Source organism: Pseudoalteromonas sp. NGC95, from assembly GCF_015864705.1.
Lineage (GTDB): Bacteria > Pseudomonadota > Gammaproteobacteria > Enterobacterales > Alteromonadaceae > Pseudoalteromonas > Pseudoalteromonas arctica.
The window spans coordinates 1-171,895 of record NZ_JADYWR010000010.1 but is presented as its reverse complement, the minus strand read 5'-3'; the positions used below and the strand labels follow the sequence as shown (position 1 = coordinate 171,895).

The following is a 171,895-nucleotide window of genomic DNA, read 5'->3' as shown; positions in this document are numbered from 1 at the left end:
GGAGCCTTCAATCAATCGAACTACTGTATAAAAGGCTTTGGTTGCAGCCAAAGCTTGGGCCTCACATTACCCGAACTTGGTTAAAGTATTAATTAATTTATGGGTTTATTATCCATACAAGCTCATCAAGCTGATTCGCAACGCTGTTGCAAAGAACAAAGGCGCAACAAATTGTGCCAGCACAGCTCACGGCTTATGGGAGCGTTAGCTGTATTGTCGTACTGTTGTGATTATATAATGTTACAGATTTGCCGTTGCTCAAAAAATGTTCTTCACATATATTTAATTAATACTTAATTGTTTTAATAAGAGGGATTTATGAAAATATTACACAAATGGATAATTTTGGCGGGTTTATTATTAGCCGCTCTTATTTCGTATGGCTACGGATTTTCTCAAGGCATAGTTATCTTTGTTGTTTTAGGTGTGGCTTTGGAGCTTACATTTTGGTTTGGTGTTTTTGGTAAAAAGCAGCAATGTAACGAACACCCCCGCAACTAATCTACAGCTAACAACACGCCCTGAGGTGGGCATCAAGCGCTAAAGCTCACTTTCCACCGCAAATTTTAACAGCGGTGATCCTTTACTTTTCAATGCAGTTAAGTAAGTTGATTCATCGTAGGGCGTATGTGTTTTCCAGCACCTAAATAGTATTCGTGTCCACTTAAACGTCAATGATTTGATGATGGTATTATGGGGCTTTCCTTTGGCTTCTTGCTGCCGATAATATGCTTTTGCCCAAAATGAATAGCGCACAGATAATCCTGCCCATTCCACAAACTTTTGCCTTAACAACTTTTAGTGCATGATTACCGCCAGTGTATCCATTCCTTTTTGTCACTGCGTTCGTTTACTGGAGCAATGCCTGCGTATTGTTGTATGTCAGCGACGGAAAATTAGTTAGACACCCATCGTAAAATTACTGTCAATAAAGACATGAATAAACTGACCTTATGAGGTCAAACGAAAGTAAATACCTTTAGTTTACGCTGGGGCAACTGTATTGTCTTGTTCATAATATAGAAAAACTGCAAAACACGATGCATTAAGAAGGGGAAGCCCTTTTAACCTAAATAAAAGCCACTCAACCACTCGTAATCACTTCCCAAACGCCAATTTAAACAACACCAAACACTTCTTTATATTCTGCGCAATCGATAACAGTGACACCCATCCTATTTTTTGCAGTTTAGTGAACTAAGTACTAGGCTTTTATCAGTGTGAAAAATAAGCAGGGTGTCTTATGGCAATTGCAAGAAAGCGCCAAGTAAGTTTGGTTGATACAAAGTACTACCATTGCATATCACGTTGCGTACGCCGTGCATTTTTATGTGGGGAAGACCACTTTACAGGTCAATCCTACGAGCATCGTAGAGGCTGGGTTGAAGATAAACTGCTTGAGTTAGCCAAAGTGTTTTGTATTGATGTATGTGCTTATGCTGTTATGAGTAATCACACCCATTTAGTGCTGTATGTTGATGATAAAAAAGCGAATAGGCTAAATGATAAAGCGATTGTTATTCGCTGGCACAAGCTGTGTAAAGGCACTGTACTTACGCAAAAATACATACAGGGTGAAAAGCTAAGTAAAGCTGAACTTATCTTTTTTAATCAAACAGTAAAACAATACCGCGAGCGCCTATCAAGTATTAGCTGGTTTATGCGGTTGTTAAATGAAAACATTGCTCGCAGAGCAAATAAAGAAGATAACTGTACTGGCCGTTTTTGGGAGGGACGATTTACGTCTCAAGCATTATTAGATGAAGCAGCCCTTGCGGCCTGCATGGCGTATGTCGATTTAAACCCCATTAGAGCCAAAATGGCTAACACCCCAGAAGAGTCAGACCATACCAGCATCAAACAGCGTTTAACGTATGCAAAGGATGGCAAGCAACCAAAACAACTACTGCGCTTTGCAGGCATGCCACGTCAAATTATGCCAAAAGGGCTGCCGTTTGAGCTTAAATCGTACCTTGAACTTGTTGAGCTAACAGGGCGCTGTATACGAGAAGACAAACGTGGTTATATTGAAAGTACACACTTACCCTTACTCGAAAGAGTTAACATCTCCCCAGAAAACTGGTTAAAGCTCACCACACAATTTACGCGTGTATTTCATGGTGCAGTCGGCAGGCCAGCCTCACAAAAAGGTTATTGTGAAAACTTAAACCGAAAGCGGCGAGCGAATATCAGTAACTGCGAAAAGCTACTGGCATAAAACTTAAACTACTCAGTAAAACTATTCAGTAATAAATCACAACTGCATTATGCAGTCATTTTCATGCGTGTAATTTAGGTTTAACAGTGATAATTGCTTATTTAATGTGTAACGCGCGAGTAAAGATATAAAAAGAGGTGAACTCTTAGCCCAAAAAAGTAAATCTAGTGGCGCTAGATTAGTTTACAATTGGAGTGGCTGTCTAATTTAATAGCTATTTTAACCTAAATAAAAGCCACTCAACCACTCGTAATCACTTCCAAAACGCCAATTTAAACAACACCAAACACTTCTTTATATTCTGCGTAAAAATACAGTAATCAATTGAACCAAAATAGGAACTCAGCTATGGTTAATGCATCAATAAAAATAAATTTAAAACGAGTTAATCTACAGGCTTGTTAGGGTTTTCTGGAGTCACGGATGAAATTTAAACTACTTTTTATTTTCCTCGTATTTATTTCAACATTCGCGTATTCGAATGAAATTGATGAATTCTGGAATACAGAAGCTGCATATAAAAACAAAGCTGAAAGTTATATTTCTCAGCTGTACAGTAACAAGCCTGAACTTCTTGTTATTGAATTTTCTATTAAACGCAACCAAACGAAAATTGAATCTGAATTAGAGCACTATGTATTTTTTAAGGCGCTCGACAAAGCGAGTATCGTTGATACTAAAGATCCTGTTATTCGAGAATGGGCTAAATCTAATAGTACAAGTGCTAAAGATATAACCGTCTATGACGTAGTTTTCGAGTTGCCTAAAACTAATAATATCAGTCCAGTAATAATGTCAGTTGGGCAAGAGACTGGCATTTTAAACAACAAATGGGCAGAGTTAATAAGCACTTCAAACGGAACAAATACAGTTGGTTAGGTTCCGCTTCGCTTCACATTTTAACCAACTATTTTTGTCCGCTTAAGTGGGCGTTTATATTGCAAGGATAAGTATGAAGCTAGCATCTAGATTTATGCCTGAATACAAACCGCAAAAGGGAGGGAAAATAGCTCTCTTTCTAACGGCTTGTTTATTTCTTGCTACATTTTATTATTCGCCAATTGTTTTGGCAGTTTTTGCAGGTATCGCGATTTTAGCGTTTGTCTGGAGTTACTTCGAACAATCAAAGATTGATGCTTACTTTGGAAAACTGTGCACAGACCGAAACGGTATTACTATTTGCAACTTCGCAAGAGAGTTCGATGCTCGCGAAGTAGATACTTGGATAATTCGCGCTACATATGAGGAAGTTCAACGAGCTATATGTTCTGATCAATTAGTACCGCTAAAAGCGACAGATCATTTATTCGATACGCTCAAGTTCGATGAAGATGATTTAGATTTGGATCTAATAGAAATTATAGCTCAGCGAACTGGTCGCAGTTTAGACGGATATGAAGAAAATCCATTTTATGGCAAAGTAACTACGGTTCGTAATTTAGTTCTTTTTTTTAATTACCAACCTGTGGTAAATGCAACATAACAACAAAAGAATGGGGTCAGTTTTTTTGCAATTAGTTTTATTATTGATTATTTCATGCAAATTAATTCAGTATCAGCAACATAAGCTTTGCATCTTCCTCACCGATTAATATCGCTATATTTTCCTCAGTTGTAACACACACATCTCTTAATCGTCCTGCGGTCTCTGGGAATATGTGAGACTGCGTAAATTAACCATTAGCCAGATTAATTTACAATTGGAGTGGCTGTCTAGTTTAATGCGAGCTTTGATATCACGCGTAAACATTCAACAATCGATTGTACCCAGGTAGAAACCCGGCTATGGTTTGTTTATCAAGATAAATAAACCAGTTAATTTACAGGTTCGTTATGTCTCACTGAGGTTTTATCGCTCTATGAATGTTTTTCTAATAATTGCAGGTACATTAAGTGCTGTTGTAGCAACTTTGCATTTGGGTTGTATTTATTTTGGAGGTTCTTGGTATCGGTTCTTCGGTGCAGGAGAGCAAATGGCATTACTTTCTGAGCAAGGAAGTATTAAACCAACTCTTATTACTAGTGTAATTGTTCTGATTCTATCAACTTGGTCATTGTATGCATTTTCAGCCGCAGGTGTTATTTTTAAACTTCCATTCATCCGCCTAGCTCTTGTATTAATAACTTTTATTTATTTAGCTCGTGGGATTACTGGATTCTTTCTAATAAATAACCCTATGGGGCGTTCGCCTGAATTTTGGGTTTGGAGTTCTATTATTTGTTTATCTTTTGGTATTGTTCACCTTGTTGGTTTAAAACAACAATGGGCAAGCTTGTGAGTAAAGTGTAATCTAATAAAGAATCAAACAAGGGCCATTACAATTGGCTTTTGGTAAAGCATTATATTTATAGTTAACTACTGAACGCCAATAATTGACGGAACAAGGAATATTAAAATGGATAAAATGTCAGTTCACATAACCTCTAAACCTTTAGAAACTTACCCGCAAAAAAAAATTTTAAAGGTGGTAGCTGATGAAGTAACCGAAAAAGCGACTGTGCACAAAGCAGCGGTTCAAAGTGACCAAGTGGATATATCCGAAGAAGGAAAAGAAAAAAGCCTGGAAGATCAAAATCGTGAAGCGTTACGTAAATTATCAGGCAATGAAGATGCAAGTCAGGCATCACAATCTGAAGGTGACTCTATTGATGAACAGATTGCTGAAATACAAGAAAAGATAGAAAAACTACTACAGGAAACTGCATTATTACGCAGTAAAGATGATGAAGAGTCGCAGGCTAAAGTGAAGGTACTAGAAGCAGAAATTACCGGGCTTAACACTCAACTTATTGAATTATTGAGACAGCAATTAGAATCGGGTAAATAACAAGCACAGTAAGTATATGCAAAGGTAATTGGAGACAAGAACGTTATTAATAACATAATAAAGACGCTCACCTTAATCTTAAAACTAAAGGGGTTAACCCCTGATCTTACTGATCAAATTACTTAATTAACCAAAGTGGCTTATTTAAAGCCGCTACTTACTTTAAAAGCGCAGCGGCTCTTATCCCCTTTGTTAATTAGTTTGCTGTCATCAACATTAGCTTTGCCTCTTTACCGTCTGTTAATACTGCGACGTTACCTTTATCAGTTATAAACACATCTCTTAACCTGCCTGCGGCCTTGGGAAATACGTGAGACTGCGTAAATTCACCATTGGCCAGATTAACGCTGTAGAGCTTTTTATCAACGAGCGTGGTAATGAGCACATGTTGTTGTAATGAAGGAAAAGCTGCATGTTTAGAGCCGTAATACGCCATGCCTGATGGCGCTATTGATGGCGTCCAATTAACACTTGGTTTTTGCATGCCTTTATATTCGGTAAAGGGTGAAATACGCGCTTGCGAGTAATCTTTGCCATAGGTGATTACCGGCCAGCCGTAATTAGTGCTAGCGGTTAAGTAGTTTAACTCGTCACCGCCTGCGGGGCCGTGCTCGTGGCTAACAATTTGCTGCGTATCGTAATCATAAACTAAGCCTTGAGGGTTACGATGACCAAGTGAGTAAACAGCATGTGCATTTAGGTTTTTGTGATTAATAAATGGGTTATCTGTTGGAATGGTGCCATCTAGGTTTACACGTAATATTTTACCAAGTTGGCTGGTGATAACTTGTGCTTGCTCTCTAAAGTCAAACCCATCGCCCGTTGAAACTAATAACGTATTGTCGGGTAGGACAAGGGCACGTCCTGCGTAATGTTGCGGTGTGTTTTTATCAGTCGCTACTTTATAAATAACGTTAGGCTTTGAAAAGTCAGTGCCATTAAACGTGGCTTTGGCAACAACAAGCCTGTTTGCGCTTGCATCACCTTGGGCATAAGTAAAAATAACTTCTTTGGAGTCGTTATAATCTGGTGATAATACAATATCGAGTAAACCACCTTGGCCTGCAACGTATAAACCTGCTAGGTTTAATTTTACTCTTGATTGCGCATTATTTTTAACTATAACTACGTGACCATCACGCTCTGTAATTAACCATGTGCCGTTTGGTAGTTCAACCATGCTCCACGGAGACTGTAATTGCGTAGCCAGTGTTTTTGTACTGTATTGCTCCTTTGGTAACGTAGCATCTGCATTAACAGAAAACGAAAGAAGCGAAAGCAAAGTAAAAAAAGAGATACATTGTTTACGGGGCAAGCCTTTGCTAGCATGACTAGTATAAGAGAAAAGCTTTATTTTAAGTTGAGATAACCATGTCGTTTTTAACACGTATATTGCCTTCATTTTTAGTTTCTTGGTTACTTACATTCACACTTGCTAGCTTGTTTCATAGCCAATACGTTGTCAATCAATTAGTTAATGTAGGTGTAGTGGTGGGCTTTAGTGATCGTGCTAGTTTAACGCTTGATGATTGGTTAGGCCTATTACCTACCTACGGCGCTATTATTGCCGTAGCACTTGCCATCGCTTTTTTTGTTACCGCAAAGCTTAATAAAAAGGTTAAAAAATACAGTACTCAGCTATTTGTTATTGCTGGCATTGTGGCATTTGCTATTGTGTTAATTGCCATTGAATCAATTATGAATATTCATATTATAGCGGGCGCAAGAGGCTGGGGTTTTTATGCTCAACTGCTTGCAGGCGCGTTAGGTGGTTTGGCGTTTTCGCAATTAGTTAAGGCAACTAAAACCCAAAAAGCGTGTTAGCTGTGTGAATATAAGTACGGCCTATACGTTATTTGGTGATTAATAAAGGCCGCTGTTTATTGTAAACAGCGGCCTTTAAATATGGTTTTTAGAGTTAAATTAAAAAATTAAACTAATTAGTTTGTAGCTACTTAGCCCAAAAATTAGGATTAAAACGGGTAGGGTTACCAGGTTTAACACCAAAGAGTTAGTGTAGTTTCCCATAACCCCTTTTTGATTAACCAGCCATACAAGGTAGGTGCTAACAATAGGGAGTAATAACCCGTTAGCCGCTTGCGCGAATATAATTACCGCGACAGGGTCTAAACCGAGTGACGCCACCGCAGCACCAAACAATAAAATAACTATAGCAACGCCTTTAAAACGTGAGTTACCCATATCGTTTGACCAACCTAACATGCCACACACGGCGTAAGCACCCGCAAGTGGCGCTGTAATCGCACTTGTTAAACCTGCAGCAAATAAGCCAATAGCAAAAAAGTAATGAGCGGCATCGCCAAGCAATGGCTCTAGCTGCACGGCCATGTTAGCTGCACTAATTTGCCCCGCATCGGTGCCATAAAATGCGACTGAAGCTGTAGATAAAATAGCTAAAGTGATCACACCGCCTAAAGTGATTGATAGGCCTGTATCAACATTTGTTTGTTTAATCACTTTTTGCATATCGCTGTTACTGTCGTGTCTAGCAGCGAGCACGCCGGAGTGTAAAAATAAGTTATACGGCACAATGGTAGTGCCAACTAATGCCAATATTGTCGTAATAGAGCCCTCAGGCATACTAGGAATAAAACCAGCAAATACATCACCCAGTGAAGGGGCTGCCATTACAAGTGTTGAGATAAACACTAAGCTCATTAAAATAACGAGTAAAATTAGCGCGTTTTCCACCACTTTATGTTTGCCGCTATAAAGTAAAGCAGCACTAAAAAAAGCAATAAGTGGTGTCCATAGTTGGGAGCTAACTTGAGGGAATATTTCAATTAATCCCATGCTAGCGCCACTTAAGTTACCCGCTTCATAAGCTGCACTGCCCACGCCAATGGCGCTAATAACTAAAAATATAGCTAAAGATTTAAATAAAGGCGTTTGAATATGTGCTCTGAGCGCTTGAGCTAAATCTTGCCCGGTAGCAACGCCAAGGCGCGCCGCCATAGATTGTAATAATATAGTGGCAACTACTGAAAACAGTAATGTCCATATAAGTGCAAAACCAAAGTTTGCACCTGCCACGCTGGCGGTAGTAATGGTACCTGGTCCAATGAAGGCAGCGGTGACAAGTAGTCCTGGTCCTAATCGCATAATTGACCTTAATAGTGCTATTGCATGTTGCTATTTAAAGTTACATCTAACGTTTAAAACCAATATTTATACGCGATGCCGATTGTGTTATTGCTGCCACTTAAACTAAGTGCCCTGCAGCGATAGTCGCCCCTTGACTGGTTCTTTTTTAATAAGCATATGTTATACCAATCCGCAATAATACTTAATCAATTTGAGGGATTAAATCTGACGCTAACTGCGTTAAAAATTTCTGATATAGGACAACTAAATAACGAAATTTTTGCCTGGTTATCGACACGATTTTCTCACCTCAGAATAGATCACTTAATTAAGTGAATTGCTATTAAAAAAGGTCGAGTAGGATACCAACTTGTATATAAATTTAAAGGGGATACAGTGCGTTTGCATGAATTTTAAACGAATATATAAGCGAGTTAAATGACTGATGCCGATATTAATATCGGCATCAGTATATTTACTTTATTAGGTTTTTAATCGCTTCTAAGCCTTTTTTTAGGATATCTGCATCGGTAGCATAGTTAATACGAATACACTCGTGCTTGTGCGCCCAGCTGTCGTCAATGCCGATAAAAAAGTTGTGACCTGGGATCACATACACGTCTTGCTCTTTGAGTTGTTGATACAACACCTCGCTTGTCATTTTTGCATCTTTAAACCACAGCCACATAAAAAATGCGCCTTCAACTTTGTGCAAATAAACAGGCAGTTCGGCAAATACTTCGTCAAACAACTCAATCGCTATGTGTGCTTTATTACGATAAAAAGGCAGTACAACGTTGCGGCACAGTGGGAGTAGTTCGTTGTCGTTAATTAAGCGTGTCACTAAGCTTGGGCCAATACTATTTGGCGATAAAACCATGCTGCCATTTACGCGACCAATTGCTTTAATAATCTCATTGTTTGCAACCACAATACCGCTGCGTAAACCCGGTAGGCCAAGTTTTGAAAGTGACATACATAAAATAATGTTTGAGTTCCACGTTAGATTTGCGTCGGTGTAAATACAACCTGGGAATGGATCGCCGTACGCGTTATCAATAATGAGTGGAATACCATATTGCTTAGCGAGCAAATCAAGGTGTTTTACTTCATCGTCAGTAATTACATTACCTGTTGGATTGGTAGGTCGTGATACGCACAGCGCGCTTATGCTGCTGTCGTTTTCTAGTACTTTTTCAACTGCTTTAAAATCAATGACGTATTTAAACTGTTTTGATGCACTACCTGTATTTAAAATTTCGATATCAGGCTTTATGGCAACAAACATATCAGCCGATAAACCTTGATCGGCATAACCTATATACTCTGGCGCAAGGGGAAATAAAATCTTTTTGTGGCTGCCATCAGGCATTTCGCCTGCCAACATATTAAACAACACAAAAAAGTTAGCTTGGCTGCCATTTCCAAGTGCTACGTTATCGGCGCTAATATCCCATGCGAACTCTTTACTTAGCTGGCCAGCTAATGCTGCTCTAAACTCGTCGTTACCGGTTGGGCCATCGTAAAGCCCAAATACTTTCGATACCTTGTTACTGGCAACGAGTTTTTGTAATTCACTTAAAAAAACCTCATTTACTTGTGGTACTAGTGCGGGGTTACCGCCACCGAGCATAACAATATTAGGATTGTTGCTGTTTTTAGCACCACCTAAATCTTCCATTAACTGAGTAATGCCGTTGGGTTGTGTGAATTTAGTGCCAAAGTTTGAGTAGTTCATAATGCATAGCGTTTGTTAGTAATGGGGAGGGCAGTATAGCGTAAATAAAAGGCTTAAATTCGATGATGAGAATAATTCAATGCTGAGATTTACAGGTAGCTATAGTAATGTAATTTCTTATAAAAAAAGGCTAAGTTAAGGTTTTTTAACGCCGTATAAAAACTCTTCGCCGCAGTCCATATACAAATCAAATTTGGTCATAACTTTGGTAAACATGGGGGCGTGCAAAAACTCGTTTAACCATGCGCGTACATGCGTGTATTCACTTTGTAAGTACCAGTGTTTATCTACGCGGGCAAACTGTCTAATAAATGGCAGCAGAGCATAATCGGCTAGGCTTTTTTCATTGCCTATTAGGTATTTATGGGTAGTTAGCTTTACTTCAAATTGCTTAATAAACTCTTCGCAGGCTTTTTGGTAATAAATTTGTGCCATGTCTTTTGTACGCGCATAAAATTTGTACTTTTCGAGCACTGGCTTAAATTGTGTGTCGTTTAGCTTAATTAACTCAAGCATGCGCTCAAGTGCTAATGGGTCTTGAGTATGCAGTAAATTATGCGGATCGTTTTGCTTTAAGGCCCACAGCATAATATCTAGGCTTTCATCTATAACTTGATTATTCGGCAGTAATAAAACAGGCACCGTGCCTTTTGGCGATATTTGCAAAAGATGCGGTGGCTTATTTTTAGTTTTTATAGCGCGTAGAAGCACGTGTTGCTCTGCCATTAAAATACCCATTCGTGCGCGCATTGCATATGGGCAGTGTTGTAATGAATATAATAATGGCAATGTCATTTTAATACTTACCTTAGCTATTTAAGCCTTCAACATATTGCTGACGTGTTTTTACTTTTACCATGTGATTTAACTGATCAGCAGCGTGTGTTTGCCCGCTAATTAAATCCTGAAAATGCGCAAGTAACACGGCTTTATCGAGTTTTTCTTTATCGCCTGAGCCAATGTCGGTTAAATCAACCATAAACTCGTCAAACTTGTCGGCGTAATCGGTCACAATATCCATATTTAAAAATTGTTCATGGTTATAAATGCTCGGGTAGCCGCCTTTTTGTTTATCAATTGCAAAGCTAATGCCTTTAACATTGGTAACGGTTGTTTCTTTTTTACAGCTCAACATACAGCTTGCGTCAATACGTGGTTTTTTACAGCCAACGGTTTGCTGGAAAAAACATTGTCGGCTAGTCATCATTAGTATTGGATGATAAATGCTGTACATCATTTTAAAGTTGTTAGGGCGTTTAATACTACGCATTTGTGGTTTGTTTATTTCGTTTGAAATAAACGCGCCTTTTGCGTTTAAATCTTCTTGTAGTGTTAGTAACGCATAAGAGTTTGTAGTGTTTAACAACGGGCCTGCAATCCAGTCAATGCCCATTTGCACCGCTTTAAATGCTACGCCTGTGTTGTTACTAATAATAAGCTTGGGTTTTACAACCTCGAGCAAACGCACTGCTTCTTCAAAATCTTTACCAATTAACACCGCCGGAAACCACGGAATTAACTGCGGGTGCTCTAAAAATACGTTGATGTATTTATCGTTATCGGTTCTAAAGCTCTCAGGTAATTTAAAGTAAACATCGCCGTCGGTTAAATCACATAAGTGAGCGTCTTTTATGTCCGATATTAAAACAGAGAGCGTCGTTTTATTTTCGGCTTTTTCGTGATTCACCAATTTAGGTAATTCAACAGGGGCTATCACGTCTTTGCCTTCGTTTAATAAAAATGCTACCTGCTTTTTAATGCGCGCTAGCTCTTTAAACGGAATGCTTAAGTTGTTGCCTAAGTTTGAGTAATCCATATTTTTAATTTCAAAATTGGCATTACTAAACGTTTTAAAGCGCTTATCAATGGCAGCAATATCAACAACTGATTTATCAGCGGTATGCATAACCATTTGCGATTGCACTTCAAAGCGCTGAGGTTGCTCAGTGTTTAAATTTGCGCTTTCATTTATTAACGAACTATCGTTTTTATCATTAATAACCAGCGTTACAGTAAATGGCTGGTTTAACTGTCCTGAAAATTCAAAACGAAGCTCGCGCTTTGAAATATCTAAAAATTCAATTTTCTTTTTAACTAACGAATCAATTTCACTTTTTTGAGTAGAAAGCTCTTGCTGTGCATCGTAAATTTGCACCACTGAAATTGCGTTGTTTTTTTCGTTAGCGTGATCAAAACTATGGTCGCGCGGGTTATCGGTAAACATGTTTCTGGTCATGTCACCGGTTAAAAACTTATTAGTAAAGTTACGGTTAAATACTTTATACAAGCTTGAGTCGTCTTCAATTAGGTTACCGGTTTGCACAAACGTGTCTATTTGTTTGCGCCAGCTATCAATAACCGTATGTACGTAGTTAGCGCCTTTAATACGGCCTTCTACCTTTAACGAATCAACACCTGCGGCTACCAGCTCTGGTAGGTCAAAATAAGCTGAATTGTCTTTTAAGTTTAACGGATGTTTGTTACCCATCGCCGTTGGCTCGTATTCGTCACGACATGCTTGCGAGCAGCGACCACGGTTACCCGAGTTACCCACACTTACCGAGCTTGAGTAACATTGCCCTGAAAACGCAATACATAATGCGCCGTGCACAAATACTTCGGTTAATACGTCGCATTTATGCGCTACGTCGGTCAGTATTTTAATTTCAGTTAAGTTAAGCTCGCGCGATAAATTTACACGTGTAGCGCCAATGCGCGCTAAAAACTCAACTTGTGATTCGTTATGTGTAGTTAACTGAGTTGATGCGTGAATATGTAAAGTAGGAAAGTGTTTTTTAACAATATTGAACAACCCTAAATCTTGCACAATAATGCCGTCGAGCGTGGTATTTACTAGCTGGTTTAATAGCTTAAATAGCGCACCCATTTCGTGCTCTAATATAACTACATTTAGCGTTAAAAAAATCTCACAGCCGTATTCATGGGCTAGGCGAAGTGCGCCGTTAAGCTCATCAAACGAAAGATTAGACGCTCGGTTACGTGCATTAAAGGTATCTAACCCACAATAAACCGCATTAGCACCGGCTACAATGGCGGCTTTTACCGCGTTTACATCACCGCCTGGGGCTAATAGTTCAATCTTTCTACTCATTACAATGTCGCTTCGCTCATATTTAATTGCCGCGAATTTTATCTGGTTAAGCACGTTAATGCTATTTATTGAGGGATATAATAAAGACTAAAATAAAAGAGTGTATAAAATTACAATTAAGCAGGCTGATTTATTACGTAAACATGTAATAAAATGATAGTTTATAAGCAAGCAACACTTTCAACTTTACTTAGGCGATACCCATCAGCAATCAAGATCTTAAACAGTTAGATACAGATTTAAACCGTGAAGAATCTGTAATTATTAACACCCAACTAAAAATAGCTACATTTAACCTGTTTAACTATCTTGAGCCACCCAATGCATACTATGAGTTTGAGAAAATTTATACCGCGCAGCAGTGGGCTAAAAAGCAGCGTTGGATTGTTGATTACTTAACAGATCATGCCCCTGATGTGATTGGTTTTCAGGAAGTGTTTAGTATTGATTCGTTAAAAGAGCTAGTTGCTGAGCAAGGCTATAATTACTTTGCGGTGGTAGATACACCAGAGGTGATTGATGATTTTATTTATAAACGTCCCGTGGTAGCAATTGCCTCTAAATATCCCATAGTTGAGGTAGCAGCGGTTGAACACGATAGTGAGCTTGCAAGTACGCTTGGCCTTAATAGTGAGTTTACTTTTAGTCGTAAGGTATTGAGAGCGACCGTTACTTTACCGCACATAGGCAATACTGATTGTTATGTGGTGCATTTTAAATCTAAGCGCCCGATGATTAATGTTGATGAGCATAATAAAGAGCTTACGCCCGAGCAAAACATAATTGAGATTTTAAAAGCGAATGTAGCGGGTGGTTGGGGCTCAACTATTCAGCGTGGCAGTGAAGCTACATTGCTAATGATACAAATGATTACTCGCCGCGAAGCTACGCAACAACCCATGCTATTAATGGGGGACTTTAATAATGAACTAGCGGATGGCGTATTGAGCCATTTACTGACGAGTACGCTGCGCTTTGCACCTGCGTTTGACGCTAAAACCTACTTAGCAAAATATTGTTTAAATGATTCATGGGATTTGTTTGTTAAGTCGCAGCTAAGTAATGATGAGGTTTTTAGCGATGAAGCAATAACAAACGATGAACAAAGTGATTGTGATAGCAATAACAGCGAGATTGTTGATTCAGCGGATAAAAGCCAAGTAAAAAATATAAATATAACAAAGCCAGCACCGTTAAGGCCGCCAACACATTATTATGGCGCGAGCAGCTCTGTGCTTGATTACATTTTATTATCGTGTGAGTTTGACGCTAGTTACGATGACAGCTTTTTTGAAGTAAGCGCTTATAACACTTACGACAGGCACTTAATAAACCCCGAGTATGAGCGTGATGATTTAACTACCGACCACGGTGTTGTATTGGTTACCCTTAAACTAAGAAGCTAGGTTTTCTCATTTAATAACTTACAGCGTACGATTAAGCTAAAAAAGAATTAAGCTGCAATATGCATAATTATGCTAAAATCATAAATTAACAATTACCCATATTGCAGCGAAACTTGACCTGCAGTCTTTATGTGTATATTTTATCGCCAGAATTTTTGCATTAAATTAATAACAAATCACTAAAATGGTAAATATGGAATTTTACACTTACTCGTATCACACGCGAAAGATGGACTTAACTTCGCAAGTACACACTTTCTTCGTAAATCGAATTTATAATTCTAAATTGTTAGTGAAAGCTTTGCTTTTTGCTTTGTTTATTAGTTTAAGTAGCGCTTACGCGCAAGAAACCACCTCATACAGTTTAATCAATGAATCTAATGCAGGGCTGCTAAAAAGAGCCGAATTACTTATGGATACTGACGTTATAACAAGTATCGAACTAAGTAAGGCGTTGTTGTTACAAGCGCAAAGTGCTGATGACACGTTACTCAGCGCAAAATTACATAACTTATTAGGTAAAGCGAATAAAAAAAATAACAATATTAATGAATCGCTTCATCACTTTTCACAATCCTCGGCTTATTACAGTAAATTAAATGATCCACGCAACCAAATAAAGGCGTCTATTAATTATATAAAAATATTATCAGATGAAAAACGTTATGACGAACTTGCTAACCGTATTGAAACTTTATTACCAACAACGCTTGTGTATGGCGATGAGTTTTTTATAGCACAAGTACTCCTAACAAAAGGGGATTCGTTTTATGAACAAAAAAAATACAATGACGCGATCACGCAATATTCATCTGCTTTAAAATACCTTGTAAATAAAGACGAACAAATACAAAAACAGTTAGGTGAAACGTATAAAAAATTAGCTCAGTCGTATAAGCGCCTTGAAAATAGAGAGCAAACAGCTCATTTTTATACCAAAGCTTTAGAGATATATACTAATTTAGATGATTTGAAGTTGATGGCGCGTACATTAAATACACTAGCAGAAGCGCAGCGCTATTTAGACAACTTAGTTTTAGCCCTTGATTACTCCACTCGTGCATTAGAAATACATAAAGAAATTGACGATCCTGTTGGCTTAGCTAAAGCATTATTAGGTGCTGGTATTATTTATCGCCATATCAACCTTTATGAAAAATCACTTAAGCATATAAATGAGGCATATTTATATTATAAAAAAGTAAATAACGTGCTTGGGATTGCTAAAACATCCAATCAAATGGGGCTGCTGTACACACGATTAAAGCAGTTTGATCAGGCCGAGATTTTTTATCAAATAACCATTGATTTACCAAAAGGTGTGGTCGAGGAAAAAACGCTCGCGTCGGCCTTAAGAGAAATGGCTGTTATTAACTATGAGTCTGGCGACTTAGAATCAGCGATGAAATTTGCTCAGAAAGCTTACGTAACTTATAAAACCAAAAATCTTACATCCTACATTTCTATAACGGCGCGTATTATTGCTAATATTTATCGTGCCCAAGGGAATAAAAACAAGGCTATAGAGTATTACAAAGAGTCGTTGTCGTTCGCCAGAAAAACGGGCAGTAAGCTTTATGAGATAAAGTCGCTAACAGCGCTTGCGGCGATTTTAATTGGTATTGATACAAATGAGGCGATTTCTTTACTAAAAAGGTCACTCGCTTTATCAACCGAAATAGATGATAAGTTACATATGCTATACGCTTATCGTGAAATTCGAATAGCAGAAAAACAGCGTGGACGAATAAATGAATCACTACGTTACGCGGAAGAAGAAATAGCCCTGACCGGAATCATTCAATACGAAAGAGACGAAAGTAAGCTTGCTCTTGAAAAAGCACATTTGCATTCTCACAAAATGGAAATAGAGCTGGAGACGTTAAGAGAAAAAGAAAAACTCCATCAACTTGAGCTTGAAAAGAAAAACAATGAAATTGAAATATCTGGCCAAGCTAGGGTTATATCAGAGCTAGAGCTTGCAAAAAACAAATACGCGAGTATTGCGCTCGCATTTTTATTAGCCGCTTGTTTAGCTATTGTTTTATTGGTTTATCGAAGCTTTATTGCCTCTAAAAAACGTAATGAAGAGTTAGACTATTTGGCCGCGAGAGACCCTTTAACCAATTGTTATAACCGCCGTATTTTATTTGAGATTATGAATCGCAACTTTTTGGATTTACCTCAGATTGAAGAATATTGTATTTTAATGGTCGATATTGACCATTTTAAAAGCGTTAACGATACTTATGGGCATAGCATTGGCGACACCGTACTTTGTGGCGTTGCCAGTCTTTTACAAACCAATATACGTACGAGCGATAGCGTTGCCCGTTTTGGTGGCGAGGAATTTTGTATTATTTTACCCAACACGACTCAAGAGCAAGCAATACGTATTGCTGAAGCTATTCGTATTAAAGTAGAAAAAGCGATATTTGATGATATTCCTGTTACGTGTAGTTTTGGGGTTACGTCTATTAAATTTAAAGCCAGAACACCTTCTGAGTTAATTGAACAGGCCGATTTAGCACTTTATGAGGCTAAGTCTTTGGGTCGTAATCAAGTTGTGTTGTGGGATTGTGCGTTTGAAGAGTTTAAGCTTTTTAGATCGGAGTAAATCCAACAGTATACAGCTCAGTTTTGATGTTATTTTTAAAATCATAACAAGTAAATTTTATACAACGCCGTGAGTTACTTACATATGTAATTAGGTTTATTAAATTAACCCTTTAAATATCAGTGTATTAATTTAGGCTTTAAAATTGCATTCTAAACTAAGTTAAAAAACAAAATAAGGGATTTAGTAATGACTGAAGTTGCACTTTCGGCCTATTTGGCATTTTACCTCTATTTAATTATGTTGCTTGTACAGTGGGCTGTGGCTACGTTTAGCAAAGCTAAAGAGCCAAATGCTGTACCAGGTAAAATTGACGAGGATTTATCGCACGATAGCTTTATATTTAGAGCGCATCGTACGTTTCATAATACGCTTGAAAACAGTGCATTATTTATAGGTACGGTGTTATTTGCGTTTGTAATTAATTATCAAAGCCCGATTTTTGCTATGTGTATTTGGGTGTACTTAATTGCGCGCTTAATTCACATGGCGCTGTACTACGCTATAGCAACGGAGAAAAACCCAAGTCCACGTAGTTACTTCTTTTTAATTGGTGTGCTTGCTAATGTGGTTATGCTGATAATTATAGGGTTAAGACTAATCTCTTAATTTATAAAAAAGTTATAAACTCTATTTATAACTTTAAACAAAAAAGCGAAGAGCCTTTAAGGCATCTTCGCTTTTTTGTTTAGGTAGCAGCAGAATATAAACCACGTCTACAGTAAGGTAATATTAATGGCTAATCGACGCCTATAAACCCGCCTGTTTGGTGTGTCCATAGAGCTGCGTATATTCCACCCTTAGCGATTAGTTCTTCATGAGTGCCTTGCTCAACTACGCCGCCGTCATCAAGTACTATTAACCTATCCATTTGTGCAATGGTTGAGAGCCTATGCGCTATCGCGATTACTGTTTTGCCTGTCATTAAGTCATCAAGACTTGCCTGAATTGCCGCTTCTACTTCTGAGTCTAGTGCGCTGGTGGCTTCGTCGAGTATAAGTATTGGTGCATTTTTAAGTAGCACACGTGCAATAGCAATACGTTGGCGTTGACCGCCCGAAAGAGTAACACCGCGTTCGCCCACTTGTGCATCAAAGCCTTTGTTACCTTTGCTATCTACCAAGTCGTTTATAAACTCAAGTGCTTTAGCTTGTTTGGTGGCGTTGATCATCTCAGCTTGCGTTGCATCGGGGCGACCATACAAAATGTTGTCTTTTACTGAGCGATGAAGCAGGGAAGTGTCTTGCGTAACCATCGCTATGTAGCGGCGTAGGCTTTCTTGGCTTACATCTGTGATGTTTTGCCCATCAATTTTTATTGTTCCTGAGTCGGTATCGTAAAAACGCAGTAATAAGTTAACAAGCGTTGATTTACCTGCACCAGAGCGGCCGACTAAACCAATTTTTTCGCCAGGCTTAATGTTTAAGTTTAAACCGTTCATTACTGGGCTTCGATTAGTCTCGTTTGCTGCTTTGCCGTAGTTAAAGTGTACGTTGTTAAACTCAATGGCACCTTGGCTTACGTTAAGCGTATCGGCATTTGGTTTATCGGCAACTTCAATAGGGTTAGACAGTGTTTTCATACCATCGGCTACGGTGCCAATGTTTTCGAACAAGCTGCTTATTTCCCACATGATCCACTGCGCCATACCGTTTAATCTAAGCGCTAAACTAACAGCAACTGCAATGGCACCTGCGCTAATTGCACTAAGCGACCATAAATAAAGTGATACTGCGGTAACCGAAAATACTAATAAATAATTTAAGCTTTGAATAACAAAGTTTAGGCTGGTTACCAAGCGCATTTGTTTGTACACAGGCTGCAAAAATACATCCATGCTTTGTTTTGCGTATTGCTCTTCACGCTGGGTATACGAAAACAATTTAATAGTAGAAATATTTGTGTAGCTATCAACAATTCGACCGGTCATTTCTGAGCGCGCATCAGCTTGTGAGCTGGCAATTTTTTTAAGGCGAGGTACAAAATAAAGCTGTACGCAAATGTATAAAACTAACCAAACCAGTAAAGGGATCATTAAGCGCCAATCAGCTTCGGCAACTAAAAAGACCATTGAGCCAAAATAAACCACTATGTACATTAATACATCGAGTAGTTTGGTCACTGTTTCGCGAACGGCTAAAGAGGTTTGTAATACTTTGGTGGCTATTCTTCCTGCAAACTCATTTTGATAAAAGCTCACACTTTGGCGCAGTAAATAACGATGCGCTAACCAGCGAATCGACATAGGATAATTGCCCAGTAATGCTTGGTGCAAAATAGCAGAATGAAAAAATACGACTACGGGCAATACCAGTAAGAGCATGACAGCCATTTTGATAAGTTCTGATTTTTGCTCTACAAACAAGGTTTCGGGTGTGTAGGCCGTTAACCAATCAACAAGCTGCCCCATATAGCTAAATAAAGAAACCTCTAAAATAGCGAGCATGGCGGCGCTGATTGACATTAGCACCAACGACAGTTCCATTCCTTTGGTGTAGTGACGACAAAAAGCAAATAAAGTCGAAGGCGGCTGAGTAGGTTGATCCTCAGGAAATGCTTTTGTCATTTTTTCAAATAATCGATACATTTTAAAAACTTAAATGGCAAATAATGGTGGCTATTATACCATTTAAGTATTTTTAAATGCAGGTTTGTAAGGTATTAATTGTGAATATGCTAGAGCGTTATTAATATAAACTTATGTATAAAAGAACACCTAAAAACACTTCACTTACTTTTATAGCATTGGGTTATTTAGCTTTGTACCTTTGCTCATGTATAAATCGTCATATCTGAGGCCACCATTTCCGTAAGGCTTTTTAATTGGGCCTGTATTACAGTTTGCTAAAAAATATATAAGAGGTTGTTCGCGCTTCATTCTAAATTGTGCATTTTTATACACCAGTGTTTGCTTGCTAAATTCACCACCTTTTACGTAAACATCATATTGCTGACCTTGCTCTGAGGCTGCTGCGTTATTAACAACATACCATACGTCGTACCAGGTATTTGTTTGCAGTGGCTTGGCCGATTGTTTGGTAGTGTAGTTTTGAATGTTGCTATACCCGCTGTCGGTTTTAACCATTAATGCGCCATCGTTTACAAGCCCGTTTGATTCTGTTTTATCGGTTACGCGAAGTGTAGGCTCAAACGCATCGTACGCATGTTTATTAATTAGCTCTGGCGTAAGGTTGCTTAATCCAAAAGCATGGTTATTAGGAAAAGCAGCCACGTTTATACGCATATAAAATGTGTAGGTGTCACCAACTTCAACCGCTTGTGGAAGTTTTGTATAAGAAAGCGCTTTACGATTTCCTACAATGCCCTCAGCCGCAGGCTTTTTTAGTAAATAATGATTTGTTGATGAGTTTGCTTGTTCTGGTTGTATAACTGTTATTTGTGGGTTTTCAACCTGTGGCTTAGTTTCATTTTGGGTATCGACACTCTGCCACTTGCTAAGTGAATTTTCAAAGTCATCAATAAGTAGCCAATCGCTTGACGTGTTTTTAGAAATGGTTGAACACGACGCTAACGCGCTTAACAAACATAAAAGTGACATGTGTTTACAATGCATAATTGGCTCTCAGTAAGTTTAGGTTTTTTGGTTAACCAATTATTGTTTTGGCTATAACTTTAAAGTAAAGGTTATGTAACCAATTTAATGTTTTTATGTCAATCATTAAAAAAATAGGTATGGCGTGGGAATTGCGGAGATATAAAAATTATTATTCCATTCAGAAAATTAACCAGTAAACTTATCCATTAAATCAACTCAGCAAATTTCAGCTGAGTTTAAAATAATTTAATAGTTAGGGTGTTATATGTATACGGGTTCATGTTTGTGCGGTGAGGTAAGCGTTGAAGTGTCGGGCAGTATAACCAGCATTATCCATTGTCATTGTTCACTGTGCAGAAAAAACAGCGGGACTGCATTTGCAACCAATGGCTTTGTAAATACAGATGACTTCACAATAACTAAAGGGCAGGCACTACTTAGCGAGTATAGTTTTAAAGTAGGGCGTACTCGTTACTTTTGTAAATGTTGTGGCTCGCCGGTTTACAGTAGCAATAATGATGACAAAAGCAGAATACGAATTCGTTTAGGAATATTTGATAGCGATATTACTGAGCAGGTTTTATCGCATAATTTTGTTACGTCTAAAGCTAACTGGGAGAAGTTAGAAACAAGCTTACCGTGCCATGAAAAACATGAACCTGGTCGGTAACGCGTTTTATTCAATGTGGTAAATGCTGTTAATACTTTTATAAAGGTTTGGTGCAAAATTTATAAACACAGGTGAGTTTTGTATTTCATCAACGTTTATGTGCATTAATGTTTGCTGGCTTAGTATGATCACTATATTTTTGTATTCGTTAAACTCTACTATAGCTAAGCACTTAAAATGTTGCCTTAAAAGCACTAAAAGCATTTGCAGCTCTTGGCCAGTTTGTGGGTTTAAATTAATGATTACTTGCGTATTTTGCTCACTGCAGCTATTTATATTTTGCCAAAAGCTATCGCTGGTTAAAAAAGGCTGGTGATATTCACCACTAAAAATATCGATAGTGATTACGTTAAAGTGATCAGTGCATTGGGTAATATATTGTTCGGCGCATTGTAAATAGGTGCTGTGCTTAATTGGTAACTTAAAGTGCTGGGCAGCAATTAAGGCAATGCTTGGGTTTATTTCTACCGTGTTAAATGTATTGATGGTGTTTATGTAAGGCGTACTACTTTGCAAGTGATACATAATTCGCTCAAACCCTGCAGTGCCTAAACCTAAATTTAATATATTTAGTGTATCTACCGGTTTAAGTAAAAATAACATCATACACTGGTTTACAGGTACTATTACTTGCTCTGGGTGTATAAGGTTCATAACGCCTTGAATTGTTATGTCTTCATTGGTTTTTTGTGCAAGCGTTAACCACCGATATTCTTTATTTTGATACACGCATACGGGGCCGTATGCACTTTGCTGCGACTCAATAAGGTTACTTTTAATTGTATCTTCTTTTAGCTGACGCATAACTTAAACTATTAATATATAAACAATGACAGTGTGCCACGAAAAACACATTTTTTAATAGATTATTGTGTAACAAGGTTTGTAATTTAACCTCTAAATATAATATTGTATTAGCAATTAATTAGTTAGAAGTTATTCAAGGATTGAAAATGAGAACATTTATTTGCGCTGTTCATTTTGTGTGTGCTCAGTGGATGAAAAAATTAGACACAAGAAATAAAAATACGGCCATAAATGCTGCAGCATTTTTAGCTATGATATCTACTGTATATAGTTTTCTTTTAGCTATGACGTTTGACATTCACTACTTAGATAAAATAATCAGTACTTTTAAGCAAAACCCTTTACTTATTGGTGCTCTATTTTACGCAATCGTAATTGGAATTGTGTTTTTAATTTTGGGTGATTTTAACGGTTATAGAAGTAGAGTTAGATCTTGTATAAATAAAGGGAGCTTTAAAAAATATATTTTAGGAATAAAGCTGTGGATGTTTGGGTTAATTCCTATGACCGGTATTATGTTGATTGTACGACTCAATTAACTCTCTAAGTATTACTATAACTGCGCTTTAGCGTGCTCCTTTCTACATCTACCTCAAATGTATTGCCATAAAATCTTAGTTAAGTAATGGTTACACTATAATAATTAGGAGCTAATAGATGCTTAAAACACCTTTGAAAATCACAACAACGTTACTCAAATTTACTGCAATTGCAGGCGCTTGCACACTTGCATTATCAGCACATGGTGAAACGCAATTACAATATACCGACCAACAAAAGTTACACGATATAGCAAGTGAAGTGTCGGCTACCCGTATCGGTAGTGACATTCAAACGCTGGTGGATTTTGGTACTCGCCATACGCTTTCAGAGACTAAATCGGATACGCGAGGTATTGGTGCGGCTAGGCGTTGGATAAAAAAAGAATTTGAAAAAATATCTGTGCAGTGTGGTGGTTGTCTGGAAATTATTGAAGTAAAGGAGACTATATCGGGCGAAAAACGCATTCCTAATCCTGTTGAAGTGGTTAACATAGTGGCTATTCAACGTGGGTCGAGCGAGCCGAATCGCATGGTGATGATGTCGGGTGATATAGATTCACGTGTAAGTGATGTTATGGACTTTACGAGTGATTCACCGGGTGCTAACGATAATGCATCGGGCGTGGCAGGAGTAATAGAAGCAGCTCGTGTTTTAAGTAAATACAAATTTAATGGTTCGGTAGTTTACGCGGCGCTTTCGGGCGAAGAGCAAGGTTTGTTTGGCGGTAAAATATTAACGGCTTATGCACAAAAGCATAACTGGCAAGTTCATGGCGTTTTAAACAACGATATGATTGGTAATATTACCGGTATTAATGGGGTAACTAATAACACGACTGCACGTATATTTTCAGAAGGTACCCGTGTTGTAGAAACAAAAGAGCAAGCTAATACTCGGCGCTTTACAGGTGGTGAAGTCGATTCTGCGAGTCGTAATTTAGCTCGCTACATAGATACTATTGCTGACAGATACATTCCTAATTTAGATACAATGCTTGTATATCGATTAGATAGATTTGGTCGTGGTGGGCATCATCGCCCATTTAATGATGCAGGTTTTGCAGCAGTGCGTATTATGGAAACTAACGAGCACTACGATCGTCAGCATCAAGATTTACGCACTGAAAATGGTGTTGAATATGGCGATACCATTGAAGGTGTTGATTTTGATTATACGGCTAAGTTAACTTCACTTAATGCGGTAACGATGGCGTCTATGGCGTGGGCACCCGCACCGCCAAAAGAAGTTAAAATAAAGGGCGCTGTTACAGCTGATACGTCGTTTTCATGGCAACAAAGCAGTGATGAAAATATTGCTGGCTATAAAATTTATTGGCGTTACACGAGCGAGCCGCAATGGCAGTTTAGTAAATACGTTGGTAAGGTTTCACAGTACACACTTAAAAACGTAGTGATTGATAATTATTACTTTGGTGTAGCCTCTGTTAGTAAAGACGGTATTGAGTCTCCAGTAGTTTTTCCGGGTGATGTAGGTTCGTTTGATCACAATATAAAATAATAGTTTGGCTAAAAACACAGCAAACAGAGCGCTTTAAGGTGCAAACGACCTTTTTATACTTGCACCTTATTTACTAAGCCCTTAGAGTGTTAAAAAAGAAGTAAAAGGTTATTAAAAATGCAACAACAAGAAAAAAAGCCGTTAACAGCAAAAGAGCAAGTTATAACTGATGAGCAAAGAATGCAGTGGCAACGCGAATGTTTTCAAGCAGCGCAAAAACATTTAGCCGAAAAGGGCATTATGCCAAAATCAGTAGTTGATAAAGACAGCCGATTTTTAGCACCACTTTGTGCAATGTGGAAATTTAAAGCCCAAAACGGTAAAACATATTGGGTAGTAACAGGGCGCTTACCTACAGATCATGCTGAAGTAAGTGCAGCTACAGATGCTCGCGATGCAATGCGTTATTTTTCTTTGCAGTGGCAATTAAAAGCGGATCAAATTATGAGTACAGGCGCGCGTGATAAAACGCAGGTAGATTTTGCTAACTTACTTATAAATAGAGCACATGGCTTGTACGAAATGTATGATAATGAACCGCTGTGGGCAAATGAGGCAAAGTAACTACAGTTTGGGTTAAGTAACAATGTAGAGGGTGATAGCTTATTTATTGCCCTTTTCTTTATCTAATGGACAAGTGTGAAGGGGGTTGTATTAAACGCCGAAACAGAGCATTGCATACGTTGCCTAGGAATTCCCGCCTCCATAAAAACATTTCCTTGCTGAATAAAGCCATTTCGCTTAAAACGCTCTACCTCATTTAAAATACAATTAATGCTTACTTCTTCTATACCTTGGTTGGAAGCTAATTCAACAATAAAGTTGAGAAGCGATTTATATACTTTGCGATTACGGTGCTCGGGTAATACAGCTATTCTGCCGATTAAGCCATCTGTACACAGCCGACCTGTTGCAATAGGGCAGTTTGCATCGTCTGTAACAAGTACATGTAATGCAATTTTATCTAGGCTATCAAATTCGATGTGCTTGGGGATATGTAACTCGTAAACAAAAACTCGCTCTCGAATTTTTTGTAGCATATCTTTTTTTATATCCCACTCAACCTTATCAACCAGATAGCCCATTGCAAACTCCTATTGATAGCCAATTAAAATGAGTAAGCAATCACAGCAAAATTATTTAAGCCAATATCAGGTGAAAATTAAAAATTTAACTGACCTGTATACATAATATTTTACGCTGCAAAATGCTCACCATTATTAATAAAATTGGTATTATTACTCTTGGTCTATATTAAACCAAAGCCCCTCATTAACAAGTGTAGTAAAAGTTTGAGTAAAAACTAAACTTGGGTTTGTTAAATTTAATGCTGAACTTTCAAATTCAGTATTATCGGTAAGTAGTTTTACCGCCGCTAAGTCAGTTAATGGCATAGCGTAATTTTCACCGTTTACACTTAATAACACTTCGGTATCGAGCTGCTGATAAATAGCACGCGTGCCACCTAAACGCTCAAACACAGCTTCTTCATCACTTAAATCATCGCTTATTTGCTCAGGTGTAAATGGGGGTTCTACTGGTGCTAAATCCATTTCATGTTTGGGCTGACTAAGCGTTGAGCCTAACCATTGTTTAAATAAATCGTCATTTTCTAAAAGTGCCGCCATCAGTGTTTTAACTTTATCAACTTCAAGGTTTGTAAGTTCACCTTTTGATTTTCTTAGTGTGATGTTGTGATCGGTATAACGTTTTTGTCCGCTTTCGGTATCAATAATATGATCGGCAAAGCTCGACAATAAATCTTGTTGATTTGGCGCCCTAAAACCAACTGAATAATTTAGTGCGTTTTCTACAGCGTAACCTTCGTGAGGGCACCCTGGTGGAATATACAAAATATCGCCAGGTTCTAATATGCAATCTATTACGGCTTCAAAAGGTTCAACTTGTAGTAATTTTTTGTTTTGAGCAAACTGCTTAAGTGTTGGGTCGGGTAAGCCTACACGCCAATGACGTTTACCTTCGCCTTGAATAATAAATACGTCGTATTGGTCTAAATGTGGACCAACACCACCATTAGGCGTTGAATAGCTGATCATTAAATCATCTATGCGCCAGTTGGGAATAAACCTAAATGGTTCTAGCAGTTGTGCAGCATCGCTATGCCAGTGATCAACTGCTTGCACGAGTAAAGTAGAGTGATCGTCGGTTAACTGCTCAAAGTCTTCAAATGGACCTTGGTGCGTTTGCCAGTCATTTTTATGATTGGTGATAATACGTGACTCTATGCTTTCTTCCATTGCTAGGCCGGCAAGTTCATTAGCATCAAGCGGGTCTTGAAAATTAGCAAAACCTTGTTTGATTAAAAGCGGCTTTTTTTGCCAAAAATGGCTTAAAAACTCTTGCTCAGACAAATTATTTATTTTTAATTGATACATACATTATGCCTACTAGTTAGTGCAATGGGGTTAAAACAAAAAAAGCGAAAGGATGATCCTTTCGCTTTTTAAAAGAGCAATTTAGTTTTTAAACTAAATCATCAATAAACTCAACAGCACGACCAATGTAATTAGCAGGTGTTAGTTTTTTCATTTCTACTTTAGCGTGCTCTGGAAGGTCTAAACCATCGATGAAGTCAGCCATTATTTCTTGATTTACACGTTTGCCGCGTGTTAAATCTTTAAGTTTTTCGTATGGTTTTTCAATGCCATATTTACGCATAACCGTTTGAATCGGCTCGGCTAGTAATTCCCAGTTTTGATCAAGCTCGTCAGCTAAACGTTGCTCGTTTACTTCAAGCTTACTTACACCTTTAAGTGTTGATTGGTATGCAATAATTGCATAACCCATACCTACACCTAGGTTACGTAATACGGTTGAATCAGTAAGGTCACGCTGCCAGCGAGAAACGGGTAATTTTTGTGCAAGATGAGCAAAAATAGCGTTTGCTAAACCTAAGTTACCTTCTGAGTTTTCAAAATCAATTGGGTTAACTTTATGTGGCATTGTTGATGAGCCAATTTCGCCTGCAATTGTTTTTTGCTTAAAGTGATTAAGGGCAATGTAACCCCACATGTCACGGTCAAAATCTAACAATATAGTGTTAAAACGTGCAATTGCGTCAAACAACTCTGCAATATAGTCATGCGGTTCAATTTGTGTAGTAAATGGGTTTAGTGTTAAGCCTAAACTTGATACAAATTTATCTGCATGTGTGTGCCAGTCGTAATCTGGGTATGCGCTAAGGTGTGCGTTGTAGTTACCTACAGCACCGTTAACTTTACCTAGCATCTCTACTTGTGCAATTTGCCCGCGTTGACGCTTTAAACGCATATATACGTTAGCAAACTCTTTACCCATAGTTGATGGTGTAGCTGGTTGTCCGTGCGTACGAGTCATCATTGGGATTGTTTTGTATTCAATTGCTTTAGCTTTAATTGCGCTTAAAAGTTCATCGCAATAAGGAAGTAAAACATTTTTACGCGCTTCGCTTAGCATTAAACCATGAGATAGATTGTTAATATCTTCTGAAGTACAAGCAAAGTGAATAAATTCGTTTATTGCATGAAGCTCACTGTTATCGGCTACTTTTTCTTTTAGTAGGTATTCAACCGCTTTAACATCGTGATTTGTAGTGCGTTCTATATCTTTAACGCGTTGTGCATCAGCTTCACTGAAGTTATCTACAATGGCGTTTAGAAGTGCATTAGCTTCTTCGCTAAATGCAGGTACTTCTTTAATATCGCTTGCTGCAGCTAACGCTTGCAACCAACGCACTTCAACAATTACGCGGTATTTGATTAAGCCAAATTCGCTGAAAATACTGCGTAGTTCAGTGGTTTTGCTGCCGTAGCGACCATCCACTGGAGAGATAGCCGTTAACGCTGAAAGCTCCATAATAACTCCTAAATTTTAGTTTGAACGATAGTTAAATTTTTGTTTTAGCAATGGCGAGTATTTTTCTTTTTGCAAAGAAAAAGTGACGGCGTTTACCGCCCATTTGTCGCCATAATACTGCACTTCTAATGCCGGCGAGTAATAACGCACGGATTTTATTTTGAGTGAGCTGCTGTTTTAATAACTCGGGTTTACCATAAACCTGTATTCGGTGCCCAAGGGGGCTCAGCACCGACGAGTATATATCTGCTAAACCGGCAACAACGCTCTCATCGGTAATAGCAAAGTGGTCTAAACGACGATGAATATCATCAATTCGTTTACCTAATTCGTTTAAGCTTTTGTCGTTTGCACTTAGTGCTCGCTCAAGCTGCATTAAACCACCTACGTACTTTACAATTTCAACATCTTTTTGAGCGCCTGCGGTTAGCTGCGCCATTAAGGTTTTGTAACCATCACGTAAGTTGTCAGTACCTTGGTAAACATCTTCTGGCGATGCCGGAGATGTTTGAATAATACTTGAAAGTAAGATTTCTAAATCATGTTCGTTATTGTTGCCGTACTGGGCAATTTTTTGAACTTGTTTAGCAGCCTGGCACATGGCGGCAAGCGCCATGACTTGGTGTTCATTCATTACTTAATCACCGAATCAATAATACCGCCACCTAAACAGATATCTTCTGCGTAAAATACGGCAGATTGACCAGGCGTCACTGCTTTTTGTGGCTCGTCGAACAATACGCGGGCCATGCCGTCTTCACCTACAAGTAGGGTACAGCTTAAGTCTTCTTGGCGGTAACGCGTTTTTACTGTGCAGCGAGTTGTGCCTTTAGGGCCAATACGGTCTACCCAGTGAAGTTGGTTTGCGTTAAGGCCGTTGCTGTATAGGCGAGGGTGATCTTTACCTTGGCCCACAATAAGTACATTTCGCTCAAGGTCTTTATCTACTACGTACCAAGGCTCACCAGAACCTTCTTTCATACCACCAATTAACAAGCCTTTGCGTTGTCCAAGTGTGTGGTACATTAAGCCTTCGTGCTCACCTACGTTGTTACCGTCTGTGTCTTCGATAACGCCAGGTTGTGCTGGTAAGAACTTTTGTAAAAAGTCTTTAAATTTACGCTCACCAATAAAGCATATACCTGTACTGTCTTTTTTATCGTGAGTGATTAGGTCTTGTTCTTCTGCTATGCGGCGTACTTCTGGTTTTTCGATATCGCCTACAGGGAATAATGTTTGGCCAATATGTTCATGGCTTAGAGTATATAAGAAGTAGCTTTGATCTTTATTGTTATCAAGTCCGCGACACATTACGTATTTGTCATCGCGAAGCTCACGGCGAACATAGTGACCCGTTGCAATAAAGTCAGCACCGAGTGCTTGCGCAGCAAATTCTAAAAAGGCTTTAAATTTAATTTCTTTGTTACACATTATATCTGGGTTAGGTGTACGACCTGCTTTGTACTCTGCTAAAAAGTACTCAAATACATTGTCCCAATATTCTGCTGCAAAGTTAACTGTGTGAAGCTCAATGCCTAATTTGTCGCACACTGCTTGTGCATCTTTTAAGTCATCAGCGGCAGCACAGTATTCATCATTGTCGTCTTCTTCCCAGTTCTTCATAAACAGGCCTTCTACTTGGTAGCCCTGTTGTTGTAATAAATATGCAGATACAGAAGAATCAACACCGCCGGACATGCCAACAATGACTTTAATGTGACTATTTTCGCTCATGAATAATTTCGCTTATACAGATTGCTGTTAACTTGGAAAGGCCGCGATTATAGCATGTATTTTGTTTGTGCTTAAAGAGCGTAGGGCGGCAAAGGACATAATTTGTCACTATTTTATTTATATAACAAATAGCAAACTAGACTTACGAAGTATTGTATAAATTAATTTATCTGTTTATTTAATTAAAAACGATACTTTGAAGCACCTATGGGTGCTTAAATTAATCGTTGTAAATTGTATCTAAACTCAAAGGTATCTTGTTTAAGCTATCTTCAATACATTTAAGGACTAAAGGGCTTCTAAGCGGTAGTGATTTTATTTGCTCTAATGTGTACCAGTTAGCGCTGATAATGTCGGTATCTATTGGCGTTGGCGCTTTTATATTATCAGGCGCTTCGAAAAAGAAGCAGAATCGTAAATAGTGCACTCCATTTTCGGCATGCAAATTATACACACCTAAAAAGCCGACTGGCTCAAGCGCTAAGCCTGTTTCTTCAAGCAACTCTCGGCTTGCAGCTTGTGCAAGTGTCTCATTTTGCTCTAAATGACCCGCAGGTTGATTGTAACAAATTTGCTTTGTAAATTTATCGCGCTCTTTTACAAGTAAAAACTCATTTTGCTTTTTTACTATTGCTGCAACCGTGACATGCGGTTTATGCATCAACTACGCCCTTAATTACTTTGTATTCACCACAATTAATATCATCCAAGGTATAGTTGCCAATGCTATAACGAATGAGGCGAAGTGTAGGGTGGCCAATATGCGCGGTCATTCGGCGAACTTGTCTGTTTTTACCCTCGTTAATGGTAATACTTAACCAAGTAGTCGGGATTGCTTTTCGCTCGCGTACAGGCGGATTACGCGCCCAAATTGTAGGTTCATCAATTATTTTAACGTTAGCGGGGAGTGTAAGCCCGTCTTTAAGTTCTACGCCATTACATAAATCATTAATTGATTCACTTGTTGGTTCACCTTCAACTTGTGCCCAGTAGGTTTTATTCGTCTTTTTATCAGGTGCCGTTAGGGTATTTTGCAATTTTCCACAGTTTGTTAAAAGTAATAAACCTTCACTGTCTCTGTCTAATCTTCCTGCTGCGTAAACTTCTTTAATAGGTATAAACTCAGCGAGAGTTTTTCTGTCTGCGTCATCTGTAAATTGGCATAGCACATCAAATGGTTTATTGAATAACACAATTTTTCTGTCTTTAGATGCTATTTGCGGCTTTATTTCTCTTTTACCTGAAGGCGTTTTGTTAAGTGCACTGCGAGAATAAGTACGCCCTGTACTTCTTTTTGGCTTGGATTCAGTTACTTGATTATTGCCTGATTTAGATCTCATTATATGCACCTAGCTGGTTTTGGTAATCCGGCGATTTTTGTTGCTTGCTTAGCAGGGCCTTTAGGGAATAATTTATATAAATAAAGGCTGTTTCCTTTGTCTTCACCGAGTGCTTTAGCCATTGCTTTTACAAGCATCCGAATTGCTGGACTGGTGTTATATTCAATATAAAAATCACGAACAAAGTTAATGACTTCCCAGTGTTGAACGCTAAGGGTAATGTTTTCTTGGATAGCAATTACAGGTGCAAGCTCCTTTGACCACAAAGTATGGTCAAGCAAGTAGCCTTGTTTGTCGGTTTCAATCTGTTGGTTGTTAAATTCAAGCATGAGTTACCACGTAATTGATTGATTAGTTGATAAAGTGAGTGCTACAAAGTCTTCATAGCTAATGGCTTTATCGTTATCTGTTAATTTTATTGCACGTACTTGCGCGTCTTGTTCAAGTATTAACAGTGTATCTGCAAATTGCCTAAATTGTTTTTTTGCAAAGCAGGCATCACCAACAAGTAGCACGTTATCGTCTGATAAAATTAAGTTCTCTAGCTGATTTGCCGAATAATAGTTAAGCGGCTTAGAAAAAATATGTAATGTACTCATAAATTCACCACATGTTGCTGCGCTTTAATTAATGTTTGTTGTTGGCTAAAGTTAAGAGCTTTTGCCTCTATGAGTAGATCATGTTTATTTAAACCATAATCAAGCAATGATTTCTCACACACGAAAATGTTTTCAACATCATAAATTTCGAGTGTTTTAATATTTTTAAAAAAATCTTTTAATCCAATATTGTTTGGTTGTTGATGCTTTTTTAAAGCCAAGACGGCGGGGCCGCTAAACAACCAACTCACATTTTGGTCAACGGCAGCAAATATCAATGTCATATCAAGTGCATCACGAATATTTAAATCGTCAAATGGACTGCACTGACTCATTACTAATACGTTTATCATTTAAATTGCACCCATTTATCAGCGTCGCTTGCAAGCATTGCAAATTCAGCTAGCCCTGCGACTGCAAATACACCTGTGTTTTTAATATCTAACCCGCGTTTTTCAGCGGCGGTAACACACAGCATTAAATTTAGTTTTCGATCGGCGAGTTGCTGCCAAAGTGCTGAAATTTGAAGTTCGTCTGAGGATAAATCAAAGTGGGTAGATGCATGATAAATACCTTGCTGGTATAAAAAAATAGCATCAATGGTGTGCCCTTGGGCTAAACATGCACTCGCAAACTTAACTAACCTTTGCGTTGTATCGTGATCGGATGGTGGTGTATGTAATGAAAGAACAAAACGTGACAAAACAATTCCAATAAAAAAGCCCCAATTAAGGGGCTATTTTAACAGAACTATTTAATTAGTCATCACTTGCGCCAAGTAGAGCAAGTAAAGACGTAAATAAGTTATATACGCTTAGGTATAAAGACACTGTTGCGCGAATGTAGTTGGTTTCGCCGCCATTAATGATTCGGCTTGTATCGAATAAAATCAAACCAGACATGATCAATACAACTGCCGCATTAAGCACCATAAACATAAGTGAACTGCCAACAAAAATATTAACAATGCTAGCTACAATCACAACGATTAAGCCAACCGTTAAAAAGCCACCCATGAATGAGAAGTCTTTTTTAGTGTTCAGTGCATAAGCAGATAAACCAAAAAAGATAAGCGCCGTAGAACCTAACGCTTGCATAATAAGCATTGGGCCATTAGGCATTGCAGCATAATGGTTAAGCAATGGACCTAAGCCTGCCCCCATTAAACCTGTGAAAGCAAACACCCAAAATACACCAGATGCTGTATCTGCTTTTTTATTTACAACAAATAATAAACCGAACGAAACAAGTGTAAACACAATCCCCATAAAGTAAGGTAATTGTAGTGCCATTGAAATACCGGCTGTAACAGCACTGAAAGCAAGTGTCATAGCTAGTAAAAAGTAGGTGTTTTTAAGTACCTTGTTTGTTTCAATGGTAGACATTACCGGTTTCGCGGTATTGTACGATTGATTAAACGCCATTGTAGAGCTCCTTTAAGTGAAACGTGTGTGTTTCGATAATTTAACTAAAATTAGATTACCAACTCTTATATGTTTGGGCAAACCTTTGTAGATCAATAGAGTTAAATATTTAAATAAAAGAGTATTGACGGCTAAATTAAAAACACTTTGTTCTAACTTTAGACAAATTAATTGTTTTTTAAGCACTTAAACAATTAATTCAAAAAAAAGCTTCACAAAAGGGATGGGTTTCCCTATTATGCAGGCCGTGCGGAGAGATGGCAGAGTGGTCGAATGCACCGGTCTTGAAAACCGGCATGGGTTTATAGCCCATCTAGGGTTCAAATCCCTATCTCTCCACCACTTATTTAATAAGTGTGTGGTAATTAAAGTATCATTCATTTAAATAGTTATTAGTACACTCTTACTTTTAACTTAGCAGTATCGGAGAGATGGCAGAGTGGTCGAATGCACCGGTCTTGAAAACCGGCATGGGTTTATAGCCCATCTAGGGTTCAAATCCCTATCTCTCCACCATATAACAAAATAGCCCGCTAATTTAGCGGGCTTTTTTGTGTTTGGAACAAAATCAGTGCACTTATACCAATCCGCAATAATACTTAATCATTTTGCGGGGCTAAACGTGTCACTCGCTGCGTTAAAAAACTCTCATTTAGAACAACGAAATAGCGAATTTTTTGCCTAGCTATCAACACGTTTTTCCGCCTTAAAAATAGACCACTTAATTAAGCGAATTGGTATTACATGTTTTATCTCTCATTAGTAAAATCTTAAAAGCAGATAGAATTGCTCACACACCACCTTCTGCTGTTAAATAACGTTGATGTTCTCTTCCTTTTTTTGTTTTTAATAAAACTACCATCACAAAAAATTTTAAATGAGTTGGAATGCACATATTAATGTGTGCTATTTTTAAATATTGGTGGATTAAAGGTATGCAAAATAGGATGTTGTGGCTCAAAGATGATCTAGATTCGAGAAAGTTAGTTGTATATCGTGCCGTCATGTTTTCGTTTATAGCGCTTTTTGTACTTTTTGTATTTCAACCTTTTGGCACTTCAAGCGATACCGAGTCTTACAAGTTTCTGCGGCTTTTTGGCTATGGGATAGTAACCTTTTGTGCTTTGCTATTGTCAGGTTTCATAGAAATAGTGTTACTTAAGTTTAAGCTAAGTAAATTAAGCCGTTTAATTATTATTCCTATCACATATATTTTAATTACTGCGTTATTCAATCATGGGTATTTTGTGGTTGCTGTACTTGGGTCTTGGCATTGGCAGAATCAATTACTTTTTGTAGGGTATATTTTTTGTATTGGTGTATTTCCTCTTATTTTTTTACTTGTGGTAAATAGGCATGTAATAGATTTAACTAAGCCAAGTACAGTTAGCGTCGATCAAGAGCAGTTGAGAGAAGTTGAATTAAAGACAATTACTCTTAAAGGCGATAATAAAAACGACGAAATTAACACAGCTCATCACCATATTTTATTTATTAAATCTTCAGACAACTATTGTGAAATAACAATACTGGAAGGAGCTTCAACTTCACGTAAACTATTACGTGTATCTCTTAGCGGTTTATTAAAGCAGCTCCCAGAAAATACAATTATATTACGATGCCACCGTTCTTATGCGGTCAACCTGCAAAACATTCAGCACTACAGTGGTAATGCTGGAGGGTTGCAATTATCGCTGCATACAATTGATATTAAAATACCGGTGTCTCGTTCTTATGTAAAAGTAATAAAAGATGCTTTGTCATTAATCCCAAAAACATGTTAATCCCCCCTAAAACATGGGCTTTATACCTCGTCTTGTAATTGAGACCTAATAAGTCGCTTTGTATTTTTACTATTGCCAAGATTAAGTTGAAATTTACAACTTAACGAGGAAAGTAGATATGAAATACGCTATCAAGGCACTTGTAATAATTTCTATATTTGTATTTTGCCACTATGTAATGAGGCAGTTTTGGGGAGAAGGTTGGTCTAGCTGGTTGTCTGAACTTGATAATCTAACTGGCATTTTATTTACCCCCGCTAAATATACTTTTTTATATGGACCGTTAGTTATTGCGGCTATTATTTTGTTTAAACAAAGTGAGCCTTTTGAATCTATAGGGCTTAATTCTTCTGGTTTTATTAACTATGCACTCGCAGCAATTATTTGTTGTGCTCCTATGGCAATAGGTTATGGATTTTTGAGTGATGAACTTAACCTATCAATACCAGCAATAATCACCGGCTCAGTTTATGCGGGTTTTTTTGAAGAGCTAATTTTTAGGGCTGCATTGTTTGGTGTTTTATTTAAATATTGTAGATGGGGCTTTGTGCCTGCGGCATTAATTAGTTCAGTAATATTTGGCCTGGGCCATATTTATCAAGGTAATGATGCGATTTCTGCATTGATGGCGGTTGCTATCACTACTGTAGCAGGTACATGGTTTGCGTGGCTATATTGTGAATGTGGTTATCGTATTTGGTTTCCTATGTGGATGCATATTTTTATGAATGCAGCTTACGGAATATTTGGTATGTCGGGCGGCGCGATAGGTGATCTACAAGGTAACTTATTTAAAGCAACAGCCATTGTGTTAAGTATTGTGTATGTTGAGATGCTAATTCGACGAGGAAAGCAGCGCGAAGTTACATTATCAAAATTATTTCAATGCACTAAAAGTGGCCTTTATACGCAACAAGCTAACTTAAATTGATTGGGAAACGACCATGCTAGAACTATTTATTGTAATAACTATATTTAGCTCACCCTTTTTGATTCTTACTATTACTAAACGTTATTTCGCTTATAAAACTACAATAATGGCAGCGCAAGCAAAATTTAAAGGACTGAATAATAATAAGATAACAAAATTAGAGGAACAAACAGCGATGTTGAACAAAAGATTGGCAGTGCTAGAGGAAATAGTAACATCTCGCCACTTTGAGTTGTCAAATAAAATAGCTCAGTTATAAGCACTTTGATAAGTATAACCCAAACGTATGAGCCTATTAATTTATTAATAGGCTCATACTGCAATAAGGTTTATTTTTAATCATAAATTACGACCATAGTCTCTATTTCTAAGCTTTAGATCTTGGTGCATGCTTAATACATTAAAATTTATACTCTGTATTAAGGATTATTAGATGAAACATCAACTCGCAAAAAGCGTCGCGCTTTCATTATTGTCCCCGGTAATTATTGGCAGCTTGTTAGGATTGTATTATGCACTAACGCTACAGGGTGATTTCTTATCCGTATTTTTTCAACTGTTGATGACTGCTATCTCAAATGCACATATTGTAGGCTTAACGATGGCGGCCTTTGTTGTGCCAGGGTATTTACTAATGTTTAAGTATTCTAAAGTTAATTATTCAGGTGTATTAACGCTTGGTTTGTTAGGTGGCGCTATATTTAGTTACTTATTAAGTGCCTCAACTGGCGAGATATTTTTGATTAATAGTGTTATGTCAGCATTTGCAGCCGGACTGTTTTTATTTGGTCTTCGCAAATCGGTAAAAAAATAATCGCAGCATTATTAACCAAGCACGCTGATAAACGGTGCGATTTCCTTTTTTTTACCTCCAAAAGGTTCCAATTTTTCACGACAAAGAGTACCTTTAGCTACTGTATGTTTAATAAGAAGTAGTTTGGTATGCAAAAGCACGATTTTTACCAGTCATTAGTTAAGCAAACTGAATCGCTGATAGCTGGTGAATCTAATGTAATTGCCAATTTGGCAAACATAAGCGCGCTGTTATTTACCTCTTTAGAAGATGTAAATTGGGCGGGCTTTTACTTTATGGATTCTCCTACTGAATTAGTACTTGGTCCGTTTCAAGGTAATCCTGCATGCATCCGTATTCCCGTTGGGAAAGGGGTATGTGGAACAGCTGCGGCAACCGCTGAAACACAATTAATTGAAGATGTTCACGCTTTTGACGGGCATATAGCCTGCGATGCAGCGTCTAACTCTGAAGTAGTTGTACCTATCATGAAACATGGTAAAGTATTCGCAGTACTAGACATTGATAGTCCAAGTATTGGCCGATTTGATGCTGATGATAAAGCTGGCCTTGAAGCATTAGTGAAATGCTTAGAGGCGAGCCTGTAATGAAAGATTTGCTAAATGTTCAAGACTACCTATTTGCTGTGCAAGATGTTGGCGACTGGGAAGGCGAAGAAGAGCATGTAGCGGAAACGCTCAATGATTTAATTCATATTGCATGGGATCGTCTTCCAGATGATTCAGAATGTGAATTTATTGATGAAACAATTAATGGTATTTGGGAACACCTTCGGGGTGATATGGCTGTAATAGAAGCCGATTTCGAAGAGTTGGTCGACTGGGTAACACACTACGTCGATTCGTCCCTTGATGAAAAGATGTGAAAAATAGGTTCTAAAATGGAAACCACAAACAAGCTAAAAGATATTAATGAAGTGTTGGAATTTTTATATCAAGAATTCCCACAATGTTTTAAACAAAAAGATGGCATCAAGCCGCTTAAAGTAGGTATTTTTAAAGATATTGCTGAGCGTATTGAAGGGTCTGAAAAAGTAAGTAAGACTCAAGTTCGTCAAGCGCTTAGAAAATACACGTCTAATTGGCGTTATTTAGAAGCTGTGACAAAGTCAGAGTTTCGTATTGATCTTGATGGTAATCAAGGTGAAAAAGTTGAGCAAGAGCATATCGACCATGCACAAAAAGCATTGGAAGAAAGCCGCGCTAAAATGGCAAAACGCAAAAAACAACAGCGTCCTCGCCAAGATTCGGATTCTAAATCTTTCAAGAAAAAACCAGCTCATGCTAGCAAAGCAGGCGATAAAAACGCACCTGCAGCTAACAAACCTGCTAAAGCAGCGACAGTTAAACGTTCAGGAAAAATTGAACCTTTACCAGCAACTGAGGTCAAGGTTAATAATAAGGTTAAGGTTAAACTTGGCCAAGCACTTGTAAATGCAGTAATCACTGAAGTGAACAAAGATGACGTTCATGTTGAATTAGTGACAGGTATGCAAGTTAAAACCAAAGCTGACAGCTTATACATCGTTTAAGTTGTAAATAAATTAAGGAGTTGTGTATGAGTAAAAAGTTTACGCTCATTCCGTTAGTTGCTGCCCTGTTTTCAGGTTCATTATTTGCTGCTGTAGAAGCCGTTACAATTGACGATTTACCCCAGCTTAAGCAAGAGAGTCAACATGGTACTGCTAGCAAACGAGTGGCTAGCTTATTTGCTCGTTCACACTATACACCGGTTCGATTTAACGATGAGCTTTCTAGTAAAGTGTACGATCGTTATATCGAATCCCTTGATTTTAATAAAAGCGTTTTCTTAGCCAGCGATATTGCTTCTTTTGAGCAATATCGTGATGACTTTGATAACGCTATTACTACCGGTAAATTAGACTTTACGTTTGATATTTTTAACTTAAGTCTTAAACGCCGTTTTGAACGTTACGAGTATTCACTTACTTTACTTGAAAATGAAATGACGTTTGATAAAGAAGATGAATACTTTTTTGACCGTGAAGATTCAGCATGGCCTGTGTCACAAGCTGAGCTTGATGAAATTTGGCGTGAGCGTGTAAAGTACGACGCACTGCGTTTAAAAATGACGGGTAAAGATTGGGAAGGCATTAAAGAAGTGCTGACCAAACGCTATAAAAATGCAGAAAAACGTTTAGTACAATCTAATTCAGAAGATGCTTTTCAAATTGTTATGAATTCGCTAGCACGTAGTATTGAGGCGCATACGTCTTATTTATCGCCACGTCGTGCAGAGCAATTCAAAATGGATATGGATTTAGAGCTTGAGGGCATTGGTGCCGTACTAAGCCCTGATGAAGACTACACTGTTATTCGCAGCTTAGTGCCGGGAGGCCCTGCAGATAAAACAGATCAAATTAAAGCTGATGACCGCATTATTGGTGTTGCCCAAGATGGCGAAGAATTTGTAGACGTAATTGGCTGGCGTTTAGATGACGTAGTTGATTTAATTAAAGGTCCTAAAGGGACTAAAGTACGTCTACAGTATTTAAAAGGTGTTGACGCTCACGGCGCACCTAAAGTTGTTGAAATCACGCGTGATAAAATTCGACTTGAAGATAGAGCGGCTAAATCAGAAGTATTTGAAGCCAAATACTCTGATTTAACAAGTAAAGTTGGCGTGATTGAAATTCCAGGCTTTTACAATAATCTTTCGAAAGATGTAAAAGTTGAGCTGGCTAAGCTTAAAGAAGAAAAAGTTGATGGTATTATTATCGACTTACGCCAAAATGGTGGTGGTTCTTTATATGAAGCAACACAACTGTCTGGTTTGTTTTTTGACCAAGGTCCAGTTGTTCAAATTCATACCTTAAATAACCGTATTGAAGAGCAAAAAGATCGTGATGGTATAACTTATTACGACGGTCCTTTAACTGTTTTAGTTGACCGTTACAGTGCCTCTGCTTCTGAAATATTTGCAGCAGCTATGCAAGATTATGGTCGTGCAGTTATTATTGGCGAGCAAACTTTTGGTAAAGGTACAGTACAGCAGCACAAAGGCTTAGGCCGCGCTTACGATTTATACGATAATGCGCTGGGTAGCGTACAATATACGATTGCTAAGTTTTATCGTATTAACGGTGGTAGTACGCAACATAAAGGTGTGATCCCTGATATTTCGTTTCCATCAGCAATCGATCCTGCAGAGTGGGGCGAAAGTAAGCAAGATAATGCACTTCCTTGGGACAGCATTGTTAAAGCGAAATACAAAAAATTAGGTAATTTAACACCTATTATTACGTACCTTGAGAAACAACACGAAGTACGAATTAAATCAGAACCAGAATTTGGTTATGTATTTAATGACATTACCTTATACAACGAAGAGAAAGACCGTAAAACTATCTCTTTAGTTGAAGCTACGCGTATTAAAGAAAAAGATGAAGGTGAAGCACGTGCACTTGTACGTACTAACGAACGTCTTAAGCGTTTAGGTAAAGATCCGGTAGAAAACTTAGACGATTTACCTGAAGTAATTGAAGAGCTTGACCCATTTTTGGAAGAAGCTGCATTAATTACTCAAGATTATATTAATTATGGTCGTATAGCTAAGAAGTAACAACTGGTTTTACCTCTATAAAAAAGGCGCATTAGCGCCTTTTTTACTACCTAAAATTTACTAAATTGTTATAATATTTGATTACATAAAGTTGAGCTAGATCAATCATGCTCAATTAATGCGCTTTACGTGCTAAAAATAATAATTAAACACACAGTAAGTGTGTCTAGGAGTCTCTACTTTGAAGCTATTGGATGACAAACCAATCAAGCCCGCCTCGTTTTTTGATGCATTAATTCCTATCTCTGTATTAATTTGTTTACTTGGTGCTGCAGTTTACTTATTTGGTGATAACTCTTCATCAGGCCCTAACCAAATTGCACTTTTATTTGCTACTTTTGCAGCGGCTTTAATTGGGCTTAAAAACGGTTATACATGGAAAAAATTAGAACAAGCCATGATTGAAGGTATAACGCTTTCACTTGGCGCTATCCTAATTTTACTTATGGTAGGTGCGTTAATTGGCACTTGGCTACTTTCTGGAACTGTACCAACTTTAATTTATTATGGCTTGCAAGTTATAAACCCAAGTTGGTTTTATGCAGCGAGTTGTTTAATTTGTGGCATTGTAGCTATGAGTATAGGTAGTTCTTGGACTACTGCCGCTACGATAGGTGTTGCTTTATTAGGCGTTGCAACGGGTCTTGGACTTGAACAAACAGTTACAGCAGGCGCTGTTATATCTGGCGCGTACTTTGGTGATAAGTTAAGCCCACTGTCAGAAACAACCAATCTAGCGCCAGCAGTTGTAGGCGCTGATTTATTTGAGCATATTCAACATATGCTGTGGACGACAGTACCAAGTTTTGTAATTGCACTGATTATATTTATATTCATGGGCTTTAACGCAACTGCTTCAAGCGAAGCGGGGCGTATTGATGAAATAACGGCTATTTTACAGCAAAACTTTAATATTGGTTTTGAAATGCTAATCCCGCTAATTGTACTTTTAGTTTTAGCGATTAAAAAAATGCCAGCCTTTCCTGCTATCTCTATCGGTGCTGTTGTGGGCGCTGTTTGGGCCATGTTGTTTCAATCTGATTTAATTGCTAGCCAAATTGATGTTTCTCAAGGGCAGCTAGTTGGCTATTTTAAGCTTGTTTGGACCACATTTTTTGATGGTTTTAGCATAAGTACAGGCGATGACAAAATGGACTCACTACTCAGTGGTGGCGGTATGTCCGGAATGCTTACAACCACATGGCTTATTATGACTGCACTGATGTTTGGTGCCATTATGGAAAAAACAGGCCTTTTAGATATTTTTGTTAAAAGCATACTTAAAATAGCTAAAAGTACGGGATCGTTAATTGCGGCAACAATAGCAACGTGTATTGGTACTAATGTGATAGCGGCCGATCAATATATTGCAATTGTTGTGCCTGGTCGTATGTTTAAAGATGAATATGAAAAACGTGGTTTGAAGCCTGTTAACTTATCTCGTACATTGGAAGATGGCGGTACAATTACCAGCCCACTAATTCCATGGAACACGTGTGGCGCATATATGCAAAGCGTTTTACTAATAAATCCTTTTGATTATGCACTCTACGCTTTCTTTAACTTAATTAACCCTGTTTTAGCGGTGGTTTATGCCTACTTGGGCATTAAAATTTTACGTATTAAGCCAAAACAATCCGCCTAATTTTAAACAGCTCCTTTTAACTTAAAAGGAGCTGTTTTGGAGTATCTATGACTGAATCAAGTAAACCTCAAGCACAATATCTTAAAGACTATAAAGCTCCTGATTTTTTAATTGACCACACAGAGCTAACCTTTGACTTACAGCCATTATCAACCAAAGTAAGCTCTTTGCTAACGCTTACGCGTGTTGGTGATAAAAAAGCACCTTTAGTGCTTGATGGTATTGATTTAAGCTTACTGTCTTTATCTATTGATACGGTTGATATAACTGATTATGAAATTATTGGCGAGCAGCTAATAATTAATAATCTACCGGATAGTTGTCAATTAAGTATTGTGACCGAGATATCGCCTGAGACGAATACTTCTTTAGAGGGTTTGTATTTATCAGGTGGTGCGTATTGTACACAGTGTGAAGCGCAGGGTTTTAGAAAGATCACCTATTACATGGATCGCCCTGATGTACTTGCCACGTTTGATGTAACTATTATTGCCGATAAAAAGTATCTACAACTTCTTTCTAATGGTAATCAAGTAGACAGTGGTGAAACACAAGATGGTCGTCATTTTGTGAAATGGCAAGACCCATTTAAAAAGCCGAGCTATTTATTTGCACTTGTAGCGGGCGATTTTGATGTTTTAAAAGATACGTACACGACTAAAAGCGGCAGAGATGTAGAATTAGCATTGTTTGTTGATAAAGGTAATTTATCTAAAACACCCCATGCTATTGCCTCACTCAAAAAGGCAATGCAGTGGGATGAAGAACGCTTTAATTTAGAGTATGACCTTGATATTTATATGATTGTAGCCGTCGATTTTTTCAACATGGGCGCGATGGAAAATAAAGGGCTAAACGTTTTTAACAGTAAATGCGTATTAGCTAATCAAGAAACAGCCACAGATAAAGACTACCATACGATTGAATCCATTGTAGGGCATGAGTACTTTCATAACTGGACAGGTAACCGAGTTACTTGTAGAGATTGGTTTCAGTTATCGCTAAAAGAAGGGTTAACTGTATTTAGAGACCAAGAGTTCAGTAGTGATCTAGGCTCTCGTGCACTTAACCGAATTGATGCGGTCAAAGTTATGCGTACGCATCAGTTTAGCGAAGATGCAGGCCCTATGGCTCACCCAATTCGCCCTGAGAAAGTTATTGAAATGAATAACTTTTATACAGTAACTGTATACGATAAAGGTGCTGAAGTTATCCGTATGATGCACACATTACTGGGTGAAACTAACTTTCAAAAAGGGATGACGCTTTACTTTGAGCGCCACGATGGGCAAGCAGTTACATGTGATGACTTTGTAAGTGCGATGAGCGCTGCATCAGGTGTTGATTTAGAGCAATTTAAACAATGGTACAGCCAATCAGGTACACCGCGTTTAAATGCAATTCAAGAATTTGATAGCAGCTCAAATACATACACTTTGACAATCGAGCAAACAGCGCCAGCTAATCAGCCAGAGAATAAAAAGCTTCATATACCTTTTGCTATTGAACTACTTGATGCCAATGGACAAAGTATTGCTCTGCAATATAAAGGTAAAAAGCTAGATCATGTACTCGATGTAACTAATGCGACTCAAACATTTAGCTTTGATAATATTTTAGAAAAGCCTGTTGCGGTTTTACTCGAAGACTTTTCTGCACCTTGTATTTTAAACCAGCAAACAACAGAGCCTGAACTATTGCATATTATGCGTTTTGCGCGCAGTGATTTTTCACGTTGGGATGCACAACAGCAGCTATTCATTAAGGCGATTAAATCTCAAATCACCGATGCAACGAATAGCGTATTAAGCAGCGAAATTATAAATGCGCTACGTGTACTTATAAACACCAAAGAGGGCGATTTAGCTTTAATTGCAGAGCTGTTTAAATTGCCGAGTTTTGACACTTTAGCTGCTGAATTTGATGTAATACCTGTAGATGACATTATTGAAATAACAGAAAAGTTTGAGCAACAAATTGCTGATGAACTTGCTGATGAGCTTCTTAGTTGTTACGAATCTCTTGAAGATGATGGCAGTATAAGTGCAAGCGCTGTTGCGAATCGTGCTTTAAAGCAAATATGTCTGCACTACCTTGCTAAAACACAAAGTCCAGAAGCTGTAACCTTTATTAAAGAAGCTGCAAGCTCGACTAATATGACTAATGTACTTGGTGCCCTAAGCGCTGTGGTAAAAGCTTCACACCCTGTTAGAGATGAGCTTTTGAGTCATTTTGATAGTCAGTGGCGTCATGATGTTTTAGTCATGGATAAGTGGTTTGCACTACAAGCTATGCAATCAGGCAGTACTGCTATAGATGATATTAAGGCACTTTACGAACACCCGTGTTTTGATTTTTCAAATCCTAACCGTGTACGTGCACTTGTAGGAAGTTTTAGCCACTTTAATACAGCACAATTTCATCGAGCAGATGCTCAAGGCTATGCGTTATTAGGTGATTTATTAATAAAACTTAATGCAATTAATCCACAAAATGCATCTCGTATGTTAACACCGTTTATGTCGTGGAAGCGGTACGACGATGTACGCTCACAAGCAATGAAACTGCAATTACAACGCTTAGCCAACTTAGATGGCCTAAGTGCTGACTTGTATGAAAAGGTTGAAAAAGCGCTCGCATAAATGATTGAGTATTATTTTACCTTAAGATTGAGCTATAACGAGTGCATGGATTACTACCATGGCCGTTTTAGCTCTTTACAAGTTGTAGAGGATGGCGGTAAAACAATTCGTTTTGCTGCTACGCATTTGAGGCCCTTCATTTCAAGCTTGGGTGTACGTGGCCGTTTTAGACTCTTATTAACCCCCGAAAACAAGTTCATCCGCCTAGAGCGAGTGGCCTGACACTCGGTTTTTATGTTATATATACATAAAAATATTGTATTTTTGTTAATTTCAATTTGTCCTATTGTTAAATTACGTGTATAAATTATCTGGTACGACGTCTTACCAATACGTAAGCGTTAACCAGAATAAGAAGTATATGACAGATTAAAGCGAGTATTTGTAATTTCACTGATTCGCTTCTATCGTTATGATTACACTAAAAACAATAACTTGATCACACAAAATGACCCGCGACAGGGGGGAACCAAAATGATAAGAAGATCGCTTTTTGTTAAAAATAGAATCGCTATAGGTTTAGCAGCCGCTAGTTTAGGTTTATCTGCAGCAAGTACTCAAGCTGTAACATTTGAAGCTGGAGGTTTTGATATTACCTTCGATTCAACCTTTTCATATGGGCAAAGTGTTCGTGTAGAAGACAGAGACTTTAACCTAATTGGCAAAAGTAATAACCCAGCATTTGATTGGACAGGATACAACCCAGCGCTAAGTAATACTATTTACTCATCACAAGATGTATGGGCACAACCGGGCTCTTACTCAAACAATGGTGATGCGGGTAATTTAAATTTTGATAGTGGTGACTCCTTCTCAAAACTATTGAAGGGCACACACGACCTTTCAATAAATAAAGATAACTACGGTTTGTTCACTCGCTTCATGTATTTTTATGACTTTGCGTTGATGGATGGCAATCATGCATATTCAAATCCTACATCAGGGCAGGGTGTTGATCCATGTGACGATAAAGACACCAAAGCACAAAGTTGTGCCGACATACGTTTATTAGATGCGTTTGTATGGGCCGATTTTGATTTAAATGATGGTAATAACCCTTTATCTGTCCGTTTAGGCCAGCAAGTAGTTAACTGGGGTGAAAGTACGCTTATATCTCATGGTATTAACGTAAACCCAGTTGATATAGATCGATTAAAAGCACCTGGCGCTGAGCTAAAAGAAGCATTTATACCAATCGGTATGCTTTGGGCATCGCTCGGAATTACTGAGAACATCACGCTTGAAGGTTTCTACCAATATCAATGGCAAGAAACACGTTTACCAGCAGCAGGTACATACTTTTCTACTAATGACTTTGCAGCAGAAAATGGTTATCAGCAGAATGTTCAATTAGGCTTTACGTCTAATCCTGATATTGATGTTGCTTTTTTAACGGATAGTTTAAATAACCTAACATCTGATTTTGCATTAGCAGCAGCTGCTCAAGGTATTGATCCTTCAAGTGCTGAAGGGAGTGCTTTATTAGCCCAAATGTATCTTGCTTACCCAACTAAGGTTGCGTTAAAAGGTAAAGGAGATAATGGTAAAAATGAACCTGAAGATGGCGGACAGTACGGTTTACGTTTAGGTATATTTTTACCTGAATTTAATGATACTGAAATTGCGTTATACCACGTGAACTACCATAGTCGTCGTCCACTTATATCTGGTCGTGTATCAAACTTTTCACAGGCAGCAATTGCTCAAGATTTAGCGATGATCATGACAACAGAAATTACGTCAGATAATGTTGCTGATTTAACCGCTTTTTCTAAAGCTGAAAACGACTACCCAGAAGATATTAAACTATATGGTTTAAGTTTTAACACAACTATTGGTGAAACAGCCTTTGCGGGTGAGTTTGCGTTTCGTCAAGATGAACCACTGCAAATTGATGACGTAGAGTTACTTTACACAGCTATGCCTGAGCAGTTAGCTCTTGCAGGTCTTCGTCCTGATTTTGCAGGTATTTCGCAAATGAGTTTTGGCGATGATATTAGTTCTGTTGGTGCGGGTGAAGTTGCTCAAGGCTATATTGAACGTGATACATCACAAATTCAATTCACGGCTACTCACTTATTTGGACCTTCATTAGGTGCTGATAGTTGGGCTGTAGTTGGTGAAGTGGGTGCAGTAAAAATTCATAACATGCCAGAATATGACGAAATGCGTTTAAATGTATCCGGTACTGGCCGTAGTGGCACAATTACAGGCCCAGGTACTACTGATTATTCAACATTGCAACTTGGTTTATCAAATGGCGCTGAAGAAAAGTCATTCGCCACAGCATCTTCTTGGGGTTACCGCTTAATTGCTAAAGGTGATTATTTTAACCTTTACAAAGGTATTAACTTCTCTCCACGTTTTGTATTTTCTCATGACGTAAATGGTAATACACCAGACCCTATGTTCTTATTTATTGAAGACCGTAAATCTTTGGGTGCAACCATGAACTTTAACTACCAAAATGCGTGGTCACTTGATGTGAGCTATAACTCGTTTTGGGGCGGCGGCGATATTAATACTTTCTCAGATCGCGATTACGTTTCTTTTAACTTAAAATATTCTATTTAGGGGTAACATTATTATGATTAAAAAACCTACCCTCATCGCTACAGCTTTTTGTAGCTTGTTTGCAAGCAGCGCAGCTTTAGCTAAATTAAACGCTGATGAAGTTGCTCAATTAGGTCAAAACTTAACGCCAATGGGCGCAGAAAAAGCAGCTAATGCTGATGGCTCTATTCCAGCATGGAATAATGGCATTACAACAGCCCCTGCAGGTTATGAAGCTGGTATGCATCACCTTGACCCATTTACAGCTGATAAAGTGCTTTTCACTATTGATAAAAGTAATATTGAAAAGTACAAAACCAATTTAAGTCCGGGTCAAATTGCTTTATTTGAAGCATACCCAGACACATTTAAAATGCCAGTATATGAAACACGCCGTTCTGCGTCTTACCCTCAGTTTGTGTATGATGCGACTAAAAAGTTTGCACCGACTGCTGAATTAATAGAAGGCGGTAACGGTATTAAAAATACGGCGATTGGTATTCCTTTCCCTATTCCTAAAACGGGTTTAGAGGCAATTTGGAATCACTTATTACGTTACCGTGGCCAGTCTGTTGAGCGTTTTGGTGGTCAAGCTGCACCGACTGCATCTGGTTCTTATAACTATGTTGGCTTTGATGAGCAGTTATTAGTTAAATACTCAGACCCTAGTGCAACACCAGCAGAGCTGCAAGACTCAAATATTTTGTTTAAGTTTAAACAAAGCGTTACAGAACCAGCTCGTTTAGCGGGTACTGCATTATTAGTTCATGAAACAATGGATCAAATATTAACGCCGCGCCAAGCATGGACTTATAACTCGGGACAACGCCGCGTTCGTCGTGCACCTAATGTTGCATATGATGCACCAGGCACAGCTGCAGATAGCCTGCGTACTACCGATGATTTTGATATGTTTAATGGCTCGCCAAATCGTTACAACTGGACACTAAAAGGTAAGCAAGAGTTATATATACCTTACAACAGCTATAAACTTCATAGTGATAAGCTAGAGTACGATGATATTTTAATGCCTGGCCATATTAATCCAGAACATACACGTTACGAAAAACACCGTGTTTGGGTTGTTGAAGCTAACTTAAAAGATGATACACGTCATATCTATAAAAAACGTGTGTTTTACATCGATGAAGATAGCTGGCAAGTACAGGTTACTGATATTTATGATAACCGCGACCAACTTTACCGTGTAGCAATGGCTTATGGCCTTAACTACTACGAAGTACCTACACAGTGGAGTACGCTTGAGGTTTATCATGATTTGAATTCTCGTCGTTATTTAGCAATTGGTTTAGATAACCAAGAAAAAATGTACGATTTTTCACAGTCATTTAACGATAACGAATTTACTTCAAGCGCTTTACGTCGCGCAGGTAGATAGTATTAAACTAGGCATTTAACAATTTGTTAAGTGCCTTTTCCTTTCTCATCGCGTTTGTCTTACAGCGCGCAACGCTTTCCCCAGTAAAAAGACAAACAACTCTCTCGTACAAGGCGATTAAAATTTATGAAGTATTTGGTATATGCCAGCCTGATAATAAGCGGTGCGAGTGTTGCACAAGAAGCCCCTAGCAATGCAATCAGTGCAACAAATGCAGCTAAAACCTTACTCACCGACATAACTAACACAGGCAATAGTCTAATTGCAGTAGGTAAACACGGTACTGTTATTAAAAGTATCTCGGGTGATAAATGGCAACAAGCTGAGCTAGTCCCAACTCAAGTGCTATTAACTGCCGTTGATTTTAGTAATGAAAATAATGGATGGGCGTGTGGCCACGATGCAACAATAATAAATACTACTGACGGTGGTATTAATTGGAAACTACAACAAGCACAACCAAAATTAGACAAACCATGTTTAGATATTCTATTTGAAGATGATTTAAAAGGTTTTGCAGTGGGCGCATATGGCATGTTTTATCAAACCACCGATGGTGGTAAACATTGGCAAAAACGCTTTTTAGATTCGCTATTATTTAGTGATGATCGTGATTACTTGAACGATTTAAAAGAAAATGACCCCGAAGGATACGAAGCCGAAACTGCTTCAATTTTACCGCACTTTAATCGAATCGAAAAAACAGATAATGGTTTAATGCTGGTTGGTGAGATGGGCTTGATGGCCAGAAGCATTGATGATGGTCAAACTTGGCAAAGGATAGAAGAAATTTATCCTGGTTCATTCTTTGCAGTTGCATCAGATAGCACACAAGAAATTGTGGCAGGGCTTCGAGGTAATGTTTTTGCAAAGCAAAATGGTGAACAGCAGTGGCAGCATTTCGAAAATGTTAAAACAGCGACGATCAACAACATCATTAATTATAATAACAAACAATGGCTTATGCTTGCCAACAGTGGCGTTATTTTTCATCTTCAAGATGGGTTACTCACCCATGAGCAGCTTGCTGACGGTAAAGCGATTCTTGATGGTGTAATTTTAGATAACAGGCTGATCATGGCTACAGAAGATGGCATTAAAGTGAAGGAGTTAACCCCTTAATGCATAAACTACTCGATTTTATTGAAAAGGCGATTTTTAGACATCGCTTAATTATGCTTATAAGTTTTGCACTTATAACCTGTTTACTTGTATTCAAAGCGACTCAAATTCAATTAGATGCATCGTTTAATAAAAATATCCCGTTAAACCACGATTATATGAAAGTGTATACCAAGCATGAAAAGCAGTTTGGTGGTGCAAACAGTATTTTGATTTCAGTGTGTGATGACAGTGGTGATATATTTAATCCAGAGTTCTTTACTCAATTAAAAGCGGTTCACGATCAGCTTTATTTCATTCCTGGCGTAAATCGTCCATTAGTTAACTCAATATTTTCACCCAGTGCTCGTTTTGTTGAAGTAGTGGAGGATGGCTTTGCCGGTGGCCCAATTATTCCTGCTAACTTTAAAGCAGATAAGCGTGGTTTAGGTGTAGTAAAGGAAAACATTGAAAAAGCAAAAGTTGTAGGACGTATGATTGCCAGCGATTATTCGTGTGCAATGGTAACTGCTCAACTTTTAGAAACTGATCCTCAAACACAACAAAAATTAGACACATTAGCTTTTGCACAAAAGCTAGAAAGTGATTTAAGAGAGCCTTTAAGTACGGACAAAGTAAGTATTCATATTATTGGCTTTGCAAAAATGGCTGGTGATATAGCGGAAGGTGCAAAAGGGGTGGTTGTATTTTTTGCCATTGCTATCGCTTTTACCTTTATTATGGTCTGGCTATTTTGTGGCAGTTTAAAGCTGACTATTTTGCCTATCGCATGTTCCATTATTGCTGTTATTTGGCAATTAGGCCTGCTTTCAAGTTTAGGTTTTGGCCTTGATCCTATGTCTATTTTGGTACCGTTTTTAGTATTTGCTATTGGTGTAAGCCATGGTGTGCAGATGATAAATGCGATTGGTAAAAAAGTAGGTGAAGGTAAAACAACACGTATTTGTTGTCAGTCAAGTTTTAGGGCTTTATTAGTGCCAGGCGGTATTGCACTGCTTTCAGACACCGTAGGCTTCTTAACATTACTTACCATCGATATTGGTATTATCCGTGAACTTGCCATTACAGCGAGTTTAGGTGTAGCAGTAATTATATTTACTAATTTAATCTTATTGCCAGTTTGGGCTTCGTACATGAACTTTGAAAACAGTGTACATATTCAATCTGGTGATGCAGCAAAACCAAACATGCTTGATAAAATCCGCGACTTACTTGTTAAAGCGACTGATCCTAAAGTAGCTAAAATGATTATTGGTTTTACACTTGTTCTATTTGCTTTAGGTTACTGGCAAGCAGATAAAATGCGTATAGGTGACTTACATGCAGGTGCTCCATCACTGCATCAAGATGCCCGTTATAATCAAGACACGTTTTTAATATCAGACAAGTACACTATCTCGTCTGATATCTTAAAGGTAATTGTAGAAGCGTATCCTGCAGCATGTACTGAGCATGATGTGATGGAGCGTATAAGCCGTTTTCAATACAAAGTAGAGAATGTAGCAGGTGTGCAGTCTGCTGTAAGTTTGAGCTCTGTAGCTCAATCGGTTAACGCAGGCTACAACGAAGGCAATTTGAAATGGCAAAGCTTGCCACGAAATTCAGCAAGTTTAGTGCAGTCAACGTCTCGAGTTGAAACTAGTACAGGTTTACTTAACGGTGATTGTTCAGTTATGCCAGTGATTATATTTTTAGATGATCATAAAGCACAAACTATCGATACTGTAATTAAGAGTGTTAAGCAATTTGCGCAAGAAGAGGGCACTGATAAATTAGCATTTAAGTTAGCGTCAGGACCTGTTGGTGTAATGGCAGCCACTAATGAATCAGTTGCAGAAGCGCAAATACCAATGATGCTTTATGTTTATGGTGCCGTTATCATTTTATGTTTAATGAGCTTTAGAAGCGTAAAAGCAACGATTGCAGTGGTATTGCCGCTTTATATCGTATCAACACTTGCACAAGCACTTATGGTGCAATTAGAAATAGGCTTAACCGTTTCTACTTTGCCAGTTATTGCTCTAGGAGTGGGTATTGGGGTCGATTACGGCATTTATATACTGTCGTCGATGATGGGGCAGCTTAAGCAAAATGTACCATTAAGTGTTGCTTATCGAAATGCGCTTGTTGAACGTGGAAGTGCGGTTCTATTTACCGGTATTACACTTGCGATTGGTGTGAGTACGTGGATATTCTCAGATCTTAAATTCCAAGTTGATATGGGTATACTGTTAACCTTCATGTTTTTAGTAAATATGTTAGGTGCAGTGTTGTTATTACCCGCTATTGGTAGCCTTCTCTGGACTGACCAGAAAAAATAATGTGAATAATTTTGCTCCTAAATGGCCTGTAAAGGCCATTTATATCTACAATTTGTGAATAGATGACCAAATAGCTGAAATGCTTAAAATGTTTTCATCGAAAAGGCTGTTTATTAGCTGTAAAAGGGTTAGAATTTAATTGACTCCACGCTAATGAATAGCTGTACAAATTCCTGCTCCTGAGCAGTAATAGATTAAGGAACATACAATGACACGAAATGAAGGCCAAGCCTCGGTTATCCTAGATAATGTCTGTAAGCTGATCCAGAAAAAAGTTCGCGCTGATAATGTGTTACTCGTTGAGAAATTCGCCAAAGCCTTGTACAGCAATATGTCTAAAGAGGATTTGGCAAACCGCAACGATAGTGACCTATATGGCGCAGCATTAAGCCTTTGGAACTCGCTAGAAAAAAATACTACCGACGACGCTGTTATCCGCGTTTTCAACCCTGAAGTGGCAAAAGATGGCTGGCAGTCATCACATACAATCGTAGAGATTATTACTAAAGACATGCCGTTTTTAGTTGATTCTGTTCGTATGGCCATGACTCGTGAAAATATCGCCTCTCACTTATTACTTCACTGCCCATTAAAAATTAAGCGCGATGAAAACGCTAAAATTTCTGGATTATCAAATTTAAAAGCAGAGCAAGAATCCTCATCTACTAAAACAGTATTTTTTATTGAAATTGACCGTCAAACAGATTCTTCTGTGATTGAGTCTTTCAAGAAAGAGTTAGAGTCGGTTCTTGTTGATGTATCAGTTGCTGTTGATGATTGGCAGCCAATTCGTAAAAAATTGATTGCAGTAACCAAAGAGTTACCTAAACGTCATCATAATAAAACGACAGAAGAAGTTTCAGAAACAACTGAGTTTTTAGATTGGTTAGCGAAAGATAACTTTACCCTAATGGGTTACCGTGAATATGAGCTAAGCCCAGTTCAAGGTGATTACCAATTAAAAGGTAAAATGGAATCAAGCCTTGGCTTGATGAAAAACTCTACTGAAGAACACACACGATTATTATCAGAATTACCAGAAGTTGCTCGCCAAGAAGCACGCAGCAGCAACCTACTGATCCTAACAAAAACAAACTCTGTTTCTCGCGTTCACCGTCCAGCTTACATTGATTACGTAGGTATTAAGCGTTTTGACGATGAAGGCAATGTAATTGGTGAAGACCGCTTTATTGGTTTGTTCTCATCAAGCTTTTACAATAACAGTGCTACTGATGTGCCTGTTTTAAAAAGTAAAATTAACCGCATTATGGAAATGTGTGATTTTGCTAAAGGTACACACGCTTACAAAGCTGTTTTAAATATTTTAGAAACCTACCCACGTGACGAGCTAGTTCAAGCGCGCGAAAGTGAGCTACTTGAAGTTGCTATGGGTGTTTTACAAGTACAAGAGCGCGATATGTGTCGCTTGTTTGTACGTAAAGATGCGTATGGTCGCTTTTTATCTTGCATGGTTTATGTTCCTCGCGAACGCTATAACACGGCTCTTCGTCGTGAAACGCAAGATATATTAGCTAATGCATTTAATTCTGACGATAAAGTCGAATTTACTACTTATTTCTCTGAGTCAACACTGGCGCGTACTCATTACACCGTTCGTGTGACCGACAACAAGATCGAATATAACGTGAAAGACATCGAAAACAATTTAGTAGAAGCTGCACGTACGTGGGAAGATAAACTTCAATCTGCACTTTTAGAGTCTGCGGGTGAAGCACGTGGTAACGATTTAAATCGTAAATACTGTAATGCGTTTGCACGCTCATACAAAGATGAAGTGCTTCCAAGTGCAGCGGTTGTTGATATCGAAAAGTTAGAACTACTTAGCGATGAAAACAAGCTAGAAATGCTGTTCTACCGTCCTCAAGAAGAAGCAAACAGTAATATTGTACGATTAAGCTTATTCCATAAAGATGAGCCAATTCACTTATCTGATGTTATGCCAATGCTTGAAAACTTTGGTCTGCGCGTTGTTGGTGAAACACCATATTCAGTTAAAACTAGCGATGGTCGTATTAACTGGATCATGGACTTCTCGATGCTTATTGACAGCAAAGGGATGGCAGACTTTGATAAAATTTCAGCACGTTTTCGCGCTGCATTAACAAATGTGTGGGGCAACCGCCTTGAAAATGATGGTTTTAACCGTTTAGTGTTAATGGGTGGCCTAACTGGCCGCGAAGCCTCTATTTTACGTGCTTACGCTAAGTACATGCGTCAAATTGGTGTAACGTTCTCACAAAGTTACATTGAAAGCACATTTGCAAATTATCCAAACATTGCAGCGCAAATTGTTAATTTATTTGCTAAAAAGTTCTCAGTTAAGAGCCCAGCAAGTGCTAAAACACTTGAAAAGTTAAGTACGCAAATTTACTTAGAACTTGAAAACGTAGCAAACCTTGATGATGACCGTATTATACGTTTATACGTAGATATGATTGTTGCGACGCTACGAACTAACTATTTCCAAAAAGATGAAGCAGGTCAGTTTAAGTCTTATGTCTCGTTTAAAATACAGCCTAGCTTAATTCCTGATGTACCACTTCCACTTCCTGCGTTTGAGATTTTTGTATACTCTCCGCGCGTTGAAGGTGTGCATTTACGTTACGGTAAAGTAGCGCGTGGTGGTCTGCGTTGGTCTGACCGTCGTGAAGATTTCCGTACTGAAGTACTTGGCTTAGTTAAAGCTCAACAAGTTAAAAATACAGTAATTGTACCTGTTGGTTCTAAAGGTGGTTTTGTATGTAAACAATTACCTAGTGAGCGCGAAGCGTTTATAAAAGAAGGCCAAGAGTGTTACAAAATCTTTATCCGTGGTCTTCTAGATATTACAGATAACATAGAGCGCGGTGAAGTAGTCCCAGCTCGCGATGTTGTTCGCCACGATGAAGATGATGCTTACTTAGTGGTTGCAGCCGATAAAGGAACCGCTACTTTCTCTGATATCGCAAACGGCATAGCTAATGAATACAATTTCTGGCTAGGTGATGCATTCGCATCAGGTGGCTCGGTTGGTTACGATCATAAGAAAATGGGTATTACAGCTAAAGGCGCATGGGAGTCAGTTAAACGACATTTCCGTGAAATGGATATCGATTGTCAAACGACTGACTTTACAGTGGTAGCTATAGGCGATATGGCTGGTGATGTATTTGGTAATGGTATGTTGTTATCTAAGCATATTCGTTTACAAGTTGCCTTTAACCATATGCACATTTTTGTTGATCCTAACCCAGATGCTGCTACTTCTTACCCAGAGCGCGAACGTTTATTTAATATGCCGCGTTCATCGTGGGAAGATTACAATAAAGAGTTAATTTCTGCCGGTGGTGGTGTTTTCTCTCGTGCTGCTAAATCAATTACGCTTAGCCCAGAAATGAAAAAAATGTTGGGTACTAAAAAAGCAAGTATGACCCCAAATGAGTTAATGAAAGCTTCATTGATGATGGAGTTCGATTTACTGTGGAATGGCGGTATTGGTACGTACATTAAAAACTCTAAAGAAACTGATGCAGATGTAGGGGATCGTGCAAACGATGCACTACGTATCAATGGTAGAGATTTAGGCGCTAAAATAATTGGTGAGGGCGGTAACTTAGGTGCAACTCAATTAGGTCGTGTTGAATTTGCAGCTAAGGGTGGTCGTGTTAATACTGACTTTATTGATAACGTAGGGGGCGTTGCCTGTTCAGATAACGAAGTTAACATTAAGATTTTACTTAATGGCTTGGTTGCTGAAGGCGACTTAACACGTAAACAACGTGATGAGCTACTTTATTCTATGACGGATGAAGTATCTGAATTAGTATTAAAAGACTGTTACCGTCAAACACATACTATTTCAATTACGCAGTCTAAAGGTACTTCAACGCTTAAAGAAAAGATTCGCTTTATTCATGCTCTTGAAAAAGATGGTAAGTTAAACCGTGCTATTGAGTTCATTCCAAGTGATGAAGAATTGGCAGAACGTGCAGCCGCAGGTAAAGACTTAACTCGCCCTGAGCTTTCAGTGCTAGTGTCTTACGCAAAAATGGTATTAAAAGAGTCTTTAGTAAGTGATGAAATTACTGAAAACCCTTACTATCGCCAATTGCTTGTGAAGTCATTCCCACGTCCTCTACGTGAGAAGTTTAACGATGCGATGAACAACCATCCACTTCGTAAAGAAATTATTGCAACTAAACTTGCTAACAGTATCGTTAATGATATGGGTTTAAACTTCATGGTACGTATGCATGAAGAAACCGGTGCCAACGAAGCTGAAATTGCAATGTGTTACTCAATTGCTAGCGAAATATTTGAAATGCGCGATACATGGTCTTCTATCAGCGCACTGGATAATAAAATACCAGCAGCGGTACAAACTGAAATGCTTTACCAACTTCGTCGTACTGTTCGCCGTACTACGCGTTGGTTCTTACGTCATCGTAATAAGTCACAAACGATTGAACAAGGAATTGAATTCTTTGCGCCAACATTTAAAGATTTAAGCGATAATTTAAATACATACATGATTGAAAAAGAAAATGACCGTATTGTAATTGAAGCTAATAAGTTAATTGATGCCGGCGTTCCTGTAGATATAGCTAAGCGTATTGTTTCGTTATCAAGCTTATTCTCTGTGATGGATTTAGCTGAGGTTGCTAATAATTCAGGTAAGAGTATTTCGATGGTATCGAATACTTACTTTAAACTAGGCGCGAGAATGGGTCTGCATTGGTTCTTAGAGCAAATAACTAAGCAACCAGTAGCAAATCATTGGCAAGCACTTGCTCGTTCATCTTACCGTGAAGAGCTTGATTGGCAGCAACGTACGTTATCTGAAGTGGTGCTAAATAGCTTTGAAGGTGACGAGAGCGATGTTGATAGTCAAATAGATGAGTGGATGGATAGCCAAGATTTATTACTTCAGCGTTGGAAACAAATGTTGGCTGAGTTTAAAACATCACAAAGCCACGACTTTGCTAAGTTCTCAGTTGCACTTCGTGAACTTATGTTATTAAGTCACAACTGTGATACATCAGGAAAATAATTTAGCTTTAATCAGTTATTTGTTTAGTAAATAAATAACTGATTGTTAAAATTGTTATACAATACCTCAGCCTTGTCTGAGGTATTTTTTTGTCTGAAATTTAAAAAGAGGATTATATTGATGTTTTATGATTTAGCTCGCCGTTTTATGTTTACCCGTGATGCGGAGTGGGCGCATGAGTTTGCACTTAATAATCTTCGTCGTTTTGCTAATACGCCTCTAAATATAGCTTGGTCACAAAGTGTTTCAGATAAACCCGTAAACTTTTTAGGTCTTGAATTTAAAAATCCAGTAGGGCTTGCCGCTGGCCTGGATAAAAATGCAGAATGTATAGATGCATTTAGCCAAATGGGATTTGGTTTTATTGAAGTTGGAACGGTTACACCGCGTCCTCAAGTTGGTAATGACAAGCCACGTATTTTTAGACTTCCAGAGTCAAACGCAATTATTAACCGTATGGGTTTTAATAATAAAGGTGTTGATAATTTAGTCGAAAATGTAAAAGCAGCAAAGTACAGTGGCATACTCGGTATCAATATTGGTAAAAATAAAGATACACCTAACGAGCAAGGTAAAGATGACTACATTCATTGTATGCGTAAAGTATTTGAGCATGCCTCATATATTACGGTAAATATTTCATCACCAAATACCCCAGGGCTTCGTGATTTACAATATGGTGCTGCACTTGATGATTTATTGCAAAGTCTTAAAAATGAACAGTTAGATTTAATTGCAAAGCATAATAAGCAAGTTCCTATGCTTGTAAAAATTGCACCGGATCTCGATCAAATACAAATAGAGCAAGTAAGTGAGTCACTTTTAAATAATAAAATTGATGGTGTAATTGCCACAAACACAACGCTTGAGCGAGCCGCAGTCATGGGGCAGCAATATGCACAAGAGGCGGGCGGTTTATCAGGTCACCCTGTTAGAATGCGCTCTACAGAGGTAGTAAGTGAGCTAAAACGCTTAACACAAGGTAAGCTACCAATCATCGGAGTCGGCGGTATTGATGATGCTACATCTGCAAAAGAAAAGTTAGATGCAGGCGCAAATTTAGTTCAGGTTTATACTGGGTTCATCTACAAAGGTCCACAATTGGTAAAGTCGATCGTTAACGGCTTATAAGGATCAGTTATCTAAGCTTTTGATCGTTAGCTAAATGTTCTAAGCAAACATTTTAAAAGTGGTCAAAAGCGGTTATACTCTGAGCAATAATTATTCAACATACCCAAGGAGGAGTAAATGTTACAAGCATCAAAGCAATGGCAGTGGATTACTTGTCCTGATAAAAATCGTTTGTTACTTGATTTAAATGACGACATGCAATTATGCACGCCTTATAAATTAAGACAGCTCACCGATTCTGTTTTTAAAAATCCACGTTTTAGTCTCGAAGATGCTGCATTTTACGAACAGGTTTATAATTATCTGGATGGATTTGAATTGTGGTCTGCGGCTCAAATTTGTCAAATATCATTAAATGCAACTGCTGTTAAGTATCACTTAAAACCCGTTTTAGCAAAAAGTTGGTTTTTTGAAGAATACACAGGGACAGAACCAAGCGTAGAGGCAATAGTAAAATTAACATCTAAAGCGCAGTCAGGTGATTTTTTAATTGTAGAGCATTGTCCTGATGCATCTATTTGTTTGAATTTAAGTGAAACCTTTAAATTAGACGAAAACTTATCTTTAGCGCAATTTGAAGTAATCCGTATTTTGAACAATCGAGTACACCCCATCCTAAATCAGCAATATCAAAGTCAAACCGCCTAACCAAATTTAAGTCTTAAGCGTGTCTTTATGGCGTGTTTGTCGCCCAACCTATGTTATAATCCTGCGCAATTAGCTATTAAGGGTTATTACTTTGCAATTTATCGCACTTACTTCTATCGGAATCGAAAATTTATTGGTTGATGAACTAACAGAACTTGGCGCAACCGTGTCTAAGCAAACTGTTGGTTCTGTTCGTTTTGAGGCTGACTCATTACTTGCGCAAAAGGTTTGTTTATCAACTCGTTTTGCAACGCGTGTGCTTATGCTTATTGAAGAAAAAGAAGGCGTAGATGACAAAAATAGCCTGTATAATTTTGCGCGCTCGCAACCTTGGCAAGAATGGTTTGGACCTACGCAAACATTCGCTGTCGACTTCAACGGTACCAATGACTCATTAAAAAACACGCAATTTTCGGGTCTTGTAATCAAAGATGCGATTGTTGACTATTTTAATGATTTATACGAGCAACGTCCTAACGTTGATAAGCAAGATGCTAACGTGCGCGTAGTTGCACGATTAAATCGTTACGGCGTATCGATGTATATTGACTATTCAGGTCCTCGTTTGTCAGAACGTGGTTACCGCCAAGGCCAAGGTAAAGCGCCAATTAAAGAGCACTTAGCTGCTGCATTAATTAAGCGAAGTGGCTGGCTTGAAAATGTAAAACAGCCTTTATTCGATCCATGTTGTGGTGCGGGTACTATTTTGATAGAAGCTGCCGGTATGGCGCGAAACGAAGCGCCAGGATTATTCCGTGAAGGTTTTGCTTTTGAGCGTTTACCCAGTTTTAGAGCCGCTAAGTTTAAAGAGCTTAAAGAAGAGTTACTCGCTAATATTACTGATCCTAAATTGTGGTTAATTGGCCACGATTACGATGAGCAAGTATTAAGTAAAGCAATTGATAATGCTAAACGAGCCGAGCTTGACGACGTGATTAAGTTTAAGCAAAGTGATGCAACTAAACTTACAGCTGTTGCAAAATTACCGGGTGTTGTAATTTCAAACTTACCTTATGGTGAGCGTATTGGCTCTATGGCTGAGCTTGTTGATTTACACCGTAATTTAGGCGTTGGCTTTAAAAAGCACTTCAATCACTGGAAACTTGCCTTATTGGGTATGGACGAGAGCTTATTTAAACTTTTGAAACTTGTGCGCCTCAAGCGTTATAAATTTAAAAATGGCCCGCTTGATGTAGAACTTAACTTATATCAATTAGATGATAAGCAAGTAAGTTTGACCACAGATGACAAAAAAGCACTCAATTTTGAAGGCTCAACGTCATTCGCAAATAGATTGAAAAAAAATAAGCAAGGCTTAAAAAACTGGCTTAAACAAAATAAAATAGATGCTTATCGCGTCTATGAAGCGGATATCCCTGAATACAATGTTGCTGTAGATATTTATGGTGACTCTGCTGTAATTTTTGAATATGCAGCGCCTAAAGAAATTGATGAAAAAACATCAGAAAAACGCCTGCAAGACGTAATAAGTTTAACGGCTCAACAGCTTGAGATTTCACCTGAAAACATTGCTGTAAAAGTACGTAAAAAGCAGAAGGGCGAAGATCAATACACCGCTATGTCTAAACAAAACCGTACTATGGTTGTTGAAGAGTTTGGTGCTAAGTTCAAAGTTAATTTATTTGACTACTTAGACACAGGCTTGTTTTTAGACCATCGCTTAATGCGCCGTTATATTCAAGAAAATGCTAAAGATAAACGTTTCTTAAACCTTTTTGCATACACAGGTACAGCTTCTGTACATGCTGCTCTTGGTGGTGCTAAAGCCATTACTACAGTCGATTTATCAAAGACCTACTTAAAATGGGGCCAAGATAACTTTGATTTAAATGGTATTAGTAATACACGATACCGTTTTGAACAAGCAGATTGTTTAAAATGGTTAGAGCACGCAACGGCGCAATATGATTTGATATTTTTAGATCCTCCAACGTTTTCAAACTCAAAACGTATGAAAGACGCGTTTGATGTACAGAGCGATCACATTAAATTATTAACGTGGGTTAAAAAGATTTTAAGCCCATCGGGCACTTTGATTTTCTCTAATAACAAACGTGGCTTTGTGATAGATGAAGTTGGTCTGATTGGTTTAGGTTTAAAAGCCATTAATATTTCAGATAAAACGTTATCACCAGACTTTAAACGTAATAAAAAAATCCATAATAGCTGGTTAATCACACATGGCTAAGTGGGTTTTATACCACACTGATGGTTGCCACTTGTGCGAGCAAGCTGAGCAACTTATCACTGAGGTACTTAGTAATACGAGTGAGTTATTACTAATCGATATTATGACTGATGAGCAGCTTATAGCTGAGTATCAAATTACTATTCCTGTATTAAAAAGTGAAAAAGGCGAGCAATTATTTTGGCCTTTTACTTTACACACTGTGCACGAATTTTTAGCACAAGCAGAATAAGAGCAAATAAGAACTATGGATTTAATTAGAATTTTAAAAGCACAACTTGCTTTTGGTACGCATGCTTTGCTTAACAAAGCAGATGCCGTTATAGAAAGTGGCGAAAGAGTGTGTGTTGTTGGTCGAAATGGCGCGGGTAAGTCAACTCTATTAAAAGTGCTTGATGGCGAAGTTGTATTAGATGATGGTGAAATAAATCAGCTAGGCGGGATTAGAATTTCTCGTTTAGAACAAGATCCACCAAAAGGCGCAAATGGCACTGTATTTGATTACGTTGCGCAAGGTATGCCTGAGATTGCAAACTTACTAATTGATTTTCATCATGTAAGTAATGAGTTGCAAACAGTGTGTACTGATAAGTTATTAAACAAGCTTGAACGTTTATCAAATCAATTAGAAGCGGCTGATGGCTGGCGCTTTGATAGCCGAATTCAATTAGTACTAACACAATTAGAATTAACGCCAGAAGCTAAACTTGAGTCTCTTTCTGGTGGTTGGTTACGTAAAGTAGCACTTGCACGTGCACTTGTCAGTGAGCCTGATTTATTATTACTTGATGAGCCAACAAACCATTTAGACATGGCAAGCGTCATGTGGCTTGAGCAATTTTTAAAAGAGTTTAAGGGCGGAATCGTATTTATATCGCATGACCGTGCGTTTATTCGCGCTGTTGCTACGCGTATTTTAGATTTAGACCGTGGTAAGCTTATTTCGTACCCTGGTGATTACGCTACGTACTTAGAGCAAAAAGCCCATGATTTAAAAGTTGAAGAAAGCCAAAATGCATTGTTCGATAAGCGTTTAGCTGAAGAAGAAACATGGATCCGCCAAGGTGTTAAAGCGCGTAGAACGCGTAACGAAGGACGTGTTAGAGAGTTAAAACAGCTTCGTACAGAGCGTAAGCAACGTGTTGACCAAGTTGGTAAAACTGATTTCAATATTGAAACAGCAGAACGCTCTGGTAAGTTAGTATTTGAAGCTAAGAATCTTTGTCATGCATTTAAAGACAAAGTTATTGCTGATGATTTTTCTACACTGGTGATGCGCGGTGACAGAATCGGTCTAGTAGGCCCAAATGGTATTGGTAAAACAACACTATTAAAACTAATGTTTGGTGATTTAGAACCAGATAGTGGTATTACTAAGCAAGGTGTTAATTTAGAGTTTGCTTACTTTGACCAATACCGTGAAAAACTTGACGAAGAAGCAACTGTTCAAGATAACGTTGCCGAAGGTAAACAAGAAGTGATGATGGGCGGTCGTTCACGCCATGTTTTAGGTTACCTGCAAGACTTTTTATTCCCTCCAGCACGCGCTCGAACCCCTGTTAAAGCACTCTCTGGTGGTGAAAAAAATAGACTGCTATTAGCTAAACTGTTTTTAAAACCATCTAATATACTTGTTCTCGATGAGCCAACGAATGACTTGGACATTGAAACGTTAGAGTTACTAGAGGACATCATTAATCAATACCAAGGTACAGTGCTGATTGTAAGCCATGACCGTGAATTTATTGATAATACATGTTCAAGTGTATGGGCGTTTGAAGGTAACGGTAAAGTTACAGATATTGTAGGTGGCTATAGCGACTATGAGGCTTACGTTAACTATTTAGCTGAACAAGAAAAAAAAACGCAGCAGCAACCAGTAAAAAAAGTTGAAAAAGTAGTCGCTCCAGTTGCTAAACCTGCAGCTAAAACAAATAAACTCTCTTACAAATTAAAACTTGAATTAGAGCAACTACCGAATAAAATGGAAAAACTAGAAGCTGAAATTGAAGCTCAACAAGCTGTAGTTAGTGACTCAGACTTTTTTAAACAAGAGAGTGATGTAACAACTAAAGCATTGAACCATTTGGCACAACTTGAGTCTGACCTTGAAGCTGCGCTTGAGCGCTGGGAAGAACTTGAAGAATTACAGAATCAGTAGTAAGGACTAAAATGAAATATAAATTACTCGCTGCCAGTATTTTAGCGACATTAAGCACTTCAGCAACAAGTGCGACGTACCAGTTAAGTGAATTAGGGACTCTTGAAGACGCTAAATATTCTTATGTAACAGATGTAAGCGAAAGCGGGCATATTATTGGTTTCGCAAATGGTTTATACAATTTACCTATTGATATCAGCTATATAGATTTTACAGAAAATGTTATTGAAAGTGCATATGATAGCGCTGAAGCAGCATATGAACTAAGTGATAAAGCAATTACTTTTACGCTTAATGATATTGAAAACAATGACGCCGTAAGTACTAATCCTGATGCTCATACTTTTATGGTTAGCTTTTTGGCAAATTCGAATTTGGGGATTCCGTCAAACTTTGAATATCAAAAGATGAGTTCTTTGGTTGGTATTAAATTTAACGAATCGGTGATTACTGAACAACCTCTTTTTGATGTGGTTTCTGTTGATTATGACGGATTAACTCGTTCAACTATTAATCTTCTTAATGCTGTAAGTGAAGATGGCGTTACAGTTGGGTGGGGGAGCGCTCCATACGATAAAGTATCTTTTACACCTGATGATGAAGATGATGCAGAAACGTGGTTCACTCATGAATTTATAGAACGTGGAATTGTAATAAGCGCTGATGGCAGTATAAGTGTTGAGTTAGAGCCTGAGTTTAATGAATACGGTGGCACAAGCCGCGCTAACGATATAGTCAAAACAAATAGTGGTTACACTGTTGTAGGTAATATCTCTACAAGTATTCCTGATGACAAACAAGATAATATTGATGATAACTGTGATAATGAAGACGAACCAACATCAGTATGTATCAATTTATTAAATTCTAACATTACACGAGGCTTATTTAATAAGCGTGCTGTTAAATGGGAACTTGATGAATCGTTAAATATTATTTCTGTTGAAGAGCTTGGTATGGCACTGACACCTGATGAAGGTGAAACGGAAGATGACGCATTTACGAGTACTGCTTTAGCAGTGAATAACAACGGTATAATTGTAGGTTCATCAAATACGCGTTATTACAAAAATGATGATGCGATTCTTACAATGCCAGTTTATTTTAAAGATGGTGCAGTTACTGACTTTATCAATCAAGAAGATGACTGGCAGTCTGGTAAGTCAATTGCTATTAATGATAATGATGTAATTACAGGTTATGCGACTAAGCGTATTGAAGGCACACTTCGCAATAAATTCTTCTATCATGACATTGAAACAGGTAATACAGTTTTTCCAACTGATTATTTTTCAAGCTCAAGTTCTTATGGCAACGATATAAATAATAAAGGATATATTGTAGGCGAAGGGGAAGTGGGTGTTTCTGATAGCTCACGACTTAAAGAAGCGTTTATTTACAAAATTGGTGATGATAAAATCACTAATCTAAACGATTTACTGCCTTGTTATGACACGGACGGTGAAACTGATTACGCTTATACTATGGCTGAAGCTACAGCTATCAATGAAAATAATGAAATATTTGGTACTGCGACTAAGACAGTTGAAAAACTTGATTCTTTAGGCGGTGTTGTAACTGATATCAATGGTGAAATTGAATACGAAAGTATTGCAGTTGCAGTTAAATTAACGCCAATTGCAAATGGTGAAGTAGAAAACTGTGCTCCAGTAGAAGCAGAAGTGTATGAGCGTAACTCTGCTAGCTTTCCTTGGTATACATTATTGCTATTACCATTAGTTGGCTTAAGACGTATATTTCGCTTTTAAAGTTTACTAATATTGATTATAAAAAAAACCAACTTAATAAAGTTGGTTTTTTTTCGTCTATAATATTTTATAAGATTAGGATTACAGTGATTATTTAGTTTTAACGCTACTAATTATTTCGCGATAACCATGCCTTTTTAACAGAACGGCGCCAAATAATATCAATACCAAAATAGCCGATAATTGATGCAATAGAAGCACATACTAACGAACCTAGTAAAAATGCAGGACCAATAGTTTCAATGCTCTCTAGAAACCAAGACCAACTAGCTTCAAATACAAAGTGTTGCTCAGGCTGATTAAGTATTAATGTACCCACTAAGTATGAGCCATAAAAAATAGGGGGCATAGTTAGAGGGTTTGTAAGCCATACTAATGCTACTGAGATAGGTAAATTAACTCTAAATAATATAGCGCCGGCTGCTGCTAAAACCATTTGAAAAGGAACAGGGATGAAAGCAAAAAATAACCCGACTGCAAATGCACCTCGAGCAGAACGTCTATTTAAATGCCAAAGATTTGCATCTTGTAAAAGGCGTCCAAATATTCTTAGTGATTTATGATGTCTAATTTTATTTGGATCAGGTAAAAATCTTTGGATCGTTTTTTTAGCCATTTAAAGCAACCATTTACATCAGTGTGGATAAGTCTTGGGTTTGTAATTGGCTGTATAGCAACCGTATTTTATTATCAAACTCTCGAATTTACAGTATTCACAATTTTCATTGTTATAGTGAGCGCTTATTTTAAGCCGTTTTTAAATGTATTGTTAGGCTTTATTTGTGCAATTTGCTTCGTTGGTCTGCATTTTTACGTTTTTTATAGTTTTGAAATACCAAAACCGGATGAAAAGTATGCACTTGATTCTACATTAATTGTTGAAGAGGTTATTTCTGACAAAAAACCTCAATATATTAAAGTTAAAATAGTGGCATTAGAAGGGAGTAATTTTTCGGATTTTAGAGCACCCAAAGCAATGCTCAGTGTTAATTCTGCACAGCCTTTAATAGTAGGTGATGAATTTTCTGCTTTAATTCATTTAAAACATTTTCGTAGTAATAAAAATTTTAATGTATTTGATAATGAACGTTATGCTTTTATAAGTAGAATATTATTTAAAGGTAAAGTGCTTAATAAAAATCTTAATATTATAAATAGCGACAAACAAAGCATAATTTTAGATTATCAACACTTCCTTAAAAACACTTATACGGATACAAAACTACAGTGGCTCTATTATGCATTGCTTAGCGGTGAAAAATCTTTGATGAGTTACGCTGATAAACAATTAATGCAATCTCTTGGGCTAAGTCATTTACTTGCTATATCGGGGTTACATATTGGTTTGATTTTTAGCTTCGGTTATCTATTTACTCGATTCATTTTTGCAAAAATTAATTCTTCGATCGGGCAATCATTCAACCTGACTCTTTATTATAGTTCATGCGGATTTTTAGTAGCCTTGGTTTATGTGTACTTAAGTGACTTTTTAGTATCGGCAACGCGAGCGCTTATCATGCTGGGTTGTTATTTATTATTGTATTTTCTTGCTAAGCAGCCGCTGCGTTGGCGGAGCATTTTATTTGCCTTGGTTATTGTTCTTATTGTTAACCCATTTAATTTACTCAATCCAGGTCTCTACTTTTCATTTTTAGCGGTTGCTATCATTTTTACAGTTATTAATAAATTACCAATATTAAACACTCGCATAAAAAACAAAGTTATTTCACTGTTTGTTATTCAAATAGCGTTATTTATTGGTTTATTGCCACTTTCACTCTATTTTTTTAATGGGGTAAGTATTGCAGGTTTGATAATAAATTTAATTGCTATACCGCTGCTTTCAATCATTATCTTACCTTTTTTAATTGTTTTTACATTACTGAGTATTTTCTTAGATGTAAGTATTTTAATAAACCTGTTTGATACTGGCTTATATGCGCTATTTAAATTGCTTAATGAAATACCAGAATCGTTAAGGTGGATAACGACTGGCAGAATTGACTCAATATTTGTCGTTTTTACTTATATTATTATGTTGATGGTTTATTTCCTTCCTTATAAATGGCTCGCTTTTATTCCAGCAATAACGCTTTTATTAAATTATTGGTTAACAGAAAAGTCTAAGTGGCAACTACATGTATTTGATGTAGGGCATGGACTTATGGCATTAATTGAAAAAGATAATCAAGTGCTTATTTATGATTTTGGCCCCAGTTATTTCAATCGCTTTAGCCGTACGCGAAGTATTTTATTGCCTTATATTAAAGCAAATAATTTAACAGTGAAAACGGCGATTCTAAGTCATGAAGATAATGATCACGCTGGAGGATTACAACATTTCATAGATGCTGGCTTTGGTGAAACATTACAACAATTTCATCCTAAAAATACACATAATGTATGTGAAGTCATAAACATTGATTTTGCTGGATTAAAAGTACAAAGCTTTAGTACAAAAGGGTTTGGAAATGAAAATGATGATTCATGCGTTGTTAGGGTATCAGATAATACTCATAGCGTGTTACTTACCGGTGATATATCAAAGGCGCGTGAAGCATCGCTATTAGCGGATAATAAATCGTTGAAAAGTACAGTAATGTTAAGCCCGCATCATGGCAGCGATACATCCTCAAGTGTTAATTTTATAAATAACGTTGCTCCCCAAGTAGTCATTCATTCAAGTGCCTATAAAGGGCAATGGGAATTCCCTAAGCCTCTTGTCGTCGAACGTTATAACCAAATAAACGCTCAGCAATTTACGACAGGCGTTGAAGGGCAAATTAGTATTAAATTTTATGCAAAGAATTTGGCTATAGAAACAGCAAGAGGGCAGGAAAGTTACTGGTTTATCAAAGATTGACGTTTAGTTTTATCTCATCGGAGGATACAATACAGATTGTTACTGTATTTAGAGAGTGTTATGGATCAAAGTACTACACAAATTTATAAACGTCTTGTCTCATATGTTGGCACCTACAAAAGCGTCGCATTTGTCGCAATTATTGGGATGATAGGCTATTCAGCAATGGATGCTTTATTTATTCAATTAATGAAGCCGTTTATTGATCAAGGTTTGAACCAGCGTAATACAGAAGTTTTAAAGTACGCTCCTTTTGTCGTTATCGCGTTAGTTCTAGGGCGTGGTGTTTTTAACTTTATGTCTTCCTACTGCTTAAGTTATGTAGGCTCCCAAGTTGTACGTTCTTTACGCCAAGAGTTATTTGAGCACATATTGCACTTACCCGTTTCTTTTCATGACAAAAACTCAACGGGAGATTTAATTTCAAAAATCACATTTGATACAGAGCAAGTTCAACAAGCAATTACTAAAGCGTTACTTATTGTTGTACGTGAAGGGGCGTTTGTTGTATTTTTACTTGCGGTAATGTTCTATACCAGTTGGCAACTATCACTGATATTTTTAGTGATCATCCCACTTGTTGCTATTATTGTCGCCGTCGTCTCTAAACGTTTTCGCCACATTTCTAAAAACATTCAATCTGCCATGGGACAAGTTACCCGTAGCTCAGAACAAATGCTGAGCGGACATAAAGTTATTCATGGTTTTGGTGGTCAAGATCAAGAGATTAATCACTTCTCGAAAATTAATAATCATAATCGTCAGCAACGTATCAAAATGGACGCAACTAAAGCGCTTAGTGTGTCTATAATTCAAATTTTAGCGGCAAGTGCCATGGCAGTTATTTTGTGGGCGGTGTCGTTGCCATCAATGATTGATACGATTACATCTGGTGACTTCATGGCATTAATTGCCTCAATGATGATGTTACTGCGTCCGCTAAAACAACTTGCCAATGTGAATAGTGATATGCAACGTGGTATCTCTGCAGCGCAAAGTATATTTTTAGTTTTAGACGAAGAAATGGAAAAAGATACAGGCACTGTTTCGGTTGATAAAGTTAAAGGTTTAATTGAAGTTAAGAACGTAACCTTTAAGTACCCAACGAAAGATGAAGCCGTATTAAACGATTTGTCGCTAACGATTGAGGCGGGTGAAAGTATTGCTTTAGTTGGGCGCTCAGGCTCAGGTAAGTCCACAATTTCTAACTTGTTACCCCGCTATTATGATTTAGAACTACCGAGTGAAATATTACTTGATGGCATAGCACTGCAGGATTATAAATTAACAGATTTGCGTCGCCAATTTGCTTTAGTGTCTCAGCAAGTTGTGTTATTTAACGATACGATTGCCAATAATATTTGTTATGGCATAAAGCACGATGTGTCTGTTGAAGAGTTAGAACAAGTTGCCAAACAAGCGCACGTGTGGGAATTTGTTAAAGACCTGCCAGAGCAATTAAACACCATGGTAGGCGAAAATGGGGTAATGCTCTCAGGTGGTCAACGCCAGCGAATAGCGATAGCGCGTGCAATATTAAAAGATGCACCTATTTTGATTTTAGATGAGGCAACGTCAGCACTTGATACCGAATCTGAAAAGCTTATTCAGCAAGCGTTAGAAACGCTAATGAAAGATAAAACCTCTATTGTTATAGCACATCGCTTATCTACTATTGAAAACAGTGACCGAATTTATGTTATTGATAACGGTCGTGTGATAGAAAGTGGCGATCATAGTAGCTTATTAGCAAATGACGGTACTTATTCAGCACTTTGCAAAATGCAGTTTGGTGATCAGGCGTGAGCAAAATAGAGCAAAGCTGGTATAAACCATTTGGTCTAATTACTTTATTGTTATTACCATTAAGTGCTTTGTTTTGGGTTGTATCGGCATTTCTAAAACTCTTGTACAGCGCTAAAATACTTAAACCTTTTGAGTGCAAAACGCCTGTTATTGTAGTCGGCAATATAAGCGTAGGCGGCAATGGTAAAACACCTTTTGTTTTGTGGTTGTATGAGTATCTGACCGAGCAAGGTTTATCAGTGGGTATTATTAGTAGAGGTTATGGTGGGCAATCAGATAATTACCCGCTGTTAGTCACTTCAGTTGTTGACGCCCAACAGGCTGGAGATGAGCCTGTACTTTTATACCATCGTTTAAAGTGCCCAATAGCTGTTGGCCCTAATAGACAACACAATATCGATTTATTAGAAAAAAATTATACGCTAGATGTCATTATTTCTGATGATGGGATGCAGCATTATAAAATGCCTCGTAGCATTGAGTGTTGTATTGTTGATAGTGAACGCCGCTTTGGCAATGGTTTTGTTATGCCCGCAGGGCCACTACGCGAAACAACTAAACGCTTACAAAGTGTTGATATAGTAATTGAAAATGGCGGTGAGGCTAATAATAGCTACGTGCTGCAAGTAAGTAACCTTCGCTTAGTTAATTCAAGTGATGATGCAAAAAGTAACGTAAGCGAGGCACATGCAATAAGTGCAATTGGGAACCCTAAACGGTTTGAAAACTCATTAGAAGCACAAAATATTAAGCTATTGTCGACTCATCATTTTAGAGATCATTATGCTTATACAGCAGATGATTTTATTCAGTTTGGTGATGATTGCATTATAATGACCGAAAAAGACGCGGTTAAATGTAAGTCCTTTGCAAAACCTAATTGGTATTATTTACCTGTAGATGCAGAGCCTTCCGATAGCGTAATAAACACATTAAATTCATTATTAAAAGAAAAAGGAATACTCAATGGCCTTTGATACAAAATTACTCGAGATAATTGCCTGCCCAGTTTGTAAGGGTAAATTACGCTTTGATAGAGAAAACAACGAACTAATTAGTACTGCAGCTAAGCTTGCTTACCCCGTTCAAGATGATATTCCAGTATTGCTTGAAAACGAAGCACGTGAGTTATCTTTAGAAGAGGTTGAAAAGTGGAATTCGTAGTTGTAATTCCTGCACGTTTTGCATCAACCCGACTACCTGGTAAGCCGCTTGCTGATATTTGCGGTAAGCCAATGGTTCAACATGTTTACGAAAAAGCATGTTTATCAGGTGCAAGTAAAGTGGTTATAGCAACCGATCATCAAAAAGTGTTTGATGCAGTAAGTTTATTTACTAGTGATGTTGTAATGACTCGCGAAGATCACCAATCGGGTACTGAGCGTTTAGCCGAAGTAGTTGATTTACTTGATCTCGACAGCAATACAATTGTGGTTAATGTACAAGGCGATGAGCCCTTACTTGCGCCAGAAAATGTATCCCAAGTTGCTGCACTATTAAGTGATTCAACAGCACCAATGGCAACGTTAAGTGTTGCTATTGAAGAGCGTGATGAAGTATTTAATCCTAATGCCGTTAAAGTGGTTAGCGATATAAATAAAAATGCGCTGTATTTTTCTCGTGCAAGTATTCCGTTTGATAGAAGCACAATGATGAATGACAGCAGTGCTCTTAATTTAGCGCCATTTCAGCGCCACGTAGGTATTTATGCGTACAGAGCGGGTTTTATTAAACAATATATAGAATTGAGCGTATCGCCACTTGAGCTACTTGAATCGCTTGAGCAGTTACGTGTGTTGTATCATGGTTATAAAATCAAAATAGAACAAGCTCAAATAGCCCCTCATGCAGGTGTCGATACGCCCGATGACTTAGCGAAAGTGATAGCGCATATTAAAAGTACAAGCGCGTGAGTGAACAAGTAAGTAAAATATTAAAAATCGTTTTTACACATAACGATTTTTATATTTTAGAAAAGCCAGCGGGTCTTAATTTTCATTCGGAAGAGGGCCCCGGCTTTGTTGTGTTAGCCGAACAACAATTAGCGCAAAAGCTTTATGCCGTTCATCGTTTAGATAAAGTGACATCAGGGCTGATTATTTTAGCGCGAAACAAAGCCGCTGCGGCCAGCTTTACTGTTATGTTTACTGAGCATGCGATTGCTAAATTTTATTTAGCGATTAGTGACGCTAAACCAAAAAAGAAGCAAGGTTGGATTAAAGGCGATATGGCTAAATCTCGCCGTGGCTCGTTTAAGTTACTAACGAGTAAGCTTAACCCTGCAATCACCCGATTTTATTCGCTGAGTTATAAGCCGGGATTTAGAGGGTATATTTTAAAGCCTTATTCAGGAAAGACGCATCAATTAAGAGTGGCACTAAAAAGTATTGGCTCTGCTATTTTAGGCGATGCAATGTATTCAGGCACGCCATCAAATCGTACCTATTTACATGCATATGCATTGAGCTTTTTATGGCTAGGTGAACAAATACAGCTAACTTTATTACCCGATAATGGTGATGAGTATTTGGCGTTAATTAAACATCAAGATTTTCAAGCATGGCAGTCGCCATGGCAACTGGATTGGTAAATGAGCGAAAAAGTTACAGATATACGTTTTGGCGGAATTAAGCGCTTGTATGGTCATCAACAATTTGATTGGCTTCAAGAAGCACACTTTTGTGTAGTAGGTATTGGTGGTGTAGGAAGCTGGGCAGCTGAAGCGCTTGCGCGCACAGGCTTGGGTAAAATAACATTGATTGATTTGGATGACATTTGCGCCACTAACGTAAATAGGCAAATTCATGCGTTAACGGGCACTATTGGTCAAGCTAAAGTCGATGCAATGAAAGCACGTTGCGAGCTTATTAACCCACAGTGCCAAATTAATGTGATAGATGATTTTATTACACTTGATAATATTCAAGAGCATATTCAAGGTTTTGATTATGTAATTGATTGTATTGATGCAGTTAAAGAAAAAGCAGCATTAATTGCTCACTGTAAACGTAATAAACTACCTATAATTACAACTGGTGGTGCTGGCGGGCAAACAGATCCTAGCCAAATAACTTTTGGTGATGTAGCTAAAACTACGCAAGACCCATTGCTTGCAAAAGTACGTTATATTTTGCGTAAGCAGTATAATTTTAGTAATAATCCTAAACGTAAGTTTAATATTGATTGTGTTTACTCAACAGAGCAACTGGTTTACCCAGGAAGCGATGGCAGTGTATGTCATGCAAAGCAAAGTGCTGATGGCTCGATGAATATGGATTGTAATAATGGTTTTGGATCTGTGACTATGATCACAGGAAGCTTTGGCTTTTTTGTTGCGGCAAAAGCAGTGCGTAAATATCTAGATAAAAAACAACGCTCGCAAGCTTAGTTTTTGCTAACTAAGCTTTTGTTGTGCCATGGTTTGTATTTTATCAACCATGGCTTTAATACCATTACCACGTGATGCGCTTAAGTGGCTTATAAGGCCGAGCTTTTCAAATTCTTCATACGCATTTTTATTCACTACTTGCTCTGGTGTGAGGCCATTGTAAAGCGCTAAAATAATGGCTAATAATCCTTTTACTATACGTGTATCTGAGTCACCAATTACAACAAGTGTATTTTCTGTTAAATCAAATTCAACAAACATCCATACTTTGCTTTCACAGCCTGGTACAAGTGCATCATCAGTTTTCAAAACATCAGCTAAAACAGGTAAAGTTTTTCCTAAAAGCATTATCTCACGATATTTTTGCTGCCAAGCGGGCGCATTTTTTATAGATTCTGTGACTTTGTTAAACGTATTTGTCATGAGTTATCCTAATTAATTCTATTAAAGTGACGTTTAGTCCAGTAAAGCGATACATTTTTTAAGTGAATCAATGAATATATCTACATCTTCATAGGTATTATAAAAACAAAAGCTCGCTCTTAGCGTTCCATTAAGCCCTAAATGTGTCATTAATGGCTGTGTACAATGGTGTCCACTCCTTACTGCAACCCCGTACCCGTCAAGTAAAGTTGCCAAATCATAAGGATGTTCATCATTTAAGTTGAAACAGAGTGTACCAATATTGTCAGATAGGTTGCTATATATTGTAATACCATCAACCTTTACCAATTTTTGAGCGGCATAACTAAACAATTTTTGCTCATATTGCTGGATTTTTGCGTGATCTAATTCATTTAAATAGTCTAATGCGGCACCAAAGCCTAAAACTCCAGAGATATTTGGTGTTCCAGTTTCAAATTTTGCAGGCGCAGGACGATAAGTACTGTGAGTTAAGTACACTTTATCGATCATTTCCCCACCTGATTGGTAAATCTCAAGGGTATTTAATTGCTCATATCGACCATAAAGTACACCTAATCCTGTTGGACCGAGCATTTTATGGCTTGAGCAGACATAAAAGTCACAGTTTAATTCACGTAAATCGGGTTTTAAATGCAGTGCACCCTGTGCACCATCCACTAGAACAAGAGAATTGACGTCTTTTGCAGCTCTAATAAGTGGTTTTAAATCGGTGATATTACCCAGTGTGTTAGATGCTTGTGTAATAGCTAATAGGGTAGGTTTTGTTTCTTTTATAAATTCACAGCATTCTTTGGTGTTCAGCGTGCCATTTTTATTTAGTGGAAGCGCTATTAATTTAGCACCCGTTTGTTGACTCACTATTTGCCAAGGCACTATGTTTGCATGATGCTCAAGCGGAGATATCATTATGGTATGACTTTCATTTAAGCGCTTTTTTAATCCGTTAGCGACCAAGTTAATGGCTTCTGTAGCGCCTTTAGTCCATACAATCTCTTTACTAAATACATTGAAATACTCTGCAGTTTTATCCCGTACTTGTTCATATGCATAAGTTGCTTGCTCGCTAAGTGTATGGCGTCCACGGTGTACATTAGCGTTTTGAAACGTATAGAATTCAGTAATTGTATCTATAACTGATTGAGGCTTTTGTGAGGTTGCTGCTGAGTCTAAATAAACAAGCGGGCAGCCGTTTATTGTTTGATTTAATGTTGGGAAGTCGTTTCTAATTTTGTTTATATCAAACTTTAAAGCAAGCATGGCTCATCTACATAGTGTTTTTAAGGCAGGAATTGTAATCGGTTTATGATAATTCTCAAGTGTTGTTAATAAAAAAGGCCGCAAAATGCGGCCTTTTTAAACTAACCAACGTTAATTAACGCTTGTCAGTTGATACGTAGTCACGTTGAGTGTAACCAGTATAAAGTTGACGAGGACGGCTGATCTTATGACCAGGTTGAGATAGCATCTCATCCCAGTGAGTGATCCAACCAACAGTACGTGCCATTGCAAAGATTACAGTGAACATGCTTGTTGGAATACCAATCGCTTTTAAGATAATACCAGAGTAGAAATCTACATTAGGGTATAGTTTTTTCTCTACAAAGTATGGGTCTTCAAGCGCAATTTGCTCAAGCTTCATAGCAATATCAAGAAGTGGATCTTGGATATTCAGCTCAGCTAAAACTTCGTGACACGTTTGACGCATTACTGTAGCGCGTGGGTCAAAGTTTTTGTAAACACGGTGTCCAAAGCCCATAAGGCGGAACGGGTCAGCTTTATCTTTAGCTTTAGCTACGTATTCATCAATACGGTCAACAGAGCCAATCTCTTCTAACATGTTTAAACATGCTTCATTAGCGCCGCCGTGAGCAGGGCCCCATAAAGATGCAATACCAGCTGCAATACATGCATACGGGTTAGCACCAGATGAACCAGCAAGACGAACTGTTGAAGTTGATGCATTTTGTTCATGATCTGCATGAAGCATAAAGATTTTATCCATCGCTTTTGCAGTTACTGGATTAACTTTATATTCTTCAGCAGGTACAGAGAACATCATGTGTAAGAAGTTTTCTGCGTAGCTTAAATCGTTACGTGGGTATACAAACGGTTGGCCGATATTTGTTTTATAAGCCATTGCCGCGATTGTTGGTAACTTAGCAACAAGCTTAACTGCGCTTGTTTTACGTTGTTCAGCATCAGTAATATCAAGGTCTTCATGATAGAAAGATGATAATGCACCTACTACGCCACAAAGCATTGCCATTGGGTGAGCGTCAAAGCGGAAACCTTGGAAAAAGTTAGCAATCTTCTCGTCAAGCATAGTGCTTGTAGTGATTTCATTCTTAAAAACTTCATATTGTTCTTTAGAAGGTAACTCACCATTTAAAAGTAAGTAACAAAGTTCAATGTAATTTGAGTCTTCAGCTAATTGCTCAATTGGGTAACCACGGTGAAGTAGTACACCTTTACCACCATCAATATAGGTGATTGCAGATTCACAAGAACCAGTCGACATGAAACCTGGGTCATAAGTAAAGTGACCGTGTGAACCTAACGTACGTACGTCGATTACATCTTGGCCAGCAGTGCCTTGATAAATTGGAAGTTCGATTGGATCTAGTCCATCAATTTGGACTGTGGCTTTTTTATCTGCCATCGTTATGTATCTCCTATTAAGATATCTATTCTGATTTTTAGATTTTAAAGTTCTGAAATCTGTTTTAAGCACATCTTCTCATTTTAACGTGAAAGAGGGGGTTAAAGTCAATTTTTATAAACATTATGCATATATGTATAATAAATATTCGGTATTAATTAAATATAATACTATTGGCTAATTCGCAAACATCTCTAAATAAACAAGAATTGTAAAAAGCCCTGTGGGTATATATACTAACGGTGGTTTTAAACCGTATTGTATTTGGGTAAACATATTCTTAACAGCTTAAAATTTACAGGTTTGTGAACTTTAATTGTTTTGGTACGTTTATTTTGATAGTTCCATCAGTAATATTTGGTGGGTTTTTAGAAAAACAAGTAGATGAGCTCCACTGTGAGCAAAGATGGGCAAGTAACTGTGAAAAAGCAAAGACCTGTAAATCTAGATCTAACAACTATATCTATGCCGGCAACGGCTAAAGCTTCAATTTTTCACCGCGTCACCGGTGTTGCATTATTTTTTGCTTTAACGTTTGTCATTTGGGCTTGGTCTGAGTCTCTCTCTTCAGCTGAAAGTTTTGAATTCGTCAAGGGTCTGTTTAACGGATTCATTGCCAAATTTATAGCTTGGGGCACTGTTTCTGTATTAGGTTATCACCTTATTGGTGGTATCCGTCATATGATTATGGATATGGGACATTGGGAAGAACTTGAATCAGGTAACCTCAGCGCTAAAGTTTCAATGGCTCTTGGTGTTGTGTTTGCCGTATTGGCAGGGGTGTGGATATGGTTTTAAATCAAGCAACTCTAAAACGTGATGGTGTACAAGATTTCGTATCTTTACGTACCACGGCATTAATAATCAGCGCTTACGCGATTTTTATTATAGGCTATTTTTTAGCGACGCCAGAAGTCACTTTCGAAGCCTGGACAGGCCTCTTCTCTAACCTAGCAATGAAAGGGTTTACGTTAATTACCCTTGTTTGCATTATGGTTCATACCCGCATTGGCCTTTGGCAAGTTCTTACAGACTATGTTAAGTGCGCAAAGCTTCGTGCAGTTTTAGGTTTTGTATTAAACCTAATGGCCGTTGCTTACGTAGCTATTGGTCTAATCGTATTATGGGGTGTTTAAGTGAAATATTCTGTTCGTGAATTTGACGCCGTAGTAATTGGTGCAGGTGGTGCAGGTATGCGCGCTGCTTTAGCAATTACAGAATCTGGCAAAACGTGTGCATTAATATCTAAAGTATTCCCAACGCGCTCACACACTGTATCTGCTCAAGGCGGTATTACGGTTGCGCTTGGTAATTCACACGAAGATAACTGGGAATGGCATATGTACGATACCGTTAAAGGTTCCGATTTTATCGGTGACCAAGACGCTATTGAATACATGTGTCAAACTGGCCCAGAAGCTATTACCGAATTAGAAAACATGGGTTTACCATTTTCTCGTTTTGAAAATGGCCGTGTTTACCAACGTCCTTTCGGTGGTCAATCGAAAAACTTTGGTGGTGAACAAGCCGCGCGTACTGCAGCAGCTGCTGACCGTACTGGTCATGCTTTATTACACCTTCTATATCAACAAAACGTTAAAAACAAAACAAATGTATTCTCTGAATGGTATGCACTTGATTTAGTTAAAAACGATAATGGTGATGTAGTAGGGTGTACTGCAATTGAGATTGAGACAGGTGAAGTTACCTTCTTCAAATCTAAAGCTGTTGTATTAGCTACTGGTGGTGCAGGTCGTATATTCGCATCAACCACTAATGCTCACATTAACACTGGTGACGGTGTTGGTATGGCAACACGTGCTGGTATTTCTATGCAAGACATGGAAATGTGGCAGTTCCACCCAACGGGTATCGCAGGTGCTGGTACGCTAGTAACTGAAGGTTGTCGTGGTGAAGGCGGTTATCTTTTAAATAAAGATGGCGAACGCTTCATGGAACGTTACGCACCAAACGCAAAAGACTTAGCGTCTCGCGACGTTGTTGCACGTTCAATGATGACTGAAATCCGTGAAGGTCGTGGTTGTGATGGTCCTTGGGGTCCACATCTTAAGTTAAAACTTGACCATTTGGGTGAAGAAACACTTAACTTACGTCTTCCAGGCGTATGTGACCTTGCTAAAACATTTGCTCATGTTGACCCTGCAAAAGAGCCAATTCCAGTAATTCCAACTTGTCATTATATGATGGGTGGTGTTCCTACTAATGTAAATGGACAAGCGCTACAAATCGATGCTCAAGGCAACGAAACAGTAGTTCAAGGTTTATTTGCAGTAGGTGAGATTGCATGTGTATCTGTACACGGTGCAAACCGCTTAGGTGGTAACTCATTACTTGATTTAGTTGTGTTTGGTCGTGCTGCGGGTAACTTCTTAGGTAAGTACCTAAATGACGTTGAAATATCTAAAGCTGCTTCAGAATCAGACTTAGAAGCGTCTCTTGCACGTTACAATCGTTGGGAAAATTCAACGGCTGGCCAAGGTGAAGATCCAGTTCAAATCAAAAAAGACCTACAACAATGTATGCAGCTTAACTTCTCGGTATTCCGTGAAGGTGACTCAATGGCTGCAGGTCTTCAAGAACTTAAAGAAATTCGCGAACGTCTGCAACATGCTCGTCTTGATGATAAATCATCAGACTTCAATACGCAGCGTATCGAATGTCTTGAACTAGACAACTTAATGGAAACAGCTTACTCGACTGCAGTAGCTGCAAACTTCCGTACAGAAAGCCGTGGTGCACATTCTCGCTTTGACTACCCAGATCGTGATGACGAAAACTGGTTATGTCACTCAGTATTCAATCCTGTAACGGATGAAATGAGCAAGCGTGATGTAAACTATGCGCCTAAAACGCGTGAAGCTTTCCCACCTAAAGCACGTGTTTACTAGGAGATAGACGATGGCACAAGTACAATTTTCAGTTTATCGTTATAATCCAGATGTTGACAACGCTCCTCGTATGCAAGAATACACCTTGCAAACAGAAGAAGGTCACGACATGATGGTGTTGGATGCACTTATTCTTTTAAAAGAACAAGATCCTACATTATCTTTCCGTCGTTCATGCCGTGAAGGTGTGTGTGGATCTGATGGTGTTAACATGAATGGTAAAAATGGTTTAGCATGTATTACTCCTTTATCTACGCTACAAAAAAATGGCAAAGGTAAAATCGTAGTACGTCCATTACCAGGTTTACCTGTGGTTCGTGACCTTGTTATTGACATGAGTCAGTTCTACACTCAGTACGAAAAAGTTAAACCTTATTTAATTAATGATCAGCCTGCAGCAGGCGAACGTCTTCAAACTATTGAAGAACGTGATAAATTAGATGGGCTTTATGAGTGTATTTTGTGTGCATGTTGTTCAACATCGTGTCCTTCGTTCTGGTGGAATCCAGACAAGTTCATTGGTCCAGCAGGCCTTCTTCATGCTTACCGTTTCTTGGCTGATAGCCGAGATACAGCAACTGAAGAACGTTTAGCGGATTTAGACGATGCGTTCAGTGTGTTCCGTTGTCACAGTATCATGAACTGTGTTAGCGTTTGTCCTAAGGGTCTTAATCCGACCAAAGCAATTGGACAAATCAAATCTATGTTACTAAACCGAGCGGTTTGATAGCTTAGTAAAGGTAAGATGGCTAATATTAAATTATATTAGCCATCTTGTTATAATAACTATTAATTTCTGCGCTAAAAAAAAGGGCTTATAAATGCACGAAGGTGTGATGAAGGCATGGCTAGAATCTTCACATTTAAACGGCGGCAACGTTGCTTATGTAGAAGAGCTTTATGAAGCGTATTTAGACGATGCGACTTCTGTGCCAGACGAATGGCGAGAAGTGTTTGAACAATTACCTAAAGTTGATGGTGTGGATGTTGAAGTAAAACATTCAGAGGTTCGAGCACAGTTTGCACAGCTTGCAAAAAACAAGCATAGAGAAGTAGTGGTAGCAGAGGGTAGTGGCGGTGACCTTAAACAGGTTAAAGTTCTACAACTTATTAATGCTTTCCGTTTTCGTGGGCACCAAAATGCAAACCTAGATCCATTAGGTATTTGGCAACGAGAGCGTGTACGAGATTTAGAGCTAGAGTACCACGACCTATCTTCAAGTGATTTTGACCGCGAGTTTAACGTAGGATCGTTTGCCGTAGGGCGCGATACTATGCCTTTAGGTGAACTATACCAAGCACTAAAAACTACATATTGTGGTTCAATTGGCGCTGAGTATATGCACATCACATCAACAGAGGAAAAACGTTGGTTACAACAACGTCTAGAATCTGTCCAGTCTAGGCCTAAATTCTCAAAAGATGAAAAGCTACGTATCCTTAAAGGGCTTACTGCAGCAGATGGTCTAGAAAAATATTTAGGGTCTAAGTTCCCTGGTGCTAAGCGCTTTTCACTTGAAGGTGGCGATGCGTTAGTTCCAATGCTTAAAGAGCTTATTCACCGCGCTGGTGAAAGCGGCCAACAAGAAGCTGTTATTGGTATGGCTCACCGTGGTCGTTTAAACGTTTTAGTTAATGTACTTGGTAAAAATCCATCAGAATTATTTGATGAATTTGCTGGTATACATAAAGAAACGTTAGGTTCTGGTGATGTTAAATATCACATGGGTTATTCGTCTGACTTTGCTACCAAAGGTGGCAATGTACACATGGCGCTTGCGTTTAACCCATCTCACCTAGAAATCGTAAACCCTGTTGTAATGGGCTCTGTACGTGGTCGTCTCGACCGTTTAGGTGATAAATCAGGCATTAAAGCACTACCTATTACCATCCATGGTGATTCTGCTATTGCTGGACAAGGTGTTGTTCAAGAAACGTTTAACATGTCACAAACTAATGCGTTTAGTTGTGGTGGTAGTATTCGTATTGTTGTTAACAACCAAGTAGGTTTTACAACCTCTAAGCAAGATGACGTTCGCTCAACGCCATACTGTACTGACATTGCTAAAATGGTTCAGTCTCCAATATTCCATGTTAATTCTGATGATCCTGAAGCCGTTGCATTTGTTACTCAACTTGCTCTTGATTTTAGAAATCAGTTTAAGCGTGACGTAGTAATTGATTTAGTTTGTTACCGTCGCCATGGTCACAATGAAGCTGATGAGCCTAATGCTACGCAGCCTTTAATGTACCAAAAAATTAAAAAGCATCCAGTGCCGCGTTTAATCTATGCAGACCAACTGATTGCTGAAGGCTCTTTTTCTGAAAAAGAAGTTAAAGCCTTAGCTGATGAGTACCGTGATGCACTAGATGAAGGCAGCTGTGTTGTTTCAGAAATACAGCCAGAGACGTCGCATTCTTCTGAGTGGGCCAAATATATTGGTCATGAATGGAATGTTGACTACGATGCTAGCGTATCTGTAGAGAAGCTAAAAGCTCTTGGTGAGAAAGTAGCTTCTTACCCAGAACAACATAAAGCTCAATCTCGCGTTAAAAAGATTTATGACGATCGTAAGCTAATGGCCACAGGTGAAAAACCACTTGATTGGGGTATGGCAGAGACTCTTGCCTATGCAACAATTGCGTCTGAAGGTACTGACATTCGTTTAACAGGACAAGACACAGGTCGAGGAACATTCTTTCATCGTCATGCTGTTGTTCATGGTCAATCTGATGGTACAACTTACACTCCTTTACAGAATTTAAGTGAAGATCAAGGCACATTTGAAGTCTTTGATTCTGTTTTATCTGAGGAAGCTGTCGTTGCGTTCGAATATGGATATGCTACCGCTGAACCTAAGTCTCTCGTAATATGGGAAGCGCAATTTGGTGACTTCGCCAATGGTGCACAAGTTGTATTTGACCAGTTCTTAAGTTCTGGTGAGCAAAAGTGGGGCCGTTTATGTGGGCTTACAATTTTGTTACCTCATGGCTACGAAGGTCAAGGGCCAGAGCATAGTTCAGCGCGCTTAGAGCGTTTCTTACAACTATGTGCTGATCACAACATGCAAGTATGTGTTCCTTCAACGCCGGCGCAAGTTTACGCTATGCTTCGTCGTCAATCAGTTCGACCACTTCGTCGTCCTCTGATTGTTATGACGCCTAAGTCGCTACTTCGTCACCCGCTTGCAACTTCATCACTTGAAGAGCTTTCACACGGTGTTTACCATAATATGATCGACGAAGTTGATGATATTAACCCTGAGAAAGTAGAGCGCGTTGTATTTTGTAGCGGTAAAGTTTACTACGAGTTACTACAAGAGCGTCGTAAGCTTGAGCAAGATAATATTGCAATTGTACGTGTTGAACAGTTATACCCGTTCCCACACGATGAAATGCAAACAATTATAGAGCGCTACCAACACGTAACTGATTTTGTATGGTGTCAAGAAGAGCCACAAAACCAAGGTGCATGGTACTGTTCACAACATCACTTTATTGATGCAATCCCACAAGGTGCTAAATTAAAATATGCAGGACGTAAAGCGTCTGCATCACCAGCGTGTGGTTACATGTCAGTACATACTAAAGAACAACAAGCGCTCGTTGCCGACGCGCTTACTATAGAAAATAAAGGATAAGCAATGAGCACAGAAATTAAAGTTCCTGTTCTTCCTGAGTCGGTTGCAGATGCTACCGTTGCTACATGGCATGTAAGTGTTGGCGACAAAGTAACTCGCGATCAAAACTTAGTAGACATTGAAACAGATAAAGTGGTTTTAGAAGTTGTTGCACAGCATGACGGTGTAATAACAGAAATATCACAAGAAGAAGGTGCAACCGTACTTGGCGACCAAGTTATGGGTTTACTTGGTGATGCTGATGCAGCGCCAGCAAGTGAAGGTTCAACTAAAGAAGAATCAGCACCAGCTAAATCAGAAGACGCGCCAGTGGCGCAATCAGCACCAGCATCAGAAGGTAAAGAAGTGGATATTAAAGTACCTGTACTTCCAGAATCAGTTGCAGACGCAACAATTGCTACATGGCATGTACAACCAGGTGACGCGGTAACACGCGACCAAAACTTGGTAGATATTGAAACAGATAAAGTTGTTCTTGAAGTAGTAGCTCAAGAAGATGGCATCATGGGTGATATCATTCACGGCGAAGGCGATACTGTATTAGGCGAGCAAGTAATTGGTTCGGTTAAAGCAGGCGGTGCACCAGCGGCTCCAGCTGCAAAAGCAGACGCAGCGCCAGCAGCAGATTCAAGCGAAAGTTCAGATGTGTTAACACCATCAGTTCGTCGTTTAATTGCTGAGAAAGGCCTAGACGCTTCTAAAATTAAAGGCACGGGTAAAAATGGTCGTGTAACTAAAGAAGACGTTGATACTTTCTTAAAAGCACCAGCGCCAGCGGCTAAAAAAGCAGAAGCTTCTGCTCCTGCAGCACCAATGGGCGATCGTACTCAAAAACGTGTACCTATGACTCGTTTACGTAAAACGATTGCGACACGCCTTCTTGAAGCTAAAAACTCAACTGCAATGTTAACTACATTCAACGAAGTGAACATGGGACCAATCATGAGCCTTCGTAAGCAGTACCAAGAAACGTTTGAAAAGCGTCACGGCATTCGTTTAGGTTTCATGTCTTTCTATGTGAAAGCGGTAACTGAAGCTCTTAAGCGTTTCCCAGATGTAAATGCATCAATTGATGGTGACGATATTGTTTACCATAACTATTTCGATATCAGCATTGCAGTATCTACTCCACGTGGCTTAGTTACTCCAGTACTTAAAGATTGTGACAAACTATCTGTTGCTGAAATCGAAAAAGGTATTCGTGAGCTAGCACTTAAAGGTCGTGATGGTAAGCTTACGCTTGCTGATATGACGGGTGGTAATTTCACTATTACTAATGGTGGCGTATTTGGTTCATTGCTATCTACACCTATCATTAACTTGCCACAGTCTTCAATCTTGGGTATGCATAAAATCCAAGACCGTCCGATGGCTGTAAATGGTAAAGTTGAAATACTACCTATGATGTATTTAGCACTTTCTTATGACCACCGTATCATTGATGGTAAAGAATCTGTTGGTTTCTTAGTAACTATTAAAGAGTTACTTGAAGATCCAACTCGCTTATTGCTAGATGTTTAATCTAGTTGTATGAAATGTAAGCTGTGAATGAACATTCACAGCTTTTTTTTTGCGCCTTTGGTCGTACTGGGGTTTTCATGTTAAGCCTTGGGATCTATACTAGGTGCGCAATTTGGGATAGTTGTTTATTTGAAAAAATATTCAGCTCTTTTAGTATAAAAAATTGGATAAAGCATCATGAATTTGCATGAGTATCAGGCAAAACAACTTTTTGCCGAATATGGTTTACCCGTTTCTACAGGTTACGCTTGCGATACACCTGAAGAAGCTGCTGCAGCTGCTGAAAAAATTGGCGGCGATATGTGGGTTGTTAAAACTCAGGTTCACGCAGGTGGACGTGGTAAAGCTGGCGGTGTAAAGCTAGTTAAAACTATCGAAGAAGTAAAAGCGTTTGCAGCTAACTGGTTAGGTAAAAACCTAGTTACTTACCAAACAGACGAGAAAGGCCAGCCAGTAGCTAAAATTTTAGTAGAAAGCTGTACTGACATTGCTAACGAATTGTACCTAGGTGCAGTAGTTGACCGTGCATCTCGTAAAGTAGTTTTCATGGCGTCTACTGAAGGCGGCGTTGAAATTGAAACTGTTGCTGAAGAGACACCAGAGCTTATCCACAAAGCAGAGATCGACCCGTTAGTAGGTCCTCAAGCTTACCAAGCACGTGAACTAGGTTTCAAATTGGGTCTTAACCCAGTACAAATGAAACAGTTTGTTAAGATCTTTATGGGTCTTGGTAAAATGTTCACTGATTTTGATTTCGCACTACTTGAAATCAACCCGTTAGTAATTACAGATGAAGGCAACCTTCACTGTCTTGACGGCAAAATCGGTATTGATGGTAATGCACTTTACCGTCAACCTAAAATCCGTGAATTCCACGATCCATCTCAAGAAGATGCTCGTGAAGCACACGCAGCAAGCTTCGAGCTTAACTACGTTGCTCTAGACGGTAATGTTGGTTGTATGGTTAACGGTGCAGGCCTAGCAATGGGTACTATGGACATCGTAAACCTACACGGCGGCAAGCCGGCTAACTTCTTGGATGTTGGTGGCGGCGCTACTAAAGAACGTGTTTCTGAAGCATTCAAAATCATTCTTTCTGACGACAATGTTAAAGCTGTTTTAGTAAACATCTTTGGCGGCATCGTTCGTTGTGACATGATTGCTGAAGGCATCATTGGCGCAGTTAAAGAAGTTGGCGTAACCGTACCAGTAGTTGTACGTTTAGAAGGTACTAATGCTGAATTAGGTCGTGAAGTTCTTAAGAACTCTGGTCTAGATATCATTGCTGCTGAATCACTAACAGACGCTGCTGAAAAAGTTGTTGCTGCTGCGGAGGGCAAATAATGTCTGTATTAATCAATAAAGATACAAAAGTTATCTGTCAAGGTTTCACTGGTGGCCAAGGTACTTTCCACTCAGAGCAAGCGCTTGAGTACGGTACACAAATGGTTGGTGGTGTTAGCCCAGGTAAAGGCGGTCAAACGCACCTTGGTCTTCCTGTATTCAACACAGTTCGTGATGCTGTAAAAGAAACTGGCGCAACTGCTTCAGTTATCTACGTACCAGCTCCTTTCTGTAAAGATGCAATCTTAGAAGCTATCGATGCTGGCATCGAGCTAATAGTTTGTATTACTGAAGGTATCCCTACACTTGATATGGTTGATGTTAAAATCAAACTAGATCAAACAGGTACTCGTATGATCGGTCCTAACTGCCCAGGTGTTATTACTCCTGGTCAAACTAAGATTGGTATCATGCCTGGTCATATCCACAAACCTGGTAAAGTAGGTATTGTTTCTCGCTCTGGTACTTTAACGTACGAAGCAGTTAAGCAAACTACTGATGCTGGTTTTGGTCAGTCTACGTGTGTTGGTATTGGTGGTGATCCAATTCCAGGTACTAACTTTATCGACGTTCTAGAAATGTTCGAAAAAGATCCACAAACTGAAGCAATCGTAATGATTGGTGAAATTGGTGGAACTGCAGAAGAAGAAGCTGCAGAGTACATCAAAGCTAACGTTACTAAACCTGTAGTATCTTACATTGCTGGTGTTACTGCACCAGAAGGTAAGCGTATGGGTCACGCTGGCGCAATCATTGCCGGCGGTAAAGGTACTGCTGATGAGAAATTTGCTGCATTAGAAGCTGCGGGCGTAAAAACTGTACGTTCACTTGCTGATATCGGTAAAGCACTTAAAGAGAAAACAGGCTGGTAATCGCTTGTTTTTCTTTAAAAAGGCCCGCATATGCGGGCCTTTTTGTTATTAGATGAAAATTTAGAACGGGTAACTAATATGCTGGAAAAAGCGTACAGATAAGTCTTGGCGTTGTTTATTTATAGCAAGCTCATTACACAGAGTATGGATTGTTTTTTCTACTTGGTTCATAAATCGACCATAGCCCATTTCATGTTTATCCTGCTGCGTTGCCACTACTACAAAATGCAGCGTTTCTACCAATTTACTTGCTTCATAAAAGTGCTTAATTTGATTTTCATTAGATTCAATATCAAAACTTAACTTTTGGAGTTCATCATTGCCTTCACTTTTATCTATTTTACTGTTGCGTATAATAGGCGTTGCACCGTTAGCAACCATAGCGCCATGGTTTAAGTTATTATTTTGACACGCACGTATAAATGCATAAGCAAAGTAGTCATAAAATTTAGCATAATCGTTTGTGTTCATTAGTGTTTGAAACTGCGTTTTAATAGCGCGCGAAACCGGTATAGTAAAAGTGGCGTAAGTCATCTCTGCATAATCATTGGGTATGCTGCATTGTCTTGATTGGTAGCGAGGGTAGAGACTTCTTAATTTGTAACCATAGCTTTCCTTGTTGCCTTTTTCTTTAGCAAATAGGTCATACGTTAAGTGTTGATGGTCGCGTAGTTTAAACTGGGGCTGATTTATTAAGAGTTGTCCTTGTAAAGTGTCTAACACTTTTTGTACTTTATTATGAAATTCTGCAGAGTTGGCTCGTAAATCATCGCCTGTTGCTAAAAATAGAATGCGTATTTTTTTACTCGGTGTACCTTCAGTGTAATAAATCTTATGCGCTTCGTGATAACGGGGATTATAAAAAAAGAGCATTTGTTTATCTGTTTCTAATTGATAAGACTCATCATTAAATCTTACAACAGGTAGTTTATCATTTGCTAATAAGTGCACATTATAAAGCTCGTACTCATCACAAGAAGCAAACAGCTGGCGTGCAATACGTTCATAGCAGCAATTTATATCACTAAAGCTTTTATAAAAATCGTGATTAGGGGTTATTTCAGCTAAAAGGTAGTGGTTAGCGCGTGCATTAGTTGGAATATATACACGATGTTGATTAAGTGTCGCCATCTTTAAATCCTTATAATGTAGGTTATTTACCTACTATAAACTGTTTAGATGACTTAAATATTGCGTTAAAACAAATTTTATTCATAAACAATGGTTCAGCTGAATTAAAGTTAAGCAATATCAAAAATAAACCTTAATCTAGTGCTGTATGTTAGTGTATGTTTTTGTAATAATGCATTAGTTTTGTTATTACGTAATATTTAGAGGACTACACTCCTATGGCGGAAATTGAGAATCGCCCAAGTAACTTTATTAGAACCCGAATTGATGAAGACTTAGCAAGTAAAAAGCATGCAACAACGCATACACGTTTTCCACCTGAACCAAATGGCTTTTTGCATATTGGTCATGCCAAATCAATTTGTTTAAATTTTGGCATCGCAAAAGATTACAACGGTTTATGTAACTTACGTTTTGACGATACAAACCCAGAAAAAGAAGACATTAACTACGTTAATTCTATAAAAGAAGACGTACAGTGGTTAGGTTTTAACTGGGATGGCGATATAAAGTATTCTTCTAACTATTTTGATACTTTATATGGTTACGCTGTTGAGCTTATAAATAAAGGCTTAGCGTACGTTTGTTTTTTAACAGCAGACGAAGCACGCCAATACCGTGGTACATTGAAAGAGCCAGGTAAAAATAGCCCGTACAGAGATACATCAGTTGAAGAAAACCTAGCGTTATTTGAAAAAATGCGTGCTGGCGAATTCAAAGAAGGCGAATGTGTCCTGCGTGCTAAAATTGATATGGCTAGCTCATTTATGGTGCTTCGCGATCCAATTATTTATCGCGTACGTTTTGCTCATCATCATCAAACAGCAGACAAGTGGTGCATTTACCCAATGTATGACTTCACGCACTGTATTTCTGATGCACTCGAAGGTATTACACATTCATTATGCACACTCGAGTTTCAAGATAACCGTCGTTTGTACGACTGGGTACTTGATAACATTAGTTTAGAGTGTCACCCACAGCAAATTGAGTTTTCACGTTTAAATCTTGAATACACAATTATGTCTAAGCGTAAGCTAAGCGATTTAGTGGTAAATAACCATGTAGAAGGGTGGGATGACCCACGCATGCCTACAATTGCAGGCCTACGTCGCCGTGGTTATACACCAGGTTCAATCCGTGAGTTTTGTTTGCGTATTGGTGTAACAAAACAAGAGAATATGGTTGAAATGGGTATGCTTGAAGCATGTATCCGTGAAGATCTAAACGAAAATGCACCACGTGCAATGGCCGTACTCGATCCTGTTAAAGTTGTTATTGAAAACTACGATGCAGACAAGGTTGAGGTTTTATCTGTGGCTAACCACCCAAATAAAGAAGAAATGGGTCGTCGTGATGTACCGTTTACTCGCGAAATTTACATCGAACGAGAAGACTTTAAAGAAGAAGCAAATAACAAGTTTAAACGTTTAGTGCTTGATAAAGAAGTACGTTTGCGTGGCGCTTATGTTATTAAAGCACAGCGTGTTGAGAAAGACGAAAATGGCGAAATTACAACTATATTCTGTACTTACGATACTGAAACACTTGGTAAAAATCCAAGTGATGGACGTAAAGTAAAAGGTGTTATTCACTGGGTTTCAGCACCAGAGTGTATTACGGCAGAAGTTCGTTTATACGATCGTTTGTTTAGTGTTCCAAACCCAGCAGCCGCTGATGAGTTTGAAACAACATTAAATCCAGAGTCACTGGTTGTTTTATCAAACGCTAAATTAGAGCCATCGCTTGCTAATTCACAAGCAGAGCAGGGCTTTCAGTTTGAGCGTACGGGTTATTTCTCTCGTGATTCTAAATCAGAGAACGTTGTATTTAACCAAACAGTGGGTCTTCGTGATTCATGGTCTAAAACTCAATAAGTAATATCTAAAAACCTGAACCCTGGATAATAAATCTATCTCGAGCAGCTATTTTCAGCGCTAATTGCGTTGAATTTACTTGCAATAGGTCAGCTATTGACGCGTGAATTCGCCTTGTTTTCACTTAAAATCTCTGGCTAGAGAAATAAATTTAAATATCACCATGATTCAATACGTTGGTAAATCTCTTAACCAGAGTTCAGGTTTAATATCCCCAGTATTTACTGGGTATATTCATTACAAGCGTATTTTAGACACAAAAAAACCTGCACTTAGCAGGTTTTTTATTGCTTTTTAAAAGCGGTATTAGCTGTTAGCGTCGCTAAATTCTTTACACGCTGCTTTATCGTTACACTCACCGTATAAATATAAAGAATGGTTTGTAAGTGTAATACCATTTTCTTCAGAAATTTCAAGTTGACGACGTTCAATCATCTCATCTTCAAACTCTACAACTTTGCCACACTTCAAACATACTAAATGATCGTGGTGTGTGCTTCCTGAAAGTTCAAATACTGATTTGCCACCTTCAAAGTGATGACGGCTTACAATACCCGCATCATCAAATTGGTTAAGTACGCGGTATACAGTTGCAAGACCAATTTCTTCACCTAGATCCAAAAGAATTTTGTAAACATCTTCAGCACTGATGTGTTGGTTATCTGGAGATTGTAAAATCTCTAATATTTTAATACGCGGTAAAGTTACTTTTAAACCGGCTTTTTTAAGTTCCAAGTTATGATCAGTCATTAAATCTGTCTCAATTTTATTTGGTTATACTAGACATCTTGCAAAGATGTACACGACACATTAGCAACAAACAGGATAACGTGCCTAAGCGTTAAGTGCAAAGAACAATTGATTTATATTGCCACTAAAGCTTAAAACGCTAACTGTTTGATAATTATTTAAACAGCTAGCGATATATGCAGTAAATTAGTCAGCTAATTCACTTAAACACATCTCTTCATATACTTGAGCAGACCATGCTTTAACACGTTGTTCTGTAAGCTCTGGTTGACGGTCTTCGTCGATACCCAAACCTACAAAATGCTTATCATCAGCCATGCCTTTAGATGCTTCAAAGTCATAGCTTTCGCTCGGCCAATGACCAACAACAATAGCGCCACGTTCAGTAACGATATCGTTGATCATGCCCATCGCATCTAAAAAGTACTCAGCGTAATCTTCTTGGTCTCCACAACCAAAAATAGCAACAAGTTTACCTTCAAAGTCTACTTCTTCAAGTTCTGGAAAAAAGTCATCCCAGTCACATTGTGCTTCGCCGTAGTACCAAGTAGGGATACCGAATAAGATTAAATCAAATTCAGCAATCTCTTCTTTAGAGCTTTTTGCAATATCATGAACAGCCACTAGCTTTTTACCCAATTCTTTTTGGATCATTTTTGCTACGTGTTCTGTGTTACCTGTGTCACTTCCGAAAAAAATGCCTACACTTGCCATGGATTTAAAACCTTTTATGTATCAATAGCCAATCTTTCTTGTAAAATCGTTTCAATCAGCGCACTGCGGCTAATATTTTGTGCATCTGCCATATCACTCAATGCTTGATATAACTGCGATGAAACTTTAAATTCAACACGCTTTAAGCCACGTGCTTTATCTCTTTTTATTTGATTACGTTTATTTACCTTTAACTGCATATCCCGTGATAGGGGATTGGTTTTAGGTCTGCCTGGGCGTTTTTCGTATTCAAATAAATCGAGTGTAGTTCTATCTGTTTCTGACTTCGCCATGCTTAACCTACACCTGCGCCTTGCCAAAATACTTGAATAAGACCTTTAGCAATAAAGCCTGAACAACCTAAAAAGAGCACGCCCCAGACAATGTATTGTCCGAACTTAGGCACATTGCCACTTTTTAGTACGTCTTTAATTGCCATGCCGATGAATATGAAAATACCGGCTAAGCCAAAATACAACCCTAGGGTATCAAATTCGTTAATTAACTGACTGACCATCAACGTATAACCTTTAAATTAAACGGCGCGTACTATAGCATATAATTATTCATATATTTAGTGCGCAAAATCAAAAACACGCGATTAAAATTGCTTTAAACCGCAGTTAAAAAGTCGTTTATCGCTTTATTTACAGCAAGTGGCTTTTGAGCATGAAGCCAATGGCCTGCGCCATGAATTATTTTAGCCTTGGTATTTTTAAAGCGAGCTTTAATTGCAGTACGATGCTCGGGCAAAATATAGTCAGAATCATTACCTTTAATGAAAAGAGTATCGCATAAACAAGAATTGTTTTCATTAACATTGGATGTGATTGTAGAATATTTTTCGTCAAGCACATTTAAGTTAAATCGCCATGCAAAATGACCTTCCTCATTTTTAGCGAGGCTTTTAAGTAGAAACTGTCGAACTCCCAGTTCTTCTATGTAAGGCTGCATTAGAGCATCAGCTTGTTTTCTATCGTCAATTGATTGTGCTGAAACCGCTTTTAATGCCTGTAATATTTTTGTGTGCCGAGCAGGGTAACTAACAGGTGCTATGTCAAGTACAACAAGCTTATTTACAAGTTCAGGATGTGTAAGCGCTAATTCCATTGCCACTTTACCACCCATAGAGTGCCCAACTAAATGTGCTTTATCTATGTTCAAATGTGCTAATAACTCAACAATATCTTGTGCCATTGCCGGGTAGTTCATTTCATCACTATGAGGAGAAAGCCCGTGGTTACGTAAATCAACGTTAATAACAGTAAAGTGTTCACTTAATGGTTTTGCTATTACATTTAGGTTTTCTAATGATCCAAAAAGCCCATGTATCAAAATAACATTAGGACCTTGCCCTTGTTGCTTGTAATTTAACTGCATACCCGCCTCCTGAAAATTTCGCCATAGTTTGCCGAGCATTGCTCTAAAAAGCAAAAAATACAGCGACTATTTATTAAATTGGGCTTTTGTTTGTTAAATCAACAACAATGAGGTAAATATTAATATGTTTACGGGAGTGCTTGTTGTAACTCGCATTTCTGATTGGTTTGGGTATAATCACACGGGAGAAAAAAATGTGACCCGTAATGACAGGAAGAACATGAAACAAATCGACATAGACGACGAGTTATATCAATATATTGCTAGCAATACGCAAAGTATTGGTGAAAGTGCATCCACTATTTTACGTCGTTTATTAAATCTGAGCGGCGAAAAAATTCAAACCGCAAACGTAGAACTAACTCAAAATAATCAAACTGCGACTACGTCTACCGCCACATTAAAAAGCTCAGAGCCATCTGCTGCTGAGACTTCAAAAAAACAAACGCCTGTAGCTCACGTATCCGTGAAGCAAAAAAGCGATAATGTTTTTAATGTATTAAATAAAGAAGAGCTGGCAATGCAAAAAGGTGTTGTTGGACGCTTTTTGTTTATTTTAAGTGCATTTTACCGCACACATAAAACTGATTTTTCTGCGGTATTAGACATAAAAGGGCGTGACCGTGTTTACTTTGCTACTAGTAAAGAAGCTTTAGTAAATAGCGGTAGTAGTATGAATCCTAAAAACATAACCGATAGTGAATATTGGGTTATGACTAATTCTAATACAACGCGTAAAAAAATGATGCTTCATGAAGTTGCTCTTTGCCTTGGATATAGTGCAGAGCAAGCTGAAAAAATTCGCGATTACCTGTAAGGAAATATAATGGCTATTCACTCAGGCGCAGGCAAAACTGCTCCACAATCGGCGCTTATTAACGTACCTAAATTAGTATCTGCGTATTACTTAAATGAACCTGATCTTGAACAAAATCCAGAGCATTGTGTTGCCTTTGGTACCTCAGGCCACCGTGGTTGTTCTTACGATGTTAAATTTAACGAATCACACATTTTAGCGATTACTCAGGCTATTTGTGATTACAGAAAACAAAATGACATATTTGGTCCGTTATTTTTAGGCAAAGACACACACGCATTGAGTGAAGCCGCATTTAACTCGGCTATTGAAGTATTAGTTGCTAACGAAGTGCAAGTGATAACGCAAGAAGACGGCGATTTTACACCAACGCCAGTTATCAGCCATGCCATAGTTAGCCACAATAAGCTACACCCAAATGAATTAGCAGACGGGATTGTTGTTACGCCTTCGCATAACCCTCCTGAAGATGGTGGCTTTAAATACAACCCACCTAATGGCGGACCAGCTGATACCGACGTCACTAAATGGATTGAAGACAGAGCTAATCAACTTTTACTAGAAGATTTAGTTGAAGTTGAGTTATTCCCATTCGCTAAAGCATCGCGTTCTGGCTTTATCCGCTACGAAGATTTAATGACTCCTTATATTGATGACTTAGCAAATATCGTTAATTTAAAAGCAATTAGCGATGCAGGTATTAAAATTGGTATCGATCCACTAGGTGGTTCAGGCATCAACTTTTGGCCAGTCATTGCAAAAAAATATAATTTAGATTTAACCGTAGTAAATGATGTTGTTGATCCACGTTTTGCTTTTATGCCACTTGATAAAGACGGCAAAATTCGTATGGATTGTTCATCACCTTATTCAATGGCAAATCTTATTGCACTAAAAGATGATTTTGATGTGTCTATTGGTAACGACCCTGACTACGATCGTCACGGTATTGTAACGCCAGACGGCTTAATGAATCCAAACCACTTTTTAGCAGTGGCAATCGATTACTTACTTAAACACCGTGATTGGAATGAAACCGTAGAAATTGGTAAAACATTGGTTTCTAGCTCTATGATCGACAAAGTAGCTGCTCGTAACAACCGTAAGGTTAAAGAAGTACCAGTAGGCTTTAAATGGTTTGTTGAAGGCTTAAGCAAAGGCAAGCTTGCCTTTGGTGGCGAAGAAAGCGCAGGTGCTGCATTCTTACGTTTTGATGGCTCTGTATGGTGTACAGATAAAGACGGCTTCATTATGGGTCTACTCGCTGCAGAAATACTTGCTGTGACAGGTAAAACACCATCAGCGCTTTATAAAGAATTAGAACAAGAGTTTGGTTCTCCAATTTATAAACGCCTAGATGCACCAGCCACAAGCGGTCAAAAATCACGTTTAAAAGCATTGAGTGCTTCTGATGTTAAAGCAGATACACTTGCTGGCGAGCCTATTTTGCAAAAATTGACTCATGCACCAGGTAACGATGCCGCCATTGGTGGTTTAAAAGTGGTCACTGAGAATGGCTGGTTTGCAGCGCGTCCATCAGGTACTGAAGATATTTATAAAATATACCTTGAATCATTTAAAGGTGAAGAGCATTTAGCGTTACTTGAAAAAGAAGCTAAAAAGCTTGTAGATTCAGTTATAAGCTAACTTAATCTAATAATTTTAAAACGGCTGATTTATTCAGCCGTTTTCGTTTCTATACCTTGTGTATTTATAAAAATATATGCATAAGAGTCTACTCTCACATTATTTTTAAAGGGCTTATTATATGTCAGCCAATCCATCTTACTTAAATGAATTAAAACAAACAGGCGATTTTTTAACGCTTAGTCGTGACAACGAATGGCATTTAGATGCAGGTGAGTTTGTTTTAGATAATGGGACTCGTGTAAATATACACGATACCGGAGTCATTGAGTTTCAACCTGCTGTTATAACGTCAAAAGATGTAGTTTATTCAAGCGCTGTACACGGTAACGAAACTGCGCCAATTGAAATTTGTGATGCACTTATTAAACAAATTATAAAAGGCGAGCTGATACTTAAGCAGCGTGTTTTGTTTATTTACGGTAATCCACAATCAATTAATATTGGCCTGCGTTTTGTAGAAGAAAACTTAAATAGATTATTTAATGGTCACCATACAGTTGAAGGTGTACCAATGAATAATGAGCGAAACCGCGCTGCAAAGCTTGAGCAATACGTAAGCGATTTTTATACACGTGGCGAGCAAGGCAGTAGCCGATGTCATTACGACTTACACACTGCAATTAGAGGCTCTAAAAACGAAAAATTTGCTGTGTATCCATTTTTACATGGTAAGCCATGGAAAAAGTCGCAGCTACAATTTTTATTGAGTTGTGGTGTAAATACCGTGCTTATGATGAAATCTCCTGCAACAACATTTAGCTATTATTCGTCATTTATACACGGTGCTGATTCTTTTACGGTAGAGCTGGGTCAAGTTAAGCCATTTGGTCAAAACGATATGGCTCGCTTTGAAAAAACAAAGCAAACCTTAACTGCATTAATTAGTCAAAATGAAGTTAAATACCCTGAATTTAATGCAAACGATTTTGAATTGTTTGCTGTCCATCGCACAATAAATAGAACGCAGAACGATTTTAGCTTTCCTTTTTCTGACGATGCCGAGAACTTTACTGGCTTTGCGAAAGGTGAACTACTTGCAACCGACGGTGATACAGCGATTTACGCTGACGTTGAAGGAGAGGCTATTATTTTTCCAAATGCGAGCGTAGCATTAGGGCAAAGAGCACTCCTTACTGTTATTCCAATGGATATTGATAGCAATTTCGTCTAATTTAACTCATCAGACCACTAGTAACTTAAAGTTAACTATATGATTACTATTAATTAAAGTAACCGTATCGTTAACTTGCCACTTATTTAACCAGTATTTGCTTTTGTTTCGTCCTAGATCTGTTGAATAACACTTTACGTTAACGTAAAGTGTTGGCAGCTTTAATTAAAGATAGTGCAGATGTTGCAAAGTTTAACCAGCAACAATCACCCACAATAATAATTTAAAGGGGCACTGTTTTACCGACAACAAAAGAAGGTAGGTTATGAGTAATCCAAATAACGTATCGCTGAATATTAACCACGAGCTTGAATTTATTGATGGTCAAGCGCTTAATATTCCAACCCTTAGTATTTTAACTGAGGACGGCGACATTCATCCTAGTGCAACCGCACCTGACATTTCAAAACATACCGCTATTAAGTTATATGAAACAATGCGTTTTATACGTTTGTTAGATGAACGTATGCAAGGCGCGCAGCGCCAAGGCCGTGTTAGTTTTTATATGCAATGCCTAGGCGAAGAAGCCGCAGTTACAGCCTCTGCTGCTGCACTTGATCAAGACGATATGATCATGGCTCAATATCGTGAACAGGCAGCCCTGCATTATCGTGGCTTTACGCTTGATCAATTTATGAACCAAATGTTTTCAAATGAATTGGATTTAGGCAAAGGCCGTCAAATGCCAATTCACTATGGTTCTAAAGCGCTAAACTACATGACGATTTCATCGCCATTGGGTACGCAAATACCACAGGCAACGGGTTATGCATATGGCCAAAAAATAAAGCACATCGACGCTAAAACAGGCGAGCTTGCCAGCACAATTGATAATGTGACTATTTGTTACTTTGGTGAAGGTGCTGCATCTGAAGGTGACTTTCATGCCGGTTTAAATATGGCCGCTGTTCACAGAGCGCCGGTTATATTTTTTGCACGTAATAACGGCTATGCAATATCAACCCCTGCTGATGAGCAATTTAAAGGCGATGGTATTGCCTCGCGTGGTGTGGGTTATGGCATTAAAACAATTCGTGTTGATGGCACAGATGCACTTGCTGTTTATGCGGCAACTAAAAAAGCACGCGAAATAGCCTCAACACAAGGTGAGCCTGTACTCATTGAATCGATTGCTTATCGTTTGGGTGCGCACTCTACGTCAGACGATCCAAGTGGTTATCGCTCTAAAGATGAAGAAGCGAATCATCAAACGTGCCCTATTGATAAATTTAGAAAATGGCTGGTCAAGCAAGACTGGTTAAACGAAGAAGACGATATAAAAGCAAAAGAGTCGATTCGTGAAGAAATTTTAGCCGCGCTTAAACGTGCTGAAGTTGTTGCAAAGCCCGCTTTAGAAGAACTGGTATCTGACGTTTACGATACACCAATTCCATTATTGCAACGCCAGTACGAGCAACTAAAAGAACATATAAAACAGCATCCAGATGCTTACCCAGTAACCGCAGGGAGAATTAAGTAATGGCTAAAATGAACATGCTCCACGCAATTAACTCTGCTCTCGATATTACGATGAATGAACACCCTCAAGCCTGTATTTTTGGTGAGGATGTTGGTTACTTCGGTGGTGTATTTAGAGCAACATCGGGCTTACAAGAAAAGTACGGTAAACATCGTGTTTTTAATACGCCTTTAACCGAGCAAGGTATTTTAGGTTTTGCTAATGGTTTAGCTGCTTTTGGTGCGCCTGCATTGGCAGAAATTCAATTTGCTGATTATATTTTCCCAGCGTTTGATCAAATAGTAAATGAAGCCGCTAAATTTCGTTATCGCAGTGGTAATGAATTTAATGTCGGTAACTTAACTATTCGTACACCTTATGGTGGCGGTATTGCTGGTGGTTTATACCATTCACAATCACCCGAAGCCTATTTTGCACACACACCGGGTTTGAAAGTAGTTGTACCGCGTAACCCTTATCAAGCTAAAGGTTTATTACGTGCATCAATTAAAGACGATAACCCGGTCATATTTTTTGAGCCTAAGCGTTTATATCGTGCATCAATTGGCGAAGTGCCAGAAGAAGATTATAGTATTGAATTAGGCACGGCTGAAGTAGTGCAAGAGGGTGCCGATATTACGCTTTTAGCGTGGGGTGCTCAAATGGAGATTATTGAAGATGCAGCAAAGCAAGCAAGTGAGCAAGGTATAAGCTGTGAAGTTATTGACCTTCGTAGTATTTTACCATGGGATGTTGAAACGATTGCTAAATCGGTTATTAAAACCGGCCGTTTAATCGTGAGTCATGAAGCGCCTATAACCAATGGCTTTGGTGCAGAGATAGCCGCAACAATACAACAAGAGTGTTTCTTGCATTTAGAGTCGCCAATTTTACGTGTATGTGGTCTAGATACGCCATACCCGCTGGCACTTGAAAAAGAATACGTACCAGATGCACTAAAAGTGTTGGCTGCAATTAAACAATCAATGGATTTTTAGGGGTTACCATGGCTAAAGATTTTATATTACCCGATATTGGTGAAGGCATTGTTGAATGCGAAGTAGTTGAATGGCTAGTACAAGAAGGCGATACCGTATCTGAGGATCAGCCAATTTGCGATGTTATGACAGACAAAGCATTAGTACAAATTCCGGCAGTGCATGATGGCGTTATTTCAAAGCTATATTATCTAAAAGGTGAGATTGCTAAAGTACATGCCCCTTTATTCGCTATGGATGTAGCAGGTGAAAACACTAACAATGAAGTAGTACAAGAGCCAGTACAAGCTGAAAATAAAACTAATGATGCAGCTGATGTGGTTGAGGACTTTATATTACCGGATATTGGTGAAGGTATTGTTGAGTGTGAGATTGTTGATTGGTTAGTTGCTGAAGGCGACGAAATAGAAGAAGACCAAGCGGTTTGTGACGTAATGACCGACAAAGCATTAGTACAAATTCCGGCAAAATATACAGGCACAGTAAAAAAACTATATTACCAAAAAGGTGAAATAGCAAAAGTACATAGCCCGTTGTTTAAAATGACAATTGCAGGCAGTGCAGCAAAACCAAGTGTTGATATAAACCAAGCGGTCGTAAAGGCTCAAACTAATGCCGTCGCTGAAAAAGTTGCCCCTGTTAAAACGCAGCAAGCTGCGAAAGTTATCAATCAAAAAGCGGTTGCATCCCCCGCGGTTCGTCGCAAAGCACGTGAACTTGATGTTGATTTAACCTGTGTACCAGGTAGTGGTAAAAATGGGCGTATTTACAAGCAAGATATCGAAGAGTTTGTAAAAGGCGAAGTGCCAAATACTATTGATACTTCACCGCTTAATAGCGATGCTTCTCAAAGTGCAGTACAAAACCAAACACAGAATCAAAGCGGTGGCGTACGAGTAGAGCAAATTAAAGGCATTAAAGCGGCCATGGCCAAGCAAATGGTAGCTTCGGTTTCAACTATTCCGCACTTTACGTTTAGTGATGAAATAGATTTAACACAGCTTATAGCTTTGCGTAGCGCTTTAAAAGAGCAGTACAAAGCACAAGGCGTTAAGCTCACCATGATGCCATTTTTTGTAAAAGCACTCTCGCTAGCAATGAAAGAGTACCCTGTACTTAATTCTAAAGTGAACGATGAATGCTCAGAGCTTACCTATTATAACGATCATAATATCGGTATAGCAGTTGATTCAAAAATTGGCTTGTTAGTGCCTAATATTAAATCGTGCCAGAGTAAAAGCATTGTTGATGTGGCAAATGATTTAACCCGCTTAACTCATTCAGCGCGAGAAGGCCGTGTTGCACCCGATGATTTAAAAGGTGGGACAATTAGCATCTCTAACATTGGTGCTATTGGCGGCACTATCGCGTCCCCTATAATTAATAAACCAGAAGTGGCTATTGTTGCGCTAGGTAAACTGCAGCATCTACCGCGTTTTGATGATAATGGACAGGTTGTGAGTAAAGCTATTATGCAAGTGAGCTGGTCTGGCGATCATCGTGTTATTGATGGGGGCACTATTGCTCGCTTTAATAACCTATGGAAATCGTACTTAGAAAATCCATCGGCAATGATGATGGCTATGAGTTAATAGCTAAATTGTTAATATTTAATAAAAACCAGCTTTTAGCTGGTTTTTTGTTTTAATGTCAGCTGTTTTTAATTAAGATACAAATGTTACTAAAAAGTAATAAGGTTAACCCCGTTAGGGAATATAAAAAATAACACTAAGGAAATTTTATGGAACACTATATGAACGCGTTGCGTAGCTACGCAGATTTTTCAGGCCGTAATCGTCGTAAAGCATTTTGGATGTTTATGCTAATTAATTTTATTTTTTCGCTTTTGACAGGTGTTATAGATGGTATTACAGACACAATGTTCGTAAGCTCTATTTATAGCTTAGCGCTATTTATTCCTGGCTTAAGTATTGGTGCTCGTCGTCTACATGACACAGGCCGTTCAGGCTGGTGGCAGCTACTTTGGTTAGTGCCAGTAATCGGCTGGATTGTATTAATTGTTTTTCTTGCTCAAGATTCACACGAAGGCGAAAATGATTTTGGTCCAAATCCAAAAGAATTAGCAGTAGAACCAACTACTGTATAAGTAAGAATAACTTAACATGTTAAAAGCTCAGCAATTGCTGAGCTTTTTTGTTTTTTTATTTCTCATTCTTTTAAATTTCAGCAAAAAAATACAACCCATAACCAACTATTAATGCGGGAATAGACGTGTAAAGTGTAGCTATAACTGCAGCTTTGGGCGCCATTGCTATTGCTGGAAATAACGCATCCCCATCGTTAGAAATTGCGTTTCCTGCTAAAGCACTAAAGGGAATAATGCCTTGAATATAAAGTGTTGTAACAATTATTTGCGGGCCACAGCCGGGTAAAAAACCAATAAGCACTGCAATTAATGGGGCTAAATAGGCGTAATGTACAAACCACGTTTTTAAATCAAGTCCTGCAATGTTAACCAAAATCTCAAATAGCATAAAAGAGGCTACAACCCATGCCGTTACAAAATGGGTATCTTGTAATACTTTTATTATTTTAGAAGGGGGGTTACATGCATCGTCTTCTGACGTTACTTCTTGATAGCTTTCACCTCTTGACGAAAGTGCCCAAATACTAACAATAAATAAAGCCATTACCGCACCAAATATCGTAATTACAGTGCCTGTGCTTGCTCCAAACTGCGAAAAATCAACATTAAACGCAATCAAAAAGGCAATTATAAGGCTTGGGATAATTGCTACCATCCAAACCGGTTTACTGATTTTAATAATGTTAGTTGAGAGTATTTTAATTTGGTGCTTTTGTTCTTGCGCTGTTGGGCGTAAAAAGGCTTTTTTGTGTATTGTATTAACCAGTAAACCACTGAATGTACCCACAACTAACCCTATTCCCATAATTAACAAGCCTTCAGTAGGGCGGGTAGCAAGTAATAAAAATGCTGCATCTCCCATTGTAGCTGTTAGCACAGCAACAATAGCACCAAAGCTTGCTTGGCCTTTTGTAAATTGAGTAACCACAATAATAGCGCCACCACAGCCAGGTAATGCACCTAAAACCGCTGCAAAGCTAATTTCTAAAATAGGGGACTTGGCACTTAAATAACTAAGCTCTAATTGAGGTAAGTGTTCTATAGCGTAGTAGTAAATTAAAAGGGTAGCAGCAACAAACACACTCACTTGAAAAAATGCATCACTCAGTGCGGTCATTGTTATTTCGCGTAATTGCGGTATTGCAAGGCAAGTTAAAATAAATAAAGGCAGCAGTAAGCGTTTATTTTGGCTCAAAAATCGTTTTGAGGCAGGAGTAATAAAACCAATGTGAGGGAGTGAAATCATACAATGCGACCTAATAAATTAACTAGGTCACACTGTATATTTTAATTAAATGATAATCAATATCATTTACATCTATTTAAATCGATTACTCTGTTTGAGTTTTTTGATAGCCAAATCTAAGTTAGTTTAAATTTGAATTTAAGGCTGTGATTAAATTGGGCTACTTACGCTGAAATTCAGAGTTTGTATTCCACGTTGGCCACTGTTCTGTTTCAGAAATATCAAAACCTACTTTATAAAATAATTGTAAGTCTTGAACAGCACCCGATAAATCCCATTCGTCACGGTAACGATCACATGGTTGATGATAACAACCGCGAAGTACTAAACTCATGCGTTTACGGTAATTAGCTGTCTCTTCGTCAGCTGCGACTGTGCCGCCACCTGCGTACATGGCTGGAATGCCCATATTAGCAAATGCAAAGTGATCAGAGCGGTAATAGCCACCCGATGATGGTTTAGGATCGCCTGATATTGTTCTGCCTTGCTCTTTAGCTGCAGTTGCTAAAAACTCATCCATTTGTGACTTACCAATACCAACCACATTCATGTCTTTTACTTTGCCTAATAAATTTAAGCTATCCATGTTTATGTTAGCGACTGTTTTATTAGCTGCAATCACAGGGTTAGCTGCATAGTATTTAGAACCTAGTAAGCCTTGTTCTTCAGCCGTAACTGCTAAAAATGTCATTGAGCGGCTAGGGTGCTTAGGTAATTTAGTAAAGGCTTCAGCTACTTCAATAAGCCCAGCGGTACCCGTTGCGTTGTCGTGAGCACCGTTGTAAATTTGATCGCCTTTACGTGTTTTATCTGTACCTAAGTGATCCCAATGCGCTGAGTAAATAACATGCTCATCTGGTTGCTCGCTTCCTGGTAACGTAGCGATAAAGTTATACGATACTGATTTTTTAATCGTGTTTTTAACATTAACAGAAGCAGTTAAATCGCCCATATCAACATGGAAAGCACCTTTAGCTGCGTTTTCTTTCGCAGTATCGAAATCTAATCCTGCTTTAGTAAAAAGCTCTTTTGCTACGTCAGTTGTAACCCAGCCTTCAACAGCTACGCGGTCCATATTGTTGTTTTCTTTTTGAAAACCAAACTGCTCGCCGCTCCACGAGTTTTCAACAACCGACCACGGGTAGGATGCAGGTGCTGTTTCATGAATAATAATTGCACCTGCGGCACCACGGCGACTCGCTTCTTCGTATTTGTATGTCCAACGCCCATAATAGGTCATTGCGTCGCCAGTAAATAAAGCAGGGTCTTTTGTTGCAAAACCCGGATCGTTAACCAGCATTACAACCGTTTTGCCCTTAACGTCTAAACCTTCGTAATCATTCCAATTGTATTCAGGTGCGTTAACGCCGTAGCCCACAAATACAAGTTCAGAATTTTCTATGGCTTCTTGTGCGCTTATGCGGCTGCTACCCATAACCATGTCTTTTTTGTATTGGTAGTCTTTACCGCCAATACTAAGCACCATGTTCGAATCAGCTTCTAAAGAAACTAATGGCACTTCTTGTAAGTAACTGTCGCCATTACCTGGTTTTAAACCTAAAGCTTTAAACTGCGCAGTTAAATAATCAAGCGTTAGCTTTTCGCCAGGTGATGAAGGAGCACGACCACCAAATTCGTCTGATGCGAGTACTTTTACATGTTTAGCCAGTTCATCAGCTTGAATACTGTTATAACCATTTGTTATATCAATAGGTGTAATACTTGTTGTTGCGCAACCTGCTAAAACAGCGGTAGCGAGGAGTGTGAGAGAGAAATAATGTTTCATGTCAGCTCTTTTTTTGTTTTAAGTTGTGATTAGTATATTAACTTCTATTAAGTAGAACCAGTTTTTGCGGTAAACTTCTCGTAAATTATAGGCATAAATTGTTAAAGGTTTAAATGAAGCGTTTTACTCCCCCCGAGCAGTGGCAAATCAGTAGTCTAGAAACAGGTGCATTTGCGCATTTACGTGAGCTGTTTAAAGTTAACGAACTAACAGGTTGGCCGGTGCCTCAGTGGTTTTCTCCATTTTTAACCGCTATTAATGCGAATAATATACCTATTACTTTTAAAGATGATGCAAAAGTAGATTTTGGCGATCGTTATTACGAACAAGTTATTTTTGAAACGGGTGTTGTACCTACACGCAGTGAGAATTGGCATGACTTATTTGGTGGCTTTATTTGGTGTTTATTTCCTAAAACTAAAGCGCTTATAAACCAGCGGCATGTACAAGATATAGCTGAACATGGATTACAACAGCGTACCAAACATCGTAATGCATTAACGCTCTTTGATGAATGTGGTGTTGTATTAGCTATAAGTGAGAGTAAATGGCAGCAGTGGCTTTGCGATCATCAATGGAAAACAGCATTTGTTGAACACAAGCATGAGTGGGGTAAAACAATAAAACCTTTTATGTTTGGCCATGCTAATTATGAAATGCTCACCAAACCTTATATAGGTTTAACGGGTAAAGCATTGTTTGTTTGTGTACCTAATGAAATATTTTGTAAAGATTTAGTAACTCAATATCAGTACCTAGACCAAGCCCTTTATGAGATGATTAATACAGATAACTGCTTAGCCGATAACAAACAGCTTTCACCACTGCCTTTATTAGGTGTGCCAGGCTGGCATGACGAAAACAAAGACGACTCTTTTTACAACAATACAGATTATTTTAGAGCGAAACGAAGGATACGAACATGATAGAAGTTTCTGGGCTTAAAAAGAAATTTAAGCTAACTAAAGATCACAAAAAAAATAAAATAGATGACATCGACCCTCGTGAAGATAAAGATTACTTTCACTCAGTACGAGATGTGAGTTTTAGCTGCGCAAAGGGTGAAGTACTTGGGTTGCTCGGCCCAAATGGTGCGGGTAAAACAACTACACTTAGAATGATTTCAACCGCGTTAAAGCCCGATGAAGGCTCAATAACAATTGCCGGAAACGACATTGTAAAAAAACCGCTACTGGGGCGTAAGTCTATCGGTTTTTTATCGGGCTCTACCGGTTTGTATGGCCGCTTAACTGTAAAAGAAAACATAGAGTATTTTGCAAAGCTCCACGGTATGAGCAAAAGCGATATTGCATCGCGTTGTGATGAGCTATTTACATTGCTTGATATGCATAAGTTTGTAGATAAACGCGCAGAAAACCTATCAACAGGTATGAAGCAAAAAGCAAATATTGCGCGTGCTGTTGTGCATCGCCCAGCAGTTGTTGTACTTGATGAGCCAACAACGGGTCTCGATATAATGACCACGCAAACCGTTATTCAATTTATTAAGGGCTTAAAGGCGCAAGGTACACCTGTTATTTTTTCGACCCATCATTTAGATGAAGTTGCACTTTTATGTGACCGAGTCGCTGTAATTAACGAAGGTATTAGCTGCTTTGACGGAACAGTAGATGAATTTAAACAAGCAGGTAATAGTGATGAGCTTAATCAAGCGTTTATGAACATACTAACGGAGAAACATGATGTTTGAAGTATATAAAAAGGAATTAAAAGAGCTCCTTCGCGACAAAAAAACCCTTATGTTTGTTGTGTTGCTGCCAGTACTTATTTTCCCAATAATATTTGCTATTGTTGCTTTCATTGGCACGCAAGCTGCGCTTGACGCCGATCAAAAAGTAAATACATACGTAATTATTAACGGCGAATATGCACAAGAATTTACTGACAAAGTGTTTTACCATAAAAGCTTTGAACTTTATAATGGCAGTAAAACCTTTAATACAATAGAAGATCTCAAAGCAGGTGTTACCGCCGGCGACATAGATATGGGGATTTACTTGCCAAGTAATGCCGTAAAAACTCTCGACAATGGTGAGCAAAGCAAATGGCAAGTTGTATTTAACGATGCTAAATCAATAAACTATTTATTCGATCGGGTTAAAGAACTTGCTCAGGAATACAGTGACGTACTGCAAGCTGATAAGTTAAAAAGCTTTGGGATAGAAAGGTCTGCGCATAAAGCTATTCTTGACCCTATTGAAGTTGTCAAAGTAGATACAGCCGATAAACGTGAAAACTTAGGTGAAAAAATAGGCGCCTATTTACCTTATTTACTTATCCCATTGGTTTTAATGGGGGCTACTTACCCAGCAATAGATTTAGGTGCCGGCGAAAAAGAGCGCGGCACGCTAGAAACACTCCTACTAACACCCATTACACGTACAGAATTGGTGCTCGGTAAATTTATAACATTACTTACTACCTCTATTGCATCAACCACTATTACGATTGTGAGTATGGGGTGTTGGGTTGCAGTTGCATTAGCATTTGCTGACTTAGATTTCATTAAAACGGCCTTCGGTACGCTAGCGGTTAGTGATTTACTGATGATTTTTTTACTTTTACTTCCGCTGGCTGCCATATTCTCTTCTTTAGCGTTAGCTATCTCAATTTATGCGCGTACATTTAAAGAGGCACAAAATTATATGCAGCCTTTAAGTATGGTCGTATTTTTCCCTATCATTATTTCAATAATGCCAAATATGGAGCTTACTGCTAAAACCGCGTTTATCCCGGTAACAAACGTGGCATTAGCCATTAAAGACATAATTAAAGGCACAGTTGATTATACCTTTGTAGGGCTAATATTTTTAGCAACCGTACTTATTGCAGGTGCGTTACTAGCATTTTGTGTTAAATGGTTTAACCGAGAAGATGTATTATTTAGATAATTATATAGATTTAGCATTCTGAAAAAATATAAAAGGTAGCATTGGCTACCTTTTATATTTTAAAGGAATGATTGGTTGAAACAACTATTTTATAATCTGTGTAAGTCGATATGGGTACTCTCATTCATTTATAATTCATATAGAGAGTGTGCTCTAAATAAAACTAATGATTTAGTCTTTTTATTATAAAAATTATAACGATAACCGATTAGTTAGATGGTCCAATTCTTTCGTTAATGCTCTATACTAATAACAATAAAAATTTATGGTGAAGGTAAATGTTGAAAAAGAATAATTTTTTGAATGTGACAAAAAATAATAGACTAATGCTCGTTGCAACAATAATATTTGTTCTTATAGCTTTACCATCTCTGTATTTGTTTGACCAAAAAGTAAGAAGTGATGTTTATAATTCAGCCCAAATAGAATTAAAACGTGAGCTTGAAACAAAAAGCCTTTCACTAAAAAACCATCTTAAAGATAGTGTTACCGCTATTCGCTTTTTAGACGCAACGCCCCCGATTAAAGGCATTACTCGCGCCACTGAAAACAAGAAAATAGATCCCTTGTTAGGCACGCACATTGACGTTTGGGAAGAGCGCTTAGCGAGTATTTTTAGTGGTTTTATGCGCACAGACGACAGCATACTTCAGGCTCGCTATATTATTCTCGCAGATGGTGGGCAAGAAGTTGTCAGGGTTGATAGAAACCAACTCGGAGAAATTAATCGACTGCAAGGCCTGCAATTACAAAAGAAAGGCCAACGCGATTACATGATAAAAGCGAGTATGCTCGATAATAAAAGTGTTTATATTTCTCCTATTAACTACAACCGTGAAAATGGGCAGATACAAGAACCTTATATAAGCACTTTTCGTGTAGCTAAACCTGTTTTTGATGAAAAAAATAAAATTTTTGCAATATTAGTCACTAACTACTTTGCTGATAAATTAATAAAAAGTTTAACGGTTGAATCTCCACAAGGAACACAAATTTACCTAATGAATAATGAAGGTGAATTTTTATATCATCCAAACCCTCAATTACGCTTCGGTTTTGAATTTAATAAAGCAAAAACATGGACTGAAGAATTTTCTACTGCAACCACAATGGCAGAGCAAGGCACTTTACCGCTAAGTAATTACCCAATTGCTTACACGTTAAAAAAGCGTATTTCGCTTGATGGTGATATTGCGATGTTACCTTTAGAGCTTGGTGTAAGTGTTGATACTAAAACGTTGTTTGCAAAGGTGAACGAAAGGCGTCAAAACTTTATTGCAATGCTAGTGGTATTCTTTAGCGTATTTTTAGTTATTGCCTTTTTATACCAACGTTTTATAAACCGTAAGTTGTTAATTAATTCTCTAAAAGAGCAAAACAATAAAGTAATAGAAAATTCTTTGGATGCTATTTTTACAATTGAGCAAAACGGCGAAATTGTTCACTTTAATAATACAGCTAAAGAGGTTTTCGGTAATTCAATCTCAGGCACTAGCCCTGATTTTGTTTCTTTATTTAACTTAAATGAAGCCGATAATAACTGTATAGAAGAGACTATTTCAAACGGATCAAAAATGCCGTTTGAAGCTATCTACACAGATGGTTATGGCAACAAACAATACTTTTCAATTACACTCAGTAGTATTTTTGATGTCTACAATAACCGTTATCAGGTAGCGGCTATTTTAAGAAATATTAGCTCATTAAAAAATACTCAATCAGAGCTTGAAGGCTTAAACAGTACTTTAGAGCTAAAAGTCTCACAAAGGACTGTTGAGCTAGAGCGAGCAATTGATCAAGCATTAGCAGCGAGCCAAGCAAAAAGTGACTTTGTAGCAAATATATCTCACGAAATACGCACACCGATGAATGGCGTTTTGGGTATGCTTGAAATGCTCAAAGAAGATGGCTTAAGTGAACAACAATACCATTACTTAAAATTAGCTAATAGTAGTGCTAACTCTCTGATGAATTTGATTAACGATATTCTCGATTTTTCTAAAATAGAAGCGGGTAAGCTTGATATTGATAATCATACATTTGATGTTGTTACAGTATGTAGCGATATGATTAGCTCTTTAGCGTTACAGGGCCAGCGCAAAGGTCTTGAAGTATTCTTAGATACAAAAGATGTAGTAGACAGAATGGTTATTGGCGACAGCCATCGACTAAAACAAATTTTAATTAACTTAGTTAATAATGCATTTAAATTTACCCACCGAGGTGAAGTAAGTTTAACTGTCGGCTCTAAGTACATTACCGACTCAAAGTTATTAATGAGCTTTACAATAAAAGATACCGGAATTGGTATAGCGCCAGAGAACATAGACAAACTATTTGAAGTGTTTACACAAGAAGATTCAAGCACAACCCGTCATTTTGGTGGTACAGGCTTAGGCTTATCTATATGTAAAAAACTTGCTCAGTTAATGGGTGGTAATATTACGGTTATAAGTGAAAAGGGTGCTGGTAGTACCTTTACCGCAACAGTTGAGCTACATGTAGCACAAGAGAAAAAACTAAACACAGGTATTGAGCTTGCTACAAGTATTAACGTAGCGGCATTAATAGCGCGCGATAACGTTTATAAAAACGTGTGCGATTTATTGCTACTAACCTGTAAAGTAAATGCAGAAAACATTGTAAGACTCGACTACTTTAGTGAGCATAAAGAGTTTGAAGCTGACTTATTATTGATTGACGATGAGCATCCTCAAATTGATGCGTTAATTGATTACTGTAAGCAGTTTAATAAAAAGTACGTCTTAATTTTACGCGACATGGTGACTGATAAACCGACTAAAATGATATTACCTGAGGGTAGCCATATTTTAAATAAACCGCTTACCCAAGATCAATTTAGCTATAAGTTAGCCAGCTTATTTGGTGCCAGTAATGATTGCATTATAGCGCCACCAAGAGGCTTAACAGAAGAACAAGTAGAGCCTGACCTATCTGCTTATCATATATTATTAGTAGACGATAATATGATAAACATTGAAGTTGCTAAGGCGATTTTAAAACGCACTAAAGTAAAAATCACCTGTGCATCAGACGGTGTAGAAGCATTAGAAGCATTAAGAGAAAACACAGAGCAAGCTTTTGATGTTATTTTAATGGATTGCCAAATGCCTAATTTAAATGGCTACGATACAACAAGTGAAATCAGAAATAGTAAGGCCGGGGTAGACTACACTTACATACCTATTATTGCTATGACAGCAAGCGCAATGGAAGGTGATAGAGAACGTTGTTTAACTGCAGGCATGAACGACTATATTACTAAACCAATCAAGCCAAGAACGCTAAAAGATAAGTTAATCACCTGGCTAAGTTAATAGTTATTAATTGAGAATCAGCTGCTTATGCAGCTGATTTTTTTGGTTTAGCATCCGTTGATATATTTAACTTTGTTATGTCGGCGCTATCGAGTACGGTTTGTGTGTCTGACCAATGTAGTAATTCAATTTTTCCATCTTGCTGTTCTACCAGCGCCGTACAACTCTCAATCCAGTCTCCATCGTTACAATACATAATTCCGTCATCTACTTTTATTTTGGGATGATGAATGTGTCCACAAATAATACCGTCTACGTTTTGTTTTTTAGCTTCATGAATTGCGGCATCTTCGAAGGCTTTAATTGCTTCACGTGCTTTGTGTACGCGGGCTTTTATCCATGATGCAAGCGAGTAGTAATTACCACCAAATAGCTTTCGAATACGATTGGTCCAGCGGTTTAAAAATAATAAAAAGTCGTACCCTGCATCACCCGCGATACTAATAAGTTTGTTATAGCGTGTCGCGGAATCAAAGTCATCACCGTGTACGAGTAAAAAACGTTTATTAGCTTTAGTGGTGTGAATAAACTGCTGGTGGATTTCAATACCAAATAACGTTTGATTTATATAGTTTCTAAACGTTTCGTCATGATTACCGGGAATATAAATGACGCGTGTACCGCTAGCTGCTTTTTTTTGTATAGAGCTTAATACTTGATAATGCGAAGGGTGCCAATAAAACTGACGTTTCATTGACCATAAATCAATAATATCACCCACTAAATAAAGTGTGTCGGATTCTACCGAGTTTAAAAAATCGAGTAAGTAATCTGCTTTACAGTCTTTGTAACCTAAATGAACATCAGATATCCAAATAGTAGGGTAGTGTTGCTTCTTAGTGTTTGCGCCATTACTCATTTTCATTCCCTAAAGTATCGAGTGTAATAATTAAATACTTTAGGGAATGAAAATGACAATTATACGATAGTAATACTAAAGCTAAATAACACACATAAAATTTAGGTATAAAAAAACCGCTTTTAAAAAGCGGTTTTAAAATTACTTATAAGTATTTTTAGCTTAACCTTTAACGGCTGCTTTAATTGCATCAATTGCTGTATCGATATCAATCATTAGCTTTTCACCTGTACGGCGGTTTTTAAGCTCAACTTTGTTTTCGTCAAGGTTACGCTCACCAATTACTAGCGTAAATGGCACACCAATGAGTTCCATATCGTTAAACATAACACCAGGGCGCTCTTTACGGTCATCAAATAACACATCAAGACCAGCATCTTTTAAACCTTGGTAAAGGTTATTTGCAATATCAGGAATACGATGCGATTTGTGCATGTTCATTGGAACAATTGCTAAATCGAATGGCGCGATTGATTTTGGCCAAATGATCCCGTATTGATCGTTGTTCTGCTCAATAGCAGCAGCAACAATACGTGAAACACCAATACCGTAACAACCCATAGTCATGGTTTGGTTTTTACCACCTTCGTTTAATACACCCGCTTTCATCGCTTCTGAGTATTTAGTGCCAAGTTGGAAAATATGACCTACTTCAATACCACGTTTAATTTGTAAAACGCCTTGGCCACATGGGCTCATATCGCCTTCAACAATATTACGAATATCAGCAACTTCGTAATCAGTTACGTCACGATCCCAGTTAATACCGCTGTAATGCTCGTCGTCTTTATTTGCACCGGCAACAAAATCAGCAAGTATGTTAGCTGCTCTATCAACAATAATAGGCATTGATAAGCCGACAGGACCTAATGAGCCAGGTTTTGCGCCAATAGCAGCAACAATATCTGCCTCTGTTGCCATTTCAAGCGGAGAGTCTACTAATGGGTGCTTTTCAGCTTTTAGTTCATTTAATTCGTGATCGCCACGCAGTACTAAGGCTACTAAACCGCGTACTTCGTTTTCATCAGGCGTACCATAAACAATTAACGTTTTAACACCGCGATGTGGCTTAACACCGTAGTGTTTTTTAAGCTCGTTAATCGTTTTAGCGTCAGGCGTTGGAAACGCTTTAAGCTCTTTTGATGCTTCAGGGCGAGGCTCGCTTGGTGCCAGTGCTTCTGCTTTTTCAATATTAGCGGCGTAATCACTGCCATCACTAAACGCGATTGCATCTTCGCCCGACTCAGCAAGTACATGAAACTCGTGCGATACGCTACCACCAATAGAGCCTGTATCGGCTATAACAGGGCGGTAATCAAGGCCTAAACGCTCAAAAATATTACAATATGCTTTGTGCATCGCTTGATAAGTCGCATCTAAACACTCTTCACTTAAGTGAAAAGAGTAGGCATCTTTCATTGTAAATTCACGAGCACGCATTACACCAAAACGAGGACGACGTTCGTCGCGTACTTTAGTTTGTACTTGGTATAAAGTAACTGGTAATTGCTTGTAGCTGCTTATTTCTTTACGTACGAAATCAGTTATTACTTCTTCGTGTGTTGGGCCAAGTGCAAATGTACGGTTATGACGGTCTGTAAAGCGCATAAGCTCAGGACCAAATTCATTCCAACGGCCAGACTCTTCCCACAAATCAGCAGGTTGAATAACAGGCATTAGCATTTCAATTGCACCCGCTTTGTCCATCTCTTCACGTACAATGTTTTCTACTTTACGTAGCACGCGTAAACCAGAGGGTAACCAAGTGTATAAACCCGAAGCGACGCGGCGGATCATACCGGCTCTAAGCATTAACTGATGCGATACGATTTCAGCATCTGATGGCGTTTCTTTAAGTGTTGCGAGTATATATTGGCTTGTACGCATGTTTTTTCCGAAATAGAGTAATTATATTCTTTTAATAGAGCTTAAGTTTACCAGCGGATGCTTTTACACTAAAGCGCTAACTGAGTTATTTAGTTTTTTTCTATACTTGTTACTACGTTATGTTCGCCATTGACTTGCCAGCGAATATTATAATTATACAAAGTCATACCATAGCTCTGCTCGCCGTCTTTTTGTTTTTTATATGCAGGGCGGGGATCTTGTTTTAAAACATTGGCAATAAAATCATGTAAATCTGGGTATTGTGTTTGCGCATTAACAAACTCAATTGCTTGAGGGCTAAATTCAACCGTCATTTGTGTTTCAGGGCGCGTGTCAGCAAAGCCAGCACTTGCATCCGGCATAGAGTCTGAATACGGCAAATACGGTTTTATGTCAATAATCGGTGTGCCATCAAGTAAATCAATACCAGCGAGTAATAAGCTAAGTTGTCCGTTTTTATATTCAATACCTTCAAGTTTTACGGCGCTCATTCCAATTGCGTTTGGTCTGAATGTAGCACGGGTCGCAAATACACCTTTTCGCTCATTGCCACCCAAACGAGGCGGGCGCACCATAGCAGAATAACCTTTATCAGCCGTTTCATGAAAACGAAATAACAACCATATATGAGTAAATTCATCTAAACCACGTACAAACTCTTCGCGATTAAAATCGGGGGCAAATATAAGCTTTGCTTTAGCTTGTGGCACTAAACGAGGTTGCCTAGGTATAGCAAACTTTTGTTTATAAGGAGATTGAATGTGGCCAATAGCCGAAATGGTATAATCGCTCATAGTACTCGGGTACAAATAAAATAGAGCGCTATTCTACCCGCATTTAGCGTTTATGGCATTAATGTAAGCAAGTTTATTGCGTATACCAATTTTATTAAAAATATGATTATTCTACTGCATTAAATAGCGCACTTACTTTGTTAGGAATTATTCATAGTTGACAGCATGGATGCAGGAGGTAGAGCAATGCAGGGAGCAATTTGTGATAACAACTATATATTATAATTTTTCCTTGTTATTGCGCTATTTTCTTAGTGCTACAATAGAACAATTATTTAATGCACTTGGCATTATAGACCAAGCGGTTTAAAGTTTTTTATTAGACTGATTGGTTTATATTAATATATTTAAAAAGAGCCTAAAACAAAAAAGGTAAGCCCTTGGGCTTACCTTTTATACATGCTAAAGACTAATTAAAACATGTATTGAACTGATACAGACGCTACATCCATATCTGGGTCAATATCGTCATCAAGTTTATAGCGTTCGTACTCTAAACGAAACTGTACATTTGTTGTAAGCGCGTATTCAATACCAGCGCCGTAAAATGCATCACCACCATCTGTAGACGCTGATACGCCACCTACTGGTAAATCTTGTGTGTAATCTGCATCCCATTCAAGCCAACCGCCTTTTGCATACACAGAAAAGCTTTCTGTTATAGGGTAGCCCAAACGTGCGGCAAGCGATACGCCATCAATTTCAGCTTTGCTGTCTATATCACTTACTTCATCAAAGTTTTGATAAGCAAGCTCTAAGCTTAAGTACTCGTTAAATTGTGCACCAACGTAACCCTTAAGCATTTGTGCATCGTCGTCAAAGTCAGTGTCGTTGTCACTGTCTTCAAATTCAAAAGAATATTGACCGTAACCGATACCAGTATAAATACGTGGAGAATCGAAATCAGAAATGTCAGCGTGTGCTGCAGAGTTAAAACCCAGTGTTGCTAGTGCAATAGCTGAAAGAGAAAGTGTTTTAATCATTGAATAGCTCCTTTACAAAAAATAATCAAATGCTTGATTTCATTAATCAAACTTCAATTATCTACTTGCAGCGAGCGTGCCAATATTAAAATGAATTAAAAACACGCCTTAATTAATTCTTTTGTATTGGTTTTTACGGTATTTAGCGTGTTTTATAATCAAAGTGAACTTTTGTGTAATTGAGTACTCTAAAATAAGTTGTATCTTTTACAAAGTATAATGAGTTTTTTACATAGCCTGACTTTATTTAAACTAGTAATTACACTGTATGAAGCAAGTTTTCTGTTTCAATTGCTATTTCTTTCATTTTTATAGCGTAATTTTCTAATTTAATATCTTCTTCTGTTACAGCTTTAAACGAAGGCACTTCTATTGGGTAGCCCGTTTCATCCATTGCAATAAAGCTGATAACACAATGATTTGTTTCAACCATATTTTGTGTTTTTGGATCGCCACAACGCACTTGTATAAATATTTGCATACTACTTCTACCCGTATGGGCAATTTTAGCTTCTACTTCGACTATTTGACCTACTAGAATAGGGCGTCTAAATTTAACACCCGCAACCGAAACCGTTACGCAGTAGTGACCACTCCAACCAGCAGCACATGCATAGCCTGCTTGGTCAATCCATTTCATGACGGCCCCACCATGAACTTTACCACCAAAATTAACATCGGTAGGCTCTGCTAAAAAACGAAAAACAACTTTTGACGACGGCATAGATAACACTCTTATTATTAAAACTACTATTAGCATAACGTAAAAAAGGGGCCGAAGCCCCTGCAATTTAGGATATGTTTATAATTTATATGTAAAAAAAGTGATTATATGTGTATATAACGCATAATTTAGTTACATATTAGGGTAGTTTGGGCCACCAGCACCTTCTGGGGTTACCCAGGTAATGTTTTGGCTTGGGTCTTTAATATCGCAGGTTTTACAATGCACACAGTTTTGAGCGTTAATAACAAACTCTTTATTGCCTGCTATTTCTTGTACTTCGTAAACGCCTGCTGGGCAATAACGCTGTGCGGGTTCATCAAATTTAACTAGGTTTACGTTAATAGGAATTGACGCATCTTTGAGCTTTAAATGACAAGGCTGTGATTCTTCGTGGTTAGTATTTGATAAAAACACACTTGAGAGTTTATCAAAGCTAAGGTGTCCATCTGGCTTTGGGTACGCTATTTTGTCAGCGGCGTTAGCATCAACAAGGGTTGAATGATCGGGCGTATTATCTTTAAACGTAAAGGGTAAACCACCATTAAAAATGTTTTGATCAAGCGTGTTATACGCACCCCCTATAAACTTACCAAGTTTGTGCATTGCAGGGCCAAAGTTACGAGATTGATATAACTCTTTATATGCCCACGATTTCTCAAACGCAGTTTGATAATGAGTTAAATCGGTATTTGCCAACTCATTTTGCAATGCTTCAAAAATAACCTCAGCGGCAATCATTCCCGATTTCATTGCAGTGTGATTACCTTTGATTTTTGCAAAATTAAGTGTGCCTGCATCACAACCAACAATTAAGCCACCCGCAAAATGCATTTTTGGTAATGAATGCAAGCCACCTTTAGCAATAGCACGTGCGCCGTAAGCAATACGTTCTGCGCCTTCAAGTACGTTTTTAAATACTGGATGGTGCTTCATACGCTGAAACTCATCGAACGGGCTTAAATGTGGGTTTGAGTAATTTAAGTCAACAATTAAACCTACAACGACTTGGTTGTTTTCACTGTGATACATAAATGCACCACCATTAGTATCGCCGCTAAGTGGCCAACCTGTACCATGAACAACTTTGCCAAGCTCATGCTTACTTTCATCAATTTGCCAAATTTCTTTAAAGCCTAAACCGTAATGCTGCGGCGATGAATCTGCATCAAGTGCAAACTCATTAATTAGCTGCTTACCTAAATGACCTCGGCAGCCTTCAGCAAAAATAGTGTATTTTGCACGAAGCTCCATGCCTGGCATGTAACCGTCTTTTTCATTACCGTCTTTGTCGACACCCATATCGCCAGTAATAATGCCTTTTACTGCTTTATCTTCAATTATTAAAGAGTGTGCGCTAAATCCTGGAAAAATCTCTACGCCTAAGCTTTCAGCTTGCTCTGCTAGCCATCGACATACATTACCCATAGATACAATGTAGTTACCGTCATTATGAAATGTTTTTGGCGTAGCAAAGTGGGGGATTGATGTCGCTTTTTGCTCGTTATTAAACCAATAAATTTCATCGTTAGTTACTTTGGTTGTAACCGGTGCGCCAAGCGCTTGCCAATTTGGTAGCAGTTCATCCAAAGCTTTGGTTTCAAAAACAGCACCAGAGAGTACATGTGCGCCTACTTCGGAACCTTTTTCGACTACGCAAATCATGCACTCTTGTTGTTTTTCTTGTGCTAATTGCGCGAGTTTAATTGCACTTGAAAGCCCCGCAGGGCCAGCGCCAACAATTACTACATCAAATTCCATGGTTTCACGTTCGACCATAATAACCTCTTTATCTATGACGGACTTATTCGAATGTTTACTACGCATTTAAATAAGGTGTACAGCCTATTTTTAACCTTGCAAATTAAACGTTACAGACTGTGAATAGTTAAAGGTTATTTTAGGTTGACGTTTACGTCAACAGGAAGTAGTCTAATTTCATAAAATAAATAAGTTGACGTGCACGTTACCTTGTAGGTTTAAATAATTATGGAGTTCCTATGAAAGTTCTCGTACCAATAAAAAGAGTGATTGATTACAACGTAAAAGCACGCGTTAAAAGTGATAACAGCGACGTGGATTTAACCAACGTTAAAATGGCAATGAACCCGTTTTGTGAAATTGCTATAGAAGAAGCCATTCGCCTTAAAGAAGCCGGTACAGCCAGTGAAGTTGTTGCTGTTACTATTGGTCCTAAAGCATCGCAAGAGCAATTACGTACAGCACTAGCACTGGGTGCCGACAAAGCCATTCACATCGAAACCGATGAAAAGCTCGAGTCACTCCATATTGCAAAGCTACTCGCTAAAATTGTAGAGCAAGAATCTCCTGAACTTATAATTTTAGGTAAACAGTCAATCGATTCAGATAATAATCAAACAGGTCAAATGCTTGCTGCGCTTACTAATCGTGGGCAGGGTACATTTGCATCCAAGGTTGTTATTGAAAATGGCAAAGTAAACGTGACCCGCGAAGTTGATGGGGGCCTGCAAACGGTAGCACTTAATTTACCGGCGGTTGTTACAACTGATTTACGCTTAAACGAGCCTCGTTACGCATCACTGCCAAATATTATGAAAGCCAAACGTAAGCCGCTTGAAGTAATAGCAGCTGATTCGCTTGGTGTTGATTTAACACCGCGTATTCAATTAATAAGTGTAGAAGAGCCAGCTAAACGTACCGCAGGAATTATTGTTGAAGACGTTGCACAGCTTGTAGAAAAATTAAAAACAGAGGCAAAGGTGATTTAAATGAAAACACTCGTAATTGCAGAGCACGACAACGGTGCCTTAAAACCAGAAACCTCAAAAACTATTAACGCTGCAGTAAAAATGGGTTTTCCTGTTGATGTACTTATTGCAGGGAATAGCCTAAGCGTAATGAGCTCACAAGTGGCCAGCATTGATGGCGTAGCTAATGTTTTAGTTGCCGATAATAGCGTCTATGAACATCAGTTAGCTGAGAGCATGACCGATTTAGTTTTATCGCTTAGCGACACCTACAGCCACATTGTTGCAAGTGCAACGACAACAGGCAAAAACTTTATGCCACGAGTTGCTGCGTTATTAGATGTTGCGCAAATTTCTGAAATTATCGCAGTAGTGGACGCAGATACATTTAAACGTCCAATTTATGCAGGTAATGCAATCGCCACGGTTAAATCACTCGACAGTAAAAAAGTAATTACCGTACGTGCCAGTAGCTTTGATTTACAAGGTGAGCAATCAGCAGCGGCTATAACAAGCATTGATACAGTGTCTGATTCGCAATTAAGTAGCTTTGTAAGTGTTGAACAAACAGAGTCTGAACGACCTGAACTTACCGCTGCCACTGTCGTTATATCGGGTGGTCGCGGTATGCAAAACGGTGAAAACTTTGCACTACTTAATGGTATTGCCGATAAACTCGGTGCAGCGATTGGTGCGTCGCGCGCAGCGGTTGATGCAGGCTTTGTACCTAACGACATGCAAGTTGGGCAAACAGGTAAAATTGTAGCACCTAATTTATACATTGCAGTAGGTATTAGCGGTGCTATTCAGCATTTAGCCGGTATGAAAGACTCAAAAGTAATCGTCGCGATTAATAAAGACCCCGATGCACCTATTTTTCAAGTTGCAGATTACGGGTTAGTGGCTGACTTATTTGAAGTACTGCCACAGTTAGAGAGTGCTTTATAGCGCTTAATTAAGCAAAATTTATTCTGGTTGAAAGCCGTGGTGCTCTTTGAGTGCTGCGGCTTTTTTATTAGGTAAATTAAAGACACATAAAAACCAGCCAATTGGCTGGTTTTTATGGCTAACTTAGTATTAGTAAGTTGCGCTGCCTTTAGTACGAGGGAAGGCAATAACGTCACGTACGTTGCCCATACCTGTTACATAAGCAACTAAGCGTTCAAAGCCTAAACCGAAGCCTGAGTGCGGCACGCTACCGTATTTACGTAGATCGCGGTACCAGCTGTAATCTTCTTTGTTTAAGCCCATTTCTTCTAAGCGTGCATCAAGTACATCAAGGCGTTCTTCACGTTGTGAACCACCAATGATCTCACCAATACCTGGTGCTACAATGTCCATTGCGGCAACGGTCTTACCGTCTTCGTTTTGGCGCATGTAGAATGCTTTAATGTCACGTGGATAGTTTTTAATAACTACCGGTGCTTTAAAGTGCTCTTCAGCTAAGTAACGCTCGTGCTCAGACTGTAAATCTACACCCCATTCAACAGCGTACTCAAACTTTTTACCACAGTTTTTAAGGATCTCTACTGCTTCAGTGTAATTTACCTGTGCGAAGTCTTTTTCTACAAATTCTTCTAAACGCGTAATTGCAGTTTTTTCTACACGTTGTGCAAAAAATTCCATGTCATCACGGCGCTCTTCAAGTACGGCTTTAAACACATACTTAAGCATATTTTCAGCAAGTTTTGCGATGTCTTCTAAATCAGCAAACGCAACTTCAGGCTCTACCATCCAAAATTCTGCAAGGTGGCGTGATGTATTTGAATTTTCTGCACGGAATGTTGGGCCAAACGTGTAAATTTTTGACATTGCAGACGCGTAAGTTTCGCCATTTAACTGGCCAGATACAGTAAGGAATGCTTCTTTACCGAAGAAATCTTCGCTGTAATCAACTTCGCCTTTGTCTGTAAGCGGTAAGTTTTGCATATCAAGCGTAGACACACGGAACATTTCGCCAGCACCTTCACAGTCACTTGCCGTAATAATTGGCGTGCTGATCCAGTAAAAGCCTTGCTCGTGGTAAAAACGGTGAATAGCTTGTGCTAAACAGTTACGTACACGAGTTACCGCGCCAATCATATTTGTACGAGGGCGAAGGTGAGCGTGCTCACGTAAGTACTCAATGCTGTGGCGCTTTGCCGACATTGGGTATGAATCTGGGTTTTCTACCCAACCTAATACAGTCACTGTATTAGCTTGAATTTCGTAAGATTGACCTTGGCCAGCAGATTGTACTAAAACACCAGTAACCGACACAGAACAACCGGCTGTTAAGCTAGTAACTTCATCATAATTATTCAGTGAATTAGGAACTACCGCTTGAATAGGATCAAAACACGAACCGTCATGAACGGCTAAAAATGAAATTCCTGCTTTTGAATCGCGGCGAGTACGGATCCAGCCCTTAATTGTTACTTGGCTGTCTACCGCAACATTGCCTTTTAATAGCTCTGAAATCGCTAAATGGCTCATCTTCACTCCAATGATATAAGTTGCCTAACTATTTTATTTTAACTGTGCGCAGCACTCGGGCATAAATTGCACATAAACGGCGCTGCACTTGAACCCTGTATCTTACCTAGTAAAGTTGAATAAAAAAACTATTGTGGGCAACTCTTTAAAAGTTTTTATGCATGCGGTTTATTTTTAAACAGTTTTTAGAGTTTAATTGCTACTATTATGATTTGTTGCTCTTAAATTTAATGATTTTGTGGCATTATTAACAAACAAATCAAATTAATATTTATTCACACTTAAAAAATCGATGCTATGAAACAAGTTTTTATTTTACGAGGACTACCAGGAAGCGGTAAGTCTTACTACGCGCAAAGCCTTGCTGACGAATTAGGTGGAGTTGACGAAAGCCAATACCTAATCTGCTCAACTGATGATTACTTTATTAATGAGCATGGCGAATATCATTTCGATAAATTTAAATTGTCGCAATTTCATAATTTAAATTTAGCGCGCTTTATAAATGCACTTGCTCAAGGTATGCCATTGGTGATTGTAGATAACACCAATATTAAAAAGTGGGAATTTATAGCTTACACTCAAGCTGCTGTTGCTTTAGGTTATCAAGTAAAAGAAGTGATAGTGGGTGAAGTGAAAGACAAATCAATGCAGCACTTATATGCTAAACGTAACTCGCATAATGTTCCGCTTAAAACAATAAGCAAAATGGCCTACATGTTTGAGTGGTAGTGCTAAATTTTAGACAGCACGTCTAAATTATTTTGAGTTATAGTATCTAAATGAGCAGTGATTTTTTCATTGCTCCAATCCCACCAAGCTATATCTAGCAGCGTATTTATTGTTCTATAGTCAAATATAAAAAACCTACTTGAGGAAAACCTTCCATTGGTGAAGGATTATTGGGGTTTGGTCCGTTCATGGGGTTCCCTCTAATTAATTATGGACGTGTTACTTTTCAGCATACTTTTGTTTAATTGCTAAAATTTCTTCTTGAACTGCAAAAAAAGCATCCACTACTGCGGGGTCAAAGTGCTTCCCACTACCTTCTTTAATAATGGCAAATGTTTTTTCTTGTGAGAATGATTTTTTATAAGGACGTTTTGACGAGAGAGCATCAAATACATCAGCAATAGCAACTACGCGTGCTGCAATTGGAATTTCATTACCTTTTAAGCCATCAGGATAACCAGAGCCGTCCCATTTTTCATGATGTGAGCGGGCAATAATTTCACCGAGTTTAATAACCTCAGAATCAGAACCTGAAAGTATGCTAGCGCCTACAACGGTGTGCTGTTTCATTATTTCCCATTCTGCAGCATCTAATTGTCCTGCTTTTAGCAAAATATGGTCAGGTGTAGAAATCTTTCCGAGGTCATGCATCGACGCTGAAAATAAAATATTTTCAACTGTTCCCTCATCTAGCCCTACACTGCGTGCAACGGCCTCAGAATACAAACTCATGCGTTGAATGTGCGCACCCGTTTCTTCATCTTTGTATTCAGCAGCTTTGGTTAGCCTATTAATTGTTTCTAGTGATGCGGCTTTAATGCTTTGCATTGCTTGCTTTAGTGATTCAGTTCTTTGAGCAACTTCAGCTTCTAATTGTTTCTGATAATTTGTTCTTAAATCGTTATAGTCTTTAATCTTAAGAAGGGACTTAACGCGCGATAATAGCTCGTTTTTATCTACAGGCTTTGTAATAAAATCATCGCAACCAGCATCAATCCCTTTAACTCGCTCTTTTGTCTCTCTTAAAGCAGTAATAAGGACGATAGGTAATAGCTTTAATAGGGCGTCTTCTCTAACACGGCGTGTTACTTCAAAACCGTTCAGACCGGGCATCATTATATCAAGTAAAATAAGGTCTACAGGTTGTTGTGCTAAGATATCTAATGCTTGTTGCCCGCCAGTCGCTGTTACTGTTTTATATCCCTTGGGTTCAAGATAAGCTTGCATGAGTTCAATATTTTGAAGGTTGTCATCTACAACCAAAATTAAAGGGCTATCTTTCATTAACTGTTCCTGTGTATCAAGGTTTAAATAATTGTAGTCATTACTTTATATATAAACTTATTTGTTGAGCAAACGTGCGTGTATCTATAGGCTTAGAAATATACGCACTGTTAGGTATACACAGTAATTGGTCTATATCTGCGGGTAAAACAGAAGCGGTAACAAAAACAATAGGAATATCTGCCGTTTCTTTTTCATCACGCAAAATTTTCGCAACTTCTGTTCCAGACATATCTGGGAGTTGGACATCTAATATAATAATTTTTGGAGTCTCACGCTTTATTGTTAAAAGCGCATCTCTTGCATTCATAGCAGTGAATACTTCAAAATTTGCCATGAGTAAAAGATCTTCCTCTAGCAATAGGTTATTCGCATTATCATCAACTATAACTATTTTGGTTTTCATTATGCTTTACCACAGACTTTTGTTTAATTGGCAAAGTTATACGAACCGATGTGCCTTTATTAACACCTTCAGATTCAATAACAAACTCGCCTCCATGCAACTTTACTAGACTTTTTGCGATTGGCAGCCCAAGTCCTGTACCTTCTGTTAATCTAGAATAGGGGGTTTCTATGCGAAAAAAACCTTCAAATATTTTTTCCATATTTTCAGCAGCAATACCTATACCCGTATCCCAAATTATTATTTCTATTTCTGTATCAGTATGTCGTGTTTTAACGCCAATTTGACCCTCATCGGGTGTAAACTTCACTGCATTTGAAAGCAAATTATAAAGTATCTGTTTAACCTTAAGGGAGTCAGCTTCAATTGGTGGCAAGTCATCAGCAATATCAAGACACATATTCAATTTTTTCTGGTTAGCTGTATCTGCTGTAAGCCCTGTAATTTCGTGCAATACTTGGCGTATCGGCAAATGAGAGATGGTGAGACTCATTTTTCCTGCTTCAATCTTTGCCATATCCAGTATTTCATTAATAAGTAACAGTAAATGTTTGCCGCTCACCAATACATTTTTAACATACTGTTTTTGTTTGTCATTTAAAGTGCCAAATGTTTCGTCGTAGAGCACCTCAGAAAAACCATTTATAGAATTAAGTGGGGTTCTCAGTTCATGCGACATATTTGCTAAAAACTCTGATTTAACTCGAGCAGCACTTTCTAAGTCACTCGTTAGCACTTCTAGCTCTTTATTCGCTTTTACGAGTCCTTCTTGAATCGCGTTACGTTCAGTAATGTCCTCGATAGACAATAAAATAATACGATCTTTTGACTGAGTACGTTTAATTTGCCTTGCGTTGAGCAGCATTGTACGCCAACCAATTGTTTTAAAATTGTGCTCAACTTTATAATCATCAAAGCTCGTTTTTTGAGGCAATATGGTTTCTAATAATTCACGAAGCTTGGGAATGTTCCATTGATTATTACCAAGGTTGTATATTAGTTTCCCGACTGTGTCTTTATGATTAGCGCGAAAAAACTCATAAAATGAGCGGCTTGCTGTAACTACTCTTAAATGTTGGTCTAAAACAATCAGTGGTTCTCGAACCGTGTTTACAATACTTTCGGAGTATTCTAAGAGTTCTTTCTTGGTACTTATTTTATTCACTATCTAGATCCTTTGTACCATTAAGGGCTGAACAACTTTATAAACGTTTAAAGGATAATTAAGGTTCAGCAATGCTTGAATATAGCTTTATTTTTATAATACGTTCGCTAAAAGCAATGCTTAATAATGTGTTTTAATGTTTGTGTGTGGTTTTAACTAATATAAAAGGCGTAACCTGATAAGTGATATCTGAGAGGAACTATTTAACATTAATCTTTGTTCAGTAAACAGCAACAGCTGATTAATAGCAAGAGGTTCATAATTTAACCTGCATATTATTGTTGTTTATTGGCTATAGTGAGCTTTTTAAAGGTAAAAAGTATTAGTTTTAAGCGAGATAGGGTTTTAACGGGGAACGTATTTAAACTGAATTTTGGGTCTAAATAGTAAGTATTGATGTAGGTATTAATGTTTAAATTAATGCCTACATCAATATTTTAATCAGTCTATAGATTTATAAACCGCTAATGGGTGCGAGGTACTTAGTGATACATGCACTTCGTCGCCAGGGTTTACAACAACTTCATGGCTTACTCGGCTAGTTACAACCGTAGAGCATGCAAGTTTTACAGCGCACAAGCGACTGCCACCTTCAAAACGTACCCAAATTACTTCGCCGTTATTGCCAACACTGCTTTGTACAAGTAACACATCGTCTGGTCGAAGTAGTACATCAACGTCGCCACTTTCACAGTCAACGCCATGAGCGGGTGCATTACCAATTGAGGTAGTGGCTTGTCCTTGGCTAAATTGGCCGCTAATAAAGCTGGCTTCACCTAAAAAGCGTGCCACAAAGCGATTATTTGGGGTACTAAAGCAGCGCTCGGGTGTATCGATTTGCTGAATTTTGCCGCCTTTAAGTACACCAACACGATCGCCAACTGAGAGTGCTTCTTCTTGGTCGTGTGTTACCCAAATCGCCGGTACGCCAGCTGCTTTAAGTGCGTTTCTAATATCCCAACGAAGCATGTCTTTAAGGGCGGCATCTAAGTTTGAAAGCGGCTCATCAAGCAATACAAAATCAGGTTGGTGGGCAAGGGTGCGCGCAAGTGCAACACGTTGCTTTTGTCCGCCAGAAAGCGTAGCTGGTTTTTTATCTCTAAAATCGCTCAGTCCAAGTAGGTTTATCCAATACTCAGCAGGGGCTGTATCTTTTAATCTAAAGCAAATGTTTTGCTGTACGGTTAAGTGCGGAAATAACGCAAAATCTTGAAATACCATACCTACACTGCGTTTTTCAGGAGGTATTGTTAATTTGGGTGTAGCGCGCCATTTACCCGTGTTTATTTCGCCTTCGCTAATAGGTATAAGGCCAGCAAGGGCTTGTAAAATTGTACTTTTACCGCAACCTGTTGGCCCTACAAGCATAAGGATTTCGTTTTCACCCAGCGATAAGTTTAAATCGCTTACTACGCGGTTACTGCCATAATCTATAGACAACTGACTTACAGATAGCATTGTTTCTTAAATCCTTAATGTTCAAACTGGTTGCGTTTTTCGCCAGACATCATAATAGCTAACCCGCAGGCAGATATCACTACTAACAATAATCCAGGAATAGCAGCGCGACCAAAATAGCCCGCTTCGTATACACGCCATAAATAGGTAGAGAGGGTTTCAAACCCTGTTGGGCCAAGTAATAGCGTGGCTTCTAGTTCGCGCATTGACTCTAAAAACACCAGTGCTGCACCGGCAATAATACCGCGCATTGTTAAAGGCAGTGTTATACGAGTAAATACTTCACGTGGGCTTGCCCCTAATACGCGCGCAGACTTTACTAAGCTTGGGTCTAAGTGTTCGGTGCTTGTTCTAACAGAGCCCACAGCAAGTGGTAAAAATCGCAGCATATAAGCAATAATAAGCAATCCCAGTGTTTGATATAAAAACGGTAACTGCAAACCACCGTAAACAAGCGCTGTGCCCATTACTATACCCGGAATACCAAAACCAAAGTAAGTAACACGTTCCATTATACGACCCGCTTTTCCACTAAGTGCGGCATGTGCAACGGGGATCGCAACGATAACGGCTACAATTGCCGCAATACCCGATGCATACGTAGAGTTCCACGCAATATTAAAATCAAATGAGCTAAAACCATCACGAGCTAACCAAAGCGAAAATATAGCCAAAGGCAAGCCAATAGCGAGCAGTAAAACAGGTGCAAATGTAATAAATATTGCACTTAACTGTAGTTTGCTTGGGAATAAAATTAACGGGCGACCTTGGCGCTCAGGGGCTGTTTTTATTTGTGATTCAACTAAAAGTAAAAAGCCAACAATAACCATCAGTTGAAGCGAAAGCATGGCTGCGCGCCCTAACGCAAAAGCGTTGTATTCAACGTAAATTACGCGGGTAAACGTATCTAAGCGCATCATTGCGGGTGTGCCAAAGTCTGATAATGTATAAAGGGCGACTAACAAAGAGCCTGCTGCAATACCGTTAACTACGCGCGGTAATATAACTTTAAATATACTTTGCGTCATCGACATACCCAGCGTACGCGCGGCATTAACCATGCTTGCATCAAGGCTTAGTAGGGATGAGCGAGTTGTCATCATTACAAACGGGAAAGTATAAAGCGTCATCACAATTGCAGCGCCTGTTAGGCCATACATTGATGGTGTTTCTATTCCTGTTAAGGTGTTTATTTCGCCACCGGGGCCAAAAGCAGCATAAAGTGTAAACGCGCCAATATAACTGGGGATTGCCAGCGGCGCTGCAAATACAACCAGCCAGAGTTTTTTAAATGGCAAATGCACATACGCGCTAATAAACGCCAGTGGCACACCAATTAAAATAGATCCGAGTACCGTTAAACCCATTAACGATAACGTGTTACCTAAAATTTGAAGATTGTGGGTGTCAAACACTGAGCTTGCATCGCTTGCAAGCACTATTAATACATAAACAGGGGTAAGCGCAACAAGCGCTGCAAGCAGCGCCATTGGATAAGAGGCAGGTATTCTCATTACAATACGCCGCTGCTACGCATCAAATCTATAGTAGGGCGTAAATCAGCAAGCTGTGTTAAATCTACTTTAGGTGGAGAAATATTAGCAAGTGATGGTAGACCCTCAGGTTGGGTAATACCATTTACTAACGGAATTTCGTACGCTTCACTGGCTAAGTAACCTTGTACTTCTTTACTTAGTAAGTAACGCATAAAGTTAGTAGCAAGCGGATCGTCGTTAAGCGCTAATACACCCGATGCATTAACTAAACAGCCAGCATCATTTTGTGTAAATGCTAAATCAAGCTTAGCATCAGGCTTGCCTGATTTTAAACGCAATGTGTAATAATGATTAGCAAAACCAATATCAACTTCACCGCGTTCAACGCCCATAACAACACCTAATTCTCCAGCGTATGTTTTAGCACGTTTTTTTATCTTTTTAAGCCACTTAGCGGTTTTGTCGTCGCCTTCTAAAATTCGCATTGCGGTTACAAACGATTGAAAAGAAGCGTAGGCGGGCGCCCAACCAATACTTAAATCGCTGTCGGCAATTTCCATAATACTTGTTGGAATTTGATCTTTGGTCAAACGCGACGTGTTATATGGCAATGTACGAATACGGCCAGTTACTGGAGCCCACTCTTTATATCTAAATTGTGGTTGTAACTGAGCAGATAAATCACCTGGGATAGGTTGTGCAAGGCCTGCATCGGTTACTAAACCAATTGCGCCTGAATCAACCGCCCAAAATAAATCAGCGCGGCGAACGCCGGCTTTAGCTTCTGCAACAATCGTATTTGCTAAAGCAGCAGTAGGACCTCGGCGTATACCGAGTTTAAAGTCTGGATTTTTTTTCTGGATTGCTTGCAATACGTTTTCATACAAACCACCTTCGCCTCGGCCTAAATAAAGGGTTAACTCGCCTTTAAGCTTTGGTAAATCATCAACAGAAACTGGGTTTGCTATATCAGCGGCTAGCGCACGAGAAAGAGGCAGTGGCAATGAGCCAACCACCCCTAACGCAGCTAGGCCTTGAATAAAGGTCCTACGCTTCACTTAAAATACATCCTTACGGGCTTTTTCGGCTTTTTCTATTAAAACCTTAGCGCGGTCTAATTTTGTTTGCATATCACTGATCACATCGCGTACTTCATCGACGCTTTTGCTGTTTTTAATTGCTAGTGGCAGTGTTACGTTAAAGTCTTTTTCCAGCACTTCAACTAGGTTAGCGTCTTGCTCAATAAGTGTACCTTCAACGCCTTCAAACAGGTGTAGGTAAGTATCGTGAACAATTTCAGTTGCTTCGTCTTGTAAACGCTCAGCAAATTTAGCTACTACACGGTCTAATTTGTGCTTAATTTCATCAATTGTGGCACTTTGTGTCATTTCTTTTGTAGCGGTTGCTTTTACAGTGTCTAACAAGCCTTTTTGCTGGAATTTTGCAGCAAGCTTAACAGCCCCAAGGCCTTGCCACAAGGCTATGTTCATCGCTTTTTGTTGTTTACGAACTTCCTCAGCAGGCTGTTTATTATCAATGGCCATTTTTACGCCATAAAGACCCTGCCAAATAGAAGCGTATACCGGTACGAAGTTAGTTTCTATTGCGCTGTGAAACTTAACTGACTCCCAGTATTCAATTAAATCATCAGTTTTTACAGCTTTTGCGCCTTTAGTGTCGTAGTCGCTTACCATGGTATCAACTTTGCCTACCATCCATTCTACTTCTTCTGCGTAACTTTTAAGGTTAGCTTGAAGATGATTAACATGCTCGCCAATAGGGCCGTTAGCTAATACTGGTTGAGCCATAAACGCCGAGGCTAGTAAAAGGCTTGCACCTAAAGTTTTGGCTGGTTTAAATAGTAATTTCATAGCAAAGAAGTCCAAAAAGGTAATTGTAAATGATAGACATTATCATATAGCTAATAGTTAACGAGATCAATAACCACAAACTCGCTTAATAGATAAAAACACTAAATGTAGCGGTAGGTTACAGAAAATAGCCCTATAACCTGTATTAGGATTAGTTATTGAGACCGACTATTAAGCGTAATGCTTGCCTTTAATGGCATTATAAATGGCATCACACAGTGTTTTTATACTTGTGTCGTCACTTATATACGGTGGCATAAGGTAAATTAGTTTACCGAATGGGCGTATCCATACACCTTGCTCTACAAAATAAGCCTGAATTTTAGCAACATCAACATTGCCCGCAGCCTCGTTTAGTTCAACAACGCCTATTGCACCTAAGGTACGTACATTGGCAACCGCATCTAGTTCACTGCATTTATTAAGTTGTTGTAGTTGGGTGTTTATTTGGCTTATTCGTTGTTGCCAGTTTTGCTCTAGTAATAAATCAATACTTGCGCAGGCCGCAGCACAGGCAAGCGGGTTACCCATAAACGTAGGACCATGCATTAAAACACCTGCTTCACCTTCGCTTATGCCAATGGCTATTTTATCGCTAGTGATAGTGGCTGATAACGTCATTGAGCCGCCAGTTAATGCTTTACCAATACACATTATATCGGGCTCTATATTGGCGTGCTCTACAGCAAATAATTTACCTGTACGGCCAAAGCCTGTGGCAATTTCGTCGCAAATTAGCAATACGTTATATTGCGTACATAACTTACGCACGCAGGCTAAATAATCAGGGTGATAAAAGTTCATCCCACCCGCGTTTTGTACAATAGGCTCAATTATGAAGGCGGCAACTTGGCTGTGATTTGCTTTAAAGTATTCTTCAAGCTCTTTGGCTTCAGCTTGGTTAAACTCGCCCCCAAATTGACTAACCGGTGCAGGTACAAAAACGTGTTCAGGTAAAAAGCCTGAATATAAACTATGCATTGAGTTAACGGGGTCGCATACGCTCATGGCTGCAAAGGTGTCGCCATGGTAGCCCTTGTAAGGCGTCATTAATTTTTGTTTTGTTGTAATGCCTTGGCTTAACCAATACTGCAGCGCCATTTTTATTGCTACTTCAACACTTACCGATCCGCTGTCGGCTAAAAACACTTTAGTTAAACTAGGCGGCGTTATATTTACTATTTTTTTGCACAGCTCAACCGCGCTGTTATGCGTAATACCGCCAAACATAATGTGGCTCATACAGTTGATTTGCTCAATCATGGCGTTATTTATAACAGGGTGGTTATAGCCATGTATTGCGCTCCACCACGAGGCCATGCCATCGATTAATTGCTCGCCAGTTTCAAGGTGAATAATGTTGTGATTTGCATGTGTAACGGGATATACCGGAATTGGCTTAGTCATAGATGTATATGGGTGCCAAATGTGCTCACGATCAAAATCAAGGTCAATCGTATTCTTTTTAATCATATGTAAACTTTATCTTGGTGGGCTTCGTTGACAATGTTACTTCAACTCGTAGACTAAGCCAATATCACCACTGAGAAAAAATAAGAGAGTATTATGGAACTTGCACCTGTTCGTCACGATTGGACCCACGCTGAGGTTAAAGCATTATTTGAAATGCCATTTAACGATTTACTTTTTAAAGCAGCATCGGTTCACCGTGCTAACTTCAACCCAAATGAAGTGCAAATTTCTACGTTGTTATCAATTAAAACAGGCGCTTGCCCAGAAGATTGTAAGTACTGCCCGCAGTCAGGCCATTATCGAACCGATTTAGAACGCGAACGCTTAATAGAAGTAGAAAAAGTAGTAGAGCAAGCACGCCTTGCAAAACAAAAAGGCGCGACCCGTTTTTGTATGGGTGCTGCATGGTCAGATCCAAAAGACAGAGACATGCCATACATTTCGCAAATGGTTAAAGAAGTAAAAGAGCTAGGGCTAGAAACCTGTATGACGCTGGGTAAACTCACAAACGAAAAAGCCCATGAACTTCGAGACGCAGGGCTTGATTACTATAATCACAACCTTGACACGTCACCTGAATATTACGAGCAAATTATATCAACCCGTACTTTTCAAGATAGATTAAATACCATTGACCACGTACGCGATGCCGGTATGAAAGTATGCTCAGGCGGAATAGTCGGTATGGGCGAGCAAGCAAGCGACCGTTATGGGTTACTGATGCAGCTAGCTAATTTGCCACAACAGCCAGAAAGCGTGCCTATTAATATGCTCGTTAAAGTTAAAGGCACACCGCTTGAAAACGCAGACGATTTAGATCACTTTGAATTTGTACGTACCATTGCAACAGCACGCATTATGATGCCACACAGTTATGTGCGTTTATCGGCAGGGCGTAACGCCATGAACGAGCAAATGCAGTCAATGTGCTTTTTTGCAGGCGCTAACTCAATATTTTATGGCGATAAGCTACTTACCACCGAAAACCCAGACGCTGATGCCGATATGAACCTAATTAAAAAATTAGGCATGAACCCAGAAACGCGTCATGACTATTCAGACGAAGCAGTAGAAGCCTCGCTTTCATCGCAAGTAGCCGACAAAGCAACCTCTGAATTGTTTTACGAAGCGTAGGCTTTTATATCTATGCCTTTTGATTTTATAAACACGCATCTGCAGGCTCGCCTGCAAGATGCGTTACTTCGTAAACGCCACGTAGTGCAACATGCAACAGCGCGCACCATAACGGTTAATAATAAAACCTACCTTAACTTTGCCAGTAACGACTACTTAGGTTTTGCAGATGAGGCTGTTAACCTTAATGACTCCCACGCGTTAGGGAGTCACAGCTCAGCATTGGTTACAGGTTATCAGGCGCAGCAAAAAGTGCTCGAACAATACTTATGTGAGCAATTTGGTTATGGCGCAGGGATGCTATTTAACTCAGGGTTTAGCGCTAATAGCAGCGTAATTAAAGCGTTGTTTCAAGATAAAGCGGCTGCGCAAAACAGCGCTATTTTTCAAGATAAGTTAAATCATGCAAGCTTGATTGACGGGGCTATGCACTCTAACGCGGCTTTAGTGCGTTTTAATCACAACGACATGAACCATTTACGTTCACGGCTCGAAAAATCTAAAGCGCAAAACAAGCTTATTATAAGCGAAGGCGTGTTTTCGATGGATGGCGATACCGCGCCTCTTAAAGAATTACTCGCACTTGCAAAACAGCATAACGCATGGCTAATGATTGACGACGCACACGGCTTTGGTGCATTAGGCAAAACCGGTTTGGGCAGTTGCGAAGCATTTATTACTCAAACGCTGCCAGATATATTAGTCATTACCTTTGGTAAAGCAGTTGCCAGTAGTGGCGCGTGTGTATTAGGCAGTAAACAGTTTATTGATTACATGCTGCAATTTAATCGCGATTACACGTATTCAACCGCTATGTCGCCGCTTATGGCAAGTCACACACTTGCGCGTATTAAAAGCATAAAAACAGCCAATGATAAACGCGATAAACTAAATGCCAATATTGCGTTATTTAAGCAACTCGCTAAAACCCATAATATTGCTGTAATGCAATCAAACACAGCCATACAGCCCATTGTATTAGGCTGCGCTGAGCAAACATTGCAAACGGCAGATAAACTTAAACAACAGGGTATTTGGCTTACCGCAATCAGGCCGCCCACGGTTGCGCATAACACCTCGCGTTTACGCATTACTTTAACAGCCGCACATACCGAGCAAGACATAACGCACTTAGTTAAGCATTTAGTAGGTGCAATAGCATGACTGCTCAGCCAGTATTAAAAACAGATTTAATGCAAACACGTAAAGTAAAACCGTGCCTAGTGAGTAGCGAGTTAAATAGAGAGTTAACTCGCGAATTGGATAAAGAGCTAAGCAAGGAGCTTAAAAAGTCTACACAAAGTAAGTTTTCAAAGGCGGCAGCGCGTTATAACACCCATGCAAATGTTCAAAAACATGCTGCGAGCGATCTATTTTCACTCATAAAACCAGGCATTAATAAAAATAAGCTTTGTGTTGATTTAGGCGCAGGTCCGCTTGTTAATACGCATACCTTACAAAGTATGTTTGCAAGCGTTATTGCCATGGATTTGAGCATAAACATGCTGCAAAGTAGTAATTTAACCGCACCTAAAATATGCGCCGATATGGATAACTTACCGCTACAAGCAAACAGTGTTGATGTTATTTACAGTAACTTCGCAGTGCAGTGGTCTGCTAATTTTCCGGCTTTAATGCAATCACTTTACAACATATTAAAACTAGGCGGGCAGGCGTACATAAGCACTGTGGTAGAGGGCTCACTTAACGAAATAAAAACAGCCTTTGCAGCGCTTGATTCTAACAGCCACATAAATACTTTTAATAGTGAGCAGTATATAAACCAATCAGTCCAAAATGCAGGGTTTACTATTAACAGCGCTCAAAAACGTATTTACACCGATGAATACACAATACCTTTAAAAGCTATTGCCTCTATTAAGGCTATTGGGGCTACTACGCAAAATCATACCAATACACGTCAAGGGTTACTTACTAAATCGGCGCTACAAAAAGTATGCAGTGCGTATCCGCTTATAAATAACAAAGCATGTGTGTCTTATCATGTGGTGCTGTTATCATTACAAAAAAGCGATTAATTGCTAAGTTAACCAAAGTTAGATTCAGATCATAAGGCAAAGTAATGAAAGAATTTTTTATAACAGGCACCGACACCGATGCCGGAAAAACCCACGTTACCAGTTTGCTATTAAAGTTACTTGCCCAACACAAAAAACAAGCCATTGGCTTTAAACCTCTTGCTGCTGGCTGCGAAATGGCATTCGATCAGCTAGTAAATGCCGATGCCCTTATACTAATGGAAAGCGCAACAGTCAGCGCTAAATACGACGTAGTAAATCCGTTTGCGTTTGCACCACCTATTGCGCCGCACATAGCCGCTGAGCAAGTTGGGGTTAGTATTACTATTGATAAACTAAGTGATGCTTATAATGATGTAAAACAGCAGGGCGCTAATTACATACTTACCGAAGGTGCTGGTGGCTGGGCGTTACCTATTAACAATACGGAGTATTTATACGACTGGGTTAAAGCAGAGCAACTACCGGTAATACTGGTTGTTGGTATGAAGCTAGGTTGCTTAAATCATGCGTTACTAACCGCTGCGCATATGCAAAGTATGGGTATAAACTGCGTTGGCTGGATCGCAAACCAAGTCGATAAAAACATGGACGAGTATCAAGCAAACCTTGATTCACTCAAAGCACGTTTACCGTTCCCAATACTTGCTATAAGCCCATACAGCGAGCAAACTCCTAAGTTACAAATATACAAAAGCTTGCTTAGTGCATTATCTATAAACACTTAAGTGGTTTAAAAAAAGCTACTTTTTTAGGTAAATCTTGAAATAGTCAGCCTTAGTACACATATAAACATTTATAAATACATAGCTTGCTTAAAGACAATGTTACTAAGTTACTAAGGACATAACGACTATATGACGCACCCATTTATTGAAAGCTACGCCCCTGATGCGCACGTAAGCGCTGAGCCAAAAGCACTAAACTATGGCTTACCTAAAAAACGCGTAGGCATAATTGGTGGGGGTACAGCAGGCGCCACAATTGCCATTAGGCTTGCTGCGTTAGGGTTAGAAACTTATGTACTTGAAAAGAAAAAGTCGTTAATTGATGGCCCTCCAATGTGCCATTTGCATGCAGGTGGCAACTTATACCGTGAAATACCCGACGAAGACTGCATAGATTTACTCAAGCAATGTATAGATATTGCGCGCCTTTATCCTCACACTATTGATGTTCGCCCTACAGTATTTGCAGTGCCTAAGCGCGATGACGACTCACCCGAGGATTTATTTCCGCGTTTAAATAAATTAGTAAAAGCCTACAGCGAGCTTGTTGAGCAAGATAGCGCTAACAAAATATTAGGCGAGCCAGAGCATTATTATCAGTTATATAGTTATGAGCAAATGCTAAAGCTTGCTAAGCAAAAACAAGTAGCGAAGCCCACGTCGTTAGATGAGTGGATGATACCCGTTGCTAAGCATTTAGATTTAGATAAGCTAAAGTTTCCGCTCATTGCTGCACAAGAATATGGCTGGAATATATTTCGTTTATCGGCCAGTGCACAACTAGCACTTGCACAGTACAAACACGCTCACGTTTTAACAAGCACCAGTGTTAAAAATGTATCGCCAGTTATAAATACCAATAATGATAAGCAAACACTTAAATGGCGCATTGAATACCAATCAGAGCCAAGCCTTGATGAACAACCTGATACTTCAACTGATACACAAGCTGATTCACAAACCATTGAGGTAGATTACCTAATTAATGCGTGTGGTTTTCAAACCGGTATTATTGACGACCTCGTTAGGGTAGATGTAAAACGCATGGTCGAATTTAAAGCCTCTTACATTACTCATTGGCAAGGTGCTGGTGGGCAAATACCCGAAATAATTATTTACGGTAACCGTGGCACACCAGAAGGTATGGCGCAGCTAACGCCTTACCCTAATGGTTATTTTCAAATACACGGCATGACTAACAACATTACATTGTTTAATGATGGCTTAGCTGATGCCACGACAATGAGCGCACAACCTAAACTCCCCGATAAATATCTGCATTATATTAAAGATGGCTGGGACAAAGCAGCGTTGCAAACACGCACCCAAACAGCAATTGATTATGTAGCCGAGTTTGTACCTGCGTTTAAAACTGCTAATAAACAAAATAATGCCTTGTTTGGCGGGCAACAAATCCCAGGTGATGACGACACTTTGCGCGTAGCCGATGTAAGCTTATATTCACATATTAATTATGCGCGGGCCGAAAATGTTAAAGCATCGTCAACGTTAATAGCGGCAGATCAAATAGTGGGTGAGTTTATAAAGTTGGGAATAATAAGCAGCGATCCTGCTGTAAATCATCACCGCAGTACCCACCAATGGTCGTACCTTAAACATAATAGCGGCGAAAAAATTGGCGAAGTTGCACGCATATTGGCACACGAGCGTGGTTTTCCAATTGATATGGCAGAGCTAAATCATAGCTTGTAATAAGCTGATTTATAAAGAAACTTTAGTCTTAAATTTGCTGTAAAACCCTTCTTAAAAAAATTATCAATAAACACATAAATAACACTTGTGTTATGACATAGTTTGTCACAGAATAGCGCTAACGTTATGACATAGTGTGTCATGACGCAGTGATTGCTTTAACCTAATTTAATTTTATGTTCGGTGATCAAACCTATTTTTGTGAGGACAATATGAAACGTATATTTTTGTTTTTATTAACTAACCTAGCGGTTATGTTGGTATTAGGTGTAGTGCTTTCAATAATAATGAGTGCGCTGGGCTTAAGCCATCGTAGCCTAGGCGGAATTTTACTTATAGCCACAGTATTTGGTTTTGGTGGATCGTTTATTTCGTTATTTATGTCGAAATGGATCGCTAAAAAATCAACAGGCGCGCATGTAATTACGCAGCCTCGAAACGAAACCGAACATTGGCTTGTACAAACGGTATCTGCGCAAGCACAAAAAGCAGGTATTAAAATGCCAGAAGTGGCTATTTACGACAGCCCAGAAATGAACGCTTTTGCAACGGGTCCAAGTAAAAACAACTCATTAGTGGCAGTAAGCACAGGCTTAATGCACAACATGACCAAAGATCAAGCCGAAGCCGTACTTGCCCACGAAGTATCGCATATTGCTAACGGCGACATGGTAACGCTTACGCTAATACAAGGCGTGGTAAACACCTTTGTAATATTTGCCGCAAAAGTACTGGCAGGCATTGTAGATAACTTTATAAATAGCGATGAAGAAGAGGGCGGCAGTAGCTGGACATACTTCTTATTCGATATGTTATTCCAAGTATTATTTGGCGTGCTAGCAAGCATAGTAGTTGCAAGTTACAGCCGTAAGCGTGAGTTTGCAGCCGACAGCGGCGCAGCTAAATTAGTAGGTGCAGACAAAATGCGATCAGCCCTTGAGCGATTAAAGCAAAACCATCCTTCGCAATTAGAAGGCTCAATGATGGCCTTTGGTATTGCAAGTGGCAAAGGCATGGCTGAATTGTTTTCATCGCACCCGCCGCTTGATGCACGAATCGACGCACTACGTAAATAATTAGCTAAATAACGTAATTAGCAAACCTATAAGCCAGCTTAATCGCTGGCTTTTTGTTTTATACCAATTCGCTTATATTCATATCATTAAAGCTATAAATTGTATGGTTTAGCTAAGCGGTAACCCCTTTTATTTTTTATTGTATTTACCTTCTGATTTATTATTAGCTTACATAACAAAGCCCACTAAGCACCTCAGTAAAAGTATCAATTTTACTATTAAGCCATTATATCTAATAAAAAACTGAGTGAATTTTAACCTTGATAGTTATTGTAAATTAGACTATAACAATATTGGTTTTAGGTTAATTTAATGATGATATATTCACACACACAATATTGAACAGTAAAAATTTAATTTAAACCTTAACTATAACTCATTGGTTTTTAATTTATCTTTTGGTTTATCACAAGAGAGACATTAAAATTTGATGAGATATTACAATAATAAAAATAGATGAGTATTTGTTTAATTAAATTAGTTGTAGTCATTGTGAATAAAAGTGTATTTGAAGTGATGTAAAATATTCCATCATTTTTACTCACTGAGATGACGATTATAACATTTTGCTAAACGACTCATTTATTGCTTTAGTCTAAGGAATAAAAAATGAAAAAATCGATTTTTCGTAACACTGGATTAGTGACCTTAGTGTCACTATTAATGGCGTGCGGAGGGAATAATAACGACGCCGAGGTGCCAGAAGTACAAACACCTGAAGTTGTAGTGCCAGAAACGCCAGTACCTGACGCCCCAGAAGCGGCTGAAATAATAAATGGTAGCTTTGAAGAAGACGCGGCAGGGCAAACAACACCAGTTGGAAATTGGGTATTTAGGCCAGATCAAGAATCAAGTGCTTCTTCAACAATAGAAGTAATCGAATCAGAAGAAGGCGTTAATGCTTACAAAGGCACCAAAGCGGTTCAGGTTACTGTTAATACATTAGGTGATAACCCTTGGGGTATTGAAATAGCTTATGAGGACATTCCTATCACCGGCGGTAAAAATTACGAGTTTAGTGTTTGGGCCAAAGGGGAAGAGGGAACCAGTGCCGATTTTTGGATACAAACACCCGCTCCAGATTACGGCCAGCTTAGCCTAGTAAAAGAAACGCTAACAGGCGAGTGGCAAAAAATAACATTAACAGCAGCAACTGCCGAAGCTGACTCATTAGTTAGATTAGCAATTCACTTTTCAAAAGAAGAAAACATTAATAAATCTATATACATAGATGAGTTTTCAGGCTTTATTTTAGACGATGTACCAGCAGAAGAAATTCCTGATGTGCAATACAGCGAAGTAACAGCACAAAGTTTAAAAGCTTTAGCACCTAACTTCAACATAGGCGTTGCCGTGCCAGCGGGCGATTTTGGTAACAGCATAATAGATAGACCAGAAATTAAAACGATTATTGAACAACACTTTAATCAACTATCTGCCGAAAATATTATGAAGCCTACCTATTTACAACCTACCCAAGGCGAATTTTTTTATGATGATTCTGATGAGCTTGTAAACTACGCAAAAGACAACTCACTCACCGTGCATGGCCATGTTTTTGTGTGGCACTCACAAATAGCACCGTGGATGCAAAGTTTTCAAGGGGATAAAGCTGCTTGGATAACAATGATGGAAGATCACATAACGCAAATAGCCACTCATTTTGAAGAAGAAGGCGCTAACGATACCGTAGTGAGTTGGGATGTAGTTAACGAAGCGTTTATGGAAAATGGTAAATACCGTGGCGAAAAAACCACAAGTGACAGTGCCGATGAATCGGTGTGGTTTGAAAACATAGGTGCTGAATTTTTACCGCTAGCCTATAAAGCCGCAAGAGCTGCCGATCCCGATGCTGATTTATACTACAACGATTACAACCTGATTTGGAACGCCGACAAATTAGATGCCGTTATATCTATGGTTAACGATTTTCAAAATAATGGCGTGCCTATTGATGGCATAGGTTTTCAATCTCATATTTCACTCAACAGCCCTGATATTTCTACAATACAAGCTCATCTTCAAAAAGTGGTCGATATTCGCCCTAAAATTAAAGTTAAAATTACCGAATTAGATGTTCGAATGAACAACGAAGGTGGCATTCCTTTAACTTACCTAACAAGTGAAAGAGCGGATGAGCAAAAGCAGTATTACTACAATATTGTTAAAACCTATTTAGAAACTGTCCCTGAAGATCAACGCGGTGGCATAACTATTTGGGGTGTAATTGACGAAGATAGCTGGTTACAAAACTGGCCAGAGCCTACTACAGAATGGCCACTTTTATTTTTTAACGACTATACAGCTAAGCCAGCGTTACAAGGTTTTGCAAATGCATTAAAAGAGCTAATTGAAGTAGTAGAGCCAACACCTTCATCAGAACTGCTCACCAATGGTGACTTTGAAGCTGGGCTTGATTCATGGCAAGCGCGCGGAAGTGCAAGCATAACCCTAGATGCAACCCAAGCTCACACTGGCAGTAATAGTGCTTTAGTACAAGGGCGAACTGAAACTTGGAATGGTATTCAAAAAGATGTTAAAGGCTTATTTACAGCAGGTGAAACGTATAATGTGTCTGCATGGATTAAGTTATCTGACGATACCAGCACTGTTTCACCAGGGGTAAAACTAACCCTACAAATAGAGCACGCTAGCACTGAGTATCTTGAACTCACGCCCGTTACAACAGTAAGCGCGGGTAGTTGGGTACAGTTGTCAGGTACCTACACGCATTCAATCACAACACAAGAAAGTGTCGCTTTACTTTATGTTGAATCAAACGAGATCACAGCTGACTTTTATGCGGACGATGTATCACTAACATTACTAGAACAATAATATATTTAAATAAACGTATTTAACCCTAAATTAAATAGCCCGCATAATTTTATGCGGGCTATTTTTTCATAAGCACTTTTTAATTTAGTATCGGCTGCATATGCGGGTTTAAATACCAAAACTGCAAGCACTGTGTTTATATACAGTTATTTGTGTTGCTTTATAAAATAGTTACTTTTTTAAGCTATATGTGTTTACGGGGTTACTAGGTACGAGTAAAGTAAAATACTTTAAAGCCAGCAATACTTAACATTTAATACTTAACATTTAATACTTAACATTTAATACTTAACAAGGATGATTATTGTAATGGAAAAGGTGCAACACACTAAAGAATGTATTATGTGCTTTAGCGCCATAGATTCACGGGCTAAAAAATGTCCACAATGCACCTCACTTCAAGCTAAATATTCTAACTTAGAAAACAATCCCATTATTATTGGTGCATTAGCGCTTAGTATTGTTGGTATTTTTGGGTTTATTTTTTATCAAAATATTTATGTAGCAGGGCTTGAAGACCAAGCACAAAAAAACTTAATCGCTAATGTAAGCCAAATTCATACTAAAAATGAAAACGATGCATTGTATGTTGCATGCATAGGGCAGGTAAAAAACGAGTCGGACTTTTCGTTTAAAAATATAAAGTTTAAGGTCGATTTTTTAACAGATCAAAACACGCTAGTCGATACGCTATCAATAACCGACGAAGACCTAATTATACTTCCTAATGACTCAACAAACTTTAGAGTAAGAGGTATTGCGCAAAAACAAGCGGCTAGTTATAACAATTGCCAAGTAACAATGACCGATGCCTGGGCTTATAAATAAGCTATAAATCACTTACAAATTAATTATTAGCAGTTAGCTAAACCACTCGATTTTTTGTTTGTAATATTAGTTATTAACTTGCAAGCCACTAAATCCAAAATTTATATAAGCCATTTTCCTAGAGCGATTAAGAATATGGATGATTTATTACTTAAGTAATCGTTTATACACTCCTTGTAACTTGCAAGTGAGGGATCGAAAGTGAGCTTGATTGATGAAAGTACAAAGGATTTTGGAAGCATGAGCGTGTTGCTTCACAGCTTAGGAACTGATTGCTACCGCATTGAGTGGAATAGCAGAATGACCGGAGCTTCAATAAGCTTAATTCGTGTTAAAAAAAACGAATATATAGTTGTGCGCAAATGGGCAACCGCCCGCAATATAGATGACGTATCAGCAGAGTTTGATCGGGCTAACCAAGCACTAATTCATTTTTTAAATAATGTTGATGTAATTAAAAGTAAAAACGAAAGTATTGTTGCCGCTAAAGAGCATTGCATAAACTTATTTACCTCAGCTGAGGGCTTAAAACCAATTAGCCATCCGAGCCTACCTACGCCACGCTTACAAGAAGCAATAGGCAAAGAAGTCATTGTAAAATCAAGTTTAGGCAACTATCTAATATCAAAAGGCATGCTATTACAGCTATTAGGTAATCAAGCCGAGATCCAAGTTAATTCCGACCACCTTGACGAAGGCCAATTAAGGCAAAAGTTTTATACCAAACAAGTTCATGTTTGCTAATTAATTGCGCCATCAAAACTCAAAGGCAGCTTTACTTTAATGGTAAAGCCATTTTGTTTAAACACCTTAAAAGTCCCGCCTAACGCCGTAGTGCGCTCCTCTATAAACGCCAAACCGTAGTGACCTGAGTTATCTGTTGGGGTTACTAAAGTCCCGTTATCGCTAATTGTTAACTCAATAAATTCGTCGCTGTTTATTATATTTATAACCAGTTTGCTGTGCTTCATACAATTGGTTACTGCTTCTTGGCAAATTCGGTAAATAGCTATTTCGTGATCTTTTGAAAGGCTATTATCTAACTTAAATTGTGGCTGATACTTAATATTTGCCTTGTGCAGTAAGCTTTTTAGTCGCCCTTGTGTTATTGCCTTTTCTAAACCGAGTTCATCTAACTCACGCGGGCGAAGATAATGCATTAATTGATAAACAGAGTCATACATCGAATTAGCATTGTTTTTTAATGTAGTCACAAACGATTGGGTATCTTCGTTACTAAGGTGCGACAAAATAGCTAAATCTGTTTTTAATGCTGTTAGGTTTTGCCCTAATTCGTCATGCAACTCTTGCGAAAGGTGCTTTCGCTCGTTTTCTTGCACCGACACCATTTTGGCAGCCAGCGCCGTGTTTTGAGTTAGCTGCTCTTTAAGCTCTTTATTGATTTGCTTTAACTCGTTGTTTTTACGTTTAAGCTCAGTAATTGCAGCGCCTAAAACCATACTGGTAATTGCGTTTGCTAAAATAAATAACTGGCTAATGTAGGTATTGCTAGGCTCGTGCGTAATGCTTGCTTCAACAATTATTAATGCGTTAATTAGCGCTGCACTGCTTACAGCCCCTAACGAGCCATACTTATACGAAAACCAAATTATAGGTAATAACGATGCAAGCCTTAATAGCGGGTAGGTGTCTGGGCGAACCGCATAGACAAAAAATACAATTAATATAAAACACACTAAAGTGGCTACTAGGCCAAATAACTTAGTGAGCCTGACTGTGTTAAAACTGTATTTAGAATCGTAAATTAACATAATAAAAGGGGCAATTAACAACGAGCCAGTAATATCGCCCAAGCACATGTTTAACTGATATTGCAGTAGCTCTTTAGCAACCAATACATTTGTAAATTCAAACGCACTGGCAAACAAAAACCACTTTATAGATGTACTCGCAACACAAAGCAGTATTAACGAAAGTATACCTAGGCTGTCGTTAATGCTTGGCGGCCAACGGCTATTTTTAAACACATAAACAAGCGCTATAAAACAAAGCTCCTGCCAAAAGCCATGAAATAAATCAAACTCCCAAACCCCGCTGTATGTTAAACCAAGCTGTGCAGCTAAAGCGCGTGACACAACCCATAAGGTGAGCCAATAGCGTGTTGGAGTGAGTAAGTAAAACGCAATTTTTACGCCTGCGGGAATAAATATCGCGCTGCTCTCGGGTACGGTTTCAAGGTTTTGGCTAACCCAAAAAGCGGCGAGTGAAGCAATAAAGTAAATTAGCCCCACCAATAACTGTTTAGCTACCTCTTTGTATGCGGTAGTAAAACTAACATTAGATAAAGAAGAAACGTTAGGTAAGTTCATCTAACTGTATTACTCCCGCATCAATTGCAATTTTTAGCAGTTCAAACGAGGTCGTAACATTAAGTTTGCTATATATGTTTGCTTTGTGTACATGTGCTGTTTTAGGCATTATTTCGAGTATTTGCGCCACTTGTTTAGCGTTTAACCCCTTAGAAAATAACGGAAGTGCTTCAAGCTCTCTGTTAGTAAGTACAGTTAATGCTAAATTTTCGCTACTCATCGAAAAATTTACGTCTTCACTAATGTATCTTTTACCTAAAGCGACCGCTTTAACTGCATCTATTAGCTCATCAGAGGCAGAACGCTTAGACACATAACCCAAAGCACCTAATCGCAAAGCATTGCTTACATAAGGTTCGTGGTCGTGCATGGAGGCAACAATACTTTTAATATGCGGGAAAGACCCTTCAAGGTACGACAAAAAAGAAAGGCCGGTTTCAGTCCCGTTAAGCGATATATCAACAATAAATATATCAGGTGTTCAAGCTCTACAGCCAGCTTGGCTTCGGTCACGCTGCAGGCTTCAATAATTACTTTCCAATCTGGTTGTAATTCTAAAAGCTTTTTAAAGCTGTCTCTTACTAATTGATGATCTTCTATGATGCCAATGAGCATTTAAATCTCCTTTTATGCTTACAATACAGCGGGGCGGGTAACTAATTACCTAAAACGTTTAAATGGGTTACCTCACTTAAAAGCAAGGTAACAAAACCAGTGGTTCTAAATTGGTAATTAGTTGCTGGTGGAGATTACAACTAAGCTCTTTTTATAGCAGCTCATTGTTATTACTGAGAAAGAATAATTTCAGTAATACCTTCGGCAGATAGTATTTCAATCCAGTAGCCGTCAGGGTCTTTAATAAATGCTAAGCCTTTCATTGAGCCATCATCTGGCTTTTTAACAAACTCAACATCGTATTTTGCAAAGCGCTCACAGGCTTCGTAAACATCCGGTACGCTAATACCAATATGCCCAAATCCTTTTGGTTCTTGGTTACCACTGTGGTAGCCCTCAAAGCTGTCGTCGCTTTCAGTGCCCCAGTTATGGGTTAACTCAATTAGCGCAGGGCGACGAAACACCCATTCTGCTTTAGTTTTATCATCACCTTGTGGCAATTCTTGCTCGTAGCCTAAAAAGTAAAGCGTAAACTTCATACCAGGAAAATCATACTTACCTAACAGCTTCATACCTAATACATTTTGGTAAAATTCAAGCGACGGCTTTGGATCTTTAATACGTAACATAGTTTGTTGCATAACAAAGCCTTGAGTGGCCTGTTCAACTTGTTCTGGAGATTCGTTATAGTTAGACATGGTGATCCTTACTGAAAATTATAAAAAGGGTGTAAGTATTACGTGTTCCATCATAATCAACCGCCACTTAAATTAAAACCATTCTAGGTAATTCAACGCGTTATAATTGCCTTTAAATTACTAGCACAGTATTTGCAAAGCGTATAATTAAAACTAATGGGCTGTTAAACATCTCTTGTGCATATTATTAACACAAACTAGGACGTTTTTTTTGAAAACACTTTTACCTTTACTAAGTCTAATATTACAGGCTTTTTTATTACTCGCACTCACGAGTTTTTTTAGTGGGTTTTATAATGCGTATACAGTATTTGCTGGTGGTGATCCTAAGTTAATCGCGGGGCATATTTCATCAGCCATTGTTGTATCACTGATACAAATTATTCCTGCTTTAATTGGGCTTTTTATAAATACGTACGTGCTAAATAGTAGGTTAAATAAAAACATAAACAGCTCAGCCATTTTTATAAATATTTCAAAATTTTATGCCTACCTGTGGATTTTATTTATTCCACTTGGTACGTTTTTAGGTATTAAGCAATTAATTAGATTAAAAAATGTAAGTAAATAACGAGCACTTACAAAAAAGGAGCCATTATGTTTTACGATGATATTCAGGGGTTATTACGTGTACTTACAATAGGCGTACTGGGTTATATTGCACTGGTGTTCTGGCTGCGCGTATCGGGTAAACGTACGCTTTCAAAGTGGAACGTGTTCGACTTTATAGTCACCATTGCGCTGGGCTCTATATTAGCGTCTGTTATTATTTCAAAAAGTGTTCCGTTAGCTGAGGGCATACTCGCCTTTGTAGTATTAATAGGGCTGCAATATGTGATTACGTGGTTTAGTGTGCGCTCGTCAAAATTTGCTGCGCTTATAAAAGCAGAGCCCACGCTTTTACTGAGTGATGGTGAATACTGCACGGCTGCACTTAAATCGCAGCGGGTAACAAAATCAGAAATTCGCGCCGCTATTCGTGGCGCTGGTATATTAGCCATTGAAGATGTAGCCGCAGTAGTGCTCGAAACTGATGGCAGTTTTAGTGTACTTAAGCAAAATAACAGCGGGTTAAAAACCGCGTTAAGTGATGTAAGCGGGCATTAAATTAATACGCTAATAGTTATATTAACTAAGGCAGGTATATTACCTGCCTTATTTTGTATTAAAGTTTATTTTTATTTAGCGTGCTGCTCTAATAAACTAAAGGTAGGTAAGCGCCATTTAAAGCGTATTGATGCCATACGTATTAAGTAACCTGCAACCAAGCTCACAATAATGCTGATGTTGTCGTCAATATTGTAATGGTGTAGCGCTAAGTACAAGCACGCTACAAGTAACGATACACTCGCGTATAGCTCGTTATGTAATACCAACGGCGCTTGGCGACATATTAAATCACGCAGTAATCCACCAAATACGCCAGTAACAACCGCAGCCACTACACAAATACCATAATGCAGGCCCATATTTAGCCCCACTTGGCAGCCAATAATACTAAAAGCAGCTAAACCAAGGGCGTCTAGGCGCATAAATATGCCTTTAAATTTAACTACCCATTTAGCCAGCCACGTAGTAACAATACCTGCAATACAGGTAATTAATAAATACTCTGGGTGTTGTACCCACGTAAGCGGGTAATTGCCTAGTAATATATCTCGAACGCTACCACCGCCAATTGCGGTGGCGCTGGCTACCAGCACTACGCCAAACCAATCCATTTTCATTCGTCCTGCGCTAAGTGCGCCTGTCATGGCTTCTGCTGTAATACCAATAATATAAACAATCGTTAATAGCATGAGATAATCACTTAAAATACGTGCGTAAAAATAAGGTGTGGATTGTATAGATAAATTAAGTAAATAACGAATGAAAAATCATACTAAAAACGGTTAATTCAGATAGAAATAACTAATGACAAAACCTTGTGTAAACAAGCTGTTAAGCTGGTGTGTGAGTGCGTAATGGTTGATGTGAATTAAAGGACATTTGGCCGCAAATTATAAATAAAATAGGTTGAGGTTTAGTTGTTTTAGCACGCTTATTTGTAGCTAAATTTAATGGTTAAGTTTAATAATTAAGTTTAATAATTTGGTTTAGTAGGTAAAGCGTAAAATTAACGCAATATGAATATTTAGTTGCATGGTTTTAATTTAGGAACGTATAATAACAAGTGTTAACTAAATGGAATTTGCGTAAAACGCAGCTTAAGCAGAGCAGGTGGATACATGAACAAAGGATTGTTAAAGTCGTGGAAAACAGACAAAGGTTTTGGTTTTATTAAATCAGACACCCTAGAACACGACACATTTATACACATATCAGCGCTCAAACACATGAGCCGCAAGCCAAAAGTTGGCGATATCATTTACTTTGACGTTGCAACACAGCCTGATGGTAAAACCAAAGCAATTAACTGCCGTATAGAAGGCGTGGCAGAGCTTAAAGCACCTTATCAAAAACACACACAACAGCCGCATCGCATTGCCAAATCTAATTTTTCTAGTAGCTTTTTAGGCAAAGTTGCCTCAATAGCGCTTATTGCTGCACTTTGTTTTTATGCGATTAATAAATACAGTTCTCACTCAAACACTATAAATTTAAGTAGTGTTCGTTCAAATAATCACGCATCGTTGATGAAAATATCTGAAGATTGTTATTCCTAAAATAACACAAAACGTTACCTCAAGTGGCAAGCAATACTGTAATCAAACATAGAATAAACCTCACCTTAATAAACAGGAATAACATGATGAATAAAAATATTTTAAAAGCATTAATCCTAACGGTGGCATCGCTATCACTTGTAGCATGTGGCGGCGGTGACGAAAAAACTCCAACTCCAACCACTCCAGTTACACCTCCAACTGGTGGCGGTGATGACGACGATACTGGTGGCGATACTGGAACAATAAAAGATTTCAAAGTTAATATCGTGGTTGATGTTAATACTGTTGGAGAGGGAGAGTCATTATCATTCCCGGTTACATTGACAGATGCAAACGCAGACATTGTTACTACAATCAATAAAGCAATTCCAGATAACACGTACAGCGTGGCTTTTACCCAGTTAACAAGTACTACGGGGGTTATAGACGTAACTGTTGGGGAATTGATTAGAGATTCATCTACGTCATTCACTATCAACTTTGACGACACGACGAATATCATTAATTCAACGATATCAATCAATTTAATCAACACATCAGCAATTGCGATTCTTAAAAAATCGGAAAGCGCAGTAAGAAATGTTAACGCCTTACTTTTAATGACTCCAGAAAAAAAGTTAATTAACCGAATTTCAGAATTAGCCAAAATCGTTAATAACGAAAACTACACGAATTTCAGTTCGAGTTTCAGTTCTACGGAGGCAGCTTACCTTGAAGAACAGACAAAAGAGCGACTTTTAAACATAGCTGCAACACTAGATGAAGCCAATAAACGTTACTTCGCCCAGCAAGGTAGTGAAAATGACTTTCCTGACACTTTAGTCTCATTTGAACAAAACTTGTCAGCACTAACATCAATAAAGGTCGAAAATATCAACCATCAAATTGAGCAAACTGGAGGGTTGGTTAGTGAAATTAAAACTGGTGCTTATGAGTATTCAGAAGAGTATGACACTTTCTCTCTATTTATTGGCAACGAAGAATTAGGCTCTTATAACGACGATGGAACATGGGTGTTTAAAAATGAATTCAAATTATTAACATCAGTAGTAATCCCTAACATCGAAACTTGTGAAGCACAATAAGGTATATGAAAATGAAAAACTTTAAAATGAAAGCACTAGCAGTAATGACATTAGCCCTTGTAGCTTCACCATCAATGGCAAGTGATACAGTTCGACTTATGGTTTTAGATAAGAACCCAATGCAAAAAGTGAGTTCAAAAAAAGCTCAAATCAGCACATTTAGCCAAGCATCTTTACCAAATGTAGGCGAATCTTGTTTAACAACGCCAGATGGAAATAATGAATGGTGTATAACAAAAAAGGCTAAGAAAGTTGGCGTGAGTTATAACACAGCTTCTCAGCAGAGTTCTGTAAGTTTCAACCAAATGGAAGTAGTTGAACTACCTTCTTACGGCTATGACGCAAACAGTGTTGCTGAAATGTTAAACGAAGATGGTCGGTTTGGTTATGTTGAAGTTGACTATGAAGTAACTACTGGTGATTTCCAAAAAATTGTTGCGAACCAAGAATCAGTTGATTCGCCAAGAAGTAACGATCCTAACTATAGCAGTCTTAATGATTACTTTACTTCTGTCGAAGAGTCGCCTGTAGGAATGGATATATTTAATGCATGGGACAAGTACCCATTGTTTGATAAAAAAGATAGTATTGATGTTCTTGTTTTTGACTCATCTTTCTTTCTAAATGACGATCTTGATTACCATGTTGCCGGTGGACGTAGTTTTTCTTTAGTCCCACTTACAGAAAATGGACCATTTCAGGATCGTGGTAATACTTTCGATCCACCACAAGAAGCTCTTGATTTGGGTATTTGTACTGGTCATGGCTTAAGTGTTGCGGGTATTATTGCTGCTACAAACAATAATGGTATTGGTGCTAGCGGAGTGTTGAATAATGTAGTACTTCACCCTATTCGCGTTATGACTTGTGGTAAAGGATATCTATCTGATTCAATAGAAGCTTTAGAATGGGCTGCTGGTAAACCTATTGAAAACGTTAATCCATACGAAGGTAAGCCAGGCGTTATTAATATAAGTCTAAGAGCTATTAGTGATCGTTGTGGTGATACATTGCAAGCAGCAATTAATAAAGCGACTGACGCTGGGTTTACTGTCGTTGTTGCGGTTGGTAATGATAACGCTAATGACAGATTGGCAGTGCCGGCATCTTGTGAAAATGTAATATCTGTAGCATCACTTGATAAGAGCGGCTCTAAATCATCCTTTTCTAACTATGACGAAAACGTCAAAGTATCAGTTTTAGGTGAGTTTTTAGCGACACCGTGTGATGAAACAAACGACTCTTGCCTTATTTCAGGAACCTCGACGGCATCACCTTTAGTTGCTGGTGTTATCGCTGCGACGCGACTAAAGGCTAATCCAAGTCGAGAAGTTTTAGACTTAGCACTGAAATTTAGCTCTAACTCATCTGTGATTAAAGATGATTGTGTTATTGGTGGTGTTAGTATGTGTGGTTCGGGTGTTCCAAATCTAATGAAAATGATTGATATTTCAGAAAGAGCGGCAAATGGCACTTTGAATACAATTGAATTCGTTTTAGATAAAGATGGTGCTTGTGATGATACTTGGTTGTTAAATAACTTTAGTGACGCATTACCGATTTGTGAAATTCAAAAAGTAACGTTCTTTGCGGGTAACATTGCTTTTAATACTACATTTAAACTTTTCGAATCAGCAAAGGGAACTACCGAAGAAGCTACTCTTATCGGTGAATACACCAAAAGCGAAGCTTATGTTAGTGCTTTAAATGTAGCTGAAAATGACTATACAGTTCAGTATTGTGAGTCAGGTGTTTGTAATGATACTTTCTTTGAGGTTAATACAGACTTGGCTACAGAAGAGTTTAAACCTGAATCTTGTAAGTAAAAAATCATGTTATCAAAAACGCACTTAGGTGCGCTTTTCCCTTTCGGGAAAATATATTTAACAATACACCGATCCTAAATTGTGCACCTAATTAAACGAATTACTAAGCTTTAATAAGTGTGAATAAAGCTATGAATAAATTGATCACTACAACCTTACGAGGTCAAATTAAAGTGAATGCGCAATGTCAACTGTATTGCCTTGTTCATAATATAGAAAAGCTGAAAAACACGATGAATTAAGAAGAGTAAGACCTTTTAACCTAAAATAAAGCCACTCAAAGACTAATAACACTTTCAAAAATGCCAATTAAAACAATACCAAACACTTATTTTTATGCTGCATAAAGGTACGGTAATAGATTGAACCAAAATAGGAACTCAGCTATGGTTTGTTTATAAATAAAAACATATAAAAACGAGTTAATCTACTGGCTCGTTATAAATCTTAATAAAGTAATGGAGTACACATGAAAATTAACTATCTAATAATGTCTACACTAGTCATGATCTCAGGCTGTAATGAATCGGATTCCAACAATGATATCGAAGTGTATATAAGTACGGGGGAGCTACAATGTCAGGAAAACGGTTTATCTATTTCAGTAACTAAGAGTTATTTACTCGATGCTAATGTAGAAGTGAAAAATGAAAGTTGTGGTTATTTAACTCAATTTACTTACGCTGCGGTGTGTGGTGGGGGAACAGGGAAGTTACATGTATTCACTATTGATAAAACCGATTCACAAGTTGCAAAAAATATAGGTTTTACTATACCTGACAGCTCAGTTTCTGAAGATGATTATATAAAATTAGAGTGTGGTATCTAACGATTTATAACTATAAGCCATTTAAGCAGGACTTTGCTCTTTTCCCGTTTTAGTGGAGACTGTAGTGGTCAATAATGGAATTAACAGTGGAATTAACAGTGACACCCATCCTAGATTTTTCTCTTTTCAAAATTTAGGACTACGTTTTAGTTAGTGCAAAAAAACGAGCAGGGTGTCTTATGGCAATTGCAAGAAAGCGTCAAGTAAGTTTGGTTGATACAAAATACTATCACTGTATTTCACGCTGTGTTCGTCGTGCATTTTTATGTGGAGAAGACCGTTTTACTGGTCAATCTTACGAGCATCGACGAGGGTGGGTTGAAGATAAGCTGCTTGAATTAGCAAAGGTATTTTGTATTGATGTGTGTGCTTATGCTGTTATGAGTAATCACACTCACTTAGTCCTGTATGTAGATGATAATCGAGCAAACAGGCTGAATGATAAAGCGATTGTTATCCGCTGGCATAAACTGTGTAAAGGCACAGTGTTAACGCAGAAATATGTTCGAGGTGAGAAGTTAAGTAAAGTTGAGCTCATCTTTTTCAACCAAACGGTTAAACAATACCGCGAACGCTTATCAAGTATCAGCTGGTTTATGCGGCTCTTAAATGAAGACATTGCGCGCAGAGCAAATAAAGAAGACAACTGCACTGGTAGGTTCTGGGAGGGTAGATTCAAATCGCAGGCATTACTAGATGAAGCAGCACTTGCGGCCTGTATGGCCTATGTCGATTTAAATCCCATTAGAGCTAAAATGACTAACACACCAGAAGAGTCAGACCATACCAGTGTACAAAAGCGTTTAACATGCACAGCAGAAGGTAAACAACCAAAACAGTTACTACGTTTTGCTGGTATGCTCGTCAGATTATGCCCAAAGGGCTGCCGTTTGAGCTTAAATCGTACCTTGAACTTGTTGAGCTAACAGGGCGAATAATACGAGAAGATAAACGCGGGCATATTGATAATATGAACCTTCCTTTGTTAGAAAGGCTTAATATATCCCCAGAGAACTGGCTAAAACTCACTACGCAATTTACGCGCGTATTTCATGGTGCAGTAGGCAGACCCACTTCACAAGCAAGTTACTGTGAAAATTTAAAGCGTAAACGGCGATCAAATATTAGCAACTGCGAAAAGCTACTCGCATAAAACTTAAGCTACTCAGTAAAACTATTCAGTAAAACTATTCAGTAATAAATCACAACTGCATTATGCAGTTATTTTCATGCGTGTAATTTAGGTTTAATAGGGCTAATTACTCATTTAACGGATGAAATAAAGTGACCCAGTCATAAAAGATAAATTTTGAACTTGAAGAGCGAATTTTTTGGCATAGTTTTGTTTGTTCAATTAAAGTGGCTGTCTAGTTTAGTCATCGGCGAATTAGCATTTCTAATACACGCCGATGTTTATGACTTATTTAAGTAAGCACATTACTTGTAAGGTATTAAGCCTTAGTCTGCTTTACGGTTAAGGCTTATTAAACAGATTGCTAAAAGTAATGTAGCAATCATGCCTGAAGCGCCAGCAACTCCTGATGGCATAAAACCATCACGGCCAAAGATGATTAATATAGCATTGGCAAACATAGCAACCACACCAGCTAAGGCAGTAAGCCCTCCAATTGCTTTACCACCTTTAGCGATGAAAGACAGGCCAAAAACAACTGCTGCTAATCCCAATAATAATTTAGCTGCGTAGTAAATCATGAATGACAAAGAAACCACGCCACTAATTAAAGGTTGTGCGCCTTCTACGGCACCCGCTACTTTTCCAAATGTTGAAAATAAAGTAAGGCCAATGCTTACCTGCACTATGTTAAGAATCGCGCTAAATGTTATAGCCGACCATCCTAGCTGAGAGTTTTGTGCTTGCACCATAGCAGAACCCGCGAAGGCAACAAGTAGAGTGAAAACCACGGCTTCTAGTCCCCATGCATACTGCCTTGAAAAACTAATTTCTGCACTGTAAAGGGCAGTAAAAACAGCCTGTGTTAACGCCAATACCAACAATAAAGATGCCGTAATTAGCATGGTGCGTTTATTCGTAAGTTCCATTATGTACCTCTTATAATTTTATATTTTATATTTTATATTTTATGCTTTTTAAAAAACTGTAATAGCCCTCATACTTGGGTAGAAGACAGGTAAAGCTATTTAATTATTTCACTCAAACCTACAAAAGTAATAATTAATAACAAATAGGCTCAAGCTACGGATTTTAATTAAAACTTAAATCGGCAAAGTCGCTATGATTGAAGCCATTTATGCCTCTAAAAGCGCAGGGTCTCACACCCTCTTAGTGAATTAACTTTTAGATTACTAAGAGGGCATTTTACACGTATTCTAGTAATGGACATAAGCGACTTTTAAAAAGCCACTTATTGTAGTCAGGCAATGCTGTAAAAGAGCTTAAAACCTACTTTGTTAAGATAGAAATATAAAGTGAGACCAATCACTTAACGCTGTGATAGTTTGTTCTGTAGGGGGCGCAACATAGATTAAACCTGCAATGGCAATAATTGAAGCTAGTGTAATTAACTTATTATCGAAGTCAGCTATTTTTAAAGCGGTGCCGAAAGAGCGTTTAATTCTGACATTACTTAAATCTACACTGTAAATTTCATCCAGCAATAAATGAATTAATCCACCTAATAAAATAAACCCACCCGTTAACCAGGCAAAGACGGCTGCTTGTGTGGTTGATTGGTCATTCAGTTTCCATGTTACTTGAGTCGTTAATAACGCGCATAGCAGTATAAATAGTAAAGAGTGGCAACTACCTCTATGTACTGTGATCCATTCAAAAATTGGTCTAATAATATATTTCATAAACCCGTACACCAATAACGGCACTACGATTAACTCGATAAAGCTAATTTCAATAATGAGCTCGGTGGTTATGTAATGCAGTACCAGTAATACAGCGCTGAGTGCGAATAAGTTAAAAATAGTATCGAGTGATGTTGAGTTATCTGAATCTATATCTGGTAATAAGCCGCCGATTGAGCCTAAAAACCATAACCAGAGTGCGCCCTTTAATTCAATATGTCCTGCAGATAATAAGGTGGCTGAGGCTAAGCCTGTGATGATTACGGCAGTATTAAGATGAGTATTGAAGTTTGCCATTGTATCTCTTGATGGGAAAAAGTAGGGCATTCTATCAATTGAAAAGTTTATTGTTCAATGTTCTTTAAAAATTGGGCTTAAATAACCTTGGCTCTGCTTATAAATCACTCTCTAGTAGCCATTTTTAGTGCTAACTGCGTTAAAAGAGCTCAATTAACCATCTTACTTTTTAAACTCGTCATAAAATGCAATTTGCCCTCGGCCTGTTTCTTTTACGTGGTAGAGCATTTTGTCACCATTGATCATTAATTCGAGTAGTTCATCACCATCATTAGGGCCTACTGCAATACCAATGCTTGCACCCACGGTGCATGTTTTATTTTGTGAAATATAAATGTCTTGTTGTAGCTCATTTAGCAAAGCGATTGATTGCTCACGCGTGGCTGCTTTGTTGTAGGTATTAACCTGCCTTGCAACAATAAACTCGTCACCGCCTAGGCGGATGCATATGTCGGTTTCTTGGTTAAAGTGCTTTTTAAATCGGTGTACTATTTCAATAAGTACTTTATCACCGGCTTCGTGGCCGTAGGTGTCGTTAATGGGTTTAAACTTATCTAAATCAATCATCATTAGTACTAGGTGCTGATTGTGTTTAATGCACTCGCGCAGCGCTTTTTTAAGACGCTTTTCGCCGGCTCGGCGATTAAGTAAATCGGTAAGTGGGTCGTGATCGGCTTCAAAGCGGGTTTGAAATTCGCGTTCGGCGCGCTCAGTTACATCATGTAAAATTACTTCAACTAAGTGTTCTTGTTGAACGCTTCGCTTTGTTTCACGTTGCTCTGTTAATCTAACAAATAAGCAGTGCAACCAAATGGTTTTATGGCCCACTTTGCACTCTATATCTAAGGTTGCTTGTGGTGGGTTTTTATCACAACGTATATCTGCAAGCAGGTTTTGTAATTCATCAACGTTATTTAATAGAGCAGGAAAGTGCAAGGTTGATAATTCTTCTTCGCCGGGTACGGTAAAGTAATGTTTAAACGCGGGATTAAAGGTGGTGATAATATTTTTGTCATCTAATAAACAAATACCGGCGCTGGCTTGTTCAAAAATAAGTCTAAATTTAGCTTCTAGTTCTTGAGTTTTTTTACGAAGGGATTGCTCATTACTAATGGTTAACTTTAACTCATGCATTAAGGCATTTATACCTTGTGTTAGCCTGCTTATTTCGTCTCGCTTACCTTGCTTAAACTCTAGCATTGTCATGGTTTCGGGATTGGTAGGATCAATTGTCGCAAAGCTGTCTGTTAGGTTTTGAATAGGCTGAGTGAGCCATTTGCGTACAACCAGCGACACAAAAAAAGCGATGACGATTGATTGAATCAGCATTAAAATAAATTCTTTTATAAGTGATGACTGTGCTTGTTGTTCAATAAAGTTATCGTCGGGGTATATGGCCAGTACACCTATAAAAGTGTCTTCTATAAAGGGGTGAACTAATTTAATTAAAACAGCTTCTTTTTTCTTGTTAGTAGAGCCACTTGCAATAAATAAATCCATTTCTCCTTTTGGGTTTACTTCTCCTTCTAAGCTTGCACCTTGCACTAAGTCGTTACTTAGCAAGCCATTAATAATTTCTTGGCTTAATTCACGATCGTTTAGGTAGGCTGCTATGGCGGCTGTTTTTCCCATTGTTTGTGCTAACTGCTGCACGAGTAGGTAATTGGTGTTTTTCTTTTCTTTAAGACTCGAGTAATAAGAAAGTGTTGACGATACTAATGTAACTACAATGGCGACAATAGCGATTGATAGAGCAACGCGTACGTAGAGTGCTTGGCTAATTTTTATCAAATGTGTATACCACTTTTACTGCGTCTGTAACCTGCGATTGAGGAATATAACCAATTGCAAATTGTGATGCAGCGATTTTGTTTAACGCGTCTTCAACGGATGTTGATGGTGATGGGGGCTTTGCGCGCCCTGAAAATAATAACCTTGCCCAATAAGCATTAATTTTTTGCTCATCTTTGTTGACCAGTTGCAGGTAAAAATCATTTTTTAATGTTGATTGCGCCGGTAAATCAAGTGGCTTAGAGGTTTCACCATCAGGAAACGTTAAATAACGGCCCATATAAATATCAATAACTTCGCGTTTAGATAAAGCATTAATTGTATTATTTTTATTTACCACCACTACAAACTCTGTAGATTTGGCATTAACACTAACAAGCAGCAGGCAAAGCGGCAGCAACACATAAAGGAGTACGTTACGATAGCTCATCATTGTTAAAACACCATACTAGCGTTCAAACTGAGCATATGTACTTTGTGGCCTTTGTCGACATCGGCAGGATTACTAAGACTCCATAAACCCGCGCCTTCGGGCTTTATATCAAAGCGGTCTAGTTGAGCTTTTAGCGCTAATCGCTCCGACAGTTGCCATTTTACACCTATGTTAATTGAATGCTGATGAACATAAGGCACCTTAATAGCAGCCTGTGTTGCAAGTGCTAGCTGTTGTATTGGCTCTGAAATTTGATCGGGTATGCCTGGTGAAAAAACAGGTTCGTTTACTTGTATAACATCGTGACGATTTTTTGCTGCTGAAAAGCTCGTGTAAAATATTGCATTGTTTACCCTATAACCAGCGCTAATATAAGTATTGAGTACTGATGGAGCTATTATCCAATCGGATTCCGAAATACCTACTTCAGATTGAATAAGCCAATTATTATGGTCATAGGTTAGTCCAAACGCCGCGTATTCTATACTGTGGCCTTTGGTATTAAATTTGTTAGATATCGTTTGTGCTTGTGGCCATATACTTTGTGGTACTGCGTCTAGTAAGGCTAAAAACTCATCCAATGAGGTTAGCGTATAGTCACCAAAATCAGATTTAGATAAAGAGAAACGTGCGGTCCATGAATCTAGAGAATATGTGGCACTAAAGGTGGTTAAATTATCAAAATCAATAAAAAAGTCGTCATTATAGGCTTTTAACTTTGCTGTAGAGCTTCCATATGCGAGCTTTAAACGTAAAAAACCTTCATCAATGGCTTTACTGTATTCAATATCCACACCGTCGTAATTTCCTGCAATGTTTGCAAAAGAGTAGTATTCATGAGGAGGGCGGATCCACAAATAGGCGTATCCTACATAAGGATATTCGGAGAGTAAGTAAAGGTCGCTGTTTAGCCTGCCAGCACGAATAGCCCAATGGCGCGAGGGGCGATAACGAACAAAAGCGAGTTCTAAAAAGTTATCAAGACTTTTGAAGCTATGATCTTGTACTACTACTTGAACCACAGAGTCCCAATTTTTTGAGAGCGATATATTAGCTTGCCCACCTAAAATTGAATCACGCGTTGCTGAAAAGCCTGTATCGTTTTCGTTTAAATAATTAGATGCAAAGGCGATATCTGAATCGTCAGTGTAACTGAGTGTTAAAGATGCAAAACCACTAAATTGCACGTCTATTTCATTTGCATCGCTTTTATTAGCAGCAGAAATTACCAATATGGCTATGGCAATTGTACCTCGGAACAACATGTTAGCGCTTATTTTTATGATATGGATAATAAAAAGATAGCACATCTTTTAAAATTACCAACTTACCCAACATAAGATTTTACCAAAGGCGTTAGCATGGCAAAGCTAAAAAATTACACTCTTTATGCTTGGTTTTTAATTTACGTTAAATTGTAAATAAATACACATAACACCATCCTAAATTCCTCATAAAAGGGGTTATTTTAAGTTGCTTTAATTTTACCTCCTAAAGTAATAATTTATTAACTAAGTAACCTATTAACTAAGTAACCGTAATTATCTTATTTGTTAATTATTGGGATGTTATATTGTTGTAATTAGTATTTGATATAGTATAACATTCACACCCATCTAATTCCCCTAAATAGAGTTTGAGTGTGACAACACCTACCGCGATTAATAAAACACCAACAATTGCCCCTAAAACTTTTGATAAACAACTTAGCAATGCAGACGCCATCCTGAGTGATGCGATGATTGAAGTGAGTTCTTTAAATTTTAGTATTAAAAATAACGCTATTTTAAAAAACTTAAGCTTTAGTGTCGCTGCAGGTGAGGTTTATGCGCTACTAGGTGGTAATGGTGCGGGTAAATCAACCACGTTAAAAACGTTACTTGGGTTTAATAAACCAACCGAAGGCTCTGTAAAAGTAGCGGGTAAAGAGGTGAGTAAAGCGCTTGATTTTGTGCGAGGTAAAACAGCGTATTTGCCAGAGTCGGCTACGTTATATCCGCATTTAACTGCTCGTGAAAATATTGAATATTTTTTATCACTCGCTGATATTAAAAAATCAGATGAGCAAATTAACGCGGCTTTTAATCGTGTTGCACTGCAACACGATGCGTGGGATCGCCACATGCAAACTTATTCAAAAGGCATGAGGCAAAAAACAGCAATTGCACTTGCGATACTGCGTGAAGCACCCATTTTTTTACTTGATGAGCCAACCTCTGGCCTTGATCCTGTTGCTATTGATGAATTTAATCAACTTGTACGAGAGCTTGCATTAACGGGTGCGACCATTTTAATGGTTACCCACGATGTATACGGTGCCTGCCAAGTCGCTAATCGAATTGGTTTACTTAAAAACGGTGAGCTGGTGGGAGAGTTTGATGCGCCCCAAAGTGGCCGTATTGATACCGAGCAAGTACACGCTGCGTTTGGGCATCACGCTAAAAGAGGTGCTTAATGAGTATAAATAACTTTTCAAAGGTGGTGATTATTGCCAAAGATGAGTGGCGTTATTGGCTTCGCTCAAAATTAGCAATGACCGTGCTTGCTATAGGTTTAGTGCTCACGCTTGCTTCGGTAATTGTAACGGCTATTACCATGATGGAGCTAAGCCATACTCGCCATGAGTTACAAACAACAAGCGATAAAAGCTTTGTTGATCAACCCGACCGCCATCCACACAGAATGGTGCATTACGGGCATTATGCATTTAGAACGCCTTCGCCACTTAGTACGCTAGACCCTGGTATTGACGCTTACACAGGCAACTCTATATTTTTAGAAGGGCACAGACAAAACAGCGCAATGTTTGCAGATAGTCGCCAAGGTACTGCATTAACTAAATTAGGCAGTTTAACGCCTGCATTTATTGTGCAAACACTCGCACCGTTATTATTAATATTAATTGGCTACAGCGGTATTAGCCGAGAGCGCGAATCGCAAACGCTTTCTTATTTGTTATCGCAAGGTACATCGGGTGTAACGCTAATTGCAGGTAAAGGATTGGCGCTACTTTCTGTTGTAGGCTTAATTTTAACTCCGCTTACGGTATCGGCTTTATTTACGGTTGCTGCGGGCGAAAGCTTACTGGCAGTTGTAAGTTTTGTTGTTGGCTACGCTTTATATTTAACTGTGTGTGTATTACTGATTTTACTGGCATCGAGCGTGTTTAGTAAAAACAGTGGTAGCTTTACCGCACTTGCCTTTGTGTGGATTTTACTGTGTATTGTTATGCCACGCGTAGCAAGTACCAGTGCCTCAACGGCGGTGCCATCTGCCGGTAAAATAGAAACAGACTTTGCTGTAAAAGCACAACTTAGAAAATTAGGCGACGGCCATAACGCAAACGACCCTGCCTTCATGCAATTTAAACAATCACTTCTTAAAAAGTACAACGTTAAAAGTATAGATGAGCTACCGATTAATTTTAGAGGATTAGTAGCCAGCGAATCTGAAGCAAAATTGACTAACGTACTAAACAAATTTGCCCAGCAACGTATGCAAGCAGAGCTTAAACAAACGAAGGTATCTCGTTATTTTGGTTGGGTTTCACCTATGGTGGCTATTCGGTCGTTATCGATGATAGTGGTAGGGACGAGTATTGAAACTCATCACCGCTTTTTGCGTGAAACCGAACAGTTGCGTTTTGACTTTGTGCAAGGGCTTAACAAAGTTCATGTAGAAAAGCTTAGCTACCAAGACGATATGAACCGCAATGCCAGTACCGAAGCGACTAAGCAAGCTCGTGTAAGTGCACAAAATTGGCAAGTACTGCAAAACTTTACTTTTAATGTAGATAACGCACAAGTGAGAGCGCAGCGAAGTATCCCTGCATTTTTACAGTTATTTATTTGGATTGCAGTGCTGTTAGGCGGTATTAAATTTGTAGGGAAGCGTTTGTTATGAGTTATGTATTTTCACCGCTAATTCGTGAATGGCGTTTTTTACTTCGTCAAAAATATTTAGTGATATTACTAGCATGTACATTTGCTATATCGGGGTTTGCAGTTTTCAGCGGCCTTAGTGAAGTAAGCCAGCAACAACATACTATTGAGCGTTTAAAAACGGCTGATTTAACTGAATTAGCTAACGTACAAAATAAATACAGTGATGCTGGTTCGCTTGCCTATTACAGCTTTCATTTAACGTATTCAGCACCTTCAAATTTAGCGTTTGCTGCTTTAGGCGAGCGCGATATTTATCCGTGGAAACACCGCTTAAATTTACTTGCCCTAGAGGGACAAATTTACGAGAGCGATTCACAAAACGCAGAGCTAGCGCAGGCAGGTAAAATTGATTTTGTATTTGTAATTAGTGCATTAGCACCGCTGATAGTTATTTTACTATTTCATGATTTATTTGCTAATGAGCGAACAAGCGCCAGGCATGACTTATTAGTGACTACGGCTAAGTCGTACTTTGCATTATGGGGGGCGCGTATAGCTGTAAGGTTGATAGCAGTAATAGTGTGTTTAATGTTGCCATTTTATGTAGGTACTTTGTTTAGTTATTCGGCCCTTGCTGATGTGGGGTTTGTTACTTTTATATGTGTAATTTACATTGCGTTTTGGACTTTGCTTAGTGTGTGGTGGGGCAAAAATGCCAACAGTGCGCCGCGTGTTGCTTCAACATTAATCGGTTTTTGGGTGTTAGTTGCCTTTATTATTCCTATTTTAGGCGATTTAGTTATAAACAAAACGGTTCACTCACCAAAGGGCGGCGACATTGTGCTTACTCAGCGTGAGGCGGTTAACGATGCATGGGACTTACCAAAGAAAACCACAATGGATGCTTTTGTAGCGTCAAATCCACAGTGGAAAGATCATGTTGATATGCAAAGCGAGTTTGAGTGGAAATGGTATTACGCATTTCAGCAAGTTGGAGACGAAAAAGCAGGGGAACTTTCACATGCTTATCGTGATGCAGCGCATACAAAGTATCAACTAGCGGGGATTGTATCGTGGTTTTCACCACCACTATTGCTACAACGCAGTTTTACCCGATTGGCGAGCACTGATGCTTTAGCTGCATTTAGATATGAATACCGTATGCGAGGATTTCATAAAAGTTTAAGGGAGTTTTACTACCCTTGGCTGTTTATAAAAGGCAACCCACCTAAAGCTGCGCTTAAGAGTATGCCTAGCTTTAAAAAAACAATGCTTAATGAAACGGATGAGCCTGACGTTACAGGCGTTAAGCTAAAAGAAAATTTATGAGTCAACTAATTAACAAGGTTTATAATGAATACCAATAAAAATGGGCTAAAGCTCAGCTATTTAAGCGCATGCTTAGTCAGTTTGTTTAGCAGCCACGCTATGGCTGCTGAACAAACCCCAAAGGATGACAGCGTAAATAATAGCTCTATAGAAAGATTGGCAGTGATTGGCTCGCGCCAAGCTTATCAAGGCAATTTTAGCCCTTTAGAAACACCGCAATCAGAATTAAAAATAGATTTAGAAGCGCTTGAAAACGCAGGTGCTATAAATTTAAATCAAGCGCTTGATTTATCGGCATCGGTAGCGCGTCAAAATAACTTTGGTGGGCTTTGGAATAGCTTTGCGCTACGTGGCTTTGTAGGCGATGAAAACTTGCCAAGCAATTACCTTGTCAATGGGTTTAATGCCGGGCGTGGTTTTGGTGGCTCACGTGATTTGTCGGGTATTGAATCGGTTGAGGTGTTAAAAGGTCCACGTGCTGCTTTATTTGGCCGTGGTGAACCTGGCGGTACAGTAAATCTCGTTACTAAGCGCCCAACGTTTGATACAAGCGGCGAGCTAAAGCTAAGCGTAGGCAGCTTTGATACTTACCGCGCTGATGTAGATTACACCACGCCCCTTAGCGACGACGTAGCAATTAGACTGGTTGGTTTTTATGAAGACGCAAAAAGCTTTCGCGATACAATAGAGACAACTAAACAAGGCTTTAGCCCATCAATAACATGGAATATTAATGATAATAGCCAGCTAATATATGAGCTTGAATACAGCGACCAAGAGGTCCCTTTTGATAGAGGCGTATCAGCCATAGATGGCGAACTTGGTTTAATACCACAGAGCCGCTTTTTAGGTGAGCCAGGTGATGGCCCAATAGAGGCTGACGTACTTGGCCATCAATTAGAGTTTATTCATGACTTTAATGATAATTGGAGCGTATTGCTGGGCGCTAACTACCGTGATACTTCGCTTGAAGGGTTTGCTACCGAAACCGGTTTTGATGGCGTGATTGATGGCGAAGTAAATCGCTTTAGGCGCTACCGTCATTACAATGCAAAATATCAGGTATTTAGAGCCGAAGTGACAGGTAATTTAGAGGTTGCAGGGTTGGATCACCGTTTAATAATTGGTGTTGATTCTGATAAGTTCGAAAATGATCAATTTGTTCTTCGTGTACGTGGCGATCAGTATATAAATGTTTTTAATCCTGTATATGGAGCGTATGAGTTACCTACGCCAACGGCCAATACCGATAAGTTAGAAGTGCAAGAGTCGTTAGGTGTATTTATTCAAGACCAAATAAGCCTAACCAATAAGCTTGATGTACGTATTGGTATACGTTTTGATGACTACCAGCAAACACTCAATAATCGTTTAGCTGATACACAATCAAAACAAAATGAGTCACGTGTTAGCCCCCAGTTAGGTGTTGTGTATGAGGCGAGCGAGTTTGTATCTGTTTATGCCGCTTATGGCGAAAACTTTAGGCCTTTATCAGGCACTGATACAAATGGCGATGGGTTTGAACCAAATCAATCTACTTCAACAGAGTTGGGAGTTAAATTTACTTTAAACGATGGCGCTTTATTTGGCACTATCGCGATGTTTAAAGTAGAGCAAGACAACATGCTGGTGGTTGACGACCCCACTGCATTTACTTTTGCTGCAATAGGGGAAGCACAAAGCAAAGGCATAGAGATTGATATAAACGGTGAGCTAACGGATGATGTAAGCCTTTGGTTATCGTATGCGTATGTTGATGCAACTATTGAAAACTCATTTTTTGATGCTAACTTTGGCTATACCGTTGAAGCGGGTAGTTCTTTATTAAATATTCCTAAACATCAACTTAGTTTACAGCTTGTTAAATCAGCCGAGTTATATGGCAAAGCAATTAAGTTTGGCGCAGGTTTAGTTTATGTAGACTCTCGAAACGGCTTTTTTGGTACCGATTTTGAGCTACCAAGCTATACAACAGCGCGTACTTTTATAGATATTGATGTGACTAAGTCAATTGGCTTGCGTGCAGAGGTAGATAACCTGTTTGATGAAACCTATTACACTAACTCATTTGCTGATGCATGGGTTCAACCGGGCACACCCAGAAGTGTAAGGCTATCTGCAACGTATAAGTTTTAAACGTAAACTAAAAAGATACTAACAAAAAGGCTGCTTAAATTAAGCAGCCTTTTTGTTAGTTAAAAGCTTAGTTAAAAACTTAGTTAATAACTCGATTAAAATGGTGCATAGCCGTCGTTCGTCTTTTTAGGGTTAATCCAGCGCTGTTTAGCATCAATAGGAATGCGTGGTGCACCTTGTGCTGGTAATCGCCCGCGTTCTCCATACAACCACAAAACAAAGTTAGTTCGCTCACCACTGGTAATGGGCTTTGCTGCGTGTGCAATATTGCCACGATGTAACATGGCAGTGCCGGGCTTAAACGTAAGTGATTTAATGTCGCCTGTGTACGGGTGATAAAAGTCAACTTCTGACCCTGTAAACTCTTCGCCTGGTAAGTTTAAGTTAATATTAAGCGTTACGGCCGATGCATCGGTATGTGGGCGAATTGACGAATCTGTGTTTGGCTCATAATAAATAGAAAAACCAAATGTTTGTGTATCAAACCCCGTAACCTCCGGGAACAGCATACGCGAAATAGGGCGCATATAAGTGTTTAGTATTTCGTTATAAAACGCTTGAAAGCTTGGCGCTGCTAAATAACCTTCTGATCGGCTATCAAGCATGGCACCACGGCGATTTAACACTATGCCATATGGTGGGCGCATAGGAATTTGCGAATTCCATACTTGTTCTAAATACCCGCGTAATACGGCAAGGCGCTCTGGATCAAAAAATTGAAATTGAAATACATCAGGCGCTACTTCGTGTAATAACGCTTTTACGGCCAGCTCTTTTGATGGATCTTCCCATGCTTGCTTTACTGCTTTGCGTAGGTTTTTATCAAGTAGTGTGTCGTCAAGCGTAAACGTTGAGCCATCTATTGATGTTGTTTCCCATTCGCTCCACGCGTTTGTAATTAGGTCGGTGTTGTTATTCCAAAATTGTTGTACTGCTGGTTCACGGTAAAGCATGGCTTGGCGTGTTGGTAACTCTAGAGCACGCGCTAGCTGTAATTGATTGGCAAACATTTTGTGTAACTCCAGTTGTTGAATTTGGTTTATATCAATTTAGGAGTGCAATTTATTGCATTTGATTTAGTAGATAAACAGCCTGCTTTAGGAAACAGAATATACTATTTATTGATAATGAAGATTTGTATACTTTTTGAAGCAGAGAAAGCTAGCTTTGTAGATATGTAAAAGGCTGCACAATACGCAGCCTTTTATTGGTGTAATTTAAGTTGCTTAATAAATACTAGTGAGTTGCTCTGTCGCCCCAAATATCTTCTAGGCGGCTGTCGCGACCACAACGCCAACGATAGGTGTTGTATCGGATTGGGTTGTTTTTGTAATAATCTTGGTGAAAGCTTTCCCTCCCTTTAATAGGGTAAAAGGTACTTGCGTTTAGTATAGGTGTAACCACAGTTTGATTAGGAAACTCGGCTACAACAGCTGCTTTTGTTTTTTCAGCTAATTTACGTTGTTCGTCGTTTTGTGCAAATATAGCGCTTAAGTAACTAGGGCCTTTATCGCAAAATTGGCCTCTGGCATCAAAAGGATCAATATTTACCCAGTAATGATCAAGTATACCTTGATAGCTTACTATGGCTGGATCGTAAGTAATTTCTACAGCCTCGTAATGGCCTTTATGATTACCATTGTATGTCGGGTTTTTAAGTTTGCCGCCAGTAAAGCCCGATATTACATCGGTTACGCCTTCTAGCTTTTCAAAGTCACTTTCCATACACCAAAAGCAACCTCCAGCTAAAACGGCTTTTTCGGTTTTAGCTGCATGAGTAAATGTGCTAAACAATATTGCGGCAGATGTTAATGCGAGTGCGAGTGATTTTTTCATAAAATTATCCACCTAAAGTGTGAGTTTAAATACTTATGAAGTTAGACCCGCTAAGTGCTAATACTATTTCATTGTAGAGGCATAGTTTTAGCTGGCTAACTTATATATGGTGCAAACCAATGTGCTTAAGATGTTTTATAAACGTAAAGCTGGTATTTAGATCACTTTTTAGTTAGTAGCACGGTTTAATTGGGTTAGCCAAGTATGCGTTATTTAATGGGGTGTTGAATTATGCTTACGTGTTCATTAAAGTGACAACATTCGTGATATAAATTAGCAGGTGATAAATGAACCAGTTAACAGAAACATCAATAAGCTGCCCTTATTGTGGAGAAAGTATAGAAGTATTACTTGATGCAGCAGATATTGATGAGCAATACATAGAAGACTGCCAAGTATGCTGTAAGCCTATTTCGTTTGTGGTATTTGAAAATGATGACGAGCTAAGCGTTAATGTTTACAGCGAAGACGATGCGTTTTAACCCGTTAATTAGATAGTAGGCTGCAAAATTGCAGCCTTTTTACTGTGTATGTGTTTGGTTAGCTATTTTGCTCACGCGCTAATTGGTTAGGGAGAAGTTCTTCTACTATTTCGCGTGCCGGAAGTGTATAGCGTGTGCCGTCAAACATTACTGAGGTAAACTCGTTAATATTAGTAATGCCTGTTAAGGTCCAGCCTTCGCCGCGCTTTGGGCAATATACTGTGGTAGTGGGTTGTATTACTTGAAAATCGTCACTCATTACGTTCTCTTACTCTTTTTGCTTTAAAGATAATGCTTGTTAATGGGGTATGGTAAGTTAATAATGCCTGCCCATAAAGAGCTAATTTAACTAACCACTTAAATAAAATGTTTAATACCACAAAGCTTGAACGCGTTACGCTGCGTTTAATTACCCACAAACACGCTGCGTGTTTATTTAATATTTTAAACCACCCGCATGTGTCAGAATTTAACGACTACGAAACACCGCTCAGCAAAACACAAATCAAACAATTAATACAAGATGATATTAGTGCCTACTACGAAGGCGAAGTGATTAGAGTTGCAATTGAACATAATACATCTGGGAAGTTAATGGGTACTTGTGGGCTTTATAATTTAACGCCGTGTAAAAGTAGTGCATTTATAGGATTTGAGCTGCACCCCGACTTTTGGGATAAAGGCGTAATGTTTGAAGTAGTCACTGGTTTTATTGAAGCGCTACTTAAGGATATTCCGCTTAAACATTTATCGGCTGAGGTAAGTGCACACAATGCACGTTCACATAATTTACTTATTAAGTTAGGTTTTAGCTTAAGAGAAAATTCTATTTGGCATAAATCACTTTAACTCAATACTACAATTATAAGTGCTTACCTTTTTTCAATCCTGAAAGGTCAACGCCTCCAAGTGTAAATTAAATACAAAAAATAACGGCTTTCTATTATAGTTAAGCGTAAGCAAATGAATTTGTTACCCGTGTTTTATTAAATATTTACGCTTAACAAGGATTTTATATGCTAGAAAAACTATCTCAAGATGCGCTTGTTATTTGGGCTACCATTGACCCAATAGGCACTATGGCGCTGTTTGCTGCGCTTACTTCTCATTTAACAGATCAACAACGTCGTAAAACAGCCTTTAAAACGGTCCTTTATGCTGGTTGCGTACTATTGGGTTCTATTTTAATAGGGCAGCTAATACTTAATGCGATGGGAATTAGGTTGGTGTCGTTTCAATTAGGGGGCGGAATTATATTGTTTTTGTTTGGCCTGCAAATGATATTTGGAAACGATTCTAACAAAGCTAAACAAGACCCCGATCACGATATAGCAGTGTTTCCGCTAGCTATACCAGCAACTGCGACCCCTGGCGCTATTTTGGCGGTGATACTACTTACCGACAACCACATACACCCAATTACTACTCAGATAGGCACAGCGCTTGTTACACTTGGTGTGTTGGGTATTACTTTAATACTGTTGCTGCTTTCTGGTAAAATAATTAAGCTTATTGGTACTGGCGGCGCGTCTATTTTAACGCGTGTGATGGGGATGATTTTAGCCGCATTTTCGGTTGAGCTTATTATGACCGCGCTTGAAATAAAACAATGGGTTAAGCTCGATTAAATAACTCTTAAACATTTGAAGGAACGCCGCATGGCAATAAAAATAACAAAACACTATTTTATTAATTTAAGTTTAGCCGTAGTCATTTTTGCTATCGGTATTTTAGCCATACGCTATTACAACCATTATGTATCGGCCTATACAGACGTAACAATTAACTCAAGCGTGCTTAATGAGTCGCGCAAAGTGTTTATAAGATTACCCGCTAATTACAATCCTAAAAAAGCGTATCCGTTAATTATTAAAACCGATGGCAACTTTAATTTAGATACATGGGACAAAGCACTTACAAAACAAGCTAAGAGCGAAAAAGGGGATAAGGCTATATTGGTGTCTATTCCTAATTTGTTTTTTACAGATACACGTAATCGCGATTTAGTGCCTCCTTATGCTCGTCAAGATGTAAATACACAAGCGCGCCCTGAGGGCGAATCACTAATAGAGCCTAATGGTGAAGCCGACAAGTTTTTAGCGTTTATTGAAACTGAGTTATTCCCGTATTTATCGGCAAAATATAAGCTTAGTAATAACCGTGTATTAAGTGGTTTTTCGGCCGGTGGCAGCTTTGTACTTTATACACTGCATACAAGGCCTGAACTGTTTAATGGCTACTTTGCATTTAGCCCAGCGGCTTGGTATGACGATATGACAGTGGTTAATAATGTAGAAGCATTTTTAACTACTCAAGCTAACAAAGTTAAGGCGCCTACTTATTTATATCTTTCGGTGGGTGGAGCAGAGCATCCGTTAATGTTAAAAGCGTTTAATAATTTAGAGTCTGCTTTAAAAGCAAACCCTAATAATAACCTTGCGTGGCAAAGCGCTATAAACGAAGGTGCTGAGCATTCAGATAATCCACCACTTAGTGTATCAAAGGCATTAGCTGGTTATAGTGCGTTTATTAAAAAGTAGGTTAGATAGGTTTAAGTGGCAACTGTATGTATATACAGTTGCCACTATTTTGTGTATTTAGAATGCTCAATCAGCTTTATAGCACTTTACTTAGTTTAATATTATTAACGACTTACAAAGGGAAGTTGGTTTAATTTATATTTGCACAGGAAATACGCGCACTGTGTTTATATACAGTTCGTAGCTATTGAGTTAGAATGCAGTACGTACCTATGAGCATATACGCATCTATTTGTTACTGCTTTTGATCATCCTTACGCCTTTGTGATCAGCAATAATCAGTGTAAGTACTTTGCAATTTCAATATAATTTCACCATCTTTTTACACTCTTAATGCAGTTAATATAAATTAGCTGGTGGCTTTATAGCAAAAGAACACATCATACTAAATGTTATTATAATGCTAAACTTAGCAATAGAGTCAAATTAAAAAAAAGTAATCAGTAAGGTAGTGCAAATAATAAAGCGGGAGGTTTAGATAAAAAAGAGCATTTATAAAAATGCTCTTTTTTAAGTTACGACTACTTTGCTTTGATCGATTTAAAAAACAATACCAGTGCAATTATAAATGCTGAAACGCTACAAATTATAAATACGTTTTTTTCACCACCAGGTATGTACTGCATAAATGAGGTAAAAAACTGACCCGAAAATACAGCCATCGTAAAGTACGATAAGTTACGGCCGCGTACTTTCACATCACTGAGCTCTACCGTCATATGGTTTAAAAGCGGGATACTAAAACCAAATCCTATACCTATTAATATTGCGCCTAAAATTAAAAGTAGGGTGCTTACTTGTGTAAAACAAATATACGATAAACTAAACGCTAAAAAGGCAAATGCCAAAACCTTGGGCTCACCAAGCTTCTTTGTTATTTTAGGCATAAAGCCTGCGGTAACTACAGCCACTAAAGATATAAATGCGAGTAGTTGACCTATTTGTGATTCGTTAAAGTTTTCCTCGTTCATTGTAATGGGCAGTAACACAGTAGACGTAAAAAATATGGTCATCGCGAGTGTTGAAATTACATAAACGCTTTTTAACGAGAGACCATTATTAGCTTTGTGGTGTAGATGTTCTGACACTTCATCGTTATTACTAGCCAGTGAGTTTTTACTTGGCACAAATAATAAAAGCATGGCCAAAAATACCCACGCTATTAAATAAAGTAAAAATGGCAGCGCCCAAAATTGCGACGCTAATAATCCGCCTAAAAATAAAAATATAACACCGCCTAACTCTATCGCCATGCCTTGTTTTGCAATCATGCCAAGGCGTGCTTCGCCTGTGTACCAAGCAGAAATTAAAACCGTACAACTTGCCATTACCACAGCAGTTATACCGCCGAGTAAAAATCGATTAGCAAATACAAGCGTTGGGCCTTTTAAAAAGTAAGCGCTGGCACCTGCAACCCCATATAAAAATAACCCAATTACTAAAAGTTTATAAGCTCCGTATTTATCTATTAATTTTCCTGCTAGCGGCGCAAAAACCACAGCGCCTAACGATGGCAACGTAATTAAAAGTACGGTGTTATCGGCTATACCTAATCCTTGTGAAATACTTACTAAACCTGGCGCAAGTAGGGTTCCCACCATAATAGTTAAGCTGGCAATACACAGTAATGTAAAGCTACCCGCTGTTTTTAACATACTCATTTTTACTCCTTAAATTTTAAGCGATTACTTTTTAGCAAATGAATTAAAAACACCACTTAGCAAAATAAATATAATGCTTACAGCAATAACGCCAGGCCATTGATAAAGTGCAAATGCTTTAACACCAACCATTGAGCCAACAGCGCCTCCAATGTAATAACCCAGCATGTAAATTCCATTTATGCGACTTTGCGCAGTGGGGTCAATACTAAAAACACGCACTTGGTTAGCCACTTGCGCACTAAATATGGCAAAGTCGATTAAAATAATGCCAATAACTAACGACGCTAAACTGCCATTAAACAAACCTGTAATAGCAAAGCCGATTGCCGCAAGCGTAAGTGCAATCATAATTAGAGCTTTAGATCCTAGTTTGCTGACCCATTTACCCGATGACTTAGCCCCAATTACGCCAGCCAATGCTATTACACCAAATAAACCCGCCTGTTGAGCGTTGTAGTTAAATGGCTCGTTACTTACATAAATTGCAAGTGTTGCCCAAAGCACATTAAATGATGCAAACCAAAATGCGCCCGAAAGTGTAAAATGCTGCAGTGATTTATGTTTAATAAACAACGCCAACGTACTTTTAATGAGAGGCCAGTAACGCAAATTAGTGTGTGGCTTATTGCTAGGTAAAAACACGCGCAGTAATATACCAAATAATGCCGCGAGTACTGCCGACATTAAAAATACATTTCGCCAACCAAATTGCTCACCTACAAACCCACTTAACGTTCTTGAAAGCAAAATACCGATGGTTAAGCCCATCATTAATGTGCCTAACGTGGCACCTTTTTGCTCGCTCGATACAAGCGATGCTGCAAAGGGTATTAATTGCTGGGTTATATTGGCGCTTACACCAATTAAAAATACCGATATAAGTAATAAAGGTAAGTTAGGTGCAAGCATTGCTGCACTACAAGCCACTACTAATAAGCTCGACAAAATAGTAATTAAACGCCTGCGGGTAATTGAGTCACCCAAAGGAGATATAAACAATAAGGCAAACGCATAACCAATTTGTGTTAACGCAGGAATACTGCCTAGTTGCGAATCAGTTAAATTAAATTCGTTCGCTATAAGCGGTAAAATAGGCTGGTTGTAGTACAAGTTTGCTGCTGTTGCGGCAATTGCAGTGGTCATTAGTAATAAAATAAATCGACTTAATGACTGATTTTGTTCAGGTTTGGTCATAGCTGTCTAGTGTTGTTAACTCATGCCGCTATGGTATGAGTTCTTTACCTATAACAAAAATGATATTATTTTATAGAATCTATGCAAATAATGTATTTAAGGTGCGTAATGGATATTAAAACATTAAAAAGTTTTGTCAGCGTGGCCAAGCATCAGAGTTTTTCAGAAGCGGCCAAAGAGCTACACACCGTGCAACCTGCAATAAGTAGGCATATTGCACAGCTCGAAAGCGAGCTTGATGTTGTGCTGTTTATAAGAAACTCACGCGATGTTGCAATAACTCAAGCGGGTGAGCAGCTATTAAAAGATGCACGCGCTATTTTGGCTCTAGCTGACAAAGCTAAAACTCAGGTTAAACGTGCCCACAACGGGCAGGTAGGTACACTTAATATTGCGCACTTAAGCTCGGCATGTTTAACCTTTATGGCAGCACTGGTTCGAGAATATAAACAGCAATACCCAAGCGTACACGTTACATTGTTTGAAATGACTGCAACTGAGCAAATACATGCGTTTAAAAATGATTTAATTGATGTGGGTTTTTCACGGCCTTTACCTGATTCAATTAATGATGAATTTGTAAGTCATACTATTTATGTAGATTCATTGGTGGCCATCGTTAATCAAAACCATGCGCTGGCAAATTATAAAAATATTGATTTAGCTAAACTAAAAAATGAGCCATTTATTATTTTTAATAGAGAGGAAGCACTTGGTCTTTTTGATGAAACCATTTTGCAATGCAAACAAGCTCATTTTTCACCGAACATTATTAGCCAACCTAGGCATATGCAAACATTAGTTACTGAAGTAGCTGCTGGCCTTGGTGTGGCAATTGCGCCTTATTGCGTACGTAAATTATATAGTGAAGGGTGCTATTTTATAAAACTGAGCGACGTACTCACGCAAATCCCGGTGCTATTACAAATTAAAAAAGCAGATACCAATGCGGCTGTTAATGCATTTGTTAAAATAGCCTTAAATGCAAAACCAAGTATTCAAAAAAGTATGGCGTGTCCCGTCCTAAAATACGTTGACGGTTTTAATTGAAGGCCAGTAGCTTTTGCTCCTGGCTTTTTTTGTGCACTTGGTTTGGTGTTTTCATTCCTAAACTCAAATGCGGCCTCATTTCAT

General features: G+C 38.5%; 151 protein-coding genes, 2 tRNA genes and 6 pseudogenes. 95 read left to right on the top strand and 64 right to left on the bottom strand.

Going from position 1 to position 171,895, the window contains the following annotated elements; translation table 11 throughout:
• The first annotated feature begins 318 nt into the window (after nucleotides 1–318).
• The gene (locus tag I6E70_RS11495) at nucleotides 319–501 is read left to right on the top strand and encodes a hypothetical protein (protein ID WP_010552629.1); all 183 of its coding nucleotides are present in this window, start codon (nucleotides 319–321) and stop codon (nucleotides 499–501) included.
• Nucleotides 502–540: 39 nt separating this feature from the next.
• Here the strand turns inward: I6E70_RS11495 and I6E70_RS20920 are convergent.
• Nucleotides 541–887: pseudogene (locus I6E70_RS20920) on the bottom strand (transposase); the annotation flags it as partial.
• 31 nt (nucleotides 888–918) lie between these two features.
• Between I6E70_RS20920 and I6E70_RS20915 the strand changes: the two are divergent.
• The 4 genes and pseudogenes from I6E70_RS20915 to I6E70_RS11480 all read left to right on the top strand — a co-directional run.
• Nucleotides 919–1,049 (top strand): annotated as a pseudogene (locus I6E70_RS20915) (transposase); the annotation flags it as partial.
• A gap of 194 nt (nucleotides 1,050–1,243) precedes the next feature.
• On the top strand, nucleotides 1,244–2,218 hold the full coding sequence (locus I6E70_RS11490; RefSeq protein ID WP_197188749.1) for a transposase: 975 nt from the start codon (nucleotides 1,244–1,246) through the stop codon (nucleotides 2,216–2,218).
• 423 nt (nucleotides 2,219–2,641) lie between these two features.
• Nucleotides 2,642–3,097 carry a hypothetical protein gene (locus tag I6E70_RS11485; RefSeq protein ID WP_197188748.1) on the top strand — a complete coding sequence of 152 codons (456 nt, stop codon included), beginning with the start codon at nucleotides 2,642–2,644 and terminating at the stop codon, nucleotides 3,095–3,097.
• Between the two features lie 73 nt (nucleotides 3,098–3,170).
• Nucleotides 3,171–3,701: a hypothetical protein gene (locus tag I6E70_RS11480; RefSeq protein WP_197188747.1), complete on the top strand. Its 531-nt coding sequence runs from the start codon at nucleotides 3,171–3,173 to the stop codon at nucleotides 3,699–3,701.
• Nucleotides 3,702–3,762: 61 nt separating this feature from the next.
• On the opposite strand, the pseudogene I6E70_RS20910 reads toward I6E70_RS11480, so the two are convergent.
• A pseudogene (locus I6E70_RS20910) lies at nucleotides 3,763–3,912 on the bottom strand (PQQ-dependent sugar dehydrogenase); the annotation flags it as partial.
• Between the two features lie 165 nt (nucleotides 3,913–4,077).
• On the opposite strand from I6E70_RS20910, the gene I6E70_RS11475 reads away from it, so the two are divergent.
• Both I6E70_RS11475 and I6E70_RS11470 read left to right on the top strand, forming a co-directional pair.
• Complete coding sequence (locus I6E70_RS11475; protein ID WP_182681223.1) at nucleotides 4,078–4,497, top strand: hypothetical protein; 420 nt, start codon at nucleotides 4,078–4,080, stop codon at nucleotides 4,495–4,497.
• A gap of 126 nt (nucleotides 4,498–4,623) precedes the next feature.
• The gene (locus I6E70_RS11470; protein WP_231620101.1) at nucleotides 4,624–5,046 is read left to right on the top strand and encodes a hypothetical protein; all 423 of its coding nucleotides are present in this window, start codon (nucleotides 4,624–4,626) and stop codon (nucleotides 5,044–5,046) included.
• 196 nt (nucleotides 5,047–5,242) lie between these two features.
• Here I6E70_RS11470 and I6E70_RS11465 read toward each other — a convergent pair whose 3' ends face one another.
• Nucleotides 5,243–6,433, bottom strand: coding sequence for a PQQ-dependent sugar dehydrogenase (locus I6E70_RS11465; protein WP_197188745.1), 1,191 nt, complete (start codon nucleotides 6,431–6,433; stop codon nucleotides 5,243–5,245).
• Between I6E70_RS11465 and I6E70_RS11460 the strand changes: the two genes are divergently transcribed.
• Nucleotides 6,418–6,870 carry a hypothetical protein gene (locus I6E70_RS11460; RefSeq protein WP_197188744.1) on the top strand — a complete coding sequence of 151 codons (453 nt, stop codon included), beginning with the start codon at nucleotides 6,418–6,420 and terminating at the stop codon, nucleotides 6,868–6,870. The genes I6E70_RS11465 and I6E70_RS11460 overlap by 16 nt on opposite strands.
• A gap of 99 nt (nucleotides 6,871–6,969) precedes the next feature.
• On the opposite strand, the gene I6E70_RS11455 is transcribed toward I6E70_RS11460, so the two are convergent.
• The 4 genes from I6E70_RS11455 to I6E70_RS11440 form a co-directional block, all read right to left on the bottom strand.
• Nucleotides 6,970–8,169: an Nramp family divalent metal transporter gene (locus tag I6E70_RS11455; protein ID WP_197188743.1), complete on the bottom strand. Its 1,200-nt coding sequence runs from the start codon at nucleotides 8,167–8,169 to the stop codon at nucleotides 6,970–6,972.
• Between the two features lie 457 nt (nucleotides 8,170–8,626).
• Complete coding sequence (locus tag I6E70_RS11450) at nucleotides 8,627–9,889, bottom strand: valine--pyruvate transaminase (protein ID WP_197188742.1); 1,263 nt, start codon at nucleotides 9,887–9,889, stop codon at nucleotides 8,627–8,629.
• A gap of 135 nt (nucleotides 9,890–10,024) precedes the next feature.
• On the bottom strand, nucleotides 10,025–10,684 hold the full coding sequence (locus tag I6E70_RS11445; RefSeq protein WP_197188741.1) for a glutathione S-transferase: 660 nt from the start codon (nucleotides 10,682–10,684) through the stop codon (nucleotides 10,025–10,027).
• A 13-nt stretch (nucleotides 10,685–10,697) separates the two neighbouring features.
• Entirely contained in the window at nucleotides 10,698–13,001 is a 2,304-nt protein-coding gene (locus I6E70_RS11440; protein ID WP_197188740.1) for a peptidase U32 family protein, read from the bottom strand.
• Nucleotides 13,002–13,297: 296 nt separating this feature from the next.
• Here I6E70_RS11440 and I6E70_RS11435 point away from each other — a divergent pair, with 296 nt between their 5' ends.
• The 3 genes from I6E70_RS11435 (at nucleotide 13,298) to I6E70_RS11425 (ending at nucleotide 17,633) form a co-directional block, all read left to right on the top strand.
• On the top strand, nucleotides 13,298–14,407 hold the full coding sequence (locus I6E70_RS11435) for an endonuclease/exonuclease/phosphatase family protein (protein WP_197188751.1): 1,110 nt from the start codon (nucleotides 13,298–13,300) through the stop codon (nucleotides 14,405–14,407).
• A gap of 229 nt (nucleotides 14,408–14,636) precedes the next feature.
• Complete coding sequence (locus I6E70_RS11430) at nucleotides 14,637–17,024, top strand: tetratricopeptide repeat-containing diguanylate cyclase (RefSeq protein WP_197188739.1); 2,388 nt, start codon at nucleotides 14,637–14,639, stop codon at nucleotides 17,022–17,024.
• Between the two features lie 189 nt (nucleotides 17,025–17,213).
• Nucleotides 17,214–17,633 (top strand): MAPEG family protein, encoded by a 420-nt coding sequence (locus I6E70_RS11425; protein WP_197188738.1) that lies wholly within the window; start codon nucleotides 17,214–17,216, stop codon nucleotides 17,631–17,633.
• A gap of 130 nt (nucleotides 17,634–17,763) precedes the next feature.
• Here the strand turns inward: I6E70_RS11425 and I6E70_RS11420 are convergent, their stop codons facing one another.
• Together I6E70_RS11420 and I6E70_RS11415 are read right to left on the bottom strand one after the other, a co-directional pair.
• Nucleotides 17,764–19,611: an ABC transporter ATP-binding protein gene (locus I6E70_RS11420; protein ID WP_101163795.1), complete on the bottom strand. Its 1,848-nt coding sequence runs from the start codon at nucleotides 19,609–19,611 to the stop codon at nucleotides 17,764–17,766.
• 150 nt (nucleotides 19,612–19,761) lie between these two features.
• Nucleotides 19,762–20,598, bottom strand: a complete 837-nt coding sequence (locus I6E70_RS11415) for a hypothetical protein (protein WP_033013012.1) — start codon at nucleotides 20,596–20,598, stop codon at nucleotides 19,762–19,764.
• A 247-nt stretch (nucleotides 20,599–20,845) separates the two neighbouring features.
• Between I6E70_RS11415 and I6E70_RS11410 the strand changes: the two genes are divergently transcribed.
• A complete protein-coding gene (locus tag I6E70_RS11410; RefSeq protein WP_197188737.1) occupies nucleotides 20,846–21,250 on the top strand; it encodes a GFA family protein in 405 nt (134 codons plus the stop codon).
• Between the two features lie 6 nt (nucleotides 21,251–21,256).
• On the opposite strand, the gene I6E70_RS11405 is transcribed toward I6E70_RS11410, so the two are convergent.
• A complete protein-coding gene (locus I6E70_RS11405) occupies nucleotides 21,257–22,054 on the bottom strand; it encodes a hypothetical protein (protein ID WP_197188736.1) in 798 nt (265 codons plus the stop codon).
• Nucleotides 22,055–22,203: 149 nt separating this feature from the next.
• On the opposite strand from I6E70_RS11405, the gene I6E70_RS11400 reads away from it, so the two are divergent.
• From I6E70_RS11400 to I6E70_RS11390, 3 genes are all read left to right on the top strand, one after another.
• Entirely contained in the window at nucleotides 22,204–22,596 is a 393-nt protein-coding gene (locus I6E70_RS11400) for a hypothetical protein (protein ID WP_197188735.1), read from the top strand.
• 118 nt (nucleotides 22,597–22,714) lie between these two features.
• A complete protein-coding gene (locus I6E70_RS11395) occupies nucleotides 22,715–24,118 on the top strand; it encodes a M28 family peptidase (RefSeq protein WP_197188734.1) in 1,404 nt (467 codons plus the stop codon).
• Nucleotides 24,119–24,235: 117 nt separating this feature from the next.
• Complete coding sequence (locus tag I6E70_RS11390; protein WP_197188733.1) at nucleotides 24,236–24,682, top strand: DUF4826 family protein; 447 nt, start codon at nucleotides 24,236–24,238, stop codon at nucleotides 24,680–24,682.
• A 62-nt stretch (nucleotides 24,683–24,744) separates the two neighbouring features.
• Here I6E70_RS11390 and I6E70_RS11385 read toward each other — a convergent pair whose 3' ends face one another.
• From I6E70_RS11385 to I6E70_RS11330, 12 genes are all read right to left on the bottom strand, one after another.
• Nucleotides 24,745–25,203, bottom strand: coding sequence for a GNAT family N-acetyltransferase (locus I6E70_RS11385; RefSeq protein WP_010552647.1), 459 nt, complete (start codon nucleotides 25,201–25,203; stop codon nucleotides 24,745–24,747).
• Between the two features lie 153 nt (nucleotides 25,204–25,356).
• The gene (locus I6E70_RS11380; protein WP_165722977.1) at nucleotides 25,357–26,514 is read right to left on the bottom strand and encodes a ribosomal protein uL16 3-hydroxylase; all 1,158 of its coding nucleotides are present in this window, start codon (nucleotides 26,512–26,514) and stop codon (nucleotides 25,357–25,359) included.
• Between the two features lie 88 nt (nucleotides 26,515–26,602).
• Nucleotides 26,603–27,973, bottom strand: a complete 1,371-nt coding sequence (gene purB, locus I6E70_RS11375; protein ID WP_010552649.1) for an adenylosuccinate lyase — start codon at nucleotides 27,971–27,973, stop codon at nucleotides 26,603–26,605.
• A 31-nt stretch (nucleotides 27,974–28,004) separates the two neighbouring features.
• A complete protein-coding gene (gene hflD / locus I6E70_RS11370; protein ID WP_024589171.1) occupies nucleotides 28,005–28,607 on the bottom strand; it encodes a high frequency lysogenization protein HflD in 603 nt (200 codons plus the stop codon).
• Nucleotides 28,607–29,707: a tRNA 2-thiouridine(34) synthase MnmA gene (gene mnmA / locus I6E70_RS11365; protein WP_007580201.1), complete on the bottom strand. Its 1,101-nt coding sequence runs from the start codon at nucleotides 29,705–29,707 to the stop codon at nucleotides 28,607–28,609. The genes hflD and mnmA overlap by 1 nt, the downstream gene beginning before the upstream one ends.
• A 220-nt stretch (nucleotides 29,708–29,927) precedes the next feature.
• Nucleotides 29,928–30,368: an NUDIX hydrolase gene (locus I6E70_RS11360; protein ID WP_197188732.1), complete on the bottom strand. Its 441-nt coding sequence runs from the start codon at nucleotides 30,366–30,368 to the stop codon at nucleotides 29,928–29,930.
• Complete coding sequence (locus I6E70_RS11355) at nucleotides 30,361–31,047, bottom strand: pseudouridine synthase (protein WP_197112896.1); 687 nt, start codon at nucleotides 31,045–31,047, stop codon at nucleotides 30,361–30,363. Before I6E70_RS11355 ends, I6E70_RS11360 begins: the two co-directional genes overlap by 8 nt.
• On the bottom strand, nucleotides 31,047–31,376 hold the full coding sequence (locus I6E70_RS11350; RefSeq protein ID WP_007580207.1) for a TusE/DsrC/DsvC family sulfur relay protein: 330 nt from the start codon (nucleotides 31,374–31,376) through the stop codon (nucleotides 31,047–31,049). Before I6E70_RS11350 ends, I6E70_RS11355 begins: the two co-directional genes overlap by 1 nt.
• 3 nt (nucleotides 31,377–31,379) lie before the next feature.
• Nucleotides 31,380–31,646, bottom strand: a complete 267-nt coding sequence (locus tag I6E70_RS11345) for a DsrH/TusB family sulfur metabolism protein (protein ID WP_007580209.1) — start codon at nucleotides 31,644–31,646, stop codon at nucleotides 31,380–31,382.
• Nucleotides 31,643–31,999, bottom strand: a complete 357-nt coding sequence (gene tusC / locus I6E70_RS11340; protein WP_002962696.1) for a sulfurtransferase complex subunit TusC — start codon at nucleotides 31,997–31,999, stop codon at nucleotides 31,643–31,645. The genes I6E70_RS11345 and tusC overlap by 4 nt, the downstream gene beginning before the upstream one ends.
• On the bottom strand, nucleotides 31,996–32,349 hold the full coding sequence (tusD, locus tag I6E70_RS11335; protein WP_197188731.1) for a sulfurtransferase complex subunit TusD: 354 nt from the start codon (nucleotides 32,347–32,349) through the stop codon (nucleotides 31,996–31,998). Before tusD ends, tusC begins: the two co-directional genes overlap by 4 nt.
• Before the next feature lie 55 nt (nucleotides 32,350–32,404).
• Nucleotides 32,405–33,070, bottom strand: a complete 666-nt coding sequence (locus tag I6E70_RS11330; protein ID WP_007580214.1) for a Bax inhibitor-1/YccA family protein — start codon at nucleotides 33,068–33,070, stop codon at nucleotides 32,405–32,407.
• Between the two features lie 251 nt (nucleotides 33,071–33,321).
• On the opposite strand from I6E70_RS11330, the gene I6E70_RS11325 reads away from it, so the two are divergent.
• The 24 genes from I6E70_RS11325 to I6E70_RS11210 all read left to right on the top strand — a co-directional run bounded on the left by I6E70_RS11325 (nucleotide 33,322) and on the right by I6E70_RS11210 (nucleotide 64,831).
• Nucleotides 33,322–33,412, top strand: a tRNA-Ser gene (locus tag I6E70_RS11325).
• Nucleotides 33,413–33,495: 83 nt separating this feature from the next.
• Nucleotides 33,496–33,586 (top strand) — tRNA-Ser (locus I6E70_RS11320).
• Between the two features lie 371 nt (nucleotides 33,587–33,957).
• On the top strand, nucleotides 33,958–34,854 hold the full coding sequence (locus tag I6E70_RS11315; protein ID WP_231620099.1) for a LytR/AlgR family response regulator transcription factor: 897 nt from the start codon (nucleotides 33,958–33,960) through the stop codon (nucleotides 34,852–34,854).
• Nucleotides 34,855–34,972: 118 nt separating this feature from the next.
• Entirely contained in the window at nucleotides 34,973–35,785 is an 813-nt protein-coding gene (locus I6E70_RS11310; protein ID WP_197188730.1) for a CPBP family intramembrane glutamic endopeptidase, read from the top strand.
• Nucleotides 35,786–35,798: 13 nt separating this feature from the next.
• Nucleotides 35,799–36,044, top strand: a complete 246-nt coding sequence (locus tag I6E70_RS11305) for a hypothetical protein (RefSeq protein ID WP_165735214.1) — start codon at nucleotides 35,799–35,801, stop codon at nucleotides 36,042–36,044.
• A gap of 174 nt (nucleotides 36,045–36,218) precedes the next feature.
• A complete protein-coding gene (locus I6E70_RS11300) occupies nucleotides 36,219–36,599 on the top strand; it encodes a hypothetical protein (RefSeq protein WP_007586920.1) in 381 nt (126 codons plus the stop codon).
• 128 nt (nucleotides 36,600–36,727) lie between these two features.
• Nucleotides 36,728–37,186 carry a GAF domain-containing protein gene (locus I6E70_RS11295; protein WP_007586917.1) on the top strand — a complete coding sequence of 153 codons (459 nt, stop codon included), beginning with the start codon at nucleotides 36,728–36,730 and terminating at the stop codon, nucleotides 37,184–37,186.
• Complete coding sequence (locus I6E70_RS11290) at nucleotides 37,186–37,464, top strand: hypothetical protein (protein ID WP_002961910.1); 279 nt, start codon at nucleotides 37,186–37,188, stop codon at nucleotides 37,462–37,464. Before I6E70_RS11295 ends, I6E70_RS11290 begins: the two co-directional genes overlap by 1 nt.
• Before the next feature lie 15 nt (nucleotides 37,465–37,479).
• The gene (gene proQ / locus I6E70_RS11285; protein WP_197188729.1) at nucleotides 37,480–38,130 is read left to right on the top strand and encodes an RNA chaperone ProQ; all 651 of its coding nucleotides are present in this window, start codon (nucleotides 37,480–37,482) and stop codon (nucleotides 38,128–38,130) included.
• Between the two features lie 26 nt (nucleotides 38,131–38,156).
• Nucleotides 38,157–40,181, top strand: a complete 2,025-nt coding sequence (gene prc / locus I6E70_RS11280) for a carboxy terminal-processing peptidase (protein ID WP_197188728.1) — start codon at nucleotides 38,157–38,159, stop codon at nucleotides 40,179–40,181.
• Between the two features lie 181 nt (nucleotides 40,182–40,362).
• Nucleotides 40,363–41,826 carry a Na+/H+ antiporter NhaC gene (gene nhaC / locus I6E70_RS11275; RefSeq protein WP_007586912.1) on the top strand — a complete coding sequence of 488 codons (1,464 nt, stop codon included), beginning with the start codon at nucleotides 40,363–40,365 and terminating at the stop codon, nucleotides 41,824–41,826.
• A gap of 47 nt (nucleotides 41,827–41,873) precedes the next feature.
• Nucleotides 41,874–44,468, top strand: coding sequence for an aminopeptidase N (pepN, locus tag I6E70_RS11270; RefSeq protein WP_197188727.1), 2,595 nt, complete (start codon nucleotides 41,874–41,876; stop codon nucleotides 44,466–44,468).
• Nucleotides 44,469–44,690, top strand: coding sequence for a DUF2835 family protein (locus I6E70_RS11265; protein WP_010552655.1), 222 nt, complete (start codon nucleotides 44,469–44,471; stop codon nucleotides 44,688–44,690).
• A 252-nt stretch (nucleotides 44,691–44,942) separates the two neighbouring features.
• Nucleotides 44,943–47,042 (top strand): DUF1302 domain-containing protein, encoded by a 2,100-nt coding sequence (locus I6E70_RS11260; protein WP_165726185.1) that lies wholly within the window; start codon nucleotides 44,943–44,945, stop codon nucleotides 47,040–47,042.
• 13 nt (nucleotides 47,043–47,055) lie between these two features.
• The gene (locus I6E70_RS11255; protein WP_197188726.1) at nucleotides 47,056–48,420 is read left to right on the top strand and encodes a DUF1329 domain-containing protein; all 1,365 of its coding nucleotides are present in this window, start codon (nucleotides 47,056–47,058) and stop codon (nucleotides 48,418–48,420) included.
• Between the two features lie 126 nt (nucleotides 48,421–48,546).
• Nucleotides 48,547–49,542, top strand: a complete 996-nt coding sequence (locus I6E70_RS11250; RefSeq protein ID WP_197188725.1) for a WD40/YVTN/BNR-like repeat-containing protein — start codon at nucleotides 48,547–48,549, stop codon at nucleotides 49,540–49,542.
• Entirely contained in the window at nucleotides 49,542–51,863 is a 2,322-nt protein-coding gene (locus tag I6E70_RS11245) for an efflux RND transporter permease subunit (RefSeq protein WP_007586903.1), read from the top strand. The genes I6E70_RS11250 and I6E70_RS11245 overlap by 1 nt, the downstream gene beginning before the upstream one ends.
• Nucleotides 51,864–52,071: 208 nt before the next feature.
• The gene (locus I6E70_RS11240) at nucleotides 52,072–56,913 is read left to right on the top strand and encodes an NAD-glutamate dehydrogenase (RefSeq protein WP_121954898.1); all 4,842 of its coding nucleotides are present in this window, start codon (nucleotides 52,072–52,074) and stop codon (nucleotides 56,911–56,913) included.
• Nucleotides 56,914–57,033: 120 nt separating this feature from the next.
• Complete coding sequence (gene pyrD, locus I6E70_RS11235) at nucleotides 57,034–58,044, top strand: quinone-dependent dihydroorotate dehydrogenase (RefSeq protein ID WP_010552659.1); 1,011 nt, start codon at nucleotides 57,034–57,036, stop codon at nucleotides 58,042–58,044.
• Between the two features lie 117 nt (nucleotides 58,045–58,161).
• A complete protein-coding gene (locus I6E70_RS11230; RefSeq protein ID WP_007586900.1) occupies nucleotides 58,162–58,692 on the top strand; it encodes a cell division protein ZapC in 531 nt (176 codons plus the stop codon).
• Nucleotides 58,693–58,783: 91 nt separating this feature from the next.
• Complete coding sequence (rlmKL, locus tag I6E70_RS11225; protein ID WP_007586899.1) at nucleotides 58,784–60,901, top strand: bifunctional 23S rRNA (guanine(2069)-N(7))-methyltransferase RlmK/23S rRNA (guanine(2445)-N(2))-methyltransferase RlmL; 2,118 nt, start codon at nucleotides 58,784–58,786, stop codon at nucleotides 60,899–60,901.
• The gene (locus I6E70_RS11220) at nucleotides 60,894–61,133 is read left to right on the top strand and encodes a glutaredoxin family protein (RefSeq protein ID WP_197188724.1); all 240 of its coding nucleotides are present in this window, start codon (nucleotides 60,894–60,896) and stop codon (nucleotides 61,131–61,133) included. Before rlmKL ends, I6E70_RS11220 begins: the two co-directional genes overlap by 8 nt.
• 15 nt (nucleotides 61,134–61,148) lie before the next feature.
• On the top strand, nucleotides 61,149–63,062 hold the full coding sequence (gene uup, locus I6E70_RS11215; RefSeq protein WP_197188723.1) for an ATP-binding cassette ATPase Uup: 1,914 nt from the start codon (nucleotides 61,149–61,151) through the stop codon (nucleotides 63,060–63,062).
• An 11-nt stretch (nucleotides 63,063–63,073) separates the two neighbouring features.
• A complete protein-coding gene (locus tag I6E70_RS11210; RefSeq protein ID WP_197188722.1) occupies nucleotides 63,074–64,831 on the top strand; it encodes a DUF3466 family protein in 1,758 nt (585 codons plus the stop codon).
• 109 nt (nucleotides 64,832–64,940) lie between these two features.
• Here I6E70_RS11210 and I6E70_RS11205 read toward each other — a convergent pair whose 3' ends face one another.
• Complete coding sequence (locus I6E70_RS11205; RefSeq protein ID WP_007586895.1) at nucleotides 64,941–65,447, bottom strand: DUF2062 domain-containing protein; 507 nt, start codon at nucleotides 65,445–65,447, stop codon at nucleotides 64,941–64,943.
• On the opposite strand from I6E70_RS11205, the gene I6E70_RS11200 reads away from it, so the two are divergent.
• From I6E70_RS11200 to tcdA, 7 genes are read left to right on the top strand one after another with little or no spacing between them, the layout of a single operon-like run.
• Nucleotides 65,427–67,694: a DNA internalization-related competence protein ComEC/Rec2 gene (locus I6E70_RS11200; RefSeq protein WP_197188721.1), complete on the top strand. Its 2,268-nt coding sequence runs from the start codon at nucleotides 65,427–65,429 to the stop codon at nucleotides 67,692–67,694. The genes I6E70_RS11205 and I6E70_RS11200 overlap by 21 nt on opposite strands.
• 60 nt (nucleotides 67,695–67,754) lie before the next feature.
• Nucleotides 67,755–69,500 (top strand): lipid A export permease/ATP-binding protein MsbA, encoded by a 1,746-nt coding sequence (gene msbA, locus I6E70_RS11195; RefSeq protein WP_033027175.1) that lies wholly within the window; start codon nucleotides 67,755–67,757, stop codon nucleotides 69,498–69,500.
• The gene (gene lpxK / locus I6E70_RS11190) at nucleotides 69,497–70,477 is read left to right on the top strand and encodes a tetraacyldisaccharide 4'-kinase (protein WP_197188720.1); all 981 of its coding nucleotides are present in this window, start codon (nucleotides 69,497–69,499) and stop codon (nucleotides 70,475–70,477) included. Before msbA ends, lpxK begins: the two co-directional genes overlap by 4 nt.
• Nucleotides 70,467–70,664: a Trm112 family protein gene (locus I6E70_RS11185; RefSeq protein WP_002961789.1), complete on the top strand. Its 198-nt coding sequence runs from the start codon at nucleotides 70,467–70,469 to the stop codon at nucleotides 70,662–70,664. The genes lpxK and I6E70_RS11185 overlap by 11 nt, the downstream gene beginning before the upstream one ends.
• Complete coding sequence (gene kdsB, locus I6E70_RS11180; RefSeq protein WP_197102985.1) at nucleotides 70,652–71,413, top strand: 3-deoxy-manno-octulosonate cytidylyltransferase; 762 nt, start codon at nucleotides 70,652–70,654, stop codon at nucleotides 71,411–71,413. The genes I6E70_RS11185 and kdsB overlap by 13 nt, the downstream gene beginning before the upstream one ends.
• Nucleotides 71,410–72,090 (top strand): TIGR01621 family pseudouridine synthase, encoded by a 681-nt coding sequence (locus I6E70_RS11175; protein ID WP_024604817.1) that lies wholly within the window; start codon nucleotides 71,410–71,412, stop codon nucleotides 72,088–72,090. Before kdsB ends, I6E70_RS11175 begins: the two co-directional genes overlap by 4 nt.
• A complete protein-coding gene (tcdA, locus tag I6E70_RS11170) occupies nucleotides 72,091–72,888 on the top strand; it encodes a tRNA cyclic N6-threonylcarbamoyladenosine(37) synthase TcdA (protein ID WP_197188719.1) in 798 nt (265 codons plus the stop codon).
• Between the two features lie 6 nt (nucleotides 72,889–72,894).
• Here the strand turns inward: tcdA and I6E70_RS11165 are convergent, their stop codons facing one another.
• The 3 genes from I6E70_RS11165 to I6E70_RS11155 form a co-directional block, all read right to left on the bottom strand.
• Complete coding sequence (locus tag I6E70_RS11165) at nucleotides 72,895–73,311, bottom strand: SufE family protein (RefSeq protein ID WP_007586879.1); 417 nt, start codon at nucleotides 73,309–73,311, stop codon at nucleotides 72,895–72,897.
• A gap of 33 nt (nucleotides 73,312–73,344) precedes the next feature.
• Nucleotides 73,345–74,571 carry a SufS family cysteine desulfurase gene (locus I6E70_RS11160; protein ID WP_010552671.1) on the bottom strand — a complete coding sequence of 409 codons (1,227 nt, stop codon included), beginning with the start codon at nucleotides 74,569–74,571 and terminating at the stop codon, nucleotides 73,345–73,347.
• A 115-nt stretch (nucleotides 74,572–74,686) separates the two neighbouring features.
• The gene (locus I6E70_RS11155; RefSeq protein WP_007586875.1) at nucleotides 74,687–75,973 is read right to left on the bottom strand and encodes a citrate synthase; all 1,287 of its coding nucleotides are present in this window, start codon (nucleotides 75,971–75,973) and stop codon (nucleotides 74,687–74,689) included.
• 420 nt (nucleotides 75,974–76,393) lie between these two features.
• Here I6E70_RS11155 and sdhC point away from each other — a divergent pair, with 420 nt between their 5' ends.
• The 8 genes from sdhC to sucD all read left to right on the top strand — a co-directional run bounded on the left by sdhC (nucleotide 76,394) and on the right by sucD (nucleotide 86,260).
• Nucleotides 76,394–76,771: a succinate dehydrogenase, cytochrome b556 subunit gene (sdhC, locus tag I6E70_RS11150; protein ID WP_076914908.1), complete on the top strand. Its 378-nt coding sequence runs from the start codon at nucleotides 76,394–76,396 to the stop codon at nucleotides 76,769–76,771.
• Nucleotides 76,762–77,109, top strand: a complete 348-nt coding sequence (gene sdhD, locus I6E70_RS11145) for a succinate dehydrogenase, hydrophobic membrane anchor protein (RefSeq protein ID WP_007586873.1) — start codon at nucleotides 76,762–76,764, stop codon at nucleotides 77,107–77,109. Before sdhC ends, sdhD begins: the two co-directional genes overlap by 10 nt.
• Nucleotides 77,110–78,882, top strand: coding sequence for a succinate dehydrogenase flavoprotein subunit (gene sdhA / locus I6E70_RS11140; RefSeq protein WP_007375750.1), 1,773 nt, complete (start codon nucleotides 77,110–77,112; stop codon nucleotides 78,880–78,882).
• A gap of 10 nt (nucleotides 78,883–78,892) precedes the next feature.
• Nucleotides 78,893–79,609 (top strand): succinate dehydrogenase iron-sulfur subunit, encoded by a 717-nt coding sequence (locus I6E70_RS11135; RefSeq protein ID WP_007375751.1) that lies wholly within the window; start codon nucleotides 78,893–78,895, stop codon nucleotides 79,607–79,609.
• 94 nt (nucleotides 79,610–79,703) lie between these two features.
• Nucleotides 79,704–82,523, top strand: coding sequence for a 2-oxoglutarate dehydrogenase E1 component (gene sucA / locus I6E70_RS11130; RefSeq protein ID WP_197188718.1), 2,820 nt, complete (start codon nucleotides 79,704–79,706; stop codon nucleotides 82,521–82,523).
• 3 nt (nucleotides 82,524–82,526) lie between these two features.
• Nucleotides 82,527–84,044: a 2-oxoglutarate dehydrogenase complex dihydrolipoyllysine-residue succinyltransferase gene (odhB, locus tag I6E70_RS11125; protein ID WP_007586871.1), complete on the top strand. Its 1,518-nt coding sequence runs from the start codon at nucleotides 82,527–82,529 to the stop codon at nucleotides 84,042–84,044.
• Nucleotides 84,045–84,221: 177 nt separating this feature from the next.
• Entirely contained in the window at nucleotides 84,222–85,388 is a 1,167-nt protein-coding gene (gene sucC, locus I6E70_RS11120) for an ADP-forming succinate--CoA ligase subunit beta (RefSeq protein ID WP_007586870.1), read from the top strand.
• The gene (gene sucD / locus I6E70_RS11115; protein ID WP_007586864.1) at nucleotides 85,388–86,260 is read left to right on the top strand and encodes a succinate--CoA ligase subunit alpha; all 873 of its coding nucleotides are present in this window, start codon (nucleotides 85,388–85,390) and stop codon (nucleotides 86,258–86,260) included. The genes sucC and sucD overlap by 1 nt, the downstream gene beginning before the upstream one ends.
• 60 nt (nucleotides 86,261–86,320) lie before the next feature.
• Here sucD and I6E70_RS11110 read toward each other — a convergent pair whose 3' ends face one another.
• Nucleotides 86,321–87,391: a DUF3083 family protein gene (locus tag I6E70_RS11110; RefSeq protein ID WP_010552675.1), complete on the bottom strand. Its 1,071-nt coding sequence runs from the start codon at nucleotides 87,389–87,391 to the stop codon at nucleotides 86,321–86,323.
• A gap of 218 nt (nucleotides 87,392–87,609) precedes the next feature.
• Here I6E70_RS11110 and glnS point away from each other — a divergent pair, with 218 nt between their 5' ends.
• Nucleotides 87,610–89,268: a glutamine--tRNA ligase gene (gene glnS, locus I6E70_RS11105; RefSeq protein WP_165721945.1), complete on the top strand. Its 1,659-nt coding sequence runs from the start codon at nucleotides 87,610–87,612 to the stop codon at nucleotides 89,266–89,268.
• A gap of 306 nt (nucleotides 89,269–89,574) precedes the next feature.
• Here glnS and fur read toward each other — a convergent pair whose 3' ends face one another.
• The 5 genes from fur to I6E70_RS11080 all read right to left on the bottom strand — a co-directional run bounded on the left by fur (nucleotide 89,575) and on the right by I6E70_RS11080 (nucleotide 92,112).
• A complete protein-coding gene (gene fur, locus I6E70_RS11100; protein ID WP_007586857.1) occupies nucleotides 89,575–90,018 on the bottom strand; it encodes a ferric iron uptake transcriptional regulator in 444 nt (147 codons plus the stop codon).
• Between the two features lie 186 nt (nucleotides 90,019–90,204).
• Nucleotides 90,205–90,732, bottom strand: a complete 528-nt coding sequence (fldA, locus tag I6E70_RS11095) for a flavodoxin FldA (protein WP_007586856.1) — start codon at nucleotides 90,730–90,732, stop codon at nucleotides 90,205–90,207.
• A 14-nt stretch (nucleotides 90,733–90,746) separates the two neighbouring features.
• Entirely contained in the window at nucleotides 90,747–91,025 is a 279-nt protein-coding gene (gene ybfE / locus I6E70_RS11090) for a LexA regulated protein (protein ID WP_002962928.1), read from the bottom strand.
• Between the two features lie 2 nt (nucleotides 91,026–91,027).
• On the bottom strand, nucleotides 91,028–91,249 hold the full coding sequence (locus I6E70_RS11085) for a DUF2788 domain-containing protein (protein WP_002962930.1): 222 nt from the start codon (nucleotides 91,247–91,249) through the stop codon (nucleotides 91,028–91,030).
• A gap of 95 nt (nucleotides 91,250–91,344) precedes the next feature.
• A complete protein-coding gene (locus tag I6E70_RS11080; protein WP_007586854.1) occupies nucleotides 91,345–92,112 on the bottom strand; it encodes an alpha/beta fold hydrolase in 768 nt (255 codons plus the stop codon).
• 220 nt (nucleotides 92,113–92,332) lie between these two features.
• Here I6E70_RS11080 and seqA point away from each other — a divergent pair, with 220 nt between their 5' ends.
• From seqA to I6E70_RS11045, 7 genes are all read left to right on the top strand, one after another.
• On the top strand, nucleotides 92,333–92,929 hold the full coding sequence (seqA, locus tag I6E70_RS11075; protein WP_197188717.1) for a replication initiation negative regulator SeqA: 597 nt from the start codon (nucleotides 92,333–92,335) through the stop codon (nucleotides 92,927–92,929).
• A gap of 9 nt (nucleotides 92,930–92,938) precedes the next feature.
• Complete coding sequence (pgm, locus tag I6E70_RS11070) at nucleotides 92,939–94,576, top strand: phosphoglucomutase (alpha-D-glucose-1,6-bisphosphate-dependent) (RefSeq protein ID WP_101216491.1); 1,638 nt, start codon at nucleotides 92,939–92,941, stop codon at nucleotides 94,574–94,576.
• Between the two features lie 121 nt (nucleotides 94,577–94,697).
• A complete protein-coding gene (astE, locus tag I6E70_RS11065; RefSeq protein ID WP_007586849.1) occupies nucleotides 94,698–95,750 on the top strand; it encodes a succinylglutamate desuccinylase in 1,053 nt (350 codons plus the stop codon).
• 265 nt (nucleotides 95,751–96,015) lie between these two features.
• The gene (locus tag I6E70_RS11060) at nucleotides 96,016–97,230 is read left to right on the top strand and encodes a thiamine pyrophosphate-dependent dehydrogenase E1 component subunit alpha (protein WP_010552681.1); all 1,215 of its coding nucleotides are present in this window, start codon (nucleotides 96,016–96,018) and stop codon (nucleotides 97,228–97,230) included.
• The gene (locus tag I6E70_RS11055; protein WP_008171214.1) at nucleotides 97,230–98,207 is read left to right on the top strand and encodes an alpha-ketoacid dehydrogenase subunit beta; all 978 of its coding nucleotides are present in this window, start codon (nucleotides 97,230–97,232) and stop codon (nucleotides 98,205–98,207) included. The genes I6E70_RS11060 and I6E70_RS11055 overlap by 1 nt, the downstream gene beginning before the upstream one ends.
• A gap of 8 nt (nucleotides 98,208–98,215) precedes the next feature.
• Nucleotides 98,216–99,799, top strand: a complete 1,584-nt coding sequence (locus I6E70_RS11050; RefSeq protein WP_197188716.1) for a dihydrolipoyllysine-residue acetyltransferase — start codon at nucleotides 98,216–98,218, stop codon at nucleotides 99,797–99,799.
• A gap of 149 nt (nucleotides 99,800–99,948) precedes the next feature.
• Complete coding sequence (locus tag I6E70_RS11045) at nucleotides 99,949–100,314, top strand: DUF805 domain-containing protein (protein WP_007586837.1); 366 nt, start codon at nucleotides 99,949–99,951, stop codon at nucleotides 100,312–100,314.
• Between the two features lie 70 nt (nucleotides 100,315–100,384).
• Here I6E70_RS11045 and I6E70_RS11040 read toward each other — a convergent pair whose 3' ends face one another.
• Both I6E70_RS11040 and I6E70_RS11035 read right to left on the bottom strand, forming a co-directional pair.
• On the bottom strand, nucleotides 100,385–101,560 hold the full coding sequence (locus tag I6E70_RS11040) for a putative manganese transporter (RefSeq protein WP_197188715.1): 1,176 nt from the start codon (nucleotides 101,558–101,560) through the stop codon (nucleotides 100,385–100,387).
• A gap of 160 nt (nucleotides 101,561–101,720) precedes the next feature.
• The gene (locus tag I6E70_RS11035) at nucleotides 101,721–103,346 is read right to left on the bottom strand and encodes a M28 family metallopeptidase (RefSeq protein ID WP_197188714.1); all 1,626 of its coding nucleotides are present in this window, start codon (nucleotides 103,344–103,346) and stop codon (nucleotides 101,721–101,723) included.
• A gap of 113 nt (nucleotides 103,347–103,459) precedes the next feature.
• Here I6E70_RS11035 and I6E70_RS11030 point away from each other — a divergent pair, with 113 nt between their 5' ends.
• The 4 genes from I6E70_RS11030 to I6E70_RS11015 all read left to right on the top strand — a co-directional run bounded on the left by I6E70_RS11030 (nucleotide 103,460) and on the right by I6E70_RS11015 (nucleotide 109,596).
• Nucleotides 103,460–104,272 (top strand): DUF3025 domain-containing protein, encoded by an 813-nt coding sequence (locus I6E70_RS11030; protein ID WP_197188713.1) that lies wholly within the window; start codon nucleotides 103,460–103,462, stop codon nucleotides 104,270–104,272.
• A complete protein-coding gene (locus I6E70_RS11025; protein WP_197188712.1) occupies nucleotides 104,269–105,057 on the top strand; it encodes an ABC transporter ATP-binding protein in 789 nt (262 codons plus the stop codon). Before I6E70_RS11030 ends, I6E70_RS11025 begins: the two co-directional genes overlap by 4 nt.
• Nucleotides 105,050–106,258: an ABC transporter permease gene (locus tag I6E70_RS11020; protein WP_169043757.1), complete on the top strand. Its 1,209-nt coding sequence runs from the start codon at nucleotides 105,050–105,052 to the stop codon at nucleotides 106,256–106,258. The genes I6E70_RS11025 and I6E70_RS11020 overlap by 8 nt, the downstream gene beginning before the upstream one ends.
• A gap of 326 nt (nucleotides 106,259–106,584) precedes the next feature.
• Nucleotides 106,585–109,596, top strand: a complete 3,012-nt coding sequence (locus tag I6E70_RS11015; RefSeq protein WP_442960295.1) for an ATP-binding protein — start codon at nucleotides 106,585–106,587, stop codon at nucleotides 109,594–109,596.
• A gap of 25 nt (nucleotides 109,597–109,621) precedes the next feature.
• Here the strand turns inward: I6E70_RS11015 and I6E70_RS11010 are convergent, their stop codons facing one another.
• The 6 genes from I6E70_RS11010 to I6E70_RS10985 form a co-directional block, all read right to left on the bottom strand.
• Nucleotides 109,622–110,455 (bottom strand): UDP-2,3-diacylglucosamine diphosphatase, encoded by an 834-nt coding sequence (locus I6E70_RS11010; RefSeq protein ID WP_165721936.1) that lies wholly within the window; start codon nucleotides 110,453–110,455, stop codon nucleotides 109,622–109,624.
• Nucleotides 110,456–110,617: 162 nt separating this feature from the next.
• Nucleotides 110,618–112,342 (bottom strand): proline--tRNA ligase, encoded by a 1,725-nt coding sequence (locus I6E70_RS11005; protein WP_024589214.1) that lies wholly within the window; start codon nucleotides 112,340–112,342, stop codon nucleotides 110,618–110,620.
• A gap of 89 nt (nucleotides 112,343–112,431) precedes the next feature.
• Nucleotides 112,432–113,136 (bottom strand): tRNA (N6-threonylcarbamoyladenosine(37)-N6)-methyltransferase TrmO, encoded by a 705-nt coding sequence (tsaA, locus tag I6E70_RS11000; protein WP_007586811.1) that lies wholly within the window; start codon nucleotides 113,134–113,136, stop codon nucleotides 112,432–112,434.
• 413 nt (nucleotides 113,137–113,549) lie between these two features.
• On the bottom strand, nucleotides 113,550–114,119 hold the full coding sequence (locus I6E70_RS10995) for an outer membrane beta-barrel protein (protein WP_007586810.1): 570 nt from the start codon (nucleotides 114,117–114,119) through the stop codon (nucleotides 113,550–113,552).
• 259 nt (nucleotides 114,120–114,378) lie between these two features.
• Entirely contained in the window at nucleotides 114,379–114,843 is a 465-nt protein-coding gene (locus I6E70_RS10990; protein ID WP_007586808.1) for an acyl-CoA thioesterase, read from the bottom strand.
• 132 nt (nucleotides 114,844–114,975) lie between these two features.
• Nucleotides 114,976–116,622, bottom strand: coding sequence for an electron transfer flavoprotein-ubiquinone oxidoreductase (locus I6E70_RS10985; RefSeq protein ID WP_197188710.1), 1,647 nt, complete (start codon nucleotides 116,620–116,622; stop codon nucleotides 114,976–114,978).
• Between the two features lie 221 nt (nucleotides 116,623–116,843).
• On the opposite strand from I6E70_RS10985, the gene I6E70_RS10980 reads away from it, so the two are divergent.
• Both I6E70_RS10980 and I6E70_RS10975 read left to right on the top strand, forming a co-directional pair.
• A complete protein-coding gene (locus I6E70_RS10980) occupies nucleotides 116,844–117,593 on the top strand; it encodes an electron transfer flavoprotein subunit beta/FixA family protein (RefSeq protein ID WP_197188709.1) in 750 nt (249 codons plus the stop codon).
• The gene (locus I6E70_RS10975; protein ID WP_197188708.1) at nucleotides 117,594–118,520 is read left to right on the top strand and encodes an electron transfer flavoprotein subunit alpha/FixB family protein; all 927 of its coding nucleotides are present in this window, start codon (nucleotides 117,594–117,596) and stop codon (nucleotides 118,518–118,520) included.
• Between the two features lie 129 nt (nucleotides 118,521–118,649).
• Here the strand turns inward: I6E70_RS10975 and asnS are convergent, their stop codons facing one another.
• The gene (gene asnS / locus I6E70_RS10970; protein ID WP_010552735.1) at nucleotides 118,650–120,047 is read right to left on the bottom strand and encodes an asparagine--tRNA ligase; all 1,398 of its coding nucleotides are present in this window, start codon (nucleotides 120,045–120,047) and stop codon (nucleotides 118,650–118,652) included.
• 297 nt (nucleotides 120,048–120,344) lie between these two features.
• Between asnS and I6E70_RS10965 the strand changes: the two genes are divergently transcribed.
• Nucleotides 120,345–120,779 (top strand): ATP-binding protein, encoded by a 435-nt coding sequence (locus I6E70_RS10965; protein ID WP_010552736.1) that lies wholly within the window; start codon nucleotides 120,345–120,347, stop codon nucleotides 120,777–120,779.
• Nucleotides 120,780–120,998: 219 nt separating this feature from the next.
• On the opposite strand, the gene I6E70_RS10960 is transcribed toward I6E70_RS10965, so the two are convergent.
• The 8 genes from I6E70_RS10960 to bioA all read right to left on the bottom strand — a co-directional run bounded on the left by I6E70_RS10960 (nucleotide 120,999) and on the right by bioA (nucleotide 129,932).
• Nucleotides 120,999–122,063, bottom strand: coding sequence for an HD domain-containing phosphohydrolase (locus tag I6E70_RS10960; protein ID WP_197188707.1), 1,065 nt, complete (start codon nucleotides 122,061–122,063; stop codon nucleotides 120,999–121,001).
• Nucleotides 122,064–122,103: 40 nt separating this feature from the next.
• A complete protein-coding gene (locus I6E70_RS10955) occupies nucleotides 122,104–122,469 on the bottom strand; it encodes a response regulator (protein ID WP_010552738.1) in 366 nt (121 codons plus the stop codon).
• Entirely contained in the window at nucleotides 122,444–123,634 is a 1,191-nt protein-coding gene (locus I6E70_RS20870; RefSeq protein ID WP_010552739.1) for a sensor histidine kinase, read from the bottom strand. The genes I6E70_RS10955 and I6E70_RS20870 overlap by 26 nt, the downstream gene beginning before the upstream one ends.
• A gap of 441 nt (nucleotides 123,635–124,075) precedes the next feature.
• Complete coding sequence (locus tag I6E70_RS10945) at nucleotides 124,076–125,092, bottom strand: ABC transporter ATP-binding protein (RefSeq protein WP_007586793.1); 1,017 nt, start codon at nucleotides 125,090–125,092, stop codon at nucleotides 124,076–124,078.
• Nucleotides 125,093–125,106: 14 nt separating this feature from the next.
• Nucleotides 125,107–126,606: an ABC transporter permease gene (locus I6E70_RS10940; RefSeq protein WP_024589223.1), complete on the bottom strand. Its 1,500-nt coding sequence runs from the start codon at nucleotides 126,604–126,606 to the stop codon at nucleotides 125,107–125,109.
• A complete protein-coding gene (locus I6E70_RS10935; protein ID WP_010552741.1) occupies nucleotides 126,606–127,646 on the bottom strand; it encodes an extracellular solute-binding protein in 1,041 nt (346 codons plus the stop codon). The genes I6E70_RS10940 and I6E70_RS10935 overlap by 1 nt, the downstream gene beginning before the upstream one ends.
• On the bottom strand, nucleotides 127,647–128,459 hold the full coding sequence (locus I6E70_RS10930; RefSeq protein WP_007586790.1) for a hypothetical protein: 813 nt from the start codon (nucleotides 128,457–128,459) through the stop codon (nucleotides 127,647–127,649).
• Between the two features lie 171 nt (nucleotides 128,460–128,630).
• Complete coding sequence (gene bioA / locus I6E70_RS10925; RefSeq protein ID WP_197188706.1) at nucleotides 128,631–129,932, bottom strand: adenosylmethionine--8-amino-7-oxononanoate transaminase; 1,302 nt, start codon at nucleotides 129,930–129,932, stop codon at nucleotides 128,631–128,633.
• A 93-nt stretch (nucleotides 129,933–130,025) separates the two neighbouring features.
• Between bioA and bioB the strand changes: the two genes are divergently transcribed.
• From bioB to I6E70_RS10880, 9 genes are all read left to right on the top strand, one after another.
• Nucleotides 130,026–131,066 (top strand): biotin synthase BioB, encoded by a 1,041-nt coding sequence (gene bioB, locus I6E70_RS10920; RefSeq protein ID WP_197188705.1) that lies wholly within the window; start codon nucleotides 130,026–130,028, stop codon nucleotides 131,064–131,066.
• A 12-nt stretch (nucleotides 131,067–131,078) separates the two neighbouring features.
• Nucleotides 131,079–132,230 (top strand): aminotransferase class I/II-fold pyridoxal phosphate-dependent enzyme, encoded by a 1,152-nt coding sequence (locus I6E70_RS10915; RefSeq protein ID WP_197188704.1) that lies wholly within the window; start codon nucleotides 131,079–131,081, stop codon nucleotides 132,228–132,230.
• Complete coding sequence (locus I6E70_RS10910; protein WP_197188703.1) at nucleotides 132,227–133,105, top strand: methyltransferase domain-containing protein; 879 nt, start codon at nucleotides 132,227–132,229, stop codon at nucleotides 133,103–133,105. Before I6E70_RS10915 ends, I6E70_RS10910 begins: the two co-directional genes overlap by 4 nt.
• A 44-nt stretch (nucleotides 133,106–133,149) precedes the next feature.
• On the top strand, nucleotides 133,150–133,833 hold the full coding sequence (bioD, locus tag I6E70_RS10905; protein WP_007586785.1) for a dethiobiotin synthase: 684 nt from the start codon (nucleotides 133,150–133,152) through the stop codon (nucleotides 133,831–133,833).
• 129 nt (nucleotides 133,834–133,962) lie between these two features.
• A complete protein-coding gene (locus tag I6E70_RS10900; protein WP_197188702.1) occupies nucleotides 133,963–135,546 on the top strand; it encodes an FAD-dependent oxidoreductase in 1,584 nt (527 codons plus the stop codon).
• Between the two features lie 212 nt (nucleotides 135,547–135,758).
• A complete protein-coding gene (htpX, locus tag I6E70_RS10895) occupies nucleotides 135,759–136,622 on the top strand; it encodes a protease HtpX (protein WP_197151092.1) in 864 nt (287 codons plus the stop codon).
• Nucleotides 136,623–137,231: 609 nt separating this feature from the next.
• Nucleotides 137,232–139,460 carry an endo-1,4-beta-xylanase gene (locus tag I6E70_RS10890; RefSeq protein ID WP_197188701.1) on the top strand — a complete coding sequence of 743 codons (2,229 nt, stop codon included), beginning with the start codon at nucleotides 137,232–137,234 and terminating at the stop codon, nucleotides 139,458–139,460.
• 309 nt (nucleotides 139,461–139,769) lie between these two features.
• Nucleotides 139,770–140,288, top strand: coding sequence for a hypothetical protein (locus I6E70_RS10885; RefSeq protein WP_197188700.1), 519 nt, complete (start codon nucleotides 139,770–139,772; stop codon nucleotides 140,286–140,288).
• Nucleotides 140,289–140,528: 240 nt separating this feature from the next.
• Nucleotides 140,529–141,032, top strand: a complete 504-nt coding sequence (locus I6E70_RS10880; RefSeq protein ID WP_197188699.1) for a hypothetical protein — start codon at nucleotides 140,529–140,531, stop codon at nucleotides 141,030–141,032.
• Here I6E70_RS10880 and I6E70_RS10875 read toward each other — a convergent pair.
• The 4 genes from I6E70_RS10875 to gloA all read right to left on the bottom strand — a co-directional run bounded on the left by I6E70_RS10875 (nucleotide 141,029) and on the right by gloA (nucleotide 143,931).
• The gene (locus tag I6E70_RS10875) at nucleotides 141,029–142,618 is read right to left on the bottom strand and encodes an MASE1 domain-containing protein (protein ID WP_197188698.1); all 1,590 of its coding nucleotides are present in this window, start codon (nucleotides 142,616–142,618) and stop codon (nucleotides 141,029–141,031) included. The two genes, I6E70_RS10880 and I6E70_RS10875, sit on opposite strands and share 4 nt — an antisense overlap.
• Nucleotides 142,605–143,039 (bottom strand): response regulator transcription factor, encoded by a 435-nt coding sequence (locus tag I6E70_RS10870; protein WP_231620098.1) that lies wholly within the window; start codon nucleotides 143,037–143,039, stop codon nucleotides 142,605–142,607. Before I6E70_RS10870 ends, I6E70_RS10875 begins: the two co-directional genes overlap by 14 nt.
• The gene (locus I6E70_RS20670; protein ID WP_231620103.1) at nucleotides 142,964–143,233 is read right to left on the bottom strand and encodes a hypothetical protein; all 270 of its coding nucleotides are present in this window, start codon (nucleotides 143,231–143,233) and stop codon (nucleotides 142,964–142,966) included. The genes I6E70_RS10870 and I6E70_RS20670 overlap by 76 nt, the downstream gene beginning before the upstream one ends.
• A gap of 170 nt (nucleotides 143,234–143,403) precedes the next feature.
• The gene (gene gloA / locus I6E70_RS10865) at nucleotides 143,404–143,931 is read right to left on the bottom strand and encodes a lactoylglutathione lyase (RefSeq protein ID WP_024589304.1); all 528 of its coding nucleotides are present in this window, start codon (nucleotides 143,929–143,931) and stop codon (nucleotides 143,404–143,406) included.
• A 211-nt stretch (nucleotides 143,932–144,142) separates the two neighbouring features.
• Between gloA and I6E70_RS10860 the strand changes: the two genes are divergently transcribed.
• Nucleotides 144,143–144,502, top strand: coding sequence for a hypothetical protein (locus I6E70_RS10860; RefSeq protein WP_197188697.1), 360 nt, complete (start codon nucleotides 144,143–144,145; stop codon nucleotides 144,500–144,502).
• Between the two features lie 26 nt (nucleotides 144,503–144,528).
• A complete protein-coding gene (locus I6E70_RS10855) occupies nucleotides 144,529–145,038 on the top strand; it encodes a DUF421 domain-containing protein (RefSeq protein WP_182681276.1) in 510 nt (169 codons plus the stop codon).
• A 71-nt stretch (nucleotides 145,039–145,109) separates the two neighbouring features.
• Here I6E70_RS10855 and I6E70_RS10850 read toward each other — a convergent pair whose 3' ends face one another.
• Entirely contained in the window at nucleotides 145,110–145,730 is a 621-nt protein-coding gene (locus I6E70_RS10850) for a trimeric intracellular cation channel family protein (protein WP_002961255.1), read from the bottom strand.
• A 429-nt stretch (nucleotides 145,731–146,159) separates the two neighbouring features.
• Here I6E70_RS10850 and I6E70_RS20905 point away from each other — a divergent pair.
• The 6 genes and pseudogenes from I6E70_RS20905 to I6E70_RS10820 all read left to right on the top strand — a co-directional run.
• Nucleotides 146,160–146,376: pseudogene (locus I6E70_RS20905) on the top strand (cold shock domain-containing protein); the annotation flags it as partial.
• 304 nt (nucleotides 146,377–146,680) lie between these two features.
• Complete coding sequence (locus I6E70_RS10840) at nucleotides 146,681–147,685, top strand: hypothetical protein (RefSeq protein WP_197188696.1); 1,005 nt, start codon at nucleotides 146,681–146,683, stop codon at nucleotides 147,683–147,685.
• An 11-nt stretch (nucleotides 147,686–147,696) separates the two neighbouring features.
• A complete protein-coding gene (locus I6E70_RS10835; protein ID WP_165726075.1) occupies nucleotides 147,697–149,511 on the top strand; it encodes a S8 family peptidase in 1,815 nt (604 codons plus the stop codon).
• 113 nt (nucleotides 149,512–149,624) lie between these two features.
• Nucleotides 149,625–149,753, top strand: a pseudogene (locus I6E70_RS20865) (transposase); the annotation flags it as partial.
• Between the two features lie 227 nt (nucleotides 149,754–149,980).
• A complete protein-coding gene (locus tag I6E70_RS10825) occupies nucleotides 149,981–150,340 on the top strand; it encodes a hypothetical protein (protein ID WP_197188695.1) in 360 nt (119 codons plus the stop codon).
• 179 nt (nucleotides 150,341–150,519) lie between these two features.
• A pseudogene (locus I6E70_RS10820) lies at nucleotides 150,520–151,493 on the top strand (transposase).
• A 305-nt stretch (nucleotides 151,494–151,798) separates the two neighbouring features.
• Here the strand turns inward: I6E70_RS10820 and I6E70_RS10815 are convergent.
• The 5 genes from I6E70_RS10815 to I6E70_RS10795 form a co-directional block, all read right to left on the bottom strand.
• Nucleotides 151,799–152,401, bottom strand: a complete 603-nt coding sequence (locus I6E70_RS10815; RefSeq protein ID WP_197188694.1) for a thiamine biosynthesis protein ThiC — start codon at nucleotides 152,399–152,401, stop codon at nucleotides 151,799–151,801.
• 369 nt (nucleotides 152,402–152,770) lie between these two features.
• Nucleotides 152,771–153,472, bottom strand: a complete 702-nt coding sequence (locus I6E70_RS10810) for a metal-dependent hydrolase (RefSeq protein ID WP_024593761.1) — start codon at nucleotides 153,470–153,472, stop codon at nucleotides 152,771–152,773.
• Nucleotides 153,473–153,634: 162 nt separating this feature from the next.
• Nucleotides 153,635–155,263 (bottom strand): sensor domain-containing diguanylate cyclase, encoded by a 1,629-nt coding sequence (locus I6E70_RS10805; RefSeq protein ID WP_197188693.1) that lies wholly within the window; start codon nucleotides 155,261–155,263, stop codon nucleotides 153,635–153,637.
• Nucleotides 155,250–155,696 (bottom strand): hypothetical protein, encoded by a 447-nt coding sequence (locus I6E70_RS10800; RefSeq protein WP_197188692.1) that lies wholly within the window; start codon nucleotides 155,694–155,696, stop codon nucleotides 155,250–155,252. Before I6E70_RS10800 ends, I6E70_RS10805 begins: the two co-directional genes overlap by 14 nt.
• 2 nt (nucleotides 155,697–155,698) lie before the next feature.
• On the bottom strand, nucleotides 155,699–156,961 hold the full coding sequence (locus tag I6E70_RS10795; protein ID WP_197188691.1) for a hypothetical protein: 1,263 nt from the start codon (nucleotides 156,959–156,961) through the stop codon (nucleotides 155,699–155,701).
• Nucleotides 156,962–157,434: 473 nt separating this feature from the next.
• Between I6E70_RS10795 and I6E70_RS10790 the strand changes: the two genes are divergently transcribed.
• The 4 genes from I6E70_RS10790 to I6E70_RS10775 are packed head-to-tail and all read left to right on the top strand — an operon-like array spanning nucleotide 157,435 to nucleotide 163,045.
• Entirely contained in the window at nucleotides 157,435–158,151 is a 717-nt protein-coding gene (locus tag I6E70_RS10790) for an ABC transporter ATP-binding protein (RefSeq protein WP_166379341.1), read from the top strand.
• A complete protein-coding gene (locus I6E70_RS10785) occupies nucleotides 158,151–159,599 on the top strand; it encodes an ABC transporter permease (protein WP_197188689.1) in 1,449 nt (482 codons plus the stop codon). Before I6E70_RS10790 ends, I6E70_RS10785 begins: the two co-directional genes overlap by 1 nt.
• Nucleotides 159,596–160,909: a DUF3526 domain-containing protein gene (locus I6E70_RS10780; RefSeq protein WP_197188688.1), complete on the top strand. Its 1,314-nt coding sequence runs from the start codon at nucleotides 159,596–159,598 to the stop codon at nucleotides 160,907–160,909. Before I6E70_RS10785 ends, I6E70_RS10780 begins: the two co-directional genes overlap by 4 nt.
• 24 nt (nucleotides 160,910–160,933) lie before the next feature.
• The gene (locus I6E70_RS10775) at nucleotides 160,934–163,045 is read left to right on the top strand and encodes a TonB-dependent siderophore receptor (protein WP_197188687.1); all 2,112 of its coding nucleotides are present in this window, start codon (nucleotides 160,934–160,936) and stop codon (nucleotides 163,043–163,045) included.
• A gap of 95 nt (nucleotides 163,046–163,140) precedes the next feature.
• Here the strand turns inward: I6E70_RS10775 and I6E70_RS10770 are convergent, their stop codons facing one another.
• On the bottom strand, nucleotides 163,141–164,055 hold the full coding sequence (locus I6E70_RS10770) for a 2OG-Fe(II) oxygenase family protein (protein ID WP_197188686.1): 915 nt from the start codon (nucleotides 164,053–164,055) through the stop codon (nucleotides 163,141–163,143).
• A gap of 226 nt (nucleotides 164,056–164,281) precedes the next feature.
• The gene (msrA, locus tag I6E70_RS10765) at nucleotides 164,282–164,881 is read right to left on the bottom strand and encodes a peptide-methionine (S)-S-oxide reductase MsrA (protein ID WP_197188685.1); all 600 of its coding nucleotides are present in this window, start codon (nucleotides 164,879–164,881) and stop codon (nucleotides 164,282–164,284) included.
• A gap of 287 nt (nucleotides 164,882–165,168) precedes the next feature.
• Here msrA and I6E70_RS10760 point away from each other — a divergent pair, with 287 nt between their 5' ends.
• Nucleotides 165,169–165,363 carry a CPXCG motif-containing cysteine-rich protein gene (locus I6E70_RS10760; protein ID WP_039487891.1) on the top strand — a complete coding sequence of 65 codons (195 nt, stop codon included), beginning with the start codon at nucleotides 165,169–165,171 and terminating at the stop codon, nucleotides 165,361–165,363.
• A gap of 58 nt (nucleotides 165,364–165,421) precedes the next feature.
• Here I6E70_RS10760 and I6E70_RS10755 read toward each other — a convergent pair whose 3' ends face one another.
• Entirely contained in the window at nucleotides 165,422–165,622 is a 201-nt protein-coding gene (locus tag I6E70_RS10755) for a hypothetical protein (protein ID WP_007586727.1), read from the bottom strand.
• 107 nt (nucleotides 165,623–165,729) lie between these two features.
• Between I6E70_RS10755 and I6E70_RS10750 the strand changes: the two genes are divergently transcribed.
• The 3 genes from I6E70_RS10750 (at nucleotide 165,730) to I6E70_RS10740 (ending at nucleotide 167,903) form a co-directional block, all read left to right on the top strand.
• Nucleotides 165,730–166,212 carry a GNAT family N-acetyltransferase gene (locus I6E70_RS10750; protein ID WP_101216665.1) on the top strand — a complete coding sequence of 161 codons (483 nt, stop codon included), beginning with the start codon at nucleotides 165,730–165,732 and terminating at the stop codon, nucleotides 166,210–166,212.
• A gap of 167 nt (nucleotides 166,213–166,379) precedes the next feature.
• Nucleotides 166,380–166,991, top strand: coding sequence for a MarC family protein (locus I6E70_RS10745; protein ID WP_024593948.1), 612 nt, complete (start codon nucleotides 166,380–166,382; stop codon nucleotides 166,989–166,991).
• A gap of 30 nt (nucleotides 166,992–167,021) precedes the next feature.
• Entirely contained in the window at nucleotides 167,022–167,903 is an 882-nt protein-coding gene (locus I6E70_RS10740; RefSeq protein ID WP_197188684.1) for an alpha/beta hydrolase, read from the top strand.
• Between the two features lie 521 nt (nucleotides 167,904–168,424).
• Here I6E70_RS10740 and I6E70_RS10735 read toward each other — a convergent pair.
• The gene (locus I6E70_RS10735; protein ID WP_197188683.1) at nucleotides 168,425–169,564 is read right to left on the bottom strand and encodes an MFS transporter; all 1,140 of its coding nucleotides are present in this window, start codon (nucleotides 169,562–169,564) and stop codon (nucleotides 168,425–168,427) included.
• A gap of 24 nt (nucleotides 169,565–169,588) precedes the next feature.
• Complete coding sequence (locus I6E70_RS10730) at nucleotides 169,589–170,761, bottom strand: MFS transporter (protein ID WP_197188682.1); 1,173 nt, start codon at nucleotides 170,759–170,761, stop codon at nucleotides 169,589–169,591.
• Nucleotides 170,762–170,869: 108 nt separating this feature from the next.
• Between I6E70_RS10730 and I6E70_RS10725 the strand changes: the two genes are divergently transcribed.
• Complete coding sequence (locus I6E70_RS10725) at nucleotides 170,870–171,811, top strand: LysR family transcriptional regulator (RefSeq protein WP_197188681.1); 942 nt, start codon at nucleotides 170,870–170,872, stop codon at nucleotides 171,809–171,811.
• The last annotated feature ends 84 nt before the right edge of the window (nucleotides 171,812–171,895 follow it).

Coding starts and splice junctions, on each gene's coding strand:
- I6E70_RS11265 (WP_010552655.1), top strand. CDS start 44,469: ATGATTGAGTATTATTTTACCTTAAGATTGAGCTATAACGAGTGCATG.
- I6E70_RS11160 (WP_010552671.1), bottom strand. CDS start 74,571: ATGCTTGCTTTAAAGTTTGATATAAACAAAATTAGAAACGACTTCCCA.
- I6E70_RS11030 (WP_197188713.1), top strand. CDS start 103,460: ATGAAGCGTTTTACTCCCCCCGAGCAGTGGCAAATCAGTAGTCTAGAA.
- I6E70_RS10995 (WP_007586810.1), bottom strand. CDS start 114,119: ATGATTAAAACACTTTCTCTTTCAGCTATTGCACTAGCAACACTGGGT.
- I6E70_RS20670 (WP_231620103.1), bottom strand. CDS start 143,233: ATGCTCATTGGCATCATAGAAGATCATCAATTAGTAAGAGACAGCTTT.
- pgm (WP_101216491.1), top strand. CDS start 92,939: ATGGCTATTCACTCAGGCGCAGGCAAAACTGCTCCACAATCGGCGCTT.
- fur (WP_007586857.1), bottom strand. CDS start 90,018: ATGACTGATCATAACTTGGAACTTAAAAAAGCCGGTTTAAAAGTAACT.
- I6E70_RS10755 (WP_007586727.1), bottom strand. CDS start 165,622: ATGAGTGACGATTTTCAAGTAATACAACCCACTACCACAGTATATTGC.
- I6E70_RS11290 (WP_002961910.1), top strand. CDS start 37,186: ATGAAAGATTTGCTAAATGTTCAAGACTACCTATTTGCTGTGCAAGAT.
- I6E70_RS10775 (WP_197188687.1), top strand. CDS start 160,934: ATGAATACCAATAAAAATGGGCTAAAGCTCAGCTATTTAAGCGCATGC.
- I6E70_RS11035 (WP_197188714.1), bottom strand. CDS start 103,346: ATGAAACATTATTTCTCTCTCACACTCCTCGCTACCGCTGTTTTAGCA.
- ybfE (WP_002962928.1), bottom strand. CDS start 91,025: ATGGCGAAGTCAGAAACAGATAGAACTACACTCGATTTATTTGAATAC.
- I6E70_RS10965 (WP_010552736.1), top strand. CDS start 120,345: ATGAAACAAGTTTTTATTTTACGAGGACTACCAGGAAGCGGTAAGTCT.
- I6E70_RS10740 (WP_197188684.1), top strand. CDS start 167,022: ATGGCAATAAAAATAACAAAACACTATTTTATTAATTTAAGTTTAGCC.
- I6E70_RS11025 (WP_197188712.1), top strand. CDS start 104,269: ATGATAGAAGTTTCTGGGCTTAAAAAGAAATTTAAGCTAACTAAAGAT.
- I6E70_RS11315 (WP_231620099.1), top strand. CDS start 33,958: ATGCACATATTAATGTGTGCTATTTTTAAATATTGGTGGATTAAAGGT.
- I6E70_RS11250 (WP_197188725.1), top strand. CDS start 48,547: ATGAAGTATTTGGTATATGCCAGCCTGATAATAAGCGGTGCGAGTGTT.
- prc (WP_197188728.1), top strand. CDS start 38,157: ATGAGTAAAAAGTTTACGCTCATTCCGTTAGTTGCTGCCCTGTTTTCA.
- I6E70_RS11210 (WP_197188722.1), top strand. CDS start 63,074: ATGAAATATAAATTACTCGCTGCCAGTATTTTAGCGACATTAAGCACT.
- I6E70_RS10770 (WP_197188686.1), bottom strand. CDS start 164,055: ATGTTTGCCAATCAATTACAGCTAGCGCGTGCTCTAGAGTTACCAACA.
- I6E70_RS10915 (WP_197188704.1), top strand. CDS start 131,079: ATGCCTTTTGATTTTATAAACACGCATCTGCAGGCTCGCCTGCAAGAT.
- I6E70_RS11045 (WP_007586837.1), top strand. CDS start 99,949: ATGGAACACTATATGAACGCGTTGCGTAGCTACGCAGATTTTTCAGGC.
- I6E70_RS11495 (WP_010552629.1), top strand. CDS start 319: ATGAAAATATTACACAAATGGATAATTTTGGCGGGTTTATTATTAGCC.
- I6E70_RS11385 (WP_010552647.1), bottom strand. CDS start 25,203: ATGGGCTATCTGGTTGATAAGGTTGAGTGGGATATAAAAAAAGATATG.
- I6E70_RS10885 (WP_197188700.1), top strand. CDS start 139,770: ATGGAAAAGGTGCAACACACTAAAGAATGTATTATGTGCTTTAGCGCC.
- I6E70_RS11295 (WP_007586917.1), top strand. CDS start 36,728: ATGCAAAAGCACGATTTTTACCAGTCATTAGTTAAGCAAACTGAATCG.
- I6E70_RS10750 (WP_101216665.1), top strand. CDS start 165,730: ATGTTTAATACCACAAAGCTTGAACGCGTTACGCTGCGTTTAATTACC.
- odhB (WP_007586871.1), top strand. CDS start 82,527: ATGAGCACAGAAATTAAAGTTCCTGTTCTTCCTGAGTCGGTTGCAGAT.
- I6E70_RS11455 (WP_197188743.1), bottom strand. CDS start 8,169: ATGCGATTAGGACCAGGACTACTTGTCACCGCTGCCTTCATTGGACCA.
- I6E70_RS11410 (WP_197188737.1), top strand. CDS start 20,846: ATGTATACGGGTTCATGTTTGTGCGGTGAGGTAAGCGTTGAAGTGTCG.
- I6E70_RS11405 (WP_197188736.1), bottom strand. CDS start 22,054: ATGCGTCAGCTAAAAGAAGATACAATTAAAAGTAACCTTATTGAGTCG.
- I6E70_RS11300 (WP_007586920.1), top strand. CDS start 36,219: ATGAAACATCAACTCGCAAAAAGCGTCGCGCTTTCATTATTGTCCCCG.
- I6E70_RS11395 (WP_197188734.1), top strand. CDS start 22,715: ATGCTTAAAACACCTTTGAAAATCACAACAACGTTACTCAAATTTACT.
- mnmA (WP_007580201.1), bottom strand. CDS start 29,707: ATGAGCGAAAATAGTCACATTAAAGTCATTGTTGGCATGTCCGGCGGT.
- I6E70_RS11135 (WP_007375751.1), top strand. CDS start 78,893: ATGGCACAAGTACAATTTTCAGTTTATCGTTATAATCCAGATGTTGAC.
- gloA (WP_024589304.1), bottom strand. CDS start 143,931: ATGTCTAACTATAACGAATCTCCAGAACAAGTTGAACAGGCCACTCAA.
- I6E70_RS11010 (WP_165721936.1), bottom strand. CDS start 110,455: ATGAGTAATGGCGCAAACACTAAGAAGCAACACTACCCTACTATTTGG.
- I6E70_RS10940 (WP_024589223.1), bottom strand. CDS start 126,606: ATGAGAATACCTGCCTCTTATCCAATGGCGCTGCTTGCAGCGCTTGTT.
- fldA (WP_007586856.1), bottom strand. CDS start 90,732: ATGGCAAGTGTAGGCATTTTTTTCGGAAGTGACACAGGTAACACAGAA.
- sucC (WP_007586870.1), top strand. CDS start 84,222: ATGAATTTGCATGAGTATCAGGCAAAACAACTTTTTGCCGAATATGGT.
- I6E70_RS11110 (WP_010552675.1), bottom strand. CDS start 87,391: ATGGCGACACTTAATCAACATCGTGTATATATTCCAACTAATGCACGC.
- I6E70_RS10785 (WP_197188689.1), top strand. CDS start 158,151: ATGAGTATAAATAACTTTTCAAAGGTGGTGATTATTGCCAAAGATGAG.
- htpX (WP_197151092.1), top strand. CDS start 135,759: ATGAAACGTATATTTTTGTTTTTATTAACTAACCTAGCGGTTATGTTG.
- hflD (WP_024589171.1), bottom strand. CDS start 28,607: ATGAATGAACACCAAGTCATGGCGCTTGCCGCCATGTGCCAGGCTGCT.
- sdhD (WP_007586873.1), top strand. CDS start 76,762: ATGGTTTTAAATCAAGCAACTCTAAAACGTGATGGTGTACAAGATTTC.
- I6E70_RS10990 (WP_007586808.1), bottom strand. CDS start 114,843: ATGCCGTCGTCAAAAGTTGTTTTTCGTTTTTTAGCAGAGCCTACCGAT.
- I6E70_RS10725 (WP_197188681.1), top strand. CDS start 170,870: ATGGATATTAAAACATTAAAAAGTTTTGTCAGCGTGGCCAAGCATCAG.
- I6E70_RS11085 (WP_002962930.1), bottom strand. CDS start 91,249: ATGGTCAGTCAGTTAATTAACGAATTTGATACCCTAGGGTTGTATTTT.
- I6E70_RS11440 (WP_197188740.1), bottom strand. CDS start 13,001: ATGAGTAGAAAGATTGAACTATTAGCCCCAGGCGGTGATGTAAACGCG.
- I6E70_RS10855 (WP_182681276.1), top strand. CDS start 144,529: ATGTTTTACGATGATATTCAGGGGTTATTACGTGTACTTACAATAGGC.
- tsaA (WP_007586811.1), bottom strand. CDS start 113,136: ATGAGCGATTATACCATTTCGGCTATTGGCCACATTCAATCTCCTTAT.
- I6E70_RS10900 (WP_197188702.1), top strand. CDS start 133,963: ATGACGCACCCATTTATTGAAAGCTACGCCCCTGATGCGCACGTAAGC.
- I6E70_RS11060 (WP_010552681.1), top strand. CDS start 96,016: ATGAGTAATCCAAATAACGTATCGCTGAATATTAACCACGAGCTTGAA.
- I6E70_RS11310 (WP_197188730.1), top strand. CDS start 34,973: ATGAAATACGCTATCAAGGCACTTGTAATAATTTCTATATTTGTATTT.
- I6E70_RS10930 (WP_007586790.1), bottom strand. CDS start 128,459: ATGAAATTACTATTTAAACCAGCCAAAACTTTAGGTGCAAGCCTTTTA.
- I6E70_RS11475 (WP_182681223.1), top strand. CDS start 4,078: ATGAATGTTTTTCTAATAATTGCAGGTACATTAAGTGCTGTTGTAGCA.
- I6E70_RS11470 (WP_231620101.1), top strand. CDS start 4,624: ATGTCAGTTCACATAACCTCTAAACCTTTAGAAACTTACCCGCAAAAA.
- asnS (WP_010552735.1), bottom strand. CDS start 120,047: ATGAGCCATTTAGCGATTTCAGAGCTATTAAAAGGCAATGTTGCGGTA.
- purB (WP_010552649.1), bottom strand. CDS start 27,973: ATGGAGCTTTCAGCGTTAACGGCTATCTCTCCAGTGGATGGTCGCTAC.
- I6E70_RS10800 (WP_197188692.1), bottom strand. CDS start 155,696: ATGATGAGCTATCGTAACGTACTCCTTTATGTGTTGCTGCCGCTTTGC.
- I6E70_RS11050 (WP_197188716.1), top strand. CDS start 98,216: ATGGCTAAAGATTTTATATTACCCGATATTGGTGAAGGCATTGTTGAA.
- I6E70_RS11155 (WP_007586875.1), bottom strand. CDS start 75,973: ATGGCAGATAAAAAAGCCACAGTCCAAATTGATGGACTAGATCCAATC.
- sucA (WP_197188718.1), top strand. CDS start 79,704: ATGCACGAAGGTGTGATGAAGGCATGGCTAGAATCTTCACATTTAAAC.
- msbA (WP_033027175.1), top strand. CDS start 67,755: ATGGATCAAAGTACTACACAAATTTATAAACGTCTTGTCTCATATGTT.
- I6E70_RS11240 (WP_121954898.1), top strand. CDS start 52,072: ATGACACGAAATGAAGGCCAAGCCTCGGTTATCCTAGATAATGTCTGT.
- I6E70_RS11450 (WP_197188742.1), bottom strand. CDS start 9,889: ATGAACTACTCAAACTTTGGCACTAAATTCACACAACCCAACGGCATT.
- I6E70_RS10790 (WP_166379341.1), top strand. CDS start 157,435: ATGATTGAAGTGAGTTCTTTAAATTTTAGTATTAAAAATAACGCTATT.
- bioB (WP_197188705.1), top strand. CDS start 130,026: ATGGAACTTGCACCTGTTCGTCACGATTGGACCCACGCTGAGGTTAAA.
- I6E70_RS11040 (WP_197188715.1), bottom strand. CDS start 101,560: ATGATTTCACTCCCTCACATTGGTTTTATTACTCCTGCCTCAAAACGA.
- I6E70_RS10975 (WP_197188708.1), top strand. CDS start 117,594: ATGAAAACACTCGTAATTGCAGAGCACGACAACGGTGCCTTAAAACCA.
- I6E70_RS10735 (WP_197188683.1), bottom strand. CDS start 169,564: ATGAGTATGTTAAAAACAGCGGGTAGCTTTACATTACTGTGTATTGCC.
- msrA (WP_197188685.1), bottom strand. CDS start 164,881: ATGAAAAAATCACTCGCACTCGCATTAACATCTGCCGCAATATTGTTT.
- I6E70_RS11005 (WP_024589214.1), bottom strand. CDS start 112,342: ATGCGTACAAGCCAATATATACTCGCAACACTTAAAGAAACGCCATCA.
- I6E70_RS11390 (WP_197188733.1), top strand. CDS start 24,236: ATGCAACAACAAGAAAAAAAGCCGTTAACAGCAAAAGAGCAAGTTATA.
- I6E70_RS11415 (WP_033013012.1), bottom strand. CDS start 20,598: ATGCATTGTAAACACATGTCACTTTTATGTTTGTTAAGCGCGTTAGCG.
- bioD (WP_007586785.1), top strand. CDS start 133,150: ATGAAAGAATTTTTTATAACAGGCACCGACACCGATGCCGGAAAAACC.
- I6E70_RS11330 (WP_007580214.1), bottom strand. CDS start 33,070: ATGGCGTTTAATCAATCGTACAATACCGCGAAACCGGTAATGTCTACC.
- I6E70_RS11430 (WP_197188739.1), top strand. CDS start 14,637: ATGGACTTAACTTCGCAAGTACACACTTTCTTCGTAAATCGAATTTAT.
- I6E70_RS11245 (WP_007586903.1), top strand. CDS start 49,542: ATGCATAAACTACTCGATTTTATTGAAAAGGCGATTTTTAGACATCGC.
- I6E70_RS11360 (WP_197188732.1), bottom strand. CDS start 30,368: ATGCATAAACCGCATGTCACGGTTGCAGCAATAGTAAAAAAGCAAAAT.
- I6E70_RS11490 (WP_197188749.1), top strand. CDS start 1,244: ATGGCAATTGCAAGAAAGCGCCAAGTAAGTTTGGTTGATACAAAGTAC.
- bioA (WP_197188706.1), bottom strand. CDS start 129,932: ATGATTAAAAAGAATACGATTGACCTTGATTTTGATCGTGAGCACATT.
- proQ (WP_197188729.1), top strand. CDS start 37,480: ATGGAAACCACAAACAAGCTAAAAGATATTAATGAAGTGTTGGAATTT.
- I6E70_RS10795 (WP_197188691.1), bottom strand. CDS start 156,961: ATGTTGTTCCGAGGTACAATTGCCATAGCCATATTGGTAATTTCTGCT.
- tcdA (WP_197188719.1), top strand. CDS start 72,091: ATGAGCGAAAAAGTTACAGATATACGTTTTGGCGGAATTAAGCGCTTG.
- I6E70_RS11015 (WP_442960295.1), top strand. CDS start 106,585: ATGCTCGTTGCAACAATAATATTTGTTCTTATAGCTTTACCATCTCTG.
- I6E70_RS11480 (WP_197188747.1), top strand. CDS start 3,171: ATGAAGCTAGCATCTAGATTTATGCCTGAATACAAACCGCAAAAGGGA.
- pepN (WP_197188727.1), top strand. CDS start 41,874: ATGACTGAATCAAGTAAACCTCAAGCACAATATCTTAAAGACTATAAA.
- I6E70_RS11230 (WP_007586900.1), top strand. CDS start 58,162: ATGTTACAAGCATCAAAGCAATGGCAGTGGATTACTTGTCCTGATAAA.
- I6E70_RS10840 (WP_197188696.1), top strand. CDS start 146,681: ATGATGAATAAAAATATTTTAAAAGCATTAATCCTAACGGTGGCATCG.
- I6E70_RS11055 (WP_008171214.1), top strand. CDS start 97,230: ATGGCTAAAATGAACATGCTCCACGCAATTAACTCTGCTCTCGATATT.
- I6E70_RS11355 (WP_197112896.1), bottom strand. CDS start 31,047: ATGAGATCTAAATCAGGCAATAATCAAGTAACTGAATCCAAGCCAAAA.
- I6E70_RS10880 (WP_197188699.1), top strand. CDS start 140,529: ATGAGCGTGTTGCTTCACAGCTTAGGAACTGATTGCTACCGCATTGAG.
- uup (WP_197188723.1), top strand. CDS start 61,149: ATGGATTTAATTAGAATTTTAAAAGCACAACTTGCTTTTGGTACGCAT.
- I6E70_RS11485 (WP_197188748.1), top strand. CDS start 2,642: ATGAAATTTAAACTACTTTTTATTTTCCTCGTATTTATTTCAACATTC.
- I6E70_RS11020 (WP_169043757.1), top strand. CDS start 105,050: ATGTTTGAAGTATATAAAAAGGAATTAAAAGAGCTCCTTCGCGACAAA.
- I6E70_RS11425 (WP_197188738.1), top strand. CDS start 17,214: ATGACTGAAGTTGCACTTTCGGCCTATTTGGCATTTTACCTCTATTTA.
- I6E70_RS11185 (WP_002961789.1), top strand. CDS start 70,467: ATGGCCTTTGATACAAAATTACTCGAGATAATTGCCTGCCCAGTTTGT.
- I6E70_RS10945 (WP_007586793.1), bottom strand. CDS start 125,092: ATGCTATCTGTAAGTCAGTTGTCTATAGATTATGGCAGTAACCGCGTA.
- tusC (WP_002962696.1), bottom strand. CDS start 31,999: ATGATAAACGTATTAGTAATGAGTCAGTGCAGTCCATTTGACGATTTA.
- I6E70_RS11345 (WP_007580209.1), bottom strand. CDS start 31,646: ATGAGTACATTACATATTTTTTCTAAGCCGCTTAACTATTATTCGGCA.
- I6E70_RS11255 (WP_197188726.1), top strand. CDS start 47,056: ATGATTAAAAAACCTACCCTCATCGCTACAGCTTTTTGTAGCTTGTTT.
- I6E70_RS11445 (WP_197188741.1), bottom strand. CDS start 10,684: ATGACATTGCCATTATTATATTCATTACAACACTGCCCATATGCAATG.
- I6E70_RS11305 (WP_165735214.1), top strand. CDS start 35,799: ATGCTAGAACTATTTATTGTAATAACTATATTTAGCTCACCCTTTTTG.
- I6E70_RS11220 (WP_197188724.1), top strand. CDS start 60,894: ATGGCTAAGTGGGTTTTATACCACACTGATGGTTGCCACTTGTGCGAG.
- I6E70_RS10760 (WP_039487891.1), top strand. CDS start 165,169: ATGAACCAGTTAACAGAAACATCAATAAGCTGCCCTTATTGTGGAGAA.
- I6E70_RS10780 (WP_197188688.1), top strand. CDS start 159,596: ATGAGTTATGTATTTTCACCGCTAATTCGTGAATGGCGTTTTTTACTT.
- pyrD (WP_010552659.1), top strand. CDS start 57,034: ATGTTTTATGATTTAGCTCGCCGTTTTATGTTTACCCGTGATGCGGAG.
- I6E70_RS11080 (WP_007586854.1), bottom strand. CDS start 92,112: ATGCAGTTAAATTACAAGCAACAAGGGCAAGGTCCTAATGTTATTTTG.
- I6E70_RS10835 (WP_165726075.1), top strand. CDS start 147,697: ATGAAAAACTTTAAAATGAAAGCACTAGCAGTAATGACATTAGCCCTT.
- I6E70_RS11260 (WP_165726185.1), top strand. CDS start 44,943: ATGATAAGAAGATCGCTTTTTGTTAAAAATAGAATCGCTATAGGTTTA.
- glnS (WP_165721945.1), top strand. CDS start 87,610: ATGGCGGAAATTGAGAATCGCCCAAGTAACTTTATTAGAACCCGAATT.
- I6E70_RS10745 (WP_024593948.1), top strand. CDS start 166,380: ATGCTAGAAAAACTATCTCAAGATGCGCTTGTTATTTGGGCTACCATT.
- seqA (WP_197188717.1), top strand. CDS start 92,333: ATGAAACAAATCGACATAGACGACGAGTTATATCAATATATTGCTAGC.
- I6E70_RS10980 (WP_197188709.1), top strand. CDS start 116,844: ATGAAAGTTCTCGTACCAATAAAAAGAGTGATTGATTACAACGTAAAA.
- I6E70_RS10730 (WP_197188682.1), bottom strand. CDS start 170,761: ATGACCAAACCTGAACAAAATCAGTCATTAAGTCGATTTATTTTATTA.
- I6E70_RS10875 (WP_197188698.1), bottom strand. CDS start 142,618: ATGAACTTACCTAACGTTTCTTCTTTATCTAATGTTAGTTTTACTACC.
- I6E70_RS11205 (WP_007586895.1), bottom strand. CDS start 65,447: ATGGCTAAAAAAACGATCCAAAGATTTTTACCTGATCCAAATAAAATT.
- I6E70_RS11350 (WP_007580207.1), bottom strand. CDS start 31,376: ATGCTTGAATTTAACAACCAACAGATTGAAACCGACAAACAAGGCTAC.
- I6E70_RS10810 (WP_024593761.1), bottom strand. CDS start 153,472: ATGGCAAACTTCAATACTCATCTTAATACTGCCGTAATCATCACAGGC.
- I6E70_RS10985 (WP_197188710.1), bottom strand. CDS start 116,622: ATGGTCGAACGTGAAACCATGGAATTTGATGTAGTAATTGTTGGCGCT.
- I6E70_RS11400 (WP_197188735.1), top strand. CDS start 22,204: ATGAGAACATTTATTTGCGCTGTTCATTTTGTGTGTGCTCAGTGGATG.
- I6E70_RS10890 (WP_197188701.1), top strand. CDS start 137,232: ATGAAAAAATCGATTTTTCGTAACACTGGATTAGTGACCTTAGTGTCA.
- I6E70_RS10825 (WP_197188695.1), top strand. CDS start 149,981: ATGAAAATTAACTATCTAATAATGTCTACACTAGTCATGATCTCAGGC.
- I6E70_RS10815 (WP_197188694.1), bottom strand. CDS start 152,401: ATGGAACTTACGAATAAACGCACCATGCTAATTACGGCATCTTTATTG.
- I6E70_RS11460 (WP_197188744.1), top strand. CDS start 6,418: ATGTCGTTTTTAACACGTATATTGCCTTCATTTTTAGTTTCTTGGTTA.
- I6E70_RS11380 (WP_165722977.1), bottom strand. CDS start 26,514: ATGTATCAATTAAAAATAAATAATTTGTCTGAGCAAGAGTTTTTAAGC.
- I6E70_RS10960 (WP_197188707.1), bottom strand. CDS start 122,063: ATGAAAGATAGCCCTTTAATTTTGGTTGTAGATGACAACCTTCAAAAT.
- sucD (WP_007586864.1), top strand. CDS start 85,388: ATGTCTGTATTAATCAATAAAGATACAAAAGTTATCTGTCAAGGTTTC.
- I6E70_RS10955 (WP_010552738.1), bottom strand. CDS start 122,469: ATGAAAACCAAAATAGTTATAGTTGATGATAATGCGAATAACCTATTG.
- astE (WP_007586849.1), top strand. CDS start 94,698: ATGTCAGCCAATCCATCTTACTTAAATGAATTAAAACAAACAGGCGAT.
- I6E70_RS11420 (WP_101163795.1), bottom strand. CDS start 19,611: ATGTATCGATTATTTGAAAAAATGACAAAAGCATTTCCTGAGGATCAA.
- I6E70_RS10910 (WP_197188703.1), top strand. CDS start 132,227: ATGACTGCTCAGCCAGTATTAAAAACAGATTTAATGCAAACACGTAAA.
- I6E70_RS11165 (WP_007586879.1), bottom strand. CDS start 73,311: ATGACAAATACGTTTAACAAAGTCACAGAATCTATAAAAAATGCGCCC.
- I6E70_RS10850 (WP_002961255.1), bottom strand. CDS start 145,730: ATGCTATTAACGATTGTTTATATTATTGGTATTACAGCAGAAGCCATG.